Consider the following 180,330-nt stretch of genomic DNA (forward strand, 5'->3'; position numbering starts at 1 on the left):
TCAGAAGGCCTACGCGAGATTTGATTAACTTAGTTTCAGAGTTCATGATCTGACATTTTGGGGTTATTAAATAAGTGTTGTTACTTAAATTTAATCCCATTTGTCAGATCAACTCTTAACTTCTACAGATTATTTACTACCGGTAAGTGCTCAATTAGGCGTAGGCCATAGGGGTTGTCATTTTTAATTTTGTGTCCAAGTTGCTTCCTCGTTTCTTTATCTTCCCATCTTGTAAGCTTAAAATGAATATTGGATAGCTTAACGGCAGCAGTTGCATCAGTAGCTTTTTTCAAGTTCATATTCATTAGAATGTCCTTCCATTTATTCAAGAGCTCATCATTCGAATATTGTTTGCCCACAACAATTTCTCTTGCGACTTCCAGCTTATATCGGTCGTTAGGATTGAGAATGAAATAAAACGCCGAGGAAATGAAGTTCTTGAACACGCGATTATCCCGGCCTGCGGATGCTTTTGATTCAATCAAATCTATAAGTTGAGTTGGTTCGATATTTTTGTACAGCATGCTATAAGCTTCAATAATGTCTTTTTGAAGCTTGTCAAGATTCTTGAGCAAATACAATTGCCTCGGGTTATCGTCAGGTTTAAGTAGCCTTATCTCACTGGCTATTCGTTGAACTCGGCTCTTTCTACTGGCGGCTTTATTGTCTATTTTTTCTACTTGCGTGGTCGAAACCATCTTTACCTCCTCAACTATATGTCCTTGCGAACGCAAAGCGGCCGCCAGCTTGCCTCTGCGATTGAAAAGGGTTCTTCGAATTCTCTGGCCCTCTAAGTAAGCATCTATATTGAGATACGAAATTACCGGAGTATCACCTTTTAGTCTAATGTACCTGTGTTCCTCTGGCAAAGCCTTTTCAATTATTAGATTCCTTATTTTATCATGGCTTAAACTTAAAATCTCATTTGACATAAAATTGCCGCGTATGCATTCTAATGCTTGAATTTCGGCATTTGCCACTTCTACTAACTGGTTAAAAGTAAACCCGCCTTTTTCTTTGTCGGTTTGTGCCAGATTATATAATATATATTCTGAAAGTAAGCCCGGGCGACAACGCCCTGCAATTTGTTTCAATCTATTATCAGATAGGGAGGATATAGGTGATTTGTTGTCACTAATCGAAACCAAATTATATTTCTCGTTAATGTCAAACCCAGTAAAATACGCGGAGGTCACAAAATTAATGGTCGCAGGCAGCTTATCGCTATCTATCTCACTATAGTATTCACCCGCCTCATCCTTACTATTTGCGCTGCAAAGCAACTTAACTGCATTTCTCTCCACTATCCTATGAGTCACCAAATAGTTTATCAAACTTAATGACCCGGAAACTGAGTTATAGGCCACCATTATTTTATTGCTTGGAAATGCGGACAAGATTTGTTGTATAACAGTTAGTGAAGCTCCCTTAATATTATCTGAGAAGTATAATTTGATTTTTCTCTGCGTTGGCTCATCATATCTTACATTGATTTGCTCTTCCATTGCTAATTCTGGGTCAGAAAATGAAATAAAAGTAGCGGAAACCATAGCTCGATTCTCTTTTGGAAAGCTTTTATAAATGTCAATGACCGACTCCATCCTCGCTCTAAATGAAGAGTCAAGTTGTACTGAGTCTATCTCATCGATTAGCAAGAAATAATCCTTTAGATTTTCAGGTTTAATCGCGGAGACTACCTTATACAAACTGTCAGCTACGACAACTATTTTTTTGAACGGGATATCAGGACGATTTAGGTATTCTACGATTTCCCCAAAGTCATTTTTTTTGGGGTGCAAGATTGTCTCACTTCCAACATAGAGGGCATTATGATGATATGCCTTGCTGGAGGCTGTAACCTTAATTGGTTCAACAATTATCGAATTCCGTTTGGATGTCAATTCAAGATAGGTTGCTCCCATACCGGTTTCTCCCTTATAGAAAAGTCCACTGGGTAGGCGGTCATAATGGTCGCTAAGCTTCGTTAATACGCTTTTGTTGCCATCTCTGTATTTGGGTATTATTCTTTCCATTTTGTCCTAAATTCACGACTTACTCCTATAATAGATTCTCCCCTAAGTCGTGTAAATATTGTTTAATTCACCTCAAAGGTACGCTAACGGCATTCTGTATAGTAAGATTTTGGGATATAAATCTGGTATGTGTATCAGCTAATAGAGAGCAGGCAAAACCAGCCTTTAAATGCACCCGGAGGTATACCCCAAATCTGCCAAATTATTACCATTATATAGTTAATTTGGCCAATCCGCCCTCCGCGGTATGTATTGGACTGCTAACTCCACTTCCGTATTCTGCGCCTAAGGGCTCGAATGCACCAGCTATGCCCCCGGTAACCTTGTCTACGCACTTGAAAACATGAGCAACAGTAGTACAAAGCCCAGCACCTGTAACAGTCATTTATGCACCTGTGCAGAGCCATGCAGGAAATAAGGTATGCCGTATTTACCCTCTGCCCTAAAAACACATGCCAATTATCCTGCGGAGTAATCGTCATGGTTTTTGCAACCCTTCGTAAATCAGCATTCCGTTGCTTTCATATCTGCTATCGCATATACCGCAACTCCTTTCGGTTCTCGCCACTCTGCCTCCATTTGCTGCGCTTATACCTGCTTTCACAAGGGCTACGCTGATACCTCCGGTATGCTGAACAGCAGATATGCGCTGTGTGAGTATTGCCGTTATCACGGCTTTACTACTCACCCCAGCAAATGAATAGGCGTTTTTGAGTGGCTAACAAATATTTGGTGTTGGGGAAATATATCGTTCAGTCAATTCACTTCCTAACAATTCGCTGACTGACCACATTAATAACCGTAAAACATTCATACATGAATAAGAAATGGAAGTTTACCATCCACATGCAGGATGATGAAATGGAAGACGATAGCCTGACCTTAACGGCTCAAATCGTGCATCAGTCTGAAAGGATTGAAATTATTATCGTATCTGCACAAGGCAGAACTATTGTGCTTGAAAATAATCGGCTATCAGGTACAGGAAGCGATAAAATGAAATGGAAGGTTTTAGCAGGTGTTATAAATGATGAAACGGTTTTGCGGCTCATCATTTTGCATATAGAAATGCACTTAACAGTAACAGAGGTAGTTTACAGTATTGATTAAGGAAGCAAATCCTTTGGGGCTATTTCCAGCGCATCCGCAATCAGGGAGAGATAGGAAACAGAAAAGTTGACTTTTCCCAATTCAACTCTGTTTATTTGTGAGTAATCTTTATCGTTACATTTAAACGCTAACTCCATCTGTGTTAAGCCCTTATCCATTCGTATAGAGCGCACTTTTTCCCCGATTTTTAACAGAAAATCATCGTCTCTGTAATATGGCTTTCGGGTTCTCTTTTTCACCCACTAAAGGGAACAAATAAGGATAATTTGTCATAGGGATAATTATCCCTAAATTTAACTAAACTGTTTTATGAGACCCGCTCTGCATAGTTCAAATATCTTAATCACCGTAATAGTAGCTATCTCTTTTAGCTGCCAGCAAAAAGAAGAGAATAATTGTCTTGAGTATGGAGCTAAATGTCAAAGATTCAGGCAATGGATTTTAATGGTTACTGAAAGTCCTGTCACAAAACAGGCGAATTTGAAATCACTGGCTGTATTAGAATCCATTATTAGAGATTCTATAAATGTTTATAAAGCAGACAAGTGCTATACAGAAAGCAGCATATCATTTGCAAACGATTGCCTACTGAGTATCATTTCACGAGAAGGTTATCTGGCTGGCATATCTGATGCCAGTAAGAATAACGAGCCTACTACAAAAACCAATAAAGAAAGGAATACTAAATGGGTTTATTTTACTGCATTTGTTCCTAAGGGTTCCATTTCGGATATAGAAGCTTATTACTCTAAAGTTTATAAAGTTTCAGATTATACAGATGAAAAAATGCTCAAAATAAAAGACTGTCTAATTGAAACACTCAAAAGTTCGAGCAGTAGTCCTTATAAAATCGTTATTCAGCATCACCTGTTTGGTTCTTACAGTCAGGCTTCTGAAAAGTGGGAAGCAGAAAGTGGAACAAGAATTTTTGGAGATGGAAGTTGTTTTTCAAATCCCGCAATTAGATACGAAGATGTATTTCCAAATAATTAACAAATCGAGCTACGTTGGTAATGATTTTTCTGATAAAGCACTTAAAGCATTAAAATATGAGCAATGACGAACAACCTCAATCCTCAGCAAAATTCATTGTTATTGCTGTAATAGTTATTTCCGTGTTTATTTTTATTTTCTATGTAGCTGGAGAAGCCCTTAATGGAATAGCAAATGGAATGAACAAAATCCCAATATGGTTACTTATTCCGCTTGTAATAGCTACCATTTATATAGCTAAGAAAATGATTGACGGTAAGAAATAACACATAAATCAATAATTGCAAGCTGATGTACATGCTCGTTTACACCTTCATAGGTTGTTTAAATTTCACCTTATTATTTTGGAGCTACCAAACGCCTCTAAAAACAAGTAAAGTTATTCGATATGTTTTGAGTGCAATATTTTTAGTGTTTTTATGGCCTGTATTTATCTTAATTAGGTATGCTGATTATCGGAGACTTGGCAGGATTCTGAAAGATAGGGTGAATCCATTTTGGATGTTTCTGTACACAGGTAAAATCAATAACAAGCTAAAGAAGCCAAATGAATTCAAGAGTAAAGAGGAAGGTGATTCGCCTATAGCTAATCAAGATTTGTACTTGGCAATGGATTTTGAGGAATACGAGAGGCCAACGGCACTAAGGGAACAAAATAATTCGACATAACCGACATATTCGACACGCATAAAATAATTGCCAACTACCTGATAGCAGATATCAGGCGGTAAAAGCAGAGTAAACAATATTTTGGGTCAGATTTGGGTCAGAAAATGGAATAAAACCAGCAAAAAACAGGCTTTTCAGGTGTATATCAGCTCACAGAGCGCTTGCATGGCATGCAAGAGGCCACCGGTTCGAATCCGGTATTCTCCACACACTAAGGATTCTGAAAGGAGTCCTTTTTTATTTGGATTAATCACTCAGTTGAAATGAGCGTCCCGCGGCAGCGGGAAGGCCACCGGTTCGAATCCGGTATTCTCCACACACTAAGGATTCTGAAAGGAGTCCTTTTTTATTTGGATTAATCACTCAGTTGAAATGAGCGTCCCGCGGCAGCGGGAAGGCCACCGGTTCGAATCGGTATTCTCCACCAAGTTTCAGATCTATGAAGCTTTGCTATTGCGCCTGATAATCTTCGTTGAAGTTTTTCAAACGAGTCAAGGGCATCCCCAACCTATATCTCCTCCTTTACCCGGCAGGGCGCAAACAGCCGGGCCAGTGATTCGATATAGGGCCAGTCGTTCATATCGTGCAGCATATGCACAAAATTGTGCCCGAAATGTAGGATCACCTGGTTCTTCAGCACAAAAAAACAGTTTTCCATACCAAATCCCTGGCTGTCGGGATTCCATACGGCCTCGTTGTACCAGTCTGCTATTTCGCTGTCGTGCGTCTTCCTGAAAGCAGCGATGGCATCGAAGGGATCTATTTCGTTCATAAACGTTATGCTGGGTATTTTACCCGTCAGGTACAGATACAGGGCTTTGCCGTTAAGGTAATCCTGGTTGAAAATAGCCGCCAGCGCCGCTGGGTCTTTGGATATCGGTTGCGTGTCCATAGATAATAAATCCGGTTGTTTTGTTGGATGCGCAATGTAGGTTTTTTATTGTTTGCGGGTATCTCCCGGTATGGGCCGCCGCAGATCCGCGGATTCAATCCCTTCTGATCTGCGAATCTGCGGCGGCCCTATTTGCCAACCGCGCCTAAACAGAATTGCAGCTGTTGTTTTGCGTTTACCCGAAAATCCGTAATTTCAAAACCATTGCCCGACAACTGCTTGCCACGGGGTACCGGTTGTTGCATCCATCCATCACCAACTAAACAACCGACCGTATGTCTGCAGATTCCACCAACATCAACAACAAAGCAAAAGCACAGAATACATTCGACGCCATCGTGGTGGGCTCCGGTATCAGCGGGGGCTGGGCCGCAAAAGAGCTCACGGAAAAAGGATTGAAAGTATTGATGCTCGAACGCGGCCGGCCGCTGGAGCATATCAAGGATTACAAAACAGCCGGCAAAAATCCCTGGGATTTTGAACACCGCGGCAAAACAACGGCTGCACAGCGGGAACAGTACCCCGTAATACACCGCGGATGGGCGGCACAGGAGGCGGTGATGGATTATTGGGTGGATGAAAAAGCCTCGCCCTATACAGAAGTAAAACCTTTTACCTGGTGGCGCGCCTACCAGATGGGCGGCCGCTCCATTCTCTGGGGCAGGCAGAGTTACCGCTGGAGCGATCTCGACTTTGAAGCCAACGCAAAAGAAGGGATCGGTGTGGACTGGCCGATCCGTTATAAGGATATCGCCCCATGGTATGATTATGCCGAAAAATTTGCCGGTATCAGCGGGTCAAAAGAAGGGCTGGCGCACCTGCCCGACGGACAGTTTCTGCCGCCGATGGATCTTAACTGCGTGGAAAAAGAGGTAGCCACGCGGATCAAGGACCGTTACAAAGGACAGCGTCATTTGTTCATCGGCCGCGTGGCCAATCTTACACAGGCCATCGAGGGCAGAACCAATTGCCAGTTCCGTAACCGTTGCTGGGAAGGCTGTCCTTTCGGCGGTTATTTCAGCACGCAGTCATCCACCCTGCCCGCAGCGATGAAAACAGGCAACCTTACGGTGCGTCCTTTCTCCATCGTAACAAAACTGCTCTACGACAAAAACACCAAAAAAGCCACCGGCGTGGAAGTGCTGGATGCAGAGAATAACCAGACCTATAGTTACCACGCAAAGATCGTTTTCCTGAATGCATCGGCGCTTAATTCTACCTGGGTACTGTTCAACAGCGCCACCGATATATGGCCCGAGGGACTGGGCAGCAGCAGCGGGGAACTGGGCCGCAACGTAATGGACCATCACTATAACCTCGGCGCCACGGGAACGATCGAGGGCTATGAAGACAAATACTATTATGGCCGCAGACCAACCGGTTTTTATATTCCGCGTTTTGCCAATCTGGGTGGCGACAAACGCGATTTTCTGCGCGGTTACGGTTACCAGGGCGCAGCCAGCAGGAACGGATGGGGCAGGGAAATAGCGGAGATGAACATCGGCGGTGCCTATAAAGATGCATTGACCGAAGCAGGACCCTGGAGCATCGGTGCAACAGGATTCGGTGAGATACTGCCTTACCACGAAAACAGGATTTCGCTGGATAAACAGGTGAAAGACAAATGGGGTTTACCGGTGTTGTCGATGGACTGCGAGCTGAAAGACAACGAAATGAAAATGCGCAAAGCCATCACGGCAGACCTTAAGGAAATGCTGGAAGCTTCGGGTGCGGTCAATGTGCGCACCTGGGATACCGGGCACGCCATCGGTCACGGTATTCATGAAATGGGTACGGCAAGAATGGGTAAGGATCCCAAAACATCCGTTCTCAACGGCAACAACCAGGTATGGGATGCACAGAATGTATTTGTAACGGATGGCGCCTGTATGACCTCTTCCGCCTGCGTTAATCCCTCGTTAACCTATATGGCGCTCACCGCCAGGGCGGCCGATCATGCGGTGAATGAATTGAAGAAAGGAAATATATAAGTGTAAGCTCAACAAGCAAAGTAACCTGTCTACCATCCGCCCTGCAGTCCTTCCTGCAGGGCTTTTTTATACCTGCGCAGATCGAATGAATAGAGATAGGGGGCTTTGTGCGCGCCGCCTTTGCGTGTTTCGGACAGGCGTTTGAGAATGCCATAGCCCATCATGCGTCGCTGGAAATTGCGGCGATCGAGTTTTTTATCGAGTATGGTCTCGTAGAGTTTCTGTAATTCAGGCATGGTGAATTTCTGCGGCAGCAATGTATAGCCGATCGGCTGGTGATTGAGCTGCAGCCGCAGTGTTTCCAGCGCTTTGTCGAGGATATGTTTGTGGTCCATGAACAATTCCTTCACCTCGTGAATATCCCACCATTCGCAGGAAGTGGAAGTGCCGTCGGGGTGGGGGATGGCATGTGCAAAATCAACCAGTGCATAATACCCCACCGTGAGAAACCGCTGCAGTATCCAGTGATCTTTTGCCGGTTTGATGCCGTCTTTTTTCATGATATCGGAATGGAATTTCTTATCCGACCGGCCGGGCCGGCCGAATACATGAAACTGCTGCAGAAAAATATCATGGATGCCGGTGCGCTCGCGCAGAACACGGATGGCCGCTTCTTCAATGTCTTCGTCTTTGTAGATGAAACCGCCGGGCAGGGCCCACTGTTCCGCGTTCTTCATTTTCAGCAGCAATACCTTCATCTGGTTTTCGTGAAAACCGAAGATGACGCAATCGAGTGACAATGAAGGCATAAACCATTTGCCGCCGTTCTGCATCACATCCGCTATGGTCAGGTTCTGTTGCATCTTTACCGAAAATAGCATAAAAAACTGCGGCGGGCATTGGGAATTTTCAAAGCAAACGATTATCATTGCGTCATAAAGACGCATTGTATGAAAAAGCTTGCCTTACCGGTAATGGGATCCGTTGCCGCCACTTTTGCGCTGTGCATGCTCATCGCATGGAAACATTTACCTCCCAAAACACCTTTTGCTTACCGCGACCTCAACAAGAACGGCAGGATGGATGTGTATGAAGACGCATCCAAACCGGTTGACGCGCGGGTGAACGACCTGCTGAAACAGATGACACTGGAAGAAAAAGCGGGTATGCTATTCATCAATGGAACCAAGATAAGCGATGACGGCTCTCTTGAAGACAAACCCGGCACGGGTATGTTTGCGCGGCTGCCCGCGGCGCCGGCCCTGCTGAACGGTAAGAAGATGAACCATTTTAATCTCTGGCAGGTACCCGGTGTGCGCGCCCTGGCCACCTGGTACAACAATGTGCAGAAAGCGGCGGAGCAGACAAGACTGGGTATACCGGTTACCATCGCGTCCGATCCGCGCAATGCATTCAGCCAGAATCTTTTTTCCATGACGGCGAACGGATTCTCGCTCTGGTGCGAGCCGCTGGGTCTGGGTGCGATCGGCGATCCGGCGCTTACAAAACAGTTTGCCGATGTGGTAAGGCAGGAATACCTTGCCGTAGGTATACGCGAGGCATTGCATCCCATGGCCGATCTTGCCACAGAACCCCGCTGGCCGCGTATCAGCGGAACCTTTGGCGAGGATGCACAGCTGGCCGCAAAAATGGTGGCGGCCTATGTGGAAGGACTGCAGGGCAGCAAACTGGGACCTAACAGTGTGGCGGCCATGACCAAACATTTTTCGGGCGGAGGTCCGCAGAAAGAAGGACTCGATCCGCATTTTGAATTCCAGAAAGGACAGGTATACCCGGGTAATAATTTCAATTACCACCTGATACCGTTCGAAGCGGCTTTCAGGGCGCATACCGCGGCGATCATGCCGTATTATGGCATCCCCACCGACCAGACAAAAGAAAACGTTGGCTTCTCTTTCAACAAAGCAATGATCACCGATCTGCTGCGTAATAAATACAAATACGATGGTGTGGTTTGTACAGACTGGGGACTGATCACCGATGCAAACATGGGCGCAACGATATGGCCGGCACGCGCATGGGGTGTTGAAAATCTTTCGGCGGAGCAACGCGTACTGAAAGTGATCAATGCCGGCGTTGACCAGTTTGGCGGCGAGAGTGAGCCCGAACTCGTGGTGAAACTCGTAAAAGACGGACAACTGGCAGAAAGCAGGCTGGATATTTCCATAAAAAGATTGTTACGCCAGAAATTCGAACTGGGTTTGTTCGACAATCCTTTTGTGGATGTGGAACAGGCGGAAAAAACAGTGGGTAAACCGGCTTTTGTAAAAGCAGGAGAAGACGCGCAGCGCAGGGCGATGGTATTGCTGAAGAACGGATCCGGCAGCCAGCTAAAACTTCCTTTGCAGACGGGTAAATGGAAGATATATGCCGGTAATATGGATCCCAAACTGGTTGCCCGTTATGGAACCGTGGTGCAAAAACCGGAGGAGGCAGACTTTGCCATTCTGCGGCTGAACACTCCCTGGGTGCCTGTTGACACAAAGAATTTTATGGCGCGGGGTTTTCACCACGGCGATCTTGATTTTAAACCCAGGGAACGCGACAGTATCCTGCAGATCATGAGCAGGGTTCCCTCGATCGTGGATATTTACCTCGACCGGCCCGCGGTGTTTCCTGAGATCAATGCAAAGGCAAAAGCGGTGCTTGCGGATTTTGGCGCCAGCGATGCCGCCGTGCTCGATGTGGTATTCGGTAAAGCCAAACCCGGCGGCAAACTTCCGTTCGAGCTGCCTTCGTCGATGGAGGCCGTTCGAAAACAGAAAGAAGACCTGCCCTATGATTCAAAGGATCCTTTGTATAAATTCGGTCACGGCTTACAATATTGATCAGTTCACCTAAAAACAAAACCATGCATACACGCAGAAACTTTCTCCGCAACACTGCAGCATTGACTGCAGGAAGCTGGCTGCTCAGGAACGACCTGTTCGCCAGCCAGACCGCAGCAGCATTCGCAAAACCCGGGTTGCAGCTGTTTACCCTGTTCAGTGTGATGGACGAGGACGTGCCCGGCTATATCAAGAAGATCGCAGACACGGGCTACGGCGAGATTGAGTCTGCCTTCAGCAAAAAAGGCGGTTTTTATGGAATGAGTCCGAGAGATTTTGCCAAACTGGTTAAAGACAACGGCATGCACTGGCGCTCACATCATGTGCTTGGCGCGCCTTTTAGAATGCCGGCCGGCGCCAAACCGCCTGTGGGTGCAGATGGTAAGCCGATCAGCATTCCGCCAATGAAAAACCTGCGCGATAATATGCAGGAACTGGTTGACCAGGTGGCCGAGGGCGGTGTTAATTACCTGGTTTGCGCCAACACACCGATCGGTTCGCTGGAAGAGATCAAGTCATCGATAGAAGTACTGAATAAAACAGGCGAAGCGGCTAAAAAAGCAGGCCTGCAATTCGCCTACCATAACCACGATGCTGAGTTCCGGACCGTAGCCGGTGTGGTGCCCTACGACCTGATACTTGCCGAAACAGACAAGGACCTGGTGAAGATGGAACTGGACCTTGCCTGGACCATGAAAGCAGGAAAAGATCCGGTGGAACTTTTCAAACAGCACAAAGGCCGGTTCCCGCTCTGGCATGTAAAGGATCTCGCCAATAACTATTCGCAGATAGTGGAACTCGGAAAAGGTTCGATCGATTTCAAACGCATTTTCGACAACGCGGAACTGTCCGGCATGAAATACTATTTTGTTGAACAGGACGGAGCCCCCAAACCCCTGGAGAATATTGCTGCCAGCTATGCATATCTGAAGGAGAGGGTGTTGAAGTAGGGCAGTGCAATGGGTGAATGGTTACATTGTTAAATGGTCCACGGGTACGCAACCTATGAATCATCCAGCCATGTAACCATTCACCCATTTAATTACCACCTCCCAACGCAAACGCCACATAACTGTCTCCCGAGACGGTTCCCAGTTTTCCGCCACCGCAGGCTATGACAAGGTACTGTTTGCCATTGGCCCGGTATACGCTTGGCGTGGCAAAACCCGGGGCAGGTAAGCTATATTCCCAGAGCAGTTTGCCTGTTCTTTTGTTGTAGGCACGCAGTTTTCCGTCGCGCGCAGCGGCAATAAACAACAGGCCTCCCTTCGTAACCACGGGTCCGCCGTAGTTTTCGGTGCCGGTAGGCGGAATGCCTTTTGCTTTCAGTTCGGGATATTCTCCAAGCGTTGTTTTCCAGAGGTGTTCGCCGCTGTTCAGGTTAATGGCGGTAAGGGTACCCCATGGCGGACCGATTGCCGGGTAGCCCTCTTTCATGAATTTGTAGTAGCCCGCAAACTGGTAAGGAAGCGCGCGGAAACTGTCTTCCGCCACCGGCGGCGGAATAAACAGTTTCTTCTTTTCGATGGTAAGATCCATAATATACGAGGTAATAGCCGCTCTTTCCTGGTCAGAGAGATGTGCAAAGGCGGGCATCATCCGCCGGCCCGTTTTCATCAGCTGTTGCACATCTGCGGGGGCATACCGTTTGCTGATGCCGGTCAGTGCGGGATAATTGCCGGCTCCCTTTCTGTCTGCACCATGGCAACTCATACAGTTCTGCGTATACAGACGCAGTCCTGCTTCGGCAAAAAGCTGTTTCCCCTTTGGCGTAGGCTTCCTGTCAACCATGGCCATCTTCCATCCCATTTCATTGGCATTAATGTAAAGCGTGCCCGTGCCCGGGTCGTAGGAAGGGCCGCCCCATTCGGCGCCACCGTCGAGACCGGGAATTTGTATCGCGGTCTGTTTTCCGGGTGGCAGGAATAATTTTCCATACCGGTAACCGGCCAGTTCTTTTTTCAGCGAAGCCAGTGCGGTATCGGAGAGGTAGGGGTTGAGATCGTTTTCTGAAAACGTCTGCCTTACAAAAGGTGCTGGCAGCCTGGGTATGGGCTGGGTAGGCCAGATCTTTTCACCTGTTAAGGCAGTTGCGGTATCGATGGGTATTTCATCGATCGGGAATACGGGTGTGCCGGTTTCCCTGTCAAATACATAGATCCATCCGTGTTTGCTGGGCTGCGCAACGGCATCGATCAGCCGCTGGTCTTTGTTAACGGTGACCAGTACGGGCGGACAGGGCAGGTCCCGGTCCCAGATATCATGGTGCACCAGCTGGTAATGCCATTTTCTTTTTCCGGTGGCGGCGTCCAGGGCCAGCAGGCAGTTGGCAAAAAGATTGGCGCCTTTTCGTTTGCCACCGTAAAAATCAAATGAGGCCGAGCCGGTGGGCGCAAACAGGATGCCTCTTTTTTCATCGAGCGTAAAACCGCTCCAGCTGTTGGCGCCACCGATATGTTTGTAGGCAATGCTGTCTTCCCAGGTATCGAATCCAAATTCGCCCGGTTGCGGTATCGTGTGAAATACCCACCTGATGGCGCCGGTTCTTGCGTCGAATGCGCGGATATGTCCCGGTGCCGCCGCCGGTCCTTCGTCCACCCTCGATCCGAGTATATAGAGATCCCGGTACACAATACCCGGCGATGTTGCGGCCACATAAAGGTCTTTGACCTCCCTGCCCAGTCCTTCGTGCAGGTCTATTTTACCATCCTTTCCAAAACTCCGTATGGGTGTACCGTCGATGCAGTTCACGGCATACAGAAAAGAGCCTGCAGTGTACAATATGCGTTTGTCTTTTCTATCCTCCCAATAGGTAACACCGCGGTTGTTATTGAGAATAAAATTCAATGCGGTGGCACCTTTCTGTCTGGATGCCGAGTCCGGATCAAATACCCAGCGCTGTCTTCCCGTGGCCGCATCGAGCGCAAACAGGCGGAGGGTGGGACTGGTGCCGTACAATACACCGTCTACAATGATGGGATTGCATTGTATCTGCGAATGCCTGGCGGTATCCGCATCGCCGGTATGGTATTCCCAGGCAACCTGCAGCTGCGATACATTTGCGGTATCCACTTCTGTAAGCTCCGAATAGTGATCGTTCTCTCCCGTACCCCCATACACCCGCCACCCGCGGCTATTTTCCCTGCCACAGGAAGCAACCGCAAGAAAGAAGATCGCAACAAAATATAATCGGCTTTTCTGCAACTGCATGTCAAATCCTAAACGAACAATCAACTATCCGATCAACATTCCCCCATTCCTTGTTCATCTGTTCATCTGTTCATCTGTTCATTTCCTCTCACCCCACTCTCTCCACTATCTTTCCTGATTCCTTGTGTTTCAGGATCAGTTTTTTTGCGCCGTAATGGGTCATTTCTTCCTTGACGAGATAATGGTCCTTATCGTATTCCACCAGGTGACTTTCCTTGGTCAGACCTGTTTTTCCTCTCCAGATATCGAGCTGAACAGGCTCCCAGAGTTTGCTTTTTGCTGAGCGGTAGGCTGCATCCAGGATGGCGTTCACCACATATCCGTCGTAAAAAGTTTCTTTGGGTGCCACGCCTTTTTCCATGGCATTGAACATATCCATGAACATATGGTTGTAGCCAAGTTCGTTCAGTTCGTCGCCTACGGGAAACAGCCAGCCGGTATTGCTCTCGGCTTTTTCCGCAACATAATCCCCGCCCTTTCCTGTGGTGAACATATCGAAACCGGTACGTAAAAAACTGTTGATCCAGATCGTACCCTCGGTGCCCATCACTTCATCGCGCAGGTCCAGACCGCCGCGGAATGTCCAGCTTACTTCAAACTGGCCGATGGCGCCGTTCTCGTATTTCACCAGACCGATCGCATGGTCCTCCGCATCGATCGGTTTTACCTGCGTATCGGCCCAGCACATCACTTCCACGGGTTTGATGTCTTTGCCGATATAACTCCTGGTAATTTCCACGCAATGGCAGCCAAGATCGAGTATGCAACCACCGCCGGCCTGCTCAATATCCCAGAACCAGTCGCTGTGCGGACCAGGATGTGTTTCTCTTGATTTGGCCCATAATACCCTGCCCAGCGCGCCATTCTTTACGCTTTCGTTCGCCTTGATAAACTTGGGCGTATATACCAGGTCTTCCAGGTAACCGTTAAAGATGCCCGCCTCTTCTACGGCAAGCAGCATGCGTTTGGCTTCTTCTGCGTTCCTGCCCAGCGGTTTGGTGGTCATCACGGCTTTCTTGTGTTTGCAGCAAAGCAGTACCGCCTGCTCGTGCAGGTTATTGGGCAGGGAGATGCATACGATATCCACATCGGGGTGCGCAATGCTTTCTTCCATGTTCGTTGTCCAGTGTTCACAGCCGTAATCCGCGGCAAATTTCCTGGCGCTTTCCTCCCGGCGCGAATAGATACTGATCACTTTGTCGCGGCTCCGGTAACCCTGTAATGAATCCGCATAAAAACGTCCGATAAACCCGGAACCCAGCATGGCAATTTTTTTCATAGAAATCGTATTGGTTAGAATGGTTTTGAATGGTGAATCTTGAGTTGATGTTGTTGTGAATAGGGCTTATGCCTGTTTTTTCTCTCTGAAAAACAGGATAAAATACACCAGCACACCGAGTGCAATATACGCCGGCACGAACCATATTTTCTGCCAGTTGTGCACGCTGCCTGTCTGGTACTGGTCAACGATAAAACCCGAGAACCAGGTGCCGATGAACATACCCACGCCATAGGTGGCGAAGGTAAAAAGTCCCTGCGCCGCGTTTTTGATTTTTTCGCCGGCTTTTTTCTCTGTGTACATATAACCCGTTACAAAAAAGAAATCGTAACAGATGCCATGCAGTACGATACCCGCGTACAGCATCCAGTTATTGGCGCCGGTATCGCCATAGGCGAAACATACATAACGCAGTATCCATGCCGTCATACCCATCAGCAGCATGTTCTTTACACCGATGCGGTTAAACAGGAATGGGATGGCGAGTATAAAGACCGCTTCTGATACCTGACCCAGTGTCATTTTACCCGCGGCGTTTTCAAAACCTATTTCGTTCAGGAACGGGTTGGCAAAACCATAATAGAAAGAAAGCGGGATGCATACCAGTATCGCGGCAACAAAAAAGATCAGGTAAGGCCGTTCTTTGAACAGCACAAATGCCTCTGTTCCGATTGCGGAGGAGGAATCGCTGTTCTTTCCTTTTGGCGGTGTATTGGGCAGTGCCAGGCTTAGCAGACCCAGGGCAGCCGAGGCAATGGCCGCCATATGAAAGGTGGAAGATGTTTTTTCGATACCCAGTTTGCTGATGAATACACCCGCAACGATCCAGCCCAGCGTACCAAAAACCCTGATCCAGGGAAACTGTTTGCCGGGATCCGTCATTTGCGAAAATGCCACGCTGTTACTCAACGCGATCGTGGGCATGTACAGCAGGGAATAGCCGAGTATGACCCAGTAAAATGCCTGGCTGTCGCCGATACGGGTAGCCAGGAACAGCAGGGCGGCGCCAACCAGGTGCAGTACGCTCATGATCTTCTGCGCCGAAAAAAAACGGTCGGCGATCAGTCCCACAAAAAAAGGAGAGATCATGGTGGCAATGGCAAGTGCGCTGTAGGCGGCGCCTATCTCCACACCGCTGGCGTTGAGGTGGCCGCCCATATAGGTGCCCATCGTAACATACCAGGCGCCCCAGATAAAATATTCAAGAAACATCATCAGGGAGAGCAGCGAGCCTGTTTTTGCTTTCATGGCTTTGTTTTGGTTTTCTTTCGTTAGATTTAGACTCCGGTTGAAAAAAATGAATGTAGGAATAATTGCCAATTTAATCGGGATCGGCCGGGTATTATTTATTCAGTTTTTTCATTCGCCGTAACCAAATAAATGCTTTGTTATGAACCGTACGATTCGCTATGCCTTTTCCCTGCTGCTGGTGCTTGGATTATTTGCTTTTACCGCCGGTAAGAAAAAACCGCGGATACTCGTGTTTTCCAAAACCAAGGGTTTTCACCACGCGTCCATAACCGTTGGCGCCCCTGCCATTTATAAACTGGGGCAGGAGAACGGTTTTGATGTGGATACCACCTCTGATGCAGACGTTTTTACCAGAAAAGGATTGAAGAAATATGCTGCGGTTGTATTCCTCAGCACCACCGGCGATGTGCTCGACAATGCACAGCAGGAGGCCTTTCAGAAATTTATCCGCTCAGGCAAGGGATATGTTGGCGTACATGCCGCTGCCGACACCGAATACGACTGGCCCTGGTACAACCAGCTGGCAGGAGCCTATTTCAAAAGCCATCCCAAACAACAGGAAGCATCTCTGCAGATCGTTGACGCAAATAACCCCGCCACTTCGCACCTGCCCAATCCCTGGAAAAGAAAGGACGAATGGTACAACTACAAATCCATCCAGAACGGGTTGCATGTGCTGATCAACCTCGATGAGAAATCCTATACAGGCGGCGCGAACGGTGATCTTCATCCCATTGCTTGGTACCACGATTTCGACGGGGGCCGCGCATTTTATACCGGCTTGGGTCATACAGACGAATCTTACAGCGATCCCCTGTTCCTGGGTCACCTGCTGGCGGGTATCCGTTATGCAATGAATCGATAAACGATCCTTCATGCTGTCACCATCCCGTATCTGCGCGTTTGTTTTCGCGCTTTCCTGTGCTGCCTGTCAGTCACCCGAAGAAACCGGCGCCGGCGGCAGCTGGGCCCTGCTCGGTTTTGAAAAAGCCGATGCGGTAAACCCGGTGCTATCACCCGATAGCAGCAGTTTTACCGATCCTGTTACGAACAAACGGGTTTTTTGGGAACAGAAAGACGTGTTTAACCCTGCCATCGTTGTAAAAGATGGTAAGGTCTGGATGTTGTACCGTGCACAGGACACTGTGGGACTGCCCGCCGGCACCTCGCGCATCGGTATTGCGGAGAGCGGCGACGGGCTCCATTTTACCCGCTACCGTACGCCGGTACTGTACCCCGACAACGATGCCTGCAAAGTATACGAATGGCAGGGCGGCTGTGAAGATCCCCGTATCGTGGAAGATGCGAACGGTACCTATTATATGACCTATACCGCCTACGACGGTAAACTTGCCCGGCTGCTGGTGGCCAGTTCCAGGGACCTGTTTCACTGGACCAAACACGGCCCCGTATTCGCGGACGCATATCATGGAAAGTACCTTAACAAATGGTCGAAATCGGGCAGCATCGTTTGCCGCTACGAAAAAGGAAAAGCGATCGCCGAAAAGATCAATGGAAAGTACTGGATGTATTTTGGGGATGTATTTATTTACACCGCGGTCTCTGACGACCTGGTTCACTGGACGCCCGTTGAAATGAAGCCGGGCGAGCAGCCGCCTGTGCCCCCGAAAAACGAAGCACTGAACATGCCCGCCCTGCTTATCGCCATTCCCACACGCAACGGTAAGTTCGACAGTGATCTGGTAGAACCCGGTCCGCCGGCAATGGTCACGGACAAAGGCATCGTACTCATCTATAACAGCCGCAACCTCAGAAATATCGGGGATACCAGTCTTCCCGATGGCACGTATACCGGCGGACAGGTGCTGATGGATAAAAATGATCCCACAAAAATCCTTGCGCGTCTGGATAACTATTTTTTCCGGCCCGATAAACCTTACGAGATCACCGGGCAGGTAAACAATGTCTGTTTCCTCGAGGGACTGGCGTATTTCAAAAACAGCTGGTTTATCTACTACGGCACAGCGGACTCGAAAATCGCGGTGGCGGAGAGACGGTAACCTGAGTTATCAAACCGGACAGCGGACCGAATTCCATATCCTTCTTAACCGAACAAACTCACGATAACTCACGTCAACTCACGATGACGACCTTTTCTCTCTTGTAGATTTTTTTCCCCACCTCTCCCTGCATTCTTTTTGCATATTTCTATAAAACCCAGGTTATGAAAACTATGGAAGCCACTGAACAACGTCCCGGGGGTGCCAGGGTACTGGATGCCCCCTATGTGATCACGGATATCAATGCCGCGCTTAACACGCTGATGGATGAAAGAGGATGGGAAGAAACGGATTGTAACGGGATCACACTTTTCAAAACAGACAACATCACTTCGGTATTGATATGCATGCATCCCGGGTCAAGGATCGGTGAAAATTCGATCGACGGAACGGTAACCCTGCAGATCGTAGAGGGAGAAGTGGAACTGACGGCAGATGAAGAAGTGGTCACCCTGCGCACAGGCCAGCTGGTGATGCTGCACCACGAGGTAACCCACAGCCTGCTCGCCACCGAAGAAACGGTTGTGCTCCTTACGAATCATGTTTGTTGAGGGACCAGTGGATTAGTGGATTATGGATTCGCGGATTATTTTTCTGCGGCTGCTCTGTATAGCTGTTACCAAACCGCATGACTTTTTTTGGGCACCACTACAGGTCCAGATTCACTAAACAAGTAAAGATCCGCTAATCCATAATCCACTAATCCGCTAATCCACAATCCGCTAATCCATAACCCTATCGAGCGACTGAAGGATGTCCTGCAGGATGTCTTCGCGGTGTTCCAGTCCTACGCTGATGCGGATCAGTCCGGGTGTGATGTTTACCGCCTGTCTTTCCGCTTCCGTCAGTTTTGCATGTGTGGTACTGGCAGGATGGGAGGCGATGCTCCGGGTATCGCCGAGGTTGGCGGTGAGCGTAAGCATTTGAAGGTTGTCCATAAAAGCAATTCCCGCATCGATACCGCCTTTCAGTTCAAAGCAAACAATGCCGCCGCCGTTGCGCATCTGTTTTTTGGCGATGGCGTACTGCGGGTGACTCTCCAGGAAGGGGTAGCGCAGAGATCTGATCTTGGGATGTTTGTCGAGCGATTCTGCGATAAACAGGGCATTGGATGCATGACGTTCCATACGCACATCGAGGGTTTCCAGGCTTTTACTCAAAACCCATGCATTGAACGGAGAAAGCGCGGGCCCCGTGCTTCTGCAGAACAGGTAGATATCCTTTATCAGGTCCTTCCTGCCCACAACAGCGCCGCCCAGTACACGGCCCTGCCCGTCGAGCCATTTGGTGGCGGAGTGCACAACCAGATCGGCGCCGAACGCGATCGGCCGCTGCGATACAGGTGTGGCAAAACAGTTGTCTACGGTATAAATGATGTTATGCTGTTTCGCAATCCTGCCGATCATTTCCAGGTCCAGTATATCCAAACCGGGATTGGTGGGCGTTTCCAGGTAGATCATCCTGGTGTTCGGTCTTACCGCGGCGCGCCATTCTTCTTCCGATGCGGTTGCGCTTACATAGCTGTATTCGATCCCGAATTTGGTGAGGTATTTCGATATAACGGTATGCGTGCTTCCGAAAATGGCGTTGCAGGAAAGCAGGTGATCACCCTGCTTCATCAGCGCCAGAAAAGAACCCGTGATGGCGCTCATGCCCGATGCGGTCACATAACCCGCTTCCGCGCCTTCCAGTGCACAGATCTTGTCAGTGAACTCCCGGGAATTGGGATTGCTGAAGCGGCTGTAAATATTATCATCCGTTTCGTCTGCAAAAGCGGCGCGCATAGCTTCGGCATTGTCAAAGCAAAAACTGCTTGTAAGGAATAATGGGGAAGAATGCTCCATTTCATTGGTTTGCTCAACACGTATGCGTACGGCATCGGTTTCTGGGTGTCTGGATTTCATATTAGTCGGTTAGAAGATTCTTGAATAGGGTAATGGATTTTCGGATTCCGGATTCGTGGATTGGGGTTTGAAAAATGCGCAATAGGTTCTTATTCACGAATCCGCAATCCGCTAATTAATTGTCAGATCCCAGGTGATCGTGCAGCCGGCGGCGCGGAGCGTGGCGGCAACAGAACAATATTTATCCAGGGAAAGACTGCAGGCTTTGCGCGCCTTGTCTTCGTCTATACCGCCTGCAAAACGGAAAAGGATATGCACCTGTTTCCATAAAGCGGGCTCCTTGCCCTGTTCCCTTTCTCCTTCGATCTCCATATGGAAATCGGTCACTTCCTGCTTCTGTTTCTTCAGGATGGAAATGATATCGACACCGCCGCAGCCGCCCAGTCCGGCCAGCAGTGTCTGCATGGGCCGGAAGCCGCCGTTGTGCCCGCCAAATGATTCGGCGGCATCCATGACAATCTTATGACTGTTCTCATCAACCGCTTCAAACGCAAAGGCGTTATCCGTTCTTTTGATCGTTATCCTCGGCATGTAAAAAGATTTATGCAAATGTAATTTAACCATGCCCTTATTTTGCTTCTGAAATACGGAATAAAGTGGCCAGACACATTTTTAACTCAGACCAGGCTTTTATACTAGAAAGCGGAGAAAAACTACCATCTGTAAGTATTGTCTACCATACTTATGGAGAATTGAATGCGGATAAGAACAATGTGATTTGGGTTTGTCATGCGCTCACCGCCAATGCAGACGCGGCCGACTGGTGGAAAGGTGTTGTTGGCGATGATACGCTGATCGATCCTTCGCGTTATTTTATTGTCTGTGCCAATATCCTGGGCTCCTGTTATGGGTCAACCGGACCTACCAGCCATAACCCCGCAACGGGCAAACCCTACTATTCGGATTTTCCGCTGGTTACGATACGTGATATGGTGCAGGCGCATAGGTTGCTGCGCAGGCACCTGGGCATAGAGGCTATTTACCTGCTGATGGGCGGCAGTATGGGCGGTTACCAGGCACTGGAATGGAGTGTGATGGAGCCCTCGGTGATACAGAGACTCTTTTTGATCGCCACCTCTCCTTCGGAAAGCGCCTGGGGTGTGGCCGTGCACACCGCACAGCGGCTGGCCATAGAGGCAGATGATACCTGGAACCACCATTCGCCCGAAGCGGGTGCAAGGGGATTAAAAGCTGCCAGGGCCATCGGTATGCTTACCTATCGCAATTACGGCACTTTCCAGGAGCGCCAGACGGATCCCGACCCGGAGAAGATCGATAATTTCAAAGCATCTTCCTATATCAATTACCAGGGAGAAAAACTGGTGAAGAGATTCAACGCCTACAGTTACTGGCTGCTGACCAAGTCGATGGACAGTCACCATCTCGGCAGGGGCAGGGGCGGGGACCTGATCTCCGTGCTGGGCGCTATCCGGCAGCCGGTGCTGATCATGGGTATCAGCAGCGATATACTTTGCCCGCTGGACGAACAGCGTTTTATGGCGGAACATATGCCGGACAGTACACTCGTAGAGATCGGCTCGGCCTATGGCCATGATGGTTTTATCATCGAGGCCAGGCAGATCAATAAACACCTGGGAGAATGGCTGGATAAAAAATAAAATTGCCACAGATTTCACAGATTACCACAGATAAAGCAGTGCAAATCTTTGAAATCTGTGGCAATATCTTTCAACAAACCCACCCATGCCAAACCCCCGATCACCGTATCTTTGTATAAACATCGGCCATGGGCATCTGGAAACAAATAGCAGAATACCTGTACATCAAAAAAAGAGACCCCAACGAACCCCGTACGCAGTGGATGAAATACATGCACGGCATGAACCGCATTTCCCTGATCATGTTTATCGTTGCGGTGCTGATCATTATTTTTAAGCTGGTGATATTACCGTTGTTAGGAGGAAATAACTGAATGGCTGCATGGTTATATCATTCAAACCATACAGCAATAAAACCATATAGCCATTGAGCAATGGCAACAAACTACCCCTTCCTCTCACTGATAAACGCATAAATACTCTCCGCCGCATTGGCCGAGGCCCTGCCGCCTTCCGACAGCAGATTTTTCAGCCGGGCATACTCCTGCTGCAGGGTTTGGATACGATCCCTGTCGGAAACAATTGCCCGCAGTTCCTTCACAAGATTTTCCTTTGTAAGCTCATGTTGTATGAGTTCTGTCACCACGGGCCTGTCCATGATCAGGTTCACGAGCGAAATGTATTTGATCCTGATCAGGCGCCGGGCTATCTGGTAACTGATATTGCTTCCCTTGTAACAGACCACCTGGGGCACGCCGAACAATGCGGTCTCAAGCGTGGCGGTTCCGCTGGTAACCAGTGCGGCACTGGCCCTGTTCAGCAGGGCATAGGTCTGGTTATGCACGGCGCTTACATTGTGCCTGTTCTGGAAAAAAGTTCCGTAAAAACTTTCGTCAAGTCCCGGTGCCTGCGCCACCACGAACTGGTGATCCGGGAACGCATCGGCCACGCTGAGCATGATGGGCAGTTTAACTGCTATTTCCTGCTTGCGGCTGCCCGGTAACAGGGCAATCAGCGGTTTTGCCGGCAGGGCATCTATCTCCGGCGGCGCCGGTTGCTGCCTGGCTTTTTCGATCACTTCCACCAGCGGGTGACCTACATATTCCACCTCCCAGTTCCAGCGCTCCCGGTAATATTTTTTTTCAAACGGCAGTATGCACAGCATCCTGTCGATATATTGTTTCATCTTTTTTACGCGGTTCTCTTTCCATGCCCATACCTGGGGCGATATGTAAAAGATCACGCGCAATCCCTGCTGTTTGGCCCATTCGGCAATGCGCAGGTTGAAGCCGGGATAATCGATCAGGATCACCGCATCGGGCTGCCATTGGCTGATATCGTCTTTACAAAAACGGATATTGCGCAGGATCGTAGGAAGGTTCTTCACCACTTCGGCAAAACCCATAAAGGCAAGGTCACGGTAATGTTTCACCAGTTCACCGCCTGCTGCCTGCATCAGGTCGCCGCCCCAGCAGCGGATGGTCGCCCGGGTGTCCAGTTGCCGCAGTTCCCTGATCAGGTTACTGCCGTGCAGGTCGCCGCTTGCTTCACCGGCAATGAGGTAGTACTTCATGCATGCAAAATAGGCAAGGAATAGGGAATCCGGGTGAGGGAAATTTTTCGTTCCGGCTTAACAGTTTATTCCGTAATCACCGGTCAGTGCAACCTGCAGCCAGCTGGGACCAGTTTGGGCCAAACCCCGAATACTAAAAAAATAGTTTGCAAACTAAAAAATTAGTTTATATATTTGAAAGGTACGCAAAACACCCCCCATGAAACCCTTAACCAAAGCAGAGGAACAGATCATGCAAACGATCTGGCGGCTGGAGAAAGCCTTCCTGAAAGACATCGTGGAAGCACAGCCCGAGCCGAGACCGCATTCCAACACCGTTGCCACCATCATCAAGATACTTGTTGACAAAGGTTTTGTGGGCATCCATCCCATCGGCAGGGTGCATGAATATTATCCCGTGGTATCAAAAGAAGCCTATTCTTCCAGGAGCATCCGCACGCTGGTGGACGGCTATTTTGAAGGTTCGTTCAGCGACGCGGTTTCCTTTATGGTAAAACAGAAAGATATTTCGGTGAAGGAGCTGGAGTTGCTGCTGCAGCAGATCAAACAAACCAAAAAATAATACGCCATGCTTACGATTGCTTATTATTTTCTGCAGGTGCTGGTATGCAGCGGTATCATGGTAGGGTACTACTGGCTGGTATTGCGTAACAGGCGTTTTCACCAGTATAACCGCTTTTACCTGCTGGCTATTACACTGCTGGCCTGGATCGTACCGCTGATCAAGATACGCTGGAGCAAACCACCCGAAATCGACACTGCCCGGATGATACAGTTTCTTTCGGTGCTGGCAGATAACAATTCCGCGATGGAGGAAAGCATCGGCAAAAGCGGTTTTCAGTGGAACAACAACCTGCTGATAGGCGGACTGTATCTGACGGTTACCGCTGCGTTTCTTTTTGCAATGATCCGCGCGCTTGTGAGGCTGTACCGTTTGTTGCAAAAGCATTCCTGCAGAAGCGTGGGCGAGGTATACCTGGTGCTTACACAGGCAGCGGGAACACCGTTCTCCTTCTTCCGCTATATTTTCTGGAACGAAGAGATCGATATCCGCAGCGAGGCGGGCAGGCAGATACTGCAGCACGAGCTTACGCACGTAAAACAGAAACACTCGGTCGATAAAATATTCATGCAACTGGTGCTGGCGGCAGGATGGTTCAATCCTTTTTTCTGGTTGATCAGAAAGGAAATGGAGATGATCCACGAATTCATCGCTGATAAAAAAGCGGTTGCCGATGGCGATACGGCCGCCCTGGCCAATATGTTGCTTACCGCGGCTTACCCGCAGCAGCAGTTCAGCCTGGCCAATCCTTTCTTTTTCTCACCCATTAAACGCAGGTTGCAGATGCTGACGAATAATACCAACCCGCGGTTCAGTTATATCCGGAGACTGGTGGTGTTGCCGCTCATTGCCATAGTCGTTGTGCTGTTTGCTTTCCGCAACAAAGAAAAGTATGTAACGCTGTCGATGGCAACCATGATGGAAGATGTGATCAATAAGGTAAAGGGAGGGGAGGAGACACCGGCAAACTTAGTAACGATTATCGACCAGGCCAATCTCGAAAAACGGTATACGGTTGTGATCGATGCGGGACATGGCGGGCAGGATAAAGGCAGCGTTGCCGAAGACGGCACCACCGAATCATCCATCGTGCTTTCGGTTGCGAGGATGGTAAAGCAATTCAATAGCAGCGATAAGATCGATATCATACTTACCAGAGAGGAAGACACCAGGATGGGTGCGGTGGATATCGTTAACCGAGTCAACCAGGTGCAGGCCGATCTGTATGTATCGATCCATTGCGAAAAATCGGGCAAGCCTTCTGTGTCTGGTATGCAGCTTTTTGTTCCCAACAAAGCCAAAGCATCCGAATACCAGAAAAGTGTGGCGGCGGCCAATTACCTCACCCGTTCGCTCGGAGGACTGCAGAAAAAAATGCTGGGGATCAGTTTCCGGCAGAATGGTTCCTGGATACTTGACAATGTAAACACAACCGCCGTGCTGATCGAAACAGGGTTCCTGACAAACACCGCGGATCTCACCTCGCTCAAAACGGATGCATACCAACGCAAACTGGCGGCTGCGATACTGAGCGGCATCAATGGCTATCTGCTGGCGGCCGAGCAGGATAAACTGAAGCCGGCAGAAGCATTGTCTGCAGAAGCCCTGCTGCGCGATACACTGCCTGCCAGGATCGGTCTCTCAAAAGCGATGATCTTCGTCGACGGCCAGCAGATCGCCTACGAGAAACTGGCATCCGTTTCTCCTGCAGACATCGATCACATACAGGTGCTGAAAGGCAAGGATGCCGTAGCGTTGTATGGCAAGCCCGGCGAAAACGGCGTAGTGCTGATCAGTACCAAACAAACGCTTTCCATAAGGTTGGATACGGGCGTGGTGCTTCGGGATTATGGTGTCAGACCAGCGATTGCCGCGGTAAACATCAGGGCAAAACATGTCAGCGATTCCCTGCACTGGCTGAGCAGAACATGGGAGGAACTGCAGCTGGAACCCAATAAACCGGTGATCACCGTGGATGGCGTTCGGTATTACAACCGTCTTAGCCAGATAGACCCCGCCGATATCGCTTCTATATCGATCATCAAAGACCAGGCTGCCATTGCCAGGTACGGCAGCGAAGGAAGAAACGGTGTGATCGATATTATCACCAAAAAGAACCCAACAGAAGGTGCACCGGTCAGGCTTGAAGGAATCACCACCCTGACGAATATAGCGCCGCCAAAGGTATCGGGTGTGATCACGGGTGGCACTTTCAGCGGCACAATTTCTGCGGCTACTGTAAAAGGTACGCTGATGGCATCCACAACGCCGTTAGAACAGGTGGTTGTAACAGGCTACCCGGGGTTCGCCGGCAGAAACGATAACCCGCCTTCGTTTCCGGGTGGTTTGTCGGCATGGGCCAATTACCTGGCCGATCATCTTAACACTGGCGTTATTGGCGCCAACGGCGGACCCAGGGGTAAATATACCGTCAGTGTATTCTTTGTGGTGCTGAAAGACGGCACCGTCAGAGATATACGGGCAGAGAACGATCCGGGATTTGGCACAGCGGCAGAGGCGGTGCGTGTGATTACCCATTCGGGCAAATGGGAACCGGGTGAAAGAAACGGAGCGGCAACGCATATGTCGCACAGGGTTTCGATCAGCTTCTATACAAAATAGCAGTGGCTCGCCGGCTCACCGGATACCACGCGCTGTTTACCGGGTGTCTTTAACAGTACAATCAGGTACACCCGATTATAGGATTTCTTTACCAGTTTTTCACAGCTTTGTCTGTTCGTCAACTAAGAGGTAATTCGTACATTCATGTTTTCTAAAAATATGAACGGATACCTATGGTAAAACAACTGACGATGATACTGGCCTGGTGTTGTGTGGCGATGTTTGCTGTAGCGCAGAAAAAACCATTGAAAAAGATTGTGATCGATCCGGGGCATGGCGGTCCTGCTTCCGAGGCGGGTAAGTTCTACGGCGCTTCGGGCAAGATCATGGAGGAAAAAGATGTGGCGCTGGCCATCGGTCTGAAGCTGCAGAAACTGATCAGTGAAGAGATACCCGATGTAGACGTGGTTATGACCCGCACAACGGATGAATTCAACAGTCCGTATGTAAAAGCCGATAAGGCCAACGCGGCAAAAGGCAACCTGTTTATCTCCATTCATTGCAACGATGTGGATGCCATCCGTCATTCGGAAGTGGTGGGTTATACCACCAGGACTGTCAAACGGAAAGGAAGAAGCACCAAGAAAAAAGTGCCGCAATACCGGTACTGGACAAGCCCCAACCCCGCTTCGGGCACGGAAACCTTTATCTGGGGAGTAGCCAAGAACAAAGACAAGGAAGAAGCGCTTTCCGAGAACAACTTTATGGATACGACGATTGCGCTCTATAATAAGATCGATGATCCCGCGCAGAAGATGATCGCGGCGATGCGGCAGAACGAATTCGCATCGCGCAGCCGCAAACTGGCGGAAACGGTGGAAGAGGAATTTATCAGGGGCGGCCGCCAGAGCCGCGGCGCCAAGCAGAGGGACGAAAAAGGTATTTGGGTACTGCAGGCCGTGGCCATGCCGGCGATACTGGTGGAAGTGGGTTTCCTGTCCAATGCCGAAGAGGAAGCGTTTATCACCAGCGAAGACGGCCAGCAGAAAACCGCCGAAGCAATCGTACGCGCGCTCAAACGCTATAAATTCTCCCTCGAAGCCCAGGCCAATGGTACACCTACGCCGATGCCGGATCCGGGGAGGAACAGGTGAGGGAGGAACAGAGGAGCAAGGAACAGATGAATGGCGATCGGAGGGGGAATGAGCAAGAGGGGTGATATGTAATAATGATGAGGCGGAAAACGCCTGCTTACCAGTTGCCGCGTACTATTACAATTCACTACTCAATTCGGGTTCTCATTTCACATGTCGGGGTTCATACCTATGCAAACCATTTCAGCGCCAGCGCTGCCAGGGCATAGATGCAGGTTGCGATGAAGATTCCTTTTGCGGTGTTGTCTTTGTGTTTGTTGATGTAGATGGTGAATACGATGGCGTTGGCGACAAGACAGAAACTTACAATGCCCGATAACAGCGATTTCTGCATCATGATCAGGGTAAGGAACTCCTTTACGGAGAACAGCCGGAAACGCAGCAGGTAGTAGGCGGCCAGCCCGAGTACCGGTGATAAAAAACCGAGTGCCAGGCCAAGCGGAAGCGTATCTTTCTTCAGCATCAGAATGTCCAGTTGGTTTCGAGTTTCTTTTTGAGTTCGTAGTGCGTAAGGTCGAACTGCACGGGCACCACGCTTACATACTGGTTCTCCAGCGCCCATACATCGGTATCCTTTCCCCTGTCAAAATTCAGGAACTCGCCTGTGAGCCAGTAGTAACGCCTGCCGTGCGGGTCTTTTCTTTCATCAAATTCCTCTTCGTATTTGGCATAGGCCTGGCGGCAGACCCTGATACCCTTGATCATTTTTTCGGAACCCTTCGGAAAGTTTACGTTCAGGCAGAGATGTTTGTCCAGGTCCACATCATTCAATACCTGTTCAACAATGGTGCGCGCGTATTTTTTTGCAGCAGTGAAATCTGCCTCGATGCTGAGATCGAGCAGGCTGAAACCGATACTGGGAATGCTTTCTATTGCGGCTTCGAGCGCGGCCGACATGGTGCCTGAATAGATCACGTTGATCGAATGATTGGCGCCATGGTTGATACCGCTGATGCAGATCGTTGGTTTATCGTGAATGATCTTGTCCACAGCCAGCTTAACACAATCCACCGGCGTGCCGCTGCAGCTGTAGGCTTCCACATCATCGAACAGGTTCACTTTCTGCATGCGCAGCGGGTGACCGATGGTGATGGCATGTCCCATCCCGCTCTGTGGCTTATCGGGTGCCACCACGATCACTTTTCCAAGACCCGCTACCGCTTCCACCAGGGCGCGTATACCGGGAGCTGCAACACCATCGTCGTTGGTGACAAGAATAATGGGCTTTTTCCGCTTATGGTTTTTCGGCTGCGTTTTGGCAGCTGCTTTCTTTTTCGGCATACATGCAAGATACGACCTCTGGAGGATTAGCGGATTATGGATTAGCGGATTTGCGGATTATCGGATTATGGATTAGTAAATTAAAGAGTATGGATCAGGGATGTTTTTTTTCTCCGCGAAACATAGCCCGTCCGGTCCTGCAAGCCCCATAAAAAACAACGTCGGTCCGAATCCGCTAATCCGTAATCCCTAATCCACTAATCGATCGTCTTCCGTCTTGCGGGGAAATATTTGAACACGGGGAATTCTACGGGTTTGCCGGCCACGCCGTTCTGTTCGAGGTAGCTGTCAAAGAAATTCCATACCAGCAGGCCATCGTCTGACTGCGGTTCCAGTGTATAGAAGATCAGGTTGGCCAGGGGCTGCGCCAGGTCGATCTTAAAATCGCCTTTGCGGAACAGCCTTTTGGCGGGAACAAATTTTCCTTCTGCGGAAGCCATATTATGTCCCTCGAATTTGCGCGGGGCTTTGCTGAATTTTTCCACGAGGAAGACCTCGCCGGTATAGGATTCGTCTGCCGTGAGTTCGGTGACCGTTGCACCCTGTTTTCTCAGGTGCTCCGCAATATTGGCCATGGATGCGGGAATGATATATCCTCTTGGCAAGGTTGCCTGCACCGTGTCTTTGAATTCGCCGTAATAGGCCACACTGTCATAGGTAACGATACGCCCCGTTTTTACATAGCCTGTGCTGCCGTTGAACCTGGTGAAGGGTGTATAATCGTAAGTGCGGAAACGGTTCAGTTTTTTTGCAGCGGGCACCATTTTAAAACGGACGCCTTTTTTTACCCGGCCTGCATGGGTCAGTATGTTTCTGATGGCAGCCTGTTCCGCATCCCGGTTGATTTGAACGATCTCCCTGGCGTGTTTGTTGCAATGTTCCAGTACCTCAAGCGTGAAGGCATAGGTACTGTTGATGCGCTGGTAAAAACGCTCGTGTGCAAAAGCTTCGCTGAGTATGGCCATGCGGTTGCGCAGACCATACTGGTTGATAAAGTAACGCGGATGGTGGTTATAGGTATAAAAATTTTTCAGCGGCCATCCTTCGCGCGTATTGAAATCTCCGAACGGACCCATGAACAACCCGTATTTTTCCTTCGCGATCTTTGTTACCGAGGGCAGCAATACATCGTTGGTATAACGGTAGGTTGCCGGCTCGCCTGCATACAGGTAGCTGGGCGCCCAGGTAAGGGAATAGCCATGCCAGGTGCCGTTGGTGGTATGCAGGTCCATACTTACCTGCGGATCCCATGCCGTAATAAGGTTGCGGATCAGTCCCTCGGTTTCAGGCGCCTCCATTTTGATACCGTCGCGGTTGAGGTCCAGCCCCTGGCCGTTCTCGCGTTCGCCTGCTTCGGCAGGACTGCCTTCCTGGGTGGGGCGTGTATTCTTTCCCATTTTATCGTTGCCATCGGTATTGTAGATCGGCACAAAAAGGATAACCTGGTTATCGAGCAGGTAGCCGCGTTTGCCCAGCAGTATATCGCGGATCAGCATCATGGTCACTTCCTTGCCTTCCACCTCGCCGCCGTGGATATTGCCCTGGATATACACCACGGGTTTACCGCTGGCTCTTGCTTCGGCGGGTGTTTTCACCAGCGGTCTTGACAATACCACCATGGGGATGTCTTTGCCGCCGGTGCTTTTGCCGATAGAGCCAACGTACATGTTCCGGCTCATCGGGCCAATGGTACCGAGAAACTGCATCAGATCCGCATAGCCGGATGTTTTTTCAAAATTCGATTTTTCGGGAGTGATCATCAGGCTTTCGGGCCAGGCTGTCTGCTGGGCATCCGCAGCAAAAACCGAAAAAAACACCCATAGGCAGGCGATAAAATATCTCATAATGCGGAGGATTGAAAAGGGGAATGTACGCTATCGGTATAGACGGGATAAAAAAAAATCGGTAAAAAATTTGGAATTACTAAAATGTTTAGTAAATTGCCTGCTAAACGGATTAGTTATGTCAAATGCCGGAAAAAATCTACGCTATCTGCGCAAGCTGCGCGGCTGGACGCAGGAAGAATTCGCAAACAAACTAAAGATCAAAAGATCCCTGGTTGGCGCTTATGAAGAAGAGCGTGCGGAGCCCAGGCTCGAGGTAATGGAGGCCATCTGCGGCATCTTCAAATTAAGTCTCGAGGATTTCCTGTTCAAAGACCTCACGGAGACCAGGGGTGCCTCTTATCTCGACAGGCGCAGACAGCTAAAGATGAGTGCCGATGTGGTTGAGATCCGTTTTGTACCCGTAAAAGCGGCGGCAGGTTACCTGGCGGGCTACGGAGATCCCGAGTTTATCGACGAGCTGAACACCTTTACGCTCCCTATGCTGGGGCCCGGCCAGTACCGTGCATTCGAGATCGTTGGAGACAGTATGCTGCCCACACCCAGCGGCAGCGTGATCGTTGGTGAAAAAGTGGAAGACCTCGAAGACGTGAAGAACAGCAATACCTATGTGGTACTGTCGAAAAACGAAGGCGTGGTATACAAACGCCTGATGAAGAACAACCGCCTCAAGAACAAGATCACCCTGATCAGCGATAACCCGCAGTACGAACCCTATAATGTAAATGCAGAGGATGTGATCGAGGTATGGAAAGCGGTGTATATTATGCAGAAGGCAAATGCCACCCCGCGCTGGGATGTGAACCAGCTGGCAGGCATGGTCAACAACCTGCAGGAGCAGGTGAGCAGTCTTCGGAAAAAAATGAATTGAGTATCCGGTTGGATAAACAGAGCGGTCTTCGGGCCGCTTTGTTGTTTAATACAGGTCTTTTGCCAGGCGGAAAGTGTTGCAATGCGCTTCGGTGATGATGCGTATATCGGCCGAATAGCCACCGCCCATCGCCACAGTAACAGGGATATTGTTCTGCTGCAGTGTTGCAAACACCAGTCTGTCTCTTTCTTTACAGCCCTGCAGGCTGATGGCAAGTTTCCCGAACCTGTCGGTGGAAAGAATATCCACTCCCGACAGGAAAAAAGCATGATCGGGTTTTACGGTTCTCACCAGGTGCGGCAGGGTTTCCGAGAGAATGCCCAGGTAGGTGGCATCATCCATACCATCTGCCAGGGGTATGTCCAGATCGGAATTTTCCTTATGGAAAGGATAATTGTGCCCGCCATGCATGCTGAAAGTAAACACGCGGGGATCGTTCTCAAAAATATGCGCGGTGCCGTTACCCTGGTGTACATCCAGGTCTATGACCAGGATCTGCCTTGCCTGTTCCTGTTGCAGGAGCCGGTTGGCTGCAACGGCCATATCGTTCAGCAGACAAAATCCTTCGCCCCGGTTGCGGAAGGCATGGTGGGTGCCGCCCGCCACATTCAGCGAAACGCCATGTGCTTTTGCATAACCGCAGCAATCGATCGTGCCCTGTGTGATCACCAGCTCTCTTTGTGTGAGTGCGAGCGACTGCGGGAAGCCGATCCTGCGCTGTTCAGACGGGCTTAATGTTTGTTGAAGCAGTTTGTCGATGTATTCTTTTTCATGCGTGAGTAACAAAGTTTCTTCCGGACAGGCATAGGGTTCAAACAGGTTTTCGTTGGTGATGGTTCCTTCGTGCAGCAGCTGACCGGGTATCAATTCATATTTCAGCATCGGAAAACGATGCCCTTCGGGAAGCGGATGTGCGTAGATGGGCGAGAAAGCGATCTTCAGCATAGCAGGGTCTGGTTGGACTGGTAATTCCGTTTACACGCTCATCAGTTTGCCGTCAACGATCGCAAAAACAGCATCGCTCTTTTTGGCGCGTATGCCCGATAACCCGCTGAATTTGCTGAAGGCAGGAAGCACCGCATGGTTGCTGCTGAAATGAAAACAGGGGAACCGCAGGCTCTGCTTTCCCATGCCGCTGAAATATACACCGGGATGAAGATGTCCTGCAAAAACATAGGTGGCCTCTTCCTGCATATCGGAGGGATCGTGTACAAAATGGATATTTCCCAACTGCCACTGGCCGTGGTGTACTTTGATACCCGCATTGGCATACCACTCATCCTCAAGTATATCATGATTGCCTTTTACCAGGATAAAATCCACGGAGGCAAAATCGCTCCGCCATTTCAGGAAAAGATCCAGTTCCCTGTTGGCATGGCTGTGAAAAAGATCACCCACTGCGATCACCTGCCTGGGTTTGAAGTAGCTGATCTGGTCAACAAGGCGTTGCAGGTCTTCCGTAAATACTTTTTGGGGAACGGCGATGCCGTGTTTCCGGAAATGGCCTGTTTTGCCGAGATGCAGATCGGAGAGGATCAATGCGGATTGCTCTTCCCAATAAATACAACGCTGCGGCGATAACCAGAAAGTCTGCTCGTGGATGGCGTGTTTGATAAGGGAATGCATGGACGCAAATTTACCGGGAGATTGCTGAGGAAACAGCTGTTGGGTAAAACTTTGTCATTTTTTTGTTGCCGCAACTGTCCGCCTGAACTTTTCAGGCGAGGATCAAAAGACCTGCCGGCAGGCAGGTTAACACAGATGGGTCGTCTGTGAGAAGCTTCCGGTATCGTCAACGATCACGACGAACGCGTAAGCTGTGCCTGCATTTTTTTGATACGGTCTTCGAGTTTTTCCGTTGACAGGTTAACCCGGCTGAGGCCGTCTACCACGATGGGGAAGGAGAGCGGCGTAAGCTGTTTGGGAAAACGCAGTATGATATCGCTCTGTGCTATCCTGGCCAGTGCATTCCGCAAACGTTCCTCATCCATCTGCTGCGTAAGCACTTCATGGAAAGCCTGTCTGAGCAGGATATTTTTGGGATCGTATTCTTCAAACACTTTGAACAGCAGGGAGGCGGATGACTGCAGGTGCCTGGCCTTCTTTTTTTCGCCGGGCATTCCCTGGAAGATCAGTCCACCGATCACAGCGATATCCCTGAATTTTCTCCTGGCCATCTCGGTGCTGTTCATGCTTTTCTGTATATCGGGCAGCAGGTTGTCTGCGGTGAACAGTTCCCGTACATTGCTGTCGTCTACGGGTATGGGCTGATCGCTTAGCAGCTCGAAGCCGTAATCGTTCATCGAAATGGAAAAGGTGATGGGGGTGATCTGGCCGATGCGGTAGGCGAGGATGGCGCTCATGGCTTCGTGCACCTGCCTGCCTTCGAAGGGATATACCAGCAGGTGAAAACCCTCTTTTGTTTCGATCTGTTCCACCAGTAATTCGCTGGCACGCGGTATATGCGATAGCTGCTGCTGCAGTTCAAATAAAGGATGCAGGCTTTTGAGTTCGATCTCACTTTCGTCAACCAGCGCCTTGTTGAAGGTAAGCCGCAGTATATAACCCAGGTTGGCGGTAAGACTCATGCGTCCGCCCATCCAGGACGGAACGATCGATTTTTTGGAATTGGATTTACGCACCATTACCGACATGTCTTTGATCATCACCAGTTCCACATTTCTTCCGGCGATCGTGAATACATCACCCGGTTCCAGCCGGCTGATAAACCATTCTTCTATCACCCCAATGTAGCCGCCGCCCATGAGTTTTACTTTCAGCATGGCATCGCTTACGATGGTGCCGATATGCATCCGGTGCCGCATGGCTATCCGCCGGTTCCTGATGCGGTAAACACCGTTCTCGGGCTCCACTTTTTTGTATTCATCATATTGCTGCAGTGCTTTTCCGCCCTGGGTGAGGTGGCTGAGGATTTCTTCCCATTCATCCCTGGTCATCTCGGCATAGCAGTGGGTGGTCTTTATTTCGGCAAACAGGGTTTCTTCGCGGAACCCTTCGCTGATGGCGAGTGTGCAGAGGAACTGCAGCAGCACATCAAAACACAATACCTGCGGCTGCCTGCTTTCGACAGAGCCTGTTTCGATGGCCTGTTTCAATGCAGCCACTTCAAGCAGTTCGAGTGAATGTGTTGGCAGGAAATAGATCTTGCTGGTTTCTCCCGGCCGGTGCCCGCTTCTGCCTGCGCGCTGCAGGAAACGCGCCACGCCTTTGGGAGATCCTACCTGTATCACCGTATCCACCGGTCTGAAATCCACGCCAAGATCAAGACTTGATGTGGTTACCACCGCTTTCAGTTTTTCGGTATGCAGGGATTCCTCCACCCACAAACGCAGCTCCTGTTCGATGCTGCCATGATGCAGCGCAATTGCGCCTGCAAACTGCGGCGCCACATCAAGCAATACCTGGTACCAGCGCTCGCTCATTCCCCTGGTATTGATGAACACCAGCGTAGTGCGGCTTTTTTTTATGATCGGTACAAGACGATGCGCCAGCCGGATACCCAGGTGCCCCGACCAGGGAAACTGTTCGATCTCTTCGGGGATGATGGATTCAACTACGATCGGTTTGTGTATCTCGGCTTTTACGCTGCGGCCTGTTGTTTGCAGGGAAGCCAGCAGTACTTCCCTGGCTTCTTCGAGGTTGCCGATGGTGGCGCTGATACCCCAGATACCCGCTTTGCGGGCGGTCTGGCAGTGAATGATACGGCTCAGCGCCAGTTCTACCTGCACGCCGCGTTTGCTGCCCATGAGCTCATGCCATTCGTCGGCCGCTATGATGCGCAACGACTGGAATACATCGGGATAACCTTTCTGTGCAAGTAATAAATGCAGGCTTTCGGGAGTGATGATCAGTACCTCGGGCATCTGTCGCTTCTGCCGCTGTCTTTCTGCAATATCCGTATCGCCGTTGCGGATGCCCACTTTCCACTGCATTCCCAGTTCGCCGATCGCTTCTTCCATGGCCCTGCCGATGTCTTTGGCCAGCGCGCGCAGGGGTGTGATCCACAATAACTGCAGCCCCTTGTTCTTCTGCCGTTGATAGTCCTGGGGGTGTGCATCAATGAACTGTATCAGTGCACCGAGAAAAACGGAATAGGTTTTTCCGCAGCCTGTGGGCGCATTTACCAGCCCGCTTTCTCCGTCGGTAATATGCTGCCATGTTTCTTCCTGGAAGGAAAATGCCGTAAACCCTTTTTGGGTCAGCCATTCGGTGATTCGTTGGTATCCGTAACTTTTCTGAAGCCTCACTGGTGTATCTCTTCTGCTGAACAGGAATAAGCAACCAAATTACGAAAGTACAGACAAAATTTACAGACCGTCTTCGCCCGATTTAATGGCGAAGAAAGCTGCGTTAAAATTATCCGTGCATCAGGCGTTCTCGAGCGCACTGATATCAAATTTCTTCATCTGCATAAAGGCATTCATTACCCTTTGCGCCCTTGCCGGGTCGCTCATCAGTTTCGACAGTATGGTGGGCACCACCTGCCAGGAAACACCGAACTTGTCCTTCAGCCAGCCGCAGTTGCTTTCCTGTCCGCCGTCTGCCGTAAGTGCATTCCAGTAACGGTCGATCTCCTCCTGTGTTTCACATTCGATCACGAAAGAAACCGCTTCGTTGAATTTGAAATGCGGGCCGCCGTTCAGTCCCATGAATTTCTTTCCGTTGATCTCAAATAGCACCACCATCTGGTTATCCGCGGTGATCTTAGCATCGCTGAAAATACTGCAGTAGAATTTTGCTGCCTCCTGTGCCTGTCCGTCGAACCAAAGACAGGGATAGATCTGGTTTGTCATGTTGTTTTTTATTTGTTGATAACACAAAACTGCGCGCTGGGTTTACCCGGAATAAACAAAACGGTGGGGAAATACAGCTCCCGTACCTGCGGTATTCAGTCCACTGACCGCAGCTTATTGTCTGTTTTCCTGATAAAGTAAATCTTTTTATTCTCCAGGAAATCGGTTACCTGGCTGTCGGTCTTTGCCTTCACCGGCTGGATATCGAATTCATTGAACAGTTTGAATTCGTAATCCGATATATGTGCCATCAGGTTGTCGGGGTATTTGACCGCCAGCCTGGTGAAATGATACAGGCTTTCGAAACCCTTGTAAAACATATCGCCCGGTCTGCTGCCGTACCTGGCGCGGTACCTGGCATCGAGATCCCTGCTCAGTTTATCGGTGCGTGTCAGGTTGTAGGGGGTTGAATAGATCATATCGATCGCCTTGCCGATCCCTGCAAAGCCGTCCCAGGTGGGCATGCCGATAACCGTGGCGGGCAGGTTTGCATCGGCGATGCCTCTGGCCAGGTTCATACCGAAGGTTTCATTCAGTGTTCCGCAAAGCACGATATTCTGTCTGGTACTGTCGAGATGCCTGGCGATGGTGGTTGCGGAAGCCGTATCGGAAAGCAATACCGGTTTCAGTTTCACCGGGGTGCCGGCGGTTTTCCTGTTCAGGTCTGTAAGCAGGTACAGTATCAGGTCTTCCAGGCTGCCTTTTTTCCTGAACAGCAGGATATTGTCGGTAGGGAAGTTCCGCTGTAGGTATTTGTGAATCGCATCGATATGTGAACTGATGCGCGGGTTGAGCATGATGAAATAGGGATTGGCGATTACACCTGCATCGTTTGGGTAAGTGGCCGAGATCAGCGGTATCTTATGCGCCAGTGCATAATCTGCAAGGGGTTTTACCTCGCTGCGTGTATTGAAAGCGGCGATGATCAGCGATACGCCCGCCAGATCGGGGTCGGTGTTCAGCCAGCTTGCAGAGGCTTCCCTGCTTTTGCTGTCGTATACCGATATCTCCAGGTCTGTCTTTTCCGTATTCAGCGAATCGATCGCCATCATCACGCCATGGTAGAAATCGAGACCCGGCAGCATGTATTTGGGCAGGTTGGCATTACCCAGCTTATAATCGTATCCATTGAAGGCAGAATCCAGGTAAACAGGGGCAAAGACAGCCACTCTTAACGGCCTGCTGCTGTCGCCCTGCGCAAAAGCAGGTACGGAAAATGCAAGCACAAGCATCACCAGTAAACCATTCAGCCGCATAGAAGGGTTTTACTGCAAGATACAAAATACATGCCCGCGCGGGAGAATTCCCGGCCCGCAGTTGTTCGGCGGCTGTGAGCTATTTTTGCGTCGGTAACCGGCTGGGGTAATAACCTATTCCCACTCGATGGTAGCCGGCGGCTTACTGCTGATATCGTACACCACGCGGTTAATGCCCCGTACATTGTTGATGATCTCGTTGGAAATATCAGCCAGGAATTCGTAGGGAAGATGCGCCCAGTCGGCCGTCATACCGTCTACCGAAGTCACGGCACGCAGCGCTACGGTGTATTCATACGTGCGTTCATCGCCCATAACGCCCACGCTTTTCACCGGAAGGAGGATGGTACCCGCCTGCCATACCGAGTTGTACAGATCGCGGTCTTTCAGCCCGGTGATATAGATATCGTCTGCGGCCTGTAACAGCTGCACTTTTTCCTCTGTCACCTCACCCAGTATCCTGATGGCCAGTCCCGGTCCGGGAAACGGATGGCGGTTGATCATATCTGCGGGTATACCCAGCTCGAGACCCACCCTTCGCACTTCATCCTTGAACAGGAAACGAAGGGGCTCTACCAGGGAGAGATGCATTTTTTCGGGGAGGCCGCCCACATTATGATGCGATTTGATGGTTTGTGAGGGGCCGTGTACGCTTACACTTTCGATCACATCGGGATAGATCGTGCCCTGGCCAAGAAACTGTACGCCGCTTACCTGGTTGGCTTCTTCCTGGAACACATCGATGAACAGTTTGCCGATGGTTTTTCTTTTCTCCTCGGGATCGGTCTTTCCTTTCAGCTCGCTGTAAAAACGCTGGCGTGCATCGATGCCTTTTACGTTCAGACCGATGGAATGGTAGGTTTCCAGCACCTGTTCAAATTCGTTCCTGCGCAGCACGCCGTTGTCTACAAAAATGCCGTGTAGCCTGTCGCCGATGGCTTTGCTGATCAGGGTGGCGGCAACGGTGCTGTCAACACCACCGCTCAGCGCCATGATCACATGGCTGTCGCCGATCTGTTGTTTGAGCCTGGCAACGGTTTCATTCACAAAAGAAGCGGGCGTCCAGTTCTGGCTGCAGCCGCAGATGCTGGTGAGGAAATTGAACAGCAGCTGTTTGCCCTGTGTGGAATGGTATACTTCGGGGTGAAACTGGATACCGTACAGCGAGCAGGTGTCGGTGCCCGTTTTGCGGAAGCCGGCCACGGGGATGCTTTCGGTGGTGGCCAGTATTTCAAAACCCTCCGGCAACAGGGTGATCGAATCGCTATGGCTCATCCACACCTGCGAGTCGTTGGTGATGCCGTTGAGCAGGGTATCTTCTTTTTTCAGCTGCAGTTTTGCGCGGCCGTATTCCCGTTTATTGGACTTGTCTACCCGTCCGCCAAAACATTTGGCGGTAAGCTGGGCCCCGTAGCAGATGCCCAGAACCGGAACTTTTTTCACCATGGCGGCTATGTCGACAGAAGGCGCATGTTCTTCGTTTACGCTGAAGGGAGAACCGCTTAAAATGATGCCTTTCAGCGAGTCGTCAATTTCAAAAGCTTTCTGAAAAGGGATGATCTCGCAGTAAACATTGGCTTCCCTGATGGCGCGGGCGATCAGCTGGGTGAACTGGCTCCCGAAATCGAGGATAAGTATTCTTTCTGTCATGGCGCGAAGGTAAACCAATTTTTCAGCCGCGAAAAATGAGCGAATAACAAGAAATCAACAGAAGAGTACCTATGTGAAAAATGTTTTTATTAATTTCCCGATCCTAAAACCTCTGTATGAGAAAAATGCTGCTCGCGGCGCTGGTCTGCCCGCTGCTGATCACTTCCTGCGATTTCGTAAAAAGTTTCCATACCATAAAAGGAAACGGGCAACTGGAAACCGAAGACCGCCAGGTGGCACATGCCGAACGGATCAGGGTATCCGGTGGGTTCGATGTGGAACTTACACAGGGCGCGGCTACGGCGGTTAAAATAGAGGCCGATGAAAACCTGCTGCCCTATATCGTTATCCGGGAGGAAAACGGCGAACTGCATATCGGAACCAGGGATCATACCAGCCTGTCCAGCGAGCACAATATGAAGATATATATTACCACCCCCAGGCTCACCGCATTTCAGCTGGCCGGCAGCGGCAATGTAACCGGAACCAATAAGTTCAGCGGCGGAGATAAACTTACCCTGAAAATCCTGGGCAGCGGAGACCTTAGCCTCGATATCAATACCCCCGAGCTGTCTGCCGAAATATCCGGCAGCGGCAATATGGCGCTGAAAGGCGAAACCGAAAAACAAAATATCCGTATTGCGGGCAGCGGCGATTACAAAGCCGAGGAACTCAAGGCAGAAGAAACCAAAGTTTCCATTGCGGGTCAGGGCGATGTGCGCGTATTTGCCGATGTATCGCTCGATGTAAGCATCGCAGGCGCCGGTTCGGTTTATTACAAAGGCGCTGCCAGCGTGAAGCAGCATGTGGTGGGCAGCGGCGAAATCAAAAAGATACAATAATTCATAAGTTTGCAGACGATGTACCGGGTCATGCAACAGGCCCCAAAATCAGCGAAAGGCAATGGCTAACAACAATCAGTACAAAATACTGCTGGTAGAAGACGAAGAAAAACTTGGTCCGGTAATAGCAAACGAACTAAACCGGCACGGGTACCTTACCGACCTGGCGGCCGACGGACTGCAGGCGTCCAAGCTGTTCGGCGAGAACAGCTATTCACTGGTATTGCTGGATATCAACCTGCCTTATAAAAACGGCTACGTGCTCTGCCGGGAGTTCAGGGAGGCGAACAAGAGCATCCCCATCATTATGCTTACGGCGGCCGGCGAGATACACGATAAGGTGGAAGCTTTTAATATAGGCGCCGACGACTATATCGTAAAACCCTTTCATTTTGTAGAGCTGTTTGCCAGGGTGAAAGTGTTCCTCAAACGCGCGGAAGTTCCGGTGGAACCGGAGGTGATCGTGATAGGGGATATGACCATCGATTTCAGGAATAAAAGCGTTGTCCGCAACGGTGTCAACATCAACCTCACTGCCAAAGAATTCACCCTGCTGGTATTGCTTGCCAGGAACAAGGAAAGGGTGATCTCCAAACAGGAGATCCTCGAAAAAGTATGGGATCTCAGTTTCGATACCGGTACCAATACCATCGAAGTGTATATCAGTTTTCTTCGCAACAAGATCGATAAACCGTTTGGCCAGAAGCTTATCCACACAAAACCCGGCTTCGGGTATTATATCAAGGAAACAGGCGTCGAATGAACCTGAAACTCCGATTTACGGTTTGGTTCAGTTTGTTCATTGCTGCTATCCTTATTGCCTTTTCAATCGCCATCTACGGCATCGCCAACGCGCGCAGGCGCATTGATTTTTCAGATCAGCTGAGAGCCCATCTGCCGGTATACGAAAAAGCCGGGGCCGCCCGCTTTGGCGACAGTGCGGTTACCCCCGCAATCACCGGCCCTGTGGTTAACCCCAAGGCAACCATCATCGATCAAAAAGGCATGGTGCTGTATGCCTATCCCGCCGGCGAGAGGTATATTCCCGGCCCGGCCATCCTCGAAAAGATCCGCAGCGCAAAAGAATATATATGGGAAGCGGATGACGGTAATGAATACCTGGGACTGGTCAATAACGCAACACAGCATGTGCTTATCAGCGGCGGGTACGACGATGCCGGCCTGGGCAGGCAATCCGACCTGATACCGGCGCTGGTGGTATTGGTAACGGTGGGTATTCTCTTTGCTGCCTTGTGTTCTTTTTTCTTCTCGCAGACTTTCTTCGCGCCGTTCCGGCGCCTGGCAAAAAGCATGCAGGGTATCTACCTGCGCCATCATTCGGAAAAACTGCCGGTAAGCACCCAGCAGGATATCGCCAATGATATGGCCAGGAGTGTCAATGGCATGCTCGACAGGATCAACCAGCTCTCCGAGTTCCAGAAAACATTCGTGTTCCATGCTTCGCACGAATTCCGCACACCGCTGGCAACCATGCTGTCGGAAACGGAATCGGCGCTGTCGAAAGACCTGTCGGAGGCCGAATACAAACAGGTACTGCTGTCGTTAAAGGAAGAACAGCAGAACCTGATAGAACTCACCAGTTCGCTGCTGCTGCTGTCTTTGTCAGACGACAATGCGTTTACGAAGGGATGGTCGCTGCTCCGTATCGACGAAGTGCTGTATGATACCATCAGCCGGGCCGGCAAATTCTTCCCGAGATTGGAAGTTAACATGAATTTTGCCTCCGTCCCCGATAACCCCGACGATTTCCTGGTTAAGGCCGAAGAAAGCCTGCTGCGCTCGGCCTTCCTGAACATACTGAAGAACGGCTCGATGTATTCGATAGACAATAAGGTAGATGTACTGATCGAATTTGTGGGTAACACCATCCTGGTTCATTTCGACAACCGCGGTACCCAGCTGCCTGCCGATGAAAAACCCCATATCACGGAACCTTTTTTCAGGGGCTCCAATGCATTGAAGACCAAGGGCTACGGGCTGGGACTGTCGGTGGTAAACCGCATCGTGCTGCTGATGAAGGGCAGGTTACAGTACACCGCCGTCGGTAATGACGTGAACCGTTTCAGCATTACCCTGTCCAAGGCAGTCCCCTGATGGTGGGAATAAAAAAATCCCGTCGTTGACGGGATTGATTTTCAATTTCTTAAGTTGAAATTAGGCGTTAGCTTTCTTAGCCAGCTTGCTTTTCAGGTTAGCGGCTTTGTTCTTATGGATGATACCGCGTTTGGCCAGCTTATCGATCATAGATACCACATCAGGCAGGTTTTCGCCGTATTCTTTCTTCTCGGAAGCTTTCAGATCGCGGATAGCGTTACGGGTGGTTTTTCCGTAGTAGCGGTTGCGTTCGCGACGTTTGGTAGCTTGTCTTACGTCTTTTTTGGTAGCTGCGTGATTTGCCATGTTCTATTTTTTCAGGACGGCAAAGGTAAGGGCAAATGCTGAAACCGGGAAATTTTCCTGAAAAAATTTACCGGTAACTGTTCACAAACAGCCGGAAACGAATTGGTTTGCTGGGCGTAATGACCGATATTTGCCAACCCATTTCCCAACATAGCGGCTCAATACTTGTGTAATGAAGGACTTTTCATACATCACCCACTCTCATCCGGCTTATATAGAAAGCTTATACAACGAATTCGTTAAAAACCCCGAAAATACAGACCCGGACCTGAAAAAATTCTTCGAAGGGTTTGATTTTGCCGTTGCCAATGGAAGCGCGGCCCCGGCTGCCCCCGGAACAGTGACCGCCGGCGGTATCGACTGGATGAAAGAGATCCGGGTATACCGTTTGATACTCGGCTACCGGAACAAGGGCCATCTGCTGGCGAAAACCAACCCGATCAGGCCGCGTAAAGACAGGGGTGCCAATCTGGAACTGGCTTTTTTCGGTTTGGCGGATGCCGATATGGATACCGAATACCAGGCAGGCAACCTGCTTGGCCTGGGTACCACCACCCTCCGAAACATTCTGTCGCACCTTGAAAAAACCTATGCAAACCATATAGGCATCGAGTTCAAATACATCAGCGACCAGAAAAAAATAGACTGGCTGACCACTGAGATGGAAAAACAGTTTGCACAGCCTTTACCGCTTGAAAAGAAAAAACGCATCCTGGAAAAACTGAACCAGGGTGTGATGTTCGAGAAATTCCTGCATACCAAATACATCGGTCAGAAAAGATTTTCGCTGGAGGGTGGTGAAACCACGATTGCGGCGCTGGACAGTATCATCAACGTTGCCGCCAATAACGACGTGCAGGAAGTGGTGATCGGTATGGCGCACAGGGGAAGACTGAACGTGCTGGCCAATATCATGGGCAAGACCTATGAACAGATCTTCAGCGAGTTTGAAGGAACGGCCAAACTGGACCAGACCATGGGCAGCGGCGATGTGAAATACCATATGGGTTATGGCAGCGAGGTAAGGACTGCCGATGACAGGGAGATCCATCTCAAACTGATGCCCAACCCTTCTCATCTCGAAGCGGTAGACCCCGTGGTGGTGGGTTTTGCAAGGGCCAAGGCGGATGTACTTTACAAAAGTGATTTTGACAGGATATTACCGATCCTGATCCACGGAGATGCCTCTGTAGCGGGTCAGGGTATTGTGTACGAAGTGGTGCAGATGAGCAATCTCCGCGGTTATTATACCGGCGGCACCATTCACTTTGTGATCAATAACCAGATCGGTTTCACCACCGATTTTGATGATGCGCGCAGTTCCGACTACTGCACTTCCGTTGCCGCCATGATACAGGCACCTGTACTGCATGTGAACGGAGACGATGCCGAAGCCGTTGTGAAATGCGCCGAGATGGCAACGCGTTACCGCCAGGAATTCAACAGCGATATCTTTATCGATATGGTTTGCTACCGCAGGCATGGCCATAACGAAGGCGATGACCCCAAATATACGCAGCCCCAGCTGTATGCGCTGATCGATAAACACCAGAACCCGCGTGAGATCTATACGCAGTACCTGATCCAGAACGGAGAGTCCGATGCGCAGCAGCTTGCCAAGGATATGGAGAAGAAATTCTGGGGCGATCTGCAGGAGCGGCTTGACGAGGTAAAACAAAACCCGCTGCCCTACAAATACCAGCAACCCGAACTGGTCTGGAAAAGCATGCGATCCGCCACGGAAGCTGATTTTGATGCATCGCCCGATACCGCTGTTCCGGAAGAGGAGATCCGGAGGCTGTTCACCAGCCTGATGCAGTGGCCCGCGGATTTCCGGCCATTGAAAAAAGTGGAGAAACTGCTGCAGGATAAGGTAAAACTCCTCGAAACCGAGCGTAAGATCGACTGGGCCACCGGTGAACTGCTGGCCTATGCAAGCATACTGGTGCAGGGAAATATTGTTCGTATGAGCGGACAGGACGTGCAACGCGGCACTTTCAGCCACCGGCATGCCATCCTGCGCGACGAGAATACCAATAAAGGATACAACAGGCTGAACCATTTTCAGGAGCAGCAGGAAAAGTTCCGCATCTACAACTCATTGCTCAGCGAATATGGCGTGCTGGGTTTTGAATACGGTTACGGTCTCGCCAACCCCAATGCCCTGGTGATATGGGAAGCGCAGTTCGGCGATTTCTGCAACGGTGCACAGACCATGATCGACCAGTTCATCGCTGCGGGCGAGCAGAAATGGCAGCGCCAGAACGGCGTGGTGATGCTGCTGCCGCATGGCTACGAAGGACAGGGTCCCGAGCACAGCAGCGCAAGGCTGGAACGTTTTCTGCAGCTCTGTGCGGAGCTGAATATGGTGGTGACCAATATCACTACCGCCGCCAATCTATTCCATGCTTTGAAACGCCAGCTGGCATGGAATTTCCGCAAACCGCTGATTAATTTTGCACCCAAGGCAAACCTGAGAAACCCCGCTACCTATAGCCCCATCGCCGATTTTACAAAAGGCGGTTTCAGGGAAACGATAGACGATACATTTGTAGAGGATCCCGCAGCAGTGAAGAAAGTGCTGTTCTGCAGCGGCAAACTGTATTTTGAACTCGCGGACAAACAGCAGAAAGAGAACAGGAAGGATACCGCGGTTGTTCGTCTTGAACAGATTTACCCGCTGCCCGTAAAACAACTCGAAGCGCTGCATAAGAAATACGGCAAAGCCACCTGGTTCTGGGTACAGGAAGAACCTTTGAATATGGGCGCCGCCGGATTCCTGCAGATGAACCTGAAATCGATCAATTTTGGTGTGATCAGCCGCAACGCCAGTGCATCAACAGCCAGCGGTTACCATAAAGTGCACGTGCAGGAGCAGTCTGAGATCATCGATACGGCATTCGGTATATAAACGGGAAGTGCGGCAGTAAGCCGGATTCAGAAAATAACAAATAAGGTCGGGTCATTCTAAAGGGTCCAATTATTCATTTTAATTTTTAATGCATAATGATAGAGATAAAAGTTCCAACGGTAGGAGAGTCCATCAGCGAAGTAACCCTGTTAAAGTGGACAAAGAAGGAAGGCGAATGGGTAGAGCGTGATGAAGTGATCGCGGAACTCGAGAGCGAGAAAGCCACCTTTGAAGTAAACGCAGAAAAAGCCGGTTTGCTGAAACCGATGGCCAAGGAAGGCGACACGCTTTCCATCGGGGATGTGCTGGCGCAGATAGACGAAACCGCCGCCAAACCCGAAGGCGCTGCTGCACCTGCGGAAAAAACAGCTGTGGCCAAAGAACAGCCTGTGGCGCAGCCCGCTTCGCAGGCACCGGTGGTAACGGCAGTAGCGAACGATATCAAGGCTACACCCGTGGCTTCTGCGATCATAGCGGATAAAAAAGTAAACCCCTCCGAGATCAAGGCCTCCGGCGCCGGTGGCAAGATCATGAAACAGGATGTGCTGGAAGCGCTTGCCAACCCCGGTAAGAAAGCATTCCAGGGAGCCGAACTTTTTTCGCGTAATGTTCGCCAGGAGAAAATGAGCAACCTGCGCAAAACCATCAGCCGCAGGCTGGTGGAATCCAAAAATACCACGGCCATGCTCACTACGTTCAACGAAGTGGATATGACCGGTATCATGGATGTGCGCAAACAGTATAAAGACAAATTCAAGGAAGCGCATAATGTGAACCTCGGCTTTATGAGCTTCTTTGCAAAAGCCTGTTCCATCGCACTTGCCGAATGGCCTTCGGTAAATGCGTATATCGATGGCGATCAGCTGCTGTACCACGATTATGCAGATATCAGCATAGCGGTGAGCACACCGCGCGGTCTGACCGTGCCGGTGATCCGTAACGTGGAAAGCCTTAGCATGGCGGATATCGAAAAGAAAGTGATCGAGCTGGCCACCAAGGCGCGCGACAGTAAGCTGACCGCGGAAGAACTGCAGGGCGGCACCTTCACCATCACCAATGGCGGCGTATTCGGCAGCCTGATGAGTACACCGATCATCAATATTCCCCAAAGCGCCATACTGGGTATGCATAAGATCCAGGAAAGACCGATGGTGGTTAACGGCCAGGTTGTTGTACGTTCGATGATGTACCTGGCATTGAGCTATGACCACCGTATCATCGATGGCCGCGAAAGCGTGAGCTTCCTGGTAAGGGTGAAAGAGCTGCTGGAAAATCCTGAACTGCTTTTATTCGGAAAAGACCCCGTGAAAACTTTGCTTGAGCTCTGATTTTGGTATATTCGGGATGGCAATAGCGCCCAACCAAAATCCATTTTCATGAAGCTCCATTCCTTTTTACTGTATGCGGGTATAGCATCACTGCTTGTTTCCTGTCAGAAAAGCTATACGCCTGATGGGGTGGTGGCACCGGGCACCAACCCGAGCGGTTCCATGAAACTCACCAAAATGGAAGGCAAGACCCGTGGCAACGCGGAAAAGTTCACGATGACCTTCAGTTACGATGCTTCGGGCAGGCTTATCCTGGTTAAAAAAGTGCAGACCGACAGCAGCAATATGTCCGTAACCATCGCCTACCGCTATGTGCGCGATGCCAACGGCAGGGTAAACAGCATCGTAACAAATGCATTGTCTGCCGGGTCGCCGGGGTCCGGGATGCCCGACAGTATCATCATCAACGTGCATTATCCTTCGGCATCTGCCACCAGCTTCGATTATTCGTCTTACCGGGTAACGCTCAGCGGGGTATCTTTTGCAGACAGTACGGTATACAGCTGGTCCGGTAATAACATAACCGACCTCTACAATTACCAGGCGGTGGCTTCCACCACGATGGTGCTTGCCGCAAGAACCCAGTACGCCTATTTAAATGGCAATATTCCCACCATCAAAATATATTTTCCCTCATCGGGAACACAGACACTGGCCGCAACCTACCAGTTTGAATTCGACGGAAAGAACCAGGGGCTTGCCGTGGGTAACGATGCCTTCCTGCCGGGACTGGATCCTTCGTATTACTGCAAAAACAATATCCAGAAACTGGTTGCAACCGATAACAGCGGGGCCAGCCAGGGCTTTTCCCTGAACTATACCTACCAGTACAATCCGGGAAGTTACCCCGTGGCAGGAACGCAAACCAATACCATCGATAACGGGATAGCCGATATTACGTTTACGTATCAATAAGGCGGTTAATTTTGCTGCCCCATGAAGTATGCACTTCAATACCTGAGATCCGCGGAAACCATCTGCGGACTGTACGATGGCAGTGTTCCGCTTGCGGCATTCCTGAAGCAATATTTTCAGCAGCATAAGAAGTTCGGGTCAAAAGACAGGCGGTATATCTCGCAGCTTTGTTACAGTTATTACCGGCTTGGCCGCGCGCTGACCGATCTGTCTTTTTCGGAAAGAACCCGGATCGCGCTGTTTCTATGCCTGGAAGAACCGGGCAGCTGGACGGAAATCATTACCGGCGACTGGCTTTCGCAATGGGATCGGGAGGCCGCAAAACGTTTTTCATTTGTCCGCGAACAATACCCATCCTTGTCTGCCGAAACGGTCTTCCCCTGTTTTGATGCCATCAGTGAACGTTTCGATAAACAGCCGTTTGTGCTGTCGCATTTCATACAGCCCGATCTGTTTATCCGTATCCGGCCGGGGCACGAAAAAACCGTAAGAAGCCAACTTGCCGCTGCGGACATTGCGTACAGGGAGTACCCACCGAATAGTCTGGCCTTGCCCAATGCCAGCAGCATAGACAAGCTGCTGAACATTGATCAGGAATGCGTGATCCAGGATCTCAGCTCGCAGCGAACGGGGGAGTTGCTGGCAAAGACCGAAAGCAAAACGCCACTGGCTGTATGGGACTGTTGCGCTGCCAGCGGGGGTAAATCATTGCTGGCCTGGGATACCCTGCACCATCCGGTACAACTGACCGTTTCCGATCTGCGCGCTTCGATCATTGCCAATCTGCGGAAGCGTTTCCAGGCGGCTGGCGTGCAGCCCCGGAGCATTTTTACCGCGGATCTTACACAACCCGTTTCGTTACCGCAAACATTCGATCTGGTGATCTGTGATGCGCCCTGCAGCGGCAGCGGTACCTGGGGGAGAACGCCTGAACAGCTGTTTTTTTTCAGCAGGGAAAAGATCCTGCATTATACCGGTTTGCAGGAGCGGATCACAAAGAATGTGTTGCCTTATGTTAAGCATAACGGCTACCTGCTTTACATTACCTGTTCGGTGTTTACTGCCGAGAATGAAGATATCGTAGCAAGACTGGAAGCAGGTGCAATGAAGACCGTTGATACCGTTTGGCTGAAGGGCTATTCCGACAGGGCAGATTCCATGTTCGCCAGCCTGCTGCAGCGAATGGATTGATCAGATAAGCCTTCCGCGCTGTATGATGCCGCCGCCGATCACGTCATCGCCTTCATAAAACACGGCGCTCTGACCGGGTGCAATACCTTTTACGTCTTCGTAGAAATGGGCGCGGATTCCGTTATCGGTGGTATAGAGATTACTCAGTGCACCTTTGTCTTTATAGCGGATCTTGGTGATGGCTTCCATGCCATCGGTGATACCCTCGTATTTGATCCAGTTGATCCTGCCAACCAGCATATCGTTTTGCGCCAGATCGGCTTCATCACCCAGTACCACGGTGTTGGTATCGGGATCGATGGCGGTCACATAGACGGGATGTCCCATGGCGATTTCCAGTCCTTTGCGCTGCCCGATCGTATAAAAAGGATAGCCCTTGTGTTGTCCCAGTTTCTTCCCGTTCTTATCGATAAACCAGCCGCCGTTCACTTTTTCTTCAAGACCGTCCACCCGTCTTTTCAGGAAGCCGCGGTAATCGTTATCGGGAACAAAACAGATCTCGTAGCTCTCGCTTTTTTTCGCCAGTTCCGGGTACCCCATATCCATCGCCATCTGGCGGATATCGGTTTTACGGTACCCGCCCAGGGGCAGCAGGGTTCTGCTTAACAGTTCCTGGTCCAGTCCCCAGAGAACATAGCTCTGGTCTTTGGTCTCATCCAATCCCTTGCTGATCACATAACGGCCATTGTCGTGCAGTCGCACCGAAGCATAGTGCCCGGTTGCGATATAATCGCAATCGAGTGCATTGGCCCTTTTCAGTAAAGCCCGCCATTTGATATGCGTGTTGCACATCACACAGGGATTGGGTGTGCGGCCGGCGAGGTATTCATCCACGAAGTTTTCGATCACAAAATCGCCGAACTCTTCGCGTATATCGAGTATAAAATGCGGAAAGCCATGGTGTACAGCAGCCTGTCTTGCATCGTTAAACGAATCAATGTTACAGCAGCCCGTTTCTTTACTGCTGGTGCCGCTGCTGGCATAATCCCATGTTTTCATGGTAATGCCCACCACCTCGTATCCCTGCTGGTGCAGCATAAGGGCCACCACGGTACTGTCGATACCGCCGCTCATTGCCACCAGAACCTTTCCTTTACGACTCATAGCTAAAACAATAGAAGCTGCAAAAGTAAACAGTTTGCAGAAAAGCAAGGCCGCCGACCGCACTGCGGCGCTTTCGAAACAGGAAAATTAACAAAATATGAAAAATAAATACTATGTTTTATCCAGCCCGGTTCTGCCGGTCCCGGGCAATCGTACCACCCGGCACTGAGACCTTCAGGCAGACTACACCGCCGTAATTATACGTGGTGAAACAGCCGCGAAAAAACCTTGGGAGGATTGTATTAATACCTGATACCGGTCGGTTTTTATTTTGGATATTTGTTAAAACAAGTTGCTATGATCAAACTACAGGTAATAGGCCATCTTGGCCGCGACGCACAGGTGAACAATGTTAATGGCAGGAATGTGATCAATTTCACCGTGGCGCATACAGAACGTTTCAAAGATGCCCAGGGTAACCAGAAGGACCGTACGATATGGGTGGATTGCGCTTACTGGACCGACCGCACCGCTGTGGCGCCTTATCTCAAAAAAGGCACACAGGTATACGTGGAAGGACAGCCCGATGTACGTACCTATACCACGCAGGACGGTCGTAACGGCGCCTCACTGACCGTTCGGGTGCTGAGTGTACAATTGCTGGGAAGCAGGGCCGAAGGCGGTTCCGGTGAAAGCAGTTACCAGTCTGCCCCTTCTTACGCATCGACCCCGGCCCCGGCCCCCATGAGCGGCAGCCCGGCAGATCTTACCGAACCCATGGACGATCTTCCGTTCTGACAGGAATACCTGCAAAGGATGTCTCAGGGCATCCTTTTTTGTTTCAGGTAATCGTTCACCAGGGTTTCTATTTCCGCTTTTTCTACGGCTTGCTGCCGGTTATCGAGGTTGATCACGAATAAATAACCTGTTGTTCCCGGTGTGGAAACAAAGGCGTTGGCAAGACGTAACTGCTCGCTTTGTATAATGGTTCCGGCAGACCTGCTCCATAACTCGGGTGCGCAAAGACAGCCCATAGTGGGTGTCAGAGGATAATAGGGTTTGTCCTTGTAATAGTCCGGATCGATGGTCGTGCCATGGGCAATGATCTCCGTACGCCCGATATGCCCGGCAGTATACGCTTCCATCATGGGCGCATAGCTGCGCCAGGAAGGAGGGAGCAGCGCCAGGTAATTGACCAGCGGCGACTGCAGGGAATCGTAAACACCATGCCAGTAAAGGCTGTCTGTTTCGCCGGGCAGGATCAGTTGCAGATTCGGTGTGGGGCCGATCAGGTGGTTATGCGATACCCCGGTTCCCTGTATGCTGTAAATACCCTGTGGCGTGCTTCCGTTGGTGATGAAAAAAGGAAGATTGGACGCCGATCGCGCCAGTTGCCGGAACATCAGCAGCCTGCCCTCACTGTCGCTTGCAAAATTCCCGTCTTCCAGCTGAACGATCGCAAGACCGGGCCAGTCGCGGTTCCATCGCTGGAAAGAATATACGGCCTTGATACCGTTTTGCCGGTTATACGAGAAAAGCCCGGCGAGGTTTGGTCTCGGGGTTTTCCGCAATGCCGGCTGGTTTTGCAGGTAACTGTCGAGCGCAGACAATATGGGGATCGTTGCATACAGCGGAAAACGCTGGTACAGCTGCTGCCGGATAGTGTTGGCACTGAATGCCGAACTGTCAGCACGATATAGATAGACTGCCTGCATGGCAAACAGTTTAGGGTCCGTTTCGGTTCTGATCAGCTGTTGTATTGTCTGCAGAAAAAGCGAGGGATACACGCCGTAGACCGCTTCGATCAATGCTTTTCTGGTGGAGATGTCCAGCGCGGTATACTGATCGAATAATGTCCGGAATCCTTTTTCTATCTGCGGCGATGCAAGTAAAAACTGCGAGATGGCCCAGCAGGCTTCGCGGTAGCTGTCTTCGGTATTGCTGTCGAGCGGTTGCGCAAAAGCCCCGTTGATCGTTCTCTCGCGCATATTTTTATCAAACGCCAGCCTCCGCTGGTTCAATACGAAATCAGAATGTATCTGTTCAGGGAGAAACTGCGCAAATGAAACGGTTGCAGCGAACAGGCACAGCAGGGATAAGAAATACCTCATTTTGTAAAATTACCAAATCACTGCAGCTATTGTGCCAATCATGCGCAGGAGAGGATTTGGCGAAACGTTTTATCTTGCTCTCAAAATAAATCCCGTGCAGGTATTCAGCTACGATCATCTATATACGTTCACATACAACACTTTCAGGAAAATAGGTTGTTCGCAGGAACACGCGGACACAGCGGCTACCGGATTGCTGGCGGCAGACCTGCGGGGCATTGACAGCCATGGTGTGGCCAGGCTTACCGGATACGTACGTTTATGGGAAGCGGGAAGGATCAATGCATCGCCGGATATAAGGATCGTTCATGAAACACCATCCACCGCCGTGGTGGATGGTGATGCCGGGCTGGGACTGGTGGTAGCGCCTTTTGCCATGCAGACGGCGATCGGCAAAGCCAGGAACGCGGGCACCGGATGGGTAAGTGTGAGGAACTCCAATCATTTCGGTATTGCGGGTCACCATGCCATGATGGCGCTGCCATACGATATGATCGGTATGGCCATGACGAATGCCAGCGCCCTGGTGGCGCCCACTTTTTCAACCGAACGCATGCTGGGTACCAATCCCATCGCGGTGGCCATTCCGGCAGGCAGCCAGCCGCCGTTTGTTGCGGATTTTGCCACCACAACCGCCGCCAACGGCAAGCTGGAAATACTGCAGCGCAAAAACGAGGATACGCCCCTGGGCTGGGTGCAGGATAAAGAAGCCAATCCATCCACCGATGCCAATATCCTCAAAAAACAGGGAGCCCTTCTTCCGCTTGGCAGCGATCGCGAGCACGGCAGTCACAAAGGATATGCACTGGGCAGCATCGTCGATATCTTTTCTGCCGTGTTAAGCGGCGGATCGTACGGTCCCTGGGCGCCGCCATTTCCCGCCTATGTGCCTATGCCGGAAAATATGCCCGGGCAGGGACTGGGTCATTTTTTTGGTGCGATGCGTGTGGACGCGTTCAGACCTGCGGAGGAATTCAAACACCATATGGATAACTGGATCACCCGTTTCCGCGCAGCGAAACCGGCAGAAGGCCATGAAAAAGTGCTGATACCCGGCGATCCCGAAAGAGAAGCGGAGCAGGCCCGCAAAAAAGAGGGGATACCGCTGGCAGACAGCGTTGCTGCCGATCTTACGCAGCTGGGAGCCAGGTTTGGGTTGGTATTATGAACCCGTTTTTCGGGTTGATTTTTCCTGCCGGACTTTTCACATTCCCTTACATTTGCACTCAATTGTCTATTAAAATTGTAGGAGTTTGCGGAACATGCCATAATAAGCCGGCAATCGCTATCCAACCATAAAAACAAAAAATATAACAGATGAAAGTTATGAAGTTCGGCGGTACCAGTGTGGGTAAGCCGGAACGTATGCACGAAGTGGCACAGCTGATTACCCGGGATGCAGAACCCAAGATCGTTGTGCTGAGCGCATTGAGCGGTACCACCAACGCATTGGTGGAGATCAGCAACAGTTTGTCTGCCGGCGATCGCACGGCCGCCAAAGAAAAAATAGATCTGCTGGAAGCGCATTACCGCAAATTTATCCTGGACCTGGTGCAGCAGGAGGATAAACGCGCCAGGGCAAATGCGATCATTTCCGAACATTTTGAGTTCCTCAATATCATACTCCGCATTTCTTTCAGCGAAGCCTTGTACAAAGACATACTTGCCCAGGGTGAACTGATGAGCACCAAAATGTTCAGCGTATACCTCGAGGAAAAAGGGATCGATCATATGCTGCTGCCGGCACTGGAATTTATGTCGATCGATATCCACGAAGAACCGCAGTTGCTGAATATCCGGGCAAAGTTGAACCAGTTATTGCAGCAGCATAAAGACAAGCCGCTGTTTATTACACAGGGGTATATCTGCCGCAATGCAAAGGGCGAGGTAGACAACCTGAAACGTGGCGGTAGCGATTACACCGCTTCACTGGTGGCGGCTGCAGCCAATGCATCTGTTTGTGAGATATGGACAGATATAGATGGCATGCATAACAACGATCCGCGTGTGGTAGACAAAACCGTTGCGATAAAACAACTGAGTTTTGATGAAGCAGCGGAACTGGCATATTTCGGCGCCAAGATCCTGCACCCCACCTGTATCTGGCCGGCGCAGCAGGAAAACGTGCCGGTAAAACTGCTGAACACCATGCAGCCCGAAGCAGCCGGCACGGTTATCACCAAGGAAGCCGGCAGTGTGGGTGTAAAAGCCGTGGCGGCAAAAGACGGTATTATTGCCATCAAGATCAAGAGCAGCCGCATGCTGCTGGCCTATGGTTTTCTGCGCAAAGTGTTTGAGGTGTTCGAGAAATACCATACACCCATCGATATGATCACCACTTCGGAAGTGGCCGTATCCGTAACCATCGATTCGGATGCCGCTTTGGCCAAGATCGTAAAGGAACTGGAGCCGTTCGGCACCGTGGAAGTAGAAAAGAACCAGACGATCGTTTCCATCGTAGGCAATGAGATCGAGCAGACCGAAGGCGTATTGCCCAGGCTGTTTGAAGCCATCAGGGAAATACCGGTAACGATGGTCAGCTATGGCGGCAGCCCGCACAATATTTCCCTGCTGCTGCCAAGCGGGCACAAACAAAAAACACTGCAGCTGCTGAACAAAGGACTCTTCGGCCTGTAAACAAACGCTATTCGTCGATAAAAACCGCTGCACTACGCAGCGGTTTTTTTATGTCGCAATCTTTGCAGTATCTTTCAAAACTAAAATTATAGTTGTTGAAGGGGATTTGTTTTTTACTGCTGCTTCTGGGTGGCTGCCGGATGGTGCAGGCGCAGGGTGTATTGAAAGGAAGGGTAACCACCACCGATACGCATAAACCGGTTGCGCTTGCAAACGTGTACCTGAGCAATACCGCGATCGGCACGCTCACGAACGATAACGGCGAATTCACCCTTTCCGCCTTTCCCCCGGGCCGGTACGAACTGGTGGTTTCGTATATCGGGTACGAGACATATACCGTTCCGCTTTTTTCTTCGCGGTTGCCTTCATTTCTCAATATTGTACTGAAGCCAAAAGTAAATATGCTGCAGGAAGTAATATTGATCCCTTATGAAAAGAACGGTTGGGAAAAATGGGGTGTTTTCTTTGCAGATAATTTCATTGGTACTTCAGCATTTGCACAACAATGCAGTTTATTGAATAAGGAAGCTGTCAAATTCCGGTTCGATAAAAAGAAAAACCTGTTACAGGCATTTGCGGATGAGACGCTGCTGTTCGAAAACAGCGCACTTGGTTACAAAATCAAATATGACCTTATCAGTTTTGAGTATGATTTTACACAGCGTCTCTTCGTTTACAAGGGATATCCTTTTTTTGAGGAGATGCAAACCTCTCGGAAAGGATTACAACGCAGATGGGCGCAACGGCGCGAAGATGCTTATAAGGGTTCACTGATGCAGTTTATGCGCAGTCTTTATCGCAACAGGCTTGTTGAAGACGGGTTCCAGGTAAGAAGATTGATCAAAATACCGGATGCGGAAAAGAAAAGAGTGCGTGATATTTACAGAATGGCCATACAAAAACCACAGGCTGATGGACGTATGATGATAAGCAATGCATTCGATGCTTTCCCGGCAGATACGGCTGCTTATTATCGCCAGGTGCTGCAAGAGCCAGACAAACTGAATGTACTCATTGATCGCGTGTTGCCAGGTGATAGCATCGCATATGCAGTTGACAGCGTAACTGCAGGGCTTTATTTTACAGAACACCTGCAGGTTATATATCCTTCTAAAAATATGCCGGATGAATTCTTTAGTAAATACGTTGTTTCTTCCCACCCGGTACTTAAAAAGCCTGTTACCTCAGAAGCAACAATAATAACCGGTCAGCCGATCAATGTATTGGCCAATGGCAGCTATTATGAAGGAACAGGATTGATTATCTCGGGTTACTGGGGCTGGTGGGAGAAGATCGGGAATATGTTGCCGTATAATTATGAGCCTCTCAGGCCGTTAAAAAATAAAGGCACCTATTTCATTAAGCGACCATCTGACTACCATTTCTGGAAATGAATTATCCGTTATTCTTTCTATATTAGTTGTCGTTAGCCTCATGGATTACCGATTGCTTGATGACGAAATACTGGTAAAACTGCTGCGGGCGGAAGACAAAGCCGCTTTCAAAGAGATTTACAACCGGCACTGGAAAAAAGTGTTCGAGTCAGCATACTATCGTCTCGGTTCAACCGATATGGCGAAAGAATTGGTACAGAACCTGTTTCTATATATCTGGGAAAAAAGAAGCACACTTGCCATCGCCAACCTGCCATCCTATCTCCAAGCCGCTATTAAGAACAGGGTAATCAATCATGTTGAAAAGGAATTGGTGCAGAAAAAATACCAGCAGCGGGTATTGGATATTCAGGGTCATCAACATACGGATATGGAAGCCGGTCTGGATTACCATGAACTTGACCGGGCTTTTAGAAAAGCTGTACTTCAGCTTCCTCCCAAAACAAGAAGTGTTTTTGAAATGAGCCGCTTCGAGCACCTGCCCATAAAAGAAATCGCCGCCAGGCTCGGTATTTCTGAAAAGGCTGTGGAATACCATATCACCTCTTCTCTTAAGATACTCAGGATCAGCCTGAAAGACTTTATGATTCCCTGTTTTGTTGCCGGTGCAATAAGCTATTTGCTATCAGCCTAAAAAAAAAATTGATCACTCATTTAGGGTAAAAGCGCTGTAGCCTGTCTTTAATTAACACGGTAAAATGTATGCTCCATGAACAGGTCTGATTTTAAACAAATGCTGAAAAGATACATTGCAGGCACGGCCAGCGATTCGGAAAAAGTAATGATCGATCACTGGTACGAACTGTTGTATAATGATAATATCCGTTCGTTAAATGAAGAAGAACTGGCTATTGTAGAACAGGAGATATGGCAGGAGATAGAACAGGATAATACATTTAAACATAGTACGACTATCCAGGAAAAAACACCGGTCCGTAATCTTTTTATCCGCTGGGTAGCGGCTGCGGCAATGCTTGCCGGTTTGATATTCGGTATTCGCGCTATTCTGCCTGCACACAACGATACAACTGCTTACCAGGAGGGTAAAAAAGAAAAAGGGCTTATTGAAGCTGTTAATACAAACGGCCAAAGCCGGAAAGTATTGTTACCCGACGGCAGTACCGTAACCCTGCAGCCACTTGCAAGACTTGCTTATCCTAACCAGTTTTCATCAGATAAAAGAGAAGTCTATCTTGAAGGGGAGGCCTTCTTCCAGGTAACAAAAAATCCCGCGAAGCCTTTTCTCGTGCATAGCGGTAACCTGCTGACACAAGTATTGGGTACCAGTTTTACCATAAAGCCGGATAAAATATCCAATAAAATAACAGTTGCGGTGAAGACAGGCAAAGTGGCTGTTTTTGAAGATAACAACCAGGTGAAACTGAATACAGACCAGCTTAAGAATAACGGCGCGATTATTACACCCAACCAGAAAGTAATTTATGATGCAGGCAGCCGAAATTTTATCACCTCACTGGTAGAGAATCCTGAGCCTGTGATAATTGAAAGTAAAACGCCCGTGACTCCTTCTTCTTTTTCATTTAATGATGCCAATCTCGCCACCGTACTGGATGCTATCAGCAAGGTATATGAAATCGATATTATGGTGGAGAATGAATTGATCTATCACTGTCTTTTCACAGGTAACCTGTCGCAGCAGACCCTGTATGAGAAGCTGGATCTGATCTGCCAGTCTACCGGTCATCAATATGAAATCAAAGGAACTAAAATACTTATCAAAGGAAAAGGTTGCCAGTAACCATTTAATTCATCCGCCTAAAACAACTGCCATATGATACCGCTATTCTATTCTTCTGCGTAACCAGTAATCAACACCAATAAAAAAGCCGGCAATAGTACCAGTATTGCCAGCTGCAATCCCGGTTTTACCCGGGAAGATTTTTGTCTGCATCATTATTCAAACAAAAACAATTGAAGTTATGAAAAAATCACGATTGCTGAATGCAATTGCTTTTTGCATGAAACTAATTGCCATACAAATAGTTCTCTCTGCAACCTTTACCCTTGCCGTTTTTGCCAAAAAGGCCGAAGGCCAGGGGGTGCTGGATAAATTGATAACCCTGGATATTAAGAACGAAGAAGTGAAAAACGTGATCACCGAAATCAAAAAGAAAACGGAGGTCGAATTTATTTTCAGTTCTACATCTATACAGGCCAATAGGAAGATTTCCATTAAGGCAAATGATACGAAGCTTAAATATGTACTTGATGAAATCGTTAAGTCGCTTGGTATCGCTTATAAAGTAGTGAACGAACAGGTGCTGCTTTATAAAATTGATGGCGATAACGTAACCTTGCTTATTCTTGAACCTGCAGGTAAAAAAGATCCCAGTTCTGTATCGGGAGTAGTTACTAATGCGGTTACCAACGAGGCGCTTACCGGGGCGAGTGTTACTGTTAAAGGGAAAAAGAAAACAGTTACCACTAATAACGAAGGAAAATTTACCATTGATGCGCAACCCGGTGATGTGCTTGTTGTTTCCTATGTAGGTTATGCAACACAGGAAATGGAAGTAAAAGCTGATGGCTACTATGCCATTGCTCTGAAAGTGAGTGATGCAAATCTGAGTAATATTACCGTGATAGGCTCACGCGGTAAGCCGAGAACAGATGTGGAACGCCCTGTGCCCGTGGATGTGTTCTCTGCAAAAGATATTCAGAAGACAGGCCAGGTTGAACTGGCGCAGATGATCCATTTTTCTGCCCCTTCTTTCAATTCAACAAAACATGGTATCAGCAATGTAACTTCCTATGTAGACCCTGCTACTTTGCGCGGTCTCGGGCCGGATCAAACACTTGTACTTGTAAACGGGAAAAGACGCCACCAGTCTGCTGCACTTAATGTAAATAATGTGGTAGGACGAGGCAGTGTGGGAACAGATCTTAATGTAATACCGACAGGCGCTATTGAGCGTGTGGAAATTTTAAGAGATGGTGCTGCGGCGCAATATGGTTCAGATGCCATTGCCGGTATTATTAACCTGCAATTAAAGCGTAATGCAAGCGGCGGCAGTGTTACAGGACAATATGGTGTAACAAAGGAAGGTGATGGCAGAACCTATGAGCAAAGCGTCAACTTTGGATTGCCACTCGGTAAGAAGGGTGGTTTCTTTAATACCACTTTACAGTTTCATCATAACGATCCTACGGACCGGTCCGCGCCATATACAGCCAGGGTGTATAACAGCAACCAGGCGATTGATGATTCTATTATAGCCGCGCGTAAATTCAACAGGCAGATCGGCGGCACCAAATATGGTTTGTCGAAGAATACAACAGCCATCGTATTTTACAATGCAGAACTTCCGTTGCAGAATAACTGGGCTTTGTATTCTTTTGGAGGATATTCTAACAAGGATGTAACAGCGTATGGTTTTTTTCGTCCCCCATCCAATGCAAAAAGAAGGGTGTTAAATATTTATCCTAATGGTTATTCGCCGGTGTTTCCAGCCAATTTGCAGGATATCAGCACATCTGTTGGATTTAAAAAGAAAAGCATAGGTGGCTGGAATATGGATTTCAGCAACACGTATGGGCGCAACCACATAACACTTTATTCCAATACCACCGTTAACCCTTCTTATGGAGATGCTTCGCCAACCAGTTTCTTTGGCGGCGACCTGATCTTCAACCAGAATAGTACCAATGCTGATTTTTCAAGATCATTCACCAATATCAAAGGGATCAATTCACTTAACCTGTCTTTTGGCGCGGAGATGCGTATGGAACATTACCAGATCAACCAGGGCGATGATCCTTCCTGGAGAAAAGGCTCATTGCAAAATACAGATGTGGGTGCAAGTGGCAGGGAAGGTTTTGCTGATGTAAATGCAGTAAGCAAGAACCGGAGTAATATTGGACTATATACGGATGTCGAGAGTGATATCACGGATAAATTATTGTTAAGCGCGGCCCTGCGTTTTGAAAATTACAGCGATTTCGGTGCGAACCTTTCGGGTAAATTTTCAGCGAGGTATAAACTGAGCAATAATTTTTCGATCAGGGGATCTGTTAACCGCGGATTCAGGGCGCCATCTATGCACCAGCTTTATTACAGCAATAATGCGGATGCGCAATGGCTTACCATTAATGGCGTATTCGATGCTTACCCGATCGGCCATTTGCGGAACGATAATAAATATGTACAGCAACTGGGAGTGGGGAACTTAAAGGCGGAAACTTCCCTCGATTTCAATGCCGGCTTTACGCTGCAGGTGGCAAGAAAATGGTTAATGACGGTTGATGCTTATCAAATAGATATCAATAACAGAGTGGCGATATCTGCACAACTGGATGCTACAACACCAGCTATGGCGCCCATCTTTAACGGATCGGGATATGCATTGGTTCAGTTCTTTTCCAATGCGCTTGATACACGCACAAAGGGACTTGATATCGTAACTACCTATACAGAAAAATTTGCACCGGATCATGAACTTATCCTGAACGGCGCGTTGATGCTGAACGAAACAAAACTCAAGGGTAATATCAGAACGCCTGATAAACTGGCCAGCGTGGGCAATGCTCTCGTAGACAGGGTAACACTGGGCCTGATTGAAGTGGCACAGCCACGCAATAAAATGATCTTGTCGGCGAACTATCGATATAAAAAAATCGAGGGTCTGCTGCGTGCAACACGATTTGGAGAAGTAACAGCGAGACAAAGCGATCCTGCAAATGATCAGACCTTTGGCGCTAAAGTGATCACCGATGCATCGCTCACATGGCATATTAACCCAAGGATATCGTGGAGTATCGGCGGCAATAATATCGGCAATGTATATCCTGATAAGATTGCATTGGCATCGCTTACAGGTTCCGGACAAACTCCTTATACCCGATTTACTTCGCAGTTCGGGTTTATGGGAGCCTATTATTATACTTCAGTGAGAATTGGGTTTTAAATGTAGATAGTCCATAGTCCATGGTCCATCGTCTATGGACCATGGACTAATAATGCAAACTCGTCACATGAACAATATGCTTGCCAATACGAATGATGCAATAACGGGTTCTAAAAAAACCTTCTTTAAGAAACGTTACCAGGTATTAGCGGTACTATGTTTACTTGCGATCATTACTTATCTCGACAGAACAGCTGCATCTGTTGCAGAGCATGGCATTACAGATAGTTTTCAGCTTACAGAAAAACAGTTTGGCTGGCTTCATGCTGTTTTTTCCATTGCCTATGGATTGTTCCAGATACCATCGGGTTGGATTGGAGATAAGTTTGGCGCAAAAAAAGTATTGCTGTTCATTGTGCTGTGGTGGAGCGGGTTTACTTTGCTGACCGGCCTGTCTGCCACTTTTACTGCTATGCTGGTTATCCGGTTTTTATTTGCAGCGGGTGAAGCCGGTGCATTTCCCAATATTTCCATTGCTATTTCCAAATGGTTCCCTGCCACAGAGAGAGCGAGAGCGCAATCATTTGTCTGGATGTGTACCCGTATGGGAGGAGCGCTGGCGCCTGTCATCATTATTCCTGTTATGGATCAATGGGGGTGGCATATGGTCTTTTATAGTTTTGGTGTGATAGGAATCGCATGGGCTTTGTTATGGTATTTCTTTTTCAGGGAAGAGCCTGCACAAATGCCGGGCATCTCAAACGAGGAACTGATAGAGATAGAAAGCTCACGCAGGCTGAAGAAATCGCATGGCCTGTTATCATTCAGGAAACTTGCATCTGACAGGAACCTATGGGCAATTATGCTGATGTATTGTTTATACATGTTTGGCGCTTATTTCTATTTATCATGGTTGCCCAAATACCTTCGCCAGGGTCGTGGCTTTGATATGAAGCAATCGGGTTTTATAGCGCTTCCTTTTATACTTGGTGCACTGGGCTGTTTATTGGGCGGGTTCTCTACCGATTATCTCTGTAAGAAAATAGGTGTGAGATGGGGGAGAAGAAGTGTAGCGTTTACGGGGTTGCTATTAGCCGGCTTGTGTATTATCGGCGCTGCATTATCACCCGGTAATATGGGTTGCATTGCATTCTTGTCGGCAGGATTATTTTTCAAGGATTTTACATTGCCTGTATCGTGGACTGTATCGGCAGATATCGGCGGCAAACATGCAGGCGCTATAACAGGGAGCATGCATATGTTTGGTCAGATCGGTTCAACCTTAATGTCGTTGGGGTTTGGTTATGTTGTACAGGAAACCGGGAACTGGAATCTTCCTATGATCGGTATTGGAATACTGGTATTATGCAGCGGATTGTTGTGGCTTTGTATTGACGCCACGAAAAGCATAGAGGAGTGAGATAATTAATAATTAACAATTAGTAATTAATAATTAGGTGTGACTTCAATTATTAATTACTAATTGTTAATTATTAATTCCCCTACAGTATCAGTAATGCATCACCATAACTAAAGAACCTGTATTTGTCCTTAATAGCTTTTTTGTACGCTTCCATGGCGAGATCATAGCCGGCGAATGCGCAGGTCATGATCAGCAGGCTGGTCTTTGGCAGATGGAAATTGGTAACCAGGCTGTCGGCTACATTGAAATTATACGGTGGGTGGATAAAATGGTTGGTCCATCCCTCGCTGGGCTTCAGCAGTTTTTGTGCGGTGAAGCTGCTTTCCATTGCGCGCATGGTGGTGGTGCCAACGGAGCAGATGCGGTGCCCTGTTTCTTTCGCTTTGTTCACGATATCGCAGGCCTGTTTATCGATCGCATAATATTCCGCATCCATTTTGTGTTTGCTGAGGTCCTCCACTTCGATGGGGCGGAAGGTACCGAGACCGGTGTGCAGCGTAACTTCTGCAAAACGGATACCCTGTATCTCGCAGCGTTTGATCAGTTCGCGGCTGAAATGCAGACCCGCCGTGGGCGCGGCTACCGCACCTTCGTATTTTGCGTAAACGGTCTGGTAACGCTCTTTGTCTTCATCGTCGGGTTTGCGCTTGATGTATTTGGGAAGCGGTGTTTCTCCCAGATGCTCCAGCATTTTTTTGAAACTTTCATCATCTTCCTCCCAGAGAAAACGGATGGTACGCCCGCGGCTGGTGGTATTATCGATCACTTCGGCCACCAGTTCTTCGTTCTCTCCAAAATATAATTTGTTGCCCACACGGATCTTTCTTGCGGGATCAACGATCACATCCCAAAGCCGGTTGGGTTTGTTCAGTTCCCTGAGCAGGAATACTTCGATCTTGGCGCCGGTCTTCTCCTTGCGGCCGTACATCCTTGCGGGGAATACCTTGGTGTTGTTTACGACAAAAACATCTTTGTCGTCAAAATACTCGAGAATGTCGCGGAAATGCTTGTTCTCCATGTGTCCGCTCTTACGGTCAACCACCATCATGCGACTGTCTTCGCGTTTCTTGGTCGGGTTCTGTGCAATCAGGTTGAGCGGAAGGTCAAACTTGAACTGGGATAATTTCATGTGTCTAATCCTGTTTTAAAGATGATAGCCACATTAAGTCCGTCGTACCCCGTCAAAAAAACGGGATAAAAATCGACTGGCTTCATGTTACGGCATGAATTTAGAAGTCGGCAAAGGTACAATAACATAGGTAATCAACCAATTTATATTGATTATCAACTGTTAACGGACTGTCAAACAGCCATGCGGGGAATGGAGTCGATCAACCGGCGCGTATAGGCGGTTTTTGGGTTGCGATACAGTTCTTCCGCTTCGCCGATCTCTTCGATCCTGCCCCTGTTCATCACCATGATCCTGTCGCTGATATACCGTACCACCGAAAGATCGTGTGAAATAAAAATCGCGGTGAACCCGAATTCTTTTTTCAGGTCGTTCAGCAGATTGAGCACCTGCGCCTGTACGCTTACATCCAGTGCCGATACGCTTTCATCGCATACCACAAATGAAGGCTCCAATGCCAATGCCCTTGCGATAACGATCCGCTGTCTCTGCCCGCCGCTGAATTCATGCGGGTAACGGTGGTAATGTGCGGCGGCAAGTCCGACTTTTTCCAGCAGTTCGATCGTTTTTTCCTTTCTTGCTTTTGCGGTGTGGGCTATCCGGTGCACCAGCAAGGGCTCCGCTATGGCATCGCCTATGGATATCCTCGGGTTCAGCGAAGCATAAGGATCCTGGAAAACAACCTGCATGTCTTTCCGCAATAACTGCATTTCCCTTGCAGAGCAGCGAAGCAGGTCCTTTCCCCGATATTCCAGCTTACCGGCGGTTGGTTCTGTCAGCCGCAGTATAGCCCGGCCAAGTGTGCTTTTGCCGCAACCGGATTCGCCCACCAGTCCCAGTGTTTCGCCTTCCCGTACGGTAAAACTGACACCGTCTACGGCATGTATATAGGTTTTCGGATTGCCCAGCCAGTTCCTTGTAGCGGGGAAGGATACTTTCAGATCGGTAACAGCAAGCAGGGTATCCGCAGACCGCGTTGCACCGTCATGTATTTTTTGCGGGTGAACCGAAGCGTTTTTTTCACTGGTGCTGCCATCCGCATCCGTTTCCATAAAATCTGCCACAACGGGCAATCGCTCACCCCTGGTGTGCAATGCCGGGCGGCAGGCGAGCAGGGCTTTTGTATAAGGGTGCTGCGGCGAACGGAAGAGACTGTCTGTTGCCGCCTGCTCCACAATGGCTCCTTTGTACATAACGGCCACCCTGTCTGCGATCTCGGCCACCACGCTGAGGTCATGCGTGATAAAAATTACACCCATATCGTTCTGCTGCTGCAATTCCTTGATCAGCTGCAGTATGTTTTTCTGCACGGTAACATCCAGCGCGGTGGTGGGCTCATCGCAGATCAGCAGCGAGGGTTCGCAGCTCATGGCCATGGCAATCATCACGCGCTGTTTTTGTCCGCCGCTTAACTGGTGCGGGTACCTGTCAAACAGCAGCACCGGGTCGGGCAGTTGTACGCGTTCGAACAGCGCCAGCGTTTGTTGTCTGGCGGCGGCGGCCGATAACCGGTTATGGCAGCGGATGGCTTCGGCTACCTGGAACCCGCAGGTGAGCACGGGGTTTAAAGAGGTCATGGGCTCCTGGAAGATCATGGCGATCTTTTGGCCGCGTAAGGAAGCCAGTTCTTCCTCCGGCAACTGCAGCAGGCTATGGTTTTGCCCGTTATTGTTGAACAATATCCTGCCCGACGTGTAAACGGCGGGTGGTGAGGGCAAGAGCTGCAGTACAGACAGCGAGGTGACCGATTTACCCGAGCCCGATTCGCCTACGATCGCCAGGATCTCGCCCCGGTTTACAGATATGGTAATATTGCTTAATGCGTTTGCCGTTCCGCCGGGTGTGATGAAAGCAACGGACAAATCCTCTATTTTCAACAAGGGATCGGGCATGGGTAAATATACTGGATGCAATGATCAACCATTTCAAAATTTCCCAATTTCAGGGGCCCAAAATGTTATCCTTGTCTTGTTTGCCGTAGTTTTGCGCACAATTGTTAGTTTTTGTGCGGGTGATCATTTAAAACTCAGATCATGATTCGGCAATCCTGGTGGAAAATACTGGCTTCTGTATTGCTTGTATATGTTTGTTCTTATGGCTTTATCGTGCAGATACCTTCTCCGCCGGGCGTTCCGCTGAAAGAAACCATCCGCAACCTCTTCTTTCATGTACCGATGTGGATAGCGATGATGGTATGTTTTACCGTGTCTGTGGTATATGCGATCAGGTACCTGCGCAGCCAGTCCTATAAAGACGAGATCTATTCCACCGAATTTGTCCGTACGGGTACGGTGCTGGGCATACTGGGTTTGCTTACGGGAATGATATGGGCCAATTACCAATGGGGCAAGGCCTGGACCGGCGATGCCAAACTCAACGGCACAGCCATCGCGCTGCTGATCTATTTTGCCTATTTCGTTTTGAAAGGAAGCCTGCAGGACGAAGTAAAGCAGGCCAGGATCGGATCGGTGTATAACATCTTCGCGTATTTTATGCTCTTTCCCTGTATCTGGATCTTGCCCCGCCTGGTGGAAAGCCTGCATCCGGGCGGAATGGGTAACGAGGGCAACCCGGGACTGAATCCGAAAGACACTTCCAACCCGATGCGTTTGGTGATGTACCCAGCCTTTATCGGGTGGACTTTATTAAGCGTATGGATCAGCACACTGCGTATCCGTGTGCGTATACTTCAGCAAAAAAGACTGTCACATGAATAAGTTGAAAAAACTGGCTGCACTCATCCTGTTGTCTGTGATGAGCATTGCCGCCTATGCACAAACCGATAACGACAACGCCGATATCATGCGCAGCAACGGCAAGATATACGTGGTGGTGGCCGTAGTGCTCGTCATACTTGCCGGGTTACTGTTGTATGTAGTCAGTCTCGACAGGAAAATATCCCGGCTCGAGAAAAACAAGTAACCCAGACCGCGGCGCCTGTCTGGGGCCGGTGATCCTGTAAAAACTTTTTTAAAACGATAGCTCATGTCAAGTCAACAACCCTACAGCTTTTTTCACAGTGTAGAAAAGAGTTTTGATAAGGCTGCCCAGTTCACCAAATGGGAAAAAGGACTGCTGGAACAGATCAAAGCCTGCAACAGCATCTACAGTATGCGTTTCCCGGTGAAAATGGACGACGGCCGTATCGAAGTAATCGAGGCATACCGTGTACAGCATTCACAGCATAAAACACCGTGTAAAGGCGGTATCCGTTTCAGTAATGAAGTGAACCAGGATGAAGTGATGGCCCTCGCCGCACTGATGACCTACAAATGCGCCATCGTGAATGTGCCGTTTGGCGGAGGTAAAGGCGGTATCAGGATCAACCCGCGTTCGTTCAGTGCCTACGAACTGGAGAAGATCACACGCCGCTATACCAGCGAACTGGTAAAAAAGAATTTTATCGGACCCGGTATCGATGTGCCGGCGCCGGATTATGGCACCGGTGAAAGAGAGATGGCCTGGATCGTAGACACCTACCAATCGCTGAAACCCGGTGAGATTGATGCTGCCGGTTGTGTCACCGGTAAGCCGGTTTCACAGGGTGGCGTGCGTGGCCGCAAGGAAGCAACCGGTCTCGGTGTTTTCTTTGGCATCCGCGAAGTGTGCAGTATGCCTGAGGTAATGCAAAGACTCGGACTGACCATAGGAGTGGAAGGTAAACGCGTGATCGTTCAGGGACTTGGCAATGTGGGTTACCACAGCGCCAAATTCTTCCGCGAGCATGGATCGAAGATCATAGCCATTGCAGAATACGAAGGCGCTATTTATAATGAAGCCGGTCTGAACGAAGAGGAAGTGTTCCAGCACAGAAAAGCCACCGGCTCTATTCTGAATTTCCCCGGTGCCACCAATCTTGCGAAAAGCACGGATGCACTGGAAACAGAATGTGATATCCTGATCCCGGCGGCACTGGAGAATGTGATCAATGGTGAGAACGCGCCAAGGGTGAAAGCAAAGATCATCGGCGAAGCCGCCAATGGTCCGCTGACACCCGAGGCAGATGAAGTGTTTGCTTCAAAAGGTATCCTTGTGGTGCCCGATATGTACCTCAATGCCGGCGGTGTAACGGTTTCTTATTTTGAGTGGCTGAAGAACCTGAGCCATGTGCGTTACGGCCGTATGGAAAAAAGATTCACAGAGAACCTGAACACGCATATCCTGGACCAGATCGAAGGACTGACCGGCAAATCGGTATCGGACAGTGAGCGTAAGTTCATCAAACACGGTCCGGAAGAAGTGGATCTTGTACACAGCGGTCTTGAAGAAACCATGATCACCGCCACCCGCGAAATCATGGAAATCTGGAAAGCCAACCCCGCCATCCCCGATATGAGAACCGCCGCCTATGTGTGCGCGATCAATAAAGTGGGAACATCGTATACAGAACTGGGAATATTCCCATAACGGCTGTCGAACAGAGAAGCAGGGAATATCGAAATATTGTCCGATCGGTATTTGGCAGTCCTTGTTTCTCTGTTTATTATTCAGCCATCTCCGGGTATCCCGGAAATTCTTCTTCCATTTCCGCTTTGCCTTCTTTCAGGCTGAACACAAATACTTCCACGCCATTGGTAATGACGAGGTATTTTGTCTGCAGGCTGATGTTGTAATGCAGCGCCTGTCTGAGCACGGATTCGGTGATGGGTACGCTCATTTCCTTGCATTCGATCACCATCCAGGGGGTATTCCGGTGGTAGACAAGGATATCGAAACGTTTTCTGAGATCGCCGAGCGCTATTTCTTTTTCTATCGCGATCAGCGAGGCAGGGTATTGCCGCGTCTGCACCAGGTATTGCAATATGTTTTGCCGTACCCATTCTTCGGGTGTTAGGCGTACCCATTGTTTCCGGAAGGCATCAAAGATCTGCTCTTTATCATCCTTTTCCCGGATGCGGAAATCCTGCGTAGGGTAGCTGATACGGACCATCGTTTGTTTATGGCTGCGATTTTTTGTATGTTAGCCAATTCATTTTTTCAAAGATACCGGTTGGTGTCTATCAAATTCAGCGTATGAAGACAAAAGAAGAGATCGTTAATAACTGGCTGCCGCGTTATACGGGGGAAAAGATCGAGAATTTCGGGAAGTATGTCCTGCTCACCAATTTCAGCAACTATGTGACCATGTTTGCAGAGTGGCATAATGTGGAGATCGTAGGCGCCGACAGGCCCATGCAATGCGCTACTGCGGATGGTATTACGATTATCAATTTCGGTATGGGCAGCCCGGGCGCCGCTACGGTGATGGACCTGCTCACTGCCATAGAACCTGAAGCTGTATTGTTCCTGGGTAAATGCGGGGGGTTAAAGAAAAGAAATAAGATCGGCGATCTGATATTACCCATTGCCGCTATCAGGGGAGAAGGTACGTCCAACGACTATTTTCCGCCCGAAGTGCCTGCGATGCCCGCATTTGCACTGCAGAAAGCGATCTCCACAACGATACGCGACTATAAAGTGGATTACTGGACCGGAACGGTGTATACCACCAACCGCCGCGTATGGGAGCACGATGAAGCTTTCAAGGAATACCTGACCCGGGTAAGGGCTTACGCGATCGATATGGAAACCGCTACGATCTTTATGGTGGGTTTCTTCAACAAAATTCCCACCGGTGCCCTGCTGCTGGTGAGCGACCAGCCCATGATCCCCGATGGGGTGAAAACAGAGGAGAGCGACAAAAAAGTAACCGCCCAATACGTTGAAAACCATCTCAAAATCGGCATCGACTCACTCAAGCAACTGATCAACAAAGGGCAGACAGTAAGGCATTTGCGGTTTTAATAATTTGAGAATTTGAAAACAGAGGTCAATGACAAATGGTTGTATTGTTGAATGGCTGTATTGCCTACTGGCAATAGAACAATGTAACCATTTAACCAGATAACCATCCTCTTCCATTTTCAAATTCTCAAATTACCCTAGTCCTTCCACAAAAAAGGGAACAGAATAATTGCGAGGGTAACCACCAGCACGTCGAGACCTGCAAGCAGGCATACCATCTGCCACCAGCCAGACTGGATAACGGCGGAGAAGGAACTGCCGGATATCTTCATCAGGAGAAGCAGTTGCGGTATGATGATCGGAAAGCCCATAATGGCCACCAGCGCCGAGGATTGCTGTGCTTTGCCGGCGATGGCGGCAAGAAACGTAAAGACCAGGCTGAGGCTAAGTCCGCCAAGACAGGTTACAAAAAGAAAGCGCCAGGCATTTTCCAGCGGGTTGCCGAGAAAGATGGTGAAGAGCAGCAGACTTAACAGGCTCATCACGATCATCAGAAGCATATTGAAGACAAGCTTGGCGATCACAAAATCGCGGGCGCTGGTAATAGAATAGAAATAGAGCATGCGGCCGCGGTTCTCGGCAAGAAAACTTTTGGCCACGGCATTTACGCAAACAAACAGCTGAATCACCCAGAACAGGGCGTTCCATACTTTTTCATCCGGTTCGCCCATGGCCAGGTATACCACAAAAGTGGTGGATGCTATGTACAGCAATATGCCATATAAAGTGTACTGCTGCCGGGTTTCGAGCAGCAGGTCTTTTTGTACCAGGGCCAGTATGCGGTTCTTAGTTTTCATGGGCGCATTTACGGCAGCGGGGTTCGTAGGTTTCTTTTTCGCCCAGCAATACCTGGCCGGTTTGGTCGGTTTTCCGGAAAGAAACATTCGCAATATTTCCACAACGCACACAAATGGCATGCAGTTTGGTAATGTAGTCGGCAATGGAAAGCAGGTTTGGCATCTGGCCAAACGGCTTACCTAAATAATCCATATCAAGTCCTGCAACTATGACCCTGGTACCTCTTAAAGCAAGCGTTTCGCACACATGTACGATCTCGGCATCGAAGAACTGTGCTTCATCTATGCCCACCACATTCACCCCTTCGGCCATCAGCAGTATGGTCTGTGAATTATCGATAGGCGTTGATTGTATGGAATTGGCGTCATGACTTACCACCTGGGTCTCATCATACCGTATATCTATCGAGGGCTTGAAAATCTCGGTTTTCAGGTTCGCGATCTTGGCTCTTTTCAGCCTGCGTATCAGTTCTTCGGTCTTGCCGCTGAACATGCTTCCGCAGATAACCTCGATCCAGCCACGCTTTTCACCGGTAATATGGGGCTCTATAAACATCTGTTAATACTAAAATGTCCAAAAAAACGTTTAGTAACTTTAATAAGTCCTTTTATTGTCAACCTCAAATGTATTACATCCGATGGAAAGAGTGGGTACGTTGATCAATAAACTGAAAGAACAGTTTGATGGGCATGCCGATACCGCCAGCCTCGCCATGACTGCCCAGTTATTGCTGGCAGAACTGCAGCAAAAAAAAGATACCGGTATGGTTACCCGGAAAGTGTCGGTGGTGATGCCGCAGGTGGTTGCACACCGTGAGACGGAGGAAACCCCGCCGGTGAAAACAGAAGCTGTTACGCCGTGGATGTTTGACACGCAGCATGCCGAAATTCCGACACTGGCGCATCAGACCGTAACGGAAGCGGCGCCCGAGATCAGGGAAACCGTGCAGGTAGTGCTGAAAGAAGTGAATCATTTACTCGCGGTGGAATCGGAAAGTCTTAACGAGCGGTTCAGGGAAGAGAGAAAAGAAGTGATGAGCGCGCTGCAGGATTCGCCTGTCAGGGATCTTAAAAAGGCGATCGGGATCAACGACCGGTACCTGTTCCTTAACGACCTGTTCAGGGGAGACGAGAGTGTGTATGAAAGAAGCATCAAAACGATCAATGCTTTCAATATCTATCCCGAAGCGCAATACTGGATCCAGCGCGAGCTGAAAATAAAACTGAGCTGGCCCGATAACAGCGAAACGGTGCGGTTGTTCGATCAGTTGATCAGGAGGCGGTTTGCCTGAATGTACCCGATGATTCTTTTGGTGGCGCCAGCCCTGCTTTTTACATAACTGCCTGCGGCCAGCCCGGTTCGCTGCAGTTTATCGGGGTTATCCAGCAGGGAGGCCATCACCGATTCCAGCTGCAGTGCATCACTTACCGTTACTGCACCGTTTTCCGCCAGCATTTCTTCCGCTTCGAAATATTTATCGTAAACGGGACCGAACACGACAGGTTTGCCGAACACGGCCGGCTCAAGTATATTATGTATGCCCTCCTCTCCGAAACCGCCCCCTACATATGCAATGGTGGCGTAATGGTACAGCCTGCTGAGCATGCCCATGTTATCGATGATCAGTACATTGGCGTTCTGCCTGGCAGCGCTAAGGGTTCCATCCTGCAGCATCTGGGCGTAGACGGTGTATCGTACGGTATGTCGATAGAGTTTTTCGCATTCTTTTAACCTGTCTTCTCCAATATCGTGGGGGGCAATGATGAAGCGGATATCCTGACGGGTATTGGCAAAATGATCCAGTTCTTCGTCGTCATCGGTCCAGTTGCTGCCGGCAACGATAACGGGTTTGTCTGCGCAGAAATGTTCAATAGCCGGAATACCCTGGAAAGTGCCCGCTATTTTCAATACCCGGTCAAACCTGGTATCTCCTGCCAGCACCGTTTTCTTGCCCAGCCCGATGGCAGCGAGCAACTCGGCCGAAGACCTGTTCTGTACGAAAAGAACAGAAAAAAAAGAGAGCATTTTGCGGTAGGTGCTGCCATACCATCGGAAGAAAGCCTGTTTTTTTCTGAAGATACCCGAAACCAGTAACAGGGGGATACCCCGTTGATGTGTCTCGTTCAGGTAGTAATACCAGAATTCGTATTTGACAAAAAGCACCAGCCGCGGATTTACGAGGTCAAGGAATTTTCTGGCATTAGGGGGGGAATCCATGGGCAGATAAAACACATGATCCGCCGCAGGGTGGTTTTTCCGGATCTCATATCCCGAAGGAGAGAAAAAACTGAGAACGATCTTATGGTCGGGATAACTGTTCCTTAATTGTTCCAGAACCGGTAAACCCTGTTCAAACTCTCCCAATGAAGCCGTATGCATCCATATTTTTGGCAAGTTGCAGTTGCGAAGTTCGTCCTGTATCCGTTCAAAAATTCCTTCGCGCCCCCTGATCCATTGTTTGGCTTTGGGATTGAAAAACGCGGCCAGTGCAACGGCTTTCGGGTATAACCATATAAAAATTCGGTAGCTGAGCATAAGCGGATTGTATCACAAAGAAACAAAAAATGCCGCGTGTGCAGCTCTTCCGCCGCGCCGGGTGTTTTAAGGGTTTTTGCGTTACTTTTACGCCTTAAAGAAGCAGCAAGATGAGGCCAATTCAGATGGTAGATACCAAATCGCAGTACCTTAAGATCAAAACAGAGATAGACCAGGCGATACACGGGGTGCTGGACAGTGCGGCCTATATCAATGGCAGGGAGGTACAGGATTTTGCCGGCAGTCTTGCGGCTTACCTGGGTGTGAAACATGTGATACCCTGTGCCAACGGAACAGATGCCTTGCAGATTGCGCTGATGGCGCTGGATCTGCAGCCGGGCGATGAGGTGATCACACCTTCTTTCACCTATATCGCTACCACGGAGGTAGTGGCATTGCTTCGTTTAAAACCGGTGTTTGTTGAAGTGGATCCCAGGACTTTTTGTATGGATCCCGAGTCGCTGCGCAAGGCGATCACGCCAAAGACCCGTGCGATCGTTCCGGTTCATTTATATGGACAGTCTGCACCGATGGAGCCGATTCTGGCAATAGCCGGCGAATACGGTATTCCCGTAGTAGAAGACAATGCCCAGGCGATCGGCTGCGAGTATACTTTCAGCAACGGAACGAAGAAGAAAACCGGCACCATGGGAACGATCGGAACAACTTCGTTTTACCCCAGCAAGAACCTGGGCGCCTATGGCGATGGGGGTGCGATCTTCACCAACAACGATGTGCTGGCGGGAAAACTGAAAATGATCGCAAACCATGGACAGCAGAAAAGATACTACCATGATCTGGTGGGCTGCAATTCCCGCCTCGATTCAGTTCAGGCGGCGGTGCTCAATATCAAACTGACAAAACTGGATGAATACAATTCCGCCCGCAAAAAAGCAGCTGACTATTATAACCAGGCTTTTGCAGCGGTTAAACAACTGACGGTTCCCTATGTCGCTCCCTGCAGCGACCATGTATACCATCAATACACGCTTTTGCTGGAGGATATAGACAGGGACGAACTCATCAATCACCTGTTCACGCATAAAATACCTTCGGTGATCTATTACCCGGTACCGGGCCACAGGCAGGAGATGTTTGCTTCATTCGGGCTGCCCGAATACCGGCTGGCAACCACCGACTGGCTTACAGACCGTGTGCTCTCGCTGCCCGTACATACGGAAATGGACGAAGAGCAGTTGTTGTATATTACTGACCATGTCATCAACTTTATCAACAAATAACTTATGAGAATAGCTGTTATTGGAACAGGGTATGTTGGACTTGTTACCGGCACCTGTTTCGCCGAAACAGGCAATAAAGTGGTTTGTGTAGATATAGATGTTACCAAAGTTTCCAAGCTCTCCGATGGCGAGATCACCATCTTTGAGCCAGGCCTGGAGAAAATATTCCTGCGCAACCTGAAGGAGGGAAGACTGACCTTCACCACCGATCTGGCAGAGGGCATCAAAGACGCGGCAGTGATTTTTCTTGCGCTTCCAACACCTCCGGGGGAGGGTGGCGCGGCTGATCTGAAGTATGTCTTGGGCGTAGCGGATCATCTCGGTAAGATACTCACTGATTATAAAGTTATCGTTGACAAAAGCACCGTTCCCGTAGGCACGGCTGATAAGGTAAAAGCGGCTGTTGCAGCCAATTATAAAGGAGCGTTTGATGTGGTAAGCAACCCCGAATTTTTACGGGAGGGCGTGGCAGTGGACGATTTCATGAAACCCGACAGGGTGGTTATTGGTACGGGTTCGGAAAGAGCCAAGAAAGTGATGAGCGATCTGTATGCACCTTTTGTGCGCCAGGGCAACCCCGTGATCTTTATGGACGAACGATCGGCGGAGCTCACGAAATATGCAGCCAATTCGTTTCTTGCTACCAAGATATCTTTTATGAACGAAATTGCGCAGCTATGCGAGCGACTTGGGGCAGATGTGGATATGGTGCGCAGAGGGATCGGCAGCGATGACCGTATCGGCAAAAGATTTCTTTTTCCCGGCATCGGCTACGGCGGAAGCTGTTTTCCCAAAGATGTGCAGGCATTGATCATGTCGGCGGAAGAGGCGGACTACGATTTTAAAATACTCAAAGCCGTTGAATCCGTAAACGACGCGCAGAAACTGCACCTGGTGCCAAAGATCAAAACGTTTTTTAACGGTGATATCAAAGGCAGGAAATTTGCTTTATGGGGACTGGCTTTCAAACCCAACACAGACGATATACGCGAAGCCCCGGCCCTGTACCTGATAAATGCATTAACGGAAGCCGGTGCAACGGTGATGGCATTCGACCCCGAAGCGATGGCGAATGTACAGAGAGCCATCGGCGATCAGATCGGTTATGCATCCAGCCAGTACGAAGCGCTGGAAAATGCGGATGCATTGATCATTGCCACGGAATGGAGCGAATTCCGTACGCCCGACTTCGAAATGATCGGGGCACGGCTGAAAAATAAAGTCATTTTCGACGGACGCAATCTCTTCGACGTGAAATACATCACCGAACTCGGATACCATTATGAAAGCATCGGCAGACTACAATAGGCCTGATATAAAAGGCAAAAGGGTACTGGTAACAGGCGCCGCAGGGTTCCTGGGATCGCATCTGTGTGACCGCTTTATCAAAGAAGGCTGTTCGGTGATCGGTATGGATAACCTGATCACCGGCGATATGCGTAATATCGAACACCTGATGAAGCGGCCCGAATTTGAGTTTTATCACCACGACGTGACCCGGTTCATCCATATACCCGGCGAACTCGACTATATCCTTCATTTTGCCTCGCCCGCCAGTCCGATAGACTACCTGAAAATACCCATACAGACACTGAAAGTGGGCGCACATGGCACACACAATTGCCTGGGGCTGGCAAAAGACAAAAAAGCACGTATTCTGGTGGCTTCCACAAGTGAAGTATATGGTGATCCGCTGGTACACCCGCAAACGGAAGAATACTGGGGAAACGTAAACCCTGTTGGCCCCCGCGGCGTATACGACGAAGCCAAACGTTTTATGGAATCCATCACCATGGCTTACCATACTTTTCACCAGGTTGAAACAAGGATCATACGCATATTCAATACCTATGGTCCGCGTATGCGTTTGAACGACGGCCGGGCATTACCGGCATTCATCGGCCAGGCGTTGCGCGGGGAAGACCTGACCGTATTCGGCGATGGATCGCAGACGCGTTCGTTCTGTTACGTAGACGATCTGGTTGAAGGTATCTTCCGGTTGCTGTTGAGTGATTATGCCATGCCGGTAAACATCGGCAACCCCAACGAAATCAGTTTGCTCGAATTTGCGGAAGAGATACTGAAACTGACAGGTGCTTCGGTGAAGATCGTGCACAAGCCGTTGCCCGTGGACGATCCCAAACAGCGCCGTCCCGATATCACCAAGGCAAAACAGCTGCTTGGCTGGGCGCCAACGATCGATCGCGCGGAAGGGCTTAAGCGTACCTACGACTATTTCAAATCATTACCCAAAGCGGAATGGTCGAAGCAGCCGAAAGAATTCGTTTCCAGAAAAAACTAAATCGCATGGCGATACCTCTTGTTGCGGTAAGCGGCAGTAACGGACAGCTGGGTAGGGAATTACAGGCGCTGCACCAGGCATTTGCAGGGGTGTTTGATTTTGTTTTTCTCGACAGACAATCATTTGATCTTGGCACAGCAGAGTCCATCAATGTTTTTTTTGACAGGTATGTCCCGGCGTATTTTATCAATTGCGCCGCCTATACGGCGGTTGACAAAGCCGAATCCGACCAGGTCGCCGCTTATCGCATCAATGCAGAGGCGGTAGGCGAGATTGCCAGGCATTGCGCGCAGAACGACTGCGTGCTGATTCATTTGTCTACCGATTATGTGTTTAACGGGCAGGGCACCGCACCTTATCAAACAGATGGCGCAACAGACCCCGTTAATTATTACGGCTACACAAAATGGATAGGGGAAAAGCTTGCGCAGGAAAATAACCCGCGTTCCGTTGTAATACGAACTTCCTGGGTGTACAGCGCCTTCGGTAATAATTTTGTAAAGACCATGCTGCGGCTGATGAAGGAGCGCGACGAGATCTCGGTGGTGGCAGATCAAACGGGATCGCCGACCTATGCGGCCGATCTTGCCGCGGCGATCATGCAGATCATTGTTGCGATCCAAAACAAGGGTCGGGCTTTTGGCACCTATCATTACAGCAACAAAGGAGTGATCACCTGGTATGATTTTGCTTCCAGGATCCGGGACATCGCCGGGTATCATTGCCAGGTAAAACCCATACCCGGTTCTGCTTATCCAACGCCTGCAAAAAGACCTGCCTACTCTGTTATGGATACTTCCGCGATTGAGCGGCAATACCATATAGCTATACCCGAATGGGAAGAAAGCCTGCATGCCTGTCTGCAGTTGCTTACCCGCTGATTTATTTCATTTTGATGGTAAACATATTCACGGAATAAGGCTCCAGCGCAACTGCCATGCGATCGCCGTTGGGCAATGCCAGGGTTTTGGTGACAGGTGCAATTTTTTTGGGATTGTCGAATGTATTACCAGCTGTCAACTCATCACTTTTCAATAAGGTAGCCATTGCCGTTGGCGGTACGGTAAATCCTTTCAGCTGCAGCTGTTCGTTTTTGGGTATGCCGGATGCATTGACCATCTTGATCACCAGTTCGTTCTTTGCTTTATCGATGCACGCGCTGGCATAGACACTGTCTTTGCCGGCAACAGGCTGCCCGTTTTGCAATATGCTTACGGTATGCGTGCCTTTGTTGGCAGAGAACAGTTGCTGCACATAATAACCCGGCGATCCGTATGCACGCAGGTTGTCCACCCAGATGAGATCGGGTGTCCACTGCCATCCTTCCGCATGCGCAAACAGGGGAGCATAGGAAGCCATATGCACTACGTCGGCGTTTCGCTCAAGACCCGTCATAAAAGCGGCTTCTGCCAGTGCTCCCTGCCAGTTATTTTTTTGCGGTCCGTTGGGAACCCTTGGATGCGCCGCATACTCACCGGCAAATATTTTGGAACTGTTGCGGTCATACTGATCATACCTGCCTGCCTGCTGCAAAAACCATTCTGGGTTCCGGTAATAATGCTCGTCGATAATATCGGCCTTGTTCTTGCGTAACGCCGTATTCAGTAAATCAAAACGCGCACCATCTGGGTCGGTGCCCGAGCTGTTCACGATGCGGATATTGGGATATTTCTTTTTGATCGCATTGGTGAACACTGCCAGCCGCTCCAGGTATTGCGGACCCCAGTTTTCATTTCCAATACCCATCATCTTCAGGTTAAAGGGAGCAGGATGACCCAGTTTTGCGCGTATTTTTCCCCAGTGCGTGGCGGTATCGCCGTTGGCAAACTCTACCAGGTCCAGGGCATCCTGCACATAGGGGCCAAGTTCCTCCAGGGGCACCAGTTCCGCGGTATTGAACTGGCAGGCCATGCCGCAGTTGAGTATGGGTAAGGGCGAAGCGCCGATATCTTCTGCCAGTAAAAAATATTCATAGAATCCCAGCCCGAAACTCTGGAAATAATCGGGCGTGGACCGGTTCGCGAATTCTGTATTCCACCGATTGATGATGAGTTCCCTGTCTTCGGGTGCACCGATCGTTTTTTTCCATTGGTACCGCGTGGCGAGATCACGGCCTTCTACAATACATCCCCCGGGAAAACGGATAAAACCGGGTTTGAGATCGGCCAGCATCTGCACCATATCGGAACGTAATCCGCCCGGTCTGTTCTTCCAGGTATCGGATGGGAAAAGCGACAGGTTATCGATATCCAGCAGGCCGCTGCCTTCGAACCAGAGCAGTAATTTTGCTTTGGCATTTGTTTCCGCAGGTACCAGCGTTGCCCCGGCGGATCTCCAGGTATTGCCGGTAGGTTTTGTGTCGATAACCGTTTCGCCAAGGGTGCGGTTAGCGGTATCCACCAGTCGCGCATGTATCCTGATCCCGCCTTTTGGTGAACGATAACTGAGCGAAAAACGACATACGGCGGCTTGTTTTACACCCATTCCGCGGAATCCTTCATTAACCAGCGTGAGGTCTTTGTCGGTAGTGGCATTCTTTGCCCGTATCCTGAGAAAGCGTGCGGTGCGTTGCTTTGTTTTTGTATTCAGTGCCAGAAAATCACCTTCCTGCCGCTGGTTGCCGCCTGTTCGCCAGCCCATCATGGGCGTGGCAAATTCAAAAGACCGGTTCTTGACCAGTTCAGGATATAAGCCTCCGTCTGCGCCGAGGTTGATGTCTTCGAAGAAAATGCCCCACATCGTGGGTTGAATGGCGGACCTGATATTGCCCGCATCAACAACGATGGTTTGCGCGCGCAGCGGGGAATAGGATACACAAAGCGCAAGCAGGAAAAATAACGATGTTTTTTTCATAACGATAAGCAGGTGCCGAATATAAGCAAACAATACGGCATGCCGAGCCTGTGCCGTCCTGCCGTCTGGAACGGTTCAGGACACTGGCACGGTTTTGCGGCTATTGATCAGAAAGGCGATGAAAAAGTCAAAACAAAAACCCGTAACGGAGAATAAACCAACACGTGCAGCGATTCACCAGGGCTCTGCCACGCAGGGCGGATCTAATTTCGGACAGGGATCCGCAGGACTGGGAAGAGACAGTATCCGGCAGGGTGAACAAAAAGGCAGGGGTTCGAACTATGAAAACGAGCAGGGCTGGAATAATGAAGCGCTTCGGGGGGAGGATATCCCGAAAAACAAATAGGGCGGGTCTTTCTGCGGACTTAAATTTGCGGCGATTGACCGATCCAACCGAACGCATGCAGCTCAGGTATTTCAACGAAACCGCTTTGTTTGTTCCCGACGAAACGCTGATCCGCGTGGAACATGAAAAACAAAAAGGGGCGTTTCCCTTCTGGGCAAGGGTATGGCCCTCGTCGATGGCCCTTGCGGAGTTTATTGCAGCCAATCCCCGTTTCGTAAAAAATAAAACCGTGCTGGAACTGGCCGGTGGTTTAGGACTGCCATCCATTGTGGCGGCGCCTCATGCAGGGAAAGTGATCTGTTCCGATCTTTTTCCGGAAGCATTGCATTTTGTCGACGCCACCATTCGGCACCACCGGCTCACCAATACCGTCACACAGCTGATCGATATTCATGCCGTTCCATCAGCTATCGATCCCGATGTGGTTCTGCTGAGCGATGTGAACTACAATAGGGAGCTATTACCCGTTATCGGCCACCTGGTCGCCAATTACCTTGCACAAAACAAACGCATCCTGCTTACCACACCCCAACGCGTCGTTGCAAAACCTTTTGTTGCTGACCTGCTGCCCTACTGCGTACACCAGGAAGAGAAAGATATTGACGATCAGTTGGTGCATGTATATGTTTTAGAGAATAATGTTTAGTGAGGCGATATGAGTTATCGTTTGCAGGTGTGGTGGCCTTCTGTTTTCCCATCTGCAAGGGCATAACCATCAGACCGTGTAGCCTGGAAACAATGCAGCTATCAAACAGTGCAACAATGCAACGGGAAACCGCTTTCCGATTCATCACAACCCGCTCAAAATTGATAACACTAAAATGATATTTCAATAATAAACAGATAATGCGCCGGGCCGCTTTATAAGCCGCATGGATTGAAACTTTGCAGCCAACCAAAATTGACTCTGCAATGAAGACAGGCCATCTTTTCAGGCTATCCGCAGCTATTTTTCTTTTTGCCCAGTTCATTCTCATCAACGGGTTTTCCCAGACAAGGACCTCTGCCGTAAGCGGTATTGTTCGCAACGAACGCTCGGAGAAAATGCCGGGTGTTACTGTAACGGTGACAAGGGAAGGGCAATCCTTTCGCAGAACCACACAAACAGGTAATAACGGTGAATTTTCCGTTAGCGCTCTCGATAAAGGCAATTACCGGTTCAGTTTTTCGCATGTGGGCTATTCAGACAGTACCACGGCGGTATATATGTATGACGGGAGTCCTTTGCGGCTGGAGATCCGGTTACAGCCCGGTACCTCGGCTATCACCGGCGAAGTGGTGGTGGTAGGGTACGGAAGAACGGCCAGGAAAGATGTAACGGGTGCGGTGAAGTCCGTGCAAAGCGCCGGTTTCAATAAAGGAATCATCAATACGCCCGAAGAACTGCTACAGGGCAAGGTATCGGGTGTGAATGTTACGTCTGCGAGCGGTGAGCCGGGTGCAATACAGAATATTACGGTGCGGGGCCCGGGCGGCGTTCGTACCGGCAGCACGCCTTTGTTTGTTGTTGACGGGCTTGCACTCGACAATGCCTCTGCCGGCGGCGCGACCAACCCATTAAGTTTTATCAATCCACAGGATATCGAATCCATCGATGTATTGAAAGATGCTTCCGCCACCGCTATCTACGGTTCAAGAGGCGCCAACGGTGTGATACTGATCACCACCAAAAAAGGGAAAACCGGTTTTAATACGATGAGTTATTCGGTGAACGCGGGTATGAGCAGTCTTGCGCGCGCACTCCCGGTGTTCAATACCGATGAATACCGGAAACAGGTGACAGCACTTGGCGGAACGCTGCAGGACTTTGGCGGTTCAACCGATTGGCAGAACCAGATCACACGCAATGCGTTTACGCAAAACCACAACCTTGCCTTATCGGGCGGAGCCAACAAGCTTACCTACTACGGTTCTTTTGGTATGCAGCTGCAGCAAGGTATCCTGAAGGGAAATGACCTGAAGCGATATACCGGACGGATCAACATTACCCAGAAACTGCTTGACGACCGGTTAACGATCGATGTAAACCTCAGCGCAAGCAATACGGTGAATACACGACCCGATATCGGTGGCCTGATCGGGACGGCGATCTCCACCAATCCCACCATCCCGGCCTATGGAACAGATGGTAAACCTTACCAGTTCCAGAACGGCATCAATCCACTCACACTGCTTGCACTTGAAAAAGATATTACCAGCATCAACCGGTTACTCGGCAGTATCACCGGCTCGCTGAATATCACAAGGGGATTGGTTTACCGGATCAATTTCGGTATCGATAACGCCACTTCCACCAGAGATCTTCAATCGCTGCCGAATACGACTCCTTTGCGTTTGGGCAGACTGGCCACGATCAACAATTACAACCGTAACCACCTGATCGAAAACTATATTACCTACACCGGTGCCACAGGCGACCATCGTTATACGGCGCTGGCGGGGCATTCGTACCAGAAAATATTTATCCAGGGAAGAAGTACCAGTATCAACAATTTTCCCATTTCCGGAGTGGAGCCGATCTACAACCCCGGACTGGGACAGGACCTGACGCTGGCGAACAACCGGCCTGGAGGTTATGCACTGATCAACGAACTGCAGTCTTTTTTCTCAAGGCTGAACTACCAGTTCAAAGACAAATACCTGTTTACCGCCACGGTGAGGGCAGACGGATCGTCTAAATTCGGTCAGAACAATAAATATGGCGTGTTCCCTTCGTTCTCGGCGGCATGGGTGATCAGCAAGGAGCATTTCATGGCCAACTCATTCCTGAATAGCCTTAAGCTGCGTGCCGGCTGGGGACAAACCGGTAACCAGGAAATACCTTCCAAAATTACACAGGCCCTGTTTACATCGCAGGTATCCGGAACCACCAGTTACCCGTTGTACCCAACGGGTGCTTATCCTGCGGGCACTTCCTATTCAAGATTGGCTAATCCCAATATACAGTGGGAGGTATCTGCGCAAACCGATCTTGGCTTAGACTTCGAACTGTTCAAGGGTAAACTTTCCGGAACGGTTGATTATTTCAGAAAAGTCACCAACAACATCCTGCTGGAAGTGATCCCTGCGGATCCGGTTCAACCCGCTACCACGGTTTGGACCAATGTGGAGAATATGAAGATCACCAACAGGGGTGTGGAGCTGGAACTGGGCTATAAAGACAAAGCCGGCGCGTTTACCTATTCTGTTGGCGGTAACATAACCTTTATCGATAATAAGGTGACGAATTCACCTTACAGCGTGATCTCATCCGGCTCGGCTTCGGGTTCGGGTCTTACATCGGCCACGATCAATGGTTATGTGAACAACCAGTCCATCGGTACTTTTTTCCTGCAGGAGTTCACCGGTTTTACCGCTGCAGGCATGAGCCAGTACCGCGATGCGAACGGTGATGGTATAGTAAATGATAAAGACCGTTTGCCGCTCGGTTCGGCACTTCCGAAAACCATGTATAATTTCTTCGGAACGCTGGCCTGGAAAGGATTTGATCTTGCCGTTAACTTCAACGGTGTGTCCGGCAACAAATTATACGACAATACGGCCAATGCAGGTTTTTACAAACTGCTGTTGTCAAAAGGGGTGAATACCACCGCGGAAGCCATTGCCTACCCCAATGAAGCAGTGAACAATGCAGCGCCGGTTTCATCACGTTTTCTGAAAGACGGTAAGTTCCTCCGTCTGAATAACCTTACGCTGGGTTACACATTCAATACCGAAGCGATGGGTATTTCAAAGTATGTATCCGCAATCCGGTTTTATGTAACCGGACAGAACCTATTCGTGATCACACCCTACAAAGGCTATGATCCGGAAGTGAATACGGACAGAACCATCAACGGCATTTCATCATACGGCATCGATTACCTGAGTTACCCCAAGGCAAGAACATTCCTTGCGGGACTTACTGTAAACTTTTAAACCAAACATCATGTACAAGTCAATATTTGTAAGGATCGCATGCATAGGACTTTTTTTTACGGCAGGCTGCACAAAGCTTTCGGAGAAAGTGCTGGATGAGTCATCGGCAACAGGGCTGACAGACAAACAGGCGGCAGAAGGTATTATTGCGCCGGTGTATGCACAGCTGCCGGGTATTTTTACGCATACCAACTATTTTGCGTTGCAGGAAATTTCAACCGATGAAGCCATCCTGCCGTATCGCGGCGGTACCGACTGGGGTGATAACGGTATTTATATCGCGATGCATACGCATAATTTTACCACCACCGATCCCAACCAGCGCAACACATGGAACCTGATCCTGACCGGTCTTTCCAGGTCGATCACGGCGATCAACGCGCTGCCAACCAACGCTGATCCGTCTTCCAAAACTTTTCTGGCCGAGGCAAAAGCCATGCGCGCATATTATTGCCTGCTGTCGCTCGATCTGTTCGGAATCGTATTCGTGAAGAACGATCCAAGCGAGGTGTCAAAGATCATCAGGGGAAAAGAGGCTGTTGAATACATCAAATCGGAACTGCTGGCAGCGGAGCCCAACCTGGAAATGGATGTAACGCACGGTCGTATGTCGAAGCCGGCTGTATGGGGTCTGCTTGCGAGGCTGTATCTCAACAATGCCGTTTACAGCAATGTATATGCAAACCAGTTCAGTTTTTCAGGTGAGGATATGGACAAAGTGACCGAATACTGCAATAAGATCATCGCCACCAATAAATACCAGCTTGCGTCTGAATTCTTCTCTCTTTTTGATGATAACAACGATTCCAGCAAAGAGATCATTTTTGCGGTAGACCAGCGCGCAGATCTGAACGGGCATAACAGACTGGCTTATTTTTCGCTTTCGGGGGATCAGTTTCCTTTGCCGCAGTATGTAAACGCCAACGGAACGGATGGTCCTGCCATTACGTCCGATTACTACCGAACCTGGGCCAATGCATATGCTCCGCAGGATCCCGGCACAGATCCCCGTTTTTACAAGGAGAACCTCAGGATCTATTCAAACAGCAACGATACCTGCGTGCCTGCTGCCAGTTTCAGCATCAACCGCGGTATCCTGCGCGGTCAGCAATACGGACTGATCCGCAGGAACGGTGTATTCCTGAAATGTGCAGACGGCAGCATGAAGGTGGGCCCCCTGTACCATGATACCCGCAACAGGCCCACACTGCCGGTGATCTTTACCGAACAGGTTGACTATACCACGGCCGGCAGCAATTATCCGAGCGGGTACCGGGTTGAGAAATATGAGTTCAGCAAGAAATCGGAGAGCGGAAGAAATTTTGGTGAAGCCAATATTGTGATTCTGCGGCTGGCCGATATATACCTGATGCGCGCAGAAGCCAAACTGCGGAAAAACAACGATGCGGCAGCGGCGCTGGCCGATGTAAACCTGGTAAGAGCGGCCAGAACGGCAAGACCTCCGGCGCCACCTGCCCTTACCGCAATGAACCTTGACCTGTTGTACCGCGAAAGAGGGTTTGAACTTTACTGGGAAATGCTGCGCAGAACCGATATGATCCGTTTCAACAAATACGAAGACAGCTGGACAGAAAAGTCGGATAAAAATGTACAGAAAAGGATCTTCCCGATACCGCAGACGGCCATCGACGGGGCAAGTAACCTGCCGGGTTACCTGGTACAGAACCCGGGTTATTAATGCGGGGATAAGAAAAATATACAGCGGATATTTATTTCGCAGGGCGTGACTATTACCCGGAGCATACCAGCCCGGCCGGATATACCCACCAGGTTATTTGGGGAACGGCTTCGGAATGGTAACTATCTATACCGGTATTGGTACATTTGCGGCGATGGCGATTTATCAATTACAAAGACCAGGTGATACGCGAAGATCACCAAGCAATAAGCTTATGAAATCTCTTGTATCTTTTTTTTGCTGTATAGGACTGCTGCAGGCAGCCGCGCAGCACTATACTACGGCCAATGTTCATTCGCACAACGATTATGAACAGTCCATGCCTTTTACAGCTGCCTGGAAAGCAGGTTTTGGCTCTGTTGAAGCGGATATCTTCCTGGATGGAGGAGAACTCATTGTGGCGCATGATACGGTGCAGGTAAAGAAAAGACGTACGCTGCAGCAACTCTACCTGCAGCCCCTGTATGATTGTATGGTGCGTAACGGGGGAACGGTATATGCCGACGGCAAACAGCAGTTGCTGTTGCTCGTGGATATCAAAACCGAAACAGATGCCACCCTGAAAAAACTGGTGGAGGTACTGCAGCAGTACCCTGCGCTGACAGCTGCTGCCTCGTTGAAGATCGTGGTGTCTGGCAACCGCCCGCAGCCTGGGCAATACCATAACTGGCCGGAGTGGCTGTTGTTTGACGGCGATCCGGGAAGAAGCTATTCGGATGCGGAATGGAAAAGGGTGGGACTGCTGAGCGCCAATTTTGCCCGGTACACCAAGTGGAATGGCAAGGGACGTATTCCCGAACAGGAACGAAAAACGATCCTGGCACTGGTGAACGATGCGCATACGCACAACCGAAAGATCCGGTTCTGGAATTCTCCGGATATGCTTAACAGCTGGTATGGCTTGATGGATATGGGCGTAGACTATCTCAATACCGATCATATTGACGCGATCAGTCAATTTCTGCGGCAGCTTCCCGACAGAAGTTTCACCAATACAACGCCGCATGAATTGTACAAGCCCGAATGGCGTAACGACGGAACGGAAAAAAAAGTAAAAAATATCATACTGATCGTGGGCGATGGCACCGGGCTGGCGCAGTGGTATGCAGGATACACTGCCAACAGAGCCGCACTGAATGTATTCAATATGCGCCATAGCGGTCTTTCAAAAACCAGCTCATACGATAATTATATCACCGATTCGGCGCCCGGCGCAACGGCTTTTTCTGCCGGTATAAAAACCAATAACCGCGCAGTGGGCGTTGACCATACCGGTCAGAAGCTGCTGCTGCTGCCTTCCATCCTGAAAAAGCAGCGTAAGAAAACCGGTCTGATCACCAGCGGTGATCTGCGCGATGCCACACCAGCGGCATTCTATGCACACCAGTCCGAGCGAAGCAGCTATGCAGCCATCCTGAACGATCTATATGCAGCGCCGGTGGACATCATTATGGGCGCCTGCCAGGGTATGCCCGATAGTCTGCACGACCGGCTTTTAACAAAAATGAAAATCTATTCTTCTTTATCGATGCTTCCGGCAACCAGTCCTACACCGGTGATGGTGGCCGACAGCATTGCCGCAAAACCTGCGGCTGCAGGACGCGGTGCATGGCTGCAGGAAGCGTTTACCCGGTCGGTACAGCTGCTGTCTGCCAACAGGGATGGTTTCTTCCTGATGATTGAGGGTGCACAGGTGGATCATGGGGGGCATGCGAACCGGTTGCCCTGGCTGGTGACCGAACTGCTTGACCTGGACAAACTGATTGGCAGGGCCATGGCATTTGCCGACCAGAACGGCGAAACGCTGGTGGTCGTAACCGGTGACCACGAAACAGGCGGTCTTACGCTTACCGGTGGTGATTATACCAGGGGTTTTATATCGGGCCAGTTCTCAACGGAAGACCATACCGCCGTGCCGGTGCCGGTATACGCATATGGGCCGGGCTCACAGAAATTCGACGGTGTATACGAGAATACCGAGATATTCAGAAAGCTGCTGCAGGTGCTGGGAAGTAAATAACGTCGAAGAAGGTCAGTCTCTACCCCCCATTCTCCGGGCGGGAAAAACCGAAAGTAAGGCGGTAAAACCGCAGATGTATCCACACCGGCTGCCGGGATGTGGCTGGTATTTTGGTGCCGGTCGGCCAGACCCGGCTACCGGATTACCCATTCGTTTTGCAATACGCCCGTTAATAGCCGCCAATTTACCGAATGATGTTTGGGGAAAATCGGAAATGAATATATTTGGTTCTACATCAAGTAAAAACGATATGGCCGGAGATACGCTGTACCTGAATACAAAAGCAAGGAGCAAGAATACATTTGACGTGATCGTTGTCGGATCCGGCATCAGCGGCGGATGGGCTGCAAAGGAACTTTGCGAAAAAGGATTGAAAGTATTGCTGCTGGAACGCGGAAAGAATGTGGAGCACCCTGTTTATCCCACGGCGGCGAAAGCCCCCTGGGAATTCGAACACAGGAATTCGCTTTCGGTGGAGGATAAAAAGGAGCATGCCGTGCAAAGCAGGCATTTTTCGTACCGCGAGGATAACAAGCATTTTTACATCAACGATGCGCAGAACCCTTACGAGGAAACCAACCGGTTTGACTGGGTGCGCGGCGATATTGTTGGCGGAAGATCCCTTTTATGGGGCCGGGCCTGCTATCGCTGGAGCGATTACGAATTTGAATCCAACCTGCGGGATGGCCATGGTGTTGACTGGCCGATACGTTACCGCGATATTGCGCCATGGTATGCTTATGTGGAGCGTTTTATCGGTATCAGCGGTAACCGAGACGGGATTGATATCATTCCCGACGGCGAGTTTCAGCCGCCTTTTGAAATGAATTGCGTGGAGAAGGATTTCAAGGCGAAGCTGGAGAGGAAATACAGCAACCGGCATGTGATCATCGGCCGTACTGCCAATATCACCCAGCCGGTGCATGGGCGTACACAGTGCCAGGCAAGAAATTTATGTCATAGGGGATGTCCGTTCGGTGCCTATTTCAGCACCAATGCAAGTACCATGCCGGCTGCCATTGCAACGGGTAACCTTACGGTGCGCCCGCATGCGATGGTCAAAAATGTTTTGTATGATGAGCAGCATAACAGGGCCAGCGGTGTGGAGATCATCGATACCGAAACACGCAAGACAGAGCAGTTCTTTGCGAAAATAATTTTCCTGAACGCTTCTACGGTGGCAACCGCAACGATACTGCTTCGCTCAACCTCGCACCGTTTTCCCAATGGTTTGGGTAATGGCAGCGACCAGGTTGGCCGCAACCTGATGGATCACCACAAAGGCATAGCGGTTTCCGCAGCGGTGGAAGGATTTGAAGACAAATACTATTACGGCCGCAGACCGAACCCGCTTTATATTCCCAAGTTCAGGAACGTGAATGGCGATGTGTCAGATTTCCTGCGCGGGTACCATATGAATGCCAATGCCAGCCGTGGCAGCGTAGAACCCGGCAGCCCGCTCGGCGCCGATTTTAAAGATGCGATGTGCGAACCCGGTCCGTGGAAGATACAGCTGTATGCATACGGGGAATGTCTTCCTTACCAGGATAACCGTATCACACTTAACAACCGGAAAAACGATCCGTGGGGCCTGCCAATGGTAACCGTTGATTGTACATTCCGTGAGAATGAAAAAAAGATGCATAAAGACATGGCCGCTTCCGCCGTTGAGATGCTGACTTCATTGGGTTACCGGAATGTGGTTGATAGGTCTGCGATTTCTGCACCCGGTAATGCCAATCATGAAATGGGTACGGTGCGCATGGGTAAGGATCCCAAAACTTCGGTGCTGAATGCATTTAACCAGATGCACGAAGTACCCAATGTATTTGTGACCGATGGATCCTGTATGGCGTCGAGTTCCTGTTCCAATCCCTCCGTAACTTATATGGCACTCACGGCAAGGGCCTGTGATTATGCGGTGAAGGAGCTGAAGAAAGGAAACCTGTAACCGGTTTTATTAAACGAATGATGTTGCCGCGGGCTCCAGCCAGGTCACCGTATCCATTATGCAAAAAAAGTCTTTCACCGCTCAGGTTATTCATAAGCGCCAATGTAAGTATTTGGATGGAAGGAACCGGTTTTTGTGTGCTGCGTAACCTGTCATGTGCCGGCCGGCATATGTATAGGAATAGTAATATCTTCCATCAAGACAGTAAAACCTGACATTGAACAGCAGATCGCCTTGCGGTAATTTGATGTTCCGATTTATGGCCTCATCCGGGTGCAGTAAAATATGCCCGTTCTGAGCCAGATACAGGTCGGATAATGAATGCCTGTCATGTTTGCAAAACGATATTTCGAAGAATTTGAATCCCGCGAAACCCGGCATACCCGGGGACGAACCATCACCGAAGCGGATATTGTGATCCATGCCGGACAATCCGGCGATTTTTTCCCGCATCACATGGATGAAGCCTGGTGCCGTACCCAGCCTTTTCAGAAAAGAATCGCGCACGGTACCCTGATCTTTACCGTAGCCATCGGTCTTACCGCCGATATGGTGAACGAAGTTTCCATGACCTATGGATACGACCGGCTGCGGTTTATCAAACCGGTGTTCATAGGAGATACACTGACGGTAACAGTAACGGTAACGGATAAAAAAGACCATAAAAAACCCGGCTACGGACTGGTGACCGAACTGGTGGAATGTTTTAACCAGGAAAGGGAATTGGTCATGGTCTGTGAACACATATTGCTGGTGAACAAGAAGAACGTGTAAGCATGGAAGCAGTCTTAAACGGTATAACATGGGGGCACAGCAGGGGCTTTACGCCATTGCTGGCGGCTTCGCAGCGATACGAAGAACTGCATCCGGGCATACGCGTGCAGTGGAAAAAAAGAACACTGCAGGAGTTTGCCGATGTTTCTATTAACGGGCTGGCCAAAACCTACGATCTGTTGATCATCGATCACCCGTCGGCAGGTCTTGCCGCGGCCACGGGCTGCCTATTGCCGCTTAATGAATACCTTACGCCTGCCTACCTGCAGGACCAGCTAACTCATTCGGTTGGTAACTCACACCTCAGTTACCAGTACGACCAGGTGCAATGGGCACTGGCCATAGATGCAGCCACCCCGGCCGCGAGTTTTCGCGAAGATCTTTTACTGCATCATAAAGAACAGGTACCCCGTACATGGGAAGAGGTATTGGCACTGGCGCGAAAAGGATTGGTGGCCGTGCCCGCCATCCCCATCGACCTGCTGATGAATTTCTATAGTTTCTGCATCGCCTGTGGCGCCACGCCTTTTACCGGTGCAGACGAAGTAATCGATAAAACAACAGGCATACAGGCGATCGAGACCATGCGGCAGCTATATGCATTGGTTGACCGGGACATGTTTCATTGCAACCCCATTGCGGTGGCGGAACTCATGTCGGCAACAGACCGCTATGCGTATTGTCCCTTTGCATATGGGTATTCCAACTACAGCAGAACAGGCTTTGCCCGCCACCTGCTGCGGTATACCGCTGTGGTGAAACTGAACGGCAGGGCCCTGCGTACGACCATCGGCGGCGCGGGACTGGCGGTTTCGGCCCATTGCGCCAGCAAAAAAGCGGCGGTGGATTTTGTCGCCTGGCTGGTATCGGGTCCGGTACAGAAAACCCTGTACCTGGAGCATGGCGGACAGCCCGGGCATCGCTCGGCATGGACGGATGCGGGTGCCAACCGGCTTACCCACGATTATTTCACCAACGTGTTACCGGTTATGGATAACGGGTATACAAGACCGCGGTATGACGGCTATCTTTATTTCCAGGATCATGCCGGCACACCGCTGCGCAAATGCCTGATGGACGACGGCGATGCACAGACGGCGCTGGATGCGATGAACGAACTGTACCGGGAAAGCCTGGTGCGCAAACAATCAATCACCACTGTATGACAGATTTGCCATTGGAAGGAATTGTTGTGCTGGAATTCTGCCAGTATTTGTCGGGCCCCTCGGCGGCCCTGCGGCTGGCCGATCTCGGCGCAAGGGTGATCAAAATAGAAAAACCCGGTGTAGGCGATGCCGGCCGCAAACTGGCGATCAAAAACCTCTGGGTGGATGATGACAGCCTGTTATACCATACCATCAACCGCAATAAGGAAAGCTTCGCCGCCGATCTTAAGAACGCCGGCGATCTCGGATACATCAAGCAGCTGATCGGCAAAGCCGATGTGCTGATACATAATTTCCGACCGGGCGTAATGGACCGGGCAGGACTGGGATACGCAGCGGTACAGGCGATCAACCCGCGGATCATTTATGCCGAGATATCGGGTTACGGCAAAGAAGGTCCGTGGAAAGATCTGCCGGGGCAGGATCTTTTGCTGCAGTCCATCACCGGGTTGGCGTATACTACCGGTAACGGCAGCAGCGCCCCCGTGCCTTTTGGCATTGCCATCGGCGATATCCTTGCCGGCAGCCAGCTGGTACAGGGTATTCTCGCCGCGCTGATACGCCGTCAGAAAACAAAGACAGGTGCGCTGATCGAAATCAGCCTGATGGAATCCCTGCTCGATTTCCAGTTCGAACTGCTTACCACTTATTTCGCCAACGGTCAGCAGCCGCAACGAAGCGATATCAACAACGGGCATCCACTGCTCAACGCGCCCTATGGGCTCTACCAGACAAAAAACGGTCATATTGCACTGGCCATGATGGAAATACCGGCACTGGCTGCAGCCATCGATTGTCCCGCATTGCAGGATGCTTCAAAAGAATACGCTTTTTCGGAACGCGACCGCGTTAAGCAGGTATTGGCCGATCACCTGGTAAAACAATCATCGGCTTACTGGATAGAAAGATTACACGAGAACGGCTTATGGGCGATGGAAGTGCTGGACTGGGAAAACATGATGACACAGGAAGCCTACCGCAGCCTGCAGATGGAACAGGCACTGACCATCCCCGGCGGTAAGATCGTTACCACGCGGTGCCCGATACGGTTAAATGGCAAAAGACTGTTCTCCGACAGACCGGCACCGGCATTGGGTAATGCAAACAAAACCCTGCTGGCGGAACTGAATAAATAAAACTGCGAATGAAATTATTAGAAGATATTGTCGTGATCGATTTCAGCCAGTTCCTCTCGGGACCTTCCGCATCACTGCGTCTGGCAGATATGGGCGCACGTGTTATCAAAGTGGAAAAACCCGTTACCGGCGATATCTGCCGGCAGCTGTATGTGTCCGATGTAAAGATAGAAGGCGAGTCCACGATTTTTCATGCGATCAACCGCAACAAACAGAGTTACGCGGCAGACCTGAAAGATGCAGACGACCTCGAAAAAATAAAACAGCTGCTTGCGGAAGCCGATGTGATGATGCACAATTTCCGCCCGGGTGTTATGCAGCGGCTGGGCCTGGACTACGAAAGCGTAAAAAAAATAAATCCTTCCATCGTCTACGCAGAGATCAGCGGGTACGGTAACGAAGGGCCCTGGAAAGACCTGCCCGGGCAGGACCTTTTGCTGCAGGCTGCATCAGGACTTGCGTGGCTGAGTAATAATCACGCCGAAAATCCCACACCGGTGGGCGTGGCTGCAGTGGATATTCTTGCCGGCACACATATTGCGCAGGGCATTCTTGCCGCATTGTACAAACGTGGCGTAAACGGAGAGGGAGCGCTGGTGCAGGTAAGCATGTTTGAGTCGGTGCTGGATTTTCAGTTTGAGGTACTTACCTGTTATTATAACGATGGCAATAAACTGCCCGTGCGCAGTGCCGTTAACAGCGGGCATGCGTATATCGCTGCGCCTTATGGCATCTACAGTACAAAAAATGGATACATTGCATTGGCGATGACGGATATTGTACGTCTGGGATCCCTGCTGGGATGCGAGGCGCTGAAAACATTCACACATGCCGGCGATTGGTTCGACAAACGTGATGAAATAAAAAAGATACTGGCAGATCATCTGCAGCAGGCAACTGCCGGTCACTGGCTGCAGATACTGCAGTCGGCAGATATCTGGTGTGCGCCTGTGCTTGACTACGATGCACTCATAAAAGAAGAAGCATACCGCGTATTGAACATGGAGATCACCGTTACAACCGGAAACGGGCTGTCGGTGAAAACCACCCGATGCCCGATACGCGTGGATGGAAAATTATTAGTGAATACCACGGGCGCACCCCTGCTCGGCGAACACAACGAAGTGATCGACGCGCAGTTTGGATTGGTAAATGCCCTGCAGCAGGTTGCAAAACCTTAACGATTGAGCCATGAAACGCATTGTTGATACGCACCTGCATATCTGGGATCTCGGTAAAGCCGATTATCCCTGGCTGGCGGGCGACAACTCCCTGCTCAACCGCAGCTGGCTGCTCGATGAAATGGAACCGGAGCGGGCACAGGCAGGCGTTACCGCCGGCGTGCTGGTGCAGGCAGCCGGTAACCTGGAAGATACCAGGCTGATGTTTGAAACCGCTGCGCACACGCCATGGATTGCGGGTGTGGTTGCCTGGCTTCCGCTCATGGATACCGTGGCAACGCAGAACCTGCTCGAAAACCTTCACCTGAAAGAAAAGATCTGCAAAGGCATCCGCCACCAGACCCACGATGAACCCGATCCGCAATGGCTGCTGCAGCCCGCGGTACTGGAAAGCCTTAAACTGGTGGCTGCCGCAGGGTTAACATACGATGCAGTGGGTATACTGCCCGCCCATATCGATACTGTTCGGCAACTGGCGGAAAAACTGCCGGAACTCAACATCGTCTTCGATCACCTGAACTGGCCGCCGATACCCGCCACGAACGGGTTGGGACAATGGGGCCGGCTGATGGCGGCGGCAGCACAGCAGCCGAATATTTTTGCGAAGATATCCGGACTGGGAACCGCTTCGGGCAATTTTGCAGAACGCACCGCAGAGGATATCAAACCCGCTGTGGCATTTGCACTGGAGCATTTCGGAACGGATCGCTGTTTCTGCGGCAGCGACTGGCCGGTATCCATGCTGGCCGGCAGCTACAGCCATACCTGGGAAACCCTATCGGCCATCCTTTCGGATCTGCTGAGCGAAGCGGAACAGCAACAGGTGCTGTTTACCAATGCAGACAATTTTTACCAATTAGGACTCAATCAACCGCATGGAAGCAATTAACGGTATCCTGTATCATGCAGTGGGTGCGTCGGGTGCGGCGCTTTGCTACACGCCGGGTAAAGGTGTGAAAAGCTGGAGCTGGCAAACCTACTGGTTGCTGCAGGCAGCCGTTTGCTGGCTGGCATTACCTGTGCTGGTGGCACTGATCACCATACCCGAACTCCGGCTGGTACTGCAGGAAGCGCCCACCGACATCATGCAGAAAGTATTTCTACTGGGAATGGCATACGGCATCGGCGGAACCGCTTTTGGGATAGCTATCAGGTACCTCGGTTTTTCACTTACCTACGCCATCGCTGTGGGCATCAGCTGCGTGCTGGGCACTTTGTTGCCACCGCTGGTACACGGCACGCTTACCGAAGTAATGCAATCCAGCGGCGCGGGTTTCCTCATGGGAGGCGTAGCAATGGGCGCCGCAGGTATCGCCCTTTGCGGTGTGGCGGGAAGGAACAAGGAGAAAGATATGATGGCCGGCGAAAAAGACAGGGGCCGGTTCTCGCTGCGGAAAGGATTGCCGCTATGCCTGCTGGCGGGCATATTGTCTGCACTATACGGGTTTGCACTCGACCATGGCCAGCCCATTGCCGATGTGGCGGCGCAGCACGGCGCGGGCAATTTCCAGGGTAATGTGATCTATATTTTTGCCAATACCGGTGCCTTTGTTTCTACGGCATGCTACTGCCTGTACCTGCACGTAAAAGAGAAAACTTTCAGGGAATTTGGCAACGCGGGCAATGACAGTCTTCTGCAGAATTATTTGCTGTCGGCACTGACCGGCGTGCTGTGGTACGGCCAGTTTTTCTTTTACGGACTTGGCCATGTGCGGATGGGGCGCTATCGTTTCAGCAGCTGGGCCATACATATGATCATGCTGGTGCTTTTCAGCACCGTAGCAGGCATTATCATGAAAGAATGGAAACAGTGCAGCGTAAAAACAAAACGATGGCTGGCGCTGGCACTGCTCGCGCTGGTAACCGCTATATTACTTCTGACCTATGGCAATTATCTTGGTGAAAATAAATGATGCATACTGTGACCGTTGACCATATACTGCCCCGCGAAAAAAGACCCGTATTTATCATAGGGGCGGGTGGTATCGTCAATACCGCACACCTGCCTGCGTACCGTATTGCCGGGTTTGATGTGCAGGGTATATACGATATCACACCGGGCAGAGCGCAGGACACGGCCCACCGGTTTTCGATACCGCATGTATTTGAAACACTGCAGGCGATGATCACCCATGCGCCCGCAAATGCGGTGTTTGACGTGGCGGTACCGGGCTCGCAAACAATACCTGTGCTGGAACAGCTGCCGGAGGGGGCCGCCGTGTTATTGCAGAAGCCGATGGGCGAGAACCTGTCCGAAGCAAAAAAAATTCACCGGCTGGTAAAAGAGAAAAACATGCTGGCCGCCATCAATTTCCAGTTGCGGTATGCACCTTATATACTCGCTGTAAAAAAACTGCTGCGCGAAGACCTGCTGGGCGAACTGAACGATATTGAAGTGAACGTTAATGTGTACACGCCCTGGGATATGTGGGACTTTCTGGCCGCATCGCCGCGTGTGGAAATATTGTACCACAGCATTCATTATATAGACCTCGTGCGCAACATGCTGGGTAATCCGCAGGCTGTATACGCGCGTACCACCGGGCATCCTTTCATGAAAAACATGGCCTCGGTGCGCAGTAATATCATCATGAACTACGGCGAAATGGTACGTGCAAATATTCTTACCAACCATTGCCACCGCTACGGTTTGCCCAAACAGCAGTCTTATATCAAATTTGAAGGAAGCAGGGGCGCCGTCATGATCAATTTCGGGGCACTGATCAATTATCCGCGCGGGGCGGCAGACAGCTTCGAATACATCCTGCTCAGTCCGGAAGCAGAACCCGAGTGGAAAACATTGCCGATAGAAGGCAGCTGGTTTCCACATGCATTCATCGGCAGCATGGCAGAACTGATGCTGGCCGCAGAAGGCAGCATAGCAGCGCCCGATAACAGCGCAGACGATTGTATCTATACCATGGCCTGCGTGGAAGCCGCTTACCAAAGCAGCAACAACGGCGGTACCCCTTTGGCAGATTTTATTGAAAACCCATAAGTCAGGTCAGTGTTGAAGCAGTATCTTACAAATAGTATCCTTGTTTTCAGCCTGTTCATTGCAGGCACGGCCTATGCGCAGCGCCCGGTGCGGGTACGCAATGCCTCGCCTTCGCCACGAACAGTATTTGCCGTGCAGAAACTGTTTGCTGCATTGCAGGCAAACGGTTACCGCAACGCGGAAACTCACCCTGTTGCCGGCATGCCGGCAACAACCATCATCGTCGGCAAAAAAAACGATACGGCGGTAAGCAACGCGGCAGGAGCCTTGGGTCTTACCATCCCCGAACTGCGTAAGGAAGGTTTTTTTATTCACGCCGAAAAAAATACCGTGCTGGTAGCCGGTGCCGACGAGTCGGGCGTGTTGTACGGCTGTCTTGAACTGGCAGAAGCGATCGGGGCGCAGCATCGCATTCCGCTGAACATGCATACCAGCGATGCGCCCGAAATGGTGCTGCGCGGCACCTGCATCGGCCTGCAGAAACCGTATTACCTGCCGGGAAGAACGGTGTATGAATATCCCTATACGCCGGAAACTTTTCCCTGGTTCTACAACAGGCAGCACTGGTTGCAGGTGCTGGACTCGATGCTCGCCAACCGCATGAACTCACTGTACCTGTGGAATGGCCATCCGTTTGCTTCGCTGGTAAAACTAAAGGAATATCCCTATGCGGTGGAAGTGGATGACAGCACCTTCAAACGCAACGAAGACATGTACCGGTTCATTACCGCCGAAGCGGACAAGCGTGGTATCTGGGTCATACAGATGTTCTACAACATCATCGTGTCCAAACCTTTTGCCGAATACCATCATATCAAAACTCAGGACAGGGAACGTCCCATCATTCCGCTGATCGCAGACTATACACGCAAATCAATTGCCGCGTTTGTTGAGAAATACCCCAACACAGGCCTGATGGTCTGCCTGGGCGAAGCCATGGAGGGCGTTGGCAAAGACGATATCGAATGGTTCACCAAAACCATTATCCCCGGCGTACAGGACGGACTTAAAGCGCTTGGCAAAAAAGAAGAGCCGCCGATCGTTTTACGTGCCCACGATACTGATGCTCCTGCTGTAATGAAAGCCGCATTGCCGCTGTACAGCAACTTATATACCGAGGCCAAATTCAACGGCGAGGCGCTGACTACACCCCGTCCGCGCGGCGCCTGGGCAGCATTGCACCAAACACTCAGTCGCCTGGGCAGCGTACAGATAGAGAATGTGCACATACTCGCCAACCTGGAACCTTTCCGCTACGGATCGCCGGATTTTATCCGCCAGTCCGTAACGGGTATGCACGAGGTAATGGGCGGCAACGGGCTGCATCTGTACCCGCAGGCATCGTACTGGGACTGGCCCTATACGGCAGACAGTGTGAAAGGCAAACGCCTGTGGCAGATTGAACGCGACTGGATCTGGTACGGCGCCTGGAGCCGCTATGCCTGGAAGGCAAAACGCGACAGTCTCGGGGAAAATGCCTACTGGAGCAAGAAACTGGCGGCAAGGTTCGGATGCAGCGAACGCGAAGGAAAAAACATACTCGCGGCCTATGAACAGTCTGGTGAGATAGCGCCGAAACTGCTCAGGCGCTTTGGCATCACAGACGGCAACCGGCAAACCCTTACACTGGGTATGCTGATGACCCAACTGATCAACCCTTACCGGTACGGTCTGTTCACCCTGCTGTACGAGAGCGAAAGTCCCGAAGGGGAAATGCTTACCGACTATGCCGAAAAAGAATGGAAGAAACAACCGCATAACGGCGAAACGCCAGCGCGGGTGATCCATGAAGTGAAACAACATGCCGACAAAGCAGTGGCGGCGATAGAACGCGCGGCGACAGGGATAACCGCCGGCAAAGCGGAATTTGGAAGATTGAAAAACGATATGTACTGTTACCGTGCGCTGGCCTATCATTATGCTTTCAAGGCCGAAGCGGCGTTGCATGTGCTGCGGTATAAATATTCAGCCGATGTGAAAGACCTGGAAGCAGCGATGCCCCTGCTGGAACAAAGTGTGCGCGAATACCGGTTGCTTGCCCGTCTTACAAAAGACAGCTACCGTTACGCCAACAGCATGCAGACGCAGCAGCGGAAGATACCCATTCGCGGATCCAACGGAACGTTCAAGCACTGGACTGAAGTGCTGGTGCCGATGGAAGAGGAACTGCGGCATTTCAGGCATAAGATCGATTCGCTCAAAAACGATCGCAGCGATGAAACTGCGCGAAAGGTGCGGTTCAGGGAAGCGGCCATTAGCCTCGGAAAAACAACTGCTGAATGGTATACGCTCGACAGTGCTGCGCCATGCACGCTGGACAGGGATTACCATATCCGCAATCTTGTCCCTGAGCTGAAAGGACTGCAGGCATTGCGGTTGTCGTTCAGGGAACAGTTACAATCGGGTACAGAACTCAGGTTTTCTGCCAGGGAGCCGGTGAAAATACTGGTGGGTTATTTCAACCCGAAAAGAGCGGCATTTGCAAAAGATACCGTGTACCTTAAACCGCCCGAACTCGAAACCAATGCCGGCGCCAACAATTACGGGCAGGCCGAAGTGAAGATTGCTAACGCCTTGGTGATACCGGGACTGCCACCGGTGAACGTTCACAGCTACAGTTTTCCGGCAGGCGACCAGGTGCTGAAACTGCCGAAGGGATTCTGTATCGTACTGGGCGTTGTTGCAGAAAGCCAGCCGATCGTTCCTTATGATGCAGGTTTAACGGAGAGCGGTATCAAACGCGAGATCGACTGGTTATTTGAATAACAAGATGAAGAAACCTCAGATAATATACCTGTTGCTGCTGCTCATGCAGTTGCTGTACAGCCGGCTGCCCGCACAGGAACTGAAACTATGGTACCAGCGTCCCGCAGCAACCTGGACCGAGGCATTGCCCATAGGCAACGGCCGTATAGGCGCTATGTTATTCGGCGGCGTGCAGGAGGATCGCATACAGTTCAACGAAGAAACACTGTGGACAGGCGCGCCACGTTCTCATAGCAGACCTGGCGCCTGGAAATACCTCGATACCATCCGCCATTTGTTGTTCGCGGGCGACCAGCGCTCCGCGGAGGCATTGGCGGAGAAAAATTTTATGGGCCTAAAAAGCAGTGAAGGGAAAAAAGAAGCCTGGACCCGGGACATGCTGTCGCTGAAAGGCCTGCACGGAGACCCATCCGCCGCGCATTTTGACGACGGGCAGTGGAAAACCATGCAGGTGCCTGCCTACGATGGCTGGGAGAGTGTGGGTTTTGAAGGTCTCGACGGCGCGGTTTGGCTGCGGACCTATTTTGAACTGCCGGCATCATGGCTGGGTAAAGACCTGGTGCTCGACCTGAACCGCATCCGCGATTACGACCGCAGTTATGTGAACGGCAAACCGGTGGGGGAACAGGAAAACAACGAAGCAAGAAAATACCGCATACCCGCAGGCCAACTGCATGCCGGTCGCAACAGCATTGCCATACAGGTACTGAACTATTCCGATAAAGGAGGTATTACCGGGTATAAAGACACAACAAGGCATATCGGTGTTTATCCCTTTGGCAGCGAACAGGAAAAGCTATCACTCAACGGTGCGTGGAAATACCTGGTGCAGGATGATGAATCTCCGCCTACAGCCGTTTACCAGGCCAGCTACCAGCCTTTTGGCGACCTGCTGCTGCGTTTTCAGCACACAGGTGCCGTTACCCGTTACAGGCGTGAACTGGATCTGCATACGGCGATTGCCAGCACGGCCTACACGGCAGACGGTGTAGATTTCACGCGCAGCTACCTGGTGAGCCAGCCCAGCCAGACGCTCGCCGTTAACCTGTCGGCCTCCCGCAAAAACAGCATCAGCTTCGAAGCGGAGCTGAACAGTCCGCATAAAAACTTCCGTGTCACAAAAACCGGCGACAATACCATCGCACTTTCAGTGCAGGTGAGGAATGGCGCGCTGCGGGGCGAAAGCTACCTGCTTATCCGGCTCAGGGGCGGCAGTCTTTCTGTGGCCGGTAACAGGCTGGTCGTGCGCGGGGCCGATGAGGCAACACTGTATTTGACGGCTGCAACCAACTACCAGAATTTCCAGTCTGTAAAAGCCGATCCTGCCGCAGCCTGCAGGCAGGCGTTGCAAAACCTGTCAGGAAAAACATACGAAAGCATCAGGGCCGCGCATATTGCCGAGTACAGAAAATATTTCAACACGTTTTCACTTGATCTCGGAAAAAGCGGCTATGAGCAGCTGCCCACCGACCAGCGTCTTGCGCAGTTTGCGGGCACCGGCGATCCCTCTTTTGTTGCCTTGTACCTGCAGTACGGGCGATACCTGCTGATCGCTTCTTCAAGACCCGGAACCCGTCCTGCCAACCTGCAGGGTATCTGGAATGAATTGCTTACGCCGCCCTGGGGCAGCAAGTATACCACCAATATCAACCTCGAGATGAATTACTGGCCCGCAGAGCCGCTCAATCTTTCACCCATGCACGAGCCGCTGTTTCAGATGATCGGAGAACTTGCGGCCACCGGAAAACAGACAGCCCTCGATCATTACAACGCCCCGGGATGGGTGCTGCACCATAACACCGATCTCTGGAGGGGAACGGCGCCGATCAATGCGGCCAACCACGGTATATGGGTTACCGGCGGAGCATGGCTCTGTCAGCACCTGTGGGAACATTACCTGTATACCCAGGACCGGCAATTTCTGCGGAACAAAGCGTACCCGCTGATGCGTGACTGTGCGCGGTTCTTTAACGCATTCCTGGTAAAAGATCCGGCAACGGGATGGCTGATCAGCACACCTTCTAATTCGCCGGAGCAGGGAGGACTTGTGGCAGGCCCTGCGATGGACCACCAGATCATACGCGCGCTGTTTGGAAATGTGATTGCCGCGGGCAGCATACTCAACAGTGATGCGGTTTTTCGCGATACGCTGCAGAAAAATCTGGCGCAGCTGGCACCCGACCAGGTGGGCCGCTACGGCCAGTTGCAGGAATGGCTGCGCGATGTGGACGACACCACCAACAAGCACCGGCATATATCGCATCTCTGGGCCGTGTACCCAGGTAAGGAAATCAACTGGGACGAGACACCGCAACTCATGAACGCCGCCCGCCGGTCTTTACGCTACCGCGGCGATGCCGCCACCGGTTGGAGTCTTGGCTGGAAGATCAACTGCTGGGCGCGTTTTAAAGACGGCGATCACGCCTTCCGCATGATACAGATGCTTATAAGCCCCGCCAAAGGAGGCGCCGGCAGTTACCCCAACCTGTTTGATGCACACCCGCCGTTCCAGATCGACGGCAATTTTGGCGGCGCCGCAGGTATCGGCGAACTGCTTGTGCAGAGCCATACAAAATACATTGACCTGCTGCCCGCGCTGCCGGAGGCGCTGCCCTATGGTAAACTGAAAGGTATCTGCGCGCGCGGCGGATTCGTGATCGATATGGATTGGGATAAGAACAAGCTGCAGAAGATAACCGTTACCTCACTGGCAGGACAGCCGCTATTGCTGCGCTACCGCGATAAAGTGACAGAGATCGCTACCGTAAAAAACGGTCGCTACCAATTCAACGCATTGCTTGAACCGGTAAAACAAATAACTGCTGACAATTAGCAGCATACCATTATGAAAAAATACGGCAGTTATATCGCAATCCTTTGCCTGTTTACCCAGGTAGCCGCGCAGGAAGGATTGTCTGTTGACAACCTCCGCTGCGAATACCGTAAAAACCCGGTAGGGGTAGAGCTGAGCGCACCGGCGCTGAGTTGGGAGTTGCTGTCTTCTATGCGCAATACCCGCCAGGCTGCTTACCGAATACAAGTGGCGGAAGATTCCCTGTCATTGACAAAGGGAGAGGCCGGCAGCTGGGATACACAAAAACAAACAGGCAATACCTCGCTGCAGGTAGGGTACGGCGGAAAAAAACTGGTGCCCGCAAAAAAATATTTCTGGAGAGTGATGGTATGGGACAACAGGGGCCGCCATTCTGCCTGGAGCAAACCGGCTGCCTGGCAGATGGGATTGCCGCAGCGCAGCGACTGGCGCCATGCGCAATGGATCGCATACGACATCATTGCCGATACAGCCATCATTGCGCCGCATATACACCTCAACGGTAAAAAATCGTGGGGGGGCAGACGTAACACACTTCCGATGTTCCGTAAAACCTTTGCAGTGGAGAAAAGACTGAAAAGAGCCACGGCATTTATCTGCGGACTCGGGCATTTTGAACTGTATGTGAATGGCCGTAAAACAGGTGATCATTTTCTTGACCCCGGCTGGACCAATTACGCCAAACATGCGCAGTATGTTGGGTTTGATATCACCGACCAGGTAAAAAAAGGCAGTAACGCCATCGGCGTAATGCTGGGCAATGGGTTTTATTATATTCCCGGCCAGCGGTACAGGAAAATGACGGGCGCTTACGGGCTTCCCAAAATGATACTGCGCACGGTCATTGAATACGAAGACGGTTCTGCGGAAGACATCGTATCGGATCAAAGCTGGCAAACAGCGCCTTCACCCATTATTTTTTCCAGTATCTACGGAGGAGAGGATTACGACGCCACGCTTGAGCAGCAAGGATGGAATACGGCAGCCTTCTCTGCGCAAGCGTGGAAACCCGCTGTCGTTACCAGTGGCCCGCCGGTGCTGGAAGCGCAGATGGCCGAACCGGTGAAACTGCTGCAACATTTTTTGCCGGTACAGCAAAAATCACTGGACAGCCACACTTCGGTATACGATCTTGGGCAGAATTTTTCCGGTATTCCGCGCATTACGGTCAGCGGCCGCCGCGGAGACACGGTGCGCATACGCCCGGCAGAACTGCTTACCGCCGATGGCAGGGCCAACCAGAAAGCCACGGGGTCCCCGTCTTATTATACCTATGTGTTAAAAGGCGACGGCGCAGAGCAATGGCAGCCGCGTTTCAGTTATTACGGTTTCCGTTACCTGCAGGCAGAATGCATTGCAGCAGACAGCAACGGACAATTACCAAAACTGCTTGCGCTGGAAGGATGGCATATGCGTAACGCCGCAGATTCGGTTAGTTCGTTTTCCTGTTCCAGTGAACTGTTTAACAGAACGCATTCACTGATCAACTGGGCCATCAAAAGCAATATGGTAAGCGTGTTCACTGATTGTCCGCACCGCGAAAAACTGGGCTGGCTCGAGGAAACGCATCTTATGGGCGCTTCGGTGCAGTACAATTACGATATCGCCGCACTTTGCCGGAAAGTGATCCGGGATATGATGCAGGCACAATACCCCAACGGGAAGATCCCCGAAATAGCGCCGGAGTTTACCGTGTTCACACCACCCTTTGACGAATCACCCGAATGGGGCAGCGCGGCGATTATTCTGCCCTGGTATTACTACCAATGGTACGGCGATCGCCGCATACTGGCCGAAGCCTACGATATGATGAAGCGCTACCTCGGTTACCTGCAGGGCAGATCAAGTGAGCATATTGTTTCGCATGGACTGGGCGACTGGTTCGATATCGGTCCCAAACCCTCGGGATTTTCACAAATGACCAGGATGGGGATCACTGCCACCGCCATGTATTATTATGATATCACCATCCTCGCAAAAGTGGCGGGGCTGCTTCGCAAGGATGCCGACGCTGCGGCGTACAACCGGCTGGCAGGCGAGGTACGACAGGCATTCAACAAAACATTTTTCGACCCGGTAAAACAACAATACGATTCTGCGAGCCAGACGGCCAATGCCATGGCGCTTTTTATGGAACTGGCAGAACCGCAGCAAAGAGACCAGGCGGTGAAAGCCCTGGTACGGGATATCCGCAGCCGCAACAACGCGCTCACCGCCGGTGATGTGGGGTATCGCTATGTATTGAAAGCGCTGGAAGCAGCAGGAAAGAACGATGTGGTTTTTGATATGAACAGCCGGTACGATGTGCCCGGCTATGGCTTCCAGTTGCAGCACGGCGCCACCGCGCTCACCGAAAGCTGGCAGGCATATGAATCCGTATCCAATAACCATTTTATGCTTGGGCACCTGATGGAGTGGCTGTATGCAGCCGTTGCAGGCATACGGCAGGCGCCGCAATCTGCGGGCTGGAAACAAATAGAGATACGACCCGAAGCAGTGGGCGATCTGCAGTTTGCCACGGCAACATTTCATTCGCCTTACGGGTTGATCGGAAGCGCATGGAAAAAAACGGCAGACGGCTTTGCGCTGCAGGTTACCATACCTGCCAATACCACCGCAGCGGTATACCTGCCGGCAAATAAAAATTCGGTGATAAAGGAAGGCGCTGTCAGCAGGCGTTTTCGCTATACCAACGGCAGGGCCCTGGTAACAATAGGATCGGGGACCTATCATTTTACAGTAAACAACTAACGGCATGAAAGCATGGATATGTGAACAGCCTGGTGTATTCAGGTACGACGTAAAGGAAATACCCATGGCGCAAAAGGGAAACGCCCTTCTCAGGATCAGGCGCATCGGTATCTGCGGTACAGACCTGCATGCATTTGAAGGCACACAGCCTTTTTTTTCTTACCCGAGAATACTCGGCCACGAACTGGCAGCCGAGATAGCGGCGATTGACGGCGGCGGAACATTTGCGGTTGGCGACAGGGTTACCTTCATCCCGTATTTTCATTGCGGTCATTGCATTGCCTGCCGCAACGGGCTTACCAATTGCTGTACCGATATCAAAGTATTCGGTGTGCATATCGACGGGGGTATGCAGGAATTTGTTTCGGTGCCGGTGCAGTATCTGGTGCAGGGCGGTGACATGGCATTTGATGAACTGGCGCTTGTGGAGCCGCTGGCCATCGGCGCACATGGTATCCGCAGGGCCGGCGTAAAAGCAGGCGAACTGGTGGCGGTGATAGGCGCCGGGCCCATCGGTCTGGGCGTAATGGAGTTTGCACGCATCTCGGGCGCACAGGTGATCGCCATCGATGTAAACGAGAGACGGCTGCAGTTCTGCAGGGAGCGGTTGCAGGTGGTGCATACCATCAATCCATCGGCAACCGATACGCTCGAAGCCTTGCAGACAATCACCGGCGGCGATATGCCCGCAGTGGTGATCGATGCCACGGGCAACCTGAATGCCATCAACCAGGGCTTTCGCTACCTGGCGCATGGCGGGCGGTATGTGCTGGTGGGACTGCAGAAAGCGGAGATAGCGTTCAGTCACCCCGAATTCCATAAACGCGAGGCAACCCTGATGAGCAGCCGCAATGCAACACGCGAGGATTTCGATCATGTGCTGGCCTGTATGCGTAACAGGCAGATCGATCCGGCCACTTATATTACGCACTGTGTGCAGTTCAGCGAGATCGGCAGCCGGTTTGAAAGCTGGCTGAACCCCGCCTCGGGTGTGATCAAGGCCATGGCACTGATCGATTAATTTTTCGATGATATGATGACACGATATAGTTGGTACCTGTTTTTTCTGCTGCTGTCACTTGGCGCCGGCGCGCAACCCCGTACCGTGCTTGGGTTTAACAGCGACTGGAAATTTCAACTGGGTGATGACAGCGCGATGGCCGGCCCCGGTTACAACGATACCCGCTGGCGCAGGCTTGTATTGCCGCACGACTGGAGTATTGAATCGGATTTCAGCAAGGCATACCCCGCAACAAACCAGGGCGGTGCGCTGCCCGGCGGTATCGGCTGGTACCGAAAAAGTTTTGTTCTTCCGCAGTCGGCAAACGGCAGGCAGGTATCGATCGAGTTCGACGGCGTTTATCGCAACAGCGAAGTGTGGATCAACGGCATCCTTCTGGGCAAACGCCCCAATGGCTATCTCTCTTTCGCCTACGATCTGACGCCCTACCTCAAACCGGCGCCCGGGGAAAACACCCTTGCGGTGAGGGTGGACAACAGTGCGCAGCCCAATTCAAGATGGTACAGCGGCTCGGGCATTTACCGCAGCGTACAGCTGGTGATCACGGGTAAAACATTTGTGGAAAGAGGCGGCAGTTATATCACCACACCCGCGGTTAGCGCGCAGCAGGCAACGGTACATATTGAAACAACCATCAAAACCATTGATACAGGAAAACAACAGGTATCGGTCGTTCATTCAATATACGATCCCGCAGGACGGTTGGTAAAAAGAGGCAGGAACATACCGGTGACGGCAGCAGGTCTTACGGCTACCGAACAACTGTTGCTGCACCAGCCACTGCGCTGGCATACAGACCGGCCGGCGCTGTACCGTCTCAAAACACAGGTATTTCGCAGTGCGAAGCTGGTGGATGAAACGCTAACCAGTTTTGGTATACGCAGCTTTCGTTTCGATCCCGCAAAGGGTTTTTTCCTGAACGGTCAGCCGCAGAAGATAAAGGGGGTGTGTATGCACCACGATCTGGGCATACTTGGCGCAGCATTCAATGAGGCGGCGGCGCAGCGGCAGCTAAGGCTGCTGAAAGCCATGGGTTGCAACGCTATCCGCACGGCGCATAACCCACCCGCTTCCGAATGGCTTGACCTCTGTGACCGTATGGGTTTTCTGGTAATGGACGAAGCGTTTGATATGTGGCAGAAACGAAAAAATAAATTCGACTACCACCTCGATTTTAAAGAATGGGCTACGCGGGATATTGCCGAAATGGTGCTGCGCGACCGTAACCATCCTTCCGTATTCTCCTGGAGCATTGGCAACGAAATACGCGAACAGTTCGACAGCTCGGGCATTGCCCTTGCCAGAGATCTTGCTGCTGCCGTAAAGCGGCTCGATACGACAAGACCTGTTGTATCGGCGCTCACCGAAACCGATCCGGGGAAGAATTTTATCTACCGCTCCGGCGCGCTGGATCTGCTGGGGTTTAATTACAAGCTCTACGATTATGCCACGCTGCCCGGCAAATTCCCAGGGCAGAACATCATCGCCGCCGAAACTGTATCGGCGCTTGCCACGCGCGGCGTATACGATCAGCCTTCAGACAGTATGCGTGTATGGCCGCCGGATGCCAAACCTTTTACCGCAGGCAAGGCCGATATGACCGTTTCTGCCTACGACCACGTATATGCCTACTGGGGCGCCACGCACGAGCAGTCGCTGATCGCCGCCAACCGCTATCCTTTTATCAGCGGCAGTTTTGTCTGGAGCGGCTTCGATTTCCTGGGCGAACCGGTTCCCTATGCGTGGCCCGCGCGAAGTGCGTACTACGGCATAATCGACCTGGCAGGTTTTCCCAAAGATGTCTATTACCTGTACCAGAGTCAATGGACACGTACACCCGTACTGCATATTTTTCCGCACTGGAACTGGCAGCCCGGACAGATGGTAGATGTATGGGCCTATTACAACCAGGCAGACGAAGTGGAATTATTCCTAAACGGCAGATCGCTGGGCAAACAGCATACTACGCCTGGGAAGCTGCATGTTATGTGGCGGGTGCCTTTTGAACCCGGCACATTGAAAGCGGTATCGAGGAAAGCAGGGAAGACCGTGCTGGTAAAAGAAATCAGCACCGCGGGCCGCCCGGCACGCATTGAGCTGGCAGCGGATAAAATCTACAAACCGCGCGATGGCAACAACCTGGTATATATCACCGCACGCATTACAGACAGCAGCGGCAATACGGTGCCCGGCGCAGACAATACCATCCGCTTTTCGGTGACAGGCGATGCCAGGATTGCCGGCAGCGACAACGGCTACCAGGCCGATAGCAGCTCCCTGCAGAAACCGGTGCGAAAAGCCTGGAAAGGACTGGTGCTGGCATTGGTGCGCATTACCGGAAAAAAGGGAAATAGTACATTAACGGCAACCAGCCCCGGATTGCCGATCGCTTACATAACCCTGAAAGCAAATAGGTGACAGCAGATTTACGCAATCGTTCCCGGAGCAAAGGGTTTTTGCAAATAGTAAAATAGTACATCTTTATAATCAAACCTTACATTGTTGCCCCTATAGTGCCTGTGTATCTTTAGCGTGATCATCGATATTCCTATGGGAACAGATGAATCATCTCCGATCAAAACGCAATTCGATGAAAAGGTTATTGCTTGCCGGCCTCCGTCCGAATACTGTTGGTTATGCCCGAGGGGTTGCCTTCCGCCTGGCGGGGATACTTTTTTATTTTATCGCCGCACAACCCGCTGCAAATTGCCAGTCGCCCGGCGACAGGCAGGCCGAATTCCGTAAAGTACTGACGGAGCGCTCATCCAAAATCATACAGACACTTTCCATCCCGGATTCTGCCAGCTACAAAGCGGTACTGGCCGCAGTGGTGGAGCAGTATGTGCAGTTGAACCATATTCACGACGGCTATAAAGCGATCGCCGATTCGGTGAAAAAAAATGCCGGCGCAGCCGAAGACAGGGATGCCGCGCTGAAACAGGCGGCATCCGAAAAAACGGCAAGACTGCAGCAGCTGCATGCAGCGTTCCTGGCGCAGTTAAAAACGAAACTTTCAGACGAACAGATAGAAAAGATCAAAGACGGGATGACCTACCGCGTACTGCCTGTTACCTGGAGCGCCTATATGGATATGCTGCCGGCGCTTACCGAAGAACAGAAGAAAAAAATGTACGGATGGCTCACCGAAGCAAGGGAGATAGCGATGGATGAAGGGTCTTCCGAAAAAAAACACGAAGTGTTCGGAAAATACAAAGGACGCATTAATAATTACCTGTCGGCCGCCGGCTATGATATGAAAAAGGAAGGGGAAGAATGGCAGAAGCGGATCAGGGAAAGGGAAGCGGCCAAAAAAGGCCAGTCCGGCAATGCGCCGCTATAACTGTTTTTTAAACTACACACATATGAACCGAAATCGACTTGCTGCCAAATGGGGTGTACTGTTGCTGCTTTTGTGCGCCCATTTTCTCTCCGTTGCCCAGGAGAGAACCGTCACCGGTAAAGTGACGGATCAACAAACGGGTAAACCCATGGAAGGGGTCAATATCCGCATCAAAAACACAAAGAACGCCACCATTACCAACGACAAAGGCGAGTTCTCCGTTAAAGTGCCCTCAAGTGAATCGGTGATCTCCGTTACCTACGTAGGTTATATGGTTTATGAGACCAAAGTAGGCAACGGTGCCTCGCTGCGTATTGAAATGACCAATGCAGACAAGCCGCTGGAAGATGTGATCATCGTAGGATACGGCACCCAGAAAAGAAGTCACCTCACAGGCTCCGTAGGAACAGTGGATATGAAATCGATACAGGATGTGCCCGTTGGTAACTTATCGGAAGCGCTTAAAGGACAGATCGTAGGCGTAGGTGTATCGGGCGGATTCTCCCGTCCCGGCGAACCCGCCAGCATCACGATCCGTAACCCGATCTATTTTTCCAAAGACGGCGGTTCCAAAGAGCCCCTGTATGTGATCGACGATATCATCCGCACAAAACTGGATTTTGACCTGCTGGATGCCACCGAAGTGGAGAACATCACCGTATTGAAAGATGCGGCGGCGGCCATTTACGGTATCCTCGGTTCCAACGGTGTGATCATGATCAAAACCCGCCGTGGTAAAGTGGGGGCATCCACCATCAATTACAACGCGTCATACGGCGTTTCCGACGCACCGGTTATGCCCAAGATGATGAACGGATACCAGCAGGCGGTATACCTTAATAACTACAACGCTGGTTCCAAGAACTGGGATACCACGGCTACGGCTGCCCTGGCCGCTTATTATACCCAGGATGAACTGGACTATTTCAAAACACATAACTATAACTGGCTGCAGCAGGCATGGCATGCATCGCATGAAATGCGCCAGACCCTCAATATCTCCGGCGGTTCTGACAAAGCCACCTATTTTGCCGGCTTCACCTACAACGAGCAGAACAGCAATTTTGACGGTCTTGGTTACAAACGGTATTCTTTCCGCGCAAGCAGCGATATCAAACTGACAACGGGTCTGAAACTTGGTCTTGCGCTGAGCGGCAACCTTTCCGATAAAAAGAACACCTTCAATAAACAGGGTAACGAAAGCCTCGATAACGACTGGCGTACGCTGGTAGGTGAGTCGCAGTTCAACCCACCGTTTGTGAACGGCCTGCCCATCCTGATACCGGGCGCGGGCACCAGTTCCAATATCAATACCTACCATTATTTTGCCGTGCATAACCTGGACAACTATACCAGCTCTTATAATACCGGTCTTAATTTCCAGGGACAGCTGTCTTACGAAGTTCCGTTTATCAAGGGACTGAGAGCCGCTGTGAATTACAACAAGAACATCGCCAATTCATGGGGCAAGCAATACGGTACCAAGTACGATGTGTACCAGTTTAACACCCTTGGCAACCACGGGCATATCCTCGATACTTCGGTGGTGAGATCGTATACCTGGAGCAATGGCGACCGGGTAAGGCTTAACCCCACCATGGCCCGTAACTACCAGGTGAATGCAACCATTAACTACGACCGCAGTTTCGGCCAGCACCAGATTGCCGTCTTGCTCGGATACGAGCAGAGCGAATCGTTTGCAGACGGTGTGGCCGGACAGGTAGACGGTGTGGTGGCCGGCGGTCTGGATAACCAGAATTTTGCAACCGGTAACCAGGCCTCCAATGAAACCATTTCCGAGGGAGGACGTCTTGCCTACATAGGCAGGCTGAATTACAACTACGCCAACAAATACCTGGTGGAAGTACAGTTCAGGGCCGATGCAAGCATCAATTTTGCACCCGAGAACAGGTGGGGTTATTTCCCTTCCGTATCCGGAGGATGGGTGCTGTCTGAAGAAAGTTTTTTCAAAAGACTGTTTCCAAAAGTGAACTACTTCAAGATCCGCGGATCGGTGGGCTGGCTTGGACTGGACGCCACCAAACCTTACCAGTGGCTGAGAAGCTATACGATACAGACCGGTAAAGCCGCTGTGTTTGGCAGCAATACCGACAGGGGACTGGCCGTAGTAAGCAATGTTGACCTGGCCAACCGTGCCGTGCACTGGGATAACGTTGATAAATACAATGCCGGTATCGACGCGCGTTTCCTGAACGGAAGACTGGGTGTTTCCATAGACGGATTCATCGACAGGCGTTCGAATATGTTATCCAACCTCACTTCCGCGCCTTCCATACTGATAGGTACGGCCATACCTTCAGAGAATTTCGGCAGGGCCAATACATTCGGTTACGAGATTTCGGCAAACTGGAAAGACAGGATCAGCCGCGACTGGAGCTATAACGTCACAGCCAACTTCAGCTGGAACGATAATAAGGTACTGGTAACCGATGTGGCCAAAGGCAATATCGGCACCTACCTGGATCCTACCGGCAGATCAAGCGATCTGGGCTTCCTTGGCTACCGCAGCCTCGGTATCTTCAGAACCCAGGCCGATGTGGATGCATTTTTATCCAAGAACCCGGGCTATACCATCTTTGGCCAGGCACCTAAACCCGGTATGCTTTATTTCCAGGATATCCGCGGACCGCAGGATCCGGCTACCGGCTTATACGGCGCGCCAGATGGTATTATTACCACGGTTGACCAAGACTACCTGAAACCGAAAGCGGAGAACCATTATGGCCTCGGCATCAACTGGGGACTGGCTTACAAATCGCTTTCGCTGAACGTGGTGATGGGAATGAGCTGGGGTGGCATCGGTTCGGTTGAGGGGCCGGCAAGGAAAGTGGGTAATGCCTATTCCAACAGACCTGCATTCTGGTCTGATCACTGGACGCCTACCAATACAGGTGCAGCATACCCATCGCCGTTTTACACAGGCACCTATGATGTGGCCACCGATTTCTGGTGGAGAAGTTCCTTCTCATTCAGGGTAACCACGCTGAACCTGGCCTATACGCTTCCGCAGCAGGTGCTGAGGAAACTGGGCATGAACAGCGGAAGGTTGTACCTGACAGCGATCAATCCGTTCAACTTCTTTAACCCCTACGATTACAAAGACAACGCCAACGGATCATACGATGTGTTCCCGCAGTTAAGGTCTGTAAGCATGGGATTAAACGTGAACTTCTAATTCTAAAGTCAATCAACAATGAAAACGATACACATATTTTGCGCGGTTGCAGGATTGTCGGTGTTGGGAGCCTGTCAGAAAGTGCTTGACAAAACCGATCTCTCCAAACTGGAACCTACCATGGTATTTTCCGATTCAACCCTGGTACGTCTCAACCTGGATAATATCTATGATAACAATCTTCCTTTGTGGGGCGGACAGAACACCAGCAGTTCGCTCAGCGGTGTGCAGTCGCAGCTGTCGGAAGAAGGGCAGTCGTCCGGTAACAAGATCATGGAAGGCACACTGAGCTACGGCACGGATGAGCCGAAAGATTTTGGTACCACGCTCAACTCGAACAATACCCAACCCAATACCAACTGGGGTAAAATAAGACAGCTGAACAGTTTTATCAGTTCTATGGAAAAAAGCCCCCTGTCGGCCGCCTTCCGCACAAGGGCGATCGCAGAAGCAAGATTTTTCCGGGCCTTCCGTTACTGGGACATTGTGCGGATCTATGGCGGCGTACCCATAGTGCTGAAAGCGCTTGAAGGCGTAGGAACGGCCGCACGCGACTCTGCGCTGCTGCCCAGAAATAAAACTTCCGAATGTTTTGCACAGATAGCTGCCGATCTTGATTTTGCCATCGCCAACCTTCCCGCCAAATGGAGCAACAGCGATTGGGGTAAGATCACAAAAGGCGCCGCCGCGGCTTTCAAAGGCAGGGTATTGTTGTACTGGGCCAGTCCCATGTTTAACCCCAACGACCTGGCAGCACGCTGGCAGGCCGCTTACGACGCCAACCTGCAGGCCAAAAGCCTGCTCGACGCAGGCGGATATGGTCTGAATGCCTCGTATAAAACCATGTGGTTTACAGAACTGAATAACCCCGAGGCAGTAATGGTAACCAGTTACAATACCTCCACCGCAGACCAGACCAAGAAAAACAATAGCTGGGACAAATCCTGCCGCCCTTCGTACATGAACGGCAGCGGTTCCAACCTGCCCACCTGGGAACTGGTGCGCTCATACCCGATGAAAGACGGAAAAATGCCGGGCGATGCCACGGGCTCGTTCCAGTACTACGATTCACTGTTTTACAAGAACAGGGATCCCCGTTTCGACGCCACCATCGCCTATAATGGCTGCTCATGGGCTTTGGACGGTGATGTGAACAACAAACTGTGGACGTACTACGAAACCTCCACCAAATCCACCGAATCTTCCGCTACCAATACCGGTTTTTATTGCCGCAAAGCGGTGTCTGAAGGAACCTTTACATTCGGCGATCCGCAGTACAGCGGTACAGACTGGATGGAGATCCGTTATGCCGAAGTGCTGCTCAACCTTGCGGAAAGTGCGGTGGGCATCGGCAAAACATCGGCTACCGATGAGGGCTACAGCGGTTTGATAGCCGTAAGAAAAAGAGCCGGTATTACAAGCGGCACCGGTAGTCTCTACGGACTTGCAGCTGGTATGAACCGCGCCCAGCTGTTTGATGCGATACTGCTCGAAAGAAAGATCGAATTCGCTTTCGAAGGCAAACGTTTCTGGGACCTGTACCGGTGGAAAAGAATGTCGGACCTGAACGGATGGTACCGCAACAGACTGCGTATCGTACTCAAAACAGGCGGTACCGTACCAACGGCCACTGCGCTGAAAGATGCATCCGGCAGCAGCTACCGCAACACACAGAACCTGGATAACATGATGGCCAACTATTTTACAACGATCCGGAATAATAACCACGACAACACCAATTCCACTACCAAGCTGGATACCAACCCCATCAATTTCCTGTCGACCTATTATTTCTTCCCGATACCGTTGCTTGCCATCACCAATAATCCTAAACTTGTTCAGAACAATAACTGGAGCGGTGGTTTTGATCCGTTACAGTAAAGCAAACCGTATATCGTAAAACAGAAGTAATCATGCAGGCAAAGAGAATTTTACTGGTGGCAGTGATGGGCGTATGCGCCACGCTGGAAGCGGCAGCGCAATACCCGGAGATACCGGCTGCTGTGCAGAAATCGGCTGACTCGCTGTTGAAGGCGGCCCGGAAACACTCCGATTCCGCCTGGAATCTGGCATACCCCATCATTCGTGAAGAAGCCAGAAAAGGAAAGCCGTTTGTGCCCTGGGCAACCCGTTTCGACGATCTGCCGCAGGCTTCCATACCGGCGTTCCCGGGTGCTGAAGGCGGTGGCAAATACAGCTTCGGTGGCAGGGGCGGCAAAGTGCTGGTGGTAACCAACCTGAATGACGACGGCCCCGGAAGCTTCCGCTGGGCCTGCGAACAGGGCGGCGCCAGGATCGTGGTGTTCAATATAGCCGGCATCATCCGCATCAAAACACCCGTGATCATCCGGGCGCCTTATATCACCATTGCGGGACAAACCGCTCCGGGCGACGGTGTGTGCCTGGCTGGCGAAAGCGTATGGGTGGATACCCATGATGTGATCGTGCGCTATATGCGCTTCCGCCGCGGCGAAACCTGGGTGGGCAGAAGAGACGATGCCATCGGCGGCAACCCCGTGGGCAATATCATCATCGATCACGTGTCTGCCACCTGGGGACTGGATGAGAACATGAGCATGTACCGGCATATGTACAACGACAGTACCGGTTCGCAGGAGCTAAAACTCGGAACGGTGAACATCACCATCCAGAATTCCATTTTCGGTGAAGCGCTTGATACCTGGAACCATGCATTCGGCAGCACGCTGGGAGGCGAGAACTGTACGTTTATGCGTAATCTATGGGCCAACAACGCGGGCCGCAATCCCTCTGTTGGCTGGAACGGCGTATTCAATTTCGTGAACAATGTGGTGTTCAACTGGGTGCACCGTTCGATCGACGGCGGTGATTACAGGGCGCAGTTCAATATCATCAACAATTATTTCAAACCCGGTCCCGCCACACCAAAGAACACGGTAGGACACCGCATACTCAAACCCGAGAGCGGCAGGAGTAAGCTCAAACACCATGAATACGGACGCGCCTATGTGAACGGTAATATCATGGAGGGCTATCCCGAGATCACCCGCGATAACTGGAACGGCGGCGTACAGGTGGAAGAACTCCCCAATACCGGCGAATACACGGCCGAAATAAAATGGAACAAACCCCTGCCCATGCCGGCCCTTACCATTACCGATGCCGAAACGGCAAGACAGTATGTGCTGGCCAATGCAGGCGCTACACTACCCAAAAGAGATGCAGTAGACAGCCGGATAGTGGAGCAGGTAAGAACAGGTAAGATCGTTTTTGATCCCGGTGTTCCGCTGCCGACCGCGCAGTTCAAACACCGCCGTTTGCCGATCGATTCGTATAAAACCGGTATCATCACCGATCCGGTGCAGGTAGGCGGCTATCCCGTGTATGCCGGTACACCGTATAAAGACAGCGATAACGACGGTATGCCCGATGCCTGGGAACTGAAGCATAAACTGAATCCCAACGACCCGGCAGACGCCGCCAGGATCACCGCCAGCGGCTACAGCAATATTGAATTGTATCTTGACAGTGTGGTTGACATCAAAAATGTAAGACCGGTTGGTACGGCCAGGAAATAACAACTATACCAACTGTTGTACTTTTAATGATCATTAAAACCGGCACCCCTTGCTGTGGTAACGAAACGTTTATACAGGATTATCGTTGGTTGTATATGGTTGCTCTTTTCTCAACAGCCTTTATCTGCGCAAAAGCAGGTAAGGGCTGTTCTTCCTTTGTCTTATGAAAAAGGCCGTCTTGTGTATGCGCCCGACTCGGCCGGCAACCGTATTCCCGATTTCTCCTATTGCGGTTATAAGGCGTCGGAAGAAGCGATACCGGTTGTGCCGATAAAAATTTCCGTGACCGCCAGAAAAGGCGATGCCACCGCCCGCATACAAAGCGCAATTGATTTTGTAAGCGCCTTGCCCATGGATGCAAACGGTTTTCGCGGCGCCGTTTTGCTGCTGCCGGGTACGCACGAAGTATATGGCCAGCTCAGGATCAGCGTCTCCGGCGTGGTACTGCGGGGCGGCGGGGTTGGTACAAAAGGCACTGTTCTTCTCGGTGCGGGAACAGACCGCGCCACACTGCTGCGCATAGCAGGGTATGCGGATAAAAAAACAGCAACCGAAAACAGGATAAGCAGCGCTTATGTACCGGTTGGCGCTATGTCGTTTCAGTTGGATAATGCCGCTGCTTACCGCTCCGGTGACCGCATCACCATCCGCCGGCCGTCTACCGCAAACTGGATCAGGGCACTCGGCTGCGATCATTTCGGCGGCGGCATCACCGCACTCGGCTGGAAGCCAGGCGAGCTCGATCTCCATTTCGACAGAACCGTTACAGCCGTAAACGGCCGCACGCTTACGATAGATGCACCCCTTACAACCGCACTGGATACCACCTATGGCGGAGGATATGTTGCCGGCTACCAATGGAACGGCCGCATGTTCAATAGCGGCGTTGAGAACCTGCAGATGGTATCGGCCTTTGCCGCCGGCAATCCCAAAGACGAAGCCCATCGCTGGATGGCCATTACCATAGAGAACGCTGCCGATATATGGGTTCGACAAATGCAGTTCCGGCATTTTGCGGGATCCGCCGTAATGATACTGGAAACGGCAAAACGGGTTACGGTAGAAGACTGCCTGTCCCTGCAACCTGTTTCCGAACTGGGCGGCGAAAGAAGAAACAGTTTTTACACCGCCGGCCAGCAAACACTGTTTCAGCGCTGTGCGGCTTTTGATGGCATGCACGATTTTGCCACGGGTTACTGCACACCCGGCCCCAACGCATTCGTACAGTGCGAGTCCAACCTGCCGCACCATTTCAGCGGCGCCATCGACAGCTGGTCCTCGGGTATTTTATTCGATATCGTGAATGTGGACGGCGAAGCATTGCGTTTTGGTAACAGGGGGCAGGATGGTCAGGGCGCGGGCTGGTCGGCAGCCAACAGCGTATTCTGGAACTGCAGCGCGGCACGCATAGACTGCTACAGACCGCCTACGGCCCAGAACTGGTCGTTCGGAAGCTGGAGCCAGTTTGCCGGCGACGGCTACTGGGGCGAATCCAATAATTCCATCAACCCCCGCAGTCTTTTTTACGCGCAGCTTGCAGAACGGCTTTCTGTCAATACCGACCAGCGCGCGCAACTGATAAAACTGGAGACCGAGGCCAGCAGCAGTCCTTCCGCCGAGCAGGCCGCAGCACTTACCCGGCAGGCATACCAGCCAAGAATATTGTTACAGAACTGGATAGCGGATGCTGCGCAACGGCAGCCTTTGCCGGTTGATGCAGCAGGCATCCCTTCTGTAGATGCACTCCCTGTGCAACCTTCAGCACCGCCCGCGGCAGCGCCCGCGCTGCAGCTGCAGAACGGATGGCTGGTGCGTGGCAACCTGGTGCAGACCGGCAGGCGGGCGGATATACCCTGGTGGACCGGCGGCATACACGGGAAAGACCTCGAGAATGCAAAACCGGCCATCACCCGTTTTGTACCGGGGCGTACGGGCAGGGGATTTACAGACGACCTGCAGGAAGTGACCGACAATATGCTGCGCACAAACACCGTCGGCATAGAACAACATTATGGCCTCTGGTATGAGCGCAGACGCGATGACCACGAACGCATCCGTAGAATGGACGGCGATGTATGGGCCCCTTTTTATGAACTGCCTTTTGCGCGGTCGGGAAAAGAAACGGCCTGGGATGGACTGAGCAAATACGATCTCACCAAATACAATACCTGGTACTGGAGCCGTATGAAACAGTTTGCCGATATCGCAGACCGGAAAGGGCTGCTGCTCCTGCACCAGCAGTATTTTCAGCACAACATCATCGAAGCAGGCGCGCACTATGCGGATTTTCCATGGCGCACGGCAAACAACATCAACCGGGTGGGTTTTCCGGAACCGGTGAATTATGCAGGTGATAAGCGCATCTTTATGGCGGAGCAGTTTTACGATACCACGGTTGCGGTACGAAACAAACTTCACCGGCAATATATCTGGCAATGCCTCAACAATTTCAAAGACAATAACGGCGTCATACAACTGATAGGGGAAGAGTTTACCGGTCCGCTGCATTTTGTACAGTTCTGGGTGGATGCCGTACGCGGCTGGGAGCAGGCCAACCGCAAAAAACAGTGGATAGCGCTCAGCACCACAAAAGACGTACAGGATGCGATCCTTGCAGACCGGCAACGGGCCGCAGTCATCGATATCATCGATATCCGTTACTGGCATTACCAGTCCGACGGAACACCCTATGCGCCTGCCGGCGGGCAAAACCTGGCGCCACGCCAGCATGCACGGCTGCTGAAACCCAAACGCAGTTCGTTTGAACAGGTATACCGGGCGGTAAAGGAATACAGAACACAATATCCCGCCAAGGCGGTTATGTATTCTGCGGAAGGCAGCGAGCAGTTTGGCTGGGCCGTACTGATGGCAGGAGGTTCCCTGCCGGTATTGCCTGCATCGGTTGATAAAGAACTGCTGCGCGCGGCAGCGGGTATGCAGCCCGCGCAAAACATCGGTGCCTGTGTACTCGCCAACGGGCAGGCATTGCTGGCATATACCGGTGGCGACAGACAACTGCAGCTTGATCTGCGGGGTTACCAGGGTCAGCTGCAGGGCAAATACATCAGTCTTGCCACCGGCAGACCGCTGCAGGAAGGCTTTGTGGTTACCGGAGGCACAACCGTTACGCTTGCCATTCCGCAGGAGGCAGGCATGGTATGGCTGACAAAATAATTCAGTGTCAAACAGCGGAACAGCGCCGCACATAAAAAGAGAATACCGCATGAAAATATTGGCTACGATCCTGTTGTTCGCCTGCAGCGTATCTGCACAAAGACCGGCCGCGCTGCCGCTGTTGCGCGTATCGGCGGACAAACATTTTTTTGAGACCGGTAAAGGAGCACCTTTTTTCTGGCTGGGCGATACCGGCTGGCTGCTGTTTACCAAATGCAGCCGCGAGGAGGCCGTGCAATACCTGGAGACACGCAGGCAACAGGGGTTTAATGTCATACAGGTAATGGTATTGCACCAGCTGCGCGCAAAAAATGCATACGGCGATTCGGCGCTTGTCAACGGCGATATCGCAGCACCGCGTGCGGTGCCCGGAAGCGATTTTACAAAGAAAGCGCAGTACGACTACTGGGATCATATCGCCTATATCATTGATGAAGCCGCTGCAAGGGGCATCTACCTGGCACTGGTGCCGGTATGGGGCGGCAATATAAAAGAAGGACATGTAACCACACAGCAGGCAGAAACCTATGCCAGGTTTTTGGCAACGCGGTTCGGGAATAAGAACAACATTATCTGGCTTAACGGCGGCGATATCAAAGGAACGGATGGCTACGATGTATGGAATACCATCGGCAGCACCATCCGGAAATACGATGCCAGGCACCTGATCGGTTTTCATCCCCGCGGGCGGTATTCTTCTTCCGAATGGTTTCAGCAGCAGCCCTGGCTTGATTTCAACATGGCCCAGAGCGGGCACCGCACCTATGCGCAGGATACAAGCAGCCAGGAAAAAAATCATTTCGGCGAAGACAACTGGCGGTATATCCGCCGGGACTATGCACTGCAACCCACGCGGCCTGTGCTGGACGGCGAGCCGTCTTATGAAAATATTCCGCATGGACTGCATGACAGCCTGCAGCCGCGGTGGACAGCTGCCGACCTGCGCAGGTATGCTTACTGGAGTGTGCTCTCCGGAGGTGCAGGGTTTACCTATGGCGAGAACGCCGTAATGCAGTTTCACCGAAAGGGCGATACAGATGGCAACTACGGCGTTACCACCACCTGGAAGGAATCCGTTGCCGCACCCGGCGCGTGGCAGATGCAATACCTGAAGAAACTCCTGCTTGGCAGATCCTATTTCGATCGCAAACCGGCGCAGGAACTGCTGGTCGATAACTCCGAAAACAGGTACCGGTACCTTGTTGCCGCAAAAGGAAACAGCTATGCACTGGTGTACACCTATACCGGGCGCAGCTTCAGACTGAACATGCAGCAACTGGGTTTTACAGCCCGCAAAGCGGCATGGTACCGGCCGGCCGGCGGCAGCATGACCGCTATCCCTGTCTTTGCAAAAAAAGGGATAACCGAATTTGATCCGCCGGGCAAAGAAGCCGATGGTAACGACTGGGTACTTGTTCTCGAAAAATAACATCGATTGAAAAAGACACGCTTACTGCTATACTCCGTTATCTTACTGGCCGGCTGTTCGGGCAGGGCCTTTCTGTTCACTTCCTTTCATGAACCGGCCACCGATGGACTGCGTATGCTGTACAGCTACGACGGTTACCGCTGGCGTGATTTCGATACGGTATTCCTGCGCCCGCATACCGGCGGCCGGCAGGTGCTGCGCGATCCCTCTATGGTGCAGGGACCCGACGGTGTTTTTCACCTGGTATGGACCAGCAGCTGGCGCGGCGACAAAGGCTTCGGATATGCATCTTCAAAAGACCTGCTGCACTGGAGCGAACAACGCCTTATACCTGTAATGCAGCACGAGCCAACTACCGTAAATGTATGGGCGCCCGAATTGTTTTACGACGACGAAGCCGGCCGGTACATCATCGTATGGGCAAGCTGTATTCCCGGGCGTTTTGCAAAAGGTATGGAGGCAGACAGCAATAACCACCGCCTGTATGCTGCCACCACCAGGGACTTTACCACTTTCACCGATACGCGTCTGTTTCTCGATCCGGGCTTCAGCGTGATCGATGCGGTGATCGTAAAAAGAAAACGGAACGATTATGTGCTGGTGCTGAAAGACAATACCCGCCAGGAACGCAACATCAAAGTGGCATTCGGCGATTCGCCGCTGGGTCCCTGGAACCGGGTGTCGAAACCGTTTACGGATACGTTCACCGAAGGGCCTTCGGTGGTGAAACTGCGCAACGAATGGCTGATCTATTATGATGCATACCGCAAAAAAACCTACGAAGCCGTGGCAACCGGGGATTTCAACCGGTTCAATGCAGTGAATGATAAAATATCCGTTCCCGAAGGACATAAACACGGAACCATCGTGCCGGTGAAGCGAAAAACGATCCGGAATCTGCTGAAAGCCATACAACAGTGACATGAAATATTTAGTACCGCTAATAACAGGTGTATGCTGTGTATCCAGTGCAATTGTATTGGCGCAGGATACCGTTCACTATACCGGAAAACAGCTGGTGAATATAGACTACCATCATGGCCGGCTGTCGCCCGCCATCGGTGTGCACAATATCCAGACATTCCGCGCCAACCGCGGGGATACGGGTGTGGCTTCCTGGACCTACAACCACGCGCCGATGCTGGCCTGCTGGAACAAACAGTTTTACCTCGAATACCTGAGCAACCCCGTGGGCGAGCATGTGCCGCCGGGCCGCACCCTGCTGCAACGCTCCACAGACGGCTATCACTGGACGCAGCCCGAAGTGATCTTTCCGCCTTACAAGGTGCCGGATGGGTTTGTAAAAAAAGGAAGGACCGATACGGCCAAGAATGCATACGCCGTGATGCACCAGCGCATCGGTTTTTACACATCTGCCGGTAACCGGTTATTTGCGCTGGGTTTTTACGGCGTGGTGCTCGGCGCCAAAGATGATCCCAACGACGGCAACGGCATCGGCAGGGTGATCAGGGAGATCAAAAAAGACGGTGCATTCGGACCGATCTATTTCCTGCGCTACAACCATGCTTTCAGCGAAAAAAATACCGACTATCCTTTTTACCGTTCATCGCCCGACAGGGATTTTGTACAGGCCTGCGAAACGCTGCTGCACACGCCACTGCTGATGCTGCAAACCGTGGAGGAAGCAGACAAAGACGACCCGCTGGTTCCGTTACAGAAAGATCACAAAGCCTTCAACTACTACCATCTTGCCGATGGCAGGGTGGTGGGTCTCTGGAAATATGCATTGACCAGCATCAGCAAAGACCAGGGCAAAACCTGGCAGTACCCGCCGCTGCGCGCGCCGGGCTTTGTCAATGCCAATGCCAAGATATGGGGGCAGCGCACCAGCGATGGCAGGTATGCAACCGTATACAACCCTTCCGAATTCCGCTGGCCGTTGGCGGTCAGTGTTAGTCCGAACGGGCTCGGCTACCAGAACCTATTATTGGTTAACGGCGAGATCAGTTCCATGCGGTACGGCGGCGCGTATAAAAGTTACGGACCGCAATACGTTCGCGGCATACAGGAAATGGATGGCAAGCCTGCCGACGGGAACCTATGGGTTAGCTACAGCATGAATAAGGAAGATATCTGGATAAGTAAGATACCGGTACCGGTCAAAGAAAAAGCCAGCGGAGAGGCCAACGATGTATTCGACAGGATGACCGGGGGAAATGAGCTCGCGGAATGGAATATCTTCAGTCCGCTCTGGTGCCGCACATCGATAGAGCAATACCAGGGCAAAAAAGTGCTGGCCCTCCGCGACAGCGATCCCTTCGATTATGCCAAAGCGGAAAGGGTGTTCCCCGCCGCAGGCAAACGAACACTCGAGGTAACGCTTACACCCGTGCAGGACAGCCATGGCCGGTTGGAAATAGAATGGCAGGATGCAAACGGAACGCCCTGTCTGCGCCTGATGCTCGATTCCGCCGGTAACCTGCTGACAAAACAGGGCTACCGCAACAAGAGCCTGGGTAAATACCGGGCAGGTGAAACGCTGGTGATACGTATTGAACTGAACACCGCCTCGAGAATGTATACGGTTACTGTCAACAATGGCAAACCATCGCTCAACCTCTGTTTTGCGCCGGTAACCAGCGTGGAAAGACTGGTATTCAGAACGGGCGGGGTGCGCCATTTTCCCGACGCGGAAACGCCCACCGACCAGGACTACGACCTGCCCGGTGCAGACCGCCGCGAAAAAGAAGCACTGTATTATATTCATGCAGTAAAAACCATCGGGCAATAACAGGATGAAAGCTATAATCCGGATATTTCTTTTGCTTTGTGCCGCATTGCCGCGGGTGCATGCGCAGGGCAGGAGCATGGTGCTGCGGGCAGAGCAGTTCAGGCATTATGCGGACTATTTTAACGGGATGGAAGACGAGAATATCGTGCAGGCCATTCCCAATGCAAAGGCCTGGAACTGGATGAAAGAAAACATACCCCTCTTCGAATGCCCGCAACAGAATTTTGAAGAGATCTATTATTACCGCTGGTGGACATTGCGCAAACATATCCGGAAAACCGAACAGGGCTTTGCTTTCACCGAGTTCCTGGTGCCACGCAGTTATGCGGATAAATACAACCTGATCTCCAGCGCGCTGGGCCACCATATATACGAATCAAGATGGCTGCACAACAGCAGGTATATGAACGAGAACCTGCATATCTGGTACCGGGGCAACCAAGGCAAACCGTTGAAAAGACTCCGCTTCTACAGCAGCTGGAACATGGATGCGGTGTATAACCGCTACCTTGTAAACCGCGACAGCAAATTCCTGCTCGGTATGCTGCCCGATATGGAACAGGATTATACCGCATGGGAACAGGAAAAAAAATTACCGGGCGGTCTGTTCTGGCAATACGATGTGCGCGATGCCATGGAAGAAACCATCAGCGGCGGACGGAAAGAGAAAAATGCACGGCCTTCCATCAACAGCTACATGTATGGAAACGCGCGTGCAATGGCGGCGATGGAAAAAATTGCGGGACGGTCGCAGCAGGCGCAGGCATATACCGTAAAGGCAGATACCATCCGGCGTCTGCTGCAGGATAAATTATGGAACACCGGCCAGCAGTTTTTCGAAACACGTAAAGCGGATGGCGATACGCTTGCCAGCGTAAAAGAAGAGATCGGGTTTATTCCCTGGTATTTTAATATGCCCGACAGCAATTACAGCATCGCCTGGAAAAGCCTGGCTGATACCGTTACCTTTCGCGCACCTTATGGCATAACCACCGCCGACAGGAAACACCCCGCTTTTCGTACGCATGGCTGCTGCAAATGCGAATGGGATGGCGCGGTATGGCCTTTCGCAACCTCGCAAACCCTTACTGGCATGGCCAACCTGCTTAACAACTACCGCCAGCAACACGTAACCGACACCGATTATTTTTCCATGCTCGAAACACTTGTCGAATCACAATACCATCGCGGCAGACCCTATGTGGGCGAATACCTCGACGAAACCACCGGCTACTGGCTGAAAGGCGATGAAGAACGCAGCCGGTACTACAACCATTCCACTTTTAATGACCTGGTCATTACCGGTCTGGTGGGACTGCGGCCAAGAGAAGATAATATCCTCGAACTCAACCCGCTGCTGCCTGCCGGTAAATGGAACTGGTTCTGCCTCGACAATGTGCTGTACCATGGAAAGATCATCACCATTATCTGGGACGCAACCGGGCTGAAATACAAAAAAGGCAAAGGCCTTACGGTATGGGCTGATGGAAGGAAGATCGCCGCTGCACCCAAGCTTACCAAACTGACCGGCAGATTATGAAGGGCAACTCTGACATATCCCGTTTTCAGCAACTGTTTTACCGGGCAACCCTTGCCTGCGCTATGCTGTTACTGATGGAATATGCCGGCGCACAGGTTACCGAAAAAATATACCTGTCGGGCACCGGCAGCGATGATGCGGTGCCATGGGATTTTTATTGTACCGGAGGAAAACAGGCCGGCAAATGGACCACCATACCCGTACCGTCCTGCTGGGAACTGCAGGGCTTTGGTAAATACGATTACGGATTTGCCAAAGACAGTGTTCGCGGCAGGGAGCAGGGTATCTACAAACACCGTTTCCGGGCGCCTGCCGCCTGGAAAGGAAAAAAGATCAGCCTCGTGTTCGAAGGCGTGATGACCGACGCGCTCGTAACCCTGAACGGCCGCCCGGCGGGTGCTTTGCACCAGGGTGCTTTTTATGCATTCAAATACGATATCAGTGATGCGCTGCAATACGGCGGCGATAATATACTCGAAGTGACCGTTAGCAAACATTCGGCCAACGAATCTGTGAACGCGGCCGAGCGCAAAGGCGATTTCTGGATTTTCGGTGGAATATTTCGCCCGGTATGGCTGGAACTGTTGCCGCAGCAATCCATTGAACAGGTTAGCATACATGCGCGGTCGAATGGTCTGTTCCAGGCAAAACTCGATATGAATGGCGTGGCCGACAGCGTGTCGGTTTCTTTGTATTCGCAAAAAGGCGCTGCATGGGGCAGGGCGTTTGGCGTTGCCGTAAAAAACAACCGTGCAACGCTGGCAGTAAAAACAGTTTCGCCTTTGTTGTGGAGCCCTGAGTTCCCTAACCTGTACACCGCCTCCTTCACCCTGTTTGCAAAAGGAAAACCGGTGCACCGGGTTTCCAGACGATTCGGTTTCAGATCGGTGGAGGTAAAACCGCGCGATGGCTTGTACGTAAACGGCGTGAAAGTAAAAATGAAAGGTGTGAACCGCCATTCCTTCCGTCCGGAAACAGGCCGCACCATGAGCCACAGGAACAGCATCGAAGACGTGCAGCTGATGAAAGACATGAACATGAATGCCGTACGCATGAGTCATTATCCACCCGACGATCATTTCCTGGATGTATGCGATTCGCTCGGCTTATTCGTGATGGATGAACTCGCGGGCTGGCATGGACATTACGACACACGAACGGGCACACAGTTGCTGCGCGAAATGATCCTGCACGATGTAAACCATCCCAGCATCATCATATGGTCTAACGGAAACGAAGGCGGACATAACCTGGAACTGGATTCGCTTTTTGCCGGTTACGATATACAGCAGCGGCCCGTGGTACATCCCTGGCAGCTGTTCGGCGGTTTCGACACGCAGCATTACCGCGAATACAATTACGGTATCGGCAATTACGAGAACGGTCATGAGATCACCATGCCAACAGAATTTTTGCATGGCCAGTTCGATGGCGGTCATGGCGCCGGTCTCGAAGATTACTGGGAAAAAATGTGGAACGACCCGCTGAGTGCCGGCGGTTTTTTGTGGGACTTTGCCGACAATGCGGTGCTGCGAAAAGACCTGCACGATTCACTGGATACCGATAAATCACGGGCCGCCGACGGCATACTGGGGCCGCATCACGAAAAAGAAGGCAGCTACTATGCCATTAAAGAGATCTGGAACCCAGTGCACCTGCTTCGCAGAGAGATCACCCCGGCATTCGATGGCAGTTTCGAGACAGAGAACCGCTATCATTACACCAACCTGAATCGTTGCCGTTTCAGCTGGCGGCTGAAAGATTTCAGCGCCGCCGGCAAACCCGATAAAACAGGAACGGCCGCAGCGCCTGATGTGCAGCCTTTGGCAAAAGGAAAATTGCATATACCGCTGCCCGCAGACTGGCAACACTACGATGCCTTGTATGTTACGGTGAAAGATGCTTACGAGAACGAACTGTTCACCTATAGCTATCCTGTCAGCAGTCCCGCCGCCATCGCTGCGCGGTTGACCGCTGCGGTGGAAAAAGACCGCATCCTTGTGCAGGAAGGCGACAGCCTGCTGACCGTACAGGTAAAAGACATATCGCTTATACTGAATAAAAAGAACGGGTTGCTGGTATCGGTGCGGAATAAAAAGGGAAAACTTCCCTTCCGCAACGGGCCCGTATTGCAGGATGGCGAAAACAATTTCAGTCGCTTCCGGCATTATATGAAAGGCGAGAACCTGGTATTTGAGTCTGTCTTCGACCAGAAACAGGCTTACAATACGCTGGCCTGGACGGTATATCCTTCGGGCTGGATCAATCTGACACTGCGCTATTTTCCCGGGGCTTATTTTACGGATTTTGCGGGCGTTAATTTCTCATTACCCGAAAGCGATATCCGCGCTGTTCAGTACCTGGGCAATGGCCCTTACCGCGTATGGAAGAACCGGATGAAAGGCGGCAGCTTTGGATGGTGGAATAAAAACCACAACACTTCGGAAACAGGAGAATGGCCCTGGGTTTATCCCGAATTCAAAGGCTATCATTCCCGGTTCTACTACGGTCATTTCCTTACGGCAAACAACCGTTTTACCGTAGCCACCGCAACGGAAGATATGTTTCTGCGGTTGTTTACGCCCGCATGGAAAACGGACCAGTGGCATAATTACGAACCGCTTTTCCCTTCGGGCGATATTTCATTCATGCAGGGCATCAGCTCTATCGGTTCCAAAACGCAGCGCAATGAAACAACGGGTCCCATGGGGGTGAAAAATATTTTTTACGATTACGGCAAAGATCCCTCGCGCGCACTGGAGATCAGCCTGTACTTTAACTTTTCAGCCAAGCAATGAAACGCCGACTTCTGATAACATCGTGTCTGACACTGCTGCTTGCCGGTTATGGCAGAACACAGGTAACCGTTCAGCAGCTCCGCTGCGAGCAACTGGTGAATCCCCTTGGGATCGATGAAAAAGAACCGCGGCTCAGCTGGCAGCTGGCTTCCCCGCAAAGAGGCCTGCTGCAGCAATCTTTTCAGGTGCTTGTTGCCTCCAGCTTAGAAAAACTCAACCGCGGCGAAGGCGATCTCTGGAATTCGGGCAGGATCGATAACGCCGCTTCCATCCATATCGTATACCGCGGAAAACCCCTGCAAAGCAAACAGTCTTGCTACTGGAAAGTACGTGTCTATACAAACAAAGGCGTAACGGGTTGGAGCGCTGCAGCACACTGGTCTATGGGCCTGCTGTTAGCCGCGGACTGGAAAGCCAAATGGATCGGTTACGATAAAACATCCGCATGGGACAGTCTCTCGCAGTGGTCGCGCCTCTCCGCCCGTTATCTCCGAAGGGAGTTCCGCGCAGAACAGGGCATTCGCAAAGCCACCGTTTACATCAGCGGCATGGGTTTGTATGAATTGTACATCAATGGTAAAAAGATCGGCGACCAGGTACTGGCGCCAGCGCCCACCGATTTCAGAAAAGCGGTGCTATACAATACCTATGATGTAACCCGGCAGTTAAGAACGGGCGCCAACGCTGTTGCCGCAGTGCTTGGCAACGGCCGGTTCTTTACCATGCGGCAGCAGTACAAAACACAGAAGCATAACACATTCGGCTACCCCAAGCTGTTGCTGCAGCTGGAGATGGAATACAACGACGGCAGCCGCAAAACCATCCTCAGCGATGAAAGCTGGAAACTGACGGCAGACGGCCCAATCCGCACCAACAATGAATACGACGGCGAAGCATACGATGCCACCCGGGAACTTACGGGATGGAGCAGCGCCGGGTTCAATGATTCCCACTGGCTGAGACCCGAACTGGTTGCCGCGCCGGAGGGAAGACTGGCGGCGCAAATGCAGGAGCCGGTGAAGATCATCCGTCGCCTCAGACCGGTATCCATCAAACAACGCAACGGGAAATACCTGCTGGATATGGGACAGAATTTCTCGGGCTGGCTGCAATTAAAAGTAAGCGGCAAAAAAGGCACCCGCATCCGCCTGCGTTTTGCAGAAAGCCTGCAATCCGGCGGCGAATTGTATGTAGCCAACCTGCGCGATGCCAGGGCCACCGATGTATACACACTCAGCGGCAACGGCACCGAACGCTGGCACCCGGTATTCGTATACCATGGATTCCGGTATGCGGAGATAGAAGGCTGGCCGGGAAAAGCAACGGCGGACGATTTTGAAGGACAGCTGGTTTCGGATGCACTGGCCGATAACGGCAGTTTTGTTTCGTCTGATGAAACCATCAATGCCATTTACCGCAATGCATGGTGGGGCATCGCATCCAACTACAAAGGCATGCCGGTTGACTGCCCGCAGCGCAACGAACGGCAGCCCTGGCTGGGCGACAGGGCACAGGGCGCCTACGGCGAGAGCTTCCTGTTTGGCAATGCCAGTCTCTACGCCAAATGGCTGAACGATATCGAACAGTCGCAAACAGCCGACGGCGCTATTCCCGATGTGGCGCCTGCTTTCTGGAATTATTACAGCGATAATGTTACCTGGCCGGGCACTTACCTGATGGTGGCCGATATGCTGTACCGGCAGTTCGGTGACCAGCGCGCCGTTACCACACATTATGCATCCATGAAAAAATGGATGCGGTATATGCAGGACAGGTATATGAAAGCGTTTATTGTAACCAAAGACAAATACGGCGACTGGTGCGTGCCGCCGGAAAGCCTGGAGCTGATCAGGTCAAAAGACAGCCTGCGCAATACCAGCGGCGAATTGATAGCAACCGCCACCTATTACAGGTTGCTCTCGCTGATGATCCGGTTTGCGGCGTTGAGCAACCGGCAGGAGGATATCCGTTCCTATGAAACCCTGCAGGCAGGAATAAAAGATGCTTTTCAGCGGAAATTTTACCGGCCCGCAAAAAAATATTACGATAACAACACCGTCACCGCCAACCTGCTGCCGCTGTATTTTGGTATCACGCCCGACAGTCTCAAAGAAGCGGTGTTCAACAATATATACAGCAAAATCAGGATCGGCGATAGAATGCATATCAGCACCGGTGTGATAGGCACCCAGTGGCTGATGCGCGGACTCACCGATTATAACCGGTCCGATATCGCGTACACACTGGCTTCCACCAGAACGTATCCCGGATGGGGATATATGGTTGACCAGGGCGCAACAACGATCTGGGAATTGTGGAACGGCAACACCGCCAGTCCGCAGATGAATTCGCAGAACCATGTGATGCTGCTCGGCGACCTGCTGATCTGGCTGTACGAGCGCGTGGCGGGCATCCGTTCGGATGATACGGCCACTGCTTTCCGCAGGATCATTATGAAACCGGAACGGATAGACGGTCTGCAGTTTGTACGCGCATCGCACCGGTCGCCCTACGGTCTCATCACAAGTGCATGGAAAAGAACCGCCGGCAGGTTTGAATGGCAGGTAAGCATTCCCGCCAATACATCGGCAACCATCCATATACCCGCCACATCGCTGGAAGAAATCACCGAAAACGGCCAACCGGTTACCGCGGTGCCGGGTATCCGTTTCCTGCAGCGCGACGGCGGTAACATGGTATTTGCCATCGGTTCGGGAACCTATTCTTTTGTATCTGCGTTACCGTTCAGGAGCGGCATTGTGGAAGACCGCTTTATCTTCAAAGAAGCGCCGTTTCCGGAAAGTCATGCAGCCACGATTGCGTCAACGCCCACCGGCCTGGTGGCAGGCTGGTTCGGCGGCACCAAGGAAGGGAACAGGGATGTTTGCATCTGGACAAGCCGGCTGCAGGCGGGCAGCTGGACAAAACCGCAGCTTGCCGCCGATGGCATCATGAACGATTCGCTGCGGTATCCCTGCTATAACCCCGTGCTTTTTTACGCACCCGATAAAGAATTGCTGCTGTTCTATAAGATCGGACCCAATGTGGCGGGCTGGACAGGATGGATGAAACGTTCCAAAGACAACGGTCTTACCTGGAGCGACCGCGAACCGCTGCCCCCGGGTTTTCTCGGGCCTGTCAAGAACAAACCTTTGTATATAAACGGTCAACTGGTATGTCCTTCCAGCACCGAACAGAACGGCTGGAAAGTGCATATGGAAATGACGCCCGATTTTGGAAAGACATGGACAAAAACCGCCGACCTGAACGACGGTAAACAGGTAAGCGCCATCCAGCCCAGCCTGCTTACCTATGCGGATGGCAGCTGGCAGGTACTTTGCAGGAGCAGGAACCGCACCATAAACCAGGCATGGAGCCGTAACGGCGGCAAAACATGGGAACCCATGACGGCCACCGAGCTGCCGAACAACAACTCGGGCACCGACGCCGTTACGCTGATGGATGGCAGGCAGCTGCTGGTATACAATCATGTAAAGCCACCGTCTGCGGCCGCCAACGGCAAAGGCGCACGCACCCCGCTGAATGTGGCGATATCGAAAGACGGTATTCACTGGGATGCCGTGCTTACACTCGAAGAATCGCCGGTGAACCAGTACTCGTATCCATCCGTTATCCAAACGGCCGACGGCATGGTGCACATCGTATATACCTGGCGCAGGGAAAGGATCAAATATGTCAGCATTGACCCTTCAAAACTGAAAGGAAAAGCAATTGTCAGCGGGGCATGGCCGGGCTGGCAGTATGCAACCGGAAAACCCTCGGACGATTAAAACCGAATACACATGAGACGCTTGAAAGGAGATACCCCAGGTGCCGGTTTACGGCGGATAAAAAAATGCGTAAGGCTTCTGCTGGTGATGTTTGTGGTGCACGGCAGCGCCGGCGCACAGCTGAACAGCGATAACCAGTACGCCAGACCGCTGAAAGAAGTGCTGGCGGAGATACAGCAGAAATATGGTGTTGCCATACGTTATGCAGACAGTATGGTGGTGAATAAATGGGTGAAATATGCCAGCTGGCGTTACCGCACCGATGTGGACCAGACACTGGACAATATCCTGACGCCGCTCGATATGAAAGCCAGGAAGGAACAGGAAAAAAAATACAAGCTCGGCTATTACGAGTACTACCGCTGGAATGTGCAGGAAGGCTGGGCCGAACTTGACCGCATTGCTTCACAGTACAAAACACTGGCGCAATGGGAGCGCCGCAAAAACGAACTGAAACCCTGTTTGCGCAAAGCGCTGCAGCTGACTTACCTGCCCGCCCTGCCGGCCGCAGCGCCCATCCGTACCGAAAAAAGAACCTACGACGGGTATACGGTGGAAAACCTCGCGCTCGAGATACTGCCGGGTGTATGGATCAACGGCTCTTTGTACAAACCCGCCGTGTATACCGGACGCATACCGGTGATACTGAACCCCGACGGACATTGGGAAAAACAGCGTTACCGCGCCGATTGCCAGTACCGCTGCGCCGCACTTGCAAAAATGGGCGCGATGGCATTCAGCTACGACCTGTTTGCCTGGGGTGAATCGCAGCTGCAGTTCAGGCTGGAAGACCATCGCCGCAGCCTGGCCATGACCATACAGGCACTGGGCAGCATCCGCCTGCTGGATTACCTGCTTTCTTTACCCGATGCAGATACAAGTCGCGTAGCAATAACCGGTGGCTCCGGTGCCGGCAGCCATGCCGTGCTGATGACCGCACTGGATGACCGCATCAAGGCGAGCGCACCGGTGGTGTCGCTCTCTTCTTATTTCTATGGAGGATGTCCCTGCGAGAGCGGTATGGACATTCATGCCTGCGGCGGAAGAACAGATAATGTGGAACTTGCTGCCATGGCTGCGCCAAGACCGCAGCTGGTGGTGAGCGATGGGGGAGACTGGACAGACAGGATGCCCGAACACGATTTTCCCTACCTGCAAAAAATGTATGGCTGGTATGGGAAAAAAGACAATATCAGCAATGTGCACCTGCCGCAGGAAAAACACGATTTCGGCATCAGCAAACGCAGCGCCGTATACCGCTTTATGGCAGCGCACCTGCGGCTGAACCTGGGAGCCATCAGCGACAGCCGCGGTACTATCAACGAGACATCGATCACCATAGAACCCGAGAAGAACCTGTATGTATTCGGCGATAAGGGAGAACGACTTCCGGCTCATGCCATCCATGGTTTTGATAAACTTGAGAAACTGTTTGCCGCCGAGGTACGGAAAGCCGCGCCGCCGCAGCGTTACCGGGTGGGATTGATCGACCTGATGCTGCTGAAGCGGCAGAAACCCGGCGCCATCACCCTGGCCGCACAACTGGGAGCCGACGGGATAGAAGTGGATATGGGCGGCCTCGGCAACCGGGTGAGCTTCGATAACCAGTTGCTGACGGATTCGGTGCGTGCAAAATTCCTGCAGCTGGCAAAAGACAATGGCGTGGAGATATTCTCGCTTGCCATGACGGGCTATTATGCACAGTCTTTCTGCAACAGAACCGAATACATCCAGAGCATCAAAGACTGTCTGAGTGCCATGCGGCTGATGCAGGTGAAGACGGCCTTCCTGCCGCTGGGCGTGCAATGCGATCTTGTCAAAAACCCGGAGGTGCGGGACTCTGTTGTAGCCCGACTGAAACTGGCCGGCGGTATGGCCGCCGCCGCAGGTGTGGTGATCGGTATAGAAACCTCGCTCGAAGCAAAGGAGGAAGTAAAACTGCTGCGCGAGATCGGCTCGCCGGCGATCAGGATCTATTTTAATTTTTCCAATCCCCTCAAAGCCGGAAGAGATTTAACAGAGGAGCTGAAAATATTGGGCAAAGACCGTATCTGCATGATACACGCCACCAACAAAGACAGCGTTTGGCTCGAAAACGATCCCCAGCTTGACCTGTACAAAGTAAAACAAACACTCGACGAAATGAGCTGGAGCGGATGGCTGGTGATAGAACGCAGCCGCGATGCAAAACGCCCTACCGATACCAAATACAATTACGGCGCCAATACCGCTTACCTGAAACGGGTTTTCCAGGAATAGGAAAATCCTCCATCTTTTTGAGCAATACGGCCATCTTTGGGCCTTGCCCCGTTGGTATATTTAAGGGCTGGTTTTTATTGACCGGTCATCCCGTGCCAACGCTATGAAACGATTGCTTATCTGCTTTTTCCTGTTGCCGATGCTGTTGCCCGTAACCAGTCGCGCAGCAGATATATACGTAGCGCCCGCAGGCGCCGATCACAACAACGGCACAAAGGAAAAACCATTGGCCACCGTAGCCGCAGCCCTGCGAAAAGCAAGGGAACTGCGCCGCCTGAACACCCTGGCTCCGGGAGAAGATATCCATATCATTCTGAACACCGGCATGTATCCGTTAACCCGGCCATTGACACTGCGCCCCGAAGACGGAGGCAGTGCCCTTACTTTTATCGAAGCCGCGCCCGGCGCGCAACCCGTACTCAGCGGCGGCGTAGCCATCCGGGGATGGAAGAAAGCGATACACACACCTGCCGGTCTGCCCGCAGGTGCCAAAGGGCAGGTATGGGTGGCAGCGACCCCCGAAACAAATGGCAGAACGATCGCGTTCAGGCAACTGTGGGTGAACAATGTAAAAGCCATACGCGCCCGCTCTGTCAACGGCGAAAGAATGGAGCGTATCCTTGGCTGGAATAAAAAAGAACAGACCTGTATCATACCCACACCCGCCTTTTCTTTGCTGCAGCAGACAACAGGCATCGAAATGTTTATTCACCAGTGGTGGGCCATAGCCGTATTGCGTGTACGCAAAATGGAGATGATGGGCGACAGTACGCGGCTTTTCTTTGAGCAGCCCGAAAGCGCACTGCAGAGCGAACATCCCTGGCCCGCTCCCTGGTTGTCGAAAGAAACCGGCAACTCCGCTTTTTTTCTCTCCAATGCCCCGCAGTTCCTCGATGAACCCGGCGAATGGTATGCAGACGAGGCCGGAAAAAAAATATACTACTGGCCGCGCAAAGGCGAGGAAATGACAGATGCCGAGGCCGTGGTTCCCGCGCTGGAAACACTGGTGCAGGTACAGGGCACTATCGACAAACCCGTTTCCAATATTGTTTTCAGAGGTATCTCCTTCCGGCATACCGGCTGGTTGCGGCCGTCTGAAAAAGGACATATACCTCACCAGGCCGGTATGTTCATGACAGATGGCTATGCGCTGAAACCCGCCGGCACACCTGCTAATCCGCGTCTCGATAACCAGGCATGGATAGGAAGACCTGCCGCCGCCGTGGATATCTCCTATGCCGATAAAACCGTTTTTGAGGATTGCCGTTTCGAGCATATGGCAGCCACCGCGCTGGATTATCACAGAGCCGTGCACGGTAACAGGGTATCGGGCTGTCTGTTTAAAGACATAGGCGGTACGGCTGTACTGGCCGGTGTTTTTGCAGAAGAAGGGCGCGAAATTCATACCCTGTACAAGCCTGCCGATGAGAGAGAAGTTTGCGACAGCATGCAGATCACCAATAACCTCATCACCGATGCGGCCAACGAAGACTGGAGCTGTGTGGGCATCGGCGCCGGCCATACCCGCAATACGCTTATTGCACACAACGAAATAGAAAACCTGGCCAACACCGGCATCAGTATGGGATGGGGCTGGAACCCAACACCCGGCGTTATGCAGAACAACCGTATTATCGCCAACAGGATACACCATTATGGCCGGCACAATTACGATTGCGGCGGTATTTACACGCTCAGCGCACAACCCGGTTCGGTGATCGCCGGCAACTATGTAGACAGTATCTGCAGGGCGCCCTACGCCCACCTGCCCTCGCACTGGTTTTACCTGTACACAGACGAAGGCAGTTCGGGTATCACCGTCAGGGATAACTGGACACCCTCGCAGAAATATTTACAGAACGCCAACGGACCCGGTAACGAATGGCGTAATAACGGTCCGCAGGTGGATCCGCGCATCAGGGACAGCGCCGGTCTGCAACCACGCTACGGGCGGCTGCTGGCAGAACGAACGGCGGCACAGGCAAAACTGCCGGTGACCGAAGAGCACAATGAACTGATAGAACTGGTGGCGCCGCCCGGCGCCGGATGGGATGCAACGCAGCTGAAGCAATGGCTGTTTCAAAACCACATGGATACTACCGTATACGGATGGCGCAACCATTATGTGGTCTTCAGTAAAATGGCCGATGCACTGTCGGTGCAGAATAAACTGAAAAAACAATTTGCCGGCGCGGAGGTAAAAGTATACCACGATCTGTTCTATACATTCAGCAGAAAAACAAACTGTGCAGATACGGCCACCGCAAAGGAATGGGATCATGTATTGCTGACGGCAAACCTGGTTGGCAACCAGCGCCTGCAGCAGCAATACCTGGAAGCGCATGCCACGCAGTTCCTGAAATGGCCTGAAGTGGGACAGGGGTTCTGCCGTGCAGGTTTTCAGCAACTGCAGCTGTTCCGGAATGGCAGGCAGCTGATGCTGGTAATCAGTATTCCGAAAGACGCGGATTTTGAAAAACTGAATCCGAAAACCACAGAAAACAATCCGCGGATGCAGGAATGGAACCGGCTGATGCAACAATACCAGGAAGGCATTGCCGGAACGGAGAAAAACGAAACATGGGTGTTCTTACAAAAAATAAAATCATGAATTCATCAGGTGTATTGGTGATCGGTATACTCGGACTGGGCGAGGGGCGCAGTACGATGTCGGCCGCATTGCAGAGCGAAAAGATCAGGCTGAAAACCATCTGCGACAGCAACGAAGAACTCTGCCGGCAACGTTGCCTCGAATTCCGGTTCGACAGCTATACCACCGACTACCAGCACCTGCTCAACGACCCCGAAATAGATGCGATAGCCATTTACACACCTGATCACCTGCACGCCGAACATGTGAAACGGGCATTGCAGCACAACAAACACGTGGTCTGCACCAAGCCTTTCATCGACGATCTTTCGGAAGCGGAAGAATTGTTGCGGATACAGCGTCAATCGGGCTGCCGTGTATTTGTGGGACAGAGTTCCCGTTTCTTCGAGCCGATGAAACGGCAACGCCAGGATTATGAGGCCGGGCTGATCGGGGAACTGATCACCATCGAAGCGTATTACCATGCTGATCACCGCTGGTTTCTGCAAAAGGGCTGGAGCCTGCGGTCTTCTTTCAAATGGTTGTACGGCGGGTTAAGTCACCCGGCAGATTTTATCCGCTGGTATATGCCGGATATTGAAGAAGTGATGGGGTATGGTATGCTCAGCAGCAATGGCAAAAAAGGCGGTCTGCAGAACCACGACACCATGCATTTTATCTTTCGTTCGGCAGAAGGAAGGATAGCCCGCGTCAGCGGTTGCTATACCGGTCCTGTGCAGCCGGTAACGCGCGACAGCGAAATGAGCTGCATACTCCGGGGCACCGAAGGCTGCAGCCAGGGCGATTATATGGACCTGCGCTATGCCATTACCGATAAAACAGGTGAGGAGAGGATCATTACCTGGGAACACAAACTCAAACACTATTTCCGTTTTGAAGGCAAGAGCCACCATGCGGGCGAGTACCAGAATTACCTGGAATATTTTGCGGCATCCATCGAACAGGGATTCTCCGCCTATCCCGATCTCGAAGAAGGCATCGGCACCATTGCCCTGCTACAGGCTATGGACACCAGTCTGCAGACCGGGCAGCCCGTCAGGGTCGGGGATATCTTACACCGGTACGGTCTCGGTCACCTGAATAAAGCAAAACAACCATGAACGGTATCCTCTCGCGGTTGCAAACCATCGATTACCTGATCGTGACGGCGTACCTGCTGGTATTGCTGTTCATAGGATATAAAGCCAGTTTCGGAAAAAAGAAAACCGATGAGACCCTGTTTCTTGCAGGCAAATCGCTTAACTGGCACAGCATCGGTTTTAATATGTGGGGAACCAATGTAGGCCCTTCCATGCTGCTGGCTTTTGCCAGTATCGGTTATAGCACCGGCATCGTAGCGGGCAATTTTGAATGGTATGCATTTGTTTTTTTATTCCTGCTGGCTATCGTATTTGCGCCGCGCTACCTGGCCGCAAAAGTTACCACCATGCCGGAATACATGGGGCAACGCTACGGCGATGATACCCGGAACATACTGGCGTATTATGCACTGATCAAAATACTCATCTCCTGGCTCTCGCTCGGGTTGTTTGCCGGCGGGTTCCTGGTGCGCCAGATATTGGGTATTCCCATGTGGCAGTCGGTGATCGTACTGGTGTTGTTTGCGGGGCTGTTTGCATTTGCGGGCGGACTCAGGGCCATTGCGCGGGTCAATGTATTCCAGATGATTTTACTGATCGCGGTGTCGCTGATGCTATCGGTTATCGGCATTCACAAAGTGGGTGGTATCTCCGCGCTGTTTCACCGGGCTCCTGAAGGTTACTGGAACCTGGTACATACTGCCTCTGATAAAGCGTATCCCTGGCCCGCCCTGCTGCTGGGTTATCCCGTGGCGGCCGTGGCTTTTTTCTGCACCGACCAGGCCATGGTGCAGTCTGTATTGGGTGCGCGTAACCTGGAGCAGGGACAGCTGGGTGTGAATTTCATAGGATGGTTGAAAATATTATCACTTCCGTTATTCATCATACCGGGTATTGTTTGTTATGAACTGTTTCCGCAGCTCAGCGATCCCAACGAAGCCTATATGACGCTGGTGACGAATTTATTTCCTGCGGGTCTGAACGGACTGGTGATCGTGGTGCTGATTGCCGTACTGGTAGGCACTATCGGGTCTTCACTGAATGCACTCAGCACGGTATTCACCACCGATCTGTATGTGAAGAAGATCAACCCGGCCGCCACCAACCGCCAGGTGATCAGGGTAGGCCGCATCACCGTATTGGCCGGCTGCGTGTTTGCCGTGTTCATGGCTGTGGCCATCGACAGCATCAGGGGATTGAACCTCTTCGATGTGTTCCAGGCGGTACTCGGTTTTATTGCGCCGCCACTGTCTGTTGTGTTCCTGCTTGCCGTATTCTGGAAACGCACCAGCCGCCGGGCGGTGAATTTTACCTTGTCCTGGGGCTCGGGCATCAGTTTGCTGATAGGGGTGTTGTACCTGTGGGTGTTCCCCGCAAAAACATACCCCGCCTGGCCGCATTACCTGTTGTTATCGTTTTACATTTTTGCATTGCTCTGCCTGCTGGCCGTATTGATATCGGTCACCGACCCGCAGCCCGTTACCGCCACCGCCGTGGGTACAGCACCGCTGCCGCGGCCTTCCAAAAAAGTACGGCGTGTATGGATAGCACTGGCCATCGTGATGCTGGCATTGTATATTTTCTTTAACGGATTCTAATTGCCCCAACATGCGAAAACAGAGAACCTACCTGGTTATTGTACTGCTGGTCCTTATGCCCTGCCAGACATTGCTGGCACAGCGCGCCACCTGGATATGGTATCCCGGCGATTTTGATATATGGCTCGCCAACAAAATGCAGAACCGACGTACGGAAAGAGGAATCTTCTTTCCCGTATTCTGGAAAATGGACAGCCATTATGTGCTCATGGATTTTCATAAAACCGTGCAGCTCCTGCATCCCGATACCGTCAGTATCTATGCAGAAGGCGAATACAACGTGAAACTCGATGGCCGCGCTTTGGAAGGCAGTCCGCAGCAGGTCATCGTTCCCGCAGGACAGCACAGGATCAATATCAAAGTCTTCAGCCAGGCCGTGGTGCCATCCGTATTTGTGCGGGGCAAAACGATCGTGTCCGATTCTTCCTGGCTGGTTACATTCGAGGATAAGGAATGGATCGACGAGACGGGAAAAACATCGGATATCTCTGCCACCAGGTGGCAGCACGCAGGCAGCTGGAATTTTTATTCGCCCCTGCAAAAACCTTCCGCTTTCAGGTTGCCCACGCAAAAAAAACGGGCCGTTTCCATCGAACGGCACCAGCAGTCACTGCTGGTTGATTTCGGGAAAGAAACTTTCGGGTTTATTCAGCTGCATGGACTAAAAGGCAAGGGCCGGCTGTCGGTGTATTACGGCGAATCGAAGGAAGAAGCTTTGTCTGCCGACCACTGCGAAACGCTGGACCGGCTGGACCTGAACACTGCGATCAAAAAAGACAGCACCCTGCCGCTGTCAAAAGCCTTTCGATACGTGCAGGTGCAATACGATGGAACCATCAGTATCGATTCGGTGTCGATGTTGTATGAATATGCCGATGTTACACCACGCGGCAGTTTTACCTGCAGCGATACCGCGATCAACAAAATTTACGATGTGGCGAAATACACGTTCAGCCTCAACACACGCGAATTTTTTATCGATGGCATCAAACGTGATCGCTGGGTTTGGAGCGGCGACGCCTACCAGAGCTTTCTGATGAACTACTACCTGTTCTTCGATGAGCCTACCGTAACCCGTACCCTCGCAGCATTGCGCGGTAAAGATCCGGTAACGGCGCATATCAATACCATCATGGATTATACGTTCTACTGGTTCCTGGGTATTTACGATTATTACCAGTATACCGGCAACCGGCAGTTTATCGAGCAGAATTACGATCGCATGAAAAGCCTGATGGAATATTGCCTGGGCCGCCGGAACCAGCAGGGACTTATGGAAGGCCTGCCCGGCGACTGGGTATTTGTTGACTGGGCACAGGGGCTCAGTAAAAAAGGGGCACTCAGCTTTGAACAGGTACTGCTGGCGCGCGGTCTCGAGACCATGGCGTTGTGCGCGGGTATTGCAGGCGACCGGAAAGGAGAAGCCAGCTACCGGCAATTGTCTGGTGAGCTGCGCAAAAAAATATTCTCGCTGTACTGGAACGACAACAAACAGGCGCTGGTGCACAGCTATGCCCACGGCCGTCAGACAGAAACGGTAACACGGTACAGCAATATGTTCGCTATTTTCTTCAATTACTTCAATGAAACGCAAAAACAGGCGGTCAGGCAATCGGTGCTGCTCAATCCTTCGGTGCAGAAGATCACCACGCCCTATATGCGTTTTTACGAACTTGAAGCATTATGCGCCATGGGTGAGCAGAAGCATGTGCTGGAGGAAATAAAAAATTACTGGGGTGGTATGCTCAGGCTGGGTGCCACCAGTTTCTGGGAGGAATACGATCCTGCCAAACAGGGAACGGAACATTATGCCATGTACGGCAGAGAATTCGGTAAAAGCCTTTGTCATGCCTGGGGCGCAGGTCCTCTATACCTGATGGGAAAATATTACCTCGGTGTAAAACCGGTGTCACCGGGTTATGCCAGTTACCTCGTAACACCCGAGCTCGGCGGACTGCAATGGATGCAGGGAAGCGTGCCCACTCCCGCGGGCACGATCGATATGTACGTAACAAAAGAACAGGTACGCATACAGGCGCCGGCAGGGCTGGGCATCTTACGCATCAAAAGCCGGGTGCTGCCAGCAGGCGAAAATGTTTCCGCAAAGCGTATCGGACAAGAGGAATATGAAATAGCCATCAACCCGGCAACACCCTATACCATCCATTACCAGGCGCTCAAGTAACGAATGATATGAAGAAACAGCGATCAATATACGTGATAGCCGCCATACTGCTGCCGGGCATATTGCCGGCACAGCAGGGCCTGGTCGTCACCGGCGGCAGCCCGCATGCAAGGATGAATACCGTGGCATTGAACGATGTGCAGCTGACCAGCGGTTTCTGGGCCGAACGATTTGCCATCTGCCGCGATGTGATGGTGCCCCGGTTATGGAGTACCTATACCAGCAGGGACAGTTGCTTTTCGTTCCAGAATTTTCGCGTGGCGGCGGGATTGGATACAGGCCGCTTCCGCGAACCTTCTTTTCACGATGGCGATTTTTATAAAACCCTCGAGGCAGTGGCGGCCATGTATGCACAAACACGCAGCAGGCAGCTGGATGCCTGGATGGACACGGCCATCGCCGTCATTGCAAAAGCACAGCGCAGCGATGGTTACCTATACACCAGGAACATCATTGAACAGCAAAAGACCGGCAGCGGTAAAATGTTCGATGACAGGCTGAGTTTTGAAGCCTACAATTTCGGGCACCTGATGACCGCCGCCTGCGTGCATTACCGGGCAACGGGCAAAAACAGTTTATTGAAGATCGCGGTGCGCGCCGCTGACTTTCTGAATGGATTTTATCGTACCGCCACAGCCGAGCAGGCACGTAATGCCATCTGTCCCTCGCACTATATGGGTCTGGTGGAACTGTACCGCACCACCCGCGATAAACAATATTTGTCACTGGCGCAATACCTGGTTGGTATACGCGGAAAAACCGAAGGCACCGACGATAACAGCGATCGCGCACCGGTACGCGAGATGGAAAAAGTGGTTGGCCATGCCGTACGCGCCAACTACCTCTTTGCGGGCATGGCGGATCTGTATGCCGAAACCGGCGACGATTCACTGCTGCTTGCCCTGAACAGGTTATGGAACAATGTGGTCAATACCAAAATGTATATCACCGGTGGTTGCGGTGCATTGTACGATGGCGTGTCAGTAGACGGCACTTCCTATAAACCCGATACCGTGCAGAAGATACATCAGGCATACGGAAAGGATTACCAGCTCCCCAATCTCAGCGCGCACAATGAAACCTGCGCCAATATCGGAAACGTACTCTGGAACTGGCGTATGTTCCTGCTGAGCGGCGAGGGCCGCTATGCGGATATCGTGGAACTGGCATTGTACAACAGCGTACTCAGCGGTGTGAGTATGGATGGAACCAGGTATGCGTATACCAACCCGCTTGCCGCCGCTGCGGAGTATCCGTATCACCTGCGGTGGGAGGGAGGCCGTGTGCCCTATATCAGCAAATCCAATTGCTGTCCGCCGAACCTGGTACGTACCCTGGCAGAAATCAGCAACTACTTCTATACCGTTGGCGAAAACGATGTGTACTGCAATCTCTATGGCGGCAGCAGGCTCTCGGCAAAACTGAAGAACGGATCCCCGATCGGTCTTGACCAGGAAACGGAATATCCCTGGAATGGCAGCATACGCTTCACCATCCGCCAGGCGCCATCGGCCGGCACCATACTTCATTTTCGCATACCGGGATGGTGTAAACAGTATACGCTGACGATAAACGGTCAGCAGCAAAACAGCAAAACAGCAAACGGGTATATCGGTCTGCGGCATGCATGGAAGACAGGCGATATCATCAGCCTGCGCCTGCACATGCCGGCCATGCTGATGGAAAGCAATCCCCTGGTGGAAGAAACCAGGAACCAGGTAACCGTAAAACGCGGTCCCATTGTATACTGTCTGGAATCGGCAGACCTGCCGCGGCAGCAGCTCTCGCAGGTAACCATTGCCGATAATGCCGGATGGCAGCCCGTACCCATGAACATTGCGGGCAACCGCCTGGTGGCGTTAAAAGGCAAGGCCAAGATCCGGCAGCAGCCCTCGTGGAAGAACCAGTTGTACCGCGAGGTCAGTAAAAACACGGCAGCCGCCACGCTTACACTGATACCGTATTACGCCTGGGGCAACCGGGGTAAAACAGATATGACCGTATGGATGCCATTGATGCGCCAGTAACAATGATTAGCCGAACATGAAAAAACAAATCGCAATAACCTGCACCATACTGCTGGCGCTGGGCTGTAAACAGGCGGTGGCACAGCTGGTGGATAAAACCCCGGCCGCCATTCCCAACGCACCGTCGGTGTTGCAGGCCGCTCCGTATGAAGATGCCCTGGTAAGCGGCATCAACCGCGATGCATCCCGGGCCACCGCTTATTCATTCGCCTCCGTTGCCGATGCATTGCAGGGCGACAGGGAACGAAGCGGCCGGTACCTGTCGCTTAACGGCGACTGGGATTTTTCATTCGCGGCCTCACCGGGACAATCGCCTGGTGATTTTTACAAAAACAGGGTAACCGGCTGGAAAAAAATACCGGTGCCCTCGAGCTGGGAGATGCAGGGTTATGGCCAACCCATCTATAAAAGCGCGGTATATCCTTTTCGCCCGGTAAACCCGCCGCATGTGCCGCAGGATGATAACGCCACCGGCTGTTACCAGCGCACTTTCTCGGTACCTGCGGCGTGGAAGGATATGAATGTGACATTGCATTTTGGCGGCGTCAGTTCTGCTTACAAGGTCTGGCTCAATGGCCGGTTCCTGGGTTATTCGGAAGACAGCTTCCTTCCCGCCGAGTTCAATATCAGCCCTTACCTGCGTGAAGGGGAAAATGTTATATCGGTATGGGTGATCCGCTGGAGCGACGGCAGTTTTCTTGAAGACCAGGACCAGTGGCGTCTCAGCGGCATCCATCGCGAAGTATATATGCATGCAGAACCCAAACTGCGCATCGCCGATTTTTTTTACCAGACGCATCTCGATGAGCAGTATCGCGATGCTGTGCTCAGCATCAGACCGCGTATCGAAAATCTTTCAGGCCGCAACATGCCCGGTTATCGTTTGCGGGTGCAGTTATACGACAGCAGTAACCAGGCCGTATTGCCGCAGCCCTTGGAGAAAAGCGCCGACGAGATCATCAATGAAATATACCCGCGGCTCGACCGCGCTAAATTCGGATTGCTCGAAACAAAGATCAGCAACCCTGAAAAATGGAGTCCAGAGAATCCCGTTCTCTATAAACTTGTACTGAGCCTGGAAGACAGTGCCGGCCATATACTCGAAGTAAAGACCTGCCGACTGGGTTTTCGCTCCATCGAATTCAGGAAAAAAGACAGCAAGCTGCTGATCAACGGAAAACTGACCTATCTCTACGGCGTAAACCGTCCCGATCACGATCCGGTAAAAGGCAAAGCACTGGCGCGGGAAGACATACTGCGCGATATAAAAACCATCAGGCAGTTCAATTTTAACTGCGTACGCCTCAGTCATTACCCAAGCGACCCCTACCTGCTCGATCTCTGCGATGAATTCGGCATCATGGTCATCGACGAAGCCAACCTCGAAACGCATGGTCTTGGCGGTAAGCTGAGCAGCGATGCGGTATGGACCGGCGCATACCTTGACCGGGTAACGCGTATGGTATTGCGCGACAAGAACCATCCCTCCATCATCATGTGGAGCCTGGGCAATGAATCGGGCAGCGGTCCCAACCATGCGGCCATGGCAGCATGGGTCAAAGATTTTGACATGACCAGGCCGCTGCATTACGAGCCTGCCATGGGCAGTCCCAAAGAACCGGGCTATATCGACCCTTCGGATCCTCGTTACCTCAAATCAAACGATCACTCGCACCGCATACAGAACCCGCTTGACCAGTACTATGTGGATGTGGTCAGCCGTATGTATCCCGCCCTGTATACCGCACCCCTGCTGGCCAACCAGGCTAATGGTGATCACCGTCCTGTTTTTTTCTGCGAGTACGCGCATGCCATGGGCAACAGCGCCGGTAACCTGAAAGAGTTCTGGGACCAGTGGAGAAATACACCGCGTATTATCGGCGGCTGTATCTGGGAATTTAAAGACCAGGCATTGATCAAAAAAGACAGCGCCGGCCATGCCCACTACGCTTACGGAGGAGATTTTGGCGAAAAATACTTCGACAATTTTACCATCAAAGGCATCGTGGCCGCCGATGGAAGACCCAAGGAAGCGATGTATGAATGCAAAAAGATTTTTCAGCCCGCAGACGGATGGTGGCAGAACAGGGAGCAATACAAGGTCCGCATCATCAATCGCGGCGCCGTGCTGAACCTGGATGCGTACGGTCTTACGCTGGTGCTTACCAAAAACGGTGTACCTGTCCTGGAAAAAAAACTAACCTCACCCCATATCCCGCCGGGCGATTCGGCCATACTCGATCTCCAGCCCTGGCTGCCTGTGCTGTCGCCCACTGCCGAGTACCATGTAACATTGCATTATAACTTAACGCGCCACCGGTCATGGGCGCCTGCAGGGTTCAATATTGCATCCATTCAACTGACCATTCCCGGGGTCGATAAAAAAGTTTCCGCATTGCTGTCAAACAGGCGGTTGCAGGTAAAAGAAGAAAAACAGGGAACGATCATTATAGGGAAAGATTTTTCCGTACAGATCGGGCAGGGACTTTCTTCCTATATCTACAAAGGCAGGGAACAGTTTTTCTCCCCACTGCTTCCGCATTTCAAAAGACCGCTGACCGATAACGACCGAAGGGGCTGGAAACCCAACCGCAAAATGAAACAATGGTACGAGAACGAACCGCAGTTTGCCGGTCGCAAAACGGAGAACGGCAAAGAGGGCAGCATATCGGTGACACTGCAGTATACTTTGATCCGCGACAGCGCCTCGGTAAGCATAACCTATACCGTGCATCCCTCGGGTATCATAAGGGTGCAGTATGCGCTGTCGGTATTGCCGGGTCTGCCCAATATACCCAAAGTGGGTATGCAATGCGGTGTGACCGGCGCTTACCGCAGCATCCGTTATTTTGGTCGCGGCCCGCTCGAGAATTATATCGACCGCAGGTATGGCTCCGATGTGGGAATCTACCGACAGTCGCTAAGCGATTTTACAGAACCCTATGTGGTACCGCAGGAAAACGGTAACCGCACCGATATACGCTGGATGCAGCTGGAAGATACAGCCCGGCCGGCAGGACTGCTGGTGGTGGCTGACAGCCTGCTGAGCATGAGCGCCTGGCCTTATACCGAAGCCAATCTTGCACAGGCCAGGCATACCAACGACCTGAAAGAGGCAAGGTATACCACGCTGAATATTGACCTGGTGCAGATGGGCGTTGGCGGCAACGATAGCTGGAGCGAAGTGGCAGCGCCGCTGGAGCAGTACCAGGTGCCCGCCCGGTCTTATCGCTATGCCTTCTTTATCGTACCTTATTCAGGAAAACCTCCGGTGCCGCAAAGCATCGGGCAAACTGTGTTTGAATGATGAAATACCTTCTGATCGCCGGATGGTTGTTGGGATCGCTGGCAGCAAAAGCCCAGCCCAAAGAAGTGCCGCAGCAAACCATGCAGGCCGTATACGAATCCGTTAAAACACCTTATAAATACGGGCTCGTGCTGGTGCCGGATAACAGCACCGGAAAAATCGACTGTCCCTCCGTTTTCCGGAAAGGAAAATACTGGTACATGACCTATATCGTTTTTGAAGGCCGCGGCTACGAAACCTGGCTGGCCCGCAGCAGCAACCTGCTGCAATGGAAAACCCTCGGCAGCATCATGCGTTTTTCCGATACGGCGGATTGGGACAATAACCAGAAAGCCGGTTATATCGCGTTGCAGGATAACCGCTGGGGCGGCTCGTACAGGCTGCAGTCTTTCGATAACCGTTACTGGATGAGTTATATCGGCGGCAAAGACCGCGGGTATGAATCGGGTCCGCTCGCCATCGGCATGGCTTATACCGCCGGTGATATCGCCAGCGTGCACAGCTGGCAGCGGCTGAACAGTCCGGTGCTTACCGCCGGCGATGCCGATGCGCGCTGGTGGGAGAATAAAAAACTGTTCAAAAGTTCGGTGATACGCGACAAAAAAAGAACAACAGGCTATCCCTTCGTGATGTACTACAATGCCAATGGCGATACCAGCCGCAACACACCCAAATGGCGCTGGTTTGAACGGATCGGCATGGCGGTGTCGGATGATATGGTTCACTGGAAACGTTTCGGAACCGACCCGGTAGTGCACCATCGCATCGGTATCACAGGCGATGGCGTGGTGCAGCGCATGAAGGGTCTCTGGGTTATGTTTTATTTTGGTGCCTTCTGGGAAGAGCGCAAAGACGCATTTAACCGTTTTGCCTGCAGTTACGACCTGGTACACTGGACAGACTGGAACGGCGAAGACCTGGTAAAACCCTCGATGCCCTACGATGCGAAATATGCACACAAGAGTTTTGTGGTAAAACACCGGGGCGTGGTATATCACTTTTATTGCGCGGTCGATGAAAAAGACCGACGCGGTATTGCAGTGGCCACCTCGGTGGACAAAGGAAAAAGTGCCGTCAGTTTTAAATAACCCGAATGCATAACCTTAGTTGTGCAGGCAAAGAATCTATACTGTTGAAGCACATGAAACATACGATCATCCTGCTGGGCCTGTTGCTCACGCTGACAGCAAACGCGCAGCAGCCTGCGGGCGCATCGGCGCTGGAGAAGCAGTTTTTGCATCCGCCCGCCTCTGCAAAGCCCTGGGTATTCTGGTACTGGATGTATGGCGCCGTATCCCAAGCCGGCATCAGCGCCGATCTGGAAGCGATGAAGCAGGCGGGCATCGGCGGGGCCTACCTGATGCCCATCAAGGATACTTCATCGGCCATTCCTTTTCAGCCAGCGGTACGCCAGCTTACACCCGAATGGTGGGCCATGGTCAGGTATGCCATGCAGGAGGCAAAACGGCTGAACCTGCGGCTGGCCATGCATTTCAGCGACGGGTTTGCACTGGCAGGCGGCCCCTGGATCACACCCGAACTGTCTATGCAGAAACTGGTGTGGACAAAACAGGTGGTAACAGGCGATCGTTCTTTACCGCTTGCGCTGCAGCAACCCGAAACCAACGAAGGCTATTACAGGGATGTGGCGGTATTTGCTTACCCGGCAACACCCGAACAGGCTACACCGATCCCCACGCCGCTTGTCACAACCGGCAACGGCGTTAATGCGGAGTTTCTGGCAACACCGGATCCTGTCGGCAAAAAAAGTTTTAAAACAGACAGCACCTGCTGGATCCGCTACGCGTATCCGCAACCGGTAAGCATCCGTTCTCTTCGCATACACACCGGTGCCAACGGGTACCAGGCGCAGCGGCTGATCGTACAGGCCAGCGACGACGGCATCGCGTACAGAACAATTACCCGGCTGGAGCCGCCGCGTCATGGATGGCAGGATACGGATGAAGACAATACACATGCCATTCCTGCCACTACCGCTAAATATTTCCGGTTTGTATACGATAAAACAGGCACCGAACCCGGCGCGGAAGACCTCGATGCAGCCAAATGGAAACCATCGCTGAAACTGATGGGTATCTATCCCGGCAGCGAGCCGGTGTTACATCAGCCCGAAACCAAGAACGGCAGCATGTGGCGGGTGGCCGCCCGTACAACGGCGGAACAGGTGCCTGCAGGCGACGCAGTGCCGCTTAGGAATATCATCAATCTCACCAGCCAGATGGATACCGCAGGCATACTTCACTGGAAGATACCGCCGGGCGCATGGACCATCGTGCGCATAGGGCATACTTCCACCGGTCATACCAATGCCACGGGCGGAGGCGGCAAAGGATTGGAATGCGATAAATTCAATCCCGTTGCCATAAAGCTGCAGTTCGACAACTGGTTTGCCAAAGCCTTCGAAAAAACCGGCATGGCACTGGCGGGGGAAGTGCTGAATATTTTTCATGTAGACAGCTGGGAATGCGGCAGCCAGAACTGGGGTGCGGGTTTTGCAGATGAATTCCGGAAAAGAAGAGGGTACGATCTTATGCCCTACCTGCTTACCATGACCGGCGTACCCGTTGAATCTGCCGAACAGTCGGAAAAAATAGTACACGATGCCCGGCAAACCATCGCTGATCTGGTCAGCGATATTTTCTACCGCATACTGCAGGCAAGAGCGCATGAACTGGGGTGCCATTTCAGCGGAGAAAGCGTAGCGCCTACCATGGTAAGCGATGGCATGCTTCATTACAAACAGGTAGACCTGCCCATGGGTGAATTCTGGCTGAACAGCCCCACCCACGATAAACCCAGCGATGTGCTCGATGCCATCAGCGGCGCGCATATATACGGCAAGCCCCTGGTAGCGGCCGAAGCATTTACCTCGGTGCGGATGAACTGGGGAGAACATCCCGGGAACATAAAAACGCTGGGCGACCGGAATTTTGCACTCGGCATCAATAAACTGGTGCTGCATGTATTTACACACAATCCCTGGCTCGATAAAAAACCGGGAATGACACTCGACGGTATCGGGTTGTATTTTCAGCGCGATCAGACATGGTTTGGGCAGGCAAATGCCTGGATCAGTTACCTGGCGCGTTGCCAGGCGCTGCTGCAGGCGGGCAAACCGGTTACCGATATCGCCGTTTTTTCTGGAGAGGAAATACCCCGCCGCGCGGTGTTGCCCGACAGGCTTGTGGGAACACTGACCGGTATTTTCGGGCAGGCAAAACAGGAGGCGGAACGCATACGGCTTGAAAACCGCGGACAGCCTTTGCGTACCATACCCGACGGTGTTACGCATGCTGCGGGTATGGCCGACCCCGAAGACTGGATCGATCCGCTGCAGGGATATGCGTATGATTCGTTCAACCCCGACGCGCTTTTGCAGATGGAAGTGCGCAACGGAAGGGTGGTACTGCCCGGCGGCGCCAGCTATGCGGTGCTCGTATTACCCGGTAAACACCCGCTTCAGCCCAACCCTGAATGCATATCGCTGGCCGTGGCAACCAAATTGCTGCAACTGGTAAAACAGGGTGCCACCGTTATCATGCACCGCGATTATGCAAAAGGAATCGGCAACAAAGACGAAGACCGGTTGCTGAAACCCGTGCTCGAAGAACTGTTCTCAGAAAAAAATAAGAAAGGGCGTATCATATGGTCGCCTTATACTGCGCATTCTTTTGCTTCACTCGGCAGCGAGCCCGATCTCCGCACCAGCAGCAGGCCGAATGTGATTGCATGGACACACAGATCGCTGCCCGGGGCCGACCTCTATTTTATCTCCAACCAGACAAACGAATCGCAGTCTGTTGATCTCTCGTTCAGGATAACCGGAAAAATACCCGAGCTATGGGATCCGGTAACAGCAACGATCACCAGCGTGAGTAACTGGTATACAGCAGACCATCGCACGCTGGTGCAACAATCGCTTGCACCGGCGCAATCGCTGTTCGTGGTGTTCCGGAAAAAAACAGGTTCGGGAAAAAGACAGTCATCCGCTGCACAAACCTTACGGCAATACGCTTTTACAGCACCCTGGCAATTGCAGTTCGATTCCAAAAGCGGCGGGCCCTCGGCACCGGTTGACATACCGGTGCTGCAAAGCTGGTCACTGTATACCGATCCCGGTATCCGGTATTATTCCGGCACAGCGGTTTACCGCAACAGGATCTATCTAACGGCCGAAGACCTGCGGACACCGCTGCGGCTGGTGATGGATTCTGTCTGTAACATCGCTTCCGTAAAAATAAACGGGCAGGATTGCGGTACTTTGTGGACGCCGCCCTACGAACTGGGTATCGGCAAAGTCCTGAAACCGGGCTGGAACAATATCGCCATCGCCGTTTCCAATACCTGGCACAACAGGCTGATAGGGGATGAACTGCTGCCGGTGCAGCAAAGGGTCAGCTGGACGAATGCGCCGTTCCGGTTAAAAGGGAAACCGTTGCTGCCCGCAGGATTAATGGGCACGATAAAACTGGTAGCGAAATGAAACCGTGTACACCGATACGGAAATATGTTATGATATGCCTGGCGATACCGCTGCTGTACACCACGGCTCTTTTTGCGCAGCGGGGTATGGATGCTTACAACATGGTATGGACAAGCCAGAGCCGCGATGCATCGGGTTCCATGCCATGCGGTGGTGGCGATATCGGTTTGAATGTATGGGTCGAAAACGGAGACCTGCTGATCTACGCAGCGCGCAGCGGAAGCTTCGATGAAAACAATGCCCTGCTGAAAGCGGGCCGGCTGCGTATCAGATTTTTCCCCAACCCGTTCTCCGGTGGCTTGTTTAAACAGGAGCTGCACCTTCGCGAGGGGTATGTTACCATCAACGGGACCAGCGGCAGTCTGCAGACCGAGGTAAAAATATGGGTGGATGTTTTCCATCCGGAAGCGCATATCGACATCCGCAGTTCGCAAAAGATCACCACGGAAGCGGCGTATGAGAGCTGGCGGTTTGAAGACCGGGTGCTGCCCTCGCGCGAAAATTTTGGCAACTCCTGGAAATGGGCCGCGCCAAAAAACAACCCGGCCAAAAAAGACGGGATCTTTTTTCGCGGCAACGAAGTGGTATTCTATCACAAAAATGCCGATACCACCATCTTTGATGCCACCGTATCACAGCAGGGTATTGATGCGGTGAAAACAAAACTCTATAACCCGCTGCACAACCTGGTATTCGGCGGCAGGGTGTATGGCAGTAATTTTATTCCCGCGGGCGAGTCTGCAGGTACCTATGCAGGTACACCCTACCGGTCATGGAAATTAAAAACGAATCGTCCCGCAAACCGGCAACAGTTGCACTGGCAACTGCATACCGAACAGGTGCCTGCCGCGGAGCAATGGTACCAGTCGCTGCTGAACCATACATCCGCAGCAGCCGCGGATGCGTTTGCAAAAACAACGCAATGGTGGCGCTCATTTTGGGATCGCAGTTATATCCATATCGGCGGAAGGGATACCGTGGCCTGGCAGGCAGGGCGTAATTTCCAGTTGTTCCGTTACCTGCTTGCCTGTAACGCCAGGGGCGCATGGCCCACCAAATTCAACGGCGGACTTTTTACAACAGACCCGGTCTACACCAAAAGCAGCCATGGGTTCTCACCCGATTTCCGTGAATGGGGCGGTGGTTTGCATACGGCGCAAAACCAGCGGCTGGTATATTTTCCGATGATCCGGAACGGCGACTGGGACCTGTTGCAGCCGCAACTCGATTTCTACCTGCGCTTACTGGGGAACGCGGAATGGCGCAGCCGGGTATACTGGCAGCACGAAGGGGCCTGCTTTACCGAGCAGATGGAGAACTACGGGTTACCCGATTACGCCGAATACGGGCAGAAAAGACCTGCCGGATTTGATAAAGGTGTTGAATACAACGCGTGGCTTGAATATGAATGGGATACCGTTCTCGAATTCTGCCTGATGATGCTCGAAGAAGAACGCTACACGGGCAAAGACATCAGCGATCGGTTACCGTTCCTGAAAAGCTGTCTTCGTTTTTTTGATGAGCACTACCAGTACCTCGCCAGGCTAAGAAGCGCAAAAACACTGGATGGCAATGGTAAACTGGTACTGTACCCGGGCAGCGCCGCCGAAACCTTCAAGATGGCCACCAATGCCAGCTCCACGATCGCCGCATTGCGGGTGGTTACGCAGCGCATGTTATCGCTGCCGGAAAAATACCTGGCAGCAGGTGAGCGCAAACAACTCGACAGTTTTCTGAAAAGAATTCCCGATATCAGTTATGCAAGCTTCAACGGGCATACCACCATTGCACCCGCCAGATCCTGGGAGCGGATCAATAACCAAGAGTCGCCGCAATTGTATCCCGTATTTCCCTGGGGTATTTACGGCATCGGCAGACCGGGACTTGACACTGCACGCAATACCTGGCTGTACGATACCAATGTGATCAGGTTCAGAAGCCATATCGGCTGGAAACAGGATAATATCTGGGCAGCAAGACTGGGACTCACCGACGAGGCCTGGCGACTGAGCTCACTGAAACTGCAGAATGCGGAGAGGCGGTTTCCCGTATTCTGGGGACCTGGTTTTGACTGGGTACCCGATCATAACTGGGGAGGCAGCGGTATGCTGGGACTGCAGGAAATGCTGCTGCAGACAGACGATAAAAAAATATTCCTTTTCCCTGCCTGGCCGCCCGGTATTGACGTGCATTTTAAATTGCATGCACCTTACCAGACAACCGTAGAAGCCGAATGGAAGAATGGTAAGCTGTCGTTGCTGAAAGTGATCCCCGAAGAAAGAAGCCGGGATGTGCAGGTCATGCTCACCAGTCGTCCGTTCTGAAAGAAGAAACCGGGTAACCTTCGGTGCTGAACAATTCTCCTTTGATAAAATCTTTAAACGCATAACGCACGGCCACCGGGTTCGGCACCAGCGACGAAGATACCTGCACCGTTCCGTTGCGTATTACGGCCTGCGCGGGATAAAAATGTTTGTCGGCTCCCGCTATCTCAAATTGCTGCAGTGTTTGCCCGAATGCGGTGAGGCCGTTGGGTGCATACCGGAAGCGAACGGTGGCAATATTACCGCTGACGGCGAGTGAATCCATATCAGGACTTTGAAAAGCATACCCGCTGAACCGGTAGGTGTCGGCCAGCGCCAGGTAAGCAAACCGTTTTCCGACAACTGATTTGTCGGCCGGGTGAATACTGTTCTCTTCTCCTTTGTCCATCAGCACCACCATGCCGCTTGCGGGAATGCGGTGCAGGGCTTTGCGCTGTGCATCGCGCAGGTAGGCGGAGTTCATTTTTTCGGTTTTGTTGCCGGGGTAGGAGCCGTAATTGAAAGGTGCAATCTGCGCGAAATAAAAAGGAAAATCACCCTGTCCCCATTCACGCCGCCACAGCGCCACCATGGCGGGAAAAAGTTTTTCGTATTGATCGGGTCTGTCCTGGTTGCTTTCTCCCTGGTACCAGATACAGCCTTTGATCGTATAACCTGCCAGGGGATGGATCATGCCATTGTACAAGGTGGTGGCCGATTTGTTCGACAATTTTTCCGTACCTGTTGCGGCAGGCAAGCTGATCTCGGGAAAAGCCTGCAGAGATTCGGCGCTCATAAATGCTTCCGCGGGAGAGCCACCGTAACTGTCGTTGATCAGTGCCACCGGCACATGCAGGTGTTCCTGCAGCAGCTTTCCGAAAAAATACGCCGTTGCCGAAAAATTGCCTGCATTGGCCGGTGTGGCTTCTTTCCATGGAGAAGCCTTGCTGGTATCTTTCACCAGTCTTTCCACTGCCCTTGGTACGGTGTACAAACGCAGTTGCGGGTTGGCGGCGGCAAACAGTGCATCGTTGGAACCCGATACGGGCTGGTCCCTGAAACCTTTCATCGGCATTTCCATATTCGACTGGCCACTGCAAAACCAAACCTCGCCGATCAGTATGTTTCTGATGATAAGAGGTTCGCCATCGGAGATCTCTATTTCGAAAGGGCCGCCTGCCGCAGGCGTGGTAATGCCGAGTTTCCACTGTCCCTGGGCGCCGGTGCTAACCGTATATTTCTGGCGATTCCAGGAGGTGGTTACGCGAACGGTGCTGCCCGGTCTGGCCCAGCCCCAGAGAGCCGCCTGTGTGCGTTGCTGTAACACCATATTATCGCCGAAAATGGCGGGCATACGAATGCCTGCCCGCAGTAAGCCGGGAGCCAGGCAGCAGAGAAGGAAAAAACACATAAGCGGGATTCGCGGAAAAAAAGATCTCATGGCATCAAAAAATTAAGAAACAAAATAGTGGGTAATATAGGGTAAACCATCCGGTACTGTTGCTTTTGCCGTATTTATTCCCAACTTTAAGTAATTTACTCCGCTGAATCATGCAGTCTGCCGTATGAAAGAAAAAGAGAACAAAGAAGGTTCGCATAACAATATCTGGTATGGGGTGGGCCGGCAGCGCATCGAGATACCCAAGACCATACTCAAATCGCGGGTGCACGGCAATGCATTGCTGAAACACCTGCATATCTGTTCCATCGGCTATTATCCCAAGGCCAAAGACCACTATACTTACCGGAAGAAAGGGTTGCCGGAAAATTTTCTGTTTTATTGTGTAGACGGGCATGGATGGTACCAGATCGGCCGGCAGCGTTACGAAGTGGGTCCCAACGAATATTTTATCCTGCCCCAGCATACCGAACATGCCTATGGCAGCGATCCCGACCGGCCATGGAGTATCTACTGGATCCATTTCGGCGGCGACTCGCTTCCGCAGCTCAACCAGGTACAGGCTGTTCAGAAACATTTCAAACCGTTTTATATACGCAACAACGGTGATATACTGGCGCTGTTTTCCAAAATATACAAGACACTCGAATTGGGGTACAGTATCGATAACCTGCTCTTCACCAATATGTGTCTTTCGCAGTTCCTGACGCTGTTTGTATACAATTCGCGGCATTACGAATCTGCCGGCACCGATAAACTGGATTGCGTTGACAGCGCCATACTGTATATGCAGGAGCATATCAGCGAAAACCTTTGCCTGAACGAACTGAGCAAGCAGTACAATTATTCGGTATCGCGTTTTTCCAATCTCTTCAAGCAGAAGACCGGCTACGCGCCCATCGATTATTTTGTTCAGATGAAAATGCAGAAAGCCTGCCAGCACCTCGACTTCTCCACGCGGCCGGTTAAGGATATCGCATTCAGCATGGGTTTTGACGATCCATACTATTTTTCAAAAAGGTTCCGAACGGTGATAGGCATGTCACCCAAGAAATACCGGTCGATGAATAAACAGTGAGGATGGGCGCGGGCAGGATCGGATGGTGCAGCGGAGTGCACGACTCGTAAAAATAACCGGTAATCATAAATCCCGACCATGAAACCAACATTCTTCCGTTACGCGGTATTGGTGTGCTGCCTGCTGCTGAACACCGTTTTGGTATCCGCCCAGAAAATCCACAATAAACCGCGTGTTGTCATCACAACCGATGGGGAAGTGGACGATATGGATTCATTTATCCGGCTGCTGCTCTATAGCAACGAGCTGAACATTGTCGGACTTGTTTACAGCAGTTCGGAATTTCATTATGCGGGCGATGGCAAAGGCACCCCTTTTACATCGGCCATGCCATTCGCAAAAAAATACGGTACGCGCACCAACCTGCGCTGGCTCGGAACCACCTGGATGCAGTCGTTTATAGACAGGTATGCAACTGTGTACCCGAATTTGCGGAAACACGATGCAAATTATCCCTCGCCCCGGCGCCTGAAAAGTTTGGTGAGGATTGGCAACATCGATTTTGAAAGCGAGATGGATCATGATACGGAGGGTTCAGACTTTATAAAGAAGTTATTGCTTGATGCGGATCCGGCGCCGCTGTTCTTTCCGGTATGGGGAGGCACCAATACGGTGGCCCGCGCGCTCAAATCCATCGAAGACCAGTATAAAGGAACGCCGCAATGGGAGGCGATTCAGAAAAAAGTATCCGCCAAAGCCACGCTGTATATCATACTCGACCAGGACCAGACCTATCAGAAATACCTGTCGGCCAACTGGCCCGATCTGACGATCCTGCTGAACAGGTCTATGTTCTGGTGCTTTGCGTATTTATGGGATAAGACCGTTCCCAAACCATACCTGTCTTATCTCGATGGCCCCTGGCACAAAGAGCATATCAAGTTCGGGCATGGCGCGCTTGCCAGCAGCTATTTTTTATGGGGCGACGGGCAGAAGCTGGCAAACGATTCCGATCATACGCAGGGCGATACGGCCGAAGCGTTGAAAAACAACATGAAAAAATACGCGTTCATCTCGGAAGGCGATTCTCCATCTTTTCTCTATCTCCTCAATACCGGGCTGCGGAACCTCGAAAATCCGGGTTACGGGGGATGGGGTGCCAGGTTTGAACGCTCTAAGCAAAACCCGCATCTCTGGGTGGATGCAACCGCGCCGGCCGATTACAACGGTTTTACGAAAAAAGCCGATGCGCATTTTTCCCAGACCCGCTGGATCGAAGCGCTGCAGAACGATTTTGCGGCGCGTGCCGACTGGTGCGTCAAACCTTTTTCACAGGCCAATCATCCGCCGCAGGCAACACTGGCAGGCAGGCAGGATATCTCAGCAAAACCTGGTGCGGCAGTCAGGCTCACAGGCCTGGCCAAAGACCCCGATGGTAACGCTGTTACTTTTAGATGGTGGCAATACGCAGAAGCAGGAACCTGCAGCGAAAAGGTATCGATACAAAACCCAGGCAAAGCCACCGCCACTTTTACCGTACCCGCAAACGCCAGAAAAGACGAAACCATACACCTGGTGCTGGAAGTCACCGACAACGGTTCGCCTGCTTTAACGAGGTACCGGAGAGTGGTGGTGACGGTGCTGTGATGGAAAAGAGCCGGAGGGATTATGGTGATGTTTCTGGAGAAAATATTGTCGGTCCTGGTAACCGCTGCGGTAAGTGACAGATATCTATTACGTTGAAATATAGCATCCACCCCGCTGGGCCTTGTTCTGGATGGGGCAAACTATGATGACACACATTCCCTATGTGCCACTGGGCACGCTGCAGTTCGACGAGCAGGCAACGAATTACCCATTTAAAACATATTCTCTGCGAAACTCACCTCCTCAGCGCCTCTGCGGTAAAGAAAAACCTTATTCACCGCAGAGACGCAGAAGGAGCAGCGGCACGCAGAGATAGGAAGCATACCTGCTGCCATTGTTGTCGCCGACCAACCACCATTCTCACGCAATCATTTGCCATTGCCTCCCGACACATACAATGCCTGGTGCAGTGCACGCAGTTTGGCTGCATCCATCTTTACCTGCCTGCGGTCATAGGTGATCAGCCCGTTGATCTCGGTTTCCACATCCGTTGTCTGGGTGTACACGGCCGCGGAAAGGCCTTTGCTGATAAGGTGGGGCATACGTGTAATGAACTGCTGGTAACGTGCGAACAATTCATCCGTATTCCTGAACGATTGATACCCCCAGTTGTTTTTTGTTTGCCAGGTATGTCCTTCGATCGGTAATCCCAGTCCGCCGAATTCGCCCAGTACCAGCGCGCGTCTGGCACCATACAGGTCTGCATCAGGCATCAGTGGGTCGGGGTAATTGTGCAGATCGATAATGGGACCCACCTCCACAAAATTGCCTCCGCTTGCGGTATTCACCAATCTCGACGGGTCTTTGCGCATCGTCCATTCGGTGATCTCGCGTGTTTTGAACTGGCCCCATGCTTCGTTAAAAGGCGTCCAGATAACGATGGAAGGAAAATGAGCAAGATCCTGCATGATTTCTTTCCATTCCGTTCTGTAAATGGCTTCCGATGCGGCAGTCCTGTCTTTGTCTGTTGCCTTGCCGTAGATGCCTGGCCGCATTTCCCACTGGTTGCCCATATCTCCGCTGGGCATATCCTGCCATACCAGTATACCCAGTTTATCGCACCAGTTATACCAGCGCGCGGGTTCCACTTTCACATGTTTGCGGATCATGTTAAAACCCATCTCCTTTGTTTTTACAATATCGTATGTCAAAGCCTCGTCGGAAGGGGCGGTATACAATCCGTCGGGCCACCAGCCCTGGTCAAGCGGGCCGTACTGGAACAGGAATGCATTGTTCAGCATCAGTCGCTGCACACCCTGCCGGTCTTTCGACACAGAGATCTTGCGCATCGCAAAATAGGATCTCACTTCATCCACCAACCGGCCTTTGCGCGTGATGCGGATGCGGAGATCATACAGGAACGGGTGGTCGGGCGACCATAACCTGGGATTGATCACCGGCAGTGTAACCGTGTTGGAAGGCCCGGTCTTTTGTGAAGCGATCTGTTTTCCGTTGTCCGTTGCAACAACGGTGATCTCGTCTCCCGGTTTCAACTGTGCGGCGGCAACGCTTACCGTCAGACGCTGGTTGTCGATATCGGGTGTTTGCGTGAAGGAACTGATATAGGTGGCTGGCACCGATTCCATCCAAACGGTTTGCCAGATACCGGTAATGGGGGTATACCAGATGCCACGCGGGTTTTTGACCTGTTTGCCGCGGGGTTGCGGACCCTCGTCGGAGGGATCCCATACACGCACCACGATTTCCTGTTCATTGCCCGGTTTCAGCTGATCCGTGATATCAAAACTGAAAGGATCATAGCCGCCTTTGTGTGAACCGGCAGCTTTGCCATTGATAAAAACATCGGTCTGCCAGTCAACCGCCCCGAAATGCAGCAATACACGTTTGCCGCCCGCCGCGCTCACCGGCACCGTACGCCTGTACCAAAGCACGCTGTCTTTGCCCACGGTTCTGCCCACGCCCGATAAAGCGGATTCCACGGCAAAGGGTACAAGGATATTTCCTTCGTATGATTCAGGAAAGGAACGGGTATCACCGGCGGGAACGATCGTGTATTGCCATAAGCCGTTCAGATTGCTCCAGTCTTCTCTTACCATCTGCGGCCTGGGGTATTCGGGCAATACCTTATCGGGATTGATGTTTACCGACCAGGCTGTGGTGATCTTTCCGGGCACGATCTTCCAACCGGTCTGTCCGGAAACGACAGCACATAACAATAAACCGACAACGGCAAGCAGTTCTTTTCTCATAAGGTGAGGCAATAATGATTAATGAAGGGTATGCATGAATCATTCAGGGAAAATAATGATTTTCATGGATAACCATGCCGCAGACCCGTTCGTTCTCAGCAGCGTTGTCCCACGTAGGCTTCAGGAGGGCGGAACGAATATTTAGGAAGTTCAGCTGGTATCCTAAAATGGAACAAAAGTTCTATCGTCTCTGCGTATCTCTGCACCTCCTGCGTCTCAGCGGTGAAAATTTTTCGAAAATCAGGTATCTCCAAAATCCAAAAGGTCTTTTACCGCAGAGACGCTGAGTCGGGGGAGTCTCGCAGAGAATGTCCTTTAATTCTACATGTTATGACTTGATTCTTCCGAACAGTGGTGGTCGGGGAGTGACGCTTCCGAAAATGAAAACATTCTTTTGCCTTTATTTTATCTTGTTTCGACGGCTGTTCCATTCTTTTTTTCACGAAAAGACGCAAAGAAAATAGTTGCTGTTTATTTATTATCTTTCCATTACACTATACAAAAAAAGTATGAGGTTAAAAAGACGCGATTTTTTACAATTGTCTACAGTGAGCGCAGCAACGGTTCTCGTTGCGGGGTTGCAATCCTGTAAAAGCGATACGGAAAAAACTGCTGGAACTTATGCATCTGATTCTCTGCAGCCGATGACAAAAGATGTAGTGCCGATCTCTGCCAAAGAAAGGCAGGAACGCGTTGCAAAAGCACAGCACCTGCTGGCTGAACAAAAAATGCAGGCGCTGGTGCTTGATGCAGGTACTTCTCTTTTGTACTTTACCGGTATAAGCTGGGGACAAAGTGAGAGACCCATGGTAGCTGTTATTCCTGCCAAAGGCGAAGTCTTTTATATCTGCCCGGGTTTTGAGGAATCGCGTTTGCGTGAACGGATCACCATTGGTAAAGATGTGTATGCCTGGCAGGAGGATGAAAGCCCGTATGCACTGATCGCTTCCGCTTTTAAAAAGGCGGGCATCGAATCCGGGACGATTGGGATGGAGGAGCGGCTTCGGTTTTTTATATTCGATGGTATCCGCAAACAGACACCTCATCTTTCTTATGCAAGTGGTGATTCCGTAACGATGCCCTGCCGCCTGATCAAATCTCCGGCCGAGATCGCATTAATGCAAAAGGCAAGCGATATAACGGTTGCTGCTATCCAGGCGGGCATCAGCAGTTTACGTGAAGGCATGTCGCAACAGGAAGTTGCTTCGATAGTATCTGAAGCACAAACCAAACTGGGTGGCGTTTCTGATTTTGCATTGATACTTTTTGGTGAATCGTCCGCCATGCCACACGGCAGCATCAAACCGAAGACATTAAAAAAAGGAGATATTGTTTTGATGGATTGCGGCTGCAGCGTCGAAAGTTATACTTCCGACATCACCCGAACCATTGTATTCGGTGCCCAACCCACCAAAAGGCAACTTGATATATGGACTCTCGAACAAAAAGCGCAGGCCGCTGGTTTTGCCGCAGCGAAAAATGGCATGGCATGCGAACTTGTTGATGCTGCGGCCCGCAAAGTGATCACCGACGCTGGCTTTGGACCGGGTTACCAATTACCGGGGCTTCCCCACAGAACAGGGCATGGTATTGGTGCTGATGTACATGAGTGGGGAAACATGGTGAAAGGAAATAAACAGTTATTTGAGCCTGGCATGTGTTTCAGCATAGAACCAACAATTTCAATACCGGGTGAGTTTGGTGTAAGACTGGAAGATTGCGCTTACATGACTGCCGACGGGCCGAAATGGTTTTCAAAAACCGCCGTATCAATTAATCAACCGTTTGGATAGGTGAGCGGTCACAATGATAGGGCACGGTTGCGTTTTCTACGCCATTGTTGGTCGCCTGACAACAACTGTTCGAAAGAAAATATAAAATGGATATTCAGGAATACCTGACCTCGTTTTCTCTGCGGATCGCTGCACCTCTTGCATCTCTGCGGTGAATGAGGGGTATGTTTTCACCGCAGAGACGCAGAGAAGGGGAGTTTCGCAGAGAGCAACACTGGTCTTCCAAACGCCTGTGGTTGGCGACAATAAAGACGTAGGAGGATTTGAACATATTTTCCGATAAAACCGGCATAAAAAAAGAGAAAGACTTTCATCTTTCCCTTTTGTTGCCCGACCTGGATTCGAACCAAGACAAACTGAACCAAAATCAGTTGTACTACCCTTATACTATCGGGCATCCTCGCATTCTTTTCAGAATGGGGTGCAAAAATAGGGGTGCGGAAGGATTGTTCCAAATTTTAAGAACAATTGTTGGCCGCGGAAGGGCCGGATGCATTAACAGGCTGCGTGGCCGGTGCCGGCAGGCGAAAAAGGAAACCGAAATCGCCCGGTTTCGGCTTTCCGCCGACCGGTTTTCCGCGGTTCCCAAAATTACCTAACTTCCCATCCTTAACCCAGCTTATGAGCAAACTCATCCTTCTCGGTCTTTTTGTGGCGGCAATGATCCTGATGTCGTTCAATTTTCAGAAAAAGAAAAAAGTGGTCTTTTTCGGCGATTCCATCACCCAGGCCGGGGCCAATCCCGGTGGTTATATCAGGTTGATCGATTCCCTGATCAGGCAGGAGGGGCAGGAGAACCGGTACGAGACCGTTGGCGCCGGTATCGGCGGCAATAAAATATACGATCTCTACCTCCGGATAGAAGACGATGTGATCAAACAGCACCCCGATATCGTGGTGGTTTATGTTGGCGTAAACGATGTATGGCACAAAGCCTCCAGCGGCACGGGTACCGATCTTCCCAAGTTCGGCAAGTTCTACGAAGCCGTGGTTAACAAACTGCAGGCCGCCGGCGCCAAAGTGATCATTGCCACACCCGCGGTGATCGGCGAACGCTACGACTATTCCAACCAGCAGGACGGCGATCTTAACCTCTACAGCAACTGGCTGCGCAGTTATGCAGCCAAAAACAATATCCCGCTGGTAGACCTGCGCAAGGCATTTCTTTCCTACAGCGAAAAAAACAACCCGGATAACAAAGAGTCGGGTATACTTACCACCGACCGCGTACACCTGAACGCAAAAGGCAACCTGCTGGTGGCACAGGAAATGTGGAACGCCGTCAAATCTGTGAAATAACTTACACAGGCCACAGGCTTTTCAGCGGCACAGATATTGCATACATATCACAAACAAAAATGAGTGATATGAAAAAGATCCTGATTACAGCCGGTATCGTAGCCGCAGCAGGCGCGGGCGTTTACTGGTACATGAGAAACCGGAACAAAACTTCTGAAGCCATGCACGACCTCGCCGACAAAGCCGGTGATGTGCACGAAAAAGTGAAAAAGTATTTCAGAAAAGCCAACCACCAGGCAAAAAGGGATTTTGAGGACGCGATCGCTTAGGATCGGGTAGCAGATCAGTAAAGATCGGTTGAATGGGTTAAGGGCTATATTGTTGCATTGTTGAATGGCCGGTTTTGACCATTAAACAATGCAACAATTCAGCGATGGTACCGTGACAGCCATTAGAGAAATCACCATTGTTCAATTCCAAATGCTTTCATATTCACCTTTTTTAAGGCAAATCCGGTTTGAAAAATAATACTCCTGGGGATCAAATTTTTTAAACGGAGGGTATAGCAGTTTCCGCAATCGCCGTCATTAAAGATTACCTGGTAGTCCTGATTTTCATAATTGCCTGCGCCGATCCCTTTATTCCACCACCAATTCCCCCACTGGTTAAATATAACCCGTATCGTAATGGAATCAATTACGACAATATGTACGCCGTTGCCAGTATCCGTCATATTGTATTTGGCCACATCATAAAATGAACCAAAACTGATGCGGGGATTGTCAAGTCGGATCGATTTCCAGATATCCGAAGAATCATTCCACGACTTAAATATTGGTATCCCCATGAAATTGTCGGGTGCGTTTAAAAATAATACCTGTTCGTGAGGATGTATTGATGAGTGCCAAATGGGGTGCTGAACCGTTGCTGAAAATATGAATTCTGATTTCTTCCAATACATAACTGATTGAAATAGTGGAAAAGTGCATAAGCCTATATAGACACACGCTATCGTATAATATATCCTTCGGGGTAATCGGGACAATAGAACACTGAATCCCATCAAAAGAAATGCGGAAGCCATAAAACCCAGTCTGTCGTTTTCAGATAAAAGCAGATAGCTGTAATGGAAGGTTGCCGCAGGCATTAAATAAAGCATAAATAAAAACATACATAGCAACAATACTTTGTTGCGAATATTCCATTTTTTTAAACGAATTAGCCCGTAAATGACAAACGACAAAACAATTACCAAGGCTCCCCACTGAATTATTGGACCGTCAAGGAAATGATTAACGGCTTCTTTCTCTTGATAATTCCAGTGGCGCAACAGTATTAAATATTTAATGGCGTATTTAAAAAACGTAGAAAAAGTATCAGGATGAAATAGTTTTTCGTGATGTTCAGCGCCATAATGCGCTACCCACCTGCCAAAAACGAGTTTGTAAACGATAAAATAACCAAGAATTAAAAGAAAAGGGATGATTACAAATTTTCGGATGCTTATCCTAAATGTGTCGGATTGGGAATTGTGCCGGTAAAAAAACAGCAATATAAGAGTCAGGACCGGAGTGAGCAGGAAAAATTCAAGAGAAAATACCGAGCAGGTAAATATAAGCATTGAGAGCAGCCAGCGTTTTGTTGTTGGATGTCTCAGATCTGCGATCGCGTTGAGTGCGAAATACAGAGCCATGGCAAATCCAGTGAGGTAGTGCAAACAAGCCTTCCAAACCACTACTTCTGCCTGGTATGGTGAGACTAAGAAAAATAATACTCCGATCAATACAATTCCTTCTGCGTTATCCACGCCGGCATCCTTCAATACAGTTGTAAACAATCTATAAATCAGAAAACCGTTTAATGCAAATAATGCGGTAAAAAGAAAATGCCAGGCAATTGGGTTAGCACCGAACAGATTTGTGAAACCATACATCAACAGATGCGTAAACTGGTAAAAACTTTTTATCGAGTTCTGTTTGCCATTAATCAGGTCGGCGAGGCCTGATTGTTGATAGTGATTACGCCAATCTATAAAATCAGTTACTAATCCGGCGTTGGCTGCTGGTTGATAAATAACCGATATGACGACAAAAAAGAAGATATAGTACCGCCATAAAATGGTCGTTTTCGTCGCCATTAAGAAGGGTTGGTCATTTGAAGTTAAACGACTTTCACAAGAAAGTAATTCTTTTTCCCTTTCTGCACCAGTATGTATTTCTGCTGAAGAAGATCGCCGGGGGTAAGCGCGGTTTTATCCGTGCCCGCCTTTTCCTTGTTGATGCCAACACCGCCGGCCTGCCACATTTTGCGGGCTTCTCCCTTGCTGGGAAATACACCGGTATCTGCCAGAAAACTCACCAGGTCATATCCCGCCTCGAGCAGGGATCGTTGTATCCGGGTTGCGGGAACGCCTTCCATTACCTGCAGCAACTGCTCTTCCGTCAGTGTCTGTAATATCGCCGTGGTGGCGTTACCGAACAGGATATCGGAAGCTTTTACCGCAAATTCATAATCGCCGCGACTGTGAACAAAACAGGTCAGTTCTTCGGCTAATTTTTTCTGCAGGGCGCGCTCATGCGGCGCTGCATCGTGCTGAACAATCAGTGCTTCTATGTCTTTTTTTGGCAGCAGCGTAAATATTTTGATCCATTTTTTGGCATCATCGTCGCTGGCATTCAGCCAGAACTGGTAGAACTGGTAGGGGGATGTCTTTTTCGGGTCGAGCCAGATATTGCCTTTTTCTGTCTTGCCGAATTTGCCGCCATCGGCCTTGGTGATCAGCGGACAGGTGAATGCGAAGGCTTCGCCGCCGGCTTTTCGCCTGATCAGTTCGGTGCCGGTGAGGATATTGCCCCACTGGTCGCTGCCGCCCATCTGCAGTTTGCAGTGCTTATGCTGGTAAAGCCAGTAAAAATCGTATCCCTGTATCAACTGGTAGGTAAACTCGGTAAAGCTCATACCCACCTCGCTGTCCAGTCTTTTACGCACGCTGTCCTTCGACATCATGTAATTGACCGTGATATGCTTGCCCGCATCGCGGATAAACTGAAGAAAACTGATGTCTTTGAACCAGTCATAATTGTTCACCATTTCCGCAGCGTTGGGTTTGCCCGGTGTAAAATCCAGGAACCTGACCAGCTGGTTGTACACGCCGCGCTGGTTGTGCTGCAGTACCTCTTCGCTCAGCAGGTTACGCTCCTCGCTTTTGCCCGTAGGATCACCCACCATACCGGTGGCGCCGCCTACCAGTGCAAAGGGTTTATGCCCGGCCTTCTGCAGGTGCACCAGCAGCAGTATGGGAACCAGACTGCCGATATGCAGACTGTCAGAAGTTGGATCGAACCCGATATACCCTGATACTATCTCTTTTTGCAGCAGTTCCTCCGTACCCGGCATGATATCCTGTATCATGCCCCTCCATGTTAATTCTTCGATCAGGTTCATTTTGATGTTCGTTTGCGGCGAAATTAATTTGAAAATCTGAGGATTTGAAAATTTGGAAATGGGGGCAATGGCTAAATGGTTAAATTGTTTTATTGCTGCCATGACAATTTAACCATTTAACCATCCGGCAATGCATTCATTTTCAAATTTTCAAATCCTCAGATTTTCAAATTAATTTCGCCGCATGCGACAAGTAGGCGATGGTACCAGAACCCTGAATTTCCTGGCAGATACATTGGTTATTTTTATACTGGCCTATATCGGTTTCAAAACCTGGAACTGGTATGTGATCTACTGGCAGTACCCCGCGTATAATTTCGGCTGGTTCTTCTTCGGTATCCTGTTTGTATACTACACGGTATTCGAAGGCATTTTCGGTCGCACGCCCGGCAAATGGCTCACCTATTCCCGCGTGGTGGATGCCCGTGGCCGCAAACCCCTGTTCGTCGCCATCCTGCTCCGCAGTCTCGTACGGATCACCATCGTCGATCTGTTCTTCATCCCCTTCCTCGGCCGTCCTCTCCACGACTACCTCAGCAAAACCTGGGTCGTAGAAGCCTGACCTCCCCCCCCAAAAAAAACTCACGCCAACTCACGTCCTTTCACCCCACCTCTCACGATAACTCACGCCAACTCCCGCCACCTCAGTATCTTTGCCCCATGGCAAAAATTGCGATCAACATAGCCACGGGAAGCCTGCAGCAGGCAGACATGATAGTGGGCATAGACCTCGGCACCACCAACAGCCTGGTGGCCATCATACATCCGGAAAGCAAACAGCCCGTTGCGCTGAAGGAGCACGACAGCAGCAGCCTCGTACCAAGCGTGGTGCATTTTGACGAAACCGGCAATATAGCCGTGGGCGAGGAGGCGCGGGAGTACCTGGAAACGGATCCGCAGAACACTGTTTTCAGCGCCAAGCGGCTGATGGGGAAAAGCTATCGCGATATCAGCGAGAACGCCTCTTTCTTCAGCTACAGGGTAATAGACGATGATACCGACAGCCTGGTAAAAGTGCAGGTGGGCGATAAATTCTATTCCCCCACCGAGTTGTCGGCTTTTATCCTGAAAGAACTCAAACAGCGCGCGGAGCATATTCTCAAAACACCGGTTACCAAAGCGGTGATCACGGTACCCGCCTATTTTAACGACGCACAGCGCCAGGCCACGCGCGACGCGGGTAAACTGGCCGGGCTCGATGTACTGCGTATCGTAAACGAACCCACGGCGGCAAGCCTGGCTTATGGTATCGGTCTCGACAGGGAACAGGAAACCACGATCGCGGTATATGATCTGGGCGGCGGCACATTTGATATTTCGCTGCTGCGCATTGCCAACGGTATTTTTGAAGTGCTGAGCACAAACGGCAATACTTACCTCGGCGGCGATGATTTTGACAGGGCGGTCGTAAAACACTGGACGCATCAATTCAATATTTCAGACGAGGAATTGAAACAGAACCACGAACTGGCACAGGGCTTCCGCCTGCGTGCGGAAGAAGCTAAGAAATACCTCAGTCACCACGACACATACAGCGTAGCCTGGCATAACCATGTGCTGGAGCTGGATCGCGATACATTTGACGGACTGATTGCGCCGCTGATCGGCCAGACGATCGAATGCAGCCGGCTGGCGCTGGCAGATGCGGGCCTGACAGCAGCGGATATAGACTCGATCGTGATGGTGGGCGGCAGTACAAGGGTGCCCGCCGTAAAAAACGCGGTAAGCGGTTTCTTTGGCAAAGCCGTGAACGATACGGTAAACCCCGATGAAGTGGTGGCGCTGGGAGCGGCGATACAGGCGGATATACTTGCCGGTAACAACAAAGACCTGCTGCTGCTCGATATTACACCGCTTAGCCTGGGTATCGAAACCATGGGCGGACTGATGGACGTGCTCATACCCCGCAACGCAAAAATCCCCACCAAAGCGGGCCGACAGTATACCACGCAGAAAGACGGGCAGGGCGATATGCGGATATCGGTTTACCAGGGCGAACGCGATCTGGTAAAAGACAACCGCAAACTGGCCGAATTCAGCCTGAAAGGCATACCCGCCATGCCTGCGGGACTGCCCAAAGTGGAAGTCAGTTTCCTCATCAATGCCGACGGCATCCTGCTGGTAAAAGCCAAAGAACTGCGCAGCGGGGTAGAGCAGGGGATAGAGGTAAGACCGCAATACGGGCTCACCGATGCCGAAGTGGAAAAAATGCTGCTCGACAGCATCACCCATGCCAAAGACGATATGCAGGCCAGGGCCCTGGCCGAAGCAAGAACCGAAGGCGAACAGATACTGGGTGTAACCGAAAAGTTCATCGCCAAAAACAGCGGTTTGTTATCCGGTGAGGAAATGATCGCCACGGCCGAAGCCATGCAGGCTTTACAGCTGGCGCTTACCATGGAAGACAAGAACCTTATCCAATCCAAAATAGAATCCCTCAACGAAATCTCCCGCCCCTTTGCCGAGCGCGCCATGGACGCCGCCGTAAGCGGGGCGCTGAAAGGGAAAAAAGTATAGAAGAAAGAAAGCCCTGGAAAGTGGGGGGAGATCCTTCTTTCACTTTTCAGGGCTTACCTGGTTTGCCCCAGTTCCATCTGCCGGCTGATATATTTTCCGAGGATATCGAACTCGATATTGACCGTGTCCCCCGTTTTTACCTGGCTGATGCTGGTATGTTCGTAGGTATAGGGAATAATGGCCACCGAAAACCGGTTGGGCCCGATGTTAAAGCAGGTAAGACTGGTGCCGTTAACGGCAACAGAACCTTTCTCTATCACCAGTGCGGCAAAATCCGGGGGAAATTCAAAGCAGAACTCCCAGCTGCCCTCCCGTTCTTCGCGGCCGGTGCAGACGGCGGTGGTGTCAACATGCCCCTGTACGATATGCCCGTCGAGCCGGCCGTTCATCAGCATGCATCTTTCGATGTTTACCTGCCTGCCCTCCGCCCAGGTTACCAGGTCGGTTTTCCGGAGCGTTTCAGCGATGGCGGTAACCCGGTGCCGGCCGTTTTCAACCGCTTCCACGGTGAGGCAAACACCCTGGTGACTCACGCTCTGGTCAATTTTCAGCTGATCCGAAACCGCCGATTCGACCCAGAAACTGCGGTTGGTGCCGTTTTCCTCCACCCACAAAATCTTTCCTACGCATTCGATGATTCCTGTAAACATATTTGCAAGATAGGAATTCAGGAATTCGAATTCGCGGATTAGCGGATTCCGGATTCACGGATTGACAGGAAAAATGTCACCGCAGAGACGTGGGGGAGGGAAAGTTTCGCAGAGAGAAGAATCCGCCAATCCATTAATCCGCTAATCCGAGAATTCCTTCAAAATTTGGATTATTTCGGGGATTCCTTATCTTTGCCGTCCTAAAAACACCTGAGGAGGTATATAACATTATGCTGATCATCGATTCAAAAGATTGCGAGAACATCGACAAAGCGCTGAAAAAGTACAAGAAGAAGTTCGAAAAGAGCAAGACTTTGCTGCAGCTCAGAGAACGCCAGGCTTTCACCAAGCCATCGGTAGTTCGCCGCACAGAAGTCCTGAAAGCAATCTACAAACAGCAGATCGCCAGCGGAAAGATCGAGAAATAAGCGATCTTTTCCACGCAACCATATTCAGTAGCCTGGGTTGACTAACTTTGGGCTACTTTTTTTATGTCCGTACCCCAATACCCCGAACTCGCACCTTTTCTCGACTACCTCAAATTCGAGAAGCGTTATTCGCAACATACCCTTATTGCGTATGAGACCGATCTTGGGCAGTTCCTTGCCTATCTTACCAGCCAGTTCGAGGCGCCGCCGCTGGGAAGTATCACACCCATGTTTATCCGCAGCTGGCTGGCAGAACTGAAAGAAGACGAGCTTATGGCAAAATCCATCAACCGGAAAATATCGGCGCTCCGGTCTTTTTTCAAATACCAGCTGAAGACAGGCCTGATCAAACAAACGCCCATGACAACGGTTACCGCTCCCAGAACGGGTAAGCGGCTGCCTGTTTTTGTGGAGGAAAAGGATATTGCCACCCTGTTCGATCATGTGGCATTCGGCGACGACTGGAAGGGCAGGACCGAACGCCTGGTATTACAGCTGTTTTACAGCACCGGCATGCGTTTGAGCGAGCTGATCAACCTGAAAGAATCCCAGATCGATGCGGCGCAAACCCAGATAAAAGTGCTGGGAAAAGGCAATAAGGAACGCATACTGCCCGTATCGAAGGAAATGATCGCCGGGATACTGGCTTATATAGCCGAAAAACCGTTGCGTAAAGAGGGCGTGGCCAATGTATTCATCACAGAAAAAGGCAGTCCCCTGCAGCCCCGTACGGTCTATGCTTTTGTAAAGGAAAAACTGGCGCAGGTGACCACCATCCGGAAAAAAAGTCCCCATATCCTTCGCCACAGCTTCGCCACCCACCTCATGAACAATGGCGCCGATCTGAATGCCGTTAAGGAACTGCTTGGCCACAGCAGCCTCGCCGCCACCCAGGTATACACCCACAACACTATCGAAAAGCTCAAGGAAGTATTCAAAAAAGCCCACCCCAAAGCCTGACCCAACGCTCCCCACTCACGCCCACTCTCAATAAACCCCCACCCACTCAAAGCCTTCTCTTCCCTCCCAATTTTCCCCAAAAAAACGCTGGTATTATTTTTTTTCTTTTGGTTTTTATGTACCTTGTTAGTGCCGGGTAAGCGTGGTTTTTTTACCCGGTTTTAGCCGATCAGAAGTTCTTTCACATAATTATTTTTTCACCAATTAAATGTGAGTTGCTATGAACGTTAACATTCAAACCATGCATTTTGATGCCGATGAAAAGCTGGTAGGTTATGTAAGGAGAAAATTGGACAAACTGAAAACCTTTCATGACCGGATCGTTAAAGTGGAAGTTTACCTGAAACTGGACAATGTGGTGCACACGATCAAGGACAAGATCGTAGAGATCCGGATTCATGTGCCGAAGCACGATTTCTTTGCCAAAGCCTCTACCAAATCTTTTGAAGAGTCGTTCGACTCAACAATGGATTCGATTGTTTCACAGATTAAACGAAAAAAAGAAAAATTAGCCGCCTGATAACAAAAAAGCTGCCCCCCACAGGGCAGCTTTTTTTATACCTTTCCGGTATGAAATGCACAGGGATACTGTTATTGATCGCCTTATTTGCCGCCTGCAGCCCCCGCAAGCGCGAAACCATTGCCTATATCACCGAGCGGAGAGTGGACCAAACGGGCAAACTGGTGCTGACCTATCAATTCAGGGTTGACCAGAAATGGGTTTTGGACAGCGCGCAGGTCGATAACCGGGTTATCCCCAACGATTCGCTGAAAGTGGTTTTCTCCTCAGAAAACCCCGCCGAGAACCGCCTGCAGATGCCCTGAAAAAAAGCCCCGGGGCAGGATCCTGCAAACCTGTTGAAAACTGCCTGAAAAATTTCATTTCAAAATTTTGCTGAATAAACTTTTCCATTACCTTTGCCGTCCTGAAAAACAGGAAGTTCTTTACATATTTTGAGATTTTGGCGTCGGAAAACAGGGAATAGAAGATCATTTCCTGGCCCGTATTTTCAAAATGCCAAAATGCGCATGCCGAAGTAGCTCAGCTGGTAGAGCAACTGATTTGTAATCAGTAGGTCGCGGGTTCGAGTCCCATCTTCGGCTCTGAGTGGTCTTTGGTCTGTCGTCTGTTGTCTGTGGTTGCAATAACCATAAACGACCGGCCACAGACCACAGACCTGCTCCCGGGCAGGTTCCAGAGCGGCCAAATGGGGCGGACTGTAAATCCGCTGTCTTTCGACTTCAGTGGTTCGAATCCACTCCTGCCCACGCAATCACCATAGCGTCAGCGAAGGTGATCTGGCTGTTTAGAGCGGTCAAAAAAGTTCTTAGAATCGATCAATCCACCTGCGCCTGTCAGAGTCTCCGTAGTTATCCGGAGGAGGCCGGCTTGGGTGGATAAAAGCGGAAGTAGCTCATTTGGTAGAGCGATAGCCTTCCAAGCTATAGGTGGCGAGTTCGAGCCTCGTCTTCCGCTCGCGTAGGTCTGTAGTCTGTGCTCTGTAATCTGTGGTTAAACGATAGATCAAAGACCACAAACCACAGACTGAGTTAAGCCGTCGTAGCTCAGGGGTAGAGCACTTCCTTGGTAGGGAAGAGGTCATGGGTTCGATTCCCATTGACGGCTCAGGAAAGTTTGTGGCCTGTTATCTGTAATTTGCGGTTAGGCAAATGAAAGAAGCAGGCCAGTAGATGAAGGAGACACTGTCGGTGGAATGAGGTCAGCGTTAAAACAAACCGCAGGCCACAAACCACAGACCAATCAATAAACACAACAAAAACCGATAAAAATGTCTAAAGAGACCTTTAAGAGGGAAAAACCCCACGTAAACGTTGGTACCATTGGTCACGTTGACCACGGTAAAACAACCCTGACAGCCGCCATTACCACCATCCTTGCGAAAAAAGGTCTGGCGAACGCAAAGAAATACGATGAGATCGATGGTGCGCCCGAAGAAAAAGAGCGTGGTATCACTATCAACACCGCTCACGTAGAATACCAAACTGCAAACCGTCACTATGCGCACGTTGACTGTCCCGGTCACGCTGACTATGTGAAAAATATGATTACCGGTGCTGCCCAGATGGACGGCGCTATCCTCGTGGTGGCCGCTACAGATGGTCCGATGCCGCAAACCAAAGAGCACATCCTGCTGGCCCGCCAGGTAGGTGTACCCAAGATCGTTGTGTTCATGAACAAAGTTGACCTGGTTGACGATCCTGAACTGCTCGAACTGGTTGAAATGGAGATCCGCGAACTGCTGACTTCTTACGGATTCGACGGTGATAACACACCGATCATCCAGGGCTCTGCTACAGGCGCACTGGCCGAAGATCCGAAATGGGTGGGTAAGATCGACGAACTGATGGAAGCTGTGGATTCCTATATCCCGCTGCCTCCCCGTCCGATCGATATGCCGTTCCTGATGTCTGTGGAAGACGTATTCTCTATCACTGGTCGCGGTACCGTGGCCACCGGCCGTATCGAGCGTGGTATCGTTAAAGTCGGTGAAGGCGTTGAGATCGTAGGTCTGATGGAATCTGCACTTTCTTCTACCGTAACAGGTGTGGAAATGTTCAAGAAACTGCTGGACGAAGGTCAGGCCGGTGATAACGCAGGTCTGCTGCTCCGCGGTATCGAGAAAAAAGATATCCGTCGTGGTATGGTAATCTGTAAGCCAGGTTCCATCACCCCGCACACTGAATTCAAAGGCGAGGTGTACGTACTGAGCAAGGAAGAAGGCGGTCGTCACACACCATTCTTCAACAAGTACCGTCCCCAGTTCTACTTCCGTACCACGGATGTAACCGGTGAGGTAACCCTGCCTGCCGGTACTGAGATGGTAATGCCTGGTGATAACATCGGTCTGACTGTAAAACTGATCCAGCCCATCGCGATGGAGAAAGGTCTGAAATTCGCTATCCGCGAAGGTGGTCGTACAGTAGGTGCCGGTCAGGTTACTGAGATTATCAAATAAGCTCTTAGCATATAAGCTTTTAGCTTTTCGCAAATGGATTTTTTTAGTACATTTGCAACATACTTCTAAAAGCTGTTCCGCTATGCGGGATAGCTTTTAGTTTTCTACGGGCATAGTACAACGGTTAGTATAGAGGTCTCCAAAACCTTTGATCTGGGTTCGAATCCTAGTGCCCGTGCACCGTCCGCCGAAGCTTTAGCGAAGGAGGACCAAATTTGAAAATGAGGCAGTTTGAAAATTTGAAAATGAAATCAGATTTTCGCTTCCTGCATCTTCAAATGTTCAAATTTTAAAATTTTCAAATTGATCTCGTGAACAAGATCTCAACCTATTTCAAAGAAAGCTACCGCGAACTGCTCGAGAAAGTGACCTGGCCCACCTGGAACCAACTGCAGCAGAGTACCATGATCGTGTTGGTGGCAACCATTATCATTACTGCCATGGTATGGGTGATGGACTTCTCCAGTAACCAGCTGCTGAAGCTGATTTACTCATTATTCAAGTAAGCAACACATGGAACCAGTAATAGAAACAGCAGGAGAACAACAGGCAACGGCCCCCCAGCCCGAAACCAAATGGTATGTACTCCGCGTGGTGAGCGGCAAGGAGCGTAAGGTGAAAGAATACCTCGACAAGGATCTGATCCGCCAGGGATGGCAGGAGATCATCAAACAGGTGTTCCTGCCCATGGAAAAAGTGTACAAAGTGCAGAACGGTAAAAAAGTGATGCGCGAAAAAAACTATTTCCCCGGTTATGTGATGATGGAAGTGCTGGATGGCAAACTGAACGACGATATGGTGCAGCATATCAGCAATATCAGCAATGTGATGCACTTTCTTACCGACGGAAAAGGTTCCAAAGGCAATATCATTTCACTGCGTAAATCCGAGGTGAACAAAATGCTCGGCAAGGTTGATGAAATGAACGACCAGGGCGTAACCATGAGCGAGCCATTCATCATCGGCGAAACCATCAAGATCATCGAAGGCCCTTTCAACGATTTCAACGGTGTGATCGAAGAGGTGAACGACGAGAAGAAAAAACTGAAAGTGACCGTAAAGATCTTCGGCCGCTCCACACCGGTGGAACTGAGTTATATGCAGGTGGAAAAACTGGGCTGATAAGAAGCTATGATAGTAAAAAGCCGTTCATGCAAATGAGCGGCTTTTTTGTGAGGCATGTGGTTTGAGGAGACAGAGACACGGGTTCAACACAGAGACACGGTGACACAGAGTTACACGGAAGTTTTCTCCGTGTTCCACTGTGCCTCTGTGTTGAAAAAAAGCGACACCCGCGGTATGCACGCTACCCCTCCAACCCCTCAAAAGCACCTGATCCTACATCATTTTAATATAATATATTGAAAATCAATAAATAATTTAATCAGCCCGCCGTAGCTGGTCGCCAACCAACCCCGTCTATTTTGAAATTTCCTTTGAAATTTCCCCCTCTTTCCTTACCTTTGCGTCCCCAAAAGTTCTTTTAGTAAGAATGATTGAGCTTGGGAGTCCCGGATAATCCGGTACGTTATCACCAATTAAATCTAAAAAAATGGCAAAAGAAATCACCGGCTTCGTGAAGCTGCAGGTGAAAGGCGGTCAAGCCAATCCTGCGCCTCCCGTAGGCCCCGCACTCGGTTCAAAGGGTGTGAACATCATGGAGTTCTGCAAGCAGTTCAATGCCCGTACGCAGGACAAAATGGGAAAAGTTGTTCCCGTTCTCATCACCGTGTATGCTGACAAGTCGTTCGACTTTATTATCAAAACCGCACCGGCAGCTGTTCAACTGATGGAAGCAGCTAAAATCCAGACAGGTTCTAAAGAAAGTAACCGCCAGAAGGTGGGCAAAGTTACCTGGGAACAGGTTGAGGCTATCGCCAAAGACAAAATGCCCGACCTGAATGCTTTTACGCTGAACAGCGCTATGAGCATGGTGGCTGGTACCGCCCGCAGCATGGGTCTTACTGTAGAAGGAAAAGCCCCCTGGGAAAACTAATTTATTCACCTATAACATCGTAAAAAATGGCAATTACCAAAAAAAGAAAAGTAGCGGTAACCAGGGTGGATAAAAACAAACTGTATTCACTGAAGGATGCTTCTACACTCGTAAAAGAAATCAATTGTACCAAATTCGATAGCTCTGTTGACCTGCATATCCGACTGGGTGTAGACCCTAAGAAAGCAGACCAGCAGGTTCGCGGTACCGTATCGCTGCCGCATGGCACCGGTAAAACCAAACGCGTTCTCGTGCTTTGCACACCCGACAAAGAAGCTGCGGCAAAAGAAGCCGGCGCTGATTTTGTTGGCCTGGACGAATTCATCACCAAGATCGAAGGTGGCTGGGTGGATATCGATGTGATCATCGCCACCCCGTCTGTCATGCCTAAGATCGGTAAACTGGGTAAAGTACTGGGTCCCCGTAACCTGATGCCCAACCCTAAAACAGGCACCGTTACCAATGATGTGGCCGCTGCCGTTAATGAAGTGAAAGGCGGTAAGATCGCTTTCAAAGTGGATAAAGCCGGTATCGTTCACGCTTCTATCGGTCGTGTGTCTTTCTCTTCCGAGAAAATCGCCGAGAACAGCGCGGAACTGATCAATGCCATCATCAAACTGAAACCTTCCACTGCAAAAGGTATTTACCTGAAAGGCGTGAGCATGGCCAGCACGATGAGTCCCGGCATTACCTTAGACACCAAATCATTAATGAACTAATTCCTGGCGACCTCCGGTAACGGGGGAATGACCCGGGTTTGTAAAACAAATTAGTTATGACCAAAGAACAAAAAAACGAAGTGATTGAGATCCTGAAAGGGAAATTCAGTCAGTATAATAACTTCTACGTTACCGATACAGAATCGCTGACAGTAGAACAGGTTACCAACCTGCGCCGTGCCTGCTTCAACAAGAACGTAGAGATGAAAGTGGCCAAGAACACTTTGATCAAAAAAGCGCTCGAGTCGCTGGACGCGGAAAGATATGCCGGCGTTTACGATGCATTGAACAACGTAACTGCGCTCATGTTCTCTGAAAACCCCAAAGACCCTGCGGTGATCATCAGTGATTTCCGTAAGGCGGCAAAGGGTGAGAAGCCTGAACTGAAAGCGGCATTCATCAATGGCGATGTATACAGCGGCGACAACTCACTGGTGGCACTGACCAAGATCAAGACCAAGAACGAGCTTATCGGCGAAGTTATCGGTCTGTTGCAATCACCTGCCAAACGTGTACTGGCTGCCCTGCTGCACCACCACGAGAAGCAGGGAGCGGGAGCCGAGGTTGCGGAATAATTTGAAAATTTGAAAATGTGCTGATTTGAAGATGTGCATTTTCTGTTTTCAGTAAAGGTTTAGTCGGGTTTGAAATAAAAAGGCTTGAAAATTTTCAAATTTTCAAATCCCCAAATTTTCAAATTCTATTAATAGTATCAAATTTTTTTAAACCCTCCGACGGATCACGTTAGCACGTGACATGAAGCCGGAAAAAATTTAAACAACATGGCAGACGTAAAATCACTGGCCGAAACACTGGTAGGCCTTACAGTAAAAGAAGTTCAGGAACTGGCAGACGTATTGAAAGCCGATTACGGTATCGAACCAGCTGCAGCAGCAGTAGTGGTTTCTGGTGACGGTGGCGGTGGCGCAGCTGCTGCTGAAGAGAAAACATCTTTCGATGTTATCCTTGTTAGCGGTGGTGCAAGCAAACTGGGCGTTGTGAAAATCGTGAAAGAACTGACCGGTCTCGGTCTGAAAGAAGCGAAAGACCTGGTTGACGGCGCTCCAAAACCCGTTAAAGAAGGTGTTTCCAAAGTGGAAGCTGACGACCTCGCAGCTAAACTGAAAGAAGCAGGTGCTGAAGTGGAGATCAAGTAATTACCGCAATTACGCAAGATACAGGCCGGTGGGAATTCCCATCGGCCTTTTTGTTTCAGGTAGGTGAGACTTGAGTCGTCAAACCCGAGTTGACGTGAGTTTGTTGCAGAAGGACGGTTGTGCTGTATTTCACGCGTAACCCTCATGTCTGACGTCTCACGCCGACCCACGATAACCCACGCCAACTCACGAGATATCTATCCCCGATTTTGCCGTTTCCCCCAAATTACCAAGATTTACAACCCAAAAACCTGCTCAATGAAACAGATCACCCTTTTGCTGGCCGGTATGGCGTTACTGGCTTCGTGTAAGCATAACGCCGGTAAAACGGTTGCGTACTTTGACAAAGCCGGGATGGATACCACCGTTCAGCCGGGCGATGATTTCTTTCTGTATGCCAATGGCAGCTGGGTGAGAAGCGCAAAGATCCCCGATGACCAGAGCGGCTGGGGCAGTTTTTATACGCTGTATGATGAGAACCTGAAGAAACAGAAAACGATACTGGAGGATGCCGCAGGTAAAACCGGACTGGCAAAAGGATCGGAGGAACAGCAGGTGGGAGATTTCTATGCCAGCGGTATGGACACCGCCGGTATTGAAAAGAAGGGGTATGAGCCGTTAAAACCGTTTCTGGCCAGGATCGATGCGGTAAAGGATTATAAGGAGTTGCTGACCGTGATGGCCGATCATGCTAAAGAGATCGATATCGATCTGATAGGGTATTATGTTGGGGCGGACGAAAAGAACAGCAGCAAAAACATCCTGGTGCTGGTACAGAGCGGCACTTCGCTTCCGGAGAAAGAATATTATACCAAGACCGATTCCATTACCGTAAGCCAGCGCAAAGCGCTGGTGACGCATGCCGCAAAATATTTTGAGCTTACCGGCACCGATGCCGATGCCGCCGCCAGATCAGGAGCTGCCATACTGGCGCTGGAAACGGAGATCGCCAAATCACATATCACACCGGTGGAGCAGCGCGACCCGGTTAAGAATTACAACAAGATGTCGGTGGCGGATTTGGAGAAGGTATCGCCAAATATCGGCTGGTCATCCGTGCTCACAAAAATGGGTGCGCCGCTGGACAGCGTAAATGTGGCGCAGCCTGCCTATTACCAGGCATTGAGCAGCCTGCTTGCCTCACAGCCGATACAATCGTGGAAGGACAAAGTGAAATTCGACTATATCAGCGCCCACGCTGCTTACCTGAATAAAGCATTTGTAAACGAGCGCTTCGCATTCAATAAACTGTTCTCCGGTGCAAGAGCGCAGCCCGAGCGCTGGAAAAAGATCGCTTCGCTGGCCGATGGCGGACTGAAAGATCCATTTGGTGAACTGTTCGCAAAAAAATATTTCCCGCCGGAGGCGAAACAAAGGATGGACGAACTGGTGAACAACCTGCAGTCGGCTTTCAAAACACGAATCGCCAGGCTTGACTGGATGGGCGACAGCACCAAGCAGAAAGCGCAGGAAAAACTGGCCGCATTCCTGAAAAAGATCGGTTATCCTGAAAAATGGAAAAACTATGCGGACGTTGACATCAAACGCGACGATTTCTTTGGCAATATGGCCGGTATTGCCCAACACAATAGGAAGGAGAACATGGATAAGATCGGCAAGCCGGTTGACAAAACGGAATGGGGTATGACCGTTCCGGAAGTGAACGCCTATTACAATCCCACCTATAACGAGATCGTTTTTCCCGCAGGTATTCTCCAGTTTCCCTTCTTCGAACTGCATGCAGACGATGCGATCAATTACGGCGCGATCGGTATGGTGATCGGTCATGAAATGACACATGGCTTTGATGACCAGGGCAGCCAGTACGATGCAGCCGGCAATCTGAAAAACTGGTGGACGGCCAAAGACAACGAACGCTTTAAAGGAAAAACAAAAGCCGTCGCCAGGCAATACAGTCAGTTTGTGGTGCTCGACAGTCTGCACATTAACGGTGAACTCACACTGGGAGAGAACCTGGCCGATATCGGCGGTCTTGCGATCGCCTATGATGCTTTTAAAATGACGAAACAGGGACAGGGCGCCGACAAGATCGATGGCCTCACACCCGATCAGCGTTTCTTCCTGGGCAATGCACAGGTATGGCGGGTTGTGAACAGACCCGAACTGGTACGCACACTGATCACCACCAACCCGCATTCACCCGAGCAGTTTCGTGTGAATGGGCCGTTATCCAATTTTGATCCTTTCTATAAAGCGTTCAATGTAACGGAGAAAAGCAAAATGTACCGGAAGCCGGAAGACAGGGCGAAGATCTGGTAGGAAATGTTGAACGAAGCATTTGGAAGGTTGAAGATCTTCCAAATGCTTTCTCTTCAAAAATGGATGTTGGTCGGGCGACCAACATCGGCGAAGAAGGATCCGCTGGTCGGATGATCAACATCGACGAAGCGGAGTTGATGAGTTGTTAATTCAGGAAATTTCATATTACCCTATCTCTTTCAAAAATGCATACTTGTCTTCGTACTGATCCAACGGTTCGTAAGGCAGAAGTTCTTTGGGTATCAGCGGATGGTCAATCTCTATTTCGATTCCCTTTAACCACGCCAGTTTTGTGTAACCCAGGGCCGGAGTGGAGATATATTCCTGTGCAATACCTGCGTTCTTGTTGCGTCTTTTGTGCGTTTTTGCTTCTAACAGTTCCAGTATTGCTTCTGTGATCATTACTCTGTCCCTTGCAATCATGCCTTCAAAAAATTTTCTGTCGGGCAATAAGCCTTTGTTAAATGCTTGTTTTTTAGTAGACATAATAGTAAGGCTCCACCTAAGTTGCTCCCAGTCTTCTTTTATCACCTGCTGAATGGCATATGTCAATGTACTATGCCCGCGTTCCACCATCCACGCATAATGGGTATGGCTTAACCCGGCATACCGATGCATTAAAGGAATATTATCACTTAGAGTGGCGTGCAACAAATGATTGGTACCCCAATCAAGTATACTGGCATCGTACTTTTTGATTTCGTATTCATCTATGCGTCCGCACCTGTAAAAACATTGCTTACATTCTCGGATATTCTTATTGAGGAACAAATTCCCCAGCGCTTGTTTTTCATTATAATACCATAACCATCCTATCTCACTTTTATATTGCTCTGGATTGATTTGTGGGGATAAGAGTTTGTCTATTGTCTTATTCTCATCTATAATGCTAC

At 50.9% G+C, this 180,330-nt stretch carries 132 protein-coding genes, 7 tRNA genes and 1 pseudogene; 104 read left to right on the forward strand and 36 right to left on the reverse strand.

The annotated features are described in order from the left end of the window. Nucleotides 1-122: 122 nt before the first annotated feature. Nucleotides 123-2,033, reverse strand: a complete 1,911-nt coding sequence (locus GWC94_RS15625) for a hypothetical protein (protein ID WP_161836159.1) — start codon at nucleotides 2,031-2,033, stop codon at nucleotides 123-125. A gap of 816 nt (nucleotides 2,034-2,849) precedes the next feature. Here GWC94_RS15625 and GWC94_RS15630 point away from each other — a divergent pair. After that, nucleotides 2,850-3,143, forward strand: a complete 294-nt coding sequence (locus GWC94_RS15630; RefSeq protein WP_161836161.1) for a hypothetical protein — start codon at nucleotides 2,850-2,852, stop codon at nucleotides 3,141-3,143. Here GWC94_RS15630 and GWC94_RS17135 read toward each other — a convergent pair. After that, nucleotides 3,140-3,382: a helix-turn-helix domain-containing protein gene (locus GWC94_RS17135; RefSeq protein ID WP_394367119.1), complete on the reverse strand. Its 243-nt coding sequence runs from the start codon at nucleotides 3,380-3,382 to the stop codon at nucleotides 3,140-3,142. The two genes, GWC94_RS15630 and GWC94_RS17135, sit on opposite strands and share 4 nt — an antisense overlap. A gap of 70 nt (nucleotides 3,383-3,452) precedes the next feature. Here GWC94_RS17135 and GWC94_RS15640 point away from each other — a divergent pair, with 70 nt between their 5' ends. From GWC94_RS15640 to GWC94_RS15650, 3 genes are all read left to right on the forward strand, one after another. After that, complete coding sequence (locus GWC94_RS15640) at nucleotides 3,453-4,136, forward strand: hypothetical protein (RefSeq protein WP_161836165.1); 684 nt, start codon at nucleotides 3,453-3,455, stop codon at nucleotides 4,134-4,136. Nucleotides 4,137-4,192: 56 nt separating this feature from the next. Further along, nucleotides 4,193-4,402, forward strand: coding sequence for a hypothetical protein (locus tag GWC94_RS15645; protein ID WP_161836167.1), 210 nt, complete (start codon nucleotides 4,193-4,195; stop codon nucleotides 4,400-4,402). Between the two features lie 550 nt (nucleotides 4,403-4,952). Continuing rightward, nucleotides 4,953-5,012 (forward strand) — tRNA-Ala (locus tag GWC94_RS15650). Nucleotides 5,013-5,313: 301 nt separating this feature from the next. On the opposite strand, the gene GWC94_RS15655 is transcribed toward GWC94_RS15650, so the two are convergent. Then, complete coding sequence (locus GWC94_RS15655; RefSeq protein WP_161836169.1) at nucleotides 5,314-5,697, reverse strand: hypothetical protein; 384 nt, start codon at nucleotides 5,695-5,697, stop codon at nucleotides 5,314-5,316. Between the two features lie 275 nt (nucleotides 5,698-5,972). Here GWC94_RS15655 and GWC94_RS15660 point away from each other — a divergent pair, with 275 nt between their 5' ends. Next, nucleotides 5,973-7,688 (forward strand): GMC oxidoreductase, encoded by a 1,716-nt coding sequence (locus GWC94_RS15660; RefSeq protein ID WP_161836171.1) that lies wholly within the window; start codon nucleotides 5,973-5,975, stop codon nucleotides 7,686-7,688. Nucleotides 7,689-7,717: 29 nt separating this feature from the next. Here GWC94_RS15660 and GWC94_RS15665 read toward each other — a convergent pair whose 3' ends face one another. Beyond that, nucleotides 7,718-8,491: an NUDIX hydrolase gene (locus GWC94_RS15665; RefSeq protein WP_161836173.1), complete on the reverse strand. Its 774-nt coding sequence runs from the start codon at nucleotides 8,489-8,491 to the stop codon at nucleotides 7,718-7,720. A gap of 87 nt (nucleotides 8,492-8,578) precedes the next feature. Between GWC94_RS15665 and GWC94_RS15670 the strand changes: the two genes are divergently transcribed. Both GWC94_RS15670 and GWC94_RS15675 read left to right on the forward strand, forming a co-directional pair. Continuing rightward, nucleotides 8,579-10,477 (forward strand): glycoside hydrolase family 3 protein, encoded by a 1,899-nt coding sequence (locus GWC94_RS15670; RefSeq protein ID WP_202628847.1) that lies wholly within the window; start codon nucleotides 8,579-8,581, stop codon nucleotides 10,475-10,477. Nucleotides 10,478-10,500: 23 nt separating this feature from the next. Beyond that, nucleotides 10,501-11,427, forward strand: a complete 927-nt coding sequence (locus GWC94_RS15675; protein ID WP_161836175.1) for a sugar phosphate isomerase/epimerase family protein — start codon at nucleotides 10,501-10,503, stop codon at nucleotides 11,425-11,427. Between the two features lie 88 nt (nucleotides 11,428-11,515). On the opposite strand, the gene GWC94_RS15680 is transcribed toward GWC94_RS15675, so the two are convergent. The 3 genes from GWC94_RS15680 to GWC94_RS15690 form a co-directional block, all read right to left on the reverse strand. Next, the gene (locus GWC94_RS15680; protein WP_161836177.1) at nucleotides 11,516-13,687 is read right to left on the reverse strand and encodes an outer membrane protein assembly factor BamB family protein; all 2,172 of its coding nucleotides are present in this window, start codon (nucleotides 13,685-13,687) and stop codon (nucleotides 11,516-11,518) included. An 88-nt stretch (nucleotides 13,688-13,775) separates the two neighbouring features. Continuing rightward, nucleotides 13,776-14,966 (reverse strand): Gfo/Idh/MocA family protein, encoded by a 1,191-nt coding sequence (locus tag GWC94_RS15685; protein ID WP_161836179.1) that lies wholly within the window; start codon nucleotides 14,964-14,966, stop codon nucleotides 13,776-13,778. 66 nt (nucleotides 14,967-15,032) lie between these two features. Continuing rightward, a complete protein-coding gene (locus tag GWC94_RS15690; RefSeq protein ID WP_161836181.1) occupies nucleotides 15,033-16,214 on the reverse strand; it encodes a nucleoside permease in 1,182 nt (393 codons plus the stop codon). Nucleotides 16,215-16,356: 142 nt separating this feature from the next. Between GWC94_RS15690 and GWC94_RS15695 the strand changes: the two genes are divergently transcribed. The 3 genes from GWC94_RS15695 to GWC94_RS15705 all read left to right on the forward strand — a co-directional run bounded on the left by GWC94_RS15695 (nucleotide 16,357) and on the right by GWC94_RS15705 (nucleotide 18,789). After that, entirely contained in the window at nucleotides 16,357-17,082 is a 726-nt protein-coding gene (locus GWC94_RS15695) for a ThuA domain-containing protein (protein WP_161836183.1), read from the forward strand. Nucleotides 17,083-17,092: 10 nt separating this feature from the next. Further along, nucleotides 17,093-18,238 carry a glycoside hydrolase family 130 protein gene (locus GWC94_RS15700; protein WP_161836185.1) on the forward strand — a complete coding sequence of 382 codons (1,146 nt, stop codon included), beginning with the start codon at nucleotides 17,093-17,095 and terminating at the stop codon, nucleotides 18,236-18,238. A gap of 164 nt (nucleotides 18,239-18,402) precedes the next feature. Then, complete coding sequence (locus tag GWC94_RS15705) at nucleotides 18,403-18,789, forward strand: cupin domain-containing protein (RefSeq protein WP_161836187.1); 387 nt, start codon at nucleotides 18,403-18,405, stop codon at nucleotides 18,787-18,789. A gap of 171 nt (nucleotides 18,790-18,960) precedes the next feature. Here GWC94_RS15705 and GWC94_RS15710 read toward each other — a convergent pair whose 3' ends face one another. Both GWC94_RS15710 and GWC94_RS15715 read right to left on the reverse strand, forming a co-directional pair. Next, a complete protein-coding gene (locus tag GWC94_RS15710) occupies nucleotides 18,961-20,142 on the reverse strand; it encodes a trans-sulfuration enzyme family protein (protein WP_161836189.1) in 1,182 nt (393 codons plus the stop codon). Nucleotides 20,143-20,253: 111 nt separating this feature from the next. Next, nucleotides 20,254-20,673 carry an OsmC family protein gene (locus GWC94_RS15715; RefSeq protein ID WP_161836191.1) on the reverse strand — a complete coding sequence of 140 codons (420 nt, stop codon included), beginning with the start codon at nucleotides 20,671-20,673 and terminating at the stop codon, nucleotides 20,254-20,256. 65 nt (nucleotides 20,674-20,738) lie between these two features. On the opposite strand from GWC94_RS15715, the gene metX reads away from it, so the two are divergent. Then, a complete protein-coding gene (gene metX, locus GWC94_RS15720; RefSeq protein ID WP_161836193.1) occupies nucleotides 20,739-21,761 on the forward strand; it encodes a homoserine O-acetyltransferase MetX in 1,023 nt (340 codons plus the stop codon). A 128-nt stretch (nucleotides 21,762-21,889) separates the two neighbouring features. Next, a complete protein-coding gene (locus GWC94_RS15725) occupies nucleotides 21,890-22,075 on the forward strand; it encodes a DUF6728 family protein (protein WP_161836195.1) in 186 nt (61 codons plus the stop codon). A 71-nt stretch (nucleotides 22,076-22,146) separates the two neighbouring features. Here the strand turns inward: GWC94_RS15725 and lpxB are convergent, their stop codons facing one another. Beyond that, on the reverse strand, nucleotides 22,147-23,274 hold the full coding sequence (gene lpxB, locus GWC94_RS15730; protein ID WP_161836197.1) for a lipid-A-disaccharide synthase: 1,128 nt from the start codon (nucleotides 23,272-23,274) through the stop codon (nucleotides 22,147-22,149). Between the two features lie 199 nt (nucleotides 23,275-23,473). On the opposite strand from lpxB, the gene GWC94_RS15735 reads away from it, so the two are divergent. From GWC94_RS15735 to GWC94_RS15745, 3 genes are all read left to right on the forward strand, one after another. Then, nucleotides 23,474-23,836, forward strand: a complete 363-nt coding sequence (locus GWC94_RS15735; RefSeq protein WP_161836199.1) for a BlaI/MecI/CopY family transcriptional regulator — start codon at nucleotides 23,474-23,476, stop codon at nucleotides 23,834-23,836. Between the two features lie 6 nt (nucleotides 23,837-23,842). Next, a complete protein-coding gene (locus GWC94_RS15740; RefSeq protein ID WP_161836201.1) occupies nucleotides 23,843-26,458 on the forward strand; it encodes an N-acetylmuramoyl-L-alanine amidase in 2,616 nt (871 codons plus the stop codon). Nucleotides 26,459-26,631: 173 nt separating this feature from the next. Continuing rightward, nucleotides 26,632-27,552: an N-acetylmuramoyl-L-alanine amidase family protein gene (locus GWC94_RS15745; protein ID WP_161836203.1), complete on the forward strand. Its 921-nt coding sequence runs from the start codon at nucleotides 26,632-26,634 to the stop codon at nucleotides 27,550-27,552. 169 nt (nucleotides 27,553-27,721) lie between these two features. Here the strand turns inward: GWC94_RS15745 and GWC94_RS15750 are convergent, their stop codons facing one another. The 3 genes from GWC94_RS15750 to GWC94_RS15760 form a co-directional block, all read right to left on the reverse strand. Beyond that, nucleotides 27,722-28,015: a hypothetical protein gene (locus GWC94_RS15750; RefSeq protein WP_161836205.1), complete on the reverse strand. Its 294-nt coding sequence runs from the start codon at nucleotides 28,013-28,015 to the stop codon at nucleotides 27,722-27,724. After that, a complete protein-coding gene (gene surE, locus GWC94_RS15755) occupies nucleotides 28,015-28,833 on the reverse strand; it encodes a 5'/3'-nucleotidase SurE (RefSeq protein WP_161836207.1) in 819 nt (272 codons plus the stop codon). The genes GWC94_RS15750 and surE overlap by 1 nt, the downstream gene beginning before the upstream one ends. Nucleotides 28,834-29,030: 197 nt before the next feature. Next, on the reverse strand, nucleotides 29,031-30,677 hold the full coding sequence (locus GWC94_RS15760) for a M14 family metallopeptidase (RefSeq protein ID WP_161836209.1): 1,647 nt from the start codon (nucleotides 30,675-30,677) through the stop codon (nucleotides 29,031-29,033). A 118-nt stretch (nucleotides 30,678-30,795) separates the two neighbouring features. Here GWC94_RS15760 and GWC94_RS15765 point away from each other — a divergent pair, with 118 nt between their 5' ends. Then, nucleotides 30,796-31,548 carry a LexA family transcriptional regulator gene (locus GWC94_RS15765; RefSeq protein WP_161836211.1) on the forward strand — a complete coding sequence of 251 codons (753 nt, stop codon included), beginning with the start codon at nucleotides 30,796-30,798 and terminating at the stop codon, nucleotides 31,546-31,548. Nucleotides 31,549-31,593: 45 nt separating this feature from the next. Here the strand turns inward: GWC94_RS15765 and GWC94_RS15770 are convergent, their stop codons facing one another. From GWC94_RS15770 to guaA, 6 genes are all read right to left on the reverse strand, one after another. Further along, nucleotides 31,594-32,493, reverse strand: coding sequence for a histone deacetylase family protein (locus GWC94_RS15770; RefSeq protein WP_161836213.1), 900 nt, complete (start codon nucleotides 32,491-32,493; stop codon nucleotides 31,594-31,596). A 30-nt stretch (nucleotides 32,494-32,523) separates the two neighbouring features. Next, nucleotides 32,524-33,174: a ligase-associated DNA damage response endonuclease PdeM gene (pdeM, locus tag GWC94_RS15775; protein ID WP_161836215.1), complete on the reverse strand. Its 651-nt coding sequence runs from the start codon at nucleotides 33,172-33,174 to the stop codon at nucleotides 32,524-32,526. 173 nt (nucleotides 33,175-33,347) lie between these two features. After that, on the reverse strand, nucleotides 33,348-35,816 hold the full coding sequence (locus GWC94_RS15780; RefSeq protein WP_161836217.1) for a ligase-associated DNA damage response DEXH box helicase: 2,469 nt from the start codon (nucleotides 35,814-35,816) through the stop codon (nucleotides 33,348-33,350). Nucleotides 35,817-35,936: 120 nt separating this feature from the next. Then, nucleotides 35,937-36,362 carry a VOC family protein gene (locus GWC94_RS15785; protein WP_161836219.1) on the reverse strand — a complete coding sequence of 142 codons (426 nt, stop codon included), beginning with the start codon at nucleotides 36,360-36,362 and terminating at the stop codon, nucleotides 35,937-35,939. A 95-nt stretch (nucleotides 36,363-36,457) separates the two neighbouring features. After that, the gene (locus tag GWC94_RS15790; protein ID WP_161836221.1) at nucleotides 36,458-37,618 is read right to left on the reverse strand and encodes an ABC transporter substrate-binding protein; all 1,161 of its coding nucleotides are present in this window, start codon (nucleotides 37,616-37,618) and stop codon (nucleotides 36,458-36,460) included. Between the two features lie 114 nt (nucleotides 37,619-37,732). Next, nucleotides 37,733-39,268, reverse strand: a complete 1,536-nt coding sequence (guaA, locus tag GWC94_RS15795; protein ID WP_161836223.1) for a glutamine-hydrolyzing GMP synthase — start codon at nucleotides 39,266-39,268, stop codon at nucleotides 37,733-37,735. A 116-nt stretch (nucleotides 39,269-39,384) separates the two neighbouring features. Here guaA and GWC94_RS15800 point away from each other — a divergent pair, with 116 nt between their 5' ends. The 3 genes from GWC94_RS15800 (at nucleotide 39,385) to GWC94_RS15810 (ending at nucleotide 42,225) form a co-directional block, all read left to right on the forward strand. Then, nucleotides 39,385-40,110: a head GIN domain-containing protein gene (locus tag GWC94_RS15800; RefSeq protein WP_161836225.1), complete on the forward strand. Its 726-nt coding sequence runs from the start codon at nucleotides 39,385-39,387 to the stop codon at nucleotides 40,108-40,110. A gap of 61 nt (nucleotides 40,111-40,171) precedes the next feature. Further along, a complete protein-coding gene (locus tag GWC94_RS15805; RefSeq protein WP_161836227.1) occupies nucleotides 40,172-40,873 on the forward strand; it encodes a response regulator transcription factor in 702 nt (233 codons plus the stop codon). Continuing rightward, nucleotides 40,870-42,225 (forward strand): HAMP domain-containing sensor histidine kinase, encoded by a 1,356-nt coding sequence (locus tag GWC94_RS15810; protein ID WP_161836229.1) that lies wholly within the window; start codon nucleotides 40,870-40,872, stop codon nucleotides 42,223-42,225. Before GWC94_RS15805 ends, GWC94_RS15810 begins: the two co-directional genes overlap by 4 nt. Before the next feature lie 60 nt (nucleotides 42,226-42,285). Here the strand turns inward: GWC94_RS15810 and rpsT are convergent, their stop codons facing one another. Next, nucleotides 42,286-42,531 (reverse strand): 30S ribosomal protein S20, encoded by a 246-nt coding sequence (gene rpsT / locus GWC94_RS15815; RefSeq protein ID WP_161836231.1) that lies wholly within the window; start codon nucleotides 42,529-42,531, stop codon nucleotides 42,286-42,288. A gap of 172 nt (nucleotides 42,532-42,703) precedes the next feature. Here rpsT and GWC94_RS15820 point away from each other — a divergent pair, with 172 nt between their 5' ends. The 4 genes from GWC94_RS15820 (at nucleotide 42,704) to GWC94_RS15835 (ending at nucleotide 48,876) form a co-directional block, all read left to right on the forward strand. Continuing rightward, nucleotides 42,704-45,442 (forward strand): 2-oxoglutarate dehydrogenase E1 component, encoded by a 2,739-nt coding sequence (locus tag GWC94_RS15820; protein WP_161836233.1) that lies wholly within the window; start codon nucleotides 42,704-42,706, stop codon nucleotides 45,440-45,442. A gap of 95 nt (nucleotides 45,443-45,537) precedes the next feature. Continuing rightward, nucleotides 45,538-46,770, forward strand: coding sequence for a 2-oxoglutarate dehydrogenase complex dihydrolipoyllysine-residue succinyltransferase (gene odhB / locus GWC94_RS15825; RefSeq protein ID WP_161836235.1), 1,233 nt, complete (start codon nucleotides 45,538-45,540; stop codon nucleotides 46,768-46,770). Nucleotides 46,771-46,818: 48 nt separating this feature from the next. Continuing rightward, nucleotides 46,819-47,685 (forward strand): hypothetical protein, encoded by an 867-nt coding sequence (locus tag GWC94_RS15830; RefSeq protein WP_161836237.1) that lies wholly within the window; start codon nucleotides 46,819-46,821, stop codon nucleotides 47,683-47,685. Nucleotides 47,686-47,706: 21 nt separating this feature from the next. Then, nucleotides 47,707-48,876, forward strand: a complete 1,170-nt coding sequence (locus tag GWC94_RS15835; protein ID WP_161836239.1) for an RsmB/NOP family class I SAM-dependent RNA methyltransferase — start codon at nucleotides 47,707-47,709, stop codon at nucleotides 48,874-48,876. Here the strand turns inward: GWC94_RS15835 and mnmA are convergent, their stop codons facing one another. After that, nucleotides 48,877-49,980 (reverse strand): tRNA 2-thiouridine(34) synthase MnmA, encoded by a 1,104-nt coding sequence (gene mnmA, locus GWC94_RS15840; protein WP_161836241.1) that lies wholly within the window; start codon nucleotides 49,978-49,980, stop codon nucleotides 48,877-48,879. A 297-nt stretch (nucleotides 49,981-50,277) separates the two neighbouring features. On the opposite strand from mnmA, the gene GWC94_RS15845 reads away from it, so the two are divergent. Continuing rightward, nucleotides 50,278-50,718, forward strand: a complete 441-nt coding sequence (locus GWC94_RS15845) for a single-stranded DNA-binding protein (protein WP_161836243.1) — start codon at nucleotides 50,278-50,280, stop codon at nucleotides 50,716-50,718. Between the two features lie 23 nt (nucleotides 50,719-50,741). On the opposite strand, the gene GWC94_RS15850 is transcribed toward GWC94_RS15845, so the two are convergent. Beyond that, on the reverse strand, nucleotides 50,742-52,031 hold the full coding sequence (locus GWC94_RS15850) for a hypothetical protein (protein ID WP_161836245.1): 1,290 nt from the start codon (nucleotides 52,029-52,031) through the stop codon (nucleotides 50,742-50,744). A 94-nt stretch (nucleotides 52,032-52,125) separates the two neighbouring features. Here GWC94_RS15850 and GWC94_RS15855 point away from each other — a divergent pair, with 94 nt between their 5' ends. From GWC94_RS15855 to GWC94_RS15885, 8 genes and pseudogenes are all read left to right on the forward strand, one after another. Next, complete coding sequence (locus GWC94_RS15855) at nucleotides 52,126-53,199, forward strand: Ldh family oxidoreductase (protein WP_317163487.1); 1,074 nt, start codon at nucleotides 52,126-52,128, stop codon at nucleotides 53,197-53,199. Between the two features lie 149 nt (nucleotides 53,200-53,348). Then, a complete protein-coding gene (locus tag GWC94_RS15860) occupies nucleotides 53,349-54,668 on the forward strand; it encodes an aspartate kinase (protein WP_161836249.1) in 1,320 nt (439 codons plus the stop codon). Nucleotides 54,669-54,808: 140 nt separating this feature from the next. Then, nucleotides 54,809-55,027 (forward strand): annotated as a pseudogene (locus GWC94_RS17140) (carboxypeptidase-like regulatory domain-containing protein); the annotation flags it as partial. Nucleotides 55,028-55,069: 42 nt separating this feature from the next. Beyond that, nucleotides 55,070-56,062, forward strand: coding sequence for a hypothetical protein (locus GWC94_RS15865; protein ID WP_235918591.1), 993 nt, complete (start codon nucleotides 55,070-55,072; stop codon nucleotides 56,060-56,062). 40 nt (nucleotides 56,063-56,102) lie between these two features. Further along, nucleotides 56,103-56,696, forward strand: a complete 594-nt coding sequence (locus tag GWC94_RS15870; protein ID WP_161836253.1) for an RNA polymerase sigma-70 factor — start codon at nucleotides 56,103-56,105, stop codon at nucleotides 56,694-56,696. 75 nt (nucleotides 56,697-56,771) lie between these two features. After that, nucleotides 56,772-57,821, forward strand: a complete 1,050-nt coding sequence (locus GWC94_RS15875; protein ID WP_161836255.1) for a FecR family protein — start codon at nucleotides 56,772-56,774, stop codon at nucleotides 57,819-57,821. Between the two features lie 181 nt (nucleotides 57,822-58,002). Next, entirely contained in the window at nucleotides 58,003-60,987 is a 2,985-nt protein-coding gene (locus tag GWC94_RS15880; protein WP_161836257.1) for a TonB-dependent receptor, read from the forward strand. Nucleotides 60,988-61,054: 67 nt separating this feature from the next. Then, entirely contained in the window at nucleotides 61,055-62,347 is a 1,293-nt protein-coding gene (locus GWC94_RS15885; RefSeq protein WP_161836259.1) for an MFS transporter, read from the forward strand. An 82-nt stretch (nucleotides 62,348-62,429) separates the two neighbouring features. Here GWC94_RS15885 and queA read toward each other — a convergent pair whose 3' ends face one another. Together queA and GWC94_RS15895 are read right to left on the reverse strand one after the other, a co-directional pair. Beyond that, a complete protein-coding gene (gene queA, locus GWC94_RS15890; RefSeq protein ID WP_161836261.1) occupies nucleotides 62,430-63,479 on the reverse strand; it encodes a tRNA preQ1(34) S-adenosylmethionine ribosyltransferase-isomerase QueA in 1,050 nt (349 codons plus the stop codon). Nucleotides 63,480-63,652: 173 nt separating this feature from the next. Continuing rightward, nucleotides 63,653-65,341, reverse strand: coding sequence for an ABC transporter ATP-binding protein (locus GWC94_RS15895; RefSeq protein WP_235918592.1), 1,689 nt, complete (start codon nucleotides 65,339-65,341; stop codon nucleotides 63,653-63,655). Nucleotides 65,342-65,512: 171 nt separating this feature from the next. Here GWC94_RS15895 and ccsA point away from each other — a divergent pair, with 171 nt between their 5' ends. The 3 genes from ccsA to GWC94_RS15910 all read left to right on the forward strand — a co-directional run bounded on the left by ccsA (nucleotide 65,513) and on the right by GWC94_RS15910 (nucleotide 67,886). After that, a complete protein-coding gene (gene ccsA / locus GWC94_RS15900; RefSeq protein WP_202628848.1) occupies nucleotides 65,513-66,196 on the forward strand; it encodes a cytochrome c biogenesis protein CcsA in 684 nt (227 codons plus the stop codon). Beyond that, nucleotides 66,189-66,401 carry a CcmD family protein gene (locus tag GWC94_RS15905; protein ID WP_202628849.1) on the forward strand — a complete coding sequence of 71 codons (213 nt, stop codon included), beginning with the start codon at nucleotides 66,189-66,191 and terminating at the stop codon, nucleotides 66,399-66,401. The genes ccsA and GWC94_RS15905 overlap by 8 nt, the downstream gene beginning before the upstream one ends. 63 nt (nucleotides 66,402-66,464) lie before the next feature. Beyond that, on the forward strand, nucleotides 66,465-67,886 hold the full coding sequence (locus GWC94_RS15910) for a Glu/Leu/Phe/Val family dehydrogenase (protein ID WP_161836265.1): 1,422 nt from the start codon (nucleotides 66,465-66,467) through the stop codon (nucleotides 67,884-67,886). 76 nt (nucleotides 67,887-67,962) lie between these two features. Here GWC94_RS15910 and GWC94_RS15915 read toward each other — a convergent pair whose 3' ends face one another. Continuing rightward, nucleotides 67,963-68,409 (reverse strand): type I restriction enzyme HsdR N-terminal domain-containing protein, encoded by a 447-nt coding sequence (locus tag GWC94_RS15915; RefSeq protein ID WP_161836267.1) that lies wholly within the window; start codon nucleotides 68,407-68,409, stop codon nucleotides 67,963-67,965. 83 nt (nucleotides 68,410-68,492) lie between these two features. Here GWC94_RS15915 and GWC94_RS15920 point away from each other — a divergent pair, with 83 nt between their 5' ends. Further along, nucleotides 68,493-69,263 carry an AMP nucleosidase gene (locus GWC94_RS15920; RefSeq protein WP_161836269.1) on the forward strand — a complete coding sequence of 257 codons (771 nt, stop codon included), beginning with the start codon at nucleotides 68,493-68,495 and terminating at the stop codon, nucleotides 69,261-69,263. Between the two features lie 137 nt (nucleotides 69,264-69,400). On the opposite strand, the gene GWC94_RS15925 is transcribed toward GWC94_RS15920, so the two are convergent. After that, the gene (locus GWC94_RS15925; protein ID WP_161836271.1) at nucleotides 69,401-70,060 is read right to left on the reverse strand and encodes a heme exporter protein CcmB; all 660 of its coding nucleotides are present in this window, start codon (nucleotides 70,058-70,060) and stop codon (nucleotides 69,401-69,403) included. Further along, nucleotides 70,050-70,616 carry a thymidine kinase gene (locus GWC94_RS15930; protein ID WP_161836273.1) on the reverse strand — a complete coding sequence of 189 codons (567 nt, stop codon included), beginning with the start codon at nucleotides 70,614-70,616 and terminating at the stop codon, nucleotides 70,050-70,052. Before GWC94_RS15930 ends, GWC94_RS15925 begins: the two co-directional genes overlap by 11 nt. An 82-nt stretch (nucleotides 70,617-70,698) precedes the next feature. Here GWC94_RS15930 and GWC94_RS15935 point away from each other — a divergent pair, with 82 nt between their 5' ends. After that, nucleotides 70,699-71,352 carry a hypothetical protein gene (locus tag GWC94_RS15935; protein WP_161836275.1) on the forward strand — a complete coding sequence of 218 codons (654 nt, stop codon included), beginning with the start codon at nucleotides 70,699-70,701 and terminating at the stop codon, nucleotides 71,350-71,352. On the opposite strand, the gene GWC94_RS15940 is transcribed toward GWC94_RS15935, so the two are convergent. Beyond that, complete coding sequence (locus tag GWC94_RS15940) at nucleotides 71,325-72,596, reverse strand: 3-deoxy-D-manno-octulosonic acid transferase (RefSeq protein ID WP_161836277.1); 1,272 nt, start codon at nucleotides 72,594-72,596, stop codon at nucleotides 71,325-71,327. The two genes, GWC94_RS15935 and GWC94_RS15940, sit on opposite strands and share 28 nt — an antisense overlap. A 125-nt stretch (nucleotides 72,597-72,721) precedes the next feature. Between GWC94_RS15940 and GWC94_RS15945 the strand changes: the two genes are divergently transcribed. The 4 genes from GWC94_RS15945 to rfbD are packed head-to-tail and all read left to right on the forward strand — an operon-like array spanning nucleotide 72,722 to nucleotide 77,020. After that, nucleotides 72,722-73,837, forward strand: coding sequence for a DegT/DnrJ/EryC1/StrS family aminotransferase (locus GWC94_RS15945; RefSeq protein ID WP_235918593.1), 1,116 nt, complete (start codon nucleotides 72,722-72,724; stop codon nucleotides 73,835-73,837). A 3-nt stretch (nucleotides 73,838-73,840) separates the two neighbouring features. Beyond that, complete coding sequence (locus tag GWC94_RS15950) at nucleotides 73,841-75,145, forward strand: UDP-glucose dehydrogenase family protein (protein ID WP_161836281.1); 1,305 nt, start codon at nucleotides 73,841-73,843, stop codon at nucleotides 75,143-75,145. Next, the gene (locus tag GWC94_RS15955) at nucleotides 75,120-76,139 is read left to right on the forward strand and encodes a UDP-glucuronic acid decarboxylase family protein (RefSeq protein WP_161836283.1); all 1,020 of its coding nucleotides are present in this window, start codon (nucleotides 75,120-75,122) and stop codon (nucleotides 76,137-76,139) included. Before GWC94_RS15950 ends, GWC94_RS15955 begins: the two co-directional genes overlap by 26 nt. Nucleotides 76,140-76,144: 5 nt before the next feature. Next, complete coding sequence (rfbD, locus tag GWC94_RS15960; RefSeq protein WP_161836285.1) at nucleotides 76,145-77,020, forward strand: dTDP-4-dehydrorhamnose reductase; 876 nt, start codon at nucleotides 76,145-76,147, stop codon at nucleotides 77,018-77,020. Nucleotide 77,021: 1 nt separating this feature from the next. On the opposite strand, the gene GWC94_RS15965 is transcribed toward rfbD, so the two are convergent. Next, complete coding sequence (locus tag GWC94_RS15965) at nucleotides 77,022-78,992, reverse strand: alpha-L-arabinofuranosidase C-terminal domain-containing protein (protein ID WP_161836287.1); 1,971 nt, start codon at nucleotides 78,990-78,992, stop codon at nucleotides 77,022-77,024. Nucleotides 78,993-79,110: 118 nt separating this feature from the next. On the opposite strand from GWC94_RS15965, the gene GWC94_RS15970 reads away from it, so the two are divergent. From GWC94_RS15970 to GWC94_RS16165, 39 genes are all read left to right on the forward strand, one after another. Continuing rightward, nucleotides 79,111-79,338: a hypothetical protein gene (locus tag GWC94_RS15970; RefSeq protein ID WP_161836289.1), complete on the forward strand. Its 228-nt coding sequence runs from the start codon at nucleotides 79,111-79,113 to the stop codon at nucleotides 79,336-79,338. Between the two features lie 34 nt (nucleotides 79,339-79,372). Next, nucleotides 79,373-79,984, forward strand: coding sequence for a class I SAM-dependent methyltransferase (locus GWC94_RS15975; protein ID WP_161836291.1), 612 nt, complete (start codon nucleotides 79,373-79,375; stop codon nucleotides 79,982-79,984). A gap of 266 nt (nucleotides 79,985-80,250) precedes the next feature. Beyond that, nucleotides 80,251-83,256 carry a SusC/RagA family TonB-linked outer membrane protein gene (locus GWC94_RS15980; protein ID WP_161836293.1) on the forward strand — a complete coding sequence of 1,002 codons (3,006 nt, stop codon included), beginning with the start codon at nucleotides 80,251-80,253 and terminating at the stop codon, nucleotides 83,254-83,256. 10 nt (nucleotides 83,257-83,266) lie between these two features. After that, on the forward strand, nucleotides 83,267-84,955 hold the full coding sequence (locus GWC94_RS15985; protein ID WP_161836295.1) for a RagB/SusD family nutrient uptake outer membrane protein: 1,689 nt from the start codon (nucleotides 83,267-83,269) through the stop codon (nucleotides 84,953-84,955). A 214-nt stretch (nucleotides 84,956-85,169) separates the two neighbouring features. Further along, nucleotides 85,170-86,975: an alkaline phosphatase gene (locus tag GWC94_RS15990; protein WP_161836297.1), complete on the forward strand. Its 1,806-nt coding sequence runs from the start codon at nucleotides 85,170-85,172 to the stop codon at nucleotides 86,973-86,975. 250 nt (nucleotides 86,976-87,225) lie between these two features. Further along, nucleotides 87,226-88,926 (forward strand): GMC oxidoreductase, encoded by a 1,701-nt coding sequence (locus GWC94_RS15995; protein WP_161836299.1) that lies wholly within the window; start codon nucleotides 87,226-87,228, stop codon nucleotides 88,924-88,926. Nucleotides 88,927-89,256: 330 nt separating this feature from the next. Next, a complete protein-coding gene (locus GWC94_RS16000; RefSeq protein WP_161836301.1) occupies nucleotides 89,257-89,700 on the forward strand; it encodes a MaoC family dehydratase in 444 nt (147 codons plus the stop codon). Nucleotides 89,701-89,702: 2 nt separating this feature from the next. Next, entirely contained in the window at nucleotides 89,703-90,866 is a 1,164-nt protein-coding gene (locus tag GWC94_RS16005; RefSeq protein ID WP_161836303.1) for an extracellular solute-binding protein, read from the forward strand. Further along, nucleotides 90,863-92,002, forward strand: a complete 1,140-nt coding sequence (locus tag GWC94_RS16010) for a CaiB/BaiF CoA transferase family protein (protein ID WP_161836305.1) — start codon at nucleotides 90,863-90,865, stop codon at nucleotides 92,000-92,002. Before GWC94_RS16005 ends, GWC94_RS16010 begins: the two co-directional genes overlap by 4 nt. A gap of 8 nt (nucleotides 92,003-92,010) precedes the next feature. After that, entirely contained in the window at nucleotides 92,011-93,183 is a 1,173-nt protein-coding gene (locus GWC94_RS16015) for a CaiB/BaiF CoA transferase family protein (RefSeq protein ID WP_161836307.1), read from the forward strand. Nucleotides 93,184-93,193: 10 nt separating this feature from the next. After that, nucleotides 93,194-94,072 (forward strand): amidohydrolase family protein, encoded by an 879-nt coding sequence (locus tag GWC94_RS16020; protein WP_161836309.1) that lies wholly within the window; start codon nucleotides 93,194-93,196, stop codon nucleotides 94,070-94,072. Then, on the forward strand, nucleotides 94,059-95,096 hold the full coding sequence (locus GWC94_RS16025; RefSeq protein ID WP_161836311.1) for an L-rhamnose/proton symporter RhaT: 1,038 nt from the start codon (nucleotides 94,059-94,061) through the stop codon (nucleotides 95,094-95,096). Before GWC94_RS16020 ends, GWC94_RS16025 begins: the two co-directional genes overlap by 14 nt. Then, nucleotides 95,093-96,181 (forward strand): Gfo/Idh/MocA family protein, encoded by a 1,089-nt coding sequence (locus tag GWC94_RS16030; protein ID WP_235918594.1) that lies wholly within the window; start codon nucleotides 95,093-95,095, stop codon nucleotides 96,179-96,181. Before GWC94_RS16025 ends, GWC94_RS16030 begins: the two co-directional genes overlap by 4 nt. A gap of 12 nt (nucleotides 96,182-96,193) precedes the next feature. Beyond that, nucleotides 96,194-98,947, forward strand: coding sequence for an alpha-d-galacturonidase (locus tag GWC94_RS16035; protein ID WP_202628851.1), 2,754 nt, complete (start codon nucleotides 96,194-96,196; stop codon nucleotides 98,945-98,947). Nucleotides 98,948-98,951: 4 nt separating this feature from the next. After that, complete coding sequence (locus GWC94_RS16040) at nucleotides 98,952-101,780, forward strand: glycoside hydrolase family 95 protein (RefSeq protein ID WP_161836313.1); 2,829 nt, start codon at nucleotides 98,952-98,954, stop codon at nucleotides 101,778-101,780. A gap of 12 nt (nucleotides 101,781-101,792) precedes the next feature. Continuing rightward, nucleotides 101,793-104,531 (forward strand): family 78 glycoside hydrolase catalytic domain, encoded by a 2,739-nt coding sequence (locus tag GWC94_RS16045; protein ID WP_161836315.1) that lies wholly within the window; start codon nucleotides 101,793-101,795, stop codon nucleotides 104,529-104,531. Between the two features lie 4 nt (nucleotides 104,532-104,535). Next, complete coding sequence (locus tag GWC94_RS16050) at nucleotides 104,536-105,552, forward strand: zinc-binding alcohol dehydrogenase family protein (protein ID WP_161836317.1); 1,017 nt, start codon at nucleotides 104,536-104,538, stop codon at nucleotides 105,550-105,552. A 12-nt stretch (nucleotides 105,553-105,564) separates the two neighbouring features. Then, nucleotides 105,565-107,970: a glycoside hydrolase family 2 TIM barrel-domain containing protein gene (locus tag GWC94_RS16055; RefSeq protein WP_235918595.1), complete on the forward strand. Its 2,406-nt coding sequence runs from the start codon at nucleotides 105,565-105,567 to the stop codon at nucleotides 107,968-107,970. A 172-nt stretch (nucleotides 107,971-108,142) separates the two neighbouring features. After that, entirely contained in the window at nucleotides 108,143-108,892 is a 750-nt protein-coding gene (locus GWC94_RS16060; RefSeq protein ID WP_161836319.1) for a DUF3826 domain-containing protein, read from the forward strand. 22 nt (nucleotides 108,893-108,914) lie between these two features. Then, nucleotides 108,915-112,088: a SusC/RagA family TonB-linked outer membrane protein gene (locus tag GWC94_RS16065; protein ID WP_161836321.1), complete on the forward strand. Its 3,174-nt coding sequence runs from the start codon at nucleotides 108,915-108,917 to the stop codon at nucleotides 112,086-112,088. An 18-nt stretch (nucleotides 112,089-112,106) separates the two neighbouring features. Beyond that, on the forward strand, nucleotides 112,107-113,969 hold the full coding sequence (locus GWC94_RS16070) for a RagB/SusD family nutrient uptake outer membrane protein (protein WP_161836323.1): 1,863 nt from the start codon (nucleotides 112,107-112,109) through the stop codon (nucleotides 113,967-113,969). Nucleotides 113,970-114,001: 32 nt separating this feature from the next. Then, nucleotides 114,002-115,645, forward strand: a complete 1,644-nt coding sequence (locus GWC94_RS16075; protein WP_161836325.1) for a polysaccharide lyase — start codon at nucleotides 114,002-114,004, stop codon at nucleotides 115,643-115,645. A gap of 156 nt (nucleotides 115,646-115,801) precedes the next feature. Beyond that, a complete protein-coding gene (locus GWC94_RS16080) occupies nucleotides 115,802-118,819 on the forward strand; it encodes a DUF6298 domain-containing protein (protein WP_235918596.1) in 3,018 nt (1,005 codons plus the stop codon). A 49-nt stretch (nucleotides 118,820-118,868) separates the two neighbouring features. After that, the gene (locus GWC94_RS16085) at nucleotides 118,869-120,248 is read left to right on the forward strand and encodes a glycoside hydrolase family 140 protein (RefSeq protein WP_161836327.1); all 1,380 of its coding nucleotides are present in this window, start codon (nucleotides 118,869-118,871) and stop codon (nucleotides 120,246-120,248) included. A gap of 6 nt (nucleotides 120,249-120,254) precedes the next feature. Continuing rightward, entirely contained in the window at nucleotides 120,255-121,169 is a 915-nt protein-coding gene (locus tag GWC94_RS16090; RefSeq protein WP_235918597.1) for a glycoside hydrolase family 43 protein, read from the forward strand. Nucleotide 121,170: 1 nt separating this feature from the next. Next, nucleotides 121,171-123,000: an exo-alpha-sialidase gene (locus GWC94_RS16095; protein WP_161836329.1), complete on the forward strand. Its 1,830-nt coding sequence runs from the start codon at nucleotides 121,171-121,173 to the stop codon at nucleotides 122,998-123,000. 4 nt (nucleotides 123,001-123,004) lie between these two features. Next, nucleotides 123,005-124,540 carry an MGH1-like glycoside hydrolase domain-containing protein gene (locus GWC94_RS16100; RefSeq protein ID WP_235918598.1) on the forward strand — a complete coding sequence of 512 codons (1,536 nt, stop codon included), beginning with the start codon at nucleotides 123,005-123,007 and terminating at the stop codon, nucleotides 124,538-124,540. Then, nucleotides 124,537-127,338: a glycoside hydrolase family 2 protein gene (locus tag GWC94_RS16105; protein ID WP_235918599.1), complete on the forward strand. Its 2,802-nt coding sequence runs from the start codon at nucleotides 124,537-124,539 to the stop codon at nucleotides 127,336-127,338. Before GWC94_RS16100 ends, GWC94_RS16105 begins: the two co-directional genes overlap by 4 nt. Further along, nucleotides 127,335-131,129 (forward strand): family 78 glycoside hydrolase catalytic domain, encoded by a 3,795-nt coding sequence (locus tag GWC94_RS16110; protein ID WP_161836331.1) that lies wholly within the window; start codon nucleotides 127,335-127,337, stop codon nucleotides 131,127-131,129. The genes GWC94_RS16105 and GWC94_RS16110 overlap by 4 nt, the downstream gene beginning before the upstream one ends. A gap of 12 nt (nucleotides 131,130-131,141) precedes the next feature. Continuing rightward, nucleotides 131,142-133,388, forward strand: coding sequence for a TIM barrel protein (locus GWC94_RS16895; RefSeq protein ID WP_235918600.1), 2,247 nt, complete (start codon nucleotides 131,142-131,144; stop codon nucleotides 133,386-133,388). A gap of 103 nt (nucleotides 133,389-133,491) precedes the next feature. After that, nucleotides 133,492-135,999, forward strand: a complete 2,508-nt coding sequence (locus GWC94_RS16125; RefSeq protein ID WP_161836333.1) for an L-rhamnose mutarotase — start codon at nucleotides 133,492-133,494, stop codon at nucleotides 135,997-135,999. Next, the gene (locus GWC94_RS16130) at nucleotides 135,996-137,099 is read left to right on the forward strand and encodes a Gfo/Idh/MocA family protein (protein ID WP_161836335.1); all 1,104 of its coding nucleotides are present in this window, start codon (nucleotides 135,996-135,998) and stop codon (nucleotides 137,097-137,099) included. The genes GWC94_RS16125 and GWC94_RS16130 overlap by 4 nt, the downstream gene beginning before the upstream one ends. Beyond that, the gene (locus tag GWC94_RS16135) at nucleotides 137,096-138,676 is read left to right on the forward strand and encodes a sodium:solute symporter family transporter (RefSeq protein WP_161836337.1); all 1,581 of its coding nucleotides are present in this window, start codon (nucleotides 137,096-137,098) and stop codon (nucleotides 138,674-138,676) included. Before GWC94_RS16130 ends, GWC94_RS16135 begins: the two co-directional genes overlap by 4 nt. A 10-nt stretch (nucleotides 138,677-138,686) precedes the next feature. After that, nucleotides 138,687-140,861 carry an alpha-L-rhamnosidase-related protein gene (locus GWC94_RS16140; protein WP_161836339.1) on the forward strand — a complete coding sequence of 725 codons (2,175 nt, stop codon included), beginning with the start codon at nucleotides 138,687-138,689 and terminating at the stop codon, nucleotides 140,859-140,861. A gap of 8 nt (nucleotides 140,862-140,869) precedes the next feature. Further along, complete coding sequence (locus GWC94_RS16145) at nucleotides 140,870-142,888, forward strand: aceric acid hydrolase (RefSeq protein ID WP_161836341.1); 2,019 nt, start codon at nucleotides 140,870-140,872, stop codon at nucleotides 142,886-142,888. 16 nt (nucleotides 142,889-142,904) lie between these two features. After that, nucleotides 142,905-146,195, forward strand: a complete 3,291-nt coding sequence (locus tag GWC94_RS16150; protein ID WP_161836343.1) for a glycoside hydrolase family 2 TIM barrel-domain containing protein — start codon at nucleotides 142,905-142,907, stop codon at nucleotides 146,193-146,195. Then, on the forward strand, nucleotides 146,192-147,283 hold the full coding sequence (locus GWC94_RS16155; protein WP_161836345.1) for a glycoside hydrolase family protein: 1,092 nt from the start codon (nucleotides 146,192-146,194) through the stop codon (nucleotides 147,281-147,283). The genes GWC94_RS16150 and GWC94_RS16155 overlap by 4 nt, the downstream gene beginning before the upstream one ends. 53 nt (nucleotides 147,284-147,336) lie before the next feature. After that, on the forward strand, nucleotides 147,337-150,699 hold the full coding sequence (locus GWC94_RS16160; RefSeq protein ID WP_161836347.1) for a glycosyl hydrolase: 3,363 nt from the start codon (nucleotides 147,337-147,339) through the stop codon (nucleotides 150,697-150,699). Beyond that, nucleotides 150,696-153,023 (forward strand): DUF5703 domain-containing protein, encoded by a 2,328-nt coding sequence (locus GWC94_RS16165; RefSeq protein WP_202628852.1) that lies wholly within the window; start codon nucleotides 150,696-150,698, stop codon nucleotides 153,021-153,023. Before GWC94_RS16160 ends, GWC94_RS16165 begins: the two co-directional genes overlap by 4 nt. Here the strand turns inward: GWC94_RS16165 and GWC94_RS16170 are convergent. Then, the gene (locus tag GWC94_RS16170; RefSeq protein ID WP_161836349.1) at nucleotides 153,004-154,413 is read right to left on the reverse strand and encodes a sialate O-acetylesterase; all 1,410 of its coding nucleotides are present in this window, start codon (nucleotides 154,411-154,413) and stop codon (nucleotides 153,004-153,006) included. The genes GWC94_RS16165 and GWC94_RS16170 overlap by 20 nt on opposite strands. A gap of 154 nt (nucleotides 154,414-154,567) precedes the next feature. Here GWC94_RS16170 and GWC94_RS16175 point away from each other — a divergent pair, with 154 nt between their 5' ends. Both GWC94_RS16175 and GWC94_RS16180 read left to right on the forward strand, forming a co-directional pair. Further along, nucleotides 154,568-155,479, forward strand: coding sequence for an AraC family transcriptional regulator (locus GWC94_RS16175; protein WP_161836351.1), 912 nt, complete (start codon nucleotides 154,568-154,570; stop codon nucleotides 155,477-155,479). Between the two features lie 78 nt (nucleotides 155,480-155,557). After that, entirely contained in the window at nucleotides 155,558-157,066 is a 1,509-nt protein-coding gene (locus tag GWC94_RS16180) for a DUF1593 domain-containing protein (protein WP_161836353.1), read from the forward strand. A gap of 368 nt (nucleotides 157,067-157,434) precedes the next feature. Here GWC94_RS16180 and GWC94_RS16185 read toward each other — a convergent pair whose 3' ends face one another. After that, nucleotides 157,435-159,276 carry a glycoside hydrolase family 2 protein gene (locus GWC94_RS16185; protein ID WP_161836355.1) on the reverse strand — a complete coding sequence of 614 codons (1,842 nt, stop codon included), beginning with the start codon at nucleotides 159,274-159,276 and terminating at the stop codon, nucleotides 157,435-157,437. A 509-nt stretch (nucleotides 159,277-159,785) separates the two neighbouring features. On the opposite strand from GWC94_RS16185, the gene GWC94_RS16190 reads away from it, so the two are divergent. Beyond that, the gene (locus GWC94_RS16190; RefSeq protein WP_161836357.1) at nucleotides 159,786-161,069 is read left to right on the forward strand and encodes a M24 family metallopeptidase; all 1,284 of its coding nucleotides are present in this window, start codon (nucleotides 159,786-159,788) and stop codon (nucleotides 161,067-161,069) included. Between the two features lie 326 nt (nucleotides 161,070-161,395). Here the strand turns inward: GWC94_RS16190 and GWC94_RS16195 are convergent. Further along, nucleotides 161,396-161,466 (reverse strand) — tRNA-Gln (locus GWC94_RS16195). Nucleotides 161,467-161,690: 224 nt separating this feature from the next. Here GWC94_RS16195 and GWC94_RS16200 point away from each other — a divergent pair. Both GWC94_RS16200 and GWC94_RS16205 read left to right on the forward strand, forming a co-directional pair. Next, nucleotides 161,691-162,368 (forward strand): SGNH/GDSL hydrolase family protein, encoded by a 678-nt coding sequence (locus tag GWC94_RS16200; protein ID WP_161836359.1) that lies wholly within the window; start codon nucleotides 161,691-161,693, stop codon nucleotides 162,366-162,368. A gap of 68 nt (nucleotides 162,369-162,436) precedes the next feature. Beyond that, nucleotides 162,437-162,637: a hypothetical protein gene (locus tag GWC94_RS16205; RefSeq protein ID WP_161836361.1), complete on the forward strand. Its 201-nt coding sequence runs from the start codon at nucleotides 162,437-162,439 to the stop codon at nucleotides 162,635-162,637. 131 nt (nucleotides 162,638-162,768) lie between these two features. Here the strand turns inward: GWC94_RS16205 and GWC94_RS16210 are convergent, their stop codons facing one another. Together GWC94_RS16210 and tyrS are read right to left on the reverse strand one after the other, a co-directional pair. Then, the gene (locus GWC94_RS16210) at nucleotides 162,769-164,445 is read right to left on the reverse strand and encodes a hypothetical protein (RefSeq protein WP_161836363.1); all 1,677 of its coding nucleotides are present in this window, start codon (nucleotides 164,443-164,445) and stop codon (nucleotides 162,769-162,771) included. A 23-nt stretch (nucleotides 164,446-164,468) separates the two neighbouring features. After that, a complete protein-coding gene (gene tyrS / locus GWC94_RS16215; protein ID WP_161836365.1) occupies nucleotides 164,469-165,752 on the reverse strand; it encodes a tyrosine--tRNA ligase in 1,284 nt (427 codons plus the stop codon). A 184-nt stretch (nucleotides 165,753-165,936) separates the two neighbouring features. Here tyrS and GWC94_RS16220 point away from each other — a divergent pair, with 184 nt between their 5' ends. Both GWC94_RS16220 and hscA read left to right on the forward strand, forming a co-directional pair. Further along, nucleotides 165,937-166,314: an RDD family protein gene (locus tag GWC94_RS16220; RefSeq protein ID WP_161836367.1), complete on the forward strand. Its 378-nt coding sequence runs from the start codon at nucleotides 165,937-165,939 to the stop codon at nucleotides 166,312-166,314. A 98-nt stretch (nucleotides 166,315-166,412) separates the two neighbouring features. Next, nucleotides 166,413-168,269 (forward strand): Fe-S protein assembly chaperone HscA, encoded by a 1,857-nt coding sequence (gene hscA / locus GWC94_RS16225; protein WP_161836369.1) that lies wholly within the window; start codon nucleotides 166,413-166,415, stop codon nucleotides 168,267-168,269. A 53-nt stretch (nucleotides 168,270-168,322) separates the two neighbouring features. Here hscA and GWC94_RS16230 read toward each other — a convergent pair whose 3' ends face one another. Next, nucleotides 168,323-168,919: a riboflavin synthase gene (locus GWC94_RS16230; RefSeq protein WP_161836371.1), complete on the reverse strand. Its 597-nt coding sequence runs from the start codon at nucleotides 168,917-168,919 to the stop codon at nucleotides 168,323-168,325. A 230-nt stretch (nucleotides 168,920-169,149) separates the two neighbouring features. Between GWC94_RS16230 and rpsU the strand changes: the two genes are divergently transcribed. From rpsU to GWC94_RS16315, 17 genes are all read left to right on the forward strand, one after another. Beyond that, nucleotides 169,150-169,347, forward strand: a complete 198-nt coding sequence (gene rpsU, locus GWC94_RS16235; RefSeq protein ID WP_161836373.1) for a 30S ribosomal protein S21 — start codon at nucleotides 169,150-169,152, stop codon at nucleotides 169,345-169,347. Between the two features lie 63 nt (nucleotides 169,348-169,410). After that, nucleotides 169,411-170,307: a tyrosine-type recombinase/integrase gene (locus GWC94_RS16240; RefSeq protein ID WP_161836375.1), complete on the forward strand. Its 897-nt coding sequence runs from the start codon at nucleotides 169,411-169,413 to the stop codon at nucleotides 170,305-170,307. A 220-nt stretch (nucleotides 170,308-170,527) separates the two neighbouring features. Then, nucleotides 170,528-170,827 (forward strand): ribosome hibernation-promoting factor, HPF/YfiA family, encoded by a 300-nt coding sequence (gene hpf, locus GWC94_RS16245; RefSeq protein WP_161836377.1) that lies wholly within the window; start codon nucleotides 170,528-170,530, stop codon nucleotides 170,825-170,827. 50 nt (nucleotides 170,828-170,877) lie between these two features. Beyond that, on the forward strand, nucleotides 170,878-171,132 hold the full coding sequence (locus tag GWC94_RS16250) for a hypothetical protein (RefSeq protein ID WP_161836379.1): 255 nt from the start codon (nucleotides 170,878-170,880) through the stop codon (nucleotides 171,130-171,132). Nucleotides 171,133-171,338: 206 nt separating this feature from the next. Further along, nucleotides 171,339-171,411: transfer RNA gene (locus tag GWC94_RS16255), tRNA-Thr, on the forward strand. Nucleotides 171,412-171,493: 82 nt separating this feature from the next. Beyond that, nucleotides 171,494-171,576 (forward strand) — tRNA-Tyr (locus tag GWC94_RS16260). 135 nt (nucleotides 171,577-171,711) lie between these two features. Continuing rightward, a tRNA-Gly gene (locus GWC94_RS16265) sits at nucleotides 171,712-171,784 on the forward strand. Between the two features lie 78 nt (nucleotides 171,785-171,862). After that, nucleotides 171,863-171,934 (forward strand) — tRNA-Thr (locus GWC94_RS16270). 163 nt (nucleotides 171,935-172,097) lie between these two features. Next, nucleotides 172,098-173,285 carry an elongation factor Tu gene (gene tuf / locus GWC94_RS16275; RefSeq protein ID WP_161836381.1) on the forward strand — a complete coding sequence of 396 codons (1,188 nt, stop codon included), beginning with the start codon at nucleotides 172,098-172,100 and terminating at the stop codon, nucleotides 173,283-173,285. Nucleotides 173,286-173,391: 106 nt separating this feature from the next. Continuing rightward, a tRNA-Trp gene (locus GWC94_RS16280) sits at nucleotides 173,392-173,463 on the forward strand. Between the two features lie 133 nt (nucleotides 173,464-173,596). Beyond that, nucleotides 173,597-173,791, forward strand: coding sequence for a preprotein translocase subunit SecE (gene secE, locus GWC94_RS16285; RefSeq protein ID WP_161836383.1), 195 nt, complete (start codon nucleotides 173,597-173,599; stop codon nucleotides 173,789-173,791). Between the two features lie 7 nt (nucleotides 173,792-173,798). Continuing rightward, complete coding sequence (gene nusG / locus GWC94_RS16290) at nucleotides 173,799-174,407, forward strand: transcription termination/antitermination protein NusG (protein ID WP_161836385.1); 609 nt, start codon at nucleotides 173,799-173,801, stop codon at nucleotides 174,405-174,407. A 430-nt stretch (nucleotides 174,408-174,837) separates the two neighbouring features. Beyond that, nucleotides 174,838-175,281, forward strand: coding sequence for a 50S ribosomal protein L11 (rplK, locus tag GWC94_RS16295; RefSeq protein WP_161836387.1), 444 nt, complete (start codon nucleotides 174,838-174,840; stop codon nucleotides 175,279-175,281). A 26-nt stretch (nucleotides 175,282-175,307) separates the two neighbouring features. Next, entirely contained in the window at nucleotides 175,308-176,000 is a 693-nt protein-coding gene (rplA, locus tag GWC94_RS16300) for a 50S ribosomal protein L1 (protein WP_161836389.1), read from the forward strand. 56 nt (nucleotides 176,001-176,056) lie between these two features. Then, a complete protein-coding gene (gene rplJ / locus GWC94_RS16305; RefSeq protein ID WP_161836391.1) occupies nucleotides 176,057-176,575 on the forward strand; it encodes a 50S ribosomal protein L10 in 519 nt (172 codons plus the stop codon). A gap of 207 nt (nucleotides 176,576-176,782) precedes the next feature. Further along, nucleotides 176,783-177,157, forward strand: a complete 375-nt coding sequence (gene rplL, locus GWC94_RS16310) for a 50S ribosomal protein L7/L12 (protein WP_161836393.1) — start codon at nucleotides 176,783-176,785, stop codon at nucleotides 177,155-177,157. A gap of 258 nt (nucleotides 177,158-177,415) precedes the next feature. Further along, on the forward strand, nucleotides 177,416-179,437 hold the full coding sequence (locus GWC94_RS16315) for a M13 family metallopeptidase (RefSeq protein ID WP_161836395.1): 2,022 nt from the start codon (nucleotides 177,416-177,418) through the stop codon (nucleotides 179,435-179,437). A gap of 165 nt (nucleotides 179,438-179,602) precedes the next feature. On the opposite strand, the gene GWC94_RS16320 is transcribed toward GWC94_RS16315, so the two are convergent. Continuing rightward, nucleotides 179,603-180,330, reverse strand: a 728-nt coding sequence (locus GWC94_RS16320; RefSeq protein WP_161836397.1) for an Imm49 family immunity protein, incomplete at its 5' end; no start/stop codon positions are given.

The sequence above is a fragment of the Sediminibacterium soli genome (assembly GCF_009939225.1).
GTDB lineage: Bacteria > Bacteroidota > Bacteroidia > Chitinophagales > Chitinophagaceae > Sediminibacterium > Sediminibacterium soli.

Bases quoted from the DNA above. Each gene is read 5' to 3' on its own strand.
- GWC94_RS15625 (WP_161836159.1), bottom strand. From the start codon at position 2,033: ATGGAAAGAATAATACCCAAATACAGAGATGGCAACAAAAGCGTATTA.
- GWC94_RS15630 (WP_161836161.1), top strand. From the start codon at position 2,850: ATGAATAAGAAATGGAAGTTTACCATCCACATGCAGGATGATGAAATG.
- GWC94_RS15640 (WP_161836165.1), top strand. From the start codon at position 3,453: ATGAGACCCGCTCTGCATAGTTCAAATATCTTAATCACCGTAATAGTA.
- GWC94_RS15645 (WP_161836167.1), top strand. From the start codon at position 4,193: ATGAGCAATGACGAACAACCTCAATCCTCAGCAAAATTCATTGTTATT.
- GWC94_RS15655 (WP_161836169.1), bottom strand. From the start codon at position 5,697: ATGGACACGCAACCGATATCCAAAGACCCAGCGGCGCTGGCGGCTATT.
- GWC94_RS15660 (WP_161836171.1), top strand. From the start codon at position 5,973: ATGTCTGCAGATTCCACCAACATCAACAACAAAGCAAAAGCACAGAAT.
- GWC94_RS15665 (WP_161836173.1), bottom strand. From the start codon at position 8,491: ATGCAACAGAACCTGACCATAGCGGATGTGATGCAGAACGGCGGCAAA.
- GWC94_RS15670 (WP_202628847.1), top strand. From the start codon at position 8,579: ATGAAAAAGCTTGCCTTACCGGTAATGGGATCCGTTGCCGCCACTTTT.
- GWC94_RS15675 (WP_161836175.1), top strand. From the start codon at position 10,501: ATGCATACACGCAGAAACTTTCTCCGCAACACTGCAGCATTGACTGCA.
- GWC94_RS15680 (WP_161836177.1), bottom strand. From the start codon at position 13,687: ATGCAGTTGCAGAAAAGCCGATTATATTTTGTTGCGATCTTCTTTCTT.
- GWC94_RS15685 (WP_161836179.1), bottom strand. From the start codon at position 14,966: ATGAAAAAAATTGCCATGCTGGGTTCCGGGTTTATCGGACGTTTTTAT.
- GWC94_RS15690 (WP_161836181.1), bottom strand. From the start codon at position 16,214: ATGAAAGCAAAAACAGGCTCGCTGCTCTCCCTGATGATGTTTCTTGAA.
- GWC94_RS15695 (WP_161836183.1), top strand. From the start codon at position 16,357: ATGAACCGTACGATTCGCTATGCCTTTTCCCTGCTGCTGGTGCTTGGA.
- GWC94_RS15700 (WP_161836185.1), top strand. From the start codon at position 17,093: ATGCTGTCACCATCCCGTATCTGCGCGTTTGTTTTCGCGCTTTCCTGT.
- GWC94_RS15705 (WP_161836187.1), top strand. From the start codon at position 18,403: ATGAAAACTATGGAAGCCACTGAACAACGTCCCGGGGGTGCCAGGGTA.
- GWC94_RS15710 (WP_161836189.1), bottom strand. From the start codon at position 20,142: ATGAAATCCAGACACCCAGAAACCGATGCCGTACGCATACGTGTTGAG.
- GWC94_RS15715 (WP_161836191.1), bottom strand. From the start codon at position 20,673: ATGCCGAGGATAACGATCAAAAGAACGGATAACGCCTTTGCGTTTGAA.
- GWC94_RS15725 (WP_161836195.1), top strand. From the start codon at position 21,890: ATGGGCATCTGGAAACAAATAGCAGAATACCTGTACATCAAAAAAAGA.
- lpxB (WP_161836197.1), bottom strand. From the start codon at position 23,274: ATGAAGTACTACCTCATTGCCGGTGAAGCAAGCGGCGACCTGCACGGC.
- GWC94_RS15735 (WP_161836199.1), top strand. From the start codon at position 23,474: ATGAAACCCTTAACCAAAGCAGAGGAACAGATCATGCAAACGATCTGG.
- GWC94_RS15740 (WP_161836201.1), top strand. From the start codon at position 23,843: ATGCTTACGATTGCTTATTATTTTCTGCAGGTGCTGGTATGCAGCGGT.
- GWC94_RS15745 (WP_161836203.1), top strand. From the start codon at position 26,632: ATGGTAAAACAACTGACGATGATACTGGCCTGGTGTTGTGTGGCGATG.
- GWC94_RS15750 (WP_161836205.1), bottom strand. From the start codon at position 28,015: ATGCTGAAGAAAGATACGCTTCCGCTTGGCCTGGCACTCGGTTTTTTA.
- surE (WP_161836207.1), bottom strand. From the start codon at position 28,833: ATGCCGAAAAAGAAAGCAGCTGCCAAAACGCAGCCGAAAAACCATAAG.
- GWC94_RS15760 (WP_161836209.1), bottom strand. From the start codon at position 30,677: ATGAGATATTTTATCGCCTGCCTATGGGTGTTTTTTTCGGTTTTTGCT.
- GWC94_RS15765 (WP_161836211.1), top strand. From the start codon at position 30,796: ATGTCAAATGCCGGAAAAAATCTACGCTATCTGCGCAAGCTGCGCGGC.
- GWC94_RS15770 (WP_161836213.1), bottom strand. From the start codon at position 32,493: ATGCTGAAGATCGCTTTCTCGCCCATCTACGCACATCCGCTTCCCGAA.
- pdeM (WP_161836215.1), bottom strand. From the start codon at position 33,174: ATGCATTCCCTTATCAAACACGCCATCCACGAGCAGACTTTCTGGTTA.
- GWC94_RS15785 (WP_161836219.1), bottom strand. From the start codon at position 36,362: ATGACAAACCAGATCTATCCCTGTCTTTGGTTCGACGGACAGGCACAG.
- GWC94_RS15790 (WP_161836221.1), bottom strand. From the start codon at position 37,618: ATGCGGCTGAATGGTTTACTGGTGATGCTTGTGCTTGCATTTTCCGTA.
- guaA (WP_161836223.1), bottom strand. From the start codon at position 39,268: ATGACAGAAAGAATACTTATCCTCGATTTCGGGAGCCAGTTCACCCAG.
- GWC94_RS15800 (WP_161836225.1), top strand. From the start codon at position 39,385: ATGAGAAAAATGCTGCTCGCGGCGCTGGTCTGCCCGCTGCTGATCACT.
- GWC94_RS15805 (WP_161836227.1), top strand. From the start codon at position 40,172: ATGGCTAACAACAATCAGTACAAAATACTGCTGGTAGAAGACGAAGAA.
- GWC94_RS15810 (WP_161836229.1), top strand. From the start codon at position 40,870: ATGAACCTGAAACTCCGATTTACGGTTTGGTTCAGTTTGTTCATTGCT.
- rpsT (WP_161836231.1), bottom strand. From the start codon at position 42,531: ATGGCAAATCACGCAGCTACCAAAAAAGACGTAAGACAAGCTACCAAA.
- GWC94_RS15820 (WP_161836233.1), top strand. From the start codon at position 42,704: ATGAAGGACTTTTCATACATCACCCACTCTCATCCGGCTTATATAGAA.
- odhB (WP_161836235.1), top strand. From the start codon at position 45,538: ATGATAGAGATAAAAGTTCCAACGGTAGGAGAGTCCATCAGCGAAGTA.
- GWC94_RS15830 (WP_161836237.1), top strand. From the start codon at position 46,819: ATGAAGCTCCATTCCTTTTTACTGTATGCGGGTATAGCATCACTGCTT.
- GWC94_RS15835 (WP_161836239.1), top strand. From the start codon at position 47,707: ATGAAGTATGCACTTCAATACCTGAGATCCGCGGAAACCATCTGCGGA.
- mnmA (WP_161836241.1), bottom strand. From the start codon at position 49,980: ATGAGTCGTAAAGGAAAGGTTCTGGTGGCAATGAGCGGCGGTATCGAC.
- GWC94_RS15845 (WP_161836243.1), top strand. From the start codon at position 50,278: ATGATCAAACTACAGGTAATAGGCCATCTTGGCCGCGACGCACAGGTG.
- GWC94_RS15850 (WP_161836245.1), bottom strand. From the start codon at position 52,031: ATGAGGTATTTCTTATCCCTGCTGTGCCTGTTCGCTGCAACCGTTTCA.
- GWC94_RS15860 (WP_161836249.1), top strand. From the start codon at position 53,349: ATGAAAGTTATGAAGTTCGGCGGTACCAGTGTGGGTAAGCCGGAACGT.
- GWC94_RS15865 (WP_235918591.1), top strand. From the start codon at position 55,070: ATGCTGCAGGAAGTAATATTGATCCCTTATGAAAAGAACGGTTGGGAA.
- GWC94_RS15870 (WP_161836253.1), top strand. From the start codon at position 56,103: ATGGATTACCGATTGCTTGATGACGAAATACTGGTAAAACTGCTGCGG.
- GWC94_RS15875 (WP_161836255.1), top strand. From the start codon at position 56,772: ATGAACAGGTCTGATTTTAAACAAATGCTGAAAAGATACATTGCAGGC.
- GWC94_RS15880 (WP_161836257.1), top strand. From the start codon at position 58,003: ATGAAAAAATCACGATTGCTGAATGCAATTGCTTTTTGCATGAAACTA.
- GWC94_RS15885 (WP_161836259.1), top strand. From the start codon at position 61,055: ATGAACAATATGCTTGCCAATACGAATGATGCAATAACGGGTTCTAAA.
- queA (WP_161836261.1), bottom strand. From the start codon at position 63,479: ATGAAATTATCCCAGTTCAAGTTTGACCTTCCGCTCAACCTGATTGCA.
- ccsA (WP_202628848.1), top strand. From the start codon at position 65,513: ATGATTCGGCAATCCTGGTGGAAAATACTGGCTTCTGTATTGCTTGTA.
- GWC94_RS15905 (WP_202628849.1), top strand. From the start codon at position 66,189: ATGAATAAGTTGAAAAAACTGGCTGCACTCATCCTGTTGTCTGTGATG.
- GWC94_RS15910 (WP_161836265.1), top strand. From the start codon at position 66,465: ATGTCAAGTCAACAACCCTACAGCTTTTTTCACAGTGTAGAAAAGAGT.
- GWC94_RS15915 (WP_161836267.1), bottom strand. From the start codon at position 68,409: ATGGTCCGTATCAGCTACCCTACGCAGGATTTCCGCATCCGGGAAAAG.
- GWC94_RS15920 (WP_161836269.1), top strand. From the start codon at position 68,493: ATGAAGACAAAAGAAGAGATCGTTAATAACTGGCTGCCGCGTTATACG.
- GWC94_RS15925 (WP_161836271.1), bottom strand. From the start codon at position 70,060: ATGAAAACTAAGAACCGCATACTGGCCCTGGTACAAAAAGACCTGCTG.
- GWC94_RS15930 (WP_161836273.1), bottom strand. From the start codon at position 70,616: ATGTTTATAGAGCCCCATATTACCGGTGAAAAGCGTGGCTGGATCGAG.
- GWC94_RS15935 (WP_161836275.1), top strand. From the start codon at position 70,699: ATGGAAAGAGTGGGTACGTTGATCAATAAACTGAAAGAACAGTTTGAT.
- GWC94_RS15940 (WP_161836277.1), bottom strand. From the start codon at position 72,596: ATGCTCAGCTACCGAATTTTTATATGGTTATACCCGAAAGCCGTTGCA.
- GWC94_RS15945 (WP_235918593.1), top strand. From the start codon at position 72,722: ATGGTAGATACCAAATCGCAGTACCTTAAGATCAAAACAGAGATAGAC.
- GWC94_RS15950 (WP_161836281.1), top strand. From the start codon at position 73,841: ATGAGAATAGCTGTTATTGGAACAGGGTATGTTGGACTTGTTACCGGC.
- GWC94_RS15955 (WP_161836283.1), top strand. From the start codon at position 75,120: ATGAAAGCATCGGCAGACTACAATAGGCCTGATATAAAAGGCAAAAGG.
- rfbD (WP_161836285.1), top strand. From the start codon at position 76,145: ATGGCGATACCTCTTGTTGCGGTAAGCGGCAGTAACGGACAGCTGGGT.
- GWC94_RS15965 (WP_161836287.1), bottom strand. From the start codon at position 78,992: ATGAAAAAAACATCGTTATTTTTCCTGCTTGCGCTTTGTGTATCCTAT.
- GWC94_RS15970 (WP_161836289.1), top strand. From the start codon at position 79,111: ATGAAAAAGTCAAAACAAAAACCCGTAACGGAGAATAAACCAACACGT.
- GWC94_RS15980 (WP_161836293.1), top strand. From the start codon at position 80,251: ATGAAGACAGGCCATCTTTTCAGGCTATCCGCAGCTATTTTTCTTTTT.
- GWC94_RS15985 (WP_161836295.1), top strand. From the start codon at position 83,267: ATGTACAAGTCAATATTTGTAAGGATCGCATGCATAGGACTTTTTTTT.
- GWC94_RS15990 (WP_161836297.1), top strand. From the start codon at position 85,170: ATGAAATCTCTTGTATCTTTTTTTTGCTGTATAGGACTGCTGCAGGCA.
- GWC94_RS15995 (WP_161836299.1), top strand. From the start codon at position 87,226: ATGGCCGGAGATACGCTGTACCTGAATACAAAAGCAAGGAGCAAGAAT.
- GWC94_RS16000 (WP_161836301.1), top strand. From the start codon at position 89,257: ATGTTTGCAAAACGATATTTCGAAGAATTTGAATCCCGCGAAACCCGG.
- GWC94_RS16005 (WP_161836303.1), top strand. From the start codon at position 89,703: ATGGAAGCAGTCTTAAACGGTATAACATGGGGGCACAGCAGGGGCTTT.
- GWC94_RS16010 (WP_161836305.1), top strand. From the start codon at position 90,863: ATGACAGATTTGCCATTGGAAGGAATTGTTGTGCTGGAATTCTGCCAG.
- GWC94_RS16015 (WP_161836307.1), top strand. From the start codon at position 92,011: ATGAAATTATTAGAAGATATTGTCGTGATCGATTTCAGCCAGTTCCTC.
- GWC94_RS16020 (WP_161836309.1), top strand. From the start codon at position 93,194: ATGAAACGCATTGTTGATACGCACCTGCATATCTGGGATCTCGGTAAA.
- GWC94_RS16025 (WP_161836311.1), top strand. From the start codon at position 94,059: ATGGAAGCAATTAACGGTATCCTGTATCATGCAGTGGGTGCGTCGGGT.
- GWC94_RS16030 (WP_235918594.1), top strand. From the start codon at position 95,093: ATGATGCATACTGTGACCGTTGACCATATACTGCCCCGCGAAAAAAGA.
- GWC94_RS16040 (WP_161836313.1), top strand. From the start codon at position 98,952: ATGAAGAAACCTCAGATAATATACCTGTTGCTGCTGCTCATGCAGTTG.
- GWC94_RS16045 (WP_161836315.1), top strand. From the start codon at position 101,793: ATGAAAAAATACGGCAGTTATATCGCAATCCTTTGCCTGTTTACCCAG.
- GWC94_RS16050 (WP_161836317.1), top strand. From the start codon at position 104,536: ATGAAAGCATGGATATGTGAACAGCCTGGTGTATTCAGGTACGACGTA.
- GWC94_RS16055 (WP_235918595.1), top strand. From the start codon at position 105,565: ATGATGACACGATATAGTTGGTACCTGTTTTTTCTGCTGCTGTCACTT.
- GWC94_RS16060 (WP_161836319.1), top strand. From the start codon at position 108,143: ATGAAAAGGTTATTGCTTGCCGGCCTCCGTCCGAATACTGTTGGTTAT.
- GWC94_RS16065 (WP_161836321.1), top strand. From the start codon at position 108,915: ATGAACCGAAATCGACTTGCTGCCAAATGGGGTGTACTGTTGCTGCTT.
- GWC94_RS16070 (WP_161836323.1), top strand. From the start codon at position 112,107: ATGAAAACGATACACATATTTTGCGCGGTTGCAGGATTGTCGGTGTTG.
- GWC94_RS16075 (WP_161836325.1), top strand. From the start codon at position 114,002: ATGCAGGCAAAGAGAATTTTACTGGTGGCAGTGATGGGCGTATGCGCC.
- GWC94_RS16085 (WP_161836327.1), top strand. From the start codon at position 118,869: ATGAAAATATTGGCTACGATCCTGTTGTTCGCCTGCAGCGTATCTGCA.
- GWC94_RS16095 (WP_161836329.1), top strand. From the start codon at position 121,171: ATGAAATATTTAGTACCGCTAATAACAGGTGTATGCTGTGTATCCAGT.
- GWC94_RS16100 (WP_235918598.1), top strand. From the start codon at position 123,005: ATGAAAGCTATAATCCGGATATTTCTTTTGCTTTGTGCCGCATTGCCG.
- GWC94_RS16105 (WP_235918599.1), top strand. From the start codon at position 124,537: ATGAAGGGCAACTCTGACATATCCCGTTTTCAGCAACTGTTTTACCGG.
- GWC94_RS16110 (WP_161836331.1), top strand. From the start codon at position 127,335: ATGAAACGCCGACTTCTGATAACATCGTGTCTGACACTGCTGCTTGCC.
- GWC94_RS16895 (WP_235918600.1), top strand. From the start codon at position 131,142: ATGAGACGCTTGAAAGGAGATACCCCAGGTGCCGGTTTACGGCGGATA.
- GWC94_RS16125 (WP_161836333.1), top strand. From the start codon at position 133,492: ATGAAACGATTGCTTATCTGCTTTTTCCTGTTGCCGATGCTGTTGCCC.
- GWC94_RS16130 (WP_161836335.1), top strand. From the start codon at position 135,996: ATGAATTCATCAGGTGTATTGGTGATCGGTATACTCGGACTGGGCGAG.
- GWC94_RS16135 (WP_161836337.1), top strand. From the start codon at position 137,096: ATGAACGGTATCCTCTCGCGGTTGCAAACCATCGATTACCTGATCGTG.
- GWC94_RS16140 (WP_161836339.1), top strand. From the start codon at position 138,687: ATGCGAAAACAGAGAACCTACCTGGTTATTGTACTGCTGGTCCTTATG.
- GWC94_RS16145 (WP_161836341.1), top strand. From the start codon at position 140,870: ATGAAGAAACAGCGATCAATATACGTGATAGCCGCCATACTGCTGCCG.
- GWC94_RS16150 (WP_161836343.1), top strand. From the start codon at position 142,905: ATGAAAAAACAAATCGCAATAACCTGCACCATACTGCTGGCGCTGGGC.
- GWC94_RS16155 (WP_161836345.1), top strand. From the start codon at position 146,192: ATGATGAAATACCTTCTGATCGCCGGATGGTTGTTGGGATCGCTGGCA.
- GWC94_RS16160 (WP_161836347.1), top strand. From the start codon at position 147,337: ATGAAACATACGATCATCCTGCTGGGCCTGTTGCTCACGCTGACAGCA.
- GWC94_RS16165 (WP_202628852.1), top strand. From the start codon at position 150,696: ATGAAACCGTGTACACCGATACGGAAATATGTTATGATATGCCTGGCG.
- GWC94_RS16170 (WP_161836349.1), bottom strand. From the start codon at position 154,413: ATGTGTTTTTTCCTTCTCTGCTGCCTGGCTCCCGGCTTACTGCGGGCA.
- GWC94_RS16175 (WP_161836351.1), top strand. From the start codon at position 154,568: ATGAAAGAAAAAGAGAACAAAGAAGGTTCGCATAACAATATCTGGTAT.
- GWC94_RS16180 (WP_161836353.1), top strand. From the start codon at position 155,558: ATGAAACCAACATTCTTCCGTTACGCGGTATTGGTGTGCTGCCTGCTG.
- GWC94_RS16185 (WP_161836355.1), bottom strand. From the start codon at position 159,276: ATGAGAAAAGAACTGCTTGCCGTTGTCGGTTTATTGTTATGTGCTGTC.
- GWC94_RS16190 (WP_161836357.1), top strand. From the start codon at position 159,786: ATGAGGTTAAAAAGACGCGATTTTTTACAATTGTCTACAGTGAGCGCA.
- GWC94_RS16200 (WP_161836359.1), top strand. From the start codon at position 161,691: ATGAGCAAACTCATCCTTCTCGGTCTTTTTGTGGCGGCAATGATCCTG.
- GWC94_RS16205 (WP_161836361.1), top strand. From the start codon at position 162,437: ATGAAAAAGATCCTGATTACAGCCGGTATCGTAGCCGCAGCAGGCGCG.
- GWC94_RS16210 (WP_161836363.1), bottom strand. From the start codon at position 164,445: ATGGCGACGAAAACGACCATTTTATGGCGGTACTATATCTTCTTTTTT.
- tyrS (WP_161836365.1), bottom strand. From the start codon at position 165,752: ATGAACCTGATCGAAGAATTAACATGGAGGGGCATGATACAGGATATC.
- GWC94_RS16220 (WP_161836367.1), top strand. From the start codon at position 165,937: ATGCGACAAGTAGGCGATGGTACCAGAACCCTGAATTTCCTGGCAGAT.
- hscA (WP_161836369.1), top strand. From the start codon at position 166,413: ATGGCAAAAATTGCGATCAACATAGCCACGGGAAGCCTGCAGCAGGCA.
- GWC94_RS16230 (WP_161836371.1), bottom strand. From the start codon at position 168,919: ATGTTTACAGGAATCATCGAATGCGTAGGAAAGATTTTGTGGGTGGAG.
- rpsU (WP_161836373.1), top strand. From the start codon at position 169,150: ATGCTGATCATCGATTCAAAAGATTGCGAGAACATCGACAAAGCGCTG.
- GWC94_RS16240 (WP_161836375.1), top strand. From the start codon at position 169,411: ATGTCCGTACCCCAATACCCCGAACTCGCACCTTTTCTCGACTACCTC.
- hpf (WP_161836377.1), top strand. From the start codon at position 170,528: ATGAACGTTAACATTCAAACCATGCATTTTGATGCCGATGAAAAGCTG.
- GWC94_RS16250 (WP_161836379.1), top strand. From the start codon at position 170,878: ATGAAATGCACAGGGATACTGTTATTGATCGCCTTATTTGCCGCCTGC.
- tuf (WP_161836381.1), top strand. From the start codon at position 172,098: ATGTCTAAAGAGACCTTTAAGAGGGAAAAACCCCACGTAAACGTTGGT.
- nusG (WP_161836385.1), top strand. From the start codon at position 173,799: ATGGAACCAGTAATAGAAACAGCAGGAGAACAACAGGCAACGGCCCCC.
- rplK (WP_161836387.1), top strand. From the start codon at position 174,838: ATGGCAAAAGAAATCACCGGCTTCGTGAAGCTGCAGGTGAAAGGCGGT.
- rplA (WP_161836389.1), top strand. From the start codon at position 175,308: ATGGCAATTACCAAAAAAAGAAAAGTAGCGGTAACCAGGGTGGATAAA.
- rplJ (WP_161836391.1), top strand. From the start codon at position 176,057: ATGACCAAAGAACAAAAAAACGAAGTGATTGAGATCCTGAAAGGGAAA.
- rplL (WP_161836393.1), top strand. From the start codon at position 176,783: ATGGCAGACGTAAAATCACTGGCCGAAACACTGGTAGGCCTTACAGTA.
- GWC94_RS16315 (WP_161836395.1), top strand. From the start codon at position 177,416: ATGAAACAGATCACCCTTTTGCTGGCCGGTATGGCGTTACTGGCTTCG.